Source organism: Xanthobacter sp. DMC47 (assembly GCF_056313845.1).
Map to the genome: position 1 here is coordinate 1465232 of NZ_JBQUZM010000004.1, position 229029 is coordinate 1694260.

General features: G+C 67.2%; 208 protein-coding genes, 1 tRNA gene and 5 pseudogenes (1 of these 214 running past the window's edge). 134 read left to right on the plus strand and 80 right to left on the minus strand.

Annotated elements, in window-relative coordinates:
- The 20 genes from ACT54R_RS18660 to ACT54R_RS18755 form a co-directional block, all read left to right on the plus strand.
- Positions 1-136: the end of a ribbon-helix-helix protein gene (locus tag ACT54R_RS18660; protein ID WP_183856699.1), read on the plus strand. Its footprint begins 140 nt before the window's first position; the window shows 136 of its 276 coding nt (coding positions 141-276); its start codon lies beyond the left edge, outside the window; its stop codon occupies positions 134-136.
- On the plus strand, positions 133-603 hold the full coding sequence (locus tag ACT54R_RS18665; protein WP_332116952.1) for a DUF2840 domain-containing protein: 471 nt from the start codon (positions 133-135) through the stop codon (positions 601-603). Before ACT54R_RS18660 ends, ACT54R_RS18665 begins: the two co-directional genes overlap by 4 nt.
- Entirely contained in the window at positions 600-1151 is a 552-nt protein-coding gene (locus ACT54R_RS18670; protein ID WP_332116951.1) for a S26 family signal peptidase, read from the plus strand. Before ACT54R_RS18665 ends, ACT54R_RS18670 begins: the two co-directional genes overlap by 4 nt.
- A gap of 33 nt (positions 1152-1184) precedes the next feature.
- The gene (locus ACT54R_RS18675) at positions 1185-1514 is read left to right on the plus strand and encodes a DUF736 domain-containing protein (RefSeq protein WP_110372405.1); all 330 of its coding nucleotides are present in this window, start codon (positions 1185-1187) and stop codon (positions 1512-1514) included.
- A 241-nt stretch (positions 1515-1755) separates the two neighbouring features.
- Positions 1756-2463, plus strand: a complete 708-nt coding sequence (locus tag ACT54R_RS18680) for a lytic transglycosylase domain-containing protein (RefSeq protein WP_332116950.1) — start codon at positions 1756-1758, stop codon at positions 2461-2463.
- Between the two features lie 221 nt (positions 2464-2684).
- The gene (locus ACT54R_RS18685) at positions 2685-4649 is read left to right on the plus strand and encodes a relaxase/mobilization nuclease and DUF3363 domain-containing protein (RefSeq protein ID WP_332116949.1); all 1965 of its coding nucleotides are present in this window, start codon (positions 2685-2687) and stop codon (positions 4647-4649) included.
- A gap of 176 nt (positions 4650-4825) precedes the next feature.
- Positions 4826-5500 (plus strand): hypothetical protein, encoded by a 675-nt coding sequence (locus ACT54R_RS18690; RefSeq protein WP_332122965.1) that lies wholly within the window; start codon positions 4826-4828, stop codon positions 5498-5500.
- A gap of 516 nt (positions 5501-6016) precedes the next feature.
- Positions 6017-8023, plus strand: a complete 2007-nt coding sequence (locus ACT54R_RS18695; RefSeq protein WP_332116947.1) for a conjugal transfer protein TraG — start codon at positions 6017-6019, stop codon at positions 8021-8023.
- On the plus strand, positions 8020-8517 hold the full coding sequence (locus ACT54R_RS18700; protein ID WP_332116946.1) for a CopG family transcriptional regulator: 498 nt from the start codon (positions 8020-8022) through the stop codon (positions 8515-8517). Before ACT54R_RS18695 ends, ACT54R_RS18700 begins: the two co-directional genes overlap by 4 nt.
- Positions 8514-9482: a P-type conjugative transfer ATPase TrbB gene (gene trbB, locus ACT54R_RS18705; protein WP_462897885.1), complete on the plus strand. Its 969-nt coding sequence runs from the start codon at positions 8514-8516 to the stop codon at positions 9480-9482. The genes ACT54R_RS18700 and trbB overlap by 4 nt, the downstream gene beginning before the upstream one ends.
- Positions 9483-9664: 182 nt before the next feature.
- Positions 9665-9937, plus strand: coding sequence for a TrbC/VirB2 family type IV secretion system protein (locus ACT54R_RS18710; protein WP_183856974.1), 273 nt, complete (start codon positions 9665-9667; stop codon positions 9935-9937).
- Positions 9937-10200, plus strand: a complete 264-nt coding sequence (locus ACT54R_RS18715) for a VirB3 family type IV secretion system protein (RefSeq protein WP_110372410.1) — start codon at positions 9937-9939, stop codon at positions 10198-10200. Before ACT54R_RS18710 ends, ACT54R_RS18715 begins: the two co-directional genes overlap by 1 nt.
- Before the next feature lie 4 nt (positions 10201-10204).
- Positions 10205-12637: a conjugal transfer protein TrbE gene (trbE, locus tag ACT54R_RS18720; protein WP_332116940.1), complete on the plus strand. Its 2433-nt coding sequence runs from the start codon at positions 10205-10207 to the stop codon at positions 12635-12637.
- Positions 12634-13362 (plus strand): P-type conjugative transfer protein TrbJ, encoded by a 729-nt coding sequence (gene trbJ / locus ACT54R_RS18725; RefSeq protein ID WP_332116938.1) that lies wholly within the window; start codon positions 12634-12636, stop codon positions 13360-13362. Before trbE ends, trbJ begins: the two co-directional genes overlap by 4 nt.
- Before the next feature lie 10 nt (positions 13363-13372).
- Complete coding sequence (locus tag ACT54R_RS18730; RefSeq protein ID WP_332116937.1) at positions 13373-13699, plus strand: entry exclusion lipoprotein TrbK; 327 nt, start codon at positions 13373-13375, stop codon at positions 13697-13699.
- Between the two features lie 6 nt (positions 13700-13705).
- Positions 13706-15055, plus strand: coding sequence for a P-type conjugative transfer protein TrbL (trbL, locus tag ACT54R_RS18735; protein ID WP_332116936.1), 1350 nt, complete (start codon positions 13706-13708; stop codon positions 15053-15055).
- A 3-nt stretch (positions 15056-15058) separates the two neighbouring features.
- A complete protein-coding gene (trbF, locus tag ACT54R_RS18740; protein ID WP_183856723.1) occupies positions 15059-15754 on the plus strand; it encodes a conjugal transfer protein TrbF in 696 nt (231 codons plus the stop codon).
- 14 nt (positions 15755-15768) lie between these two features.
- A complete protein-coding gene (trbG, locus tag ACT54R_RS18745; RefSeq protein WP_332116934.1) occupies positions 15769-16761 on the plus strand; it encodes a P-type conjugative transfer protein TrbG in 993 nt (330 codons plus the stop codon).
- Positions 16758-18032 (plus strand): TraB/TrbI/VirB10 family type IV secretion system protein, encoded by a 1275-nt coding sequence (locus ACT54R_RS18750; protein ID WP_332116933.1) that lies wholly within the window; start codon positions 16758-16760, stop codon positions 18030-18032. The genes trbG and ACT54R_RS18750 overlap by 4 nt, the downstream gene beginning before the upstream one ends.
- A complete protein-coding gene (locus ACT54R_RS18755; protein ID WP_229644259.1) occupies positions 18029-18292 on the plus strand; it encodes a DUF2274 domain-containing protein in 264 nt (87 codons plus the stop codon). Before ACT54R_RS18750 ends, ACT54R_RS18755 begins: the two co-directional genes overlap by 4 nt.
- On the opposite strand, the gene ACT54R_RS18760 is transcribed toward ACT54R_RS18755, so the two are convergent.
- The gene (locus ACT54R_RS18760) at positions 18254-19141 is read right to left on the minus strand and encodes a LysR family transcriptional regulator (protein ID WP_332116932.1); all 888 of its coding nucleotides are present in this window, start codon (positions 19139-19141) and stop codon (positions 18254-18256) included. The genes ACT54R_RS18755 and ACT54R_RS18760 overlap by 39 nt on opposite strands.
- 96 nt (positions 19142-19237) lie before the next feature.
- Between ACT54R_RS18760 and ACT54R_RS18765 the strand changes: the two are divergent.
- Positions 19238-19797 (plus strand): annotated as a pseudogene (locus ACT54R_RS18765) (transposase).
- 76 nt (positions 19798-19873) lie between these two features.
- On the opposite strand, the gene ACT54R_RS18770 reads toward ACT54R_RS18765, so the two are convergent.
- From ACT54R_RS18770 to ACT54R_RS18785, 4 genes are all read right to left on the minus strand, one after another.
- The gene (locus ACT54R_RS18770; RefSeq protein ID WP_332116931.1) at positions 19874-20401 is read right to left on the minus strand and encodes a Spy/CpxP family protein refolding chaperone; all 528 of its coding nucleotides are present in this window, start codon (positions 20399-20401) and stop codon (positions 19874-19876) included.
- A gap of 91 nt (positions 20402-20492) precedes the next feature.
- Positions 20493-21155 carry a methyltransferase family protein gene (locus ACT54R_RS18775; protein WP_332116930.1) on the minus strand — a complete coding sequence of 221 codons (663 nt, stop codon included), beginning with the start codon at positions 21153-21155 and terminating at the stop codon, positions 20493-20495.
- 27 nt (positions 21156-21182) lie between these two features.
- Positions 21183-21452 (minus strand): DUF2933 domain-containing protein, encoded by a 270-nt coding sequence (locus ACT54R_RS18780; protein WP_332116928.1) that lies wholly within the window; start codon positions 21450-21452, stop codon positions 21183-21185.
- A 211-nt stretch (positions 21453-21663) separates the two neighbouring features.
- Positions 21664-22011 (minus strand): NifB/NifX family molybdenum-iron cluster-binding protein, encoded by a 348-nt coding sequence (locus tag ACT54R_RS18785; protein WP_332116927.1) that lies wholly within the window; start codon positions 22009-22011, stop codon positions 21664-21666.
- Between the two features lie 256 nt (positions 22012-22267).
- Between ACT54R_RS18785 and ACT54R_RS18790 the strand changes: the two genes are divergently transcribed.
- Together ACT54R_RS18790 and ACT54R_RS18795 are read left to right on the plus strand one after the other, a co-directional pair.
- Positions 22268-22633: a hypothetical protein gene (locus ACT54R_RS18790; protein WP_229644253.1), complete on the plus strand. Its 366-nt coding sequence runs from the start codon at positions 22268-22270 to the stop codon at positions 22631-22633.
- A gap of 341 nt (positions 22634-22974) precedes the next feature.
- Entirely contained in the window at positions 22975-23736 is a 762-nt protein-coding gene (locus ACT54R_RS18795) for a Crp/Fnr family transcriptional regulator (RefSeq protein WP_229644252.1), read from the plus strand.
- Positions 23737-23792: 56 nt separating this feature from the next.
- Here ACT54R_RS18795 and ACT54R_RS18800 read toward each other — a convergent pair whose 3' ends face one another.
- The 7 genes from ACT54R_RS18800 to ACT54R_RS18830 all read right to left on the minus strand — a co-directional run bounded on the left by ACT54R_RS18800 (position 23793) and on the right by ACT54R_RS18830 (position 30542).
- A complete protein-coding gene (locus ACT54R_RS18800) occupies positions 23793-25640 on the minus strand; it encodes a DUF3141 domain-containing protein (RefSeq protein WP_415453989.1) in 1848 nt (615 codons plus the stop codon).
- 121 nt (positions 25641-25761) lie between these two features.
- Positions 25762-26028: a hypothetical protein gene (locus ACT54R_RS18805; protein WP_332116924.1), complete on the minus strand. Its 267-nt coding sequence runs from the start codon at positions 26026-26028 to the stop codon at positions 25762-25764.
- Positions 26029-26258: 230 nt separating this feature from the next.
- Positions 26259-27446 carry a thiolase family protein gene (locus ACT54R_RS18810; RefSeq protein WP_332116922.1) on the minus strand — a complete coding sequence of 396 codons (1188 nt, stop codon included), beginning with the start codon at positions 27444-27446 and terminating at the stop codon, positions 26259-26261.
- Between the two features lie 278 nt (positions 27447-27724).
- A complete protein-coding gene (locus tag ACT54R_RS18815) occupies positions 27725-28408 on the minus strand; it encodes an RNA polymerase sigma factor (RefSeq protein WP_332116921.1) in 684 nt (227 codons plus the stop codon).
- 611 nt (positions 28409-29019) lie between these two features.
- Positions 29020-29790, minus strand: coding sequence for a polyphosphate kinase 2 (gene ppk2 / locus ACT54R_RS18820; protein WP_229644247.1), 771 nt, complete (start codon positions 29788-29790; stop codon positions 29020-29022).
- Positions 29791-29802: 12 nt separating this feature from the next.
- The gene (locus tag ACT54R_RS18825) at positions 29803-30255 is read right to left on the minus strand and encodes a hypothetical protein (protein ID WP_332116920.1); all 453 of its coding nucleotides are present in this window, start codon (positions 30253-30255) and stop codon (positions 29803-29805) included.
- A gap of 44 nt (positions 30256-30299) precedes the next feature.
- Positions 30300-30542, minus strand: coding sequence for a hypothetical protein (locus tag ACT54R_RS18830; RefSeq protein ID WP_332116919.1), 243 nt, complete (start codon positions 30540-30542; stop codon positions 30300-30302).
- 347 nt (positions 30543-30889) lie between these two features.
- Here ACT54R_RS18830 and ACT54R_RS18835 point away from each other — a divergent pair, with 347 nt between their 5' ends.
- Genes ACT54R_RS18835 through ACT54R_RS18845 form a run of 3 tightly spaced genes read left to right on the plus strand, consistent with a single transcriptional unit; the run spans position 30890 to position 35782 of the window.
- Positions 30890-31876, plus strand: a complete 987-nt coding sequence (locus ACT54R_RS18835; protein ID WP_332116917.1) for an HlyD family secretion protein — start codon at positions 30890-30892, stop codon at positions 31874-31876.
- The gene (gene rbbA, locus ACT54R_RS18840) at positions 31866-34652 is read left to right on the plus strand and encodes a ribosome-associated ATPase/putative transporter RbbA (RefSeq protein ID WP_332116916.1); all 2787 of its coding nucleotides are present in this window, start codon (positions 31866-31868) and stop codon (positions 34650-34652) included. Before ACT54R_RS18835 ends, rbbA begins: the two co-directional genes overlap by 11 nt.
- A gap of 2 nt (positions 34653-34654) precedes the next feature.
- Positions 34655-35782 carry an ABC transporter permease gene (locus ACT54R_RS18845; RefSeq protein ID WP_332116915.1) on the plus strand — a complete coding sequence of 376 codons (1128 nt, stop codon included), beginning with the start codon at positions 34655-34657 and terminating at the stop codon, positions 35780-35782.
- 306 nt (positions 35783-36088) lie between these two features.
- Here the strand turns inward: ACT54R_RS18845 and ACT54R_RS18850 are convergent, their stop codons facing one another.
- The gene (locus ACT54R_RS18850; protein WP_332116914.1) at positions 36089-38191 is read right to left on the minus strand and encodes a heavy metal translocating P-type ATPase; all 2103 of its coding nucleotides are present in this window, start codon (positions 38189-38191) and stop codon (positions 36089-36091) included.
- A gap of 165 nt (positions 38192-38356) precedes the next feature.
- Here ACT54R_RS18850 and ACT54R_RS18855 point away from each other — a divergent pair, with 165 nt between their 5' ends.
- Positions 38357-38593, plus strand: coding sequence for a hypothetical protein (locus tag ACT54R_RS18855; protein WP_332116913.1), 237 nt, complete (start codon positions 38357-38359; stop codon positions 38591-38593).
- 466 nt (positions 38594-39059) lie between these two features.
- Here ACT54R_RS18855 and ACT54R_RS18860 read toward each other — a convergent pair whose 3' ends face one another.
- From ACT54R_RS18860 to ACT54R_RS18895, 8 genes are all read right to left on the minus strand, one after another.
- The gene (locus ACT54R_RS18860; protein ID WP_332116912.1) at positions 39060-39623 is read right to left on the minus strand and encodes a cytochrome b; all 564 of its coding nucleotides are present in this window, start codon (positions 39621-39623) and stop codon (positions 39060-39062) included.
- Positions 39624-39633: 10 nt separating this feature from the next.
- Positions 39634-40107, minus strand: coding sequence for a DUF411 domain-containing protein (locus tag ACT54R_RS18865; protein WP_332116911.1), 474 nt, complete (start codon positions 40105-40107; stop codon positions 39634-39636).
- A gap of 56 nt (positions 40108-40163) precedes the next feature.
- Positions 40164-40448: a copper-binding protein gene (locus tag ACT54R_RS18870; RefSeq protein ID WP_332116909.1), complete on the minus strand. Its 285-nt coding sequence runs from the start codon at positions 40446-40448 to the stop codon at positions 40164-40166.
- Positions 40449-40473: 25 nt separating this feature from the next.
- On the minus strand, positions 40474-40971 hold the full coding sequence (locus ACT54R_RS18875) for a cupredoxin domain-containing protein (protein WP_415453988.1): 498 nt from the start codon (positions 40969-40971) through the stop codon (positions 40474-40476).
- The gene (locus ACT54R_RS18880) at positions 40958-42355 is read right to left on the minus strand and encodes a multicopper oxidase family protein (protein WP_332116906.1); all 1398 of its coding nucleotides are present in this window, start codon (positions 42353-42355) and stop codon (positions 40958-40960) included. The genes ACT54R_RS18875 and ACT54R_RS18880 overlap by 14 nt, the downstream gene beginning before the upstream one ends.
- A 19-nt stretch (positions 42356-42374) precedes the next feature.
- On the minus strand, positions 42375-43838 hold the full coding sequence (locus ACT54R_RS18885) for a TolC family protein (RefSeq protein WP_332117002.1): 1464 nt from the start codon (positions 43836-43838) through the stop codon (positions 42375-42377).
- Positions 43838-44056, minus strand: a complete 219-nt coding sequence (locus tag ACT54R_RS18890) for a hypothetical protein (protein WP_332116905.1) — start codon at positions 44054-44056, stop codon at positions 43838-43840. Before ACT54R_RS18890 ends, ACT54R_RS18885 begins: the two co-directional genes overlap by 1 nt.
- 178 nt (positions 44057-44234) lie before the next feature.
- Complete coding sequence (locus ACT54R_RS18895) at positions 44235-44693, minus strand: hypothetical protein (protein ID WP_332116904.1); 459 nt, start codon at positions 44691-44693, stop codon at positions 44235-44237.
- A gap of 236 nt (positions 44694-44929) precedes the next feature.
- On the opposite strand from ACT54R_RS18895, the gene ACT54R_RS18900 reads away from it, so the two are divergent.
- The 4 genes from ACT54R_RS18900 to ACT54R_RS18915 all read left to right on the plus strand — a co-directional run bounded on the left by ACT54R_RS18900 (position 44930) and on the right by ACT54R_RS18915 (position 50447).
- Complete coding sequence (locus ACT54R_RS18900; RefSeq protein WP_332116903.1) at positions 44930-45325, plus strand: hypothetical protein; 396 nt, start codon at positions 44930-44932, stop codon at positions 45323-45325.
- Positions 45326-45463: 138 nt separating this feature from the next.
- Positions 45464-45868, plus strand: a complete 405-nt coding sequence (locus ACT54R_RS18905) for a FixH family protein (protein WP_332116902.1) — start codon at positions 45464-45466, stop codon at positions 45866-45868.
- Positions 45865-47277: an efflux RND transporter periplasmic adaptor subunit gene (locus ACT54R_RS18910; protein WP_332116901.1), complete on the plus strand. Its 1413-nt coding sequence runs from the start codon at positions 45865-45867 to the stop codon at positions 47275-47277. Before ACT54R_RS18905 ends, ACT54R_RS18910 begins: the two co-directional genes overlap by 4 nt.
- On the plus strand, positions 47274-50447 hold the full coding sequence (locus ACT54R_RS18915) for an efflux RND transporter permease subunit (RefSeq protein WP_332116899.1): 3174 nt from the start codon (positions 47274-47276) through the stop codon (positions 50445-50447). The genes ACT54R_RS18910 and ACT54R_RS18915 overlap by 4 nt, the downstream gene beginning before the upstream one ends.
- Positions 50448-50593: 146 nt before the next feature.
- On the opposite strand, the gene ACT54R_RS18920 is transcribed toward ACT54R_RS18915, so the two are convergent.
- Positions 50594-50812: a hypothetical protein gene (locus ACT54R_RS18920; RefSeq protein ID WP_332116898.1), complete on the minus strand. Its 219-nt coding sequence runs from the start codon at positions 50810-50812 to the stop codon at positions 50594-50596.
- Positions 50813-51081: 269 nt separating this feature from the next.
- Between ACT54R_RS18920 and ACT54R_RS18925 the strand changes: the two genes are divergently transcribed.
- From ACT54R_RS18925 to ACT54R_RS18935, 3 genes are all read left to right on the plus strand, one after another.
- Positions 51082-52581, plus strand: coding sequence for a multicopper oxidase family protein (locus ACT54R_RS18925; protein WP_332116896.1), 1500 nt, complete (start codon positions 51082-51084; stop codon positions 52579-52581).
- A gap of 332 nt (positions 52582-52913) precedes the next feature.
- Entirely contained in the window at positions 52914-53555 is a 642-nt protein-coding gene (locus ACT54R_RS18930) for a hypothetical protein (protein WP_332116895.1), read from the plus strand.
- Between the two features lie 3 nt (positions 53556-53558).
- On the plus strand, positions 53559-54626 hold the full coding sequence (locus ACT54R_RS18935; protein WP_332116894.1) for a helix-turn-helix domain-containing protein: 1068 nt from the start codon (positions 53559-53561) through the stop codon (positions 54624-54626).
- Positions 54627-54674: 48 nt separating this feature from the next.
- Here the strand turns inward: ACT54R_RS18935 and ACT54R_RS18940 are convergent, their stop codons facing one another.
- Positions 54675-55820: a hypothetical protein gene (locus ACT54R_RS18940; protein ID WP_332116893.1), complete on the minus strand. Its 1146-nt coding sequence runs from the start codon at positions 55818-55820 to the stop codon at positions 54675-54677.
- A gap of 27 nt (positions 55821-55847) precedes the next feature.
- Positions 55848-57203, minus strand: coding sequence for a site-specific integrase (locus ACT54R_RS18945; protein ID WP_332116892.1), 1356 nt, complete (start codon positions 57201-57203; stop codon positions 55848-55850).
- A 500-nt stretch (positions 57204-57703) separates the two neighbouring features.
- Here ACT54R_RS18945 and ACT54R_RS18950 point away from each other — a divergent pair.
- The 14 genes and pseudogenes from ACT54R_RS18950 (at position 57704) to ACT54R_RS19015 (ending at position 70524) form a co-directional block, all read left to right on the plus strand.
- A pseudogene (locus tag ACT54R_RS18950) lies at positions 57704-57986 on the plus strand (FitA-like ribbon-helix-helix domain-containing protein).
- A pseudogene (locus ACT54R_RS18955) lies at positions 57950-58366 on the plus strand (PIN domain-containing protein). Before ACT54R_RS18950 ends, ACT54R_RS18955 begins: the two co-directional pseudogenes overlap by 37 nt.
- Positions 58367-58660: 294 nt before the next feature.
- Complete coding sequence (locus ACT54R_RS18960; protein WP_476328742.1) at positions 58661-59887, plus strand: ABC transporter substrate-binding protein; 1227 nt, start codon at positions 58661-58663, stop codon at positions 59885-59887.
- A gap of 46 nt (positions 59888-59933) precedes the next feature.
- Complete coding sequence (locus ACT54R_RS18965) at positions 59934-60917, plus strand: amidohydrolase family protein (RefSeq protein WP_476328744.1); 984 nt, start codon at positions 59934-59936, stop codon at positions 60915-60917.
- A 30-nt stretch (positions 60918-60947) separates the two neighbouring features.
- A complete protein-coding gene (locus ACT54R_RS18970; RefSeq protein WP_476328746.1) occupies positions 60948-62489 on the plus strand; it encodes an aldehyde dehydrogenase in 1542 nt (513 codons plus the stop codon).
- A gap of 39 nt (positions 62490-62528) precedes the next feature.
- Positions 62529-63380, plus strand: a complete 852-nt coding sequence (locus ACT54R_RS18975) for a branched-chain amino acid ABC transporter permease (protein WP_476328748.1) — start codon at positions 62529-62531, stop codon at positions 63378-63380.
- The gene (locus tag ACT54R_RS18980; protein ID WP_476328750.1) at positions 63377-64366 is read left to right on the plus strand and encodes a branched-chain amino acid ABC transporter permease; all 990 of its coding nucleotides are present in this window, start codon (positions 63377-63379) and stop codon (positions 64364-64366) included. Before ACT54R_RS18975 ends, ACT54R_RS18980 begins: the two co-directional genes overlap by 4 nt.
- Positions 64363-65112, plus strand: coding sequence for an ABC transporter ATP-binding protein (locus ACT54R_RS18985; protein WP_476328752.1), 750 nt, complete (start codon positions 64363-64365; stop codon positions 65110-65112). Before ACT54R_RS18980 ends, ACT54R_RS18985 begins: the two co-directional genes overlap by 4 nt.
- The gene (locus ACT54R_RS18990; RefSeq protein ID WP_476328754.1) at positions 65102-65824 is read left to right on the plus strand and encodes an ABC transporter ATP-binding protein; all 723 of its coding nucleotides are present in this window, start codon (positions 65102-65104) and stop codon (positions 65822-65824) included. The genes ACT54R_RS18985 and ACT54R_RS18990 overlap by 11 nt, the downstream gene beginning before the upstream one ends.
- Before the next feature lie 173 nt (positions 65825-65997).
- Positions 65998-66615 carry a TetR/AcrR family transcriptional regulator gene (locus tag ACT54R_RS18995; protein WP_476328756.1) on the plus strand — a complete coding sequence of 206 codons (618 nt, stop codon included), beginning with the start codon at positions 65998-66000 and terminating at the stop codon, positions 66613-66615.
- A 182-nt stretch (positions 66616-66797) separates the two neighbouring features.
- On the plus strand, positions 66798-68072 hold the full coding sequence (locus tag ACT54R_RS19000; protein WP_476328758.1) for an FAD binding domain-containing protein: 1275 nt from the start codon (positions 66798-66800) through the stop codon (positions 68070-68072).
- Entirely contained in the window at positions 68069-68425 is a 357-nt protein-coding gene (locus tag ACT54R_RS19005; RefSeq protein ID WP_476328760.1) for a DUF485 domain-containing protein, read from the plus strand. Before ACT54R_RS19000 ends, ACT54R_RS19005 begins: the two co-directional genes overlap by 4 nt.
- Positions 68422-70080 carry a cation/acetate symporter ActP gene (actP, locus tag ACT54R_RS19010; protein WP_476328762.1) on the plus strand — a complete coding sequence of 553 codons (1659 nt, stop codon included), beginning with the start codon at positions 68422-68424 and terminating at the stop codon, positions 70078-70080. The genes ACT54R_RS19005 and actP overlap by 4 nt, the downstream gene beginning before the upstream one ends.
- A gap of 27 nt (positions 70081-70107) precedes the next feature.
- A complete protein-coding gene (locus tag ACT54R_RS19015; protein WP_476328764.1) occupies positions 70108-70524 on the plus strand; it encodes a cupin domain-containing protein in 417 nt (138 codons plus the stop codon).
- Between the two features lie 77 nt (positions 70525-70601).
- Here the strand turns inward: ACT54R_RS19015 and ACT54R_RS19020 are convergent, their stop codons facing one another.
- Together ACT54R_RS19020 and ACT54R_RS19025 are read right to left on the minus strand one after the other, a co-directional pair.
- Complete coding sequence (locus ACT54R_RS19020; RefSeq protein WP_476328766.1) at positions 70602-70889, minus strand: hypothetical protein; 288 nt, start codon at positions 70887-70889, stop codon at positions 70602-70604.
- 262 nt (positions 70890-71151) lie between these two features.
- A complete protein-coding gene (locus tag ACT54R_RS19025) occupies positions 71152-71715 on the minus strand; it encodes a helix-turn-helix domain-containing protein (RefSeq protein WP_476328768.1) in 564 nt (187 codons plus the stop codon).
- A 390-nt stretch (positions 71716-72105) separates the two neighbouring features.
- Between ACT54R_RS19025 and ACT54R_RS19030 the strand changes: the two genes are divergently transcribed.
- The 4 genes from ACT54R_RS19030 (at position 72106) to ACT54R_RS19045 (ending at position 75500) form a co-directional block, all read left to right on the plus strand.
- Entirely contained in the window at positions 72106-73584 is a 1479-nt protein-coding gene (locus ACT54R_RS19030) for a sensor histidine kinase (protein ID WP_476328770.1), read from the plus strand.
- Between the two features lie 11 nt (positions 73585-73595).
- Complete coding sequence (locus tag ACT54R_RS19035) at positions 73596-74234, plus strand: response regulator transcription factor (RefSeq protein WP_210254707.1); 639 nt, start codon at positions 73596-73598, stop codon at positions 74232-74234.
- Positions 74235-74338: 104 nt separating this feature from the next.
- The gene (locus ACT54R_RS19040) at positions 74339-74719 is read left to right on the plus strand and encodes a response regulator transcription factor (protein WP_476328772.1); all 381 of its coding nucleotides are present in this window, start codon (positions 74339-74341) and stop codon (positions 74717-74719) included.
- Positions 74720-74984: 265 nt separating this feature from the next.
- Positions 74985-75500: a Dps family protein gene (locus ACT54R_RS19045; RefSeq protein ID WP_168462107.1), complete on the plus strand. Its 516-nt coding sequence runs from the start codon at positions 74985-74987 to the stop codon at positions 75498-75500.
- Positions 75501-75673: 173 nt separating this feature from the next.
- Here ACT54R_RS19045 and ACT54R_RS19050 read toward each other — a convergent pair whose 3' ends face one another.
- The 4 genes from ACT54R_RS19050 to ACT54R_RS19065 form a co-directional block, all read right to left on the minus strand.
- On the minus strand, positions 75674-75961 hold the full coding sequence (locus ACT54R_RS19050; RefSeq protein WP_476328774.1) for a hypothetical protein: 288 nt from the start codon (positions 75959-75961) through the stop codon (positions 75674-75676).
- A 676-nt stretch (positions 75962-76637) separates the two neighbouring features.
- The gene (locus ACT54R_RS19055) at positions 76638-77774 is read right to left on the minus strand and encodes an MFS transporter (RefSeq protein WP_476329233.1); all 1137 of its coding nucleotides are present in this window, start codon (positions 77772-77774) and stop codon (positions 76638-76640) included.
- A gap of 129 nt (positions 77775-77903) precedes the next feature.
- On the minus strand, positions 77904-78446 hold the full coding sequence (locus tag ACT54R_RS19060) for a DsbA family protein (RefSeq protein ID WP_476328776.1): 543 nt from the start codon (positions 78444-78446) through the stop codon (positions 77904-77906).
- Positions 78443-78961 carry a redoxin domain-containing protein gene (locus ACT54R_RS19065; RefSeq protein WP_476328778.1) on the minus strand — a complete coding sequence of 173 codons (519 nt, stop codon included), beginning with the start codon at positions 78959-78961 and terminating at the stop codon, positions 78443-78445. Before ACT54R_RS19065 ends, ACT54R_RS19060 begins: the two co-directional genes overlap by 4 nt.
- A 226-nt stretch (positions 78962-79187) precedes the next feature.
- Between ACT54R_RS19065 and ACT54R_RS19070 the strand changes: the two genes are divergently transcribed.
- The 8 genes from ACT54R_RS19070 to cydB all read left to right on the plus strand — a co-directional run bounded on the left by ACT54R_RS19070 (position 79188) and on the right by cydB (position 89381).
- On the plus strand, positions 79188-79964 hold the full coding sequence (locus ACT54R_RS19070) for an SDR family oxidoreductase (RefSeq protein WP_168462112.1): 777 nt from the start codon (positions 79188-79190) through the stop codon (positions 79962-79964).
- A gap of 18 nt (positions 79965-79982) precedes the next feature.
- Entirely contained in the window at positions 79983-81098 is a 1116-nt protein-coding gene (locus tag ACT54R_RS19075; protein ID WP_476328781.1) for an FAD binding domain-containing protein, read from the plus strand.
- 112 nt (positions 81099-81210) lie between these two features.
- A complete protein-coding gene (locus ACT54R_RS19080) occupies positions 81211-83250 on the plus strand; it encodes an FUSC family protein (RefSeq protein WP_476328783.1) in 2040 nt (679 codons plus the stop codon).
- Between the two features lie 23 nt (positions 83251-83273).
- The gene (locus ACT54R_RS19085; RefSeq protein WP_476328785.1) at positions 83274-83480 is read left to right on the plus strand and encodes a DUF1656 domain-containing protein; all 207 of its coding nucleotides are present in this window, start codon (positions 83274-83276) and stop codon (positions 83478-83480) included.
- Positions 83477-84376 carry an efflux RND transporter periplasmic adaptor subunit gene (locus ACT54R_RS19090; RefSeq protein WP_476328786.1) on the plus strand — a complete coding sequence of 300 codons (900 nt, stop codon included), beginning with the start codon at positions 83477-83479 and terminating at the stop codon, positions 84374-84376. Before ACT54R_RS19085 ends, ACT54R_RS19090 begins: the two co-directional genes overlap by 4 nt.
- Positions 84377-84625: 249 nt before the next feature.
- Complete coding sequence (locus tag ACT54R_RS19095; RefSeq protein ID WP_476328788.1) at positions 84626-86923, plus strand: FdhF/YdeP family oxidoreductase; 2298 nt, start codon at positions 84626-84628, stop codon at positions 86921-86923.
- Positions 86920-88344 carry a cytochrome ubiquinol oxidase subunit I gene (locus ACT54R_RS19100; RefSeq protein ID WP_476328790.1) on the plus strand — a complete coding sequence of 475 codons (1425 nt, stop codon included), beginning with the start codon at positions 86920-86922 and terminating at the stop codon, positions 88342-88344. Before ACT54R_RS19095 ends, ACT54R_RS19100 begins: the two co-directional genes overlap by 4 nt.
- Before the next feature lie 2 nt (positions 88345-88346).
- Positions 88347-89381 (plus strand): cytochrome d ubiquinol oxidase subunit II, encoded by a 1035-nt coding sequence (cydB, locus tag ACT54R_RS19105; protein ID WP_476328792.1) that lies wholly within the window; start codon positions 88347-88349, stop codon positions 89379-89381.
- Between the two features lie 133 nt (positions 89382-89514).
- Here the strand turns inward: cydB and ACT54R_RS19110 are convergent, their stop codons facing one another.
- Positions 89515-90663 carry an alkene reductase gene (locus ACT54R_RS19110; RefSeq protein ID WP_476328794.1) on the minus strand — a complete coding sequence of 383 codons (1149 nt, stop codon included), beginning with the start codon at positions 90661-90663 and terminating at the stop codon, positions 89515-89517.
- A 74-nt stretch (positions 90664-90737) separates the two neighbouring features.
- The gene (poxB, locus tag ACT54R_RS19115; protein WP_476328796.1) at positions 90738-92471 is read right to left on the minus strand and encodes a ubiquinone-dependent pyruvate dehydrogenase; all 1734 of its coding nucleotides are present in this window, start codon (positions 92469-92471) and stop codon (positions 90738-90740) included.
- Between the two features lie 449 nt (positions 92472-92920).
- Between poxB and ACT54R_RS19120 the strand changes: the two genes are divergently transcribed.
- The 3 genes from ACT54R_RS19120 (at position 92921) to arr (ending at position 100528) form a co-directional block, all read left to right on the plus strand.
- Positions 92921-98098 (plus strand): trifunctional serine/threonine-protein kinase/ATP-binding protein/sensor histidine kinase, encoded by a 5178-nt coding sequence (locus ACT54R_RS19120; RefSeq protein WP_476328798.1) that lies wholly within the window; start codon positions 92921-92923, stop codon positions 98096-98098.
- Positions 98099-98239: 141 nt separating this feature from the next.
- On the plus strand, positions 98240-99880 hold the full coding sequence (locus ACT54R_RS19125) for an FAD-dependent oxidoreductase (protein ID WP_476329235.1): 1641 nt from the start codon (positions 98240-98242) through the stop codon (positions 99878-99880).
- A 231-nt stretch (positions 99881-100111) separates the two neighbouring features.
- On the plus strand, positions 100112-100528 hold the full coding sequence (arr, locus tag ACT54R_RS19130) for an NAD(+)--rifampin ADP-ribosyltransferase (RefSeq protein ID WP_476328800.1): 417 nt from the start codon (positions 100112-100114) through the stop codon (positions 100526-100528).
- A gap of 20 nt (positions 100529-100548) precedes the next feature.
- Here arr and ACT54R_RS19135 read toward each other — a convergent pair whose 3' ends face one another.
- Positions 100549-102747, minus strand: coding sequence for a TonB-dependent siderophore receptor (locus ACT54R_RS19135; protein WP_476328802.1), 2199 nt, complete (start codon positions 102745-102747; stop codon positions 100549-100551).
- Between the two features lie 430 nt (positions 102748-103177).
- Between ACT54R_RS19135 and ACT54R_RS19140 the strand changes: the two genes are divergently transcribed.
- The 6 genes from ACT54R_RS19140 to ACT54R_RS19165 all read left to right on the plus strand — a co-directional run bounded on the left by ACT54R_RS19140 (position 103178) and on the right by ACT54R_RS19165 (position 110212).
- Positions 103178-104017 carry an ABC transporter ATP-binding protein gene (locus ACT54R_RS19140; protein WP_476328804.1) on the plus strand — a complete coding sequence of 280 codons (840 nt, stop codon included), beginning with the start codon at positions 103178-103180 and terminating at the stop codon, positions 104015-104017.
- Complete coding sequence (locus ACT54R_RS19145) at positions 104014-105072, plus strand: FecCD family ABC transporter permease (protein ID WP_476328806.1); 1059 nt, start codon at positions 104014-104016, stop codon at positions 105070-105072. The genes ACT54R_RS19140 and ACT54R_RS19145 overlap by 4 nt, the downstream gene beginning before the upstream one ends.
- On the plus strand, positions 105069-106118 hold the full coding sequence (locus tag ACT54R_RS19150; RefSeq protein WP_476328808.1) for a FecCD family ABC transporter permease: 1050 nt from the start codon (positions 105069-105071) through the stop codon (positions 106116-106118). The genes ACT54R_RS19145 and ACT54R_RS19150 overlap by 4 nt, the downstream gene beginning before the upstream one ends.
- 13 nt (positions 106119-106131) lie before the next feature.
- Positions 106132-107103: an ABC transporter substrate-binding protein gene (locus ACT54R_RS19155; RefSeq protein WP_476328810.1), complete on the plus strand. Its 972-nt coding sequence runs from the start codon at positions 106132-106134 to the stop codon at positions 107101-107103.
- Between the two features lie 115 nt (positions 107104-107218).
- Positions 107219-108106, plus strand: a complete 888-nt coding sequence (locus ACT54R_RS19160) for a MurR/RpiR family transcriptional regulator (RefSeq protein ID WP_476328812.1) — start codon at positions 107219-107221, stop codon at positions 108104-108106.
- A gap of 219 nt (positions 108107-108325) precedes the next feature.
- Positions 108326-110212, plus strand: coding sequence for a DEAD/DEAH box helicase (locus ACT54R_RS19165; protein WP_476328814.1), 1887 nt, complete (start codon positions 108326-108328; stop codon positions 110210-110212).
- A gap of 37 nt (positions 110213-110249) precedes the next feature.
- Here ACT54R_RS19165 and ACT54R_RS19170 read toward each other — a convergent pair whose 3' ends face one another.
- The 5 genes from ACT54R_RS19170 to ACT54R_RS19190 all read right to left on the minus strand — a co-directional run bounded on the left by ACT54R_RS19170 (position 110250) and on the right by ACT54R_RS19190 (position 114513).
- Positions 110250-111065, minus strand: a complete 816-nt coding sequence (locus ACT54R_RS19170; protein WP_476328816.1) for an SDR family NAD(P)-dependent oxidoreductase — start codon at positions 111063-111065, stop codon at positions 110250-110252.
- A 146-nt stretch (positions 111066-111211) separates the two neighbouring features.
- Entirely contained in the window at positions 111212-112276 is a 1065-nt protein-coding gene (locus ACT54R_RS19175) for a helix-turn-helix transcriptional regulator (RefSeq protein ID WP_476328818.1), read from the minus strand.
- A 161-nt stretch (positions 112277-112437) separates the two neighbouring features.
- Positions 112438-113091 (minus strand): hypothetical protein, encoded by a 654-nt coding sequence (locus tag ACT54R_RS19180; RefSeq protein WP_476328820.1) that lies wholly within the window; start codon positions 113089-113091, stop codon positions 112438-112440.
- 14 nt (positions 113092-113105) lie between these two features.
- Entirely contained in the window at positions 113106-113555 is a 450-nt protein-coding gene (locus ACT54R_RS19185; RefSeq protein ID WP_476328822.1) for a DUF3617 domain-containing protein, read from the minus strand.
- Between the two features lie 127 nt (positions 113556-113682).
- Positions 113683-114513, minus strand: coding sequence for an IclR family transcriptional regulator (locus ACT54R_RS19190; protein WP_476328824.1), 831 nt, complete (start codon positions 114511-114513; stop codon positions 113683-113685).
- Positions 114514-114705: 192 nt separating this feature from the next.
- Between ACT54R_RS19190 and ACT54R_RS19195 the strand changes: the two genes are divergently transcribed.
- From ACT54R_RS19195 to pta, 4 genes are all read left to right on the plus strand, one after another.
- The gene (locus ACT54R_RS19195) at positions 114706-116412 is read left to right on the plus strand and encodes a GMC family oxidoreductase (RefSeq protein ID WP_476328826.1); all 1707 of its coding nucleotides are present in this window, start codon (positions 114706-114708) and stop codon (positions 116410-116412) included.
- Entirely contained in the window at positions 116376-117716 is a 1341-nt protein-coding gene (locus tag ACT54R_RS19200) for an MFS transporter (protein WP_476328828.1), read from the plus strand. Before ACT54R_RS19195 ends, ACT54R_RS19200 begins: the two co-directional genes overlap by 37 nt.
- Positions 117717-117797: 81 nt before the next feature.
- Positions 117798-119573 (plus strand): sulfoacetaldehyde acetyltransferase, encoded by a 1776-nt coding sequence (xsc, locus tag ACT54R_RS19205; RefSeq protein WP_476328829.1) that lies wholly within the window; start codon positions 117798-117800, stop codon positions 119571-119573.
- Positions 119574-119653: 80 nt separating this feature from the next.
- Positions 119654-120727: a phosphate acetyltransferase gene (gene pta / locus ACT54R_RS19210; RefSeq protein WP_476328831.1), complete on the plus strand. Its 1074-nt coding sequence runs from the start codon at positions 119654-119656 to the stop codon at positions 120725-120727.
- A gap of 6 nt (positions 120728-120733) precedes the next feature.
- On the opposite strand, the gene ACT54R_RS19215 is transcribed toward pta, so the two are convergent.
- The 7 genes from ACT54R_RS19215 to ACT54R_RS19245 all read right to left on the minus strand — a co-directional run bounded on the left by ACT54R_RS19215 (position 120734) and on the right by ACT54R_RS19245 (position 127129).
- On the minus strand, positions 120734-120925 hold the full coding sequence (locus ACT54R_RS19215) for a hypothetical protein (protein WP_476328833.1): 192 nt from the start codon (positions 120923-120925) through the stop codon (positions 120734-120736).
- Positions 120926-121023: 98 nt separating this feature from the next.
- Positions 121024-121557, minus strand: coding sequence for a response regulator transcription factor (locus tag ACT54R_RS19220; RefSeq protein ID WP_476328834.1), 534 nt, complete (start codon positions 121555-121557; stop codon positions 121024-121026).
- On the minus strand, positions 121547-122854 hold the full coding sequence (locus ACT54R_RS19225) for an ATP-binding protein (protein ID WP_476328836.1): 1308 nt from the start codon (positions 122852-122854) through the stop codon (positions 121547-121549). Before ACT54R_RS19225 ends, ACT54R_RS19220 begins: the two co-directional genes overlap by 11 nt.
- 114 nt (positions 122855-122968) lie before the next feature.
- Positions 122969-124036 carry a hypothetical protein gene (locus ACT54R_RS19230; protein ID WP_476328838.1) on the minus strand — a complete coding sequence of 356 codons (1068 nt, stop codon included), beginning with the start codon at positions 124034-124036 and terminating at the stop codon, positions 122969-122971.
- Positions 124033-125547: a c-type cytochrome gene (locus ACT54R_RS19235; protein WP_476328840.1), complete on the minus strand. Its 1515-nt coding sequence runs from the start codon at positions 125545-125547 to the stop codon at positions 124033-124035. The genes ACT54R_RS19230 and ACT54R_RS19235 overlap by 4 nt, the downstream gene beginning before the upstream one ends.
- Entirely contained in the window at positions 125547-125966 is a 420-nt protein-coding gene (locus tag ACT54R_RS19240; RefSeq protein WP_168462144.1) for a hypothetical protein, read from the minus strand. Before ACT54R_RS19240 ends, ACT54R_RS19235 begins: the two co-directional genes overlap by 1 nt.
- Positions 125967-126109: 143 nt before the next feature.
- Complete coding sequence (locus tag ACT54R_RS19245) at positions 126110-127129, minus strand: AraC family transcriptional regulator (protein WP_476328843.1); 1020 nt, start codon at positions 127127-127129, stop codon at positions 126110-126112.
- 116 nt (positions 127130-127245) lie between these two features.
- Here ACT54R_RS19245 and ACT54R_RS19250 point away from each other — a divergent pair, with 116 nt between their 5' ends.
- Genes ACT54R_RS19250 through ACT54R_RS19265 form a run of 4 tightly spaced genes read left to right on the plus strand, consistent with a single transcriptional unit; the run spans position 127246 to position 129745 of the window.
- On the plus strand, positions 127246-127659 hold the full coding sequence (locus tag ACT54R_RS19250) for a hypothetical protein (protein WP_476328845.1): 414 nt from the start codon (positions 127246-127248) through the stop codon (positions 127657-127659).
- Complete coding sequence (locus tag ACT54R_RS19255; protein ID WP_476328847.1) at positions 127656-128231, plus strand: hypothetical protein; 576 nt, start codon at positions 127656-127658, stop codon at positions 128229-128231. Before ACT54R_RS19250 ends, ACT54R_RS19255 begins: the two co-directional genes overlap by 4 nt.
- A gap of 51 nt (positions 128232-128282) precedes the next feature.
- A complete protein-coding gene (locus ACT54R_RS19260; protein ID WP_476328848.1) occupies positions 128283-129203 on the plus strand; it encodes a hypothetical protein in 921 nt (306 codons plus the stop codon).
- Between the two features lie 8 nt (positions 129204-129211).
- The gene (locus ACT54R_RS19265; protein WP_476328849.1) at positions 129212-129745 is read left to right on the plus strand and encodes an FUSC family protein; all 534 of its coding nucleotides are present in this window, start codon (positions 129212-129214) and stop codon (positions 129743-129745) included.
- A gap of 35 nt (positions 129746-129780) precedes the next feature.
- On the opposite strand, the gene budA is transcribed toward ACT54R_RS19265, so the two are convergent.
- From budA to ACT54R_RS19295, 6 genes are all read right to left on the minus strand, one after another.
- Entirely contained in the window at positions 129781-130614 is an 834-nt protein-coding gene (gene budA, locus ACT54R_RS19270; protein WP_476328851.1) for an acetolactate decarboxylase, read from the minus strand.
- Between the two features lie 72 nt (positions 130615-130686).
- A complete protein-coding gene (locus ACT54R_RS19275) occupies positions 130687-131388 on the minus strand; it encodes an ABC transporter ATP-binding protein (protein ID WP_476328853.1) in 702 nt (233 codons plus the stop codon).
- Positions 131375-132160, minus strand: coding sequence for an ABC transporter ATP-binding protein (locus tag ACT54R_RS19280; protein ID WP_476328855.1), 786 nt, complete (start codon positions 132158-132160; stop codon positions 131375-131377). The genes ACT54R_RS19275 and ACT54R_RS19280 overlap by 14 nt, the downstream gene beginning before the upstream one ends.
- A complete protein-coding gene (locus ACT54R_RS19285; protein ID WP_476328857.1) occupies positions 132157-133113 on the minus strand; it encodes a branched-chain amino acid ABC transporter permease in 957 nt (318 codons plus the stop codon). Before ACT54R_RS19285 ends, ACT54R_RS19280 begins: the two co-directional genes overlap by 4 nt.
- A 2-nt stretch (positions 133114-133115) precedes the next feature.
- Positions 133116-133988 (minus strand): branched-chain amino acid ABC transporter permease, encoded by an 873-nt coding sequence (locus tag ACT54R_RS19290; RefSeq protein ID WP_029557220.1) that lies wholly within the window; start codon positions 133986-133988, stop codon positions 133116-133118.
- A gap of 168 nt (positions 133989-134156) precedes the next feature.
- On the minus strand, positions 134157-135302 hold the full coding sequence (locus ACT54R_RS19295; RefSeq protein ID WP_476328859.1) for an ABC transporter substrate-binding protein: 1146 nt from the start codon (positions 135300-135302) through the stop codon (positions 134157-134159).
- A gap of 385 nt (positions 135303-135687) precedes the next feature.
- On the opposite strand from ACT54R_RS19295, the gene ACT54R_RS19300 reads away from it, so the two are divergent.
- From ACT54R_RS19300 to ACT54R_RS19325, 6 genes are all read left to right on the plus strand, one after another.
- A complete protein-coding gene (locus tag ACT54R_RS19300) occupies positions 135688-136965 on the plus strand; it encodes an aromatic ring-hydroxylating oxygenase subunit alpha (protein WP_476328861.1) in 1278 nt (425 codons plus the stop codon).
- Positions 136965-137498, plus strand: coding sequence for an aromatic-ring-hydroxylating dioxygenase subunit beta (locus ACT54R_RS19305; protein WP_476328863.1), 534 nt, complete (start codon positions 136965-136967; stop codon positions 137496-137498). The genes ACT54R_RS19300 and ACT54R_RS19305 overlap by 1 nt, the downstream gene beginning before the upstream one ends.
- 242 nt (positions 137499-137740) lie before the next feature.
- On the plus strand, positions 137741-138556 hold the full coding sequence (locus ACT54R_RS19310; protein WP_476328865.1) for an enoyl-CoA hydratase/isomerase family protein: 816 nt from the start codon (positions 137741-137743) through the stop codon (positions 138554-138556).
- Positions 138553-139290: an SDR family NAD(P)-dependent oxidoreductase gene (locus ACT54R_RS19315; RefSeq protein WP_476328867.1), complete on the plus strand. Its 738-nt coding sequence runs from the start codon at positions 138553-138555 to the stop codon at positions 139288-139290. Before ACT54R_RS19310 ends, ACT54R_RS19315 begins: the two co-directional genes overlap by 4 nt.
- 35 nt (positions 139291-139325) lie before the next feature.
- A complete protein-coding gene (locus ACT54R_RS19320) occupies positions 139326-139646 on the plus strand; it encodes a 2Fe-2S iron-sulfur cluster-binding protein (RefSeq protein ID WP_476328869.1) in 321 nt (106 codons plus the stop codon).
- Between the two features lie 5 nt (positions 139647-139651).
- The gene (locus ACT54R_RS19325; RefSeq protein WP_476328871.1) at positions 139652-140770 is read left to right on the plus strand and encodes a CaiB/BaiF CoA transferase family protein; all 1119 of its coding nucleotides are present in this window, start codon (positions 139652-139654) and stop codon (positions 140768-140770) included.
- 350 nt (positions 140771-141120) lie between these two features.
- Here ACT54R_RS19325 and ACT54R_RS19330 read toward each other — a convergent pair whose 3' ends face one another.
- Both ACT54R_RS19330 and ACT54R_RS19335 read right to left on the minus strand, forming a co-directional pair.
- Entirely contained in the window at positions 141121-142023 is a 903-nt protein-coding gene (locus ACT54R_RS19330) for an alpha/beta hydrolase (RefSeq protein ID WP_476328873.1), read from the minus strand.
- A gap of 7 nt (positions 142024-142030) precedes the next feature.
- A complete protein-coding gene (locus ACT54R_RS19335; RefSeq protein WP_476328875.1) occupies positions 142031-143356 on the minus strand; it encodes a phenylacetate--CoA ligase family protein in 1326 nt (441 codons plus the stop codon).
- A 489-nt stretch (positions 143357-143845) separates the two neighbouring features.
- Between ACT54R_RS19335 and ACT54R_RS19340 the strand changes: the two genes are divergently transcribed.
- Positions 143846-144517: a TetR/AcrR family transcriptional regulator gene (locus tag ACT54R_RS19340; RefSeq protein ID WP_476328877.1), complete on the plus strand. Its 672-nt coding sequence runs from the start codon at positions 143846-143848 to the stop codon at positions 144515-144517.
- 218 nt (positions 144518-144735) lie between these two features.
- Here the strand turns inward: ACT54R_RS19340 and ACT54R_RS19345 are convergent, their stop codons facing one another.
- Positions 144736-145971 (minus strand): NAD(P)/FAD-dependent oxidoreductase, encoded by a 1236-nt coding sequence (locus ACT54R_RS19345; RefSeq protein WP_476328879.1) that lies wholly within the window; start codon positions 145969-145971, stop codon positions 144736-144738.
- A gap of 157 nt (positions 145972-146128) precedes the next feature.
- Here ACT54R_RS19345 and ACT54R_RS19350 point away from each other — a divergent pair, with 157 nt between their 5' ends.
- Complete coding sequence (locus ACT54R_RS19350; protein ID WP_476328881.1) at positions 146129-147589, plus strand: OB-fold domain-containing protein; 1461 nt, start codon at positions 146129-146131, stop codon at positions 147587-147589.
- Positions 147590-147604: 15 nt separating this feature from the next.
- Positions 147605-148798, plus strand: coding sequence for an acetyl-CoA acetyltransferase (locus tag ACT54R_RS19355; RefSeq protein WP_476328883.1), 1194 nt, complete (start codon positions 147605-147607; stop codon positions 148796-148798).
- Positions 148799-148876: 78 nt separating this feature from the next.
- Here ACT54R_RS19355 and ACT54R_RS19360 read toward each other — a convergent pair whose 3' ends face one another.
- From ACT54R_RS19360 to ACT54R_RS19370, 3 genes are all read right to left on the minus strand, one after another.
- The gene (locus tag ACT54R_RS19360) at positions 148877-150937 is read right to left on the minus strand and encodes a 3-hydroxyacyl-CoA dehydrogenase NAD-binding domain-containing protein (RefSeq protein WP_476328885.1); all 2061 of its coding nucleotides are present in this window, start codon (positions 150935-150937) and stop codon (positions 148877-148879) included.
- A 185-nt stretch (positions 150938-151122) separates the two neighbouring features.
- Entirely contained in the window at positions 151123-153669 is a 2547-nt protein-coding gene (locus ACT54R_RS19365; protein WP_476328887.1) for an AsmA family protein, read from the minus strand.
- A 99-nt stretch (positions 153670-153768) separates the two neighbouring features.
- Positions 153769-154710, minus strand: a complete 942-nt coding sequence (locus ACT54R_RS19370) for a LysR family transcriptional regulator (protein ID WP_476328889.1) — start codon at positions 154708-154710, stop codon at positions 153769-153771.
- A gap of 132 nt (positions 154711-154842) precedes the next feature.
- On the opposite strand from ACT54R_RS19370, the gene ACT54R_RS19375 reads away from it, so the two are divergent.
- The 9 genes from ACT54R_RS19375 to ACT54R_RS19415 all read left to right on the plus strand — a co-directional run bounded on the left by ACT54R_RS19375 (position 154843) and on the right by ACT54R_RS19415 (position 162321).
- The gene (locus ACT54R_RS19375) at positions 154843-155958 is read left to right on the plus strand and encodes an ABC transporter ATP-binding protein (RefSeq protein WP_476328891.1); all 1116 of its coding nucleotides are present in this window, start codon (positions 154843-154845) and stop codon (positions 155956-155958) included.
- A 2-nt stretch (positions 155959-155960) separates the two neighbouring features.
- Positions 155961-157007, plus strand: coding sequence for an ABC transporter substrate-binding protein (locus tag ACT54R_RS19380; RefSeq protein WP_476328893.1), 1047 nt, complete (start codon positions 155961-155963; stop codon positions 157005-157007).
- A gap of 2 nt (positions 157008-157009) precedes the next feature.
- Complete coding sequence (locus ACT54R_RS19385; protein ID WP_476328895.1) at positions 157010-157867, plus strand: ABC transporter permease; 858 nt, start codon at positions 157010-157012, stop codon at positions 157865-157867.
- A gap of 9 nt (positions 157868-157876) precedes the next feature.
- A complete protein-coding gene (locus ACT54R_RS19390) occupies positions 157877-158680 on the plus strand; it encodes an ABC transporter permease (protein ID WP_476328897.1) in 804 nt (267 codons plus the stop codon).
- 13 nt (positions 158681-158693) lie between these two features.
- On the plus strand, positions 158694-159572 hold the full coding sequence (gene uraD, locus ACT54R_RS19395) for a 2-oxo-4-hydroxy-4-carboxy-5-ureidoimidazoline decarboxylase (RefSeq protein WP_476328899.1): 879 nt from the start codon (positions 158694-158696) through the stop codon (positions 159570-159572).
- A 115-nt stretch (positions 159573-159687) separates the two neighbouring features.
- Positions 159688-160122, plus strand: coding sequence for a hypothetical protein (locus ACT54R_RS19400; protein WP_476328901.1), 435 nt, complete (start codon positions 159688-159690; stop codon positions 160120-160122).
- Positions 160123-160153: 31 nt separating this feature from the next.
- Complete coding sequence (locus tag ACT54R_RS19405; protein WP_476328903.1) at positions 160154-160474, plus strand: hypothetical protein; 321 nt, start codon at positions 160154-160156, stop codon at positions 160472-160474.
- Between the two features lie 72 nt (positions 160475-160546).
- On the plus strand, positions 160547-161836 hold the full coding sequence (locus ACT54R_RS19410) for an SDR family oxidoreductase (protein ID WP_476329237.1): 1290 nt from the start codon (positions 160547-160549) through the stop codon (positions 161834-161836).
- Positions 161836-162321 (plus strand): DUF2269 family protein, encoded by a 486-nt coding sequence (locus ACT54R_RS19415; protein ID WP_476328905.1) that lies wholly within the window; start codon positions 161836-161838, stop codon positions 162319-162321. The genes ACT54R_RS19410 and ACT54R_RS19415 overlap by 1 nt, the downstream gene beginning before the upstream one ends.
- A 3-nt stretch (positions 162322-162324) precedes the next feature.
- Here the strand turns inward: ACT54R_RS19415 and ACT54R_RS19420 are convergent, their stop codons facing one another.
- Together ACT54R_RS19420 and mtnC are read right to left on the minus strand one after the other, a co-directional pair.
- Positions 162325-162654: a 2Fe-2S iron-sulfur cluster-binding protein gene (locus ACT54R_RS19420; RefSeq protein WP_476328907.1), complete on the minus strand. Its 330-nt coding sequence runs from the start codon at positions 162652-162654 to the stop codon at positions 162325-162327.
- 35 nt (positions 162655-162689) lie between these two features.
- Positions 162690-163367 carry an acireductone synthase gene (gene mtnC / locus ACT54R_RS19425; RefSeq protein WP_476328908.1) on the minus strand — a complete coding sequence of 226 codons (678 nt, stop codon included), beginning with the start codon at positions 163365-163367 and terminating at the stop codon, positions 162690-162692.
- Between the two features lie 267 nt (positions 163368-163634).
- Between mtnC and ACT54R_RS19430 the strand changes: the two genes are divergently transcribed.
- The 4 genes from ACT54R_RS19430 to ACT54R_RS19445 all read left to right on the plus strand — a co-directional run bounded on the left by ACT54R_RS19430 (position 163635) and on the right by ACT54R_RS19445 (position 167959).
- Positions 163635-164654 carry an ABC transporter permease gene (locus ACT54R_RS19430; RefSeq protein WP_476328910.1) on the plus strand — a complete coding sequence of 340 codons (1020 nt, stop codon included), beginning with the start codon at positions 163635-163637 and terminating at the stop codon, positions 164652-164654.
- Positions 164648-165451 carry an ABC transporter ATP-binding protein gene (locus tag ACT54R_RS19435; RefSeq protein WP_476328912.1) on the plus strand — a complete coding sequence of 268 codons (804 nt, stop codon included), beginning with the start codon at positions 164648-164650 and terminating at the stop codon, positions 165449-165451. Before ACT54R_RS19430 ends, ACT54R_RS19435 begins: the two co-directional genes overlap by 7 nt.
- A gap of 47 nt (positions 165452-165498) precedes the next feature.
- Complete coding sequence (locus ACT54R_RS19440; RefSeq protein WP_476328914.1) at positions 165499-166617, plus strand: ABC transporter substrate-binding protein; 1119 nt, start codon at positions 165499-165501, stop codon at positions 166615-166617.
- An 88-nt stretch (positions 166618-166705) separates the two neighbouring features.
- A complete protein-coding gene (locus tag ACT54R_RS19445) occupies positions 166706-167959 on the plus strand; it encodes a lytic murein transglycosylase (RefSeq protein WP_476328916.1) in 1254 nt (417 codons plus the stop codon).
- 3 nt (positions 167960-167962) lie between these two features.
- Here ACT54R_RS19445 and ACT54R_RS19450 read toward each other — a convergent pair whose 3' ends face one another.
- Together ACT54R_RS19450 and ACT54R_RS19455 are read right to left on the minus strand one after the other, a co-directional pair.
- Positions 167963-169234 carry an MFS transporter gene (locus ACT54R_RS19450; protein WP_476328918.1) on the minus strand — a complete coding sequence of 424 codons (1272 nt, stop codon included), beginning with the start codon at positions 169232-169234 and terminating at the stop codon, positions 167963-167965.
- Between the two features lie 286 nt (positions 169235-169520).
- Positions 169521-170213: a helix-turn-helix domain-containing protein gene (locus ACT54R_RS19455; RefSeq protein ID WP_476328920.1), complete on the minus strand. Its 693-nt coding sequence runs from the start codon at positions 170211-170213 to the stop codon at positions 169521-169523.
- A 246-nt stretch (positions 170214-170459) separates the two neighbouring features.
- Here ACT54R_RS19455 and ACT54R_RS19460 point away from each other — a divergent pair, with 246 nt between their 5' ends.
- The 15 genes and pseudogenes from ACT54R_RS19460 to ACT54R_RS19530 all read left to right on the plus strand — a co-directional run bounded on the left by ACT54R_RS19460 (position 170460) and on the right by ACT54R_RS19530 (position 189301).
- Complete coding sequence (locus ACT54R_RS19460) at positions 170460-173213, plus strand: nitrate/nitrite transporter (protein ID WP_476328922.1); 2754 nt, start codon at positions 170460-170462, stop codon at positions 173211-173213.
- Positions 173214-173227: 14 nt separating this feature from the next.
- On the plus strand, positions 173228-176971 hold the full coding sequence (locus ACT54R_RS19465; RefSeq protein WP_476328924.1) for a nitrate reductase subunit alpha: 3744 nt from the start codon (positions 173228-173230) through the stop codon (positions 176969-176971).
- Positions 176968-178503 carry a nitrate reductase subunit beta gene (gene narH, locus ACT54R_RS19470; RefSeq protein ID WP_476328926.1) on the plus strand — a complete coding sequence of 512 codons (1536 nt, stop codon included), beginning with the start codon at positions 176968-176970 and terminating at the stop codon, positions 178501-178503. Before ACT54R_RS19465 ends, narH begins: the two co-directional genes overlap by 4 nt.
- Positions 178503-179234: a nitrate reductase molybdenum cofactor assembly chaperone gene (gene narJ, locus ACT54R_RS19475; RefSeq protein WP_476328928.1), complete on the plus strand. Its 732-nt coding sequence runs from the start codon at positions 178503-178505 to the stop codon at positions 179232-179234. The genes narH and narJ overlap by 1 nt, the downstream gene beginning before the upstream one ends.
- Positions 179235-179245: 11 nt before the next feature.
- Positions 179246-180019 (plus strand): respiratory nitrate reductase subunit gamma, encoded by a 774-nt coding sequence (narI, locus tag ACT54R_RS19480; RefSeq protein WP_476328930.1) that lies wholly within the window; start codon positions 179246-179248, stop codon positions 180017-180019.
- Between the two features lie 5 nt (positions 180020-180024).
- Positions 180025-180867 carry a peptidylprolyl isomerase gene (locus ACT54R_RS19485; protein WP_476328932.1) on the plus strand — a complete coding sequence of 281 codons (843 nt, stop codon included), beginning with the start codon at positions 180025-180027 and terminating at the stop codon, positions 180865-180867.
- Positions 180868-180876: 9 nt separating this feature from the next.
- The gene (locus tag ACT54R_RS19490; protein WP_476328934.1) at positions 180877-181287 is read left to right on the plus strand and encodes a hypothetical protein; all 411 of its coding nucleotides are present in this window, start codon (positions 180877-180879) and stop codon (positions 181285-181287) included.
- A pseudogene (locus ACT54R_RS19495) lies at positions 181274-181933 on the plus strand (carbonic anhydrase); the annotation flags it as partial. The gene ACT54R_RS19490 and the pseudogene ACT54R_RS19495, both read left to right, overlap by 14 nt.
- Positions 181934-182111: 178 nt before the next feature.
- Positions 182112-183143 (plus strand): GTP 3',8-cyclase MoaA, encoded by a 1032-nt coding sequence (gene moaA, locus ACT54R_RS19500; RefSeq protein ID WP_476328936.1) that lies wholly within the window; start codon positions 182112-182114, stop codon positions 183141-183143.
- A 33-nt stretch (positions 183144-183176) separates the two neighbouring features.
- The gene (locus tag ACT54R_RS19505; protein WP_476328938.1) at positions 183177-184355 is read left to right on the plus strand and encodes an NnrS family protein; all 1179 of its coding nucleotides are present in this window, start codon (positions 183177-183179) and stop codon (positions 184353-184355) included.
- A 130-nt stretch (positions 184356-184485) separates the two neighbouring features.
- Positions 184486-185463: a TAXI family TRAP transporter solute-binding subunit gene (locus ACT54R_RS19510; RefSeq protein WP_476328940.1), complete on the plus strand. Its 978-nt coding sequence runs from the start codon at positions 184486-184488 to the stop codon at positions 185461-185463.
- Between the two features lie 97 nt (positions 185464-185560).
- The gene (locus ACT54R_RS19515; RefSeq protein ID WP_476328942.1) at positions 185561-187690 is read left to right on the plus strand and encodes a TRAP transporter permease; all 2130 of its coding nucleotides are present in this window, start codon (positions 185561-185563) and stop codon (positions 187688-187690) included.
- Positions 187691-188056, plus strand: coding sequence for a DUF1850 domain-containing protein (locus tag ACT54R_RS19520; RefSeq protein ID WP_476328944.1), 366 nt, complete (start codon positions 187691-187693; stop codon positions 188054-188056).
- Between the two features lie 73 nt (positions 188057-188129).
- Positions 188130-188732: a DUF2239 family protein gene (locus ACT54R_RS19525; protein WP_476328946.1), complete on the plus strand. Its 603-nt coding sequence runs from the start codon at positions 188130-188132 to the stop codon at positions 188730-188732.
- Between the two features lie 80 nt (positions 188733-188812).
- A complete protein-coding gene (locus ACT54R_RS19530; protein WP_476328948.1) occupies positions 188813-189301 on the plus strand; it encodes a GNAT family N-acetyltransferase in 489 nt (162 codons plus the stop codon).
- Between the two features lie 3 nt (positions 189302-189304).
- Here ACT54R_RS19530 and ACT54R_RS19535 read toward each other — a convergent pair whose 3' ends face one another.
- Entirely contained in the window at positions 189305-191128 is a 1824-nt protein-coding gene (locus tag ACT54R_RS19535; RefSeq protein ID WP_476328950.1) for an ABC transporter transmembrane domain-containing protein, read from the minus strand.
- 88 nt (positions 191129-191216) lie between these two features.
- On the opposite strand from ACT54R_RS19535, the gene rpmE reads away from it, so the two are divergent.
- Entirely contained in the window at positions 191217-191441 is a 225-nt protein-coding gene (gene rpmE / locus ACT54R_RS19540; protein WP_024277552.1) for a 50S ribosomal protein L31, read from the plus strand.
- A 101-nt stretch (positions 191442-191542) separates the two neighbouring features.
- On the opposite strand, the gene ACT54R_RS19545 is transcribed toward rpmE, so the two are convergent.
- Both ACT54R_RS19545 and ACT54R_RS19550 read right to left on the minus strand, forming a co-directional pair.
- Complete coding sequence (locus ACT54R_RS19545; protein ID WP_476328952.1) at positions 191543-191953, minus strand: hypothetical protein; 411 nt, start codon at positions 191951-191953, stop codon at positions 191543-191545.
- Between the two features lie 287 nt (positions 191954-192240).
- On the minus strand, positions 192241-192423 hold the full coding sequence (locus ACT54R_RS19550) for a DUF1192 family protein (RefSeq protein WP_476328954.1): 183 nt from the start codon (positions 192421-192423) through the stop codon (positions 192241-192243).
- Between the two features lie 142 nt (positions 192424-192565).
- Between ACT54R_RS19550 and ACT54R_RS19555 the strand changes: the two genes are divergently transcribed.
- Complete coding sequence (locus ACT54R_RS19555; RefSeq protein WP_476328956.1) at positions 192566-193576, plus strand: NAD(P)H-quinone oxidoreductase; 1011 nt, start codon at positions 192566-192568, stop codon at positions 193574-193576.
- A 36-nt stretch (positions 193577-193612) separates the two neighbouring features.
- Here the strand turns inward: ACT54R_RS19555 and ACT54R_RS19560 are convergent, their stop codons facing one another.
- On the minus strand, positions 193613-193867 hold the full coding sequence (locus tag ACT54R_RS19560; protein ID WP_168462499.1) for a hypothetical protein: 255 nt from the start codon (positions 193865-193867) through the stop codon (positions 193613-193615).
- 173 nt (positions 193868-194040) lie between these two features.
- Here ACT54R_RS19560 and ACT54R_RS19565 point away from each other — a divergent pair, with 173 nt between their 5' ends.
- The gene (locus tag ACT54R_RS19565) at positions 194041-195480 is read left to right on the plus strand and encodes an MFS transporter (protein WP_476328958.1); all 1440 of its coding nucleotides are present in this window, start codon (positions 194041-194043) and stop codon (positions 195478-195480) included.
- Here the strand turns inward: ACT54R_RS19565 and ACT54R_RS19570 are convergent.
- The 3 genes from ACT54R_RS19570 to ACT54R_RS19580 form a co-directional block, all read right to left on the minus strand.
- Positions 195477-196214, minus strand: a complete 738-nt coding sequence (locus tag ACT54R_RS19570; RefSeq protein WP_476328960.1) for an RlmE family RNA methyltransferase — start codon at positions 196212-196214, stop codon at positions 195477-195479. The two genes, ACT54R_RS19565 and ACT54R_RS19570, sit on opposite strands and share 4 nt — an antisense overlap.
- Positions 196211-197428, minus strand: a complete 1218-nt coding sequence (locus ACT54R_RS19575; RefSeq protein ID WP_476328962.1) for a Ppx/GppA phosphatase family protein — start codon at positions 197426-197428, stop codon at positions 196211-196213. The genes ACT54R_RS19570 and ACT54R_RS19575 overlap by 4 nt, the downstream gene beginning before the upstream one ends.
- Positions 197429-197574: 146 nt before the next feature.
- Positions 197575-198324, minus strand: coding sequence for a transaldolase family protein (locus ACT54R_RS19580; RefSeq protein WP_476328964.1), 750 nt, complete (start codon positions 198322-198324; stop codon positions 197575-197577).
- 290 nt (positions 198325-198614) lie between these two features.
- Between ACT54R_RS19580 and ACT54R_RS19585 the strand changes: the two genes are divergently transcribed.
- Positions 198615-198974, plus strand: a complete 360-nt coding sequence (locus tag ACT54R_RS19585; RefSeq protein WP_168462494.1) for a hypothetical protein — start codon at positions 198615-198617, stop codon at positions 198972-198974.
- A 32-nt stretch (positions 198975-199006) separates the two neighbouring features.
- Here ACT54R_RS19585 and ACT54R_RS19590 read toward each other — a convergent pair whose 3' ends face one another.
- From ACT54R_RS19590 to ACT54R_RS19605, 4 genes are all read right to left on the minus strand, one after another.
- The gene (locus ACT54R_RS19590) at positions 199007-199465 is read right to left on the minus strand and encodes a DUF2023 family protein (RefSeq protein ID WP_476328966.1); all 459 of its coding nucleotides are present in this window, start codon (positions 199463-199465) and stop codon (positions 199007-199009) included.
- Positions 199444-199926, minus strand: a complete 483-nt coding sequence (fldA, locus tag ACT54R_RS19595; protein WP_168462492.1) for a flavodoxin FldA — start codon at positions 199924-199926, stop codon at positions 199444-199446. Before fldA ends, ACT54R_RS19590 begins: the two co-directional genes overlap by 22 nt.
- 540 nt (positions 199927-200466) lie before the next feature.
- Entirely contained in the window at positions 200467-201675 is a 1209-nt protein-coding gene (gltS, locus tag ACT54R_RS19600) for a sodium/glutamate symporter (protein ID WP_476328969.1), read from the minus strand.
- A 66-nt stretch (positions 201676-201741) separates the two neighbouring features.
- On the minus strand, positions 201742-203205 hold the full coding sequence (locus ACT54R_RS19605; protein WP_476328971.1) for a sugar porter family MFS transporter: 1464 nt from the start codon (positions 203203-203205) through the stop codon (positions 201742-201744).
- 32 nt (positions 203206-203237) lie between these two features.
- Here ACT54R_RS19605 and ACT54R_RS19610 point away from each other — a divergent pair, with 32 nt between their 5' ends.
- From ACT54R_RS19610 to ACT54R_RS19625, 4 genes are all read left to right on the plus strand, one after another.
- A complete protein-coding gene (locus ACT54R_RS19610; protein WP_476328973.1) occupies positions 203238-204560 on the plus strand; it encodes a DegT/DnrJ/EryC1/StrS family aminotransferase in 1323 nt (440 codons plus the stop codon).
- Positions 204561-204641: 81 nt separating this feature from the next.
- Positions 204642-206006: a sugar porter family MFS transporter gene (locus ACT54R_RS19615; protein WP_168462489.1), complete on the plus strand. Its 1365-nt coding sequence runs from the start codon at positions 204642-204644 to the stop codon at positions 206004-206006.
- Positions 206007-206015: 9 nt separating this feature from the next.
- Entirely contained in the window at positions 206016-206363 is a 348-nt protein-coding gene (locus tag ACT54R_RS19620) for a hypothetical protein (RefSeq protein WP_476328975.1), read from the plus strand.
- Positions 206356-208002 carry a GMC oxidoreductase gene (locus ACT54R_RS19625; protein WP_476328977.1) on the plus strand — a complete coding sequence of 549 codons (1647 nt, stop codon included), beginning with the start codon at positions 206356-206358 and terminating at the stop codon, positions 208000-208002. The genes ACT54R_RS19620 and ACT54R_RS19625 overlap by 8 nt, the downstream gene beginning before the upstream one ends.
- A gap of 48 nt (positions 208003-208050) precedes the next feature.
- Here ACT54R_RS19625 and ACT54R_RS19630 read toward each other — a convergent pair whose 3' ends face one another.
- Entirely contained in the window at positions 208051-208356 is a 306-nt protein-coding gene (locus ACT54R_RS19630; protein WP_476328979.1) for a hypothetical protein, read from the minus strand.
- Positions 208357-208615: 259 nt separating this feature from the next.
- Between ACT54R_RS19630 and ACT54R_RS19635 the strand changes: the two genes are divergently transcribed.
- Both ACT54R_RS19635 and ACT54R_RS19640 read left to right on the plus strand, forming a co-directional pair.
- Positions 208616-209680, plus strand: coding sequence for an NAD(P)-dependent alcohol dehydrogenase (locus ACT54R_RS19635; RefSeq protein ID WP_476329239.1), 1065 nt, complete (start codon positions 208616-208618; stop codon positions 209678-209680).
- A 237-nt stretch (positions 209681-209917) separates the two neighbouring features.
- Positions 209918-211531, plus strand: coding sequence for a bifunctional aminoglycoside phosphotransferase/ATP-binding protein (locus tag ACT54R_RS19640; protein WP_476328981.1), 1614 nt, complete (start codon positions 209918-209920; stop codon positions 211529-211531).
- On the opposite strand, the gene ACT54R_RS19645 is transcribed toward ACT54R_RS19640, so the two are convergent.
- The 4 genes from ACT54R_RS19645 to ACT54R_RS19660 form a co-directional block, all read right to left on the minus strand.
- Positions 211497-211904 carry a hypothetical protein gene (locus ACT54R_RS19645; protein WP_476328983.1) on the minus strand — a complete coding sequence of 136 codons (408 nt, stop codon included), beginning with the start codon at positions 211902-211904 and terminating at the stop codon, positions 211497-211499. The genes ACT54R_RS19640 and ACT54R_RS19645 overlap by 35 nt on opposite strands.
- A 92-nt stretch (positions 211905-211996) precedes the next feature.
- Entirely contained in the window at positions 211997-213073 is a 1077-nt protein-coding gene (gene selD, locus ACT54R_RS19650) for a selenide, water dikinase SelD (RefSeq protein WP_476328985.1), read from the minus strand.
- Between the two features lie 107 nt (positions 213074-213180).
- Positions 213181-214296, minus strand: a complete 1116-nt coding sequence (locus ACT54R_RS19655) for a transglutaminase-like domain-containing protein (RefSeq protein WP_476328987.1) — start codon at positions 214294-214296, stop codon at positions 213181-213183.
- Positions 214293-215012, minus strand: coding sequence for a TlpA family protein disulfide reductase (locus ACT54R_RS19660; RefSeq protein WP_476328989.1), 720 nt, complete (start codon positions 215010-215012; stop codon positions 214293-214295). Before ACT54R_RS19660 ends, ACT54R_RS19655 begins: the two co-directional genes overlap by 4 nt.
- Before the next feature lie 292 nt (positions 215013-215304).
- Here ACT54R_RS19660 and fdnG point away from each other — a divergent pair, with 292 nt between their 5' ends.
- From fdnG to ACT54R_RS19710, 10 genes and pseudogenes are all read left to right on the plus strand, one after another.
- A complete protein-coding gene (gene fdnG, locus ACT54R_RS19665; protein ID WP_476328991.1) occupies positions 215305-218391 on the plus strand; it encodes a formate dehydrogenase-N subunit alpha in 3087 nt (1028 codons plus the stop codon).
- A gap of 18 nt (positions 218392-218409) precedes the next feature.
- Complete coding sequence (gene fdxH / locus ACT54R_RS19670; protein WP_476328993.1) at positions 218410-219366, plus strand: formate dehydrogenase subunit beta; 957 nt, start codon at positions 218410-218412, stop codon at positions 219364-219366.
- On the plus strand, positions 219363-220061 hold the full coding sequence (locus tag ACT54R_RS19675; protein ID WP_168462478.1) for a formate dehydrogenase subunit gamma: 699 nt from the start codon (positions 219363-219365) through the stop codon (positions 220059-220061). Before fdxH ends, ACT54R_RS19675 begins: the two co-directional genes overlap by 4 nt.
- Before the next feature lie 90 nt (positions 220062-220151).
- Positions 220152-221081, plus strand: coding sequence for a formate dehydrogenase accessory protein FdhE (gene fdhE / locus ACT54R_RS19680; RefSeq protein ID WP_476328995.1), 930 nt, complete (start codon positions 220152-220154; stop codon positions 221079-221081).
- Positions 221082-221089: 8 nt separating this feature from the next.
- Positions 221090-222520 carry an L-seryl-tRNA(Sec) selenium transferase gene (gene selA, locus ACT54R_RS19685; protein WP_476328997.1) on the plus strand — a complete coding sequence of 477 codons (1431 nt, stop codon included), beginning with the start codon at positions 221090-221092 and terminating at the stop codon, positions 222518-222520.
- A 661-nt stretch (positions 222521-223181) separates the two neighbouring features.
- On the plus strand, positions 223182-223910 hold the full coding sequence (locus ACT54R_RS19690) for a tetratricopeptide repeat protein (RefSeq protein ID WP_476329241.1): 729 nt from the start codon (positions 223182-223184) through the stop codon (positions 223908-223910).
- Positions 223911-225779, plus strand: a pseudogene (selB, locus tag ACT54R_RS19695) (selenocysteine-specific translation elongation factor); the annotation flags it as partial.
- Between the two features lie 90 nt (positions 225780-225869).
- Positions 225870-225965 (plus strand) — tRNA-Sec (locus ACT54R_RS19700).
- Positions 225966-226048: 83 nt separating this feature from the next.
- Entirely contained in the window at positions 226049-226543 is a 495-nt protein-coding gene (locus ACT54R_RS19705; RefSeq protein WP_476328999.1) for a hypothetical protein, read from the plus strand.
- 6 nt (positions 226544-226549) lie between these two features.
- Complete coding sequence (locus ACT54R_RS19710) at positions 226550-226921, plus strand: hypothetical protein (RefSeq protein WP_476329001.1); 372 nt, start codon at positions 226550-226552, stop codon at positions 226919-226921.
- A gap of 197 nt (positions 226922-227118) precedes the next feature.
- On the opposite strand, the gene ACT54R_RS19715 is transcribed toward ACT54R_RS19710, so the two are convergent.
- The 3 genes from ACT54R_RS19715 to ACT54R_RS19725 are packed head-to-tail and all read right to left on the minus strand — an operon-like array spanning position 227119 to position 228770.
- Positions 227119-227820, minus strand: coding sequence for a M15 family metallopeptidase (locus tag ACT54R_RS19715; protein ID WP_476329003.1), 702 nt, complete (start codon positions 227818-227820; stop codon positions 227119-227121).
- Positions 227821-227875: 55 nt separating this feature from the next.
- Positions 227876-228202: a hypothetical protein gene (locus tag ACT54R_RS19720; RefSeq protein WP_476329005.1), complete on the minus strand. Its 327-nt coding sequence runs from the start codon at positions 228200-228202 to the stop codon at positions 227876-227878.
- Positions 228203-228251: 49 nt separating this feature from the next.
- On the minus strand, positions 228252-228770 hold the full coding sequence (locus tag ACT54R_RS19725) for a peptidoglycan-binding domain-containing protein (protein ID WP_476329007.1): 519 nt from the start codon (positions 228768-228770) through the stop codon (positions 228252-228254).
- Positions 228771-229029 lie beyond the last annotated feature (259 nt).

Here is a 229029-nt window from a genome sequence, read left to right on the forward strand (position 1 = left end):
GCGCCTTACCATCGACGTGACGCCGGAACTGCGTGGCCGCGTCAAGGTCGCCGCCTTCAGGCAAGGCGTCACGGTCGCCGAGATGATCCGCGCGCTGCTCGAAACGCGCTTTCCCGAAGGCGGAGCAGACGCATGACCACGCGCCGCTACACTTGCGTCCTGGCCGTCTTCGAGCGCGACCGCATCAATGTCCGGCTGCGCTTCGGCAAGCCGGTGTGCGAGCGTCAGATCGATCGTCGCAGACGCCTCGCGATGTTCACTCCGGGCAGCACATTCGCGCTATTGCGCTGGGAGGCGAACGCCTATGGCACGACCCTCTCCCATCTCGCCATCATGCGCGCGGTTGCGCCGGGTGAAACGTGCTGCATGTGGCCTTATGTGCGTCCCGGCGCGAAAATACTGCTCTTCGTCGCCGGATGGGGTCAGGTCGAGCGCGCCTTGAAGGCGGTCGACACCGTCGAAGCCCTCGGCGTGGCTCCCTCTGACGCCGCGCCGGAATATTGGCAGCAGGTCCACAACAGGCTCTGGGTGCATGAGACACCGCACACCTATTCGTTAGAACAACATGACGCTTGGCTCCGTCGCCGGGAGCTGCTGTCATGATGGGACGTAGCCTCTTCTTGATGATGACGGCCGCCGGTGTGCTGCTGATCGCAGCACCCGTCTGGTCGGGGCACGCGCCGCGCTTCATCTGGAACGCGTCGGCAAGTGTGCCGGTCGGCCTCTATCGCGTCGAGCCGGCAGACCGGATTTCGGTCACGGACCTTGCCATTGTCATGCCGCCGGAACCGCTCGCCGATTTTCTCGATGCCCGCGGTTATCTTCCGCGCGGCGTGCCGCTCTTGAAGCGCGTGCTCGCGCTCGCAGGCCAAACCGTCTGCCGTGAGGGCTTCGACATTATCGCTTACGGCTGGCGCTACGGGGCGGCTCGTGAGCGTGACAGTCGTGGCCGACCACTGCCTGTCTGGCAGGGCTGCCGCATCGTCCCGAGCGACGCCGCTTTCCTCATGAACTGGGATGCGCCGGACTCATTCGACAGTCGGTATTTTGGCCCGCTTCCCCTCTCTTCCATCGTCGGTCGCGCGGTTCCGATCTGGACCAACGACGGCGACATTGATCCGGCTTCAGAGCCGGTTCCCGACGAGCCATAGGCGGCTCGTGTCCGACCCCAGAAGGAGTGTGCCATGCCGCAGATCGGGACTTTCAAGAAGACGAAGGACGGCTTCACCGGCCGTATCCGGACGCTGACGCTCGACGCCGAGCTGGTCATCAGGTCGGCTGAAAATGCGGACGCCGAAAATGCGCCGCACTATCGCATCTTCACCACCGACGATATCGAAACCGGTGCTGGTTGGAAGCGCACCGGCGAGAGAGCCGGAGACTACCTGTCGCTCGCCATAGACGATCCGTCCTTCACCCAGCCGCTCCGCGCTCACCTGTTCCAGTCGGAAATCGACAACGCGACTTGGAACCTGCTCTGGACACGCCCATCGAAGCGTGATGAGCGGACCTGATGTCATGTGTGGGTCTCGCGAACTGGGATTGACCCTTATCCCTCTGATCGATGGGAAACGGGATCATCCCTCCGACCCGATCGCTGGCCAGACAGCCACCGCGTGCAGTGAAGGTCAGGGGCGGTCGCTTTGCGGCCGGCAACGCCTCGCCCTTGACCGGAGCGAGGACGGTGGCAGGCTGTCGGCGCTCGGACAAGGAGCATGGTGCAATACGTCGTCGCGCTCGCCTCTACGGCGCGCCATGCAAGCGATCATCACCTGTACGCTGATGATGATTTTCGGCGCCGTGGCCCGAGCTGAACCTGCGTCCTCACCGCCGCCGGAGAAAGCGCCCGCGAACCATCAACTATCGGCCGATCCGTGGGCTACACAGATCGCCGAAGCGGCACAACGTTTCGACATTCCGGAGCAGTGGATACGCTCCGTCATGGGTGTCGAAAGTGACGGCGAAACCCGTGTGGTGTCAGCGAAAGGTGCGATCGGCCTGATGCAGATCTCTCCCGCCACCTGGGAGGCGATGCGCAGCCGATACGGGCTCGGCGACGATCCCTTCGATCCGTATGACAATATCACCGCTGGTGCTGCCTATCTGCGCGAGATGTACGATCGCTACGGGGCGCCGGGATTCCTCGCAGCTTACAATGCGGGTTCGGCGCGCTATGAGGAACACAAACTCCTGGGTGTGCCGCTTCCTGATGAGACGCGTGCTTATCTCGACAAGCTCGCGTCGATCATCGGCAGCCCGGCTCCGAGCCTCTTCGCGGGTTCGGAGACGCACACAAACGGTGGTCCGGGAGCACCACTGTTCGCGGTCGACGCGCGGACGAAATCCACCGTCGGCTCGCTCCCATCTCGACCATCTACCGGCACGCTCTTTGTGACCGTCAAGCCACGCGTCGAACACGTCGAACCAGACGACAGCGACAGCCCCGACGTGCAGCAGAAGTGATGGCATAGCCACGATGAAGCACGGATGCGGAGCGCTAGGGGCGTAGGGCAAGATAAAAGGGGACGGCACGCGCCTGTCCCGAAGTTCTTGTCTGCACGTCGGTTGGGGCGGCACGCGGCGGATGAGCCCGCGTGCCTATAGAATTATCAAGCCATTGTTTATGCGTGAGCTTTCGTGTGCTTCATCGCATGGGCTTGTACGGGATTGGCGGGAGCGCCGTCATGCCAGATCGCGACGACAACCGCTTCCGGCCAAGGGTCTCGCCACCAAAATCGCATGGTCGAGCAAGGACGCCAAAGTTCACCGCACGCGTTCTTAAGGCCGTTTCCCATTCTGGGTCGACAAGCGGCCGGTCGTTCAGTTCCGGGCAGGTGCGTTCCGGCGCCCGTCTCGGCCGCGGCCACGTCGCCGCGAAGTTCGCTGGTCAGTCCCTGCGCGGCAGTTCTCGCCGCGTGGTCATCAAGGCCCGCGTGGTCAAGCTGGAGAAGGCCGGTGCGCGCTCGACCATCACCCATCTGCGCTATATCGAGCGCGACGGCGTGACCAAGGATGGCGGCAAGGCCCACGCCTATGACCCCGGCATGGACAAGGCCGATACCACCGCTTTCGAACAGCGCGGCCGCGAGGACCGACATCAGTTCCGCTTCATTGTCTCGCCGGAAGATGCGGTCGATCTTGGCGATCTCAAAGCCTTCACTCGCGATCTCATGGGCAGCATGGAAGCCGATCTGGGGACCAAGCTCGATTGGGTGGCGGTCGATCATTGGAACACTGACAATCCTCACACTCATATCGTGCTGCGCGGTCGCCAGGACGACGGATCGGATCTGGTTATCGCCCGCGACTACATCGCCGACGGCATGCGCAACCGTGCCCGCGAACTGGCAACCGAATGGCTCGGTCCCCGTACTGAGATGGAAATCCGCAACTCCATGTCGCGCGAGGTCGAGCAGGAGCGCTGGACCGGCGTCGACCGGATGATCCAGCACGAGGCGGAGATGGGCATCATCGACCTGGTTAGCGAGCCGGCAGACGCCCAGGCTCGCTTCCGACGCACGGTGATGATCGGTCGGCTCCAGCGGCTCACCGAGATGGGCCTTGCCGACCGCACTGGCAGTTGCGTCTGGGCGCTTCACGACGACGCCGAAACCGCGTTGCGTGGCATGGGCGAGCGCGGCGACATCATCCGTACCATGCAGCGCGTCATGTCCGGCGAGAAGCGTGAGCTGGTCGTGCTCGATGCGATGTCATCACAAACGCCCGTCGTCGGTCGCATCGTCGACAAGGGACTGGCTGACGAACTCTATGATCGCGCCTATCTCGTTGTCGACGGGATCGATGGCCGGGCACACTATGTTCCGCTTTCGGTGAGCGCCGATCTCGAGGCCCTCCCGATCGGCGGCATCGTCGAGACGCGCGCGGCAGTGGAACGCGGGGCGGACAGGACCATCGCCAGCCTCGCCGTGGACGGCGTCTACCGCACCGAACACCATCTTGCGATGGAGCGCGCCGAAGCCAAGCCAAGCTATGATCCGGAGAGCTTCGTCGCCGCGCACGTCCGTCGACTCGAAGCCCTTCGCCGGGTCGGGATCGTCGACCGTATGGAAGATGGCGTCTGGCGCGTGCCAGTCGACCTCGCCGAGCGCGGTAAAGCTCATGATGCCCGCGGCCTTGGTGGTGTCGACGTCGAGCTTCGATCGCATCTGCCGCTTGATCGCCAGACGCGCGCGATTGGTGCGACTTGGCTCGACCGGCAGCGCTTAGGCGACACCTCGTCACTCGCGCAGACCGGCTTCGGCGCCAGCGTTCGAGACGCCATGCGCGAGCGGGAGAACTTCCTCGTCGATCAGGGGCTGGCCGAGCGGCGTGGGCAGCGTGTGCTACTCGCCCGGGATCTGCTCGCCACGCTGCGCGATCGGGAAGTCGAAACCGCTGCCAGAAAGATCGTCGAGGAGACCGGCCTGCATCATCGCGCCATGCGCGACCGAGAACACGTAAGTGGCATCTATCGCCGCTCCATCATGCTCGCCAGTGGTCGCTTTGCCATGCTGGACGACGGCGTGGGATTCAGCCTCGTGCCGTGGCGTCCGGTGCTGGAAAAGCGCCTTGGTCAGACGGTCGGTGGGGTTGTTCGTGGCAATAGCGTCTCCTGGGAGTTCGGGCGGCACAAGGGACTGGGAATTTGACGTCAACCTTGACGCCGAACCGCGCGATGGCCATCTTTGACCCGGGTTTGCCACCTTCGACCTATCGCCGGGTCAAACGGCCTAAAAATTGATCCTCGTGCGACCTCTCGTCAATCCTTGCGGATTGGGCTGGCTGCGTAATCGGCGAACTGCTCGAGCCCGGAACCGAGGACTTGATGATGAAATTGGAAATCACCGCAAACGACGTCGAGGATATGAAGGCAGAGCTGCGTGCAACTCTGCCGGAGGTGAAATCGTCGCACAGGATCGAAGCCCTTGCTCGGGGCCTCGGGTGGAACACCAATGCCGCCATGAGGGCGAGCCTCGCGAATGGCTCAGCCGAGGTTTCCACCAATGAAGGAGCCTTCCTGGGCTATCTCCAGGAGCACGGTTTCGATTCCGAACCTGGACGGATCGCACGCACTTTGGCCAAGGTCGGCATTCGACGTGCGATGGCGCTGGAACCGCTTCTCACTCAATTCGGCTACAATGTTTATCGCGGCCGTTCAAAGACCCCTGAGGAGCGCCGGGCCGAGTTCCTGGCAGACCGAGCGTCAATGCTGGGCGATCACGGCGCCGATGAATTCATCCAAGCATGCCGCTTTCTATCGCAGTTCAGCAAACGTAAGACGATCAACCGGAAATCTTCTAGCTATGGCCTGAAACATCAGGCTGAGCGCTTCGAGGATTCACGGCATTCGCGTGGTTATGTCGCGAACGGAATGCTGATCGCAGCCGCCTTAGCCCTTGGCTTCAAGGTCCAGCAGATCGATCCCGATTCTCCAAATGCATGGTTCAACATCAGCTCCAAGATGACCAATGACGGGGCAAAGCTGGCGTTGGCGGCCTAACCAAGCGGGGGATTGAGAACAGCTCAACTTTATCGTCATTGGCGCTTTCAATTCTTATTGAAAGCGCCAATGACATCGATCGGAAGTGCGGGACCGTGATCCCTCGCATGAGCCAATGCGAAGTCGAGAATGTCGACATGGCCTCTAAGCTGAGCGGTGTATATACCCGCTTGCGTCACTCCATTTTGATGCGCTGCACCAATCGCTATCAGGGTAGATGCCTTTCGGGTACACTAAAAGTAGAATGAAGGTACTGTATTGCGCCGCTATATGCTGTTTGGCTCTGACGCACCCTGGTGCATTAGATATTTCTGATGGTTTACGTGACTCATTGCCGCAATACTAAATTGCTATCAGTAGTAATAAATGGTAAGGAGTAGTGCCGGATCGTATTTAGATCATAGTTGCTGCTGTCGCGCGCAAGAATGGTCTTTGACTTAACCCCTTCAAGCAACAAGCCTTATGCCTTGTCGGCCGTTCGCACGGCCGGAAACGGCGGCTGTTGCAGGAGCGGGAATGACACCGACGAAGGTGTTGATCGGTCAGATGCTGGTGGTGTTCGGCATCGCGCTTGCCGGCACCTGGGCCGCCACGCAATGGGTCGCCTTCGAGCTCGGCTTCCAGCCACGCCTTGGAGAGCCCTGGTTCTTGATCGACGGCCTACCCGTCTACTACCCTTGGCGGTTGTTCGAGTGGTGGTATGTTTATGATGCCTATGCTCCGGACATTTTCCAAACGGGGGGTACGGTCGCTGGCGGCAGCGGCGTCATTGCCGCTCTGTCCGCCATCATCGGTTCCGTCTGGCGAGCTCGGCAGTCGAAGCTCGTCACCACCTATGGCTCCGCCCGCTGGGCCGATAAGACGGACATCGCGGCGGCGGGCCTGACGAAGCCAGCCGGCGTCTTTCTCGGGCTCATGGCCAGCACCTATCTGCGCCATGCCGGCCCCGAACACATCATGGCGTTTGCGCCGACGAGAAGCGGCAAGGGCGTCGGGCTCGTTGTGCCGACGCTGCTGTCATGGCCGCATTCTGCCGTCATCCATGACATCAAGGGAGAAAATTGGACGCTGACCGCCGGCTGGCGCGCGCAGTTCTCCCACTGCCTCCTGTTCAACCCGACCGACCCGAAGAGCGCCGCCTATAATCCCCTCTTGGAAGTCCGCAGAGGCGTCCATGAGGTCCGCGACGTCCAGAACATTGCGGACATATTGGTGGATCCCGAAGGTGCGTTGGAGCGGCGCAATCACTGGGAAAAAACCAGCCATTCGCTTCTAGTCGGCGCCATCTTGCATGTCCTATACGCCGAAGAGGACAAAACGCTCCGCGGTGTGGCCAACTTTCTCTCCGATCCGGCTCACCCGTTCGAGAGGGCCTTGTGGTCCATGATGACCACGGCGCATCTCGGGGAGCCTGGCCCACATCCCGTCGTTGCCAGCGCTGCGCGCGAGGTGTTGAACAAGAGCGAGAACGAGCGCTCCGGTGTGCTTTCGACCGCCATGTCGTTCCTCGGCCTCTATCGCGATCCAACGGTCGCGACCGTCACATCGTGCTGCGATTGGCGCATCGCCGACTTGATCGCCGCTGATCATCCGGTTTCGCTTTATCTGGTCGTGCCGCCTTCGGACATTTCGCGCACCAAACCGCTCATTCGCTTGATCCTCAACCAGATCGGCCGTCGGCTGACAGAAAGCCTCGACGGCTCGGACGGCATCGCCCGCAAGCACAAGCTGCTTCTCATGCTCGACGAGTTTCCGGCGCTCGGTCGGCTGGACTTTTTCGAGAGCGCCTTGGCCTTCATGGCCGGCTATGGACTGCGCTCCTTCCTCATCGCGCAGAGCCTCAACCAAATCGAAAAGGCCTACGGGCCGAACAACAGCATCCTCGACAACTGCCACGTTCGAATAGCCTTCGCGACCAATGACGAACGCACAGCCAAACGCATTTCGGACGCGCTCGGCACGGCGACGGAACTTCGCGCCCAGCGCAACTATGCCGGCCATCGCCTGTCACCCTGGCTGGGACACCTCATGGTATCTCGGCAAGAGACGGCCCGCCCGCTCCTGACGCCCGGCGAGGTCATGCAGCTTCCCGACACTCAAGAAGTCATCATGGTCTCCGGCCATCCACCGGCCAAGGCCACCAAGATCCGATATTTCACCGACAGCAATTTCACTTCGCGCGTGCTGCCGGCACCGGTTCTCTCAGACGATGGATATGCTGATCGGCCGGCTGCGCGAAGGGACGATTGGACCGGCCTTCCGCGGTCGAAATTTTCTATCACCGCTTCTACGGGCGCACAGGCATCGACCGTGCCCGTAGAAGGCGGACATCAACTCGTACCGGAGTTCGACAAAGCCGAAGTCATACGTCTGCATGATGGCCGCGATGACGATCTGTCCGTCCTCGACGATGAGACAGATAACCCCGTCATACGCGACGGTAAGCTCCCCAAACCGGACCGGCAGTTCCGGCGCGCGGCACGTCTGGCCTCGCTCGATCCCGATGACGGGATCGCGCTATGAGCAAAACCCGGCTCAACATCTTTATCGAGCCCGACCATGCCAAGCGACTGCGTCAGCTTGCAGCCCTCAAAGGTGAAGCGAAATCAGCGATCGTCGCGGCCGCGCTCTCTTCCTATCTTTCTCCCGATGGTGCCGACCGGCGAGAGGCGGCGCTTGCCTCACGCCTCGACCGACTGTCGAACCAGTTCGGCCGGCTGGAACGCGACCAGACCATCCTGATCGAGACCCTGGCGCTATTCATCCGCTACACGTTGTCGGTTTCAGCTCCGCTTCCAGAGGCGCATCAGAAGGCGGCTCGCGCGCAGGGGCGCCTACGCTTCGACCAATTCGTCGACCAACTCGGCCGCCACCTGCAGCGTGGCGGCAGCCTCGTTCGGCAGGTCCATGAAGAAATCTTCCCTGATGAAGGTCGCTTCTTCGGCCTGGCCGATGACAACGAGGATCAGGGGTCCGCTGGATCGGAAGACCACGATGCCGAGGCGGCGCCGCCATGATGGACAGGCCGCGCTCCCCGTCCCGGATCGTCAGCGATCGCCAGGTCCGCATGCTGCGCAGCGCCATGGGGCCGGCGATCATCGCCGCGCTCGACGATCCGGACGTCGTGGAAGTCATGCTCAATCCCGATGGAAAGCTTTGGATCGACAGGCTCGGCTCGGGCCGCGAGCCCACGGGCGCCACCCTCTCTCCGGAGGATGCCGCGCGCATCATCAAGGTCGTGGCGAACCATGTCGGCCTCGAGGTCAACCGCGAGCATCCGATTCTCTCCGCCGAGTTGCCGGAAACGGGTGAAAGGTTCGAAGGCGTCCTGCCGCCCATCGCCGTCGCGCCGATCTTCGCCATCCGCAAGCGCGCCGCCGGCGTCATACCGCTGGCCCGATATGTCGCCAACGGCATTTTGACCGAGGTGCAGGCAGATTTTCTGAGGAGCTCTGTCCTCGATCGACGGAACATCATCATTGCCGGTGGAACGTCGACGGGAAAGACCACCCTTGCCAACGCCCTGCTCCAAGAGATCGCAGCCACCGGCGATCGCGTCCTGGTGCTCGAAGACACGATCGAGCTGCAATGTGTAGCCGACGATCATGTGGCTCTCCGGACAAAGGCTAATACCGTCTCCACCGCCGATCTGGTGCGTTCCACCTTGCGGCTTCGCCCGGATCGCATCGTTGTTGGCGAGGTGCGCGGCGCCGAAGCTCTGGATCTCCTGAAGGCGTGGGGAACCGGGCACCCCGGCGGCATCGCGACATTGCATGCAGGCTCGGCGCGGGGAGCACTCACCCGGCTGGAGCAGCTCATACAAGAAGTCGTCGTCACCGTGCCGCGCGCGCTGATCGCGGAGGCCGTGGACATCATCGTCTTCATCGCCGGGCGCGGTAGCAAACGCCGCGTCGAGGACATCATCCGCGTCACGGGCCTCGACGGCGATACCTACGCAATAGAGCACTTCACAGGAGATTAGGGATGCCGCCCATCACGTCCGTATTCACGCTTTTCCTGAATGCTGGAACAAACCAGAAACGTAGATCCGCAAGTGCGGATTCGTGCGTTTCCGTAAATCCGGAGACACGCATTTCAGCAAATCCGCTTTCGAGCGTTGCAGGAAAGTTTCGAAACCGGATCTCCGGAACGGCGGCTTTGCTGATGTCCGCCTTTCTGGTTTCCCCAGCTTACGCCGCTGGTTCGTCCATGCCATGGGAAGCGCCCCTGCAATCCATCCTTGAATCGATCGAGGGGCCGGTTGCCAAGATCATCGCCGTGATCATCATCATCGTGACCGGGCTCACCTTGGCGTTCGGTGATGCCGGCGGCGGCTTCCGCAAGCTGGTCCAGATCGTCTTCGGCCTCTCCATCGCCTTCGCCGCCAGTTCCTTCTTCCTCAGCTTCTTCAGCTTTGGCGGTGGAGCGCTGGTCTAATGGCGGTCCATGCCGACGGCTTCGAAGTGCCGCTGCACCGCTCACTGACGGAGCCCGTCCTGCTGGGCGGCGCCCCGCGATCGGTGGCGATCCTCAATGGGACACTCGCCGCCGCCATCGGCATCGGCCTGCATCTGTGGATTGGCGGCATCGTGCTCTGGATGGCGGGCCATGCGCTCGCCGTCTGGGGGGCGAAGGCCGATCCCCAGTTCATGGAGGTCTTCGCCCGCCACCTGAAGCACCGCGCGTTTCTGGAGGCGTGAGTTCATGATGAACCTTGCCGAATATCGCACGCGCCCCGCGAGCCTCGCGGACTATCTGCCTTGGGCCGGGCTGGTCGCATCGGGCGTCGTGCTCAACAAGGACGGTGCGTTCCAACGCACCGCGCAGTTTCGTGGCCCCGATCTCGACAGCGCAACGGAAAGCGAGCTGGTGGCGACCACCGCCCGGCTCAACAATGCGCTGAAGCGCCTCGGCTCCGGCTGGGCCCTATTCGTCGACGCTGAACGGCGCATCGCCGCCGGATATCCCATCTCGGAATTTCCCGACGCGGTGTCGTGGCTCGTGGAGGAAGAGCGGCGCGCGGCGTTCGAGGAAGCGGGCACGCATTTCGAGAGCGCCTACTACATCACGCTCGCCTTCCTGCCGCCGTCCGAAAGCAAGGCCCGCGCCGGCCAGCTCCTCTACGAGAGCACGGAGCGGCGCTCTGTGAATTGGCACGACCATCTCTCAGCCTTCATTTCCGAGACCGACCGCTTTCTCTCCTTGCTCGACGGCGTCATGCCGGAGATCCGCTGGTTCTCTGATGAGGAAACGCTGACTTACCTGCACGCTTGCATCTCCACGCACCGGCACCCTGTCGCCGTTCCCCAGGTGCCATTCCATCTCGACGCGCTGTTGCCCGACTGCGATTTCACTGGTGGATTGGCGCCGATGCTGGGGGACCAGCATGTGCGTGTGCTGACCATTCGCGGCTTTCCGCCCTCGACCTGGCCCGGCGTCCTTGATGACCTCAACCGTCTCGGCTTCGCCTATCGCTGGTCCACACGTTTCCTGTCACTCGACAAGGCGGAAGCCGAACGCGAGCTGACCAAGGTGCGGCGGCAATGGTTCGCGAAACGCAAGGGTATCGTCACGCTGCTGCGCGAAACGATCTTCCAGCAGGAAGTTTCGCTGGTCGATTCAGACGCCGCCAACAAATCCGCCGATGCGGACGAAGCATTGCAGGAGCTGGGCTCAGATGCCGTGGCCTATGGCTATGTCACGGCCACCGTTACGGTCATGGACAAAAGTCCGGACCTCGCTGACGAAAAGCTGAAGGCCGTCGAGCGGATCATCCAGGGGCGTGGCTTCGTCACCATTCCGGAGACGCTGAACGCGACGGAGGCATGGCTATCCTCGATCCCTGGACATGCCTACGCCAATGTTCGCCAGCCGCTGATCTCGACTCTGAACCTCTCACACATGATGCCGGTCTCGGCGGTTTGGGCAGGCCCCGAGAAGAACGGCCATCTCGATGCTCCGCCGCTGATCGTCACCCGCACGACCGGCGGCACGCCGTTCCGGCTCGTCACTCATGTCGACGATGTCGGCCACACTCTGATCGTCGGCCCCACCGGTGCCGGCAAATCCGTGCTGCTGGCAATGCTGGCGCTCCAATTCCGCCGCTATGCCGGCTCTCGCATCTTCATCTTCGACAAGGGTGGCTCGGCTCGCGCCACCGTCTTGGGCCTCGGCGGCGAGTATTACGATCTCGGATCCTCCGACGCCATTTCCTTTCAGCCGCTCGCCCGCATTGAGGATGACGATAGCCGCTCGTGGGCGGCCGACTGGATCGCCGGCCTGCTCGGGCACGAACATGTCGAGATCACGCCCGATGTGAAGGACGCCGTCTGGTCGGCGCTGACGAGCCTTGCGTCCGCCCCACGTGAGGAGCGAACGCTCACTGGCTTTTCCACGCTGTTGCAATCGAACCGGCTACGCCAGGCGCTGCAACCCTACACGCTGTCGGGGCCGCATGGCCGGCTGCTGGACGCTGATGCCGATCGGCTTGGCATCGGCGACGTGCAGGGCTTCGAAATGGAGGAGTTGATGCACACGGCGAGCGCCGTGACGCCGGTACTCACCTATCTTTTTCATCGTCTCGATGAGCGTTTCGACGGATCGCCCACGCTGCTCGTGCTCGATGAGGCTTGGGTATTTCTCGACGATCCCATCTTCGCTGCGCGCATCCGTGAATGGTTGAAGGTGCTGCGCAAGAAGAACGTCGCCGTCGTCTTCGCCACCCAGTCGCTTGCCGACATCCAGCGTTCCGCCATCGCGCCGGCCATCGTCGAGAGCTGCCCGAGCCGGATCTTCCTGCCGTCGCCGCAGGCGAGCGAACCGCAGCTCCGCACGATCTATGAAGGATTTGGCCTCAACAGCCGCCAGATCGATATCATCACGCGGGCTCAGCCGAAGCGGGATTATTACTACCAATCCCGTCTCGGCAATCGGCTGTTCGACCTCGATCTCGGACCTGTGGCGCTCGCCTTCGCCGGTGCCAGCCGCCCCGAGGATCATCGCCAGATGGACGACGTCCTCGTGTCCCATGGGCGCGATGCCTTTGCCGCAGCATGGCTCGACGTACGCGGGCTCGCTTGGGCAGCCGACCTCATCCGCCAATTCCCGCTTCCGGAAAATCAGGAGACCGCATCATGAGGACACCACTTTATCTTGCCGGTGCCTGCGCGATCGGCTTTGCTTTCGCGCCGCCGGCCGCGGCGCAGATCGTTTTTGATCCGAACAACTACAGTCAGAATGTGCTGTCGGCGGTCCGGGCACTGGACCAGATCAACAACCAGATCAAGAGCCTGCAAAACGAGGCTCAGTCGCTCCTCAATCAAACGAAGAACCTGACGAGCCTCGATTTCTCCGTACTAAGCGAGCTCAAGCAATCCGTCGCCAAGACGGAGCACCTTATCAGCGAGGCCGAGGGCCTGAGCTTCGACATATCGGCGATGGAACGGCAATTCCAGCAGCTCTACCCGAAGGAATACGCCGCGTCCGCGTCGAGCGATCAGATCCTCGCCGATGTGCGAAAGCGCTGGGAGCAGTCTCGAGCCGCTCTGGAAACGGCCATGAAGATGCAGGCGCAGGTCTCCGAAAACCTCGCCTCCGATGAGGCTACTCTCGGCGATCTCGTCACTCGCAGCCAGTCGGCAACGGGGAATCTCGACGCGACGCAGGCGACCAACCAGCTCCTCGCCCTTCAGGCTAAGCAGGCGATTGACGCGTCCCGGCTCAAGCTCTCTCAGGACCGCGCCGTCGCCGCGGAACAGGCCCGTGCCGTCGCGGAGGAAGAGCGGGCGCGTGAGGTTCGCCGCCGATTCATGGGTGACGGCAACAGCTATGCGCCGGCACCCGTCCGGTTGTTCCGCGATTGAGGGGCCCGCCATGCTCAGACAAATTATTATCCGTCTCTCTGTCGTGGCCGCGATTGCCATCGGCGCCGGACTTCTCGTCCAATCCGCGTGGGCGGCCGACACCGTGGATAGCCTCGCCGCCGACTCGCAACGGCTCCGTGAGGTGCAAAAGCTGTGCAAGGACGACTGGGCTGGGACCGGCGACGAACTATGCACCATGGCCAGCAAGGCGCAGCGCCGCCGTTTCATGGGTTCGGGCAAAACACCTTACACCTCACATCCGGTCGATCTATTCCCGTCGCTGAAGAAGAACGGAACTTCGGAGAAGACCAATCCCATTGTGCCGGCCGCGGAGTGATTGTCCATGGACGATCTCTCCGTCATCGACCGTTTCACCGACACCTTCTCGCAATATATCGACAGCGGGTTTGGCCTGCTTCACGGTGAGATCGCTTACCTTTCGGCGACGCTCATAGCCATCGATATAACGCTCGCTGGCCTGTTCTGGGCCTTCGGAGCCGGCAATGACGAGATTCTAGCGAAGCTCATCAAGAAGGTCCTCTATGTCGGTGCCTTCGCCTACATCATTACAAACTTCAATTCGCTGGCCGGCATCATCTTCAGATCCTTCGCCGGGCTAGGCCTGACCGCCTCTGGCTCCGGCCTGTCCCAGGACGATTTCCTGCGTCCCGGTAAGCTCGCCTCCGTCGGCATGGACGCCGGCCGGCCGATCCTCATGCAGATAGGCGACTTGTCCGGCTTCACCTCCGTCTTTTCCAACATCGACACCATCGCCGTTCTGTTCCTCGCCTGGCTCGTGGTCATCGTCAGTTTCTTCGTGCTCGCGGTGCAGCTCTTTGTGACGTTGCTGGAGTTCAAGTTGACCACGTTGGCCGGCTTCGTGCTGGTGCCCTTCGCATTTTGGAACAAGACGGCCTTCCTGGCCGAACGCGTGCTCGGCAATGTCGCGTCGTCCGGGATCAAGATCTTGGTCCTTGCCGTTATCGTTGGCATCGGCAACGGCCTCTTCGCGGAATTTCGCGCCTCGGCGGGAACAGAGCCGTCCATCGATCATGCGCTGGCGATCATGCTGGCGTCGCTCGCCATGCTTGGGCTGGGCATCTTCGGCCCGTCGATCGCGACGGGTCTCGTCTCCGGAGCCCCGCAGCTCGGCGCGGGTGCAGTCGCCGGCACCGCCCTCGCCGCCGGCGGCATGGCGGTCGCGGCAGGCGCCGGAGCTATCGGCGCGGCACGGCTTGGCGGGGCCGCTATCGGTTCTAGCGTCAAGGCGGCATCCACCATGTCGGGCGGCGCGCGCGCCGCCTTCGAACTTGGTGCAGCGACGTCCGGTGCATCGGGCATGGGAGCCGTTGGAGCTGGTCTTGCTAGCGTGGCGCAAGCGGGTGGTGGCGCCGTCATGCAGGCGGGTCGCAGTGTCGTGTCACGCGTCGCGGGCACGGTCGGCTCACGTGCTTCCGCTGGCGCCCGTGGCGCCTGGACGGCTACCGGCGGCAAACCCATGGGGGCGATGGGTGGGGCTGGGAACGATGCGTCGTTCGCCGGTGCCGGTGGTGCTCCCGCATGGGCCAATCGCGTGAGACATGGACCGCGCAACTCGCACGTCTCCCACGGAGCAACCACTGCGGCTCACGCCCTTCGCTCGGGGGATCATGGCGGCTCCGGAGCCAACCCATCCCTGCGACAGGAGGATTGAACAATGCGCTTCAAACGCGCTGGCGTGCGCTATTCGCAGACGTCGGAACCCGCCACGCCCTATCAGGCCGCCGGCCAGTTGTGGGATGAACGCCTAGGCTCCGCCCGCGTTCAAGCACGCAATTGGCGGCTCATGTCCTTCGGCTGCCTGACACTTGCCGTGGGTATGGCTGGCGGTCTGCTGTGGCAGGCTGGCCGCTCCACCGTCACGCCCTATGTGGTCGAGGTCGATCAGCTCGGTCAAGTCAAGACCGTTGGCCCGGCCGTGGAAGCCTATCGGCCGACCGACGCCCAGATTGCCTACGCGCTCGCGCGCTTCATACAGAATGTGCGCGCACTGCCCACCGATCCCATCGTGGTGCGGCAGAACTGGCTGGAGGCTTACGACTTCACCACCGATCGCGGCAGCGCCGGGTTGAATGACTATGCGCGTGCCAACGATCCGTTCGGCAAGGTCGGCAAAATGTCGGTCGCCGTCGAGGTCACCAGCGTCGTGCGCGCATCGGACAGCTCCTTCCAGATCCGCTGGATCGAGCGGCGCTATGAGAACAATCAGCTTGCCGGCACGGATCGCTGGACCGGCATCCTCACCATCATCATGCAACCACCGCGCACCGAGGACCGGCTGCGTAAGAATCCTCTCGGCATTTTCGTCAACGGCATCAACTGGAGCCGTGAACTCGGCGCCGGCGGGTCGTGAAGGAGAAAAGGATCATGACCCGCATGCTGCCATTCCGCATTCTCCTCCTCTCGTCCGTCACGTTGCTGGCGGGTTGCGCCGGGAAAACACCGCCGCCGGAAATCTCCCTGGATGAACCCTACGAGGCGAGCCGGATCGTCGAGCCGGCTGGTCCCGTCGAAATAGTCGAGCTGCCGAAGCCATTGCCACTGCCCGGCCAGTTGAAGCCGATGCCGGTCAAGGGCGGAACAGTTGAACCTGCCGATCCGAAGCTACGCGTCACGACGGCCAATGATGCGGCCCGCGTGCAACCGACCCGCACCGGCTATGTCAATGCAACGCAGGTCTGGCCCTACATGGCTGGCGCGCTCTATCAGGTTTATGCGGCGCCTGAAAAAGTAACGGACATAGCCCTGCAGAGCGGCGAAGAGCTGATCTCCGTCTCGGCCGGCGACACCGTGCGATGGGTAATCGGCGACACGACCAGCGGTGGGGGCGGAAGCCAGCAAACCCACATCCTGGTGAAACCCACGCGGCCGGATCTGAAGACCAATCTGGTGGTCAACACCAACCGCCGGACCTACCTCCTCGAACTCACATCGACGCCCCAGACCTGGATGGCATCGGTTTCCTGGGACTATCCACACGACCGTCTTCTCGCACTGCAACGTCAGAATGATCGTGCGGGGACTGTCACGCCGGTCGCAAATGCCGTCGCGCTCGAGCGAGTCCAGTTCCGCTATGAGATCACAGGCGACAATCCATCGTGGCGGCCGACCCGCGTCTTCGATGACGGTGAGAAGGTCTATATCCAGTTTCCCGCCGGTATCGCCCAGGGCGAGTTGCCGCCGCTGTTCGTTGTCGGCCCCACTGGGGAAAACCAGCTCGTCAACTACCGCGCAAAGCCGCCTTATTACATCGTCGATCGCCTGTTCGGTGCGGCGGAGCTTCGTCTCGGCGGCGAGAAGCAGCAGATCGTGCGTATCTCGCGCACCGACGGCAACCGGCGGGGGATCTTCGGGCTATGACCGTGCCACCCAAATCCCCGCCACCCGATCTCGCCATTCGTGCCAAGCCGCGTCCCGTGACCCGTCTCAATCGCTGGACCTTGATGGTGCTCGCCGGCGCCGTCTCTACCGCAGTGCTTGGCGCGATGATTTGGGCGTTGCAAAGCCGGGACAGATCAGCCCGGACCGGTGAGGAGCTCTACAACACCGATCGCGTCAACCCGGCGGAGGGGCTGCAAACGTTACCGCGCGACTATACGCAGGTTCAACCACCGAAGCTCGGTGCCCCCTTGCCCGGTGAGCTCGGTGGGCCAGTCGTGCGCACCGAACGGGAGGCGGGCATTCCGCCCATGCCCGAGCGGCCGAGTTTCAGGGCTGATCCGGAAGAGGATGCCAAACGCGCGGCGCGCCTTCGTGCCCAGCAGGAAGCGGAAGCCGCAGCGAAAGCAGCCGTGTTCTTTCAGACGACACGCCCGAAGCAGGAGGTATCGGCAACCGCGGCCGCCTCGCCGGAGCCAAACCGGCTCGATCTCACCGCCATACGCGCTACCGGTGCGGAAACTACCGTTGCTCCGCCCGTCGATGAAATGACCACGCAGAATATGCAGGATCGCAAGCAGGCGTTCGCAAGCCGCGAAGCCGACCAGAAGATTTACGGATCTGGAACTCTCCAAACGCCACGCTCGCCCTATCAGGTAATGGCCGGCACCATCATTCCGGCCGCCTTGGTGACGGGGATCAATTCCGATCTGCCGGGCCAGATCATCGGCACCGTCACCGAGAATGTCTACGACACGGCGACGGGCAGGCATCTCTTGATCCCCCAGGGCGCCCGCCTGATGGGCCAGTACGACTCCGGCGTCGCCTTCGGCCAGAGCCGTGTGCTCCTGGTCTGGAATCGCCTCGTCATGCCGGACGGCTCCTCCATCGTGCTGGATCGTCTTTCCGGCGTCGATACGGCCGGCTATTCGGGCCTCGAAGATGAGGTGGACAATCACTGGTTCCGCCTGATCGGAGGCGCGGTCCTCTCCTCGCTGCTCGGCATCGGCGCCGAGTTGGCAGCGCCTCAAAATCAGGGAACGAACGGCGATCAGGTCATCATCGCGACGCGCGACGGCGCCCAGGACACCATCAACGATGTCGGCCAGCAGATCACACGGCGAAATCTCAATATCCAGCCGACCTTGAAGGTGCGACCGGGCTTTCCGGTCCGCGTCATCGTCAATAAGGATCTCATCTTGCGACCCTATCGCGCCACCCCGATGACGGCTGACATCAGGAGGGATGATTGACCAGAAAACTTAGCCTCGGACCGGTGCCGAAAGCCGAAACCGTCAAACTGACCATCACCATGACGGTGCAACTTCGGGCCGACCTCGATCGATATGCCGCTCTTCATTCCGAGCTCCATGGCACGGTTGTCGATGCTTTGACGTTGGCCCCACTCATGCTCGAAGCCTTTATTGCTCGTGATAAGGGATTCCGTGCCGCGCGGCCTGGCCGTAGAGGCTCTTTAAATAATCGTCCGAGCTCGCTCGATGAAACGAGATAGTGGCTCGTTGAATGTCCCCTCACGCACCATCAACCAAGTCTTCAGATCAGCGGGCGCATCGCTCAGAGGCCGGAGGGCAAGGCCATCCACCTCGACCGCCTCAAGTTGAGCGGCGGTCGCTATTCCGATGCCATAGCCCGCAAGAACCAGCGTAACCAACATCGGAAGCGTCGTGGTGCGACTTACAATATCGGGGGTCGAACTTGCGGTTCGAACGAGCTGTTCGATCTGTGATTGCTGGCTAAGACCCGTATCGGGTCGACTTAGAATGAGAGGCTCCTTAACAATCCCAGACAGTTCGATCCGTTTCTTTCCAGCCAGGGGGTGACCACTCGGCATCAAAGCGATCGGCGGATCTCGCCAGACTGCTTCGGACAAAATCCCCTTGCCGTATCCGCTCTCCGGCGTGAGCGCCGCATCAAGAAAGCCGCTTCTCAAGCCCTGGACAATCTGCGCCACTGACGCTTCATGGACATGCACGACGACTTGCTGATTTTCCTGTTTTACTTCTGATATCAGTCGCGCGAGGCGCGGCAATGGCACACCGTCGCAAATGGCGAGGTGCAAATGGCTGAGTGTGTCTCCCGCCGCTGCTGCGGTGCGAACATCTATGCGTGCTTCGTCAGCGGATGCGAGGAGCGCGCGCGCATGGGCAAGAAGACGTTCCCCGGCTGGCGTTAGCTTCGTGGAGCGCCGTGTGCGCTCGAATAATACTACGCCAAGGCGCCGTTCGAGTGTCTTGATCGAACGGGACAATGGTGACTGTTCGATGCCCGCGCGCTGCGCACCACGTGTAAAATGGAGCTCTTCCGCGACCGCCACGAAATGGCGAAGATGACGAAGCTCCATTCCCGCTCCCGTTGACATTCAAAGGTTAGATTCCGAACCCACGAGTTGCGGCACTTTCAGCGACGTGCAATTCCCGGCTTCCGGGGGGAAATCGCGATGGATCGGGATCGTTTCTGGCTGGCGGATGCGCGGTTCTCACGGATCGAGCCTCATTTTAGAGAGACACGCGAAGCAAGCCGCGTGTCGACGACCGCCGGGTGGTCAGAGGCATCGTCCATGTTGAGGTCCGGTGTGCTACTGGATTGACGCACCGCCCGACTACGGGCGGCGCAAAACGCTCTACAACCCGTATATCCGGTGGGCTATTAAGGGGTCTGGATCGATCTCTTCCATGCTCTGGCGAGCGTAGGCGGTCCTCCGGCCCAAGTGCTTATCTCGACAGTTCTGCTGTGAAAGCGCACTGCTCGGCCTCGGGCGGAAAGGGGGAAGCCAGGCTATTGGCCGATCGAGTAGCGGGCGCACGACCAAGATCCACACGCTCACCAACCGACGCAGGAAGAACTGCTTTTCGCCGGTGTTCTACAGAGACCGCAAAGCAATCAAGCACTTGCTCTGCCGCCCCAAGGAGTTCCGACGCGTCGCCACGCGACATACCGCCTCGCTGCCAACTCCTGGCCTCTGTTTGCTTCGCCGCGACCGTCAGCTACTGCTTATGAATCAGGACCCCAAATCGATCTTATTGATCAACGCTATCTTCCCGAGGATGCTCGGGAAGCATCTCAGCCTGCCCCGTCACTGCATCATGCCCATTGGCCCCATCGGGCTCATCATCAGTTGATCAGCCGCGCGCTTCTGCTCATCGCTGAAGCCCGCATAGAGCGGTGCTACCACTGCTTTGATCTTCTCGATCGTTCGGAGGCAGGCGGTAAGCGCCTTCTCGGTCTCGTCTATGCGAGCCGGCAGAGACCCGCTGCGCGCCTGCATCATGCCCTCGCGCACCCCCGTCATGGCCGTCGCGCTGGCCCGGACGGTCTCCGCAAATGTGCTCCACTGCTTCTCCTGCGCTGCCGTGACCTTGAGTTCCGCCTTCAAGAACGCCAGCCGGCCCTCGATGTGGTCCGTCATCATTCCCATCATGGGTATGGCGCCGTTACCCGTCATCGACATCATGCCACCCGTCGGAATCGGCGGTCCGGGCACATTCATCGATTGGGAAGGGGCCGCGGCTCCGTCAGCCGGATGATGTTCATCAGCCGCCGAGGCGGGAGCACCAGCCAGGAGCATGACGCCGAAAAGAAGAGGCGAGATTATCTTGATCATCCAAGTAGACTCCAAATTGATGTGATGCATTGCCTACCGAAACCGTCACCAACCCGTGGATTTTTAACCCGCTAGGCCGAATTGCATGCCTTCAGCCCTGGTCGGCACGGCTATGTTTCGGACCGCTGAGCCATGGAATGAAGCCCGGAACGTCTTGCATGTATCGTTCATAGTCGGAGCCAAATTCCGCTAGAGACTCGCGCTCTTCGGCGCGCGCGAGACGCACGTACATGAACACCAGCACCGGGAACATCGCGAGCGTCAGCAAGGTCGGCCATTGCAGCAGGAAGCCGAACATCACCAGCACGAAGCCGACATATTGCGGGTGCCGCACATAGGCGTAGACGCCGCTGGTTGCGAGCGTGCGATGGCGTTGTGCTTCGTAAAGCACCTTCCAGCCGGCCGAGATCAGAATAAAACCGCCGCCGATGAACACGAAGCTCAGGAGGTGAAACGGCCCAAAATGCGGATTGGCCCTCCAACCGAACATCTCTTCGAGAAGATGCCCAGCATCGTGGGAAAACCAATCGACCCCGGGAAAGCGGCTCTGCAGCCAACCCGAGAGCAGATAGATCGTCAGCGGGAACCCATACATCTCGGTAAACAGCGCGACTAGAAAGGCGCTGAAGGCTCCGAAGGAGCGCCAGTCACGCTTCGTCTGCGGCTTGAAAAAGCTGAAGGCGAAAAAAATGAAGATCGCCGAATTGATTATCACCAGCGACCAGAGGCCATAAGCGGGAACATCGTCGTGCATAGTCGACCTCCGGCCGTTGATCGTCGCTCAATGTTTGTGGGGCTGGTTCTGTTCGGCGTCCGCCGATCCCCGTCCGCTGTTGCCCCCGTGCCCGCCATGGCCTCCATGCATGACGACATGCATCAATGGGCAAGCGAGGATCAGTAGGAAGGGCAAGTATCCGAGGTACGGGATCAGATGCGCACGATGCTCCGTAACGAGAAAGAAGCCGCCGATCACGAGAAAAGCGATCAGAACCCAATTCGCACGGGAGCTAAAAAGGCCGCGTGCCTCACCGTCGTGGCTGCCGTGTTCCATCAAGAACTCCACCCATCAGATCACGGCGCGCCGACGCGCCTGACACCCGCCGCTCAGCGGCGACGCGACCGACATCAGCCAAACGCCATCCTCCGAACGGATCAAACTCGTGGGGAAGCATCGCGGGCCACGCGTTCTGAATCTTTGATCCCGGTTAAACATGCGTCGGGTATCGGTCGACGCAGCCGGGCCGATCAGATCCCTCGTCCTGTCACGCAGCTGCGAGCTGGTGGAAGCTGGCCACAAGTTCTAGGATCGCGCTGGCGCAGGAGCCAAGCCGCACATCGATCCCTGTGGCGCTCAGTCTCCGCTTTTCCGCTTCACCGATGAAGCTGCAGATCAGCCGCCCCGATCCAGCGGATACGATGAGATCGCACAGCGCGTCGGGTGTGCGCTCGAGATTGGCGCGGAACTCCGTCGCACCGGTGTCCGTGTCCACAATCCATATTCCATCGCACTTGCCGAAAAAGGGGCAGAGCATCGGGTCTGGTTCGGATTTCATCACGGTGACCGCGATGCGACTTGCCCATGAGGGCAATACGCAAGCGTAGCTAGCCATCGGTTCCTCGCTTGAAGACCAGCAAATTTTAAAAATTATGACGCCGGGTAACATATCTGACTTTAAACTCGATCAAACATTCGCTCGGAAAGCCGGTGTCCTGAGCCTAAGGCGTCGAGTGATCGCGGGAGGTCCGATCTGTGAGCCGGCTTCCGTTGACCTGGATCAAGATCGCTCGGCCATACTCCGTATAGGTTTTAAGGGGGCCGTATAGTAGCTTGCGGATGAGGCCTCCTTGGGTCACCGGAAGGGGCAAATGCTGCGATTCCTTGCCATATTGATCTCTGCTGCGGCGATCATCATGATGCTGGCCGGACAGAGCATGGCTGAGGCAGCACCGGCCAGAACCGGCGATACTGCCTCCGGGGTGACGACGTATGCTTCTGATCACGAAGCCCACGATGACGGATGCGAGCACTGTCCGGAGTGTCCGAATTCGCACAAACGTTGCCCGCTGAGTAGCTGCTGCGCGGCGGCGTGCTCGACGACTTTGGCACCTCTTGCCGGCAGTTTGCCAGCCCTGGCCTTCGAGCGCTCTTCAGCCGGGATGCGGGCCAAGGACGACGATCCAGGCTCGGTCACCTTCGGACTCGATCCTCCAGTTCCTCGACGCTCGACCTAGCAGGTCGATCAGCTCAGCGGAAAGCAATCCCGTTGCCAACGGTCCACGCCTCGCGCGGACTGCACGCACGGCTGGATTGAACAATCCTCGCCACTGCCGCGCCACCAAGGCGGTCGGCTGAGCCGCACGACCTGGTCAGATGGATTCAGCCTCCAGGTGAACCCGATCAGATCGAGGACTGTAATATGACTCCGAGCCAAGCGTCTTATCCAAAGAACACGATCCGAGCGTCGCGGGATCCCGCCCATGGCGGGTACGAAACTCTGCAGCCCGGGCTGGTCCGGTCCCCTGATCCTTGGGGCGCCGCAAACACCTTTCGTGATGCGGAAAGGAATGCCCGTATGTCGATGTCTGAGAGTGCACCGGCGAAGGAACTCTTGGCATGTCAGGTATGCTTCACGCGGGCTAGCCGGGGTCTGTGCACGGACTGTCAACCAGGCTCGCCATGTGCAATTGCGGCCTACAAGTCTGGTGACCACGAACTCAAGGCCGGTCAAGACCTTTTCAGCCTCGGTGAGCCGTGCGATTCAATTTATAATCTCACCGAAGGTTGGGTCATACTCTACAATCTATTGGAAGATGGGAGGCGCCAGATTTTGCACTTCGCACTGCCGGGTGCCGTTCTCGGCTTCCATCCCGGCGGCGGTGCGATGATGACATATGGTGCGCAAGCGTTGACGGATGTCGTCGTCAGCACGATTCCGCACAAGGCCTTGCAGTCGATTGTCAACCAGAAGCCCGAATTCGGTCTTCGCCTTGCCTGGCTGGTCGCGCGAGATTGCACCTTGGCTTATGATCGCCTGACCAGCATCGGGCGTCATTCTGCGCGTGAGCGCGTTGCCCATCTCCTGCTAAAGCTATTCATCCGCTATCGCGCGCAGTGGCCGGGCAGCCAGATCGAGGAGATGCACCTTCCGTTGACCCAAGAGCACATTGGCGATGCGACGGGTCTGACCTTCGTCCATGTCAACCGAGTGTTGAGGGATCTGCGAAAGGAGGGCATCGCCGAGTTCCATTATAGACGACTTCGGATCCTCAATCCCGACAAGCTGGTCGACGTCGCTGGGATCGATCCCCAACTCGTGATGTCCTGGGTCCGCTAGCAGGCCGATGATTGTCCCCGCCGGCATGGAGCCGCTGCGATGCTTCGGTGACGCGATCACCAGCTATGATCGCGCATGTCCGTGACCGGCGGAATTTCTAGCCGTGCCGAGACAGGAACACTATAGATGGCCTGGAAGACCCGCTCCTCCGCCGTGTCGCGTTGCTTGCGGCCGTTTTCGATCGCTTCGGAGACACGGTCAATCGCCTCCCGCTCACGACGCAGATTGCCATCGTCCTCCGGCAGCGGCTGGCGGCGCTGCTCGATCAGGCGCGCGAGCGCAGCGACGCCATGCATCCATGGACTGAAAGATTCCGACAGCAGGTAGCGGCTCGTGCGCATGGGATGGAGCCATTCGAGCGTTGCCGCAGTCCAGGGATTGGAGGCCGCGCGAACGAACGGGCTGACCATGGTCTTGTAGAATTGCTCGTTCACCTCCGAGAGGTGCCGAACCTGCTCGAACTCCGCGCGGGGCGTCGCGAACCGTAGGTCTTCGACACGCCGCTCTTCGAACCGGACCGAGTATTCCGGCTTGCGGCAGTCCGGATCTCCGGTCGGATTGTCGATCTTCATCTCGTAGAGACCGGGAGGGAGGATCTCGATCTCGCCAAGGCTTTCGAGGATCGCGCGATGTTCGAACCTCGCCACCTTAGCTGACACGAAAATGCCGAGATGGCCGGCATGAGGGTTCGTCAGGTAGATGATGCGCTGACCGGCGGCCTTTAGATCGTCGGTATCGTTGTACACCACCGGGATCCAGCCGAGCGCCTGGTGCGGCGGGGTGATGTTGTCGCCGTAGGACGCGAAGATCACCAGCGGATTGCGAATGCGCCGAAGGTCGGCGACGCACCCGTCGCAGATCCGCATCTTGCCCTCCTCAAGGCGATTGCCGATGAAGAGGTTCTCGACGATGGCGACGATCTCTTCCCGGCTGAGGAAGTAGAAGCCATTCCACCACCGCTCGAACTCGAGGAAGCGCTCGCGTTCCGTGTCGACATGCGTGAACAGGTTGGCGTATTTCTCCCAGACGGCTTCGGGCTGAAGGTTCTCGAAATTGAAGGCGAGCCACGCACCGTCCAGGCGCCCGTCATTGAGATCGGCGAGGAGGTGGGTGGCCCAGACGCCGCCGAGCAGCCCGCCCGCGATCCGCATCGGATTGACGCCCGATTCTCCCGCCCAATAGGAGAGTGGAGAGCCGTTGAGCACGGCTGGCCCGACTAAGCCTTCGCAATCCGCCGAGAGCAAGGTGATCGCCCAGCCGGCCTGACAGTTGCCATAGAGCACCGGAGGCTTGTCGGGGTGGCGTTTGACCACGTCCTCGACGAAGCGGCCGAGCGCATGCAGCACATCGGCCAGGGCCTGACCCGCGCACGGTTCAGGAAAGAAGGAAACGAAATAGACCGGATAGCCCTCGTGCATGGCGATCCCAACCTCGGAGTCGCGCTTGAAGCCGCCGATGCCGGGGCCATGGCCGGCTCTGGGGTCGAGGATGACGACGGGCGGCTTCGCCGGATCGACACAATCCTCGATGCAATCGTCGCCGATCCGGGTAATCCGCAGGAGGGCGTAGTTGACGGGTCGCTCGAAGTGGCGGGCATCGACCAGCGTCTCATAGTCGAAGTCGAGAAGCGGCGGTTTGCCGGCCCGCTCATGCGCGATCATGTTGTTGGCACGCTGGCGCAGCGTATCCCAAAACAAAATCGACCGTTCGAAGACATCCCGCTGATAGGCGAAGGGATCATTGATGTTGATCTTCGGTCCGGCTGGATTCGCCGCGACAGCCGGTTCCAGGCTTTTCACGGGAGCGGGCACCACAATATCCCGCCGAACAGCCAATTGCCGCCCCGGCGACGCCTTCGGTTGGTTAATCAGCGTGGAATCCGACCTTGCTTCGGGCATCACCATCTCCATCATCCGATCTTTAGGGCGAGGGCGTTGAACAGCGGCCAAAAGTCAGGCTGCTGTGCCAGCTGTTCACCAAGGTCTCGACAAGACCCCGCGGACCGCTCTTCAACCCAATGTGCGGCTAAGATGCCTTGACGCTGCTTCTGGCATCAGGGGTTTCATTTGTCTGCTGACGTATCTCACTTGCGGTCTCTCGTGCCATGTTTGTACAGCATTGCTGGACCTTCTGGGAGAGCTCGAGCCAGGTCTTCGTCTGCAGCGCCGTCTCTTCCAGGATCGCCGCCATGACGCTCGATTCTGCAGCGACCACGTCCTGCGGCCGCCGGCAGTGAACGAGTTCCAGAAGCGAGCGTCCGATACGCTCATTGGCGCCAAGGAGAGTGCTCATCTGAGCGTTGTATGTTTCGCCATAGGCCTTCTGCAGATCGGATGTGAATACCTGGAACCGTTTGAACTGACCGTCGAGCTTGCCGGTATTGTCTGCGCCAGACAGTCACCACCATGCGAATACAGCGTTCATGCGATCGAAACCAAGTGGCGCTCCACTCTTCGCAGCCATTGCTCTCTCCTTCATTCTTTGGTTGCGGGTTCAGGAATTCGACCTTTTCGCTCTCGCGGTCAGTGGAAAGCTTCAAGCGCCAACGCGACTCCCTGACCGCCGCCGATACACAGCGTCACCAATCCGCGGCGGAGACCTTCCCGGTGCATCGCGTGAAGGAGGCGGGTCGTCAGCACGGCTCCTGTCGCACCGATCGGATGGCCATGCGCGATGGCGCCGCCCTCGACATTGACGATGTCCTCCGGGAGTCCGAGCTCCCCGATGAGCGCCAGGACGATCGCCGCGAAAGCCTCGTTGATTTCCACGCGCTCGACGTCGCCGAGCTTCCAGCCGGCACGATCCAGGGCCTGCCGAACCGCGGGAACCGGCCCGAGACCGAACAGGCCGGGCTCGACCGCGCCGACCCCGAAGGCCACAAGACGGGCCATCGGTGTCAGGCCGTGCTTCTCGGCCCAGCGCGCATCCGCGACGATTACCCCTGCGGCGCCACTGTTGAGGCCCGGTGCATTGCCGGCCGTAATGGTCCCATCCTTGCGGAAGGCCGGCTTCAACTTGGCCAGCGACTCCAGCGTCGCGTCCGGGCGGTTGTGCTCGTCCTTGTCGAAGATCGTCGGTCCCTTGCGGCCAGGGATTTCGATCGGTGCGATCTCGGCATTGAACTTGCCGGCCGCCTGAGCCGCGCCAAAGCGTTGCTGCGTCCGCTCCGCCCAGCGGTCCTGCGCCTCGCGCGTCACCTGAAACTTGCTGACGAGATCCTCGGTCACCAAGCCCGAGTGGTGATCGGAGAAGGCGTCGTTGAGGCCGTCGCGCAGCATGCTGTCGTAGATCTGGGCATCGCCCATGTGGTAACCCCACCGTCCGCCGGACATCAGGTATGGAGATTGGTCCATGTTCTCCATGCCGCCGGCGATGGCGCTTTCGGTGAGGCCAAGCATGATCTCCTGCGCGGCGGTCGCGATCGCCTGTGCACCTGAACCACATACCCGGTTGATGGTCATCGCCGGAACGCTGACCGGAACGCCAGCCTTGATCGCTGCCTGCCGCGCCGGGTTCATCTTGGCTCCGGCCTGGACGACCTGCCCCATCACCACGGCGCCGATCGCGCCATCTGCGATCTTCGCGCGCGACAATATTTCCTTGATCACCACGGCCCCGAGCTCGGGTGCGGCTATGTCCTTCAGTGTTCCGCCATACGTGCCGATGGCTGTCCGCACCGGGGCGCAGAGCACAACGTTCGACTGTGTCATGTGGATGTCCCTTCGATTTCCTGGGGCGCTATGTCATGTACCGGCCGCAATTAGTGGTAACCGTCGAGCCAGTGATAAACGTTGCGTCCCCATTCACCAGGACCTGGACGACGCGTGGGACCTCAACTGCTTCGCCCAGCCGCCTGACGAGGATTTGCACTTCGAACTTTGCGAGAATAACCGGTTATCCCGCGCCCTCGAATCAATGTGCTATCGTAGTGCCGATCCCTTCCGAGCCGCCGGTGACGATCGCGACGCGCTTGGAGAGATCATTGCATTCATTCATCTTTGGACGGAGTCTTGGTTTCGTCGGCGAGGCCGTGAACTCGTTGGCGAATGCGCTCAGCCTCATCACACCGACAATCGAGAAAGCCGTGGACCGGACAGGTCACGCACATTTCCTCGAGTCTCATGCGGAGCGCCTGCCGCCCCCGATGAAGCCTGACCGCGATGTTGTTGAGCGTGGTGCCGAGGCTGGCGGCGATCCGATCGCGCGGTTCGCCAAGAATGTCGGACCGCCAGACGACATCAGCATATTCGGGCTTGAGCGTCGGCAACAACTTATGGAGGCAGTTGCAAACGGCCTCGTCGGTTTCTCGATCCGGCTCGATCGCCAGGTTCTCGACGTCCGACTGCTCCATGTCGATCTCCCGGCGACGGCGTCTGATGGCGCGTCGCTGATGATCGACGAGGGTAGTCGCCAGTATGCGCCCGAGCCAACCGCGGACCGTGCGGACATCCCGCAATTGCCAAGCGTGCTCAAGCGCCCGGAGCGAGAACTGCTGCAATAGCTCCTCAGCCTCGTCCCGGCCACCCACCCGATGATGCAAGAAGACCAGAAATTCCTCACGCGCCTCGACAAGTGCCCGCCGCACAGCAGCATCCGCCGGTTTTGCGGCACCATGTCCTTCCGCGTCATCTCCAGAATGCCGGCCATCTGCCTCGCGCCTGTTGGTCATCATCCAGCCAGATCTTTCAATGTCCGAGCCTTCTTTTTTGATACGTCCCATCCAGAACTAGACACGACTTTAAGCTAGAGCCGTGCCCGCCCGCGTTCTTTAACGCAGATCAAGTTTCCTCCGCGGACCGTCGTTGTGAATTGGTCTTGTGGGCAGCTACTGTGGTGGTCCGAACGAACCACTGCCCGGCTGCGCCGTCTCGTGCACATCGTCGAACAGGCCGACATAGCGAGTCGGCAAGGCAAAGAGCGCCTCAACGCGTATCCTTCCTATCCCGTGGCCAGTCGAACAACGCGACAATCCAGAGACCGACCAGATTGGCCACTGGCACGAGCACAACGACTGACCAAAGTGGCGACAATCCAATCCGATCAGGAATTCGCCCAATGGTATACACTAATATAGTGATGAACAGGACGAAGATGATCCAGTTCCAAGCCGACAAATAGTTCATCATAGTGTATTATTGGTCCATCATCTGAAACCCCTGAGACTTAAGTCCGGAAAATCCCGCGCACTACGGCGATGAAGAGTGAAACATACATGCGGCTCGTGCCGCACGGCTAAGGGTACAGGCATCTCATATTCAAGGTATGGCCACGGTTCTGGAGCGGTTACTCCGCAATCAAGCCATTTGTGATCGCCGCTTTGTCGTACAGGAATACAATGTTGGGATCCGGAAGGTCGTGAGCTCGATCTTTGCCCTCGAAATCAAAGCGGGTTAGGAGATCTCGAATGACATTGAGCCGTGCGCTCGGCTTGTCATCGGCACGCACAACCGTCCACGGCGCAAATGGCGTGTGCGTGCGCGCCAACATCTCGTTCCGCGCAGCACTATAGTCGTCCCAGTGCTTCGTCGCCGCGTCGTCGATGGGACTGAGCTTCCACTGCTTGAGCGGATCGTCGCGGCGATCCTTCAGCCGGACCTTCTGTTCGGTTTGCGAGATATCCAAATAGTATTTGAGGATGGTGACACCACAATGAGCGAGCAATTGCTCGAACAACGGAGCCGTCATAAGGAACTCGTCATATTCCTCGTTGGTGCAAAATCCCATCACCCGCTCGACACCGGCGCGATTGTACCAACTGCGGTTGAACAACACGATTTCCCCGCTTGCGGGCAGGTGCGGCACCCAGCGCTGAAAATACCAAGACTTCTGGTCGCGATCGGACGGTTTGCCCAAGGCGACTACGCGGGTCTCCCGCGGGCTGAGATGCTCGATGATTCGCTTGATCGTTCCATCCTTGCCGGAGGCGTCGCGCCCCTCGAAAATCACGAGTACCTTTTTATCAGAACTGATGAGGTGCTTCTGGAGACGCGCCAAGTCTATTTGTAGTTCATGAAGTGCCTCCTTGGTGGCCTCACGTGTCTTTTTGCCGCTCATTTGGAACTCCTGCTAATAGGCGTGCTTGGCGCTGCCCCCTGGCTGACGCGATCTAGACGAACCGAACGATTGATCACGGCTTCGTTTCGAACGGCTAGCAGCAGCAGCCGTGTACCAGGGCCTCGGAATGCCGATGCTTGCGACGAGACCTCCCAGCACGATGACGGCCACGAACATAAAAGGCGCGTTTGGCAAGAAGGTGAGGCCAAACAACTGATCTCCGGCTGTTGATCCGCCAGCTTGGCCGAAACTTGTTGCGATGGCCGGTTTGCCTAATTCGACCCCTTGCCGCTCATCGGAATTGAGCGAAATCCGGTACGTCGCAGTGGGGGAAAGGACAGCAACGCTGGAAGTCACTTGCCGCATTCTCGCCACCCACGCGCGCTTGAGCATCAGCGCGTTGATCGCCACCAATGCCGAACGGCTGGAGATAGCGAGAGCGGCAATTTCTGGACTGAGCAGCATCCGCACTCACACAGCACGATCCACCTCGAACCCGGATCGTGCTGTCAACCACCGCCGCAGCAACCGGATTTCTTCGCGTGATGAACAGCGCTGGAGACCGAGTGGCGCTGATCGCTGGCAGGCACGGCTGTGTCGGGCGCCACCACGCTTTCGTGTTGTCCGCAGGAGCCATGAGCATTCGCCTTCTCTGCGGCTTCCGCGCCGGCATGGCCCTCGCAGCAGGATGAGGCATTCGAAGTCGAATGTTCAGTGGTCGTCTTGGTCTGGTCGACGGAGGTGGTGCTCATTCCGATAGCTCCTGCTTGGGGCATGGCGATAGAGGGCGGCATTGCTTGAGCTTTCGTCTCATGCTACCCATGCCCTCCCACTTCGCGGTTTTCGAAGTTAGGCGATGGCTCGGTCAGGCATCTTTAATCTCGATTAAGGACTGGCATCCTTAGGGTGCGCATCGTTCTCGCACCTGACGGCCCCTCTAGACTCAGTATTCCGGTCGTGCCGCTCGGCGGCGTTTCGATTTGCATCGCTGCGATACGCCGAAGGGGCTCAATCGAGCATCCAAGAAATCGCTCTCCCCAGGGCTGGCTGAAGTCGTTTCCACGACGACGCCGAATACCCGCCTAACACGGATAAGAATGTGCGTATTGCTCCGATCATTGCCGTCGTCGTTCTCGCGGCCGTCGGGGCCGCCGGCTATGCATATTGGTGGAGGCAGCAAGCGACCCGCGTCCCCGCAGGGCTGGCGCGGGCGAACGGCCGGATCGAAGTCGAGCGTGTCGACATCGCAACCAAGTATGCAGGCCGCCTCGCCGAGGTGCGCGTCAACGAGGGCGCCGATGTTCAGAAGGATGGCATCCTCGCCCGCATCGACACGACCGAAATTCTTGCGCAACTTGCAGCAGCCCGAGCTGCCGTGCACCGCAGCCATCAGGGCGTGGCCACCGCCCAGTCCAATGTGGCTTTACGCTCGGCAGAGTTGAAGCTCGCTGAAGTCGAACTCAGACGTATCGTCGAGCTGATGCGCACGAATACGGCGACGCAAGCGGAACTCGACCGCCGTACGGCGCAAAGGGACATTTCAAAGGCCTCGCTGGACAGCGCAATAGTGGCCATCGAGGACGCCAAGGCGGCCGTCGAGGCGGCTGTGGCCCAGGTCAGTCAGATCGAAGCCGCGATTGCGGACATGACGTTGAAAGCGCCGGTATCGGGTCGCGTCGAGTATCGTCTCGCTCAGGCCGGGGAGGTCGTAGCTGCCGGTGGGCGGGTGCTCACCCTTCTCGATCTGTCCGACGTTCATATGACGATCTTCCTGCCGACGAGCCAAGTCGGCGGCGTTGAACTCGGGGCGGACGCCCGTATCAAGCTCGATGGCGCCCCCGACTACGTCGTTCCGGCAACGGTCGCCTTCGTTGCCTCGGAAGCGCAGTTCACGCCGAAATATGTCGAGACCGCGAACGAGCGCGAGAAGCTGATGTACCGCATCAAGCTGCACATTGATCCGAAGCTCCTCGAGACCTATCGCGCTTATGTGAAAGCGGGAATGACCGGCGACGCATACGTCAAGGTCGAGGCCGGAGCGGCTTGGCCGGGCTATCTGACGCCGAGGCTTCCGGATGTCCGCTAATGCCGAGTTGGCCGTTAAAGTCGATTCGGTCCATCACCGTTACGGCAGCACAGTTGCGCTCGATGGCGTCAGTCTGTCGATCACCTCCGGATCGACGGCGGCCTTCATCGGCCCCGATGGCGTCGGAAAGTCGACCCTCCTTGGCCTGATCGCCGGCGTCAAACGCATCCAGTCCGGAACCGTAACGGCCCTCTCCGGCAACATGGCATCGAGCTCTCACCGTGACATCGTTGCGCCGCGCATCGCCTATATGCCGCAGGGCCTCGGCCGGAACCTCTATCCGACGCTCTCGGTAGTCGAGAACATCGATTTCTTCGGCCGCCTCTATGGACAGAGCGAGAGCGAACGTCGCGCACGCATCGCGCGCCTGCTGACCGCCACGGGACTCGACCCGTTCCCGGATCGCCCCGCCGGCAAGCTCTCGGGTGGCATGAAGCAAAAGCTGGGCCTGTGTTGCGCGTTGATCCACGATCCGGACCTTCTGATCCTCGACGAGCCCACGACCGGCGTTGATCCCCTGTCGCGGCGCCAGTTCTGGGAGCTGATCGAACGGATCCGCACCGAACGCTCCGGCATGACGGTGCTGGTGGCGACCGCCTATATGGAAGAGGCTACGCACTTCGAGCACATCGTCGCGATCGATGAGGGCAAGATCATCGCTGCGGGCGACGCGGCGGGGCTTCTTGATCGGACCGCGATGCGCACGCTGGAGGAGGCCTATGTTGCGCTACAGCGTCCTGAACGCCGCGGCGACCAGGCGGCATTGATAATCTCGCCGCTTCGGGAGAGCGACGGGCCTCCGGCCATCGTCGCAGAGGCCCTGACCATGCGCTTCGGCGATTTCACCGCCGTCGATCATGTCAACTTCCGCATCCGGCGCGGCGAGATATTTGGGTTTCTCGGGTCGAACGGCTGCGGCAAGACGACGACGATGAAGATGCTCACCGGACTGCTGCCGGCGAGCGAAGGGCGAGCTGAGTTGTTGGGGAAGCCGATCGACGCCCGTGATATCGCAACAAGAATGCGCATCGGCTACATGTCGCAAGCGTTCTCCCTCTACGAGGAGATCTCCGTCCGCGCGAATCTAGTGCTGCACGGGCGTCTGTTCCGAATTCCCACGGACGAACTCGATCCGCGCGTCGCCGCGGCGCTTACCCGCTTCGACCTCGATGGCATAGCCGACGCGTTGCCCGCGTCGCTACCGCTTGGGATGCGCCAGCGGCTCCAGCTTGCCGCCGCCTGTTTGCATCGGCCCGAAATATTGATCCTTGATGAACCCACATCTGGGGTCGATCCGGCAGCGCGCGACAGATTCTGGCGTTTCCTCGTCGAGATGTCGCGCCGCGACGGCGTGACGATCTTCATATCGACGCACTTCATGAACGAGGCCGAGCGGTGCGACCGTGTATCCTTGATGCATGCCGGCCGTGTCTTGTCCGTCGGAAGCCCGGAGGAGCTTCGCGTCGCTCGTGGCGCCGCTACTCTCGAAGACGCATTCGTTGCCTATCTCGAGGAGGCATCAGCGCCGCCTGCATCCCATATGATCAAAGAAGCGCCTTCATTGGCGATCGAGGCAAAGCCAATCGATGTTCCGGACATCTCGGGAACTGGGACCTCGCTCTCATCCCAGCGAGCTCACAGGTCGGTGGCTGCGTCCTTGCGCCGGAGCTGGGCATTCGCGCGGCGAGAAGCAATCGAGTTGCTGAGGGATCGCATTCGGCTCGCCTTCGCGCTCCTCGGCCCTCTCGTTCTGATGGTGACGTTCGGCTACGGCATTTCGTTCGACATCGAGAATCTGAGGTATGCGGTCCTTGATCGCGATCAGTCCTACGAGAGTCGGCTGTTCCTCGAGCAGTTCTCGCAATCCCGCTATTTCGTCGAACAAACGCAGCTGGCCAACGAATTTGAGATTGATCGGCGTCTGCGATCCGGCGAGTTGCGGTTTGCCATCGATATCCCGCCCGGGTTTGGTCGCGACCTTCTGCAGGATCGCCAGCCGCAAGTAAGCTTCTGGCTCGACGGTGGCGCGACGTTCCCTGCGGAGACGGCGCGGGCCTATATCCAAGGCGCCGTCCTGACCTATGCCGCCGATCGCTACCGGCAGATGCATGGCCGCGCTCCACAGATGCTCCCGATAAATGTTGAACCCCGATTCCGCTACAATCAGGATTTCCGTAGCGTGTTCGCGATCACGCCCGGCGCGATCATGCTTCTCCTGATCCTCATCCCCGCCATGCTGACAGCCGTTGGCGTCGTGCGTGAGAAGGAGATGGGATCGATCACCAATGTGTATGCTTCGCCCGCCACGGTAGGCGAATATCTTATCGGCAAACAACTGCCCTATGTCGCCGTTGGGTTTGCCAGCTTCGCCACCCTCGTGCTCCTGGCCGGGGGGCTCTTTGGAGTTGTGGCGAAGGGCTCGCTGATCGGTCTTTCGCTCGCAGCGCTCATGTACGTGTTCGCGGCAACGGCATTTGGACTTCTGATTTCTGCATTCGTTTCGACGCAAGTCGCGGCGATCTTCGCGACGGCTATTCTAACCGTCATCCCCACGGCGCACTATTCGGGGTTTCTCTATCCTGCCTCGACGTTGGAAGGCTTCGCGCGCGCGATGGGGGTCGGGTTTCCAGCCCTCTGGTTTCAGACGGTGAGCCTGGGCGTCTTCGCGAAAGGGCTCGATGCCGGAGCGTTCGTGCGTGAAATCGCCATGCTGTTCGGCTTCGGGGTCGTCTTTCTCCTGGGGGCGCGGCTCGCGATCCGCAAGCAAGGTTCGTAGCGATGCGCCAATGGGTCATCAACGTATTTTATTTGGGTCTCAAAGAGATCGCGAGCCTCTTGCGCGACATGGTGATGGTCGGGCTGATCATTTACGTCTTTACGGTTGCTGTTTACACCATGGCGACCGGTCTCAAGACCGAAGTGAATAATGCCAGCGTGGCTGTCGTCGATGCCGACCGCTCAACGCTGTCATCACGCATCAAGGACGCTCTGCAGCCGCCTTACTTCAGCGCACCGCGCGACATCGACCGTTCGGAGGTCGACGAACTCTTGGACAAGGGGTCATATACATTTGTCCTGGAGATACCGCCCCGCCTCGAAGCGGACCTCCTCGCAAATCGTGGTCCTTCGATCCAGATCAACGTCGACGCGACGGCCGTGAGCCAAGCCGCCGTGGGAACAGCCTATATCCAGGAAATCATCTCCCGCGAGGCGGCAGACTTCCTGCACCATCACGGTACGAACGAAGCCGTTCCAATCGAGCCCGTCATCCGCGCCTTGTTCAACCAGAACCTCGAGGCGATCCGCTTCAACGCGAGCATGGACATCATCATGAACGTGACAATGCTCGGGATCGTTCTCGTCGGGGCGGCCGTCATGCGCGAACGAGAGCACGGCACCATCGAACATTTACTGGTGATGCCGGTTCGGCCAAGCGAAATTGCAGCAGCGAAGATCTGGGCAAACGGTCTGATCATCCTACTGGCTGCCGGTCTATCCTTGCATGTTGTCATACAGTTCGTACTCCAGATACCCATCATCGGCTCGGTCGAGCTTTTCCTCGCTGGAACCGCGATCTATCTCTTCGCGGTGACGTCGCTCGGTATTTTGCTGGCGACGATCGCTAACTCGATGCCGCAGTTCGCGCTGCTGGCGATCCCGGTGTTCATCGTCATGTTCCTGCTGTCGGGCACATTCACGCCGTTTGAGAGCATGCCTCCGATCCTGCAGGACATCATGTATGCGGTGCCTTCGACGCACTTTGTGAGATTTGCGCAGTCGATCCTGTATCGAGGCGCCGGGTTTGACGACGTCTGGATCGATTTGATGGTCATGACCGGCTTGGGCGCCGTGTTTCTCGCGGCGGCTCTATCGCGATTCAGGTCGATGCTCGTGCGGCAGTCATGACGTGCCGTTGGCGAATAGCAGAGTCTTGCTTCTTTTCCTGGCCGGCAGGCTCGCTCAGCGCGTCATACTTGGCGTGCGTTCACGTCTAGCAACGCTGCACCCCTCTGTCGACCGAGCTTCTACCTCGGCAGGCGGCAATAGCCTACAGCTGTCCGCGCAGCAAGTAGCATATCACCGAGGACGATCGGACCATCCTCGACTGCGCGACCGGCAAGAACGACTATGTCCGCAGCAAGACTTTGGTGGAGCGCCTAGCCTGGGAGATGGCCAGCGACCGCCCAGGCAATCCGCGGGGCGTGCCCGCCCTTATTTGTGCCGCCTGTAGAAACGCAGGAACTGCGCGTTGATGGCGACGATGATGGTGCTGGCCGACATGAAGATGGCAGCGACGGCCGGGGTCATCAGGAAACCCGTTCCAAAGGTGATGCCGGCCGCCATCGGGATGGCAATTGCATTGTAGCCGGTCGCCCAGATCAAGTTCTGCACCATCTTGCGGTAAGTGGCGCGTGACAGGCCGAGGATCGCGGCCACATCCCGCGGGTCGCTCCGGACCAGGACGACGTCGGCCGATTCCACGGCGACGTCGGTACCGGCGCCGATGGCGATCCCGAGATCGGCCACAACCAGCGCAGGCGCGTCATTCACGCCGTCACCAACCATGGCAACCTGTAGTCCGCGCGCTTGCAACTCCTCGATCTTCTCCGATTTCTGATTCGGCAGCACCTCGGCGAAATACTCTGCCATGCCCAGTTCCTCCGACACCGCTTGCGCGACGCCCTTGGCATCCCCGGTGAGCATTATGGAGTCGATCCCGAGCGTCTTCAGTTCGGCAATGGCCTCCTTTGATTCCGGCCGGACGATATCGGCCAGCGCGAACAGTGCGCGCGGCTCTCCGTCGCGGACGAGGACGACAACCGTCTTGCCCTGAGCCTCCAATTGCTTGAGCCGCTCGTGGGCGATCGCCTTGCCCTGCCTTGCGAGGTGCCCGGGGCTCACGATGCGGATGTCGGCGCCGTCGACCTTTGCGACGATGCCCTCGCCGGTGATGTTGCTGACATCGCTCGCCTTCGCGACGGCCAAGTTGCGAGCTCTCGCCTCGGCGACGATGCCGTGTGCGATCGGATGCTCGGACTGGCTCTCGGCCGCTGCGGCCAGGGCAAGTTCCTCACCTTCGTCATCTCCGGCGAGCAGTACGATATCGCTGACGCCAAACCGGCCTTCCGTCAACGTGCCGGTCTTGTCGAAGACCACCGCGTTCAGATTGCGCGCGCGTTCGAAGGCCGCGCGGTCACGGATCAGAAGTCCGTTTCCGGCGCTGAGCGAGGTGCTGACGGCGACGACGAGCGGAACGGCAAGCCCGAGCGCATGTGGGCAGGCGACGACCATGACCGTCACCATGCGTTCGATCGCGAATTCGAGCGGCGCACCGAGAACGAGCCACCAAACGAAGAGCGTGCCGAAGCCGACGGCGAGAGCGATGTAGGTGAGCCATGAGGCGGCGCGGTTGGCAATGTCCTGCGTCCTGGAGCGCGTCGCCTGTGCCTTCTTAACGAGATCGATAACCTGTGCGAGATAGGTAGCGTCGCCCGTGGCGGTCACCTCGATAGTCACGGCATTGGCGCCGTTGATCGCGCCGCCGATGGCGGTGGCGCCGACCGCCTTGGAGACCGGGCGGGATTCGCCGGTCAGCATCGCTTCGTTGAAGCCGGATGCCCCCTCGATGATCTTCCCGTCCACAGGCACCTTGGCGCCCGGGCGGACGAGAACCCGATCCCCTGGCTGCAATGCGGAGATGGGAACCTCTTGCATCGAGCCGTCGGCGCCGATCTTCGTTGCGCTGTCGGGCAGCAGCCGGACCAGTTCTTCGAGCGCGCGCGACGCACCCATCACGGAGCGCATCTCGACCCAGTGGCCGAGAAGCATGATCGCGACCAAAGTCACGAGCTCCCAATAGAATGGCTCTCCTGGAAAACCGAACGTGGTGGCGGCCGAGAAGAAGTAGGCGGCCGAGATCGCCAGCGCGATCAGGGTCATCATTCCGGGCTGCCCCTTGCGCAGCTCGGATATGAAGCCGGTGAGGAACGGCCAGCCGCCATAGACGTAGACGACCGTGGACAGGCCGAAGAGCACGAGCCCGTCACCAGGAAACGCCAATGTCTCGGCTAAGCCGAGCCAGTGCTGGATCATTGGCGAAAGGAGAAGAACGGGCGGTGTCAGAATCAGCGTGACCCAGAAACGGCGCCGAAAGTCGGCGACCATCGCGCCATGATCATGTCCGGCATGCTCGGAATGGCTGGAACCGGCCGCCGCCACGATCTTGGGATCGGTGTGATGATCGTCCTGCTGCCGGCCACCAGCGTGATCGGCATGACCGCTGTGATCGTGGGCATGTGGCCGGTCGGAGGTCATTCTACGTGATCCTGCTGTTTGTTACGGCCTTCGGGAGACCATGCGCCTTGTGGAATGCTCAACAAAGTTCGGCCCGCGTGCTAGCAACGTGGGCGCTATTTCGTGCCGAGCCTGCTTGGTCGCTGGTTCCCCAAGGCATGTCTTTGATCGAGGTTAAGTTCATTGATGGGCAACGAGGTCATCGATGAAGCTCAATTCCGGCGTCCTGCTCCGACGACCGAGCAGTCGCGGCTTGACGTGTTGGATCGTGCGAGGCCCGCGTGGCGGACGATTGTCGAGACGATGACCCTGTCCGACGGACGGGGAGTCGCCGCGCCGCCCCGTGCGCATGAGGAGCTGGCTTTGCGTATTTCCTCTCAGCGCGAGGCCTTCACCAAAGAACTCACTAAGCTCATGCGGTGAGGCTTCATTGCGCGAAGCGGCCGCGGCCTCGTAGTTAGAGGCAATCAGCTTTCCGGCGCTTGATCGGGAGCAGTTGAGCCGCGCCCTGGCAAAGGGCTCGTCTCAACGCTTTTCCAAGAGAAATCTGCGTTTCACATATAGGACTTGCCACGGGCAGGTGAACCCAGCAGCCTCTTCTGCGGCTGCGGCACGACGTGTCGTTGGACAAGTGCTGCCTGCTGTGGCGCGGGCCCCTCGGATGAGCCTCACGCTGGACGTCCCGGAACCCGTGGCGCGCGCGTTCCCTCCCTGCCAACGTCGGTAAATAGGGATCCGCCATGACAGGTGTTGCGGCAACGATCGCGAGAACGCCATCGGACTTTTCCGCTCTACGCATGATCCTCCTCCCATTGCAGCATGACCCGAGGGTTGGTTGGGCGACATCGCGCATTGGACCGAGGGATCTGTCGCTGCTGGGCAATGGCATTTATTTCGAGGTTCGAAGCCCGACGACCATTCGACGAAGCACCTCGTCGCGTCGGACGAAATGGTGCCAGAGCGCTGCACCGGCGTGAACGACCGCGACAGCGAGCAGCGACCACGTCAGCAACCGGTGGATCGGCGCAAAGGTCGCGCTGTTCACATACATGGCGGCGGTGCCGGTGATCGGCAGCGCGAAGAGCAGGCCGTACAGCAGCGCGTGGCTAACCGCCGACCCCCAGCGCGTGATTCGCGAGGAAGCCGCAGGCAGCGGCGGGACACCGTGGAGATATCTGAGGCCGATACGGGCCACCGCGAAGGCCAGGATAAGCCAACCGCTCCAAGCGTGGACGCGATGCAGGAAGAGGTCGAACGGAGCCGGCTGCATGAAGGCATGCGTCATATGGGTGCGGGCAATGGCCCACGACGTGGGAATCTGTACCAGGCACAGCAGGACCACACCCCAATGCAGGAGCCGCTGGACCAGGGAGTAGCCTGGCGCAGGGCGTGCGATCAGGACCATGCCGGCTTGCCGGTCTACCGTCCGAATGCTCCCCGATTGTTCGTCCATGCCTATGCGCTCAAGTCGAAATCGGGCTGGCGCCGCGGAAGCGCATGAACAGGCTCGGCGGTTGGGAACCAAAAGCCATCACGTCGTAGGTCTCGGGTTCCATTCCGGCGACGTCCATGCCGGGTGATCCCACCGGCATGCCGGCAACGGCAATTCCGCGTACGGACGGCCGGACAGCCAGGAGCCGGGCCAAAGCCGTGGCCGGAACGTGGCCCTCGAGAAGGTAGTCTTCGACCTCGGCCGTGTGGCAGGACCAGAGCGCCGACGGAATCCCAAAGCGAACTTTGATTGCGTTCATCCTCGGCTCCTCGACGATCTTCGTGGGAAAGCCGGCCTTCGCAATGTGGTCGGCCCAAGCGCTGCAGCAGCTGCAGGACGGGTCCTTGTAGACCGTGACCAGAGGTTGGCCAGCGGCCCTGGCAGCCGCTGGCGCAAACAGCGTCGCGCCCGCCAGCAGGAGCATGCGTCTGCGGTCCGTGTTCATCGGGTAATCCTCCGGTGGACGGGGAGCGCTGCGGCGCTCCCCGGGACAATGAGATGTTACATCGCCTTGTCGATCTTAGTGACCGTCAGTCGGCCGCTCACCCGATCGGCCTCGAACTTGACCTTGTCACCCACCTTGACCGCTTTCAGCATGGCCGGGTCGGCAACGGCGAACACCATTGTCATCCCATCCATGTCGAGGTTCTTGATCGGCCCGTGCTTGAGCGTGACCTTGCCTTGGGCCTGGTCGATCTTGGTGATCTGCCCGTCGACCGGCGCGGTTTGCGCCAAGGCGACGGTCGAGAACGCGGAGATCGCTGCTGCTATCATCAGTTTGCGCATGTCTATGCTCCTCTGTTCGGTGCAACTACTTGACGATGATGGTGCCGGACATCCCGGCTTCCCGGTGACCGGGGATGAGGCAGGAGAAGTCGAACTCCCCGGCCTTGGTGAATTTCCAGACGATGTCGCCGGTCTTCTTCGGCGCAAGGCGCTTGGCGTTGGGATCGTCATGCTCCATGTCCGGGTTTTTCATCATCTCGGCCATGTGCTTGAGGTTTTCGTCGAGCGTGCCGACGACGATCTCGTGATCGAGCTCACCATTGTTGCGGATGGCGAACTTGACCTGCTCGCCCTTGCGGATGTCGATCTTGTTCGGGATGAACACCATCTTCCCGTCCGCTTCACGCATGGTGATCTGGACGGTGCGTGCCGGCTTCTTGGGATCTCCGGGCTCGCCATAGGCGCGGTCATCCCCGTGAGAATGACCGGCGTCGGCCAGCGCTGCGGTCGACAGAGTGAGGGCCGCAAGCGCGGCGATCAGGAATCGTGGTTGCACGTAGAACTCCTTCTCAGTGATTGCCATGGGGGGATTGTTTGCCGGGTTTCACGACGGTGAACTCGGCAGTTTTCGTCTTGTCGAACGCGGCGGGAGGCTTGCGTTCGGCTTTTTTCGGTTCGCCCTTCCACTCGAAGGCGACCGTCCCTTCCGGGTGCTTGAACCAGCCCGGATCCTTGTAGTCGCCGGATGCGAGCCCCTCGCGCACCTTGACGACCGAGAACATGCCGCCCATCTCGACCGCCCCGAACTGGGCGAAGCCCGTCATCATCGGCAGGGTGTTGTCGGGCAGCGGCATTTCCATCTCGCCCATGTCGGCCATGCCGGCGGTGCCCATCGGCATGTAGTCCGGCACCAGCTTGCGGACCTTCTTGGCGAACTCCTTCTTGTCGACGCCGATGAAGTTGCGCACGTCGTGACCCATGGCGTTCATGGTGTGGTGCGACTTGTGGCAGTGGATCGCCCAATCGCCGGGCTTGTCGGCGACGAAATCGAAGGCGCGCATCTGTCCGACGGCGCAATCGATGGTGACCTCGGGCCAGGCAGCGCCCTCCGGAACCCAGCCACCATCGGTGCACGACACCTTGAAGTCGTAGCCGTGCATGTGGATCGGGTGGTTCGTCATGGTGAGATTGCCGAACCGGATGCGGACCTTCTCGCCTTTACCGGCAACGATGTGGTCGATGCCGGGGAAGACGCGGCTGTTCCAGGTCCACATATTGAAGTTGGTCATCTCAGCGACCTTTGGCACATAGGTGCCTGGATCGATGTCGTAGGCCGCCATCAGGAACACGAAGTCGCGGTCGACACGCCGGAAGGCGGGGTCCTTCGGATGCACCACGAAGAAACCCATCATGCCCATGGCCATCTGGACCATTTCGTCTGCATGGGGGTGGTACATGAAGGTGCCGCTCTTCTGGAGCTGGAACTCGTAGACGAAGGTCTTGCCCGGCTTGATGTGCGGTTGGGTTAGCCCGCCGACCCCGTCCATGCCGCAGGGCAGCAGTTGCCCGTGCCAATGGATTGTGGTGTGTTCCGGTAGCTTGTTGGTGACGAAGATGCGGACCTTGTCACCCTCGACCGCCTCAATGGTCGGTCCGGGCGATTGGCCGTTATAGCCCCACAGATGGCCGACCATGCCGGGCGAGAACTCGCGCACGACCGGTTCGGCGACGAGATGGAACTCCTTCCAGTCGCCGTTCATGCGCCAGGGCAGGGTCCAGCCATTGAGCGTGACGACGGGCTGGTAGTCCGGCCCGCTCGTCGGAATGAGCGGCGGCTGCATGACCGACTCCTTCATGGTGGCGGCTTCGGGGATCGCAGCCGCTTGGGCGCGGCCCGAGACCGCGCTTGCGCTCACAAGCGCCATGCCACCGGATGCGCCGAGGAAATTTCGACGTGAGATCGTCATGATGTTCTCCCTTTTCCGGTCAGTTCCCGCCGCCTTCGGCGGCCGCGGTTACGACGGAGCCCTCGGCCGAACCGGCTGAGCTGCCTCCGCCGATGATCGCGGTCTCGAAGTCCACGGTGGCGATGAAGAAGTCCCGCTTGGCGGCGATCGCGGCGACGTTGGTGGCGATGCTTTCCCGCGCCGTCGTTAGAAGCTCGAAGACGTCGATCAGCATGCCGTTGTATTCGAGCAGGGCCTGCTCGTTGATCGTCCGGCGCAGCGGCAGAATGCTGTTCTGATACTGGCGGGCAATGTCGTAGCTGCCGCGATAGGTGAGATAGGCCGCGCGCGCTTCCGAGCGCACGTTCACTGCTTTTTCCATCAGGCGGTTGACCGCCTGCATGTAAGTCTCCCGCGATCGGCGCACATTGACTTCGCCGCCATCGAAGATCGGGATCTGGATTTCGAGCTCGAAGCCGCGCGGCGACGAGCTCTCCCGCACACCGTCCACGGTTGATCGCTCGTAGTTGCCGCGCCAGGCACCATCGAGCATGGAGATGAACCGCGTCGCCTCGGTCAGCCCAAGGGTCTTGGCCATGGCGTCGAGCTCGAGGCGCGCCGCGATGAGATCGACGCGCTTTCGAATGGCATCGGCCTCGACCTGCTGTGCCGTCTGGATGCGGGGCATGCCCGGGAGTTGTCCTGGCAATCTGTAGTCGGCGTCGGCCCCCCACAGGCCGAGCATGCGGGTCAGGCCCTCGCGGTCCGTGCCGACCTTCAAACGAGCCTGGGCAAGCTCATTCGACACCTCGGCGTAGAAGGCGCTCGCGCGCGCCTGGTCGAGTTTCTTCGCGGCGCCGGTCTCCCCCAGCTTGCGCGTGAGGTCGGCAGCTGCGTCGGCCGAGACCCGCGCCTGTTCGAGGAACGACGCCGTCTGCCGCGAAGCCACGGCGCGGTAGTAGGCACGGCGTGTCTCCGCGGCGGTGCGGAAGGTTGCCTCGATCGCCTTCTGTCGGGCGGCTTCGAACTGCGTCCTGGCGATGTCGCTGCGGGCCGGTAGCGTCAGGAGCGCCAGGATATTGGCGACCACGCGACGTTCGATATCCAGTGAGCCGCCGGTGGAGAGCCGCTCGACCCCGATGACCGGGTTCGGCGGCAAGCTAGCCTCGACGAAGGCGGCCTCGGAAATGCCGAGCGCATTGTACTCGGCCTGAAGACCCCGGTTGTTGATGAGCGCGAGCTGGACGGCGCCGTCCGCGGTCAAGGGTTTGGTCAAGAGCGCCTTGACGCGGCTTTGGACCGCGGACGCCTCGGCCGATGACGCGATCTTCACGGTGTCCTTGCCGATCGCGGCCGAGACCTTCGCCGACACCGGGCTCATGCCACCATCCGGCGTGAATGTTACGCAGCCACCCAGCGTCGCGGCGATGGCGCCGATCGCGACGAGCCGCCTCCAAGGCACTGCAGGAAGAGGCTTCGCCTGGCTGTCGATTGTGAGCACCATCATTCGCCCCCTGCCTTGGGAGCGACACGCTCATTGCGCTCGATCCAGGGTTTCGGATCGACCGGACGGTAGTCGACCGTTCCCGCGGTGACGGGCGCGTAGCGCAATGGCTTCACGCTCGAACTCGCGTCGGACGGGCTGGGACCCACCTCAATCACAGGTGGTCCGGAACATGCGGACAGGACGACGGCGAAAGCCGTCAGGAAGACAGGTTTCATGGAGATCCTCGGAATCGGCCCAGTCGGTCCGAGCGGCATGGCCGCGCGGCATCGAACAGCGATCTTCAGCGGCTGCGGAGGCGCAGCAGCGAAAGCCGTCGGCAGAAACCCGAAGACGGAAACGGAGACGGATCTTGTCCGTCAGCGATCAGAGGTCGTGAAGGGAGTCGGCCGACGATCAGACGTCGGCGGATCTCGGCGGGCGCTCAAGGCGCGTCGCGGACGATCCCTTTACACCCGCCTCAAGCGACGGATGATCGATGGTCCGGACAAAAGCGATGATCGCCATAGCGCATCCGCTGGCCGGAATTGCAGTGTGGCACGCCATAGCACAGCACGAGGTAGATGCGTCGCCAGGCTGATGTTTGGCTGCGCAGGCCGAACCGTCCGCTTCCAGACAAGCGGAATTCTGGACCAGGTCGCTGTCGCCGTGCTCATGCGGTCCGCTGGAATGGCTGGCCTCGATCGGCGCGTGGTGCCCTTTCCCGCCGCTCGACACCATCAAGCTGCTCGCAATGCCCCAGCCCGTGCTTGTCACCGAAAAGGCGAGCACGGTCAAAAGAATCACGAATGAGCGAAGCGTCTGCATCATATTGCGTCGCAAAATACGGGTGACGCTGCGATTGGCAAGGACCATTTTGGCGTCACATGAAAAAACTCCGTTGCTGGTGTTCGGCAGTCACACCAATTTTCCCGCAAGGCTTCCGCTGTTGAACTCTGCACTGGCAAGGCGAAGTGTTAGGCGGCTTAGGATGACTCGCCAGCTATTTGCACGATTCTGATACGAGGACAGCCGACATTGCAGCGGCCTCTGCCGAGAACGTGAACGCATTGATCTTCCGCCGATCAAGACAATGTGAGATTTAGGATGTGATGAACCGGCTCTGGCTTTTTCGACTGCTCTCGATCCTGGCGATCGTGGGTATGGTCGCCGCCCCCATGGCTGCACCTGCGGGTGCCGGCATGATGGAGGCTGTATCGATGGCAGAGCCATCGGATATGGCGATGTCGGCTATGGACCTGTCGGATACAGCGATGTCCGACGACATGCCGTGCTGCCCCACCCAACAGCAGCAACAGACCCCAGATTGCGGCAAGGCGACCTGCCCGTCGATGGCGCTCTGCCTTGCCAAGTGCTTCTCGAGCGGACCGCTGCCAGCCGTTGTGCGGTCATTGACGATGCGCGCGGGCAAGCCGTTCGGCCTGAAGGCCGACACCCAGCTCGCCAGCCTGGCGCCCCCACCACTGATGCGACCTCCGCGAGTCTAGGTCTCAGCGCTGGCCTAAAGGGCCGGTGGATCGTCGTGCAGCCTGGGCGCTGCGACGATCTCGCGCGCAGCCATGCGCTGCCGCGCGCCACTCCGCCTTTCCGGTGGATCTGACACACTGAGACTCCAGGAACGACACATGATCACGTTCAATTCCGCGCGCGCCCTTGGCGGCGCGCTCCTCGGCCTGTCGTTGGCCGTACCTCTGACGTCCGCCTTCGCTGCCGCGAGCGACTATGAATTCCAGCTCGTCCAGACGGATATCAAGAAAGGCGACGCCCTCATTGCTGTCCGCCTGATCAACAAGAAGACTGGCAAGCTCGTGCCGGACGCCGTCATCTTCGCCACCCGGCTCGATATGGCACCCGAGGGCATGCAGGAGATGGCGACCAAGGTGACGCCGATACCCGGCGCGGAGCCGGGGACCTACCAGCTCAAGGCCAATCTCAGCATGGCCGGCGGCTGGCAGCTCTCGCTCGGCGCCAAGGTGCAGGGCGAGGCCGATACGGTCGAGAGCAAGCTGGTTCTCAAGGCACTCCCATGAGACCCCGGATCGCTTCGGCGGTCCTCACCCTCGCCGCCCTGACGGCGGCGGGGGCCGGGGGATATTACGCCGGTCGCCATGAGCTCCGATTGCCGGACCTCGAGGCGCTTCCACTTCCGTCCGCCCGAGCCGCGCAGGCAGTGTCGGGACCAGTGATCTATTACCGCGACCCCGACGGCAAACCGTTCTACGCCGCCGAGCCGCGCAGGACCGCGGATGGGCGTGCCTTTCTGCCGGTCCATGCCAGCGAGGATGTCAGCTTCGAAGACGCGCAGGCGGACGTGTCCGCAGGCCCGGGAGCGGCAGCACCTAAGCGCGTCCTCTACTACCGCAACCCGATGGGCCTGCCCGACACCTCGCCGGTGCCGAAGAAAGATTCCATGGGGATGGACTACATCCCGGTCTACGCGGGCGAGGACGAGGACGGGAGCACCGTCAGGATCAGCCCCGGTAAGCTGCAACGCACCGGCGTGCGCTCGGAACCCGTGCAGCAGCGCGTCCTTTCGGCTCCCATCCGGGGCTCCGGAACGATCCAGCTCGATGAACGGCGGATCGTCGTCGTGGCCGTGCGCTCCGACGCCTTCGTGGAGAACGTGTCCGAAGTGACGACGGGCGACCGGGTGAAAAAGGGCCAGGCCCTCCTGCGCCTCTATTCGCCCGAGGTTACCGCGGCCGGCGCGCTCTATCTGACCGATCTCAACGGCGCCGGGCGCGACGCCCTCGCCGGCGGCGCGCGCCTTCGCCTTGAAAACCTCGGTGTTCCGGCGGACGCGATCGCCGAGATAGAACGCCAGCGCAAGGTTCCCCGCTTGATCACCTGGACTGCTCCGCGCGACGGTGTCGTGCTTGAGCGCAATGCCGTCGAGGGCATGAAGGCCGCTCCCGGAGACGTCCTGTTCCGACTTGCGGATGTTTCCATTGTCTGGGCGCTGGTCGATGTCGCCGAGCGCGATCTGCCGATGATCGCGCTCGGGCAGCCCGTCACGGTGCGCGCTCGCGGCTTCGTCGACCGGGTATTCGCCGGCAAGGTCGCGATGATCTATCCGCAGGTCAACAAGGAGACGCGCACCACCCGCGTGCGCGTCGAACTCGCCAATCCCGACGGGATCCTGCGCCCCGACATGTATGTCGATGCCGACATCGCCACCGGCGCCGCAGCCTCGGTCGTCACCGTGCCAGCGAGCGCCGTGATCGACAGCGGCATGCGCCAGGTCGTGATCATCGACAAGGGGGAGGGCCGCTTCGAGCCTCGTCCGGTCAAGCTCGGCCGCCGGGACACGGACTACGTCGAGATCCGGGACGGCGTCGCGGCGGGCGACAAGGTCGTCGTCGCGGCGAACTTCCTCATCGATGCTGAAAGCAACCTCAAGGCGGCACTAAGCGGCCTCAACGGCGGGGATCCCAAATGATCGGTCGCCTCATCGCCTGGTCCGCGCGAAATGTGATGCTTGTCCTGATCGGTGCGGTCTTCGCCGTCGCGGCCGGCGTCTACGCCATCAGGACCTCGCCGCTCGATGCCATCCCAGACCTCTCGGACGTGCAGGTCATCGTCTATACCGAGTATCCCGGCCAAGGGCCGCAAGTCGTGGAGGACCAGGTCACCTATCCGCTGACAACAGCGATGCTGACGGTGCCGAAGTCGAAGGTGGTGCGCGGCTTCTCCTTCTTCGGCGTCTCCTTCGTCTATGTGATCTTCCAGGACGGCACCGATCCCTATTGGGCGCGCAGCCGCGTCCTGGAATTCTTGAATGCCACGGCACAACGCCTACCGCAGGGCGTGACGCCCAGCCTCGGCCCCGATGCGACTGGCGTCGGCTGGGTCTACCAATATGCCGTCCTCGCCAAGGATCGCACGCTGGCGGAGCTGCGCTCGCTTCAGGACTGGACCATCCGCTACGGCGTCGCCAAGGCGGAAGGCGTCGCCGAGGTCGCCAGCGTCGGCGGCTTCGTCAAGCAATACAATATCGTCGTCGACCCGCAGCGACTGCGCTCCTTCGGCATCCCGCTTCAGAAGATCCGCGAGGCCGTCCGGGCGAGCAACATGGACACGGGCGGCCGCTCGGTGGAGCTCTCGGAGTTCGAGTTCATGGTCCGCGGCCGAGGCTACCTCAGGGGCATCGGCGATCTCGAGCAGATCGTGCTCAAGAGCGACGGCGGGACGCCCGTGCTCCTGCGCGATGTCGCCCATATCGAGCTCGGCCCCGACGAGCGGCGCGGCATCACCGAGCTCAACGGCGAGGGCGAGGTGGCGAGCGGCATCATCTTGCAGCGCTTCGGCGCGAACGCGCTCGACGTCATCGACAACGTCAAGGGCCGCCTCGCCGAGATCATGCCGAGCCTGCCCAAGGGCACGGAGATCGTCCCGGTCTATGACCGCTCGCAGCTCATCGACGCCGCGATCGAAACGCTGAAGGGAACGCTCATTGAGGAGAGCGTCATCGTAGCGCTGGTGTCGATCGTGTTCCTCCTGCACGTCCGCAGCGCGCTGGTGGCGATCCTGATGTTGCCGGTCGGCGTGCTGATGGCCTTCGTGGCGATGAAGCTGCTCGGCCTCGGCTCCAACATCATGAGCCTTGGCGGCATCGCCATCGCCGTCGGCGCCATGATCGACGCCGCCATCGTGATGATCGAAAACGCTCACAAGCATCTTGAGCGGGCGCCGCCCGACAAGCCCCGCGTCGAGGTTCTGATTGAGGCGGCCAGGGAAGTCGGCCCGGCGCTGTTTTTCAGCCTGCTGATCATCACCGTCTCGTTCCTGCCGATCTTCACGCTCGAATCGCAGGAGGGTCGCCTGTTCGGGCCGTTGGCCTTCACCAAGACCTTCTCGATGGCGGCGGCCGCGCTGCTCTCATTGACGCTCGTGCCGGCGCTGATGGTGATCTTCGTCCGGGGGCGGATCGTCCCGGAGCACAAGAATCCGATCAACCGCTTCCTGATCTTTATCTACCGGCCGGTCATCCGCGGCGTGCTCAAGGCCAAGACGCTGACGATCCTCGTCGCGCTCGCGGCGCTCGGCGCCTCCTGGTGGCCCGCCACGCAGCTCGGTTCGGAGTTCATGCCGAATCTGAACGAGGGCACGCTGATGTACATGCCCACGACTTTACCGGGCATCTCGGTCACCAAGGCCGCTGACCTTCTCCAGACGCAGGACCGCATCATCAAGTCCTTCCCCGAGGTCGAGACGGTCTTTGGCAAGGCCGGGCGCGCACTGACGGCGACCGATCCGGCGCCGACCGAGATGTTCGAGGCCATCATCAACCTGAAGCCGAAGGATCAATGGCGGCCGGGCGTAACCATCGACAGCCTAAAGGCCGAGATGGATGCCGCGCTCCAGTTCCCCGGCGTCTCCAATGCCTGGACCATGCCGATCCGCGCCCGCATCGACATGCTCTCGACCGGGATCCGCACCCCCGTCGGCATCAAGGTGTTCGGCACGGACCTGACGCAGATGCAAGCCGTGGCGCGCCAGATCGAGGCCGTGGTCAAGAAGGTTCCCGGCACGTCGAGCGCCTATGCCGAGCGGGTGATCGGCGGCTACTATCTCGATATCGTCCCGGATCGGAGTTCACTCGCGCGCTACGGGCTCATGATCGGCGACGTGCAGGACGTGATCGGGACGGCGCTCGGTGGCGATGCCGTCACCACGGCGGTCGAGGGGCGCGAGCGCTATAGCGTCAACATCCGCTATCCGCGCGACTTCCGCAGCGATCCGTCCTCGATCGCCAGCAATGTGCTGGTGCCGTTGCCGAACGGAGGGACCGTGCCGCTCGGCGAGGTCGCCAAGGTCGAGCTCACCCGGGGCGCCACCTCGATCCGTACGGAGAACGGCCAGCTAGCTATCTACATCTATGTCGACATCCTCGGCCGCGATCTTGGCGGATATGTCGCCGATGCGCAGCGCGCGGTCGCCGGCCAGGTCGTGTTCCCGGCCGGGACCTATGTCTCCTGGAGCGGCCAATTCGAATATCTGGAACGGGCGGAGGCGCGCCTGAAGATCGTCGTGCCGGTCACGCTGCTGATCATCTTCCTGCTGCTCTATCTGAACTTCCGCCGGATCACCGAGACCCTGATCGTGATGCTGTCGCTGCCGTTCGCCCTGGTCGGGGGGCTCTGGCTGATGTGGTGGCTCGACTTCAACATATCGGTCGCGGTCGCGGTCGGCTTCATCGCGCTCGCGGGTGTCGCCGCCGAGACCGGTGTGATCATGCTGATCTACCTCGACCACGCCTGGAGCGAGGTCGGCACGAAGGTCGCGGCAACAGGCCGGAGCCTGACGCGCGCCGACCTCCATCACGCGATCATGGAGGGCGCCGTCGAGCGCGTGCGGCCCAAGATGATGACGGTGGTCGCCATCATGGCGGGCCTGATCCCGATCCTGTGGAGCACCGGAGCCGGCTCCGAGATCATGCAGCGGATCGCCGTCCCGATGATCGGCGGCATGGTCTCCTCGACACTGCTGACGCTGATCGTGATCCCGGCCATCTACGGCCTGGTCAAGGGATGGGGGCTGCCGTCAGCCGCTGCGGCCTCCGACGCCGCGAGGCCAGAGTCTGTCGCCAGCCGGCTCGCCGCCGAATGAGACGTGCAACGGGGGCGGGATCGGCGGCCCCGGCCAATAGCCCTCCCAAAGGGACAAGTTCTCGTGACGAGAGAACGCCTCAGAGAGGCCATTGATGTGGGTCAAGGTGGAATTGTGCGGAGCGTGCTTTCTTGAGGAGGCAGGGATCAGGCATGAGCGTCAGGTTGCAGACGGTGGGATGGATGAGAGCGTTGCTGGCCTTTCTGGTCGCGATCGCGCTGCTCGTTGCGCCTGTCGCCAGCGCGCAGGCCATGCCGTGTCACGACCTTGTCCGGCACGAGCAAGCAACCGTCGTGGAAAGCGGCCAGCCTCAGGCCGCCATCAGCGGCGGTGGCCTCCAAGGTCATTCTCACGCTGTCGACCATGCGCTCTGTTGCAGTAGCGCATGCGCATCCTGTGTCGTGGCCCTTGCCGCACCAGGTCCGACTGTCCCGAAGCGCATCGTGCTCCCTGCGCGTTACGCACAGCGTGATGAAATCGTCGCCGGCCTGGCCTTTCCACCCACCCTCGGTCCTCCTCGAACCCGCACCTGATCGGACCTGACCTGATGCTCCGCGGACATCGGGTCGCTCGATGCGCATTCGCATGATCAGTCAGCCGGCCTGCTACCGGCAAGGGAACAAGGACCCACACCATGAATCGTCGTCATTTTCTGAACCGGATGATGGCCGGAGCGGCCGCATTCGGCACCTCGGCTGCCTTTCATCCAATCAACGCCTGGGCGCAGGCCGCACCCGATGCCGCCCCGCCCATGTCAAACTCCACACCGCGCCCGCTTGGCGTGGTCGGTCGGACCATCGAGGTCAACGGCAAGGCCGCGCGCGTGTTCGGACTTGCCCAGCCGGACGGCACATCGGGCCTGACGCTGGATGCCGGGAGCAGCTTCGACGTCGCCCTCTCCAACCGGATCGGTGAGCCGACGCTGATCCATTGGCATGGCCTGACACCGCCTTGGACGATGGACGGCGTGCCGGACAATCCCGCCGCGCTTCTGGGGGCCTCCGAAACGCGCCGCTACACCTTCCCGGTCGGCGCCGGAGGCACGCACTGGATGCACGCTCATACGCTGCAGGAGCAGAATCTGCTGGCGGCGCCGCTGATCGTGCGGACCGCCGCCGACCGGCAGCGGGACGAGCAAGAGGTGGTGATCCTGCTGCACGACTTCTCGTTCACGCCTGCGGAAGAACTGCTCGCCAAGCTCAAAGGAAGCCTTGCCGCCGGCGCCATGCCGATGGATCACGGCGCGATGGGCCAAACCGATACGATGAAGGGCATGGCCGGCATGATGGCCTCCGGCGCGACGGGCCAGATGCAAGGCATGCCGGGCATGGCGATGGATCTCAACGACATCGACTATGACGCCTACCTCGCCAATGACCGCACGCTGGGTGACCCCGAGGTCGTCGCCGTCGACAAGGGCGGCCGGGTGCGGCTGCGGATCATCAACGGCGCGACGGCGACCGCCTTCACCATCGATACCGGAAGCCTCAGCGGGGAACTGATCGCGGTCGACGGTCAAGCCGTCCAGCCGGTCGCGGGTCGGTCATTTCCGATTTCCATGGGCCAGCGCCTGGATATTCGGCTGGCGCTGCCGAAGGCGGGCGGCTCGTTTCCGATCCTCGCCCTGCGCGAGGGAAGCGCCGAGCGCGCGGGGATCATCCTGGCATCCGCTGGCGCGACGATCGCCAAGATTCCGGTGCTCGGAGAGGCCAAGGGACCGGTGCTCGGGCTCGACCTCGAGCAGAGGCTGCGCGCTGTCGAACCGCTCGCGCAGCGTCCTGCCGACCGCCGCTTCGCGCTCACCCTCACCGGCAATATGGCGGACTATAGCTGGGGTATCGGAGGGGGCGACGCGCTGCGGATCAAGCGGGGAGAGCGCGTTGAGCTCGCATTGGCGAACATGTCGATGATGGCTCACCCGATGCATCTGCACGGCCACGCATTCCAGGTGGTCGGCGTTAACGGCAAGACGCTCGGCGGCGCGCTGCGCGACACTATTCTCCTCCCGCCGATGGCTCGCGTGACCGTTACCTTCGACGCGGACAATCCCGGACGCTGGCCACTCCACTGCCACCACCTGTACCACATGGCGACCGGCATGATGACGTTCGTCGCTTATGAGGGCGTCGGCTGAAACCGGGAAGCCGTTCACCGGCGCGATCATCGCGATCGTTGGCCGCCCCCTCCTTCGCGGGGATGATCTCCGCGATCGAACGCGCTCCGCTGCACCCCCATCGGCAGGTGGTGCAGCGAGGGCCGGTACCTGAAGCCACTATCTTTCGTGAACGACCAGCTCAATGCGTGCATCGGCATCGGCGGCAGCCAGGACTGCCCGGTATTATTATATTCTTGGCGGCCTCCCTCTTTCGGCCATCCCCCGGGTCCAACCACCCAACTAAGACGGTTGCGCGCGATAATTTTTTCCTCCACAAATGAGGAGAGGAAAATTATCGCGGGAGCGATTCGATGGCTGCGGTTCGCGTGCTTGCCGATCATCCTGAAGTTGATGCTCGCCTCGCCGAGTTCGGTGTCGCGCGTCAGGCGCTGCTCGAGGTCGTGCGCGGCGTGGTCGCTGCGCGTGCCGACGCGATCGCCGATGATCCCGCTTCTGCAGAGGGGCTGCTCGCCTACATCTACGGCACCCGATATGTGCGGCAACTTTTCCGGGCAATCGGCTGGGTCAATTATCGCGAGAACAACGTCGAATCCGTCAAGCATCCGGATAGCCCCCTTAAGGTGGTCTATCAAAGTGTCGACCTTGCCGCCGACAAGTTGCACAAGCCGCAAGCGGTTTCCGGGAAAGGCTCCGGCGCCGACCGTATCATTGCGGTGGGACAGGCCGGGCTGTTCCCCGAGGAAGAGATGTCAGCGGCGCGGGATCAGGGGCTGGCGGAGCTCCGGACCGGCGTATGGTTCTTCTGCGTGTCGGTTCAAGGTGACGATGTTCGCGCCGAGCTGTCGCTGCCTTCACGTATTTCCGGCGGCAATTTCGAGGGCTTTATCGAGCGCATCTTCATCCTCGGTGGTGGTGAATGGCCGGCGGATGCCATCCTTGATAGCGATCGTCCGGATGGCATCGAGTTCGAGCCTGCTGTTTTGCGTCGCTAGGCCATGTTCAACATTGGCAGAATGGAGCTCGCGCGGAAGCGGCAGCGGTTGACCGCCAAGGCTCTCGCTGAGCGGGCCGGCATATCGCCGGTCACCCTGTCGCGTGTCGTCAACGGGCAGCAGGTTCCGGATGAAGACACGGTCGACGGCTTGGTGCGCGCGCTAGGATTCCCGCGGGAGTTCTTCTTCCGGGACGACGCGGCGCCGATCAGCGCTGATGCCGCCAGCTTCCGGAGCCTCACGGCGATGTCGGCGCGAGAGCGCGATGCGGCGCTCGCCGCCGGCTCACTGGCCTTCGAGATGTCAGCCTGGGTGCGGGAAAGGTTCGTTCTGCCGGAGCCAGACTTGCTCGACCTCAGCCATGAACGCGATCCCGCTGGCGCCGCGCGTGCGCTGCGCCAGCATTGGGCGATCGGCGAGCGGCCGATCTCGCATATGATCAAGCTGCTTGAGACGAAGGGCGTTCGCGTCTTCTCGCTGGCCGAGAACACGAAGAATGTGGATGCCTTTTCCTGTTGGCATGATGGCGAGCCGTATGTCTTCCTCAACACCTTCAAGACCACAGAGCGCAGCCGGTTCGACGCCGCTCATGAGCTGGCGCACCTCGTCCTGCACAAGCACGGCGGTCCCAATCAAGGGCGCGCCGCCGAGCTCGAGGCACATGCATTTGCATCGTCGTTCCTGATGCCTCACGACGACGTCGTGGCGACGATCCCATTCGTCCGAGGCCTCGATCAATTGGTGCTCGCAAAGAAGCGGTGGGGCGTGTCCGTAGCGGCACTCGCGCACCGGCTCCACCGGATCGGCCGGATTTCCGATTGGAATTACCGAACCTTCTGCATCCAGATAAACAAGCGGTTTGGCACGAACGAACCTGACGGTCTCCCGCCGGAGCGATCTGCAATATGGCACCGTGTCCTCACGGAGCTTTGGCGGGAAGGCGTGACACGCCGGCACGTTGCGACCCGACTGGATATCCCCGAGGCAGAACTCGACAATCTGCTGTTCGGGCTTACCGGCGATGTGAAACCGCCATCCGTCGGCGGTTCGTCTCTCCGGCTAGTTCGGTGATTGTGCCTAGGGGGTTAAGTCTCCGAGATATCACGATTGGAAAAACGATCACGGTTGCTCGCTCACCGAACTTTCGGATGCATCACCTGTCCCGACATTGATCTCCATAAATGGAATGTCGAGCAAACTATCAAAATCGACGGGTTCGGTGAGATATCGGAAACCCCACGGGCTTAGAAGGAGCAGGCTTCTCCGAGCCGGTTGCTCGAAACGAGGATCCCACAGTCCGTCACGCTCGACTTGTTCCAAGAGTTTGAGCATTCGATCCTCGGGCAAAACAATCTCGTTAGGCGCGAACCCGGCATCCCACATGTAAGCAAGAAATTCCGCAGGCTGTCCGGCGGTTTGAGCCGTAAACACCGCCAATACCTTCCCGCCAAGCTGACCATTGATCGCTTCCTGTCGTTGAAATTCGGGCGTTGTTACCGGGGCTGGCGCTGAACCGGATATTGAGAATGTGTGCCGCTCGGGATCGGCATGGATAGTCCAGGGTGCTGGAAAATTTGCACTAAAGCGGCCGATGATTGTACGTGCCGGATGAAAAGAGCGGGTGGCTTCGGACATATAGGATCTATGGATGTCAAAAAAGCCAACGCCTTTTGTAAGAGCCACATTGACCTCATCGAAAGTCAGCCGAGTCGCATGACCGCCGTTACGACGCCTGAGACGCAAGCCATCCTCCCAAATAACGTAATCGGCATGATAAATGCCATTACGAATATCGTCTCTAAAGGCCTCTTCCAGCACCAATGCAAGACCCGGCATGCCAATCGCATGCGCAGTTCTAGCTAGATCTCTGAACGTCGCATTTGCATTCGGCCCAATGACCCTAGAGGGTTGCCGCCTTACTCGAACAAGTTCTTGAAATGGCCAAAGCAAATAAGGTTTTAGCGTGACAATCCCCATCATATTCTTGAGGGTCTCATAGACGCCGCCCGCCTCAGCGAGCTGACAATAGAGAAACAGCAGGATACGAATTTCGGCCTTCGACCGTGGGCGGCTGTGTGCGGGGTGAGCGGAGATTTCCTCGAACACTTCGTGCGCTGTGATCGTAGTAGCCCAGCCGGCGTCCTGCATGCCGCGGAATTCTCCGCCGAGCGAAGCGGCAAAGTCGAGTTCGTTGATTCTCCGTGCGAACGCCAACAGATATGAAAGATGTCGGGATAATTTCCTGAGATAAATCTGCGCTTCCATAATTAGTTCAACTTCAGTTTTGGCAGCCTAGTGTTCATGTGCATCCGATTGTTCGTTCTGATCTGACATTTCACTCCTGCCTGCCAGTGCTTCAGCAATCTTTCCCGAAATCCGATTAGCCGCGCGACGCGAAGGATCATGTTGCACATGCGCGTAGATCGCCGTTGAGCGTGCATTCGCATGGCCAAGGATGGCTCCTGTCAGGGGTAACCCTTCGCCATAGGAGACGGCGGTAGACCCCATAGTATGCCTCAGCGTATGGGGGGTAACGCCAGGTAGTTCCGCTTTCGCGACGACCCTGGTCCAAACGCCCTTTGTCCCCTGAAAATGGCCATCTCCCCGTTCCGCCGGGAATACGAAGTCGGAACCCGGCTTCCTTGTAATGCCACGCAGCAGCACGATTGCAGCCGCGCCGAGCGGCCGAATGGACTTTCCAGTCTTGCTGTCGTCCAAAACGAGAAGGCCGTGCTCGAAACTCACCTCGTTCCATCGCAGCGCGGCGATCTCGTCGCGACGACAGCCGGTCAAAGCCCACAGGCGTGCAATGTTCAATGCTTTGGCGTTGACTCCCTCCAGTTCCAGCGCGTCGAACGCCTTGCCGAGACGACTGACCTCCTCGAGCGTCAAATACCTATCGCGCCTGTTGTCGGATTTTTTCACAGCAGCAATGTCGCAAGGATTGGAGGACACGATCTTGCGCCGCACAGCAAAGCTAAAAACGGCGGAGAGATCCTTTACGACCTTCCGCGCGGCTCCCTCGCCGCCGCGAACGATGATGCGTTTGCGGAACCCGATTTTCTCATCCTTGGCGGTCTTGCCGTTGGTCACATCCCGCACGAAGCGTTCGATCTCGCCCGCACCAACCTCCGACACACGCTTTCGTCCGAGCAGCGGCACGACATGGTGTCGAAGACGCGCGATCGTGTAAGCCTTGGTGCGGGGCTTCATGGGCTCGCCCTGCCGAATGCCGCGCTGAACGACGCAGCCTTCTTCGTCATAGAGACCGATCAGCTCGGCCATCAGCATTTCGCGACGCTTTGTCTGAAGCTCGCCGGCAGGATCCTCACCTTTCGCGGCTGCGCCGAGCAGAATCTTCGCCTTCTTGCGTGCCTCGTCGACGGTCAAGTTTCCATAGCGGCCGACCGTCTGAAACCGCTTGGGAGCGTTCCGCCCGCCGCCATTGGCGCGGTATCTGATGATGAACGTCTTTGATCCGCTGGGATCTGCTCGGACACCAAACCCGGATAGCTCACTATCCCAAACGAAACGACGCTCATCGTTCGAGACGATGCCATCGACTACCTTTTTTGTGAGCCTTACGGCATTTTCCTTCGTCATTTCCCTGCCTTTCGATCGGCCGACACCATCGAAATTGGTGACCACCTGGTGACCACCTTGACGGAAAATCTCATACCATGTCAGAAAGGCGAATATCAATAACTCACTGAATAATATTGATTATTACAAGTCGGTACAACTGAGGAAAACCCCGGATAACGCTGTCTCCAATTTTGCCAAGGTTGGGGTCGAGGGTTCGAATCCCTTCGCCCGCTCCAGTTTCTCTCAAGAAAATCGGATTGTTGGCAGACGCCCTGCGGGGCATTTGTGCTTACCGACGGCGCTTGGGCCATCTCGGTAAGCAGCCGGCAAGCACGGCAAGGAAAGCCGTGGCGCACTCCAGCGTAGGCGATCTCCCTCCCCGAACGGCAAGCGAAAGCTCGGAAAACTGCTGCGGCTGTTCGGCAGACCACCTCTCCCGCATGGCGGCTCGCCTACAGGCGACTCCGGCGGAGCATAAGCGCCGCCGCAACCCTGCATCTTGAATCTGATGGCAACTCCTCAATTTTGCTATTAACGCGATCAGCCTTACTGGAGGCGCCATCATCCCCGCAGTGACAATCCGCGACCTCGCCGAGGCGACGCATCGCGCCCTGAAGGTACGCGCGGCCCAGCATGGCCGCAGCAGGGAAGCCGAGATGCGCGACATCCTGGAGGCGGCCGTTCGCCCTGACACGCGTCTCCGGCACGCCGCTCGCGGAGCGTAGCCGCCGGCTTGGCCTGACCAATGAGGACATCGATGCCCTCAGTCCGGCATGCGAAAGAACGCCCGCCGAGCCCATGAGCTTCGAATGGTCCTTCTCGACAATGTCATCTCGGAAGCGATGAGGCCCGCGCCCGACGACACCGTGCGGGCGTGACTCGACGAGCAGGCGGCCGAAACGCTCTGCCTCTCCAGCGTCACCATTGACGAACTATTGTTCGGGATCGGTGCGCTGACCGCTGGCAAGCGCAAGGACAGGCTCATCGAGGCTCTGGATGGGGTGATGGAGCTGTTCGCCGGCCGCATCTTGCCGTTCGATGTCGCTGCTGCAAAACGCAGTGACATTGCGGTGAAGACGGGCGCGGCCGGGAAGGTCTTTCCGGCGCCCGACGGCTATATCGCTGCGATCGCGGCCTGCCGGGGCTTTACTGTGGCCACGCGCCACACCAGCGCGTTCGACGCCGCCGGTGTGGCGGTCATCAATCCGTGGAACGTGGACCGCTGAAGACCTTCTGCGGGCGGCACGTGTTGCACCTCACAGCCCGGCGGAGGCGACCTGCCAGCGCGAACCCTTACGCGTTTTACACTGCACCCCGCTCAAAAATCATACGCTTCATCCCGCGTTGTTCTCCGCATTGTTTCCTGATGACTTGCACGTTCCCAGCAACGCCTGCGGGAGGCACACCACCCCGGGCGCCTTAGCTCCCCCGTCACATCTCGCAGCGAACCGCCTTGACGCAGATCACCTCCCATGCAAATAGTGATCGAACGATAAATAAAAATCGTCCGGGAGGATAATATGATCTCAAGGAGAGGATTCCTGGGAGCGACGGCGGCTGCCGTCTCCTATGGCGCGCTGCCCGCGATGGCCCAGCAACAGCCCATTCGCGTCGGCATGCTCACGATCAAATCCGGCGCGCTGGCCGCAGGCGGCCGGCAGATGGAGGACGGCTTCCGCCTCTTCCTGCGCGAGCGCGCCGAGCGCGTCGCCGGGCGTCCGGTGGAATTCATCGTGGCCGATACGGGCGGCCAGCCGGCGCTCGCCAAGACGCGGGCGCAGGAACTGGTGCAGCGCTCCGGCGTCCAGGTCGTGGTGGGGCCGGTGGCGGCCTTCGAGGCCCTGGCAATCAACGATTACTTGCAGGAAGCCGAAGTTCCCTTTCTGTGCTGCTCGGCCGCCGCGGAAGATCTGACCCAGCGCCGCCTGAACCCGTGGTTCGTGCGCACCTCCTCCACCTCCGCCCAGCCGTGCCACCCGCTCGGCGACTATGTGGCGCGGGAGCTGAAGTACAAGAAGATCGTCGCCATCGCCGACGATTTCGCCTTCGGCCAGGAGCAGACGTCAGGTTTCCAGCGCACGTTCGAGGCGGCCGGCGGCACCCTCGTCAAGAAATTGTGGGCGCCGCTGAATGTGGCGGACTACGGCTCCTACATCTCGCAGATCGGCGAGCCCGACGCCGTCTTCGCGGCCTTCGCCGGAGCGAACGGACTGCGCTTCCTGCGGCAGTATTCGGAATATGGCCTGAAGGGAAAAATCCCCCTCATCGGCTCCATGACGACCGTGGACGAGGGCGTGCTGCACAGCATGGGTGACGAGGCCATCGGCATCATCTCCGCCGGCTGGTATTCGGCCGCTCTGCCTGGCGAGGCCAATGCGCGCTTCGTCGATGCGCTGCGCAAGCAGACGGGCGTCGATCCTGGCTTCTATTCCGAAGGCGCCTATTCGGCGGGCCTTGCCCTTGAGGCCGCCCTCAAGGCGGTGGACGGCAGGATCGAGGACAAGCAGGCGTTCATGAACGCCCTGCGCAAGGTGGACATCAAGGACGATCCGCGCGGCCCGTGGCGGCTCGATGCTTACGGCAACCCCATCGAGAATATCTACATCCGCAGGACGGAACGTCGCGACGGACGGCTGATGAACACGGTCATCAAGACCTACGAGAACGTCTCGCAGTTCTGGACCTACAAGCCGGAAGCCTTCCTCGCCGCGCCAGTCTACTCGCGCAGCGAGCCGACCAGGCTCTGAGCGCGCCGCCCCGCGCCCCCTGCCCCACCCTTGCGAGCACCGTTCCATGATCGTCGACGCCCATAATCACGTCATGCCGGAGGCCATCATCCGGCACCTCGAAACCCAGGCGGATGTCTTCGGCGTCCGGGTGGACCGCGCGGAGGGCGCGACGCGCCTCGCCCATCGGGAGGGCTTCGCCTATCCCCTGTTCGAGGAATTTCTCACCCCCTCAGCGAAGATCGAGGCACTGGACCGCCGGGGCCTCGATGCCGCGATCATCTCGCCCTCGCCCACCCTCTTCTTCTACCGCGTGCCGCCGCAGGCTGAGGCGGACTTCGTAAGGCGCCTGAACGACGAGATCGCGACCTTCGCCGCCGCCGCGCCCCAGCGGCTGCGGCCCATGGGCACCCTGCCCATGCAGTCGCCCGATGCGGCGGTGGCAGAGCTGGAGCGCATCGTCGCCGATCTCGGCATGCGCGCGGTGATGATCGGCTGCCACATCGACGGCGCCGCCCTCTCCGAGCCGAAGTTCCGCCCCGTCCTGCGGCGCGCGGCGGAACTGGGGGTGCTCATCCTCACCCACCCCTATTACTTCGGAACCAAGGCCGGTTTCGAGAAATACTACCTCACGAACCTTGCCGGAAATCCGCTCGACACGGCCATCATGGCGGCGGACCTGATCTTCGGCGGGGTGATGGACGAGCTTCCCGACCTGAAGGTCGCGCTCTCCCACGGCGGCGGCTTCCTGCCCTATCAGATCGGCCGCCTCGTCCACGGCTGGAAGGTGCGGCGCGAGGCGCAGACCATTCCGACATCCCCGAAAGAGCTGTTCCGGCGCTTCTATTTCGACACCATCACCCATGATGCCGGGGCGCTCGCCTATCTCATCGATCTCGTCGGTCCGGAGCATGTGCTGCTCGGAACCGACATCCCCTTCGACATGGCGGACGAGACCGCGCTCGACACGCTCGATGCCGTGCCCGGCCTCTCCGCCGATGCACGCGCGCGCATCGCCGGCGGCAACGCCTGGGCTCTGACCGGCGGCTGACCGCCGCATCCCGACGCAACGGAGACACACATGGCACTCACCCTGGAACCGGCTTCGGCCGGAACGCCCCGTCACGACCTGATCAAGGGCCTGTTCATCGACGGCCGCATGGTCGATCCCGGCCCGCGCGCGCTCATGAACATCACCGCGCCGCGCGACGGCACCACCATCGCGCAAGTCATTGAGGCGACGGCCGAGGATGTGGACCGCGCGGTGGCCAGCGCCGATGCGGCGTTTCGCTCCAAGGAGTGGCGCGGCATGTCGGTGCGCACCCGCGCGCGCCTCGTCAACAAGCTCGCCGATGTGATGGAGGCCCATCTCGACGAATTGTTCGAGCTGGAGACGCTGAACAACGGCCGGCCCGTGCGGGAGACCCGCGCCCAGCTCGCCCGCGTGCCGGACCTGTTCCGCTACAATGCCGGCCTGGCCATGGCGCGGCGCGACGACGTGATCCCGGTGGAGGGCGATTATCTCACCTACGCCCGCCGCCTGCCGGTGGGCGTGGTGGCCAATGTCACGCCCTTCAACCATCCGCTGCTGATTGCCTGCCGGAACCTTGCGCCCACCTTCGCCTCGGGCTGCACCACGGTGGTGAAACCCTCCGAATACACGCCGCTAACCACGCTGCGCCTCGCCGAGATCTTCTCGGAAGCCGGCCTGCCGCCGGGCGTGTTCAATGTGGTGACCGGTCCCGGCGCCGTCACGGGGCGTGCGCTGTCGGAGCATCCCGGCATCCGCAAGCTGGTGCTCACCGGCGGCACCGAAGCCGGCCGCCGGGCGGGCGCCGCCGCCGCCGGCAATTTCGCCCGCCAGACGCTCGAACTCGGCGGCAAGACGCCGGTGGTGGTTTTTGACGATTTCGACCTCGACCAGGCGGTGAACTATGCCGCGTTCGGGGCCTTCGTAGGCGCGGGGCAGACCTGCGTCTGCGCCGCGCGGCACATCGTGCAGCGATCCATCTACGATGCGTTCGTTGAAAAGCTCGCCGCCAAGGCGAAGGCCATCACCGTCGGCGACCCCTTCGATGCCGCCACCCAGATGGGGCCGGTGATCTCCGAGCGACAGCGCGCCCGCGTGCTGGATTTTGCCCGCATCGGCCTTGAGGAGGGCGCGCGGCTGGTGGCGGGCGGGCGCGTGCCGCCGGCGCTCGACGGCAGCCACGGCTTCTATGTGGAGCCCACCGTCTTCGCCGACGTGGACCCGCGCATGCGCATCTTCCAGGAGGAGGTGTTCGGCCCGTTCACGGTGGTGACGCCGTTCGACACCGAGGACGATGCGGTGCGCATCGCCAACGACAGCCCCTATGGCCTCGCCGCCGCCATCCGCACCCGCGACATCGCCCGCGCCCACCGCGTGGCCGACCGCATCGAGGCCGGCATCGTCTGGATCAACGACCACCACCGGGTGGACGCGGCCTCGCCCTGGGGCGGCTTCAAGCTCTCCGGCATCGGCCGCGAGTTCGGGAAAGAGGCGTTCGACGCCTATTTCGACGTGAAGGCGGTGATGGTGAACGTCGGCGACCAGCCGTTCGACTGGTTCGACATGAGCGCCCCCACCCAACGGCTGAACTGAAACCGACCGCCCCCGCGGCGGCCCCTGGAGATGGGCTCCATGTTCTGGATCAACGGTTTCCTGAACAGCTTCGCATTCGGCGCGATCCTGTTCCTGCTGGCGGTCGGGTTTTCCCTGATCTTCGGCCTCATGCGGGTCGCGAACCTCGCCCACGGCGCCCTGTTCATGCTGGGGGGCTACATCGCCACATCGGCGGTGGGGCTCGGGTTCGCGGGGGCGGTGCTGGCGGCGGGGGCGGCGTGCGCCGTCTTCGGCGGCATCCTGGAGCGCACGCTCATCCGCCGCCTCGCGGGGCGCGAGCTGGCTCAGGTGCTGGGCACGCTCGGCCTCGCCTTCATCATCGCCGACCAGTGCCTGCTCATCTGGTCGGGCGATCCCATCGCCCAGCCGGCGCCGGAGGCGCTGCGCGGCGCGGTGGGATTCGGCGGCATCGTCTTTCCCGCCTATCGGCTGGCGCTGGTGGCGCTGGCGCTGGTGGCGTTCGTGGGCATCTGGGCGCTGGTGGAGCGCACGACGCTGGGTGCCCGCATCCGCGCGGCGGTGGACGACCGGGAGATGGCGAGGGCCATGGGCATTCCGGTGTCGCGCCTGTTTACCATGGTGTTCTGCCTCGGCGCCGGCCTCGCCGGCATCGGCGGGGCGCTCGCGGCGCCCATCATGTCGGTCTATCCGGGCCTTGATTCCGAAATGCTGCCGCTGGCGCTGCTGGTGGTCATCCTCGGCGGCATCGGCTCGCTCACGGGGGCGCTGGCGGGCAGCCTCGTCATCGGGCTCGTCTACACCTTCGGCCAGATGCTGCTGCCCGATCTCGCCTACGTCATCCTCTTCCTGCCCATGGTGGTGGTACTCGCCGTGCGGCCCCAGGGCTTCTTCGGGAGGCAAGCCGCATGAAAAACCCCGGCCTCAAGACCCTCGGCATCCTCCTTATCTGCGCGGCGGCGGTTCCCCTCGTGCTGCCCGGGCCGTTCTATCTCTCCATCGCCACACAGGTTCTCGTCTACGGCCTGTTCGCGGTGAGCGTGAACCTCATCGCCGGCTATTGCGGCATGGTCTCGCTGGGCCACGCCGCCTTCCTCGGCATCGCCGGCTATGCGTTCGCGCTGCTGACGACCAGCACCGGCTGGCCGCTCTGGGCGGCGATCCCGGCGGCGGTGGCGCTCTCGGTGGTGGCGGGTGCGCTGTTCGGCCTTGTGGCGCTGCGCACCTCGGGCCTGAGCTTCCTGATGATCACCCTCGCGCTGGGCCAGATCGTGTGGGGCATCGCATTCCGCTACGTGGACCTCACGAATGGCGAGAACGGCATCTCCATGCCCCGTTTCCAGGGGCTGCTCGCCAACGGCACGGGGCTCTATTATCTGTGCCTCGTGGTGACGGGGGGCTGCCTTGCGCTCGTCACCATCCTCGCCGGCTCGCCGCTCGGCGCCTCCATGCAGGGCGTGCGCGACCAGCCGCGCCGCATGAGTACGCTGGGCTATGACGTGTGGCGCATCCGCTATGCGGCCTATGTGCTCTCGGCCTGCCTCGCCGGCATCGCGGGCGTGCTCTACATGCTGCTGTTCCGCTTCATCAGCCCGCACACGCTGTCGCTCACCGTCTCGTCGGAAGCGGTGCTGATGGTGATCGCCGGTGGACTCGGCACCACCTTCGGGCCCATCGTCGGCGCGGCGCTGGTGGTGCTGCTGAAGAATGTCGCGAGCGCCTATACGGATCGCTGGCCGACGCTGCTCGGCCTCATCTTCCTGTTCATCATCGTGGTGGTGCCGGAAGGGCTGCTGCCCGGCGCGCGGCGGCTGATGCGCACGCTTGGCGCGCGCCTCGCCACGCGGCGCGGGCCGACGGCGATTCCCGCCACCCCCGTCAAGGAGGCTCGCCCGTGACCGCGCCCACTGCCGCACTCCGCATCGACGATCTGCACAAGAGCTTCGGCGGCCTTCACGTCATCCAGGGCGTGAACTTCACCGTGGCGCCCGGCGAGCGGCGCCTGCTGCTCGGCCCCAACGGCGCGGGCAAGACCACGCTGTTCAACCTCATCGCCGGCGATCTCAGGCCCACGGCGGGTCAGATCCGCATCGCGGAGGAGGACGTGTCGGCCCTCCCGACCTTCCGGCGCGCGGCGCGGGGCATCGGCCGCACCTTCCAGATCCTCACCCTGTTCGCGCGCGAGAGCGTGATCGGCAACGTCATCATGGCCCTCCTCGGCGGACGTCCGCAGCGCTGGAAGCCCTATGGCGCGGTGGCGAGCGACCCGGCCCTGCGGCGCGAGGCGCTGGAGGTGCTGGCGCGGGTGCGGCTCGACACGCTGGCCGACCGGCCGGTCTCGGAGACCTCCTACGGCGAAAAGCGCCGGCTGGAGATCGCCATGGCGCTGGCGCAGGCGCCGCGTATTCTTCTACTGGACGAGCCGCTCGCCGGCCTCTCCAAGGAAGAGCGCGGCACGGTGAGCGCGCTTTTGGCCGAGCTGCCGCGCGACCTCACCATCCTGATGATCGAGCACGACATGGATGTCGCGCTCGCCTTCGCCGAGAAGATCGCCCTCCTGCATTACGGCCGCCTGATCGTGGACGGCACGCGCGAGGAGGTGATCGCGGACCCGAGGACACGGGAGGCCTATCTTGCCCAGTGATGCCGCGCTCTCGCTCTCCGGTCTGAACGCCTTCTATGGCGACAGCCACATCCTGCACGACGTGTCGCTGGAGGTGGCGCCGGGGCGCATCCTCGCTCTGCTCGGCCGCAACGGCGCGGGCAAGACCACCTGCATGAACGCCCTCGCCGGGCTGCTGCCCACCCGCACCGGGCGGATCGTGCTCAACGGGCGGGACATCTCGGCCTTCTCGCCCGAGGCCATCTGCCGGGCAGGGCTCGCGCTGGTGCCGCAGGGGCGGCGCATCTTCCGCAGCCTCAGCGTGGAGGAGAATCTCGCCGTCGCCCGCTGCGCCCGCCCGCCGGACGGGCGGGTGGCATGGACCGACGACGACATCTTCGGCCTCTTCCCCCGCCTGAAGGAGCGGCGCCGGCACCCGGCCGGGCTCATGTCCGGCGGCGAGCAGCAGATGCTGGCCATCGGCCGGGCGCTGGTGACCGCGCCGCGCGTGCTGCTGATGGACGAGCCGACAGAAGGCCTCGCCCCGCAGATCGTCGCCGAGGTGGGCGCCATTGTCGGCCGGCTGCGGGCCGCCGGGCTGTCGGTGATCCTGGTGGAGCAGCACATGGCCTTCGCCCTGAAGCTCGCCGACGAGGTGGTGGTCATCAGCACCGGGCGGGTGGTGGACAAGGCCCCGGCGGCCGCCTTCCAGGCCGATCCGGCCCGGCTGGAGGAGCATCTCGGCGTCCACTGACGGCGGCAGGACACGGCACCTGACCTCCCGGCATCTCGTCGCAGGGTGATGAATCGCACGCGAGCCGTGCTAGGATTGATCGTCCGATAAAGACCGGGTGCCCCTTGCCGTCCTCAAAAGCCCCCTCCCCCCAGCGTCGTCGCCTGTCCCCCGCGGACCGGGAGCGGGATATCGTGGCGGGGGCGGTGGCCTTCTTCGCCGAATTCGGCTTCGACGGCGCGACGCGGGATCTGGCCCAGCGGCTCGGCATCACCCAGCCGCTGCTCTACCGCTATTTTCCCGGCAAGGATGCGCTGCTCGACCGGGTCTATCAGGAGGTTTACCAGAGCCGCTGGCAGGCCGAGTGGGAAACCGCCATCGCCGACCGCTCCATCCCCATCGAGGAGCGGCTGAAGCGCTTCTACCGGGCCTATGCCGCCGTCATCCAGACCTATGAATGGGTGCGGCTGTTCATGTTCGCCGGCCTCAAGGGGCTGGACTTCAACAGCCGCTATCTCGCCTTCCTGCGCGCCCGCCTGTTCGAGCGCATGGTGATCGAGATCCGCGCCGCCAACGGCCTCGACGAGAAAGCCCCGGTGAGCGAGGAAGAGATCGAGCTGATCTGGTCGCTGCACGCCGGCATCTTCTACATCGGCGTGCGCAAGTTCATCTACGGCATGCCCATCCCCGCCGATCCCGAAGCGGACATCGACGTGAAGGTCAATGCCTTCCTCAACGGCGCCCCGGCGGCCTTCGCCTCGGTGATCGACCGGGCCAAGCCCGCGCGCAAGAAGGTCGCCGCCCGGAAATAATCATTTGATAAATTAATTTGACGCCGGTCAAATTCCGCGCCACTATCTATCATCCGATAAATAATCGGACGCTTTCGCACAGACCGGCCACCGGCGATGCGACGCGACCACACGAAGGCTCGCGCGGGCCGGCCCTCGCACAGGCGAGACGCTGCCGCCCTCAGGAGCCGAGGGAGGACACCATGCCAACGCACACAAACGCCGGGCCGCAGGCGCGCACCGCCGCGCCCCCCGCGCGCCCCAAGCGCGCCGTCATCATCGGCGGCTCAATCTGCGGCCTCTTCGCCGCGCTGCTGCTGCGCAAGGCGGGCTGGGACGTGGCCGTCTTCGAGCGCATCGGCAGCGAGCTCGCCGGGCGCGGGGCCGGCATCGTCACCCATCCCGAGCTGTTCGACGTCATCGGCAAGGCCGGCATCGACGTCACCGAGGCCCGCGTGGGTGTGGGCGTCAGCGGGCGGCGGGTGTTCGGGCCGGATGGGCGCATCACCGGCCAGCTCGACCTGCCGCAGGTGCTCACCTCCTGGGGTCACCTCTACCGCCTGCTGCGCTCCGCCCTGCCGGACGATAGCTACCACCACGGCCGCAACCTCGTGCGCGTCGAGGACGGCGCCGAGCGCGTGCGCGCCACCTTCGCCGATGGCGCGGTGGAGGAGGCAGACCTGCTGGTGGGCACGGACGGCCTGTTCTCCACCGTGCGCGCCGCCTTCCTGCCGGAGGCCAAGCCCACCTATGCGGGCTATGTGGCCTGGCGCGGGCTGGTGGACGAGAGCGCGCTCTCGCCGGAAACCCGCGCCGCGCTCTGCGGCCACTTCTCCTTCAGCCTGCCGCCGGGCGAGCAGATGCTCGGCTATCCCGTCGCCGGCGCGGACGAGCAGCTGGACGAAGGTCACCGCCGCTACAATTTCGTCTGGTATCGCCCCGCCGCCAGCGACGGGCAGCTTGCCGAGCTGCTGACCGATGTGGATGGCACGCGCCATCCCCTCTCCATTCCCCCGCACCTCATCCGGCCCGAGGTGGTGGCGGGCATGCGCTCCGATGCGCACCGCCTGCTCGCGCCCCAGTTCGCCGAGGTGGTGGAGCGCACGCAGCAGCCCTTCCTCCAGGCGATCCAGGATCTGGAAAGCCCGCGCCTGCGCCTCTCGCCCCATGTGGTGATCCTGGGCGATGCCGCCTTCGTCGCGCGCCCCCATGTGGGCATGGGCGTGACCAAGGCCGCCGCCGATGCCGCCGCCCTCGCTGACGCGCTCGCGGACGGGAACGATGTGGAAGCCGCGCTTGCCGCCTTCGAGGCGAAGCGCCTCGCCTTCGGCCGCGCGGTGGTGCAGCGGGCCCGGCATCTCGGCGCCTACATGCAGGCGCAGATCCTCGACGAGGAGCAACGAGCTCGCGCCGAGCGCCACCGCCATCCCGAGGCGGTGATGAGCGAAACCGCCGTCGCCACGGGGATTGCCGCATGAAGCCCGACGGCGCCTTCCCCCCGCGCCCTCACGCGCGGCCGCTCGATGCCGCCGCGCGCATCGAGGCGATCCGGCAGAACCCCAATTTCCGCCGCCTCGCCGCCATCCGCGCGCGGCTCGGCCTCTCCATGGCCGCGCTGATGGCGACGCTCTATTTCGCCTACATCCTCACCGTGGCGCTGAAGCCCGCCGCCCTCGGCACGCCGGTGCTGCCGGATGCGGTCTCCACCTGGGGCATCGTCGCAGGCGTCGGCCTGCTCGGCCTCGGCTTCGTGCTGACGGCAATCTATGTCGCCGTCGCCAACCGCACCTTCGACCGCCTCACCCAGAACCTCAGGGAGGACGTGCAATGAAACGGCCTCAGCTCAACCGCGCGGCGCTCGCCGCCGTCACGCTGGCCTTCGCAGCGACGCCCGCCGCTGCGGCCGGCGCCATCGAAGGCGGCGCCCGCCAGCCCATCAATCCGGTGGCGATCACCCTCTTCCTGTTGTTCGTGGCGGTGAGCCTCGGCGTCACCTGGTGGGCGGCCCGCAAAGGCACCGGCGGCGCGCAGGACTACTACGCGGCCGGCGGCGGCCTCAGCGGCTTCAAGAACGGCCTCGCCATCGCCGGCGACTACACCTCCGCCGCGACCTTCCTCGGCGTGACGGCGCTGGTCTATTCCTCCGGCTATGACGGCATGATCTACGCCATCGGGTTCCTGGTGGGCTTCCCGATGATCCTGTTCCTCATCGCCGAGCCGCTGCGCAATCTCGGGCGCTACACCTTCGCCGATGTGGCCGCGTATCGCCTTTCGGAAGTACCGGTGCGGGTGGTGGCGGCCACCAACACCCTGGTCATCGTACTGCTCTATCTCATCGCCCAGATGGTGGGGGCCGGAAAGCTCATCGAGCTGCTGTTCGGCCTGCCCTATTGGGTGGCGGTGGGCCTCGTGGGCCTGCTGATGATGGCCTATGTGACCTTCGGCGGCATGCTGGCCACCACCTGGGTGCAGATCATCAAGGCCGTGCTGCTGCTCACCGGCTCGGTGGTGATGTCGCTGCTCATCCTCGGCCATTTCGGCTTCAGCCTGGAGGCGCTGTTCGCTCGCGCCGCCGCGCTGCACCCCAAGGGCATGGCCATCATGGCGCCAGGCGGGCTGGTGAAGGACCCCATCTCCGCCATCTCGCTGGGCGTCGCCCTGGTGTTCGGCACCGCCGGGCTGCCGCACATCCTGATGCGCTTCTTCACCGTGGCCGATGCCCGGCAGGCGCGCACCTCCGTGCTGGTGGCGACGGGCTTCATCAGCATCTTCTATACGCTGCTGTTCGTGCTCGGCTTCGGCGCCATCGCCTTCGTCATGTCGGACCCGAGCTTCAAGGACGCGACCGGGGCGGTGGTGGGCGGCACCAACATGGTGGCCCTGCACCTCGCCAACGCGCTCGGCGGGTCGGTGCTGCTCGGCTTCATCTCGGCGGTGGCGTTCGCCACCATCCTCGCGGTGGTGTCGGGCCTCACCATCGCCGGGGCGTCGGCGGCGAGCCACGATCTCTATGCCCGCGTCATCCGGCGCGGCAAGGCCTCGGAACAGGAGGAAGTGCGGGTCTCCAAGGCGGCGGCAGTGGTCATCAGCCTGCTCGCCATGGCGCTCGGGCTTCTGTTCGAGAACCAGAACATCGCCTTCATGGTGGGCCTCGTCTTCGCCATCGCGGCGAGCGCGAACTTTCCCGTCATCGTGCTGTCGGTTTCCTGGCCGGGCCTGACCACGCGCGGCGCCGTGACCGGCTCGGTGACGGGTCTCGTGGTCGCCCTCGTGCTCGTGGCGCTGAGCCCGAGCGTGTGGACGACCACGCTGAAGCTCGGCCCCGCGCCGTTCCCCTATGACAACCCCGCACTGTTCTCCGTTCCGCTCGCCTTCCTCGTGTCGATCCTCGTCTCGCTGGCGGATCGCAGCACGGCGGCCGAGCGCGTGCGCGCCGCCTTCGCCGCCCAGAACGTGCGGGCGCAGACCGGCTTCGCGGTGGACTGAAATACCAGACAGACAGGGAGAAACGACATGAACATCGCCACCAACGCCACCTTCGCCACCATCGAGGCCCCGCGCGACTGGCCGGAGGCCCAGCGGGCCGACCTGCACGCCAGCCGTGGCAACGGCCGCGTCGGCAGCCGCCTCGTCTCGCAGAGCGACCGCGTGCGGGTGTGGCACCTCGCCCTGAAGCCCGGCGAGCGCATCGGCTTCCATACCCATGTGCTCGACTATTTCTGGACGGCGGTGACCGGCGGGCGCGCCCGCTCCCACTATGCCGACGGACGGGTCGCCGAGGTGACCTATGAGGCCGGCGACACCAAGCATCACCATTTCGGCCCGGGCGAGTTCATGATGCATGACCTCACCAACATCGGGGACACCGAACTGGTGTTCACCACCGTCGAGTTCCTGGACAGCGACAACGCGCCGCTGAAGGTCGACTGAGACCGGGGTCACACCCGTCCGCGCAAAAGAAAAGGGGTCGCCGAGGCGACCCCTTTTTGGTTTCAGGACGACGCCGATCAATTGTCGTCGGCGTCGTGGGCGGGGCCGGACTGGGCGCTGCCGATCTCGAAGGGGCGCTCGGAGACATAATAGGGACCGGGGGTGCCGAAGGCGCTGGGACGCTCGAGCCGGCGCTGCTCGCGGGCCACGGCCGCCGGGGAGGTGGGGGTCAGGCTCCCCTGCGCGGAAACCGCATACTGCTCCATGTTCTCCTTCTGGACGGTCGGGTCGGCGAAAGCCGAACCCATGGACGAGACGAGCACCACGGCGACACCAGCGGCGAGGACAGCAGACTTGATGGACATTGCAAGCACTCCGTTGTTGATGAGATGAATTTAGAAGGCGTCCGCCAAGACGAAAACTATCCTGTGATTTATTCTTCTCATCTGCTTTTATAGATCAGTATACGAGGGTATAAACCGCGATCCGGGCGGGGGACCCCTGCCGAACAGGAGGCAGCGGGCAAACGAGCAGAGGCCGGTGCGTACCCGCACCGGCCTCTGCTCGTTCAAAATCGGATCGTTAAGCGCGCGCGGAGCCGGAAATCGCAGCGCCGGAAACGCGGTCCTAGGCCTCGTGCGCCGGCCCGAGGGTATGCGGGGCCACGGCACCAGCGCGCGGGGCACGGGCCATCCGCTCCGACCTCCAGCGATGCGGCGTGGTGGAGGCGAAGCGCCGGAACACGGTCGTGAAATGGGCCTGGGTCTGGAAGCCGACGCTTAAAGCGACCTGCGCCAGCGGCTCGTCGCTCTCCAGCATGATCTTCTGGGCGCGCTCCACCCGCAGCCGCAGCAGGTATTCGTGGGGTTTGACGCCCGTCGAGATGCGGAACTGCGCGGCGAAGTGCATCCGGCTGAGGCCGGCGACGCGGGCCATGTCGGCGAGCGTGACGGTCTCGCCATACTGCTCCTCCATGAAGGCGAGCACGCGCTTGAGGCGCCACGCCACCAGTCCGCATCCCACCCGCGCGGGCTTCGGTGCCGCGTGCGGCGGATGGTGTGGCGTGGCCGGACCGTTCGGGGCGGGAAGCGGGGCGAGAAGCCCGAGGCGGCGGACCTCGGCGTCGAGGCCTGCATGGTTCTCCGCCGGGATCGCGGTGGCTGCGGCGGACGGCGCGGCATGGAACGACATGCTGAAGACCCCGAGTGCTGAAGTGCCGTTCGGCGGAAAGACTTGCGTCTCGCCGACTGGAGATCAGCATCGGCCACCCTGGTCTCTAGCTCCATTCTACTTGGGGTTCGCGGCTCATATGATCGGGTCGCCGCGGGCATACCTTGGTATAGGCGCCTAGACTTTGCGTTTGGTGGGCTTGAGATGGCCGCCCATTTTTGCTGCACTACCGCCTCGCGAGCCGGCAAAGGCGCCGTTTGAACTGGCAAGATCGAGGTATGTGTCGGTGATACCGAAGCACGATGCCGGGCGACCGGTGGCCCTACACCGGGCATCCGGCCCCTGCGTTACGGCGGATCGCCGCGCGCAGGCCGAACTCTCGAGGACATGATGTCTGGTCTGGCCGGTCCCGTGTCCAGCAACAGCGCGGATCCCCCCGCCCGGGGGCGGACCGGCTATTTCCTCGTGGGGCTACTTTGCCTCGCGATCTTCCTGGCGGATACGCTCTCGCCGCTCGACATGGCCATCGCCGTGCTCTACGTGGTCGTGGTGACCCTGAGCGCGAGCCTGTTCGAGCGCACGGGGCTACTGGTCGTGGCCGCGGCCTGCGTCATGCTCACGATGCTGAGCTTCGTCATCATCCACGCCACGGACTACAACATCTCCTCAACGATGCGATGCTTCGTCAGCGTCGCCGCCATCACCGTCACCACCTTTCTGTCGCTGCGCAACCAGGAGGCGACGGGCGTGCTGAAGGAACAGGCGGCGCTGCTGGACCTCTCCCACGACGCCATCTTCGTGCGGAACCTCGCCGACACAATCGTCTACTGGAACCGCGGCGCCGAACGGCTTTACGGCTGGAACCGCGCCGAGGCCGTGGGCCAGCAGGCTGGCGCACTGCTGAAGACCACCTTCCAGACCCCGCGCGCGGACATCATGCGCACCCTGCTGGACACCGGGCAATGGGAAGGCGAGATCGTCCAGACCGCGCGCGACGGGCGCCAGTTGGTGTGCACCAGCCGCTGGTCGCTCCAGCGCGACGCGCGCGGGCGGCCGATGGGCACCATGGAGACCAATCACGACATCACCGAGCGGCAGAAGGCAGAGCAGGAGTTGCACCAGGTCCGCAGCGACCTTGCCCATGTCACCCGTGTCAGCACCATGGGCGAACTCACCGCCTCCATCGCCCACGAGGTCAACCAGCCGCTCGCGGCCGTGGTGACCAACGGCGAGGCCGGCCTGAGGTGGCTGCGCCGCGCGCCGCCCGACCTCGACGAGGCGGAAGCCTCCGTCACCCGCATGATCGCCAACGCCCGCCGAGCCAGCGACGTGATCGACCGGCTGCGCGCCTTCGCCCGGCGCGGCAAGCCGGTGCGCCAGGCTCTCGACAGCGCCGAGCTGGTGCAGGATTGCATGCTGCTGCTGGAGCGGGAGCTGTCGAGCCACCGCATCCGGCTTGATCTCGCCCTCAACCCCGACCTGCCGCCGGTGGAAGGCGACCGCATCCAGCTGCAGCAGGTGCTCATCAATCTGGTGCTCAACGCGATCCAGGCCATGGACGAGGTTGCCGAGGACCGGCGCGTGCTGCACATAGCTACCGCACTCGCCATACCGCCCTGGCCCACGGAAGGCGACACGGAGCTGACCATCTGCGTGCGCGACACGGGGCCGGGCATCGCGCCGGACATGTTCGCCACGCTGTTCTCGCCCTTCGTATCCACCAAGGCGGATGGGATGGGCCTCGGCCTCTCCATCTCCCGCTCCATCGCGCAGGCCCATGGCGGCCGGATCACCGCCGCGCCCAACGCCGGGGGCGGCATGTGCTTCACCCTCACGCTGCCGCTTCCCGGCCCCGCAGCCGCTTCCAACCCCAGGGACACCCGCCCGTGACCAGTCGACCGCTGACCCGCCCGACGCCGCCCCCGAGCGCCCCCGTCGTGATCGTCGTGGACGATGACGCCAGCCTGCGTGAGGCGCTGTCCAGCCTGTTCCGCTCCATCGGGCTTGAGGTGGCGCTGTTTGCCTCCGCCGCCGAGCTTCTGGCCGCCAAGCTGCCGGATGCGCCGCGCTGTCTCGTTCTGGACATCCGCCTGCCGGGCGTGAGCGGGCTGGACTTCCAGGCGCAGCTGGCGCGCTCTGATCTCGACCTGCCGATCATCTTCATGACCGGTCACGGCGACATTCCCATGAGCGTGCGGGCGATGAAGGCCGGCGCGGTGGACTTCCTCACCAAGCCGTTCCGCGATCAGGACATGCTGGACGCAGTCTCGGCCGCCATTGAGATCGACCGCGGCCGCCGCGCCGAGCGCGCCTCCTCCTCGAAGCTGCGCGCCCTTTACGATACATTGACCGAGCGCGAGCGGCAGATCATGGCCCTCGTCACCTCCGGCCTCATGAACAAGCAGGTGGCCGCCGAGGTGGGCCTGAGCGAGATTACCGTGAAAATTCATCGCGGTAACGTCATGCGGAAAATGGAGGCCCATTCCCTCGCCGACCTCGTCCGCATGGCGGAGGCGCTGGGGCCGAGTGCAAAAAGCTAAATTTGCAAACGTCTGTATGATTACGGCTTGGGCAGGCGGCAGGCTATACAGGGTCGAACCGGCACGTCATCCGTGCCGAATGATTGCACGTTGAGGTGCCCCGCGTGTCACGCGCTCCAACCATAACCATCATCGATGATGATGAGTCCGTTCGCATTGCCACAGAAAGTCTCGTCCGCTCCCTTGGATTCGGCGCGCGGTCCTTCGCGTCCGCCGAGGATTTCCTTGGGTCCACGGAGCGCAGCCGGACCGCGTGCGTCATTACCGATGTCCAGATGCCGGGCATGAGCGGCGTCGAGCTTCAAACCCGGCTGCGCGCCGAAGGCGATCCGGTCCCGGTTATCTTCATCACCGCCTTCCCCGAAGAGCGCATCCGCCGGCAGGTGGACGAGGCCGGCGCGTTCGGCTTCCTGGCCAAGCCCTTCGACGGCAACGAAATGATCGATTGCATCGATCGCGCGCTGCAGGCCTCTGCGCGGCGCTGAAGCGCTGGCGCGCCCCCGCGCCACCCCTGTCGTTCTCCCCTTCGTTTTGCCCCTGGATCCACGCGGCCGCGGCCCCGCGCGGGATCGCGCGCACGCGCCGGCACGCACGCCCGCAGCGCCCCATACCCACGTATGATGCGGACAAACGAGCGCCCAATTCTTTCGCCCGTCCCCCGGTCCTATGGTGCCCCTCGTGACCCGAGACGTCGCCCGGGCATCGCGACCCGGCGACCGCCTCCCGCGCCTTTCAAAAAGGACGACTCTCATGGACAAGACCATTGCGAAGCTGCGCCAGCAGGCGCCCCTGCGGACCCCAACCGATCTGGGCGAAGACGCCACCAGGGACATTGCTGGCGCCCTCACCGTTCTTCTGGCGGACATGTTCGCGCTTTATCTGAAGACGAAGAATTTTCACTGGCACATGTCCGGCCCGCACTTCCGCGACTACCATCTGCTGCTGGACGAGCACGGCGATCAGATCTTCGCCACCACCGACGCCATCGCCGAGCGCGCCCGCAAGGTGGGCGGCACAACGCTGCGCTCCGTGGGCCACATCGCACGCCTCCAGCGCCTCGCCGACAACGATGCGGCCTTCGTGACCGCCGAGGACATGCTGGCCGAGCTGGCCGATGACAACAAGCGCCTCGTCACCTTCCTGCGCGAGGCGCACGTGGTCTGCGAGAACTACAATGACGTCGCCACCACCAGCCTCATCGAGGTCTGGATCGACGAGGCCGAGCGCCGCGTGTGGTTCCTCTTCGAAGCGACCCGTTCGAACTGAAATCCCCTTCCTCCCCGCCTAAGCCCGCCGGCCACGCCCGGCGGGCTTTTTTTGCGCGCGCTGCGCCCCGCGACCGATCAAGCGAAACGCTTTCGGAACCGCAGCGCCCCAACGTGAAAAGGCCGGCGACCCTGAGGGCGCCGGCCTCGTCATTCCGGTGCGTGGCGGAAGGTTCACGCCCCCGGCGACGTGGCATCCTGGGCAGGACCCCAGTGGGCGTCGGGCTGCGCCGGCTGGCCGATGAACGGGCGGGCGGAGTTCAGGGCCCGCAGCCTGGCCGCGGGGGGCACCTGGAAGATGTCGAGCGGCTGGACGACGGCGCCGGGCCGAGCATCGAAGAAGGCAGTCTCACCCCGCGTCTCGGTGGGGAAGCTGGTGTCCGCGCGGGCGGTGCCGGCAGCACCGGCCACCATGAAGGCGAGAGCACCGAACGCCATGATGAACTTCGAATTGATGGACATGGGAAACTCCTCGGTTGTTGATGATTATGTTTTACTATTGCCAGACATGTCTCGATATCGAACTCAAATTCAGCTTAATAGTATCAATATCTTGTCCGCTTATACGTGCGTTTACTTCTCCGCCTCAATCCCAGCCGCTGGCCATGCCAAGCCAACTGGGAGGGCGCCCCCTCGGCGTCGGCCTCCCGTAGCAGCTTGAGCGACAGATCGATGGGAAGGCGCCTGTGTCGGACGAGGCGGAGGATGGCCCGGCGCTCGGCCTGGATGGCGAGGAGATCCATGCGCCCCTCCGGCCGGGCGACCGCTCCGACATCGACGCCCGCGGACCGCAGCTGATTCAGTCCGTGCCGGTATTGGTCGGCGACGATCATGCCACCAGCGGCGCGTCGGCATCGGCCTTCTGCGTCCCGGCCGTTTCGGCGAGGGCGTCGACGGCCGCCTTCAGGACCCCGCCCGGGCCTCGCGCTCCCGCGCCGCGTCCGCCGCATCGGCGGCAGGTCGATCCCCCGCAGGAGGATAAGGAGCGCTGCGGCGGCGAGCGCCAGACACGGGGGCGGACGCGCGGAAGTCTGTGGCGCACGGGCCGCGCCGGCCACACGGCAGCGGCGCGCGAGGAGGCGCGACAAGACCCCGCACGTGGCGGAGCCTCGTCCTCCTTGGTGCGGTCGGAGCTGGTTCAGTGCGCCGGATCAGACCGGCGGCTGCGGGCTGCCAGAAGCTGGAGGGCGACGGCGAAGGCGGCGAACGCCGTCCCCAGCACGCACACCAGAAACCAGCCGCCCGCACCCCATGCGAGCGTCGCCGTGGCCGAGCCGAAGGAGCCGCCGAGGAACATGGCGCTCATGAGCACCGTGTTGATCCGCGACCGTGCCTCCGGCCGCAAGGCGAAGACGATGTGCTGGTTGGACACGAGAGCGCTCTGCATGCCGAAATCCAGCAGCATCACGCCGACGATCAGCCCCGCGAGCGAGCCCCACGCGCCGAACACGACCCACGCGGCGAGGGTGACGATGGCGCCCACCAGCACCGCCAGCTGAGGGCCGCGCTTGTCGGCGAACCGGCCGGCCAGCGGCGCGGCGAGGATGCCCACCGCGCCCACGAGGCCGAACAGGCCCGCCACCTCAGCGCCGAAGCCGAAGCGCGGCTCGGCGAGGCGGAAGGCGAGAATGGTCCAGAACACGGTGAAGGCCGCGAACAGCGCCGCCTGCGTGATCGCCGCGAGCCGCAGCGCCGGAAAATCCAGCCACTGCTGCCACACGGAATGCAGCAGCCGGTGGTAGCTGAGCCGCGACTCCGGCCGGCTGGCGGGCAGCGTCACGGCCATCAGCGCAGCGCCGGCCAGCGCCATGGGCGCCGCGAGCCACAGCATCTCGCGCCAGCCGCCGTGGGAGGCGACGAAGCCGGCGACGGTGCGGCTGAGGAGGATGCCGGTGAGAAGGCCGGCCATCACCGTGCCCACCGTCGCGCCCCTTTTCTCCGGCGCGGCGAAATGCGCGGCGAGGGGCACGATCTGCTGAGCGACCGTCGAGGCGAGCCCCACCACCAGCGAGGCGGCCACCAGCAGCAGCGCCGTGGGCGCCACCGCCGCCAGCACTAGCGCGGCCGCGAGCAGCACGAACTGCACCACGATCAGCCGCCGCCGCTCCACGAGATCGCCGAGCGGCACCAGCAGCACGAGGCCGATGGCATAGCCGAGCTGGGTCGCGGTGGGGATGGCCCCTGTGAGCGCGCCGGGGAGATCCTGCTCGATCAGTTCGAGCATGGGCTGATTGTAATAGATGTTCGCCACCGCGAGGCCGGCGGCCGTGGCCATGGCCAGCGTCGCGCCGAAGCCCAGCGTGCCGGGCTGCGGCGCGGCCGCGAGATCGGGCGCTCCGGGGCGTCCCAGGGTGGACGTCTGCTTGAAGATCATGGGGGCCTCCTCTGGCGGGCGCATGCGGGCTCAGGCTGGCGCGTTCATCTCGGCGGCGGCGGCCTGCTCGAGCACATGGATCAGGCTCTGTGTGTCCCGCGGGCCATCGTAGCGGATGCCGTTGATGAACAGGCACGGGGTGCCGTTCACGCCGGCCCGCGCGCCGCCCACGAAGTCCTGCTGGATGATGGCGTCGTACCGGCCCTGGAAGGCTGCCTGCAGCACGCGGCGTTCGATGCCGAGCGCGTCGCCATAGGCCGTAAGGCTCGCCATATCGAGGGCGTCCTGGTGCTCGTAGAGCATGTCATGGGCCGCCCAGAAGACGCCGGAGGCGGCGGCCGCAGCGGCAAACTGCGCGGCCCTGAGCGCGTGGGGGTGCATCTCCGTCAGCGGGAAATTGCGGAACACGAAGCGCAGCCGCGCGCCCAACGCCGCCTGAACGGCCTTGAGCACCGGGTAAGCCTCGCCGCAATAGGGGCATTCGTAGTCGCCATACTCGATCAGGGTCACCGGTGCATCGGCAGGGCCGGTCACATTGTCGGCGGCGCTCACGGGGGGAAGACGGCGGGTCATGCCTGCGCTCCTTGGGGCTTCTGGGTGGGGGCGAGCGCGTGGAGCGCATCGAGAATGCCGTCCGCGCCGGGGTTCAGGCCGAGCGGCGAGAGATAGCTCCAGCGGATGATGCCGCCGCCATCGAGCACGAACAGCGCCCGCTGGGCGACGCCCTCCGCCGTGCGATAGGCTCCGTAGCGACGCGCCACCCCGCCCTTGGGCTCGAAATCGGCGAGTAGCGGAAAATGCAGCTTGCGCGCCTCGGCGAAGGCCGCGTGACACCACACGCCGTCGACGGAGATGCCGACAAGCTGGGCACCGCCGCGATGAAACTCCGGCAGCATCTGGTTGTAGAGGCCCATCTGGTCGCCGCAGACCGGGCTCCAGTCCGCCGGATAGAAGGCGAGGATCACCGGCGCGCCCCTGAGGTCCGAGAGGGAGAGCATCTGGTCCGGCGTCGCCGGCAAGGTGAAGTCGGGCGCGGCCTGCCCCGGCTGGAGCAGGGCGGGTGCGGAAGCGTCGTGCGGATCGGCCATGGCCTCATCCCTCTGCGTCGCGGATGTCCAATGTCGGCTGCGAGAGTGTCGAGGGTCCGCGCCGGGCGAAATCGGCCATAGGCTTGGCCGCCTCATACTTCCGTTTGTCCGGCGCGCCGCGTGCATTTCCGGAAGATGAGGCGCCGGGCCCGCCACATCTTGCCCCCGAAGGGTGCGGATGATGACGACGCGCGCCCGCTTGATCGCGCACCCACAGGAGACGGCCATGATCATCGATCTTTCCGGCAAGACCGCCCTCGTCACGGGGTCGAGCGAAGGCATCGGCTTTGCCATCGCCAGAGGGCTTTCGCTGGCCGGCGCGGCGGTGGTCGTCAACGGGCGATCCGAGGCGAAGGTGGCCGAGGCCGTGGCGCGCATCGGCGGCACCACGCGGGGCCGGGCCATCGACCTCGGCACCGCCGAAGGCGCCGCCGCGCTGGTGGCGGCGGAGCCGGCGTTCGACATCGTCGTCAACAATCTCGGCATCTTCCAGCCGTCCGACTTCTTCGAGACCGACGACGACGTGTGGGACCGCCACTGGGCGGTAAACGTCATGTCGGGCGTGCGCCTCGCCCGCGCCTATCTGCCGGGCATGGCGGCGCGCGGCTGGGGGCGCATGCTGTTCCTCGGCTCGGAATCCGCCTTCAACATCCCGGCGGACATGATCCATTACGGCGTCAGCAAGACGGCCGACGTCTCCCTCGCGCGCGGCCTTGCCAAGCGCATGGCGGGAACGGGCGTGACGGTGAATTCCATCCTGCCCGGCCCTACCCTTTCCGAGGGCGTCGCGGCCATGCTGCAGGATGAGGTGGCGGCCGGAAAGACGCTGGAGCAGGCGGGCGCGGACTTCGTTATGGCGCACCGGCCGAGTTCCATCATCCAGCGGCCGGCGAGCGTGGAGGAGGTGGCCAACATGGCCGTCTACATCGCGTCGCCACTCGCCTCCGCCACCACCGGCGCCGCCCTGCGGGTCGACGGCGGCGTCATCGATTTCATCGTCTGACCTCAGGAGAGACTGGCCATGGCGCCGCGCATCCTCATCGTCGGCGGCTCCGTCGGTGGCCTGTTCGCCGCTGTGCTGCTCCACCGCGCCGGCTTCGACGTGCACGTGAGCGAACGCTCGGTGCATGGCCTTGAGGGGCGCGGCGCCGGCCTCGTCGCCCAGCGCGAGGTGTTCGACATCCTGCGCGAAATCGGCGTGGAGCACCTCGCGCATGTGGGCGTGACGGCCCATGAGCGCATCTATCTCGACCGGGCCGGCGCCATCATCCACCGCCAGAGCACGCCCCAGACCCAGCTCTCCTGGGACGTTCTTTTCCGCACCTTTCGCCAACTGCTGCCGGACGCCCGCTACCACATTGACCGGCCCGCCGTTTCCGCGGCGCAGGAGCCGGGCGGCGCTCGCGTGACCTATGCGGATGGCCGGGAGGAGCGGGCGGATCTCGTGATCGGCGCAGACGGGGTAGGCTCGACCCTGCGCAGCGCCGTCAACGGCCCGAAGTCGCGGCCCACCTACGTGGGCTACGCCACCTGGCGCGGGCTCATTCCAGAGGCCGAGGTGCCCGAGGCGGCGGCCGAACAGCTGTTCGATCGCTTCGCCTTCTACGAGATGCCCGGGTCGCACATCCTTGGCTATCTCGTGCCCGGCCCGGACGGCTCCACCGCCCCCGGCCGGCGGCGCTACAACTGGGTCTGGTACCGGCGCTACACGCCGGCGGAGCTCGACGGCGTGCTGACCGACGTGGACGGCGCGCGCCGCCCCTTCTCCCTCGCGCCGGGCCGCGTGCGGCCTGAGGTCGCCGACGCGATGAAGGCCGATGCCGCGCGCCTGCTGCCGCCATCGTTCTCCGCCATGGTGGCGGCGGAGCCCCTCCCTTTCCTCCACGCCATCTTCGACTATGCGCCGCCGCAGATGGTAGCCGGCCGTATCGCGCTGATGGGCGATGCCGCATTCGTCGCCCGCCCGCACACCGCCATGGGCGTGGCGAAAGCCGCTGGCGATGCTTTCGCGCTCCGCGACGCGCTCGCCGCGACGCCTGACATGGACGCCGCCCTCGCCGCCTACGCCGCTGCCCGCCTGCCGGTGGGCGCCGCCATCGTCCAATACGGCCAGCGGCTGGGGCGTTCGCTGGATTAAGGTGGACTGGGGCAAACGAAGGTAGGTCCCGGTTTCCGCGCGTATAATTTTCCGCGTCCTGCCCATGCCTATGCTGAACACAGCCCCTCTCGGCTCGGCAGGCGCGACAGCGATGAGCTCCCTCTCCCACGACAGTCTCGACACCCAAGCGGCGGCGCTCTTCGCAGACCTGCGTGCGCTCGCTCGCGCCTCCACGCCCCGGCTGGTGTTCGGGCTGCGACTCGCCGCGTCGGTTTGTCTTGCGCTCTACATCACCTATGCTCTGGAGCTTCAGAACTCCTTCTGGGCGGCGACCACCGCCGCCATTGTCTGCCAGCCGAGCCTCGGCACGTCGCTTCAGAAGGGGCGCTGGCGGATCATCGGGACCATCGTCGGTGCGCTGGCCATGGTCACGATGCTGGGCCTGCTTGCGCAGAACCGCTACGGCCTCGCCTTCGGCCTCGCCGCCTGGTGCGGCCTGTGTGGCATTGCTGTCGTCGTGCTCCGGAACTTCGCATCCTACGCGGCTGCGCTGGCCGGCTTTACCGCAGCGGTTATCTTCGCGGACACGATCAACGATCCGACGTCGGCCTTCTTCCTCTCCCTGGTCCGGGTCAGCGAAATCGGCATCGGCATCGGATCGACCCTCTTCATCGTCGGTCTCACCGACTTCGGCACCGCGCGCCGGGCGTTTGCGGTTCTTCTCGAAGATCTCGCCGGCCAGTTGGTCCAGGGGTTCCGCGCGACGCTCCCCATGCCTGAGGATCGGCACGAACCGCGCGTCGGCCCTCGGGTCATCGCGCAGAAACTGGGTCAGCTTCAGGCCGCGGCGGACGCCGCAATGGCGGATTTCCCTTACCTGCGGTCGAGAAGCGGCCATCTGCGCGAGGCCGGCGCGCGCCTCATGACTGCGGTGGTCGGCTGGCAGACGATCGCGCTGGAGCACGACGCGGCCCGCCGAGGGCCGGACGAGGTTCGCTCTCGCCTCGACATGGTGCTGTCGCATCTGGACCCGGCCGATCTCCGGCGAAACCCGGCACGCCTCCGCGACGCTTGCGCAGAAGCGCTTCTGGCCCTCAAGGCCGTCCCCGAGGGCGACGCCAGGGCAAGCATCCTGATGGACGCGACCCGCGACGTCGTCCTTTGCCTGGAAGCGATCGCCGTGAGCGTCGCCCTGCTCATCGGCGCGGGCGCCCCGCGCCGGACGTCTCCGGCATGGGCGGTGGTGATCGGCGATCCGCTTCCGCCCCTTCTGAGCGGCTTTCGCGTTTTCGCGGCGGTCGCTGCGGCGGCTGGGTTCGCCATCGTCACCGCCTGGCCGAACGGCCCGCTGGCCATCGCCTTCGTCGCGATCGCCGCCCTGATCTTCGCTCCGGCCGGCGCTCAGGCGCGCGTGCTCGCCGCGGACTTCACCATCGGCTCCATGCTCATGACGGTCATCGGCGGCGTGCTCTATTTCGGTGTGATGCCCGCCATCTCAACCTTTCCGCAGCTCGCGGGGATGCTGGCGCTCGTCATAGTGCCGGTCGGCTTCATGCAGGCGGGTGGCTGGCACACGCCGGTGTTCCTGGCCATGTCCGTCAATTGCCTTCCCCTGCTCGGGGTCGGCAATCCGATTTCCTATGATGCGTCTTCATTCTTCAACATCGCGCTGACGATCATCCTGGGCAATATCATCGGACTTCTCTCCTTCATCGTCATCCCGGGCCTGTCGCCAGAGGTGCAGGCGCGGCGGCTCCTTGCGCTCTCGGTCCGCGACCTGCGCAGGCTCGCGGCGGAGCCCGAGCCCCGTGCTGGCGCGCGCTGGACGGCGGTGATGACCCGCCGTGTCGAAGACCTGCCGCCCCAGGCGACGGACGAGCAGGCGGCGGCTTTGGTGCGGCTGTTCGCCTTGGGGCGTGCCGTGATCGCCCTGCGCGACGCGGTGGCGGGCGAAATCGAGTCCCGGCTTTTCACCCGCGCCAGTGCCGAGCTAGCGGCGGGTTTCCCGAGCGCGGCGCGCATCACCTTCGGCGACCTGGCGCGCGTGCTGGCTGGGCGGCCAGCGCCGCCGGCCACAGAGGCGCCGGCCTGCGCTCCGGCGCGCGCGCAGGTGGCCATCATCACGGACGCGCTCGTTGCGTGCTCGGACCTTTTGCACGCAACGGGCCGTCGGCGCACCCACCTCGGCTAGATCATCAAGGACGGGGTCGCCCCATGTTCTCGGAACTCGATCTCCTCGGCGTGCTGGTTTCGCCCTTCGTGGCGATGATGGCGGTGGCATGGGTCATCACCATGCCGCTCACCCTGCTCGGCAACCGCATCGGCCTGTCGCGGGCGGTGTGGCACCCGGCCCTCTTCAACCTCGCGATCTACGTGATCGTGCTGTCCCTCACCGTGCTGACCATGGGAGCCGGTTCATGAGCGCCATCGAAATGCCCGCCGGGAAGCGCGCTTCCCTTCTGCCCCGCCTCGCGCGGGTGCTTGTGACCCTCGCCGCCGTCGGCGTCGCCGGCGTTCTGGGATGGCGCATGTGGGAGACCTACATGACCACGCCCTGGACCCGCGACGGCACCGTGCGGGCCTATGTGGTCACCGTCGCGCCGCAGATCTCGGGCCGCATCGTGGAACTGCCTGTTAAGGCCGACCAGTTCGTCCATAAGGGCGACCTGCTGATGGTCATCGAGCCTTCCGACTACCAGATCGCCCTCGCCAACGCCGAGGCTACCGTGGCCCGCGCAAAGGCCGATCTGGAGAACAAAAAAGCGGAAGCCGAGCGGCGGACGAAGCTGAGCGCCATCGCCGCCTCGCAGGAGGAAAAGGAGAGCTTCGCGGCCTCGGCGGACATGGCGGTGGCGGCCTATCAGCAGGCCCTCGCCGACCGCGACCAGGCGAAGCTGAATCTCAGCCGCACGCGCATCGTCTCGCCGGTGAACGGCTATGTCACGAACCTGCTCACCCAGGTCGGCGACTATGGCATCAGCGGCCAGCGCGCGCTCTCCGTGGTGGACAGCGACAGCTTTTGGGTGGACGGCTACTTCGAGGAAACGGTCCTTTCCGGCATCCACATGGGTGACAAGGCGAAAGTGGCGCTGATGGCCTATGGCGCGCCGCTCACCGGGCACGTCACCGGCATCGGCCGGGGCATCGCCATCCCCAATGTGGCGCCGGACGTGTCCGGCCTCGCCACGGTGAATCCGGTGTTCACCTGGGTGCGCCTCGCCCAGCGCGTGCCGGTGCGCATCGCGCTCGATCCGGTGCCGTCGTCGGTCACGCTGTCCGCCGGCCTCACCGCGACGGTCACCATCATCGGCAAATGATCGCCGGCGCGCATTGACGGCCTGCCGCGCAACGGGCAGGCCGCGTCCATTTCCCGTCGCCGTATCTTCCTCCGGAATGACTGTGCCGCGCCATACCAACGTATGCGCCCCACATATGTGAAGCCCATTTATTGCAGCCGATCCCGCAGGTCATCATCGACTCGTCTTCCGGTTACTTCCGAACCGGGAACGCGCGCCGTCGCGCAAGACGGGCGCAAGAGTCTCTCACCCCTGCTGCGGGAGCCGCCCATGGGCATCGCCAAAACCATCCGTCCCTATCACGAGCCCGCCGGCGGCTGGGGTGCCCTGAAGGCCATGGGCAGCGCGCTGGTGGAGCAGCACGTCGCCGTGTCCGGCATGGCGACCCTCGCCCGCATGAACCAGCCCGGCGGCTTCGACTGCCCCGGCTGTGGATGGGGCGATCCGAAGCACACCTCTCCCTTTGAATATTGCGAGAACGGCGGCAAGGCCGTCGCCTGGGAAGCAACGACGAAGCGCTGCACGCCCGAATTCTTCGCCGCCCACACCGTCACGGAACTCGCCGCCCTCGGCGACTACGAGCTGGAGATGGAGGGCCGCCTCACCCACCCCATGCGCTACGATGCGGCAAGCGACCGCTACGTGCCGGTGCGCTGGGAGGACGCCTTCGCGCTGGTGGCGCAGCATCTCAATGCTTTGCCCGACCCGAACATGGCGGATTTCTACACATCGGGCCGCGCCTCCAATGAAGCGGCCTTTCTCTATCAGCTTTTCGCCCGCGAATACGGCACCAACAACTTCCCCGACTGCTCCAACATGTGCCACGAGGCCACCAGCGTCGGGCTGCCCCAGTCCATCGGCGTCGGCAAGGGCACGGTGCTGCTGGAGGATTTCGCGCGGGCGGACTGCATCTTCATCTTCGGCCAGAACCCCGGCACCAATTCCCCGCGCATGATGACCGAGCTGCGCAACGCCTCGCGGCGCGGCGCCACCATCATGTCGTTCAACCCGTTCCGCGAACGCGCGCTGGAGCGCTTCCAGGCGCCGCAGAACCCGGTGGAGATGGCGACGCTGACCTCCACGCCCATCTCCTCGCGCATCTTTCAGGTGCGCGTGGGCGGCGACGTTGCGCTCCTCAAGGGCATGATGAAGCATCTCGTGGCGGCGGACGACGCGGCCCGCGCGCTCGAACTGGCCCCGGTGCTCGACTGGGATTTCATCCGCGGCCACACCGCCGGCATTGACGCCCTCGTCTCCGACCTCGCCGCGACAGCGTGGGAGGACATCGAGCGCAAGAGCGGCATCGCCCGCGCCGACATCGAGATGGCGGCCGAGGCCTATATGCGGGCGGAGCGCGCCATCCTGGTCTACGGCATGGGCATCACCCAGCATCGCCACGGCACGAAGAACGTACAGCAGATCGCCAACCTTGCGCTGCTCAAGGGGAATGTGGGGCGCGAGGGCGCCGGCATCTGCCCGGTGCGCGGCCATTCCAACGTGCAGGGCGACCGCACGGTGGGCATCACCGAGGCGCCCTCCGACGCGCTGCTCGCGGCCATAGAGGCCCACTTCGGCTTCACCCCGCCGCGGGCGTTCGGCCACAACGTGGTCACCGCGCTGGAGGCCATGCTGCGCGGCGAGACGAAGGTGTTCATCGGCCTCGGCGGCAATTTCGCCGCCGCCATCCCGGACTGGCAGCTGACCCAGGCGGCCATGCGGAAGCTTAACCTCACCGTCCACATCGCCACCAAGCTCAACCGCAGCCACCTCGTCCACGGGTGCGACGCGCTGATCCTGCCCTGCCTCGGCCGGACCGAGATCGACATGCAGGCGAGCGGGCCGCAGTCGGTGACGGTGGAGGATTCCATGTCCATGGTCCACGCCTCCACCGGCCACAATCCGCCGGCCTCCGAGCATCTGAAGAGCGAGCCGGCGATCGTCGCCGGCATGGCGCGGGCGACGCTCGGCAGCGGCTCGAAGGTCGCCTGGGAGGCGCTGACCGCCGATTACGCGCGCATCCGCGAGGACATCGAGGCGGTGTTTCCCATCTTCCAGGGCTACAACGCCCGCATCAAGCAGCCGGGCGGCTTCCACCTCACCTCCACTGCCCGCGAGCGCATCTGGGCGACGGCGTCCGGCAAGGCGAACTTCATCGTCTGCGAGGGCCTGTGCGAGGATCCCGGCGTCACCGGCCACCCGCTCTGGCTCACCACCATCCGCAGCCACGACCAATACAACACCACCCTCTATTCGCTCTCCGACCGGTATCGCGGCGTCCATGGCGCGCGCGATGTGATCTTCCTTGGCGCCAAGGAGATGGAAAAGCGCGGCCTGAAACCGGACGACCGCGTGGACATCCTGACCCTTTCCACCGACGGCATCGAGCGCGCAGTGCGTGGCTTCCGCGTCGTCCTCCATCCGTTCCCGGAGGCGAGCTGCGCGGCCTACTACCCGGAAACGAACCCCCTCGTGCCGCTCTACGCGCACGATCCGCAGAGCTTCACCCCGGCCTCGAAGGGCGTCCCCGTGCGCCTCGTGAAGTCCGCCCCCGCCACCGGAGCGAAATGACCATGGACGCCCTTGCGCTCTCGCGCCTGCAATTCGCCTTCACCGTCGGCTTTCACATCCTGTGGCCGACACTCACCATCGGCACCGCCTGGTTCGTCACCCTCCTCAGCTTCCTGTGGTGGCGCACGGGCAGGACGGTCTATCGCGATCTCATGCGCTTCTGGATGCGCCTGTTCGCCCTCGTGTTCGGCATGGGGGTGGTGACCGGCATCGTGCTGAGCTACCAGATCGGCACCAACTGGGCCGGCTTCTCGCGCTCCGTCGCCAACGTGCTCGGCCCGCTCCTCGCCTATGAGACCATGACCGCCTTCTTCCTGGAGGCGGGCTTCATCGGCATCATGCTGTTCGGCGAATCCCGCGTGTCGAGGGGGACGCACTTCTTCGCCTGCCTCATGGTGGCGGGCGGCGCGCTCATCAGCACCACCTGGATTATCGCCGCCAACAGCTGGATGCAGACGCCGGCCGGCGCCATCGCGGATGCCGGGGGTATTTTCCATGTGGTGGACTGGTGGCAGGTGATCTTCACCGCCTCCTTCCCCTATCGCCTCGCCCACATGGTGTGCGCCAGCTTCCTCACCTGCGCCTTCATGATCGCCGGTGTCTCCGCCTTCCATCTGTGGCGCGGCCAGCATGTGGCCGCCTCGCGCACCGCCTTCTCCATGGCGCTGTGGCTGGCGCTGGTGCTGGCGCCGCTCCAGATCTTCATCGGCGACCTGCACGGCCGCAACACGCTGGTGGAGCAGCCCACCAAGCTCGCCGCCATGGAGGGCCTGTGGGACACCACGCGCGGACCGGCCATGACGGTGATCGCCTGGCCCGACATGGCGGCGCAGAAGAACCTCTACGCGCTGGAAATCCCCCACCTCGCGAGCCTCTACCTCACCCACAGCTGGGACGGGGAGGTTCAGGGCCTGAAGGCGGTGCCGCCCGCCGACCAGCCCAACGTGCCCATCGTGTTCTTCGCCTTCCGCATCATGGCCGGCATCGGCATGCTGCTGCTGGCGACGGCGCTGACGGGGCTGGTGCTGCGGATGCGCGGACGGCTCTACGACACCCGCTGGTTCCAATACCTCGCCATGGCCACCACCCCCCTCGGCCTCTTCGCCGTGCTGGCCGGATGGACGGTGACGGAGGCCGGCCGGCAGCCCTGGATCATCTACGGGGTGCTGCGCACCGCCGATGCGGTCGCCCCGGTGGCCGCAGGGGCGGTCACCACCAGCCTCCTCATCTTCTTCGCCGTCTACAATCTGCTCCTCCTCGCCTTCCTCTGGTTCGCCGGACGGGTGGCGTTCAAGGGCCCGACCGACACGGCACCCGAGATGGCCGAGCGCCCCGGCATGGAGCGCGCCAGCGTCGGCCTCTTCACCAATTCCCCCACCCCTCCGTCGCCCGTGCCCGGCGTCGGACACGCGAAGGCCTGACCATGACCGAGCTGATGCAGGCGGACCATGTGCCGCTCCTCTTCGCCGCCGCCGCCCTCTTCTGCGTCACCGTCTACGTGCTCGCGGACGGGCTCGACCTCGGCGTCGGCATCCTCTTCCTCGCCGCCCCGCGCGATGCGGATCGCGACGTGATGATGGCCTCCATCGAGCCCGTCTGGGATGGCAACGAGACGTGGCTGGTGATGGGCGGCACGCTGCTCTTCGCCGCCTTTCCCGCCGGCTACTACATCCTGCTGCCGGCCTTCTATCTGCCCATCATGTTCATGCTGTTCGCCCTGATCTTCCGGGGTGTCGCCTTCGGCTTCCGCCTGCAGGCGACGCGCTTCCGGCCGGTGTGGGATGCGGCCTTCTTCGCCGGCTCCTTCCTCGCCACCTTCTGCCAGGGGCTCATCCTCGGTGGGCTCATCGACGGGGTGCCGGTGGAGAACGGCATGTTCGCGGGCGGCGCCTTCAGCTTTCTCAGCGTGCTCGGCGTGCTGTGCGGCATCGGTCTCGTGGGCGGCTACGCGCTCCTCGGCGCCGGCTGGCTGATCTGGAAGGCGGAGGGGCCGACGCAGGTGTTCGGCCGGGAGATCGCCCGCGCGGCGCTGATCCTCACCGCCGCGATGATGCTGCTGGTGAGCCTGTGGAGCGCCTGGAGCGTGCCCGAAGTCGCGGCGCGCTGGTTTGCCGTGCCGAACCTGTTCTGGCTCGCACCGGTGCCGCTCCTCACCGTGGTGGTGATCGCCTGGATCTGGTGGGCGATCTGGAACGGGCGCGAGGCGCAGACCTTCGTGCTCGCCCTCGTGCTGTACGCCCTGGGCCTGTTCGGCCTCGTGGTGAGCCTGTGGCCCTATGTGGTGCCGCGTGAGGTCTCCGTCTGGGACGGGCTGTCCGATCCCCGCTCCCTCGCCTTCCTCGGGGTGGGCGTCATGGTCATCATCCCGGTGGTGCTGGCCTATCAGGCCCATGCCTACTGGATCTTCCGGGGCAAGGTGCAGCACGAGGCGGACGGAGCCCACGGCGGCTACGGCTGATCCCCTCCGCCCGCGCCATCGACCCTTCCGAAACAGGACACCCCGCGCGATGAGCCCATCGCGCGGGGTGTTTTTGTGAGGGGCGAATTCAGACGAAGGGCTCTGCGCGACCGCGCGCCTTCGCTTTACGCAGCTAGCGGAAATCGCCGGTGGCGATGGGGTCGGAGGCGGGGAAGGTCTCCTCCAGAGCCTCGTCCAGCAGCGCCGCGTCGGCGGTGGGGTAATCGATGTAGCCTTCCGGCCCCTGAGTGTACCAGGTCTCCATGTGGTCGGGCGCCAGCGGAATGCCATGCTGGATGCGGGAGGGCAGATCGGGATTGGCGAGGAAGCCCCGCCCGAAGGCGATGGCGTCGGCCTCCCCCGTCTCCAGCGCCGCGGCGGCGCGGGCGCCGTCGAAATCGGAATTCAGCACCAGAGGCCCGTCGAACACCGCGCGGATCTCGGGATGGACCGGCGGATGGTCGGGCTTGCCGCGGGTGCCGTCCGGAGGCGGCTCGCGCAGTTCGAGGAAGGCGATGCCGATCTCCGAGAGGAGCTTCGCCGCGTGCCGGAACAGCGGCACCGGATCGGGATCGTTGACGCCCTGGCTCTCGCCGTTGGGCGAGAGGCGCACGCCGGTACGGTCGGCGCCGATCTCGCCGGCCACCGCCTCGGTCACCTCGCGCAGCAGGCGCGCGCGGTTCTCGATGGAGCCGCCGTAGGCGTCCGTGCGGTGATTGGCCGAGGCGCGCAGGAACTGGTCGACGAGATAGCCGTTCGCGGCGTGGATCTCGACGCCCTCGAAGCCGGCGAGCAGGGCGTTGCGCGCCGCCCGGCGATAGTCGTCGAGCAGGCCGGGAATCTCGCTCGCGTCGAGGGCGCGCGCCTCGGCGTGGGGCTGCTTGCCGTCATAGGTGTGGGCATAGGCCGGCGCCGTGGTGGCCGAGGCGGAGACGGCCTTCGCGCCGTCGAGGAAGCTCGGGTGCACGATCCGCCCCATGTGCCAGAGCTGGCAGACCATGCGGCCGCCAGCCTGCTTCACTGCCTCGGTGACCGGCCGCCACGCGGCGACCTGCTCATCGCTCCAGATGCCCGGCGCGAAGGGCCAGCCGGTGCCCTGGCGGCTGATGCCGGTGGCCTCGGAGATGATGAGCCCGGCGCTGGCGCGCTGGGCGTAATACTCCGCCATGAGCGCGGTAGGCACATGCTCGCGCGTGCCGCGGCCACGGGTGAGCGGCGCCATGAACATGCGGTTCGGCGCCGCGATGGCGCCGAGCTGGATGGGATCGAACAGGGTGGGCATGGGCGGTCTCCGGGGGATGGCGGGTCGCCGTGCGTCCGGCGTGTTTCACGCCGGACAGGCGGGAGGATGGCGCCTCAACGGGGCAGCAGATTTGTCTTGGCGAGATCGATCACCTCGTCGCCGCGCCCGCTCATCACCGCGCGGATCATCCAGAGGCTGAAGCCCTTCACCTCCTCGGCCTCGATGGTGGGCGGCATGGAGAGTTCCTGCCGCGCGGTCACCACGTCGAGCAGCGCGGGGCCGTCGTGGGCGAGAATGTCGTCCAGCGCCCCCGGAAGGTCGCCGGGATCCTCGACCCGGATGGCGTGGATGCCGATGGCCCGCGCCATGGCGGCGAAGTCGGGATTTTCGAGGTCCACGCCCGTCTCCAGGAAGCCACCGGTCTTCATTTCCAGCGCCACGAAGCCGAGCACGCCGTTGTTGACCACGACGACCTTCACCGGCGTCTTCGTCTGCACCAGCGTGACGAGTTCGCCCATCAGCATGGTCAGGCCGCCATCTCCGGAGAAGGAGATCACCTGCCGGCCCGGCTGGGCCGCCTGGATGCCCATGGCCTGCGGCAAGGCATTGGCCATCGAGCCGTGGACGAGGGAGCCGACCAGCCGACGCTGGCCGTTCATCTTCAGGTAGCGCGCGGCCCAGATGGTGGGCGTGCCCACGTCGAAGGTGAATACGGCGTCCTCGTCCGCCTTGTCGCTCAGGAGTTTGGCCAGATATTGCGGGTGGATCGGCTTCTTGCCCGGCGTGCCGGTGGCGAGGCTGTCGAGACCCTCGCGGGAGGACTTGTAGGTGGCGAGCGCGGTGTCGAGGTGGCTGCGGTCGTCCTTGACGGTCAGGCGCGGCAGCAGCGCCGCGAGCGTCGCCTTGACGTCACCCACCACGCCAAGGTCGAGCTTGCAGCGCCGGCCGAGCTGTTCGGGGCGTATGTCGATCTGGGCGATGCGGGCGCCGGTGGGCAGGAACTGCTTGTAGGGAAAATCCGTGCCGAGCAGCACCAGCAGGTCGCAGGCATGCATGGCATCGTAGCCGGACCGGAAGCCGATGAAGCCGGTCATGCCCACGTCATAGGGGTTGTCGTACTCAACCCACTCCTTGCCGCCCAACGCGTGGACCATGGGGCTCTTCAGCGCCTCGGCCAAGGCGATCAGTTCGGCGTGCGCGCCCGCGCATCCGCGTCCGCAGAACAGCGTGACGCGCTTCGCCCCGTTCATCAGGTCGGCCAGCGCATCGAGCTCGGCAGCGGCGGGTGTCACCACGGGCGCCGGCGGCAGAAGGCCGGCCCGCGGCGCGGGCGCGCGCTCGGGCGCCGGGCGCAGCGCGACATCCCCAGGGATCACCACCACCGCCACGCCGCGCTGCCCGACTGCCGCGCGGATCGCATTCTCAAGCACATAGGGCAGCTGGCGCGGGTCGGAGACCAGCTCGCAATAGACGCTGCATTCCGCGAACAGGGACTGCGGATGCGTCTCCTGGAAATAGCCGCCGCCGATCTCCGCCGAGGGGATCTGCGCGGCGATGGCCAGAACCGGCGTCCGGCTCCGCTGGGCGTCGAAGAGGCCATTGATGAGATGGAGGTTCCCGGGTCCGCAGGAGCCGGCGCAGACCGCGAGCTGGCCGGTGACCTGCGATGCCCCCGCCGCCGCGAAGGCCGCCGCCTCCTCGTGGCGGACATGGAACCAATCGATGCCGCCATGGCGCCTCAGGGCGTCGGTGATGCCGTTGAGGCTGTCGCCGACCACGCCGTAGATTCGCTCCACGCCAGCCTCGGCGAGGATGTCGACGATCAGATCCGCTACCTTTCGTGCCATCGGCAAACTCCCTCAGGTCTTGTGACAGATTGCCGGCGGGAAGGCGGCGTGGGGGCTTGGCCGCTCGCGCCGGCGTTGGCTTTCGGTCCCGCGCCGCGCCCCTGATCCCTGCCCCGAAGGCATAGAACAGAAGCCCGGGAGGCGCCATGGCCCGTCCATGACGAAATCATCCAAAGCCGCAGGCATAATCGACAAGAGAGCGACCCGGACCATTGGCAATATGGCGACGGTTGACGCTGGGCGTGGAATGCAGGCAGCTTGACTCCACCGGCCACCGCGGCCATTTTGATCGAACGATAAATAACACGTTCTGCGGGACTGTCCAGCCGGTTGACCGGCAGCGGCGGAAAGCAGACCGAGGGCTGGATACTGCTGCAGGACCGCATCAAATTTAGGCCCTTCATGTTTCTTGCGCTGATATTTGCAAGAACGAGGTGAAAGACTGCAAAGTGGACAGCGCGCGAGACTTCGACGGCTACAGGCCCATGCTCCGCAATGGGATAGACGCTGCATCCTTCGACCGCCTCGTCCTGACGCCCGAGGGCGTCCGCGACGGATTCGAATCCTTCCTCGCCCGGGACGACCTGACGGGCGAACGCTGGCAGGTGAAGTCCGCGCTTCGTGGCAGCCCGGCGGCGGGCCTTCTCGATCGTGAGGCGGCCCTCGCGGACGGCCTGCCCGCCGACATCGCCGACCCGCCCCAGCGCCTGGAGTATCGCAACCGCGTGATCCTCCTCTACCCGGATCGCCCGGCGTCGACCCTCGGCGACCTGGCGCCGGGCACACTCGCCCTTGATGCCTTCCTCGATCTCGGCATGTCCGTCGCCGGCGCGCTCGCGCGCCTGCACGCGCTCGGGGCCGTACATGGCGGCCTCAGGCCGCCCTGCGTGCTGCTGGAGGAGAACGGCCGGGTCCGGTTCCGGCATCTCGTCGGCCCCCACCCGGCCGCGTCCATCGCCACCCAGGCGCCGGGCGCAACGCAGCTCGCGGCGGCCGACGCCATCGCCTACGCCGCGCCGGAGCAGGCGCGGATCCATCTGCCGACATGCGACGCGCGCAGCGATCTCTATGCGCTGGGCGTCGTGCTCTACCGCTTGCTGGTCGGCCGGCTGCCGCTCCAGGCCACCAGCATGGCGGAGTGGCTGCACGCCCATGTGGCGGTCGCGCCCGCGCGTCCGGGAGCCGCCCGCGATGACGTTCCGCCCATGGTCGACTCCATCCTGATGAAGCTCATCGACAAGGATCCGGAGCAGCGCTACCAGAGCGCAGACGCGCTCCAGATCGACCTGCGCCTCGCACGCGCCGCGCTGGCGGCCGGCGACGGCGCAGAGACCTTCGCCCTGGGCCGGGGCGAGCTTGCGCGCATGGGAATCGAGGCGCGTGGACTGTTCGGCCGGGCCACCGAACTTTCCGACCTCGTGGCGACCTTGGGGCGCGTGTCGGCGACCGGCCGGAGCGAACTGATCTTCCTCCGCGGCGAGGCGGGGGTCGGCAAATCCGCTCTGGTCGAGCAATGGTCGAAGGCCTGGCTGCCGGTAGGCGCCCAGTTCGCGGCAGGCAAGAGCGAGCTGCTGCAGGAGCGCATGCCCTACGCCCCGTTTGCCCAGGCGCTGCGCACCCTGGTCATGCGGGCGCTGGGCGAGAGCGCGGAGGAGCTGGACGGCATCAGGGCGCGCCTCGCGACCCATCTGGCGGGCTACAGCCGCCTGTTGATCGATCTCGTCCCCGAGGCCGAATTCATTCTCTCCGACGGCGGCGCGCTGCCGGACGTCGCCGCGAGCCTCGCGCAGGCCCGCGTGGTGCGGGTCGTGCTCCAGTCCTTGAAGGCCTTCGCGACGCCCTCCCGGCCGCTCGTCCTGTTCCTCGACGACCTGCAATGGATGGATGCGGCGAGCCTCGGCGCGCTTCAGGCCCTCTCGCGCGAAATGCCGCCGCACCTGCTGGTGATCGCCAGCTATCGCGAGGAGGAGATCGCGCGGCATCCGGAACTGGCGAGCCTGGTGGAGGACGCGCGCACCGGCCCGCTGCCGACGACCGAGATCCGCGTCGGCCCGCTCACCGACGCACAGACCCTGGAATTCGTTGCGAGCGCGCTGAACGGCGCGCCGGGCGAACTCGACGAACTCGCACGCAGCATTCACCGCAAGACGGGAGGCAACGCCTTCTACGTCCGGCAGCTTCTGCAGAAGCTCTTCGATGACAAGGTGATCGCGTTCGATCCGGAGGCGCAGCGCTGGCGTTGGGACCCGTTGCGCTTCGGCGCCTACAGCTCGGTGTCCGACTTCATGCTTCAGCGGCTCGACGCCTTGCCCCCGAGCCAGCGCAGCTTCCTGCAGCGGCTGGCGAGCGTGGGCGGGCGCCTTTCAGGGGAGAAATTTGCGCCCCTCGTCGGCCAGTCGGAGACCGAAGTGGAGCGTCTGGCGGCCGGACTTGCGGAAGCCGGCCTGCTCCTGCGGCGGGACGCCGACTACCTCATCGCCCATGATCGCGTTCTCGAAGCCGCCTATGCCTCGATTCCGGAGCAGGACCGCCCGGCCGAGCATCTCGCCATCGCCCGCCGCCTGATGGCCATCGGGCGCGATGGCGATGCGGACTGGGCCTTCGCCATGGCCGCGCAGATCGAGCGCGCGGACCGAACCGCGCTCAACGAGGCGGAGCGCCTGGCCTTCGTGAAGGCCTTGAGGACCGCCGCCCGCCGCGCCCGCAATGCCGGCGCCGCCCAACAGGCGGCAGGCCACATCGAGACCGCCCGCAGCCTGATGCCCGCCGACTGGCAGGTGAGCCACCACGCGCTGTTCGTTGAGGTGAAATGGCTTCATTGCGACAGTCTTCTCACCCTGGGGCGAACGGATGACGCCCTGCCGGCCATCGACAGGCTGCTCGCCATCGCCGTCAATCGGGTCGACCAGGCGGACCTCTACCGCCTGAAGGCCATCGCGCGGACCCTCCGGTCCGACTACGAGGGGGCCATCGACGAGGCCCTGGCGGGGCTCGCCCTCCTCGGTGTCGAGCTCGAGCGCTCCGTGACGGACGAACAGCTCGAGCAGGCCTATCAGGCGTGCAGCGCCCGCCTCAACGCCCTCGACGTATCCCACCTGCGCGACCTGCCGGAGATCACCGATCCAGCGCTGCGGTCCGCGCTCGCCCTGCTCACCGCCTTGAGCGCGGCGTTCTTCGTGCGCGGCGGCCTGCGTGTGCTGCATCTCATCAAGATCGTCGAGCTTACCCTCGATCATGGCATGACGCCGGAGGCGGCCTACGGGTTTGCGTGGTTCGGCGTGTTCAGCGCGGAACTCTACGGCGCCTACGAGGACGGGTTGAACTACGCCATGATGGCGCAGGAGATCGTCCAGAGGGACGGCTACGAGGCGCAGCGGACGGCGACGCTGCTGGCCCTCGACCAGGTGGGGGTCTGGACGCGGCCGCTGCGCTACGCCCTCGACCGGGCGCGCGAGGCCGCGCAGATCGGCCTGACGGCTGGGGATCTCGGCTGGGCCTGCTACGCCCGCAACCACATCGCGTCCAACATGCTGATGCTGGGCGCGCCCCTCTCCGCCGTGCGGGACGACATCGCGGAGGGCCTGGCGTGGACCCGCCAGTACCGGTATCGCGACATCGAGCTTATCCTGGCGGCGCAGTCCAGCCTCGTGGAAGTGCTCGCATCCGGCGACTATGACGGCGCGAAGGCCGTTCCGGACGCGGAAGCCACATCGCTGGCGACGCTCTTCTGGGTCCGGCATTACGCAGGCGTCACCGCCTTCCTGTTCGGCGATATCGAGCGCGCCGTCCTCGAGCTGGAGCAGGCGGCGGCGCTGAGCTGGGCGGCGCCGGCGCATATCGACACGGCGGCCTCGGCGCTCTTCCTCGCCCTTGCGCTGGCCCGGACCGGTGCGGGCGGACCCGCCCGGAAGGCGGCGCTCGGACGGATCGGCCCCCTGCGGCAGCGCTTTGCGGATCTTGCGGCGCTCAATCCCGCCACCTTCGAGTGCAAGCACCTGCTGCTGGAGGCCGAGGCGGCGCGGCTGTCCGGCATGCCGGCGGACGCGCAGCGGCTGTATGAGCAAGCGGCGGACGCGGCCGCGGTCAGCGGCTTCGTGCATGAGCAGGCGCTGGCCTACGAATTGGCGGCCTATTGCTGCCGGGAGGCCGGGCTCGACATTCCCACCAGCGGATACATGCAGGCGGCGATCAGCCACTACCGGCACTGGGGCGCCGCGGGCAAGGCGGACCGGCTGCTGCGCAGCTTCCCACTCCTGGCCGACGGCGGTGCCGGCGCGCGCCAGCACCGGGCGAGCGATCCGGCGGGCGATGCAGCGGGACAGGGCGGCCTCAACCTCGAGGTCATGACGAGGGCTGCCCAGACGCTGGCCGAGACGGTCGGGCTCGATCAGGTCATCCGCACCCTCATGCGGGAGATGATCGTCCATGCCGGCGCCCAGTACGGCCTCCTGATCCTCATGCGCGGCGACGAGCCGGTGATCGAGGCCTCGGCGCACATCGAGAACCAGCAGGTGGAGGTGGATGTCCACTCGGCCGTTCCCACGCCACGGGATCTGCCGCTGGCCATGCTCAATACGGTGATGCGCACGCGCCGGACGGCGGTCTTCGCCGATGCCGCCAGCGAAGAACCGGGCCTGCGCCCGACCGGACACGGAGGCGCGCCGGCGCGCTCGCTCCTGTTCATGCCGCTCATCAAGCGCGGCAGCCTCGTCGGCATCCTCTATCTGGAGAACAGCCTCGCGGCCGACGTGTTCACGCCGAACCGCACGGCGCTGCTGGAACTGCTGGCGACGCAGGCGGCCATCTCGCTCGATGCCGCCCGCCTCTACAACGATCTCATGGAGGAGAACACGCGACGGGCCAGCGCGGAGTTCGACCTCCGCGAGACCCGGGCGGAGTTGGGACGGGCCTCGCGCATGATGGCCATGGGCAATTATGCGGCCTCCATCGCCCACGAGATCAACCAGCCGCTCACCAGCATCGTCGCGAGCGCCGATGCGGCCATGCGCTGGCTGCGCCGCGCCGAGCCGGACCTCGATGAAGCCCTGCAGGGCGTCGAGCAGATCCGCGCCTCGGGCATGCGCGCGGCGGGCATCGTGAAGTCCCTGCGCGCGCTCGCCAAGCGCACCGCGCCGGTGCTGGAGCCGATCCGCCTGGAGGACCTCACCGAGGACGTGCTGCGGCTGGTGGTGAAGGACCTTCAGGCGAACGGCGTCGAACTCGTCGATCTGCTCGCGGTGGACCGGCGCGCGGTGAAGGCGGATCCGGTCCAGTTGCAGCAGGTGGTGTTCAACCTCATCACCAACGCCATTCACGCCATGGAGGCGGTCGCCCCCGGCCGGCGGCGCCTGACCATCGAGACCGTGCGGGAAGAGGGTGAGGTGCGCCTAAGCATCGCCGACACCGGGAGCGGCATGGGCGAAGACGTGCTCGCCCGCATTTTCGAGCCCTTCTTCACCACCAAGCACGCCGGCATGGGCATCGGTCTGTCCATCTGCCGCTCGATCATCGAGGCGCACGGCGGCGTGCTGCGGGCGCGCTCGACCCTAGGAGAGGGAAGCATCTTCCATTTCAGCCTGAAGGCCCTCGATGAGGCCGCCGAGACGGAACCGGACGCGCAAACCTGAGTATAGCTGACGCGGGAGGCCGGCCCGGCGATAAGGAAGGAAGGCCCGCGCCATCGCCGGCCCGCCGCCCGGAGCCCCGCGGCAGCCGCGGCCGAGCGGGAGCGGAGCACCAACAACGCCGGACAGGAGCACATCGTGACGATGCCCAACGCGCGCGAGCCCCAGATGTATCCCGCGTTCAGCGCGCCGCAGATCGCCGTCGCCCGGCGGTTTGCGGGCGGACCGGAGCAGCGCTTCGCGCCCGGGGAAAGCCTCTACGAGATCGGCGCCGTCGGTGCGCCGGCCTGGCTGGTGATCGCGGGGACCATCGAGGTGGTCCGGCGCGACGGGCTGTCCGGCGAGGCGGCCGTGACCGTCCATCACGCGGGCCAGTTCTCCGGCGAGGTGAGCCAGCTCGACGGCCGCCCCGCCATCGCCGGAGGCAGGGCCGGCCCCGAGGGCTGCACCGCCCTTCCCTTCGACGCCGCCCATCTGCGCGCGCTCGTCATCGGCTCGGCGGAGCTGGGCGAGATCATCATGCGCGCCCTGATCCTGCGCCGCGTGAATCTCATCGCCGAAGGGGGCGCGGGCACCATCCTGATCGGCGTGCCGGACAGCCCGGAGATCCGGGACCTGCAGGTCTTCCTCAACCGCGCCGGCCTGCCGAACCTCGTCCTGGATGTCCGGAGCGACGAGGAAGGACGGGCCCTTGTCGCCCGCACGGGCGTGCAGCCGGAGGACCTGCCGCTGGTGGTCTGCCCCGCCGGGCCGATCCTGAAGCGGCCCACCGTCGAGGAGATGGCCGCCTGCCTCGGCCTCGTTCCTGAGCTCGATCCCGAAAAGCTCTACGATGTCGCCATCGTCGGCGCCGGGCCGGCGGGCCTCGCAGCGGCGGTCTATGGCGCGTCGGAAGGTCTGTCCGTCGTCGTCCTCGATGCGCACGCCACGGGCGGCCAGGCGGGCGCCTCCGCCCGGATCGAGAACTATCTCGGCTTTCCCACCGGCATCTCCGGCCAGGCGCTGGCCGGGCGCGCCTTCAACCAGGCCCTGAAGTTCGGTGCCGAGATCGCCATCCCGGTGGCGGTGGAACGGCTGGACTGCGACGGCGGCACGCTGACGCTGGCCTGCGCCGGGGACCGCCGCATCCAGGCGCGATCGGTGGTGATCGCGTCGGGCGCCCGGTATCGCCGCCCTGACGTTCCCGGCCTCGCCGCGTTCGAGGGCGCAGGCATCTCCTACTGGGTTTCGGCCGTGGAGGCGCGCCTGTGCGGCGGGGAGGAGGTGGCCCTCGTCGGCGGCGGAAATTCCGCCGGGCAGGCCATCGTCTATCTCGCGCCCCACGTGAAAAAGCTGCACGTGGTGGTGCGCCGGCCGCTCGCCGACACCATGTCGCGCTACCTCATCGACCGCATCGACGCGCTGCCCAACGTGGAGCTGCACGTGGGCAGCGAGGTCGCGAGCCTGGAGGGGGACCGCACCACGGGGCTCACCGCCGCCACCTTCCGCGACCGGCGCGACGGGAGCCTGCACCGGCGGGCGCTTCGGCACATGTTCCTGTTCATCGGTGCCGACCCCAACGCCGACTGGGCGGCCTCCTGCGTCGAGACGGACGGGAAGGGCTTCATCACCACGGGCGCCGGCCGCCGCGCGCTGGAGACGAGCACGCCCGGCGTGTTCGCCATCGGCGACGTGCGGGCGGGTTCCGTCAAGCGCGTCGCGGCGGCCGTGGGCGAAGGCGCCGCGGTGGTGGCGCAGATCCACGCCATGTTCGCCGAGCAGGCCGCCCAGGAGACGCCCCGATAAGGTGTCCCAAAAGCCGCCATCCGCGAGGTGACGCTGGGGTCCGATCAGTTCCTCATAAGGGGCGCGGCAAGCCGGAACAAGGCGCCATCCCCGTGCGTTCGCCCGCACTGTGCGGTCGCCATCCGGCGATTGGCGCACGGCGATGGTTGGCCGGCGTGACCTCTTGCCGACCTTGCGGGCGCTGTCGGCCGGTTTCATCACCCATCGTCATTCTGTCGGGAAGGAGAGACCATGTCCGGATCGGCGACAGTTTTTTCGCAGGCGTATTTTCACGGCACGCGCGCCGATCTGCGGCCCGGAGACCTGATCGTCGTGGGCTACGCATCGAACTTCGCCACGCCCCAGCCGCTCTCATGGGTCTACTTTTCGAGCACCCTTGATGCAGCCATCTGGGGCGCCGAACTCGCGGCAGGCGACAAGCCCGGGCGGATCTATGTCGTGGAGCCGACCGGGCCGATCTTCGACGACCCCAACCTCACCGACAAGAAATTCCCCGGCAATCCCACGCTGTCGTTCAGGTCCCGCGACCCGCTCAGGGTCATTGCGGAAGTCACGAGGTGGGAGGGGCACCCCGCCGAGCAGGTGGAACGGATGAAAGAGGGGCTGGCGCGGCTCGCGGTGGATGGACGCCAGCCCATCATCGACTGAGTTGGACCGGAAGACACGCGTCAGAACTTCATCCGGGCGGACAGCACCGCCTCGAACGGCGCGCCCACGGCAACGCCGAGGTTGTTGGTCCCGATGGACGACACGTAATAGGTCGTGTCGAACAGGTTTTTCACGTTGAGCTGGACCGTGAGCGGGGTCACCGCCCACGGCGTCGGCCTTTCGATGGTGTAGGCGACCATGGCGTCGAACACCACGTAGCCCGGCAGCCAGAAGTCGTTGGCGGCCGAGCCCGGCGCCTCGCTCTGGCCGTGGAAGCCGCCACCCACCTTCAGGGAGTTCTCCCCCCACACCTTGCCGAAATCATAGGTCGCGAACAGCGAGAAGGTGTGCGCGGCCACGTTCGCCGGGACGTTGCCAACGTATTGGGGATCCTCGACGATTTTCGCGTCGGTGTAGCCGTAGCTGGCGATGAGGTTGATCTGGTCCGTCACCGCGCCGGAAATGTCGAACTCGAAGCCGCGCGAGCGCACCTTGCCGGCGGTGCGGGCGAAGGTCTCGCCGTTGATGACCTCGTTGTAGAGCACGTTCTCCTTCTCGATATTGAAGATCGCGACGGTGCCGGTGAGGCCCTTCATCACCTCGAACTTCATGCCCGCCTCGTAGGACACCCCGGTCTCCGGCGGCAGCGAGCCGATCTCGCTGGCGATGGAGATCTGCGGCACGAAGGATGTCGCGTAGTTCGCATAGAAGGAAAGCTTGTCGGTGGCCTTGTAGACGAGGCCCCCCCGCGGCATGAATTCGCCGCCCTCGGCATCCGTGTTCAGGTTGAAAGGGCGGCCCTTGCCTGCGGTCTGGGTGTACCAGGCATAGCTGCCGCCGGCGACGACGATCCACTGGTCGGTCAGGTAGATCGCATCCTGCGCATAGCCGCTGTAGAGGGTCTGGTTGGCCTGCTGGTCGCTGTCGGCGGCGGAGACGGTGGTGCAGGCCGGAAGGGTGCCGTACACCGGGTGGTAGATGTTGAAGCCCTTCACGTTCTTGCAGCGGATCATGTCCGTGCGCAGCACGTCGTAGTCGTTCACGTTGGCCCCGAACAGAAGCTCGTTCTTCATGCCCGCGATCATCACGGTGCCGGTGAGGTCCGCGCGCAGATTGTTATCGTGCTGGGTGGAATCCTGAGTCGCGTCCGCCCGCCGCGTGAGGATGCCGGTCGAGGGATCGTAAGCGATCACGCGGGCCTGGTTGTCCGCGTAGACGTCCTGGCTCCAGGCGTAGTTCACCTTCAGCTTCCAGGCATCGTTGAAGGCATGTTCGACACCGGCGAGCATAAGGTCCGACGTGCCGTTGGTGACGTTGTAGGGCTCGTCGAAGCGGATGCGCCGGTCCACCGGCACGGCTTTGCCAGTCGTCAGGTCGAAGATCGTGCCGCGGTCGAACGGCACGGAATATTCGCGGTGGGTATAAGCGAGGGTGGCCGTGGTGTTCTCGCCATACCAGGCCAGCGAGGGCGCCAGGATGCCCTGCTCGATATCGCCGAAATTGCGCCAGTAGTTCTGGTCCTGCCACTCGCCGATGAAGCGGAAGGCGAGGCCTGTGCCGTTGATCGGACCGGTGACGTCGAAATCGCCATATCCCCCGCCGAAGCTCGACAGCGAGCCGTTGAGGTAAGCGTTGAAGGTTTCCTGAGGCTTCTTGGTGATGACGTTGATGATGCCGCCCGGCTCCTGGATGCCATAGAGGGTGGAGGCCGGTCCCTTGAGCACTTCCACCCGGTCGGTGGTTGCGTTGAAGCTGCGCGGCAGCACGGTGCGCAGGCCGTTGGTGAGCACGCCGCCGTCGCGATTGTCGCCGAAGCCGCGGCGGATGAAGGCGTCCTGGGTGCCGCCGAGGGTGTTGGCCACCGTCACGTTCGAGATGTTCTGCAACACCTGCTCGAGCGTGGTGGCATTCTGGTCCTGGATGACCTCCTGCGTCACCGTGTTGATGGCCGCCGGAATGTCCAGCACGGGCATCTGGGTGAGGGTGGCGGTGGAGGTGGTGATGGCCTGGTAGCCCACCACGACGGCGTCGCTGCGCTCGGCATTCACCACGATGGTCGGAAGGTCGGCGTCGGAACCGGGGACATCCCAGGCGGGGGGCGCGGCGGACTGGGCGGGCGGCGGCGTCTGGGCCGCGGCACGGCCGGCGCCGAGCTGAGCCAGCACAAGCAGCGAGACCGAAAAGGAAAGGCGTACGCCTAATGGCAAAGGAGAAGTCATCAGTCCCGAAATCCCGGTCCGAGCCGCGCGGCGGCATGAGCCGATCCGCGTTCGTGTCGGGCCGAGTTCTTCAAACCCAGATGTAGTAGTAAATTCTGGAACCCATCAAAGGGGCCGGAATGAAAGCTTGCGCGCATCCAAGCCGAATCCGCACTCCAATGCAAACCGCGTCAGCTTCGCGACAGAGGATCCCGGGAACGGCCCCACATCAGTGTTTGTCGCGGAGCGGACAAACTACATTCAAATTATTCCAATATAAATATGAGGGGGTCCACTCGACCACCTATTGTTGGCGAGTTCGGATTTTCTCAAATATGCGCACCCCGTGACCCTTTGACTACTACAGGAGCGCGCGGCACTCGGAAGGGGGCGACGAGGCCGGGGCTTGGTTGCCGCGGGGCCTGCGGCGATCAGCGATTGCGAGGACAGTGTGCGGAACACGGCGCGGGCGGAACATCTCACCGGCATGGACACCGTCCGCCTGCGCATCGACACGCTCAAGGCCGGCTACGGCCAGCGACTGGTGGTGGACGGGGTGAGCTTCACCGTCGCGGCCGGCCGCATGACGGCGCTCATCGGCCCCAACGGCTCCGGCAAGTCCACCCTGCTCGCGACCATGGCGCGGCTGCTCCAGCCCATGGGCGGAACGGTGCTGCTCGATGGTCGCGCGGTGCATGGACTGCCGACGCGGGCGCTGGCGCGGGAGCTGGGCCTCCTGCCCCAGAGCCCATTGGTGCCCGAGGGACTCACCGCCTACGAGCTGGTCTCGCGCGGACGCCACCCGCACCAGGGTTTCCTGAGCCCGTGGAGCCACACCGACGAAGCCGCCGTGGAGGAGGCGATGCGCCTCACCGGCACGCGCGACTTCGCCGGGACGCCGGTGGCCGCGCTCTCGGGCGGGCAGCGCCAGCGCTGCTGGATCGCCATGGCCATGGCGCAGGAGACCTCGGTGATCCTGCTGGACGAGCCCACCACCTTCCTCGACCTGCGCTATCAGGTGGAGGTGCTGGACCTGCTCGCCCGCCTCGCGCGCGATCACGGGCGCACCGTGGTGGTGGTGCTGCACGACCTCAACATGGCCCTCGCCTATGCCGACACCGTGCTCTGCCTGAAGGACGGGCGCATCCGCGCCGTCGCCGGGGAGGGCCGGAGCCTTGATGCGGCGGACGTGGCGGACATCTTCGGCGTGGCGGTGGAGGCGCTCGTCCATCCGCGCACCGGCAAGCCGGTGTTCGTGCCCCTCGGCGCAGCGCCGGGAGTGGGCGCGTGAGCCTCGCGGTGGCCGGCCATCCCCTCCCCCGGCCCCGAAGCCGGATCGCGCGCCCCATCCTCGCTGCCTCAGGCCTGGCGCTGCTGCTCGCAGCGCTGGCCGTCGCCCATCTCGGCTTCGGCGCGCGGGCCATCGCGCCGGAGGTGGTGGTGCGTGCGCTGATCGCCTTCGATGCCGACAGCTTCGACCACAACGTCATCGTCGAGCTGCGCCTGCTGCGGCTCCTCGCGGCGCTGGTGGTGGGGGCGGGGCTCGGCCTCACCGGCGCGCTCATCCAGTCCGTCACCCGCAACCCGCTGGGCGAGCCCCATGTGCTGGGGCTGAACGCCGGAGCGGCGCTGGCGGTGGTCACGACGCTCACGCTCTCCTCGGTCCTCGGGCCGCTCCTGCCGGCTCCGGCGCTCGCCGCCGCGCGGCCGCTGGTGGCGGGCTTTGGCGCGATGCTCCTGTGTGCGCTGGTGCTCGGCGCGGCCACGCTGGGGCGCACGGGCATGACGCCGCTGAAGGTGACGCTGTGCGGGGTCGCCTTTTCCGCCTTCGCCGCGGCACTCACCTCGGCCCAGCTGCTGCTGGACGACCAGACGCTGGCCACCGTGCGCCTGTGGCTCGCCGGAGACCTCTCCGGCCTCAGCTATGGCGCGCTGTGGGCCGCCGTGCCGCCCGCCATTGCCGGCCTCGCGCTCGCGCTGGTGCTCGCGGGTCGGCTCGATGCCCTGGCCATGGGCGATCAGGTGGCGGCGGGGCTGGGAATTCCCGTGGCGCGCACCCGTCTCCTGGCGCTCGTCGCCGCCGGGCTGCTGTGCGGGGCGGCCGTCTCGCTGGCGGGTCCCATCGGCTTCGTGGGGCTGGTGGTGCCCCATGCGGTCAAGGCGCTGGGCGTGCGCGACATGCGGGTCGTGCTGCCCCTGAGCGCGCTGGCCGGCGCGGCGCTGCTGGTGGCGGCGGACCTCGCCGCGCGCAGCCTGTTCGCGCCCCGGGAACTGGCGACGGGCATCGTGACGGCACTTGTCGGCGTTCCCGTCTTCATCGCCCTCGCGGCCCGGCGGCGACCATGAGCACGGTTGCCCGCTCGGCGGGCTACCGGCGGATCGGCACCGGCCCCCTGAGCCTGCGCCTGCGCCCCCGCGCTGCGGGGGTGGCGGCGGCGCTTGTTGCCTTGATCTGTGCCGGGGCCGCCTTTGCCCTTGCCTCGGGCAGTCTGCACATACCCCTGCATACGGTCATCGCCGCCCTCACGGCCGGCGATGTACCGCAGGAAGTGGCCCACGTGGTCAGCGGGGTGCGGCTGCCGCGGGTGGTGCTGGCGCTGCTCGCGGGCGCCATGCTGGGCCTCTCCGGCGCCGCCTTGCAGGCCCTCACGCGCAACGGCCTCGCCGATCCGGGCCTCGTGGGGGTGAAGGAGGGGGCAAGCCTTGCCGTCCTCGTGCTCATCCTCGTCTTTCCGGCCCTCGGGGCAGTGTGGCGGCTGCCGGTGGGCATGGCGGGCGGGCTCGCGGTGGCGCTTACGGTGGTTCTCATCGCCCGCGACCTGTCGGGCGTGCGCTTCGTGCTGGTGGGCATCGGCGTGTCGTGGCTGCTCGCCTCGGCGCTGCTCGTCTTCATCACCACGGCCGACATCAACGATGTGGAGACGGCCCTCGTCTGGCTCGCCGGCAGCCTTCATGCCGCCGAGTGGCCGCTCATCCCCGCCCTCGCCATCTGGGGCGCGCTGGGCGCGGTCGCTCTGTTCGCCACCGCCCGAGCCGCCGACGCGGCGCTGCTGGGCGATGCAGCGGCCATCGGGCTCGGCGTGCGGCTGCGGCTCACCGGCGCATTGGGGCTGGCGGCACCGGTTCTGATGACGGCGGCGGCGGTGTCCTGCGTCGGCAGCCTCGGCTTCGTCGGCCTCATCGCCCCGCACATGGCACGGCTGGTGGTGGGGGGCGGGCAGGCTGCCGTGCTCGCCGCCAGCGGGCTCCTCGGCGCGGCGCTGGTGCTGGGCGCGGACACGGCCGGCCGTCTCCTGTTCGCCCCGCTGCAGATCCCCGCCGGCATCGTGATGACGCTGGCCGGCGTGCCGCTCTTCCTGTTCCTGCTGTGGCGGCGGCGCGACCAGATATGACCGGATCGAACCCATGACCGCCCTACCCCGCACCCCCCTTCTCCGCCTCGCGACCCTCGCGCTCGCCTTCGCCCTCCATTCGGGGACCGCCCACGCGCAGACGCGCCCGTTCACCGACGATCTCGGCCGCACGGTGGAGGTGCCGGTGCGCCCGCAGCGCATCGTCTCCCTGCACGACCTCGACATCACATTGCCGCTGATCGAACTCGGCGTCGTCCCCGTGGCGAGCCACGGCCGGGTGCGGCCCGACGGCACGCGGTTCCTGCGGGCGGGAAAGCTGCTGACCGGCGTGGATTTCGACACCGCGCCCATCGCCTTCATCGGCGCCAACGCCATCGACATCGAGGCGGTGGCCGCGGCGAAGCCCGACCTCATCATCACCTCGCCTACCCGCGACACGCCCGTCTCGCAGCTGGAGCGCATTGCGCCCACCGTGAGCATCGAGCATCTGAAGGGCGGGCCGGACGCCATCTATGGGAAGCTCGCCGCGCTGACCGGAACCGAGGGCCGGCTGGCTACGCTCAAGGCCCGCTATGCGGCGCAGATCGCGCAGCTGCGCGGCCTCGTCGACACCGCCAGCCTCACGGTGGTCAGCTTCCAGGCGAACCAGGGCAAGATCACCGTCTTTCATACCGACCGTGCCCTCGGCCGGGTGCTGCGCGATGCCGGCTTCCGCTTTCCGAAGATCGCCGAGGCCATCCCCGAGGGGGGCCGCATGGATGTCAGCGCCGAGCGCCTGCCCGACCTCGAGGCCGATCTCGCCTTCGGCACCTTCCGCTCCGACCTCGGCCACGGGCCGGCGGCGGAAATGGCCGACATGGAGAAGGTGATGCCCGGCTGGTGCCGTCTGATGAAGGCGTGCCGGGAGGGCCGCTACGTGCTGTTGCCGAGGGATGAGACCATTTCCAATACCTTTGCCGCGCTCAATCTGGTGGCGGCCGTGGTGGAGGCGGAGGTGATCCGGCTCCGGGCTGCGCGCCGCTGACACGGCCCCGTCTCTTCGGACTCGTTCCAAACATTTGCTGACGCATGGAAAACCGCGTTCGCCTGTGCCAGCATCCCGGGCCTCGGGACGCAGGCGGGGCAGGGTCGGCAGGCGGATGACGGCACAGGCACGCAAGGCCAGGACGGACCGGTTCGGCGAGCGCCTGCGCAGCCGGGGGGCGAGCCTCTCGCCGCAGCTCAAGGTCGTGGCCGACTACATCAACGAAAACCGCCGCACCGTGCTCGGCCAGTCGGCGCTGGAGATCGCGGCGGCGACCGGCACCTCGGACGCCACCGTCATCCGCGCCGTGCAGGCGCTCGGCTTCGATGGACTGAAGGACCTCAAGGGTACGCTCGCCGGCTTCCTCGGCGGCATCGTCTCCTCGGCCGACAAGATGACCTCCACCACCGAGCAGCTGGCCCGCGACCTGGACGCCTCTATCGATTTCGTCCGCGCCGGACACATGGCCGGCATCGAGGAGGTCACCCGCCCCGAGAACCGCCGGGCCATCGCCGCGGCCATCGAGCTGATGCGGACGCGGGAGGGGATCGGCATCTTCGGGATCGGCGCCTCCGCCATCCTCGCCGACTATGTGGCCCGCCTCCTCGTCCGGAACGGCCGTCATGCCTATGCGCTGAACCGCACCGGCATCGCGCTCGGCGAGCAATTGCTCGCCATGCGGCGCGGCGACGTGCTCATCATGATGGGACAGGCGAGCGCCCATCGCGAGGGCGTGGCGGCGCTCGAGGAGGCGCGGCGGCTGGATGTGCCGATGATCCTGCTCACCGGCGCCGCCTCGCCCGCCTTCGGCAAGCAGGCGCAGGTGGTGGTGAAGGTGCCGCGGGGCAAGTCGGAGACCGTTCCGCTCCACGGGGTGGTGCTGGCCTGCCTGGAGATGATCGTGTTCGGCCTCGCCGCGGCGGAGCCGGAACGCTCGCTGCGGTCGCTGGAGCGCCTGCACGTGCTCTATGAAGACATCCGCCGCCCGCCGCGCGGCAATTGAGGGGCGAAGGCCGAAGCCCGTGGGGATTCGGATGGCGGCAGGCCCTGGCCACCGGCACCATTATGCCGCAGCTTCACGAGAAACGAGCCATGCGCCGGAGAAGCGCACCCCGGCGGCTGTGGCTTCCGGGCGTCCAGCCTATTAGGAAGGGGGGAACACTTCCTGTCAGACGGCTCCCCTCCGACGCCTGACGATACCGCGAGATAGGCGGACCCAGCCGTGCCCTTCCTGACGACAAATCCGGCGCTCGCCCGCGCCCTCGCCGAACGGGACTACACCAACCCGACGCCGGTGCAGAGCGCCGTGCTGGCGCCCGAGGCCTCCGGCCGCGACCTTCTGGTGTCCGCCCAGACCGGCTCCGGCAAGACCGTCGCCTATGGCCTCGCCATGGCCGAGACGCTGCTGGGCACCGCGGAGCACTTCGAGTTCGCGGGCGCGCCGCAGGCGCTGGTGGTGGCGCCGACGCGGGAGCTGGCGCTGCAGGTCCAGCGCGAGTTCGCCTGGCTCTATGCGGCGACCGGCGCCCGCATCGTCTCCTGCGTCGGCGGCATGGACCCGCGCCAGGAACAGCGCCTGCTGGCGCGGGGCGCCCATATCGTGGTCGGCACCCCCGGCCGCCTGCGCGATCATCTGGAACGCGGCCGCCTCGACCTCTCGGCGCTGCGCGTGGCCGTCCTCGACGAGGCCGACGAGATGCTCGACCTCGGCTTTCGCGAGGATCTCGAATTCATTCTCGACGCCACCCCGCCGGAGCGGCAGAGCCTCTTGTTCTCGGCCACCATGCCGCGCGGCATCACGGCCCTCGCCAAGCGCTACCAGCGCGACGCGCTGCGGATCGAGGTGGCAAGCGCGGAAGGCGGCCACGCCGACATCGAGTACCGCACCATGCGCGTCGCGCCGACCGAGGTGGAGCATGCGGTGGTCAACGTGCTGCGTTACTACGACACGCCCAGCGCCATCGTGTTCTGCAACACGCGGGAGACCGTGCGGCGCCTGCACGCCATGCTCCAGGAGCGGCAATTCTCCGCCGTGGCCCTGTCCGGCGAGCTGAGCCAGAACGAACGCAACCACGCCTTGCAGGCGCTGCGGGACGGACGGGCGCGGGTCTGTGTCGCCACCGACGTCGCGGCGCGCGGCATCGATCTGCCGAACCTCGGCCTCGTCATCCATGCCGAGCTGCCGAACGACGCCGAGAGCCTGCAGCACCGCAGCGGCCGCACCGGCCGGGCGGGCCGCAAGGGCGTGAGCGTGCTGCTGGTGCCGCCGTTCCGCCGGCGCAAGACCGAGGATCTGATGCGGGGGTTGGGCATCAGGCCCGCATGGTCCGGCCCGCCGACCTCCGAGGAGATCCGCAAGCTCGACCACGAGCGCATGCTGCGCGATCCCGTGGTCACCGATGAGCCGAACGAAGAGGATGCCGGCGCCGGCCTTGCGCTGCTCGCCGCGCACTCGCCGGAGCATCTGGCCGCCGCGCTGGTGCGCCTCTACCGGACCGGCCTGCCGGCCCCGGAGGAAGTCGCCGACCCGGGGGAGCCGCGCGCCGCGCGCGACCGGGCGGCCGACCGGGATTTCGGCGGGTCGTCGGGCGCCGGCAGCGTCTGGTTCCGCCTCAATGTGGGGCGCCGCAACAATGCCGACCCCAAATGGCTGCTGCCCCTGATCTGCCGGCGCGGGAACGTGACGCGCAAGGAAATCGGCGTCATCCGCATCTTCGATGAGGAGACCGCCTTCGAGGTCAGCCTCGCCGCCGCCGACCGCTTCAGCAAGGCGGCCCGCAGGGCGGAGGGCGACGATGTGGTCATCGAGCCGGCGCAGGGCCAGCCCGCGGGCCAGTCCCAGCGTCCCGCCCGCGGGCGGCCGTCCGGCGCTCCGCCGGCTTCCGAGAAGCCGGCCCGCGGCCGGAAATTCCGCAATGGCCCCCCGCCGGGGAAGGTGGCCGAGGGCAGGGCGGAGCGGAGCAAGACCGGGTTCGAGGGGAAAGCCGCGTTCGAGAAGCCGCGCGAGGCCCGGCCGCCGGGTCACGGCAAGAGCGAGCGCCCGCAGAAAAGCCGGCGCCCGACCTCCTCCGAAGGAAGGCCGAAGGGAAAGCCGCCAAGGCGCTCCTGATGGCGCGCCCCGCCCCCCGCGTCCGTCGAGCGAACGCTCAGCCGCGGCGGGCGGCGCCGCGCAGGGTTGGCAGGCCGATGCCCGCGGCATCGAAGCCGCCATCCACGGCAAGCTCCTGTCCGGTGATGTAGCTCGCCTTGTCGCCGCACAGGAAAAGCACCGCCTCGGCCAGTTCCTCCTCCAGACCGTAGCGGGCGAGCGGGATGGCGTCGTGATAATCGGCGCGGATCGCGGGCGAATGCACCGCCTTGGCCATGGCAGTGTCCACCGGCCCCGGTGCCACCGCGTTGACGCGGATGCCGATGCCCGCGAGTTCCACCGCGAGTTGCTTGGTGAGGTGGGCGAGCGCGGCCTTGCTGGTGCCGTAGGCCGCCCGCAGGGTCGAGGCCCTGAGCCCCGAGATGGAGGTGATGTTGACGACGGCCCCGCCGCCCTGCCGGGCGATCAGCGGCGCGGCGGCCTTGGTGCAGTGGAACGGGCCGGACAAATTGACGTCGAGCACCCGGCTCCACTCCGCGTCCGAGGTCTCGAGGATCGGCTTGAACACGGCGACGCCGGCATTGTTGACCAGCGCGTCGAGCCGGCCGAACCGGGCGTCGATCGCCTGCACCGCGGCCGCGACCGCCGCCGCATCGGCCACGTCGCACACGAGGGCAAGGGTGCGTTCGGGTTCCGCCAAAGTGGCGACCGCCTCGTGCAGCAGCGCGGACTCGATATCGAGCAGCGCCACCCGCCAGCCGTCGGCGAGGAATTTGCGGGCCACGGCAAGGCCGATGCCCCGCGCCGCACCGGTGACGAGGGCGACCTTCTGATCAGGGGAGGTGGATGTTTCGGGCATTCGCGTTTCGGGCATGGGCGTTTCGTTGTGCATTGGTATTGCTGACGCTCATATCGCGCCCGCCGGCGAAACGGAATGCCCCCGTGGCACAGCAGGATCTCGCCACGGAGTGGGGGCCGGGGAGCCCCCTCAGCGTCCGCCATCCACGCGGTGACGCTCCATCAGGGGGCGGCATGGCGGCGGACGCGATCGGCGATGTCCTCCCAGCCGTGGAGGTCGAGCGTGGAATAGACGGCGGCAAGATGCTTCTTGAGGGCCTCCGGGCTCACCCCCAGGTCCGCCGCCGCTTCGCCCCGCCGCTGGCCGCGCGCCGCAGCGACGACGAGTTGCTTCTGGGTCGGGGAGAGCCGCGTCTCCATCACCATGTCCAGCGCCGCGCGCGACAGGGGCACCTGCTGCTCCAGGGTCACGATGAAGGCCCCCGTGCCGGCTTCCGAGGGCGCGCGCATCTCTTGCGCGCACATGGCGAGCCGCCCTGCCGGCACCAGGGCGAAGCCGCTGGAAGGCAGGCGCGTGTTCCGCGCGGCACGGCACAGGTCGGCGACGAAGTGCGGAGCCACGCCGGGTGTCCCGGCCAGGCGCACGCCCTGCCCCACCAGGGAGCAGTGCGACAGCATTCCGGCTCCCGCGTCATCGAGGAAGCGGAGGGTCCGGGCATCGGCATCCACCACCAAGTGCCCCTGGGGGGCCCGTGCCACCCAGCGCTCGGCCACGGCGGCCTGCGGGGCCCTTGCGAGGACGGCCTCCAGCCGCTGGATCAACACTGCCTCCTCCATGCCGAACGGCCGCCCGTGCTCGCGAAAGGCGAGGATGACGATGCGGGCGCGGCCCGCGATATCCACGCGCAGGTCCAGCGCGTGGTGATGGCCGCTCGCACGCACCAGCAGATTGTAGGTGTTGGAGCGGTAGTAGCTCGCCGGCGGGTCGATGAGATGCCCGACATTCTGCCCGCCCCTGCGCGACAGGGAGGCGACGTTGATCTCTTCCGGACCGACGAACAGCCGGTGGAACTCGTTGGCGAACAGGTCGCGCGCGTCGGCCGGGCTGTCCTCGTGGTGAAAGCCGACCGGCCGGCCCTCCTCATCCATCCAGAACAGGGCCACCGCCGCTGCGCCGACATAGCTGCGCGTGAGCCGGCACAGAAGCGGGGCGAGGGTGGCGATCTCCCCGCCGGAACGGGCGGTGACCGCGATGTCCTCTAACGCCTTGCGCGCCGCCTTCCGCATCCGTCCCCTGCCCCGCGCCGCGCGTCGGCCGCGGCCGTTCGTGGATGCGGCAAGGCTAGGACGGCGCGACCCGGCAGGCAATGCGGCGCGGCGGCTGTAGGGAAGGCCGTGGAGCCGGAGGCCGTCGCCCGTGCGCGCGCCGGGCATCGGTCTGCGGGCCTTTATTTTGGCGCGTCCACCACCTTGCCGTCGGCGTCGAAGACTTCTTCCTGCGCACCCGGGCGCAGATGGTAGCCTTGCGCGTCATAGGTGAAGCCGACCGTGATCTGGTAATGGTTCTTGCCCAGCCGGCCGAGATAGGTGCAGGCGAGGACGAGGCGGCCGTCCGGACCTGCGATGTTCAGCGATCCCATGGTCGCGCGGTCGTCATCGAACAGGCCGACCACGCCCTTGCGCGTCACGAGCGGGCCGAGGTCGCGGGCGAGGGTCTTCGCCTTCGGGCAGCCGCCGCCCAGTTCCCCGACCAGCATCTCGAACCCGCGCGGGCCACGCTTGCGGCGGATGGCGAATTCGAGGAACGGCGCATCCGAAGGCAGCGGCGTCCCCTCCGCCCCGCAATACCAGTCCTCATGGCGCGGGTCGGAGACGCCATCTTCGGAGACGGCGGGGAAGCAGCCCTTGATGCGGGTGACTTTCGTTCCGCGATAATCGGCGCTTCGCGCCATGGCCGCGTTCACCTCGTCCTCGCCGGGCGCCGCGTCCCGCGCTTCCGCGGCGTGGGGCAGCAGCAGAACCGTGAAGAGAGCGAGAACGCCCCGCCTGAGCCTCGCCTTCATGTCGCCGACCTTCGTGCGTGAGGCATTGAAGCTGTCCATGGGCCACGCACCCGTCAGCGGCAGGGTCCGATGCGCCTGCCTTTGGTGCGCATGGTGCGGGCGCCGCCGGGACCCTTCATGGTGATGGTGCCGTCCATGGTGTCGGCCCCGTAGCGGACATCGAAGACCTGCCCGAAATCGCCGCAGGTCTGGCGGTAGGAGACGCGATCCGCCTCCACCTTCACGTCGTCGAAGGTGCAGTCCTTCGCCTCGGCCGCGAGGGCCGCGCGCACCTGCGCAGCGGTGCCGTTGGCCTGGGCCGCTTCAGCATCCGAGATGCAGCGCTGCTGCGGGGCGCCCATGCCCGGCAGGCCGGCCATTCCGGGACGGGCCGGCGCCATCTCCGTCGTCACCTCCCAGAGGCCGGGCCGCATCCTCTCCTGCGCGCAGGCGGCAGACGCAAGACCGGCCGAGGCCAGAACAACCAGAAGCACGCGGAGTGGCGCGCGCGGGGCCTGCGTCATGATGCGGGACCTTCTCGAATCGATGCCGGCGCCGGACGCCGTGGATGGCCCGGATGCTAGAGGCCGCCGCACATGGCGACCATTCCCCGCCGGGGGAGGTCCGCCCGGATCGACCGTCCGCCGCGCGTCAGGCGTCCGTGTCGTCGTCGCCGGAATCGGGAAGGGTGGCAGCCAGCCGTTCCGCTGCGTCCTTGAGGTTGGGCACCAGGGCCTTCGCCTTCTCCAGCGAGAAACGGGGCAAGGGGCCGTGGCAGGCCACCGCGGCCACCACCATGCCGCGCCGGTCTTTCACCGGGACGGCGATGGCCACCAGGCCTTCCAGAAACTCCTGATCGTCCGTGCTGTAGCCGCGCTGCGCGATGCGCTCCAGCTCCGCCTCCAGCTCCTCGACGGTGGTGATGGTGTTCGGCGTCTGGGCCTTGAGGTGCAGGGAGTCCAGAATCCTCCGGCGCTGCACGGGGCGCATGGCGGAGAGGAACAGCTTGCCGGATGCGGTGCAGTGCATGGGCACCCGCGAGCCCACCTCCAGGTGCATCCGCAGCGGCCAGGCGGCCTCCACACGGTCGAGATAGATCGCCTCGGACCCGACGCGGGTGACGAAATTGCAGGTCTCCCCCGCCACGTCCACGAGCCCTTCCAGAATGCTGCGCCGCTCCGCGCTCACCGAATTGCGCAGCATGTCGAAGCCCATGCGCAGGAAGCGCGGCCCGACCGCGAAGCGCCGGCCGTCCGGCTCGCGCAGCAGATAGGATTCGGCCTCCAGCTTCTGGCACAGGCGGTGGACCGTGGGCTTGGGCAAAGACAGGCGCACGCACAGCTCGGGCACGCCGAGCGGGGTCTCGGAGCGGGCGATCTCGCCGAGGAGGTCGAGCGCCCGGAGCATGGCCGAGGCGTTGTCGCGCTCCTCTGGCCGCTCCGGCTTCTCCACGCTCTCCAGCTGCTGTTTTGCCTTGGCCATCTGAATCGCCAGCCTCTCGCTACGTGCAGCCTTAGCGGCTGGCACCCGGCTGTCAAACACAACGCACCCGCACAGGCGCCCCTTCGCAGCGCACAACATAAATCTCATTGAATGAGACGTTTCATTTCAAAATTTGGATTGACTCATCTCATCCCTTCGTCGCATCGTCAGGTCCGCAGAGAGGAAACTGCCATGCAAGGCGAGGAAAACTTCGACTTCGTCGTCATCGGCGCCGGGTCGTCGGGTTGTGTTCTGGCCAATCGCCTGAGTGAAGACGGCAGAAGCCGCGTCGCTCTGGTGGAGGCCGGGCCGAAAGACAGCAATCCCTGGATTCACGTGCCCATGGGCTACGGGAAGACCATGTGGAACGACCGCCTCAACTGGCGCTTCCATACGGAACCCGAGCCGACCATGGGCGACCGGCGGATTTACTGGCCCCGTGGCCGTGTGCTCGGCGGCTGTTCTTCCATCAATGGCCTCATCGTCATCCGCGGCCAGAAGGAGGATTACGACGGCTGGGCGGCGCGCGGCGCCACCGGCTGGGGCTTCGACGACGTGCTGCCCTATTTCCGCAAGCTCGAGGACAACACCCGCTTCGGGGACGACCCGCTGCACGGCACCGGCGGGCCGGTCACGGTGAGTTCGATCCCGCGCAAGCACCCGCTCATCGAAGTCATCAAGGAAGCCGGCCGCAAATTGGGCGTGCCGGAGACGGCGGATTTCAATGGCGCCCGGCAGGAGGGCGTCGGCTATTATCAGCTCACCACCCGCAACGGCTTCCGCGTCAGCGCCGCCAAGGCCTATCTCACCCCCGCCAAGGGCCGCGCCAACCTCTCCATCCTCACCGAGACGCAGGCGCGCCGCGTGCTGTTCGAGAATGGCCGCGCGGTGGGCGTGGAGGTGAGCGGCGGCGGGCAGGTGAAGGTCATCCGCGCGCGCCGCGGCGTGGTCCTTTCGGCAGGCGCGGTGCAGTCGCCGCATCTGCTCATGCTCTCGGGCATCGGGCCGGCCGAGCACCTGAAGGCCAACGGCATCGGCGTCCATGTGGACAGCCCCGGCGTCGGCGGCAATCTGCAGGACCACCTCCAGCTGCGCCTGCTCTATCGCTGCACCAAGCCCATCACCACCAACGACGCGCTGAACTCCCTGTTCGGGCGCATCAAGATGGGACTCGAATATCTCGTGTTCCGCGGCGGACCGCTCGCCATCGGCATCAACCAGGGTGGCCTGTTCACCCGCGTGCTGCCGGAATCGAAGACCCCGGACATCCAGTTCCATATCGGCACCCTCTCGGCGGACATGGCCGGCGGCAAGGTGCATGACTATTCCGGCTTCACCCTCTCGGTGTGCCAGCTGCGGCCGGAAAGCACGGGGTGGGTGCGGCTCGGCTCGGGCGATCCGCTCACGCCGCCGAAGATCACCGCCAACTATCTTGCCACCGACACAGACCGCCGCTGCGCCATCGGCGGCATGAAGTTCGCCCGCAAGCTCGCCGCCACCGAGCCGCTGAAGAGCTATGTGGCGGAAGAGAAGCTGCCCGGTCCGGGCGTCACCGACGACGAGGGCCTCCTCGCCTTCGCGCGCGAATACGGCGCCACCATCTTCCACCCCGCCGGCACCTGCCGGATGGGCCCCGACGCCGACCGCGATGCGGTGGTGGACCCGCGCCTACGGGTCCGCGGCGTCGATGGCCTGTGGGTGGTGGATTGCTCCGTGATGCCGAGCCTCGTGTCCGGCAACACAAACATTCCCGCGATCATGATCGGAGAAAAAGCCGCCGACATGATCCGGGAGGACGTGATGAACAACGGAAACGGGCGAGACAACGCCCCAAATCAAATCAATGACGGGAGGAAACAACAATGGCTGGGCAAGCAGGAGCTTCAAGTCGCGAGCTGAGGCGCGTGGTCGGCGCCAGCGTCATCGGCGCGACCATCGAGTGGTATGACTTCTTCCTGTACGGCATCGTCGCCGGCATCGTCTTCAACAAGCTGTTCTTTCCGGGCGATGATCCGGTGGTGTCCATCCTGCTCGCCTACACCACCTTCGCGGTGGGCTTCGTGGCGCGGCCGGTGGGCGGGCTCATCTTCGGCCATTTCGGCGACAAGCTGGGCCGCAAGAGCATGCTCATCATCACGCTGATGATCATGGGCGTGGCGACGGTGGCCATCGGCCTCCTGCCCACCTATGCGCAGATCGGCGTTGCCGCGCCCATCCTGCTGCTGCTGCTGCGCATCGCGCAGGGCATCGGCATCGGCGGCGAATGGGGCGGCGCGGTCCTGATGGCGTATGAATACGCGCCGGAGGACAAGCGCGGCTTCTTCGCCTCCATCCCGCAGATCGGCCTGGCGCTCGGCCTGTGCCTCGCCTCGGGCGTCACCGCCATCGTCTCCATGCTGCCGGACGAGCAGTTCATGAGCTGGGGCTGGCGCGTGGGCTTCATCGGCTCCGTCGTGCTCATCATCGTGGGCATGTACATCCGCCTGAAGGTGCACGAGACGCCGGAATTCGAGCAGGTGAAGGCCGCCAACAAGGCGGAGGCCATCCCCTTCTTCACCATGTTGCGGGAGTATCCGCGCAACGTGCTGCTTGGCATGGGGGTGCGCTACATCGACGGCGTGTTCTTCAACGTCTTCGCGGTGTTCTCCATCGTCTATCTGGCGAACTACGTGAAGATCCCCCGCACGACGGCCCTGTGGCTGGTGACGCTCGCGGCGTTCGTGATGGTGTTCACCATTCCCATGTTCGGCAAGCTGTCCGACAGATGGGGGCGCCCGCGCACCTATGCCATCGGCTCCGCCCTGCTGGCCCTGGTGGCGTTCCCGGCCTTCTGGCTGTTCTCCACCGGCTCGCTGCCGCTGATCGCGCTCGGCATCGTGTTCCCGTTCGGCGTGCTCTACGCCATGTGCTACGGGCCTGAAGCCGCGCTGTTCTCGGACCTGTTCGACGCCCGGGTGCGCTACACCGGCATCTCGTTCGTCTACCAGTTCTCCGGCATCGTCGCGAGCGGCATCACCCCCATCATCGCCACCTATCTGCTCGCCCGCGGCGACGGACAGCCCTGGCAGGTGTGCGCCTACGTGGTGTTCGCGGCGCTGGTGTCCATGCTCTCGGCGCTGGCGATCAAGGTGCCGGCCCCCGGCACCCGCTTATCGCCGGCCGCGCGCCCCGCGACCGAAACGGTCCGGCAGCCCGCGCGCTGACCGGCCCCCTCCGGAGGCGGCGCGCGGCCGCCGCCTCCCTCTCCCCAAAGACTTCCAAGGTTCCAAGAGGATTTTTCCGTCATGAAGATGACCACCGAAGAGGCGTTCATCAAAGTCCTGCAGGCGCACGGCATCAACGAGGCCTTCGGCATCATCGGCTCGGCCATGATGCCGGTGTCCGACCTCTTCCCCAAGGCCGGCATCCGCTTCTGGGATTGCGCCCACGAGACCAATGCGGGCCTGATCTGCGACGGCTACACCCGCGCCACCGGCCGCATGGCCATGGCCATCGCCCAGAACGGGCCGGGCGTAACGGGCTTCGTCACCGCCATGAAGACCGCCTACTGGAACCACACGCCCATGCTGCTGGTCACCCCCCAGGCGGCCAACAAGACCATCGGCCAGGGCGGCTTCCAGGAAGTCTCCCAGATGGCCATGTTCCAGGACATGGTCTGCTACCAGGAAGAGGTGCGCGACCCCTCCCGCGTGGCCGAGGTGCTCAACCGCGTCATCGAGAAGGCCTGGCGCGCCTGCGCCCCCGCGCAGATCAACGTGCCCCGTGATTTCTGGACCCAGGTGATCGACATCGAGCTGCCGCAGATCGTGCGCCTCGAGCGTCCCGCCGGCGGCCGCAACGCCATCGCCGAGGCGGCCGAAATCCTCTCCCAGGCGAAGTTCCCGGTGATCCTCAACGGCGCGGGCGTGGTCATCGGCAACGCCATCGGCGAGGCCATGGCGCTCGCCGAGCGGCTGGATGCCCCCGTCTGCGCCGGCTACCAGCACAACGACGCCGCCCCCGGCAGCCATCCGCTCGCCGTCGGCCCGCTCGGCTACAACGGCTCCAAGGCCGCCATGGAGCTGATCGCGCAGGCCGACGTGGTGCTGGCGCTCGGCACCCGCCTCAACCCCTTCTCCACTTTGCCCGGCTACGGCATCGACTACTGGCCGAAGCAGGCGAAGATCATCCAGGTGGACATCAACCCGGACCGCATCGGCCTCACCAAGAAGATCACCGTGGGCATCTGCGGCGATGCCAAGGAAGTCGCCGGCCAGCTGCTCGGCCAGCTCGCACCCGGCGCCGGTGACGCGGGCCGGGCGGAGCGCCGCGCGCTGATCCACCAGACCCGCTCGCGCTGGCTCCAGCAACTCGCCTCCATGGACCACGAGGACGACGATCCCGGCACCCGCTGGAACGAGGACGCCCGCGCCCGCGACGCCGGCCGCATGTCCCCCCGTCAGGCGTGGCGGGCGATCCAGTCGGCGCTGCCGAAGGATGTCATCATGTCCACGGACATCGGCAACAACTGCGCCATCGGCAATGCCTATCCGAGCTTCGAGATCGGCCGGAAATATCTCGCGCCGGGCATGTTCGGCCCCTGCGGCTACGCCTTCCCGGCCATCATCGGCGCCAAGATCGGCTGCCCCGACGTGCCGGTGTTCGGCTTTGCCGGCGACGGCGCCTTCGGCATCTCCATCAACGAGATGACCTCCATCGGCCGCGAGGAATGGCCGCCGGTGACCATGGTGGTGTTCCGCAACTTCCAGTGGGGCGCCGAGAAGCGCAACACCACGCTCTGGTACGACAACAACTTCGTCGGAACCGAACTGGACCCCAAGCTCTCCTACGCGAAGATCGCCGAGGGCTGCGGCTTCAAGGGGGTGCGGGTGGATACGCCGGAGAGCCTGAAGGAGGCCATCCACACCGCCGCCGAGGAACAGAAGAAGGGCATCACCACCTTCATCGAGGTGGTGCTGAACCAGGAACTCGGCGAACCCTTCCGCCGGGATGCCATGAAGAAGCCGGTGCCGGTGGCCGGCATCGTGCGCGCCGACATGCGCGAGCAGATCGCGCGCTGACTGAGAACCGGGCGGGGCCGCCCCTCCGCACGCTCCGCCCGGCCTTTTCCTGCCCCAGCTCCAGCCCCGAGATGCAGGCCATGCTCGCCCTCGACCGCATCATCGACGCCGCGCGTGCCGCCCCCCGCAGCATCGTCCTGCCCGAGGGGAGCGACCCGCGCATCGCGGCCGGCGCCCGCCGCGCCGTTGAGGAAGGGATTGCCCGGCCGATCCTCCTCGGCCCCCACGAGGAGGTGATGGCGGCCCTCGATGGTGACGCGCGGGGCATCGCCATCGAGGATCCCGCCACATCCCCGCGCCTCCAGGCCTATGCCGAGGCCCTGCACCTCTTGCGCCACGCCAAGGGCATGGACCTTGCGGCGGCGTGGCGGCGCATGCGCGAGCCCCTCGCCTTCGCCGCCATGATGGTGCGGCAGGGCGACGCCGACGGCACGGTGGGCGGCGCGGTGGCGACCACCGCCGAGACGGTGCGCGCCGCGCTCCAGATCATCGGTCTCGAACCGGGGGCGAAGATCGTCTCCAGCTTCTTCCTCATGATCCTGTGCGAGGATTACCACCAGCAGAAGGGGGCCTATGTGTTCTCCGACTGCGGGCTGGTGATCGACCCGGACGCGGCGGAGCTGGCCGACATCGCGCGCGCCGCCGCGCACTCTTACACGGCGATGACCGGCCTGATGCCGAAGGTGGCCATGCTCTCCTTCTCCACCAACGGCAGCGCGCGGCACCAGCGTGTGGACAAGGTGGTGGAGGCGGTGCGCCTGGTGCGGCAGGCGGAGCCGGATCTGGTGATCGAGGGGGAATTGCAGTTCGATGCCGCCTTCGTCGCGGCCGTGGGCGCGGCCAAGGCGCCGGGCTCGGCGATCCGCGGGGATGCGAACGTGTTCGTCTTCCCCAATCTCGACGCCGCGAACATCGGCTACAAGATCGCCCAGAGGATGGGCGGGGCGAAGGCCATCGGGCCGGTGCTTCAGGGGCTCGCCAAGCCCGCCAACGACCTCTCGCGCGGCTGCTCTGAGGAAGACGTGTTCCACATGATCGCGCTCACCTGCGCTCAGGCCGCCCGGTCGATCCCCGCCGCCGCGACGGAGAAGGCCGGCGGCGTGTGGCAAACATCACGGGCGTCCGGCGATCTCGGTGAGACGCGGGCGCGCTGAGGCTGCTCAGTTGCCCAGCTGGAGCATGGATTCGGACGCTGCGTAAGCCTCGCCCCACTGGGCGAGCGTCTTCGAGACGGCCGAGAGCGAAATCGGCTGCCCGACCGCGCGCGGCGCCGCGGCCGCGAACAGCGCCGCCACAAGCACCAGCGGCATCAGGACCTTTCGCAATTCGTCTTCGGTGTTCATCTGGGTCACGAGCTTGGTTTTGAAGACCAATCATATACCCAGCGCCTTCGGCCGCCAAATGCGGCGCAACATCGCGCATGCTGCATCGCACAATTGCAGCCCCTGCCCTAGGTGACGCGGCGCTTGGCGAGCTTTCGGGCCAGGGTGCGGCGGTGCATGCCGAGACGCCGGGCGGTCTCGGAGACGTTGAAGTCCGTCTCCGCCAGGGTTTCGTGGATGCGCTCCCATTCCAGCGTCTTGATGGAGCTGGGCCGCACGCCGAGCGGCACGTCCGGATTGCCCCCCTGCCGGGCGAAAGCGGCCTCGATGTCGTCGGCGTTGGAGGGCTTGGCGAGATAGTGGCAGGCGCCGAGCTTGATCGCCTCCACCGCCGTCGCGATGCTGGCGAAGCCGGTCAGCACCACGATCTTCATCTGCGGATCGAAGGCGTGCAGGTGCTGCACGCATTCGAGGCCCGAGGCGTCGAACAGCTTCAGGTCGACCACGGCGCGGCCGGGGCAGAAATCGCCGAGCACCTCGGGCAGGTCGCCGATGCGACCGCAGTGGCGGACGCTGTAGCCCCTGCGCTCGAACGAGCGCTGGAGGGCGCGGGCAAAGGCCGCATCGTCCTCCACCAGGAGCAGGTTGGTGTCAGGCGACATCGGCATGGTCCACGGCAAGCGCCTCCAGCGGCACGCGCAGTTCCACGAAGGCGCCGCCGCCCTGCAGGTTGCCGGCCTCGATATCCCCGCCCAGCTTGCGCAGGACATTGATGGTGAGGAACAGGCCCAGCCCCCGCCCCGCCTCTCCCTTGCTGGACTGGAAGGGCTTGCCCAGCTGCGTCAGGGCATCGGGGGCGAAGCCCGGCCCCTTGTCGGTGACGCGGATCACGAGGTCATCGCCCTCCTCCGCCGCGCGGATGCCGATGCCGGCGGGCGAGGCCTCCAGCGCGTTGTCGAGCACGTTGAACAGCGCCTGCTGGATCACGCCGTCGCCGGTGATGGCCGCGCCCTTCGACGTCGCGTTGGCATAATCCAGCGCGGCGGGCCGGCGGCTCTTCGCCCAGTTCTCCACCATCCCGTCCAGGAAGTCGGACAGCGGGCCGCGCTGCGCCGCTTCCGCCCGCGCCTCGCCGGCGACCATCAGGATATGGGAGACGATGCTTTTGCAGCGGCCGATCTCCGCCTGCATCTCCTGAAGCTCCCCGGCAAAGACCGGGTCGTCGCGGAAGCGCGGCATGTGCTGCCAGTCGTTCAGGATCACCGAGAGCGTCGCCAGCGGCGTGCCGAGTTCATGGGCGGCGCCGGAGGCGAGGAGGCCGATGCGCACGATGTGCTCCTCCTCCGCCGCGCGCCGCCGGGCCTCGGCGAGGTGGGCATCGCGCCGCCGCAGATTGGAGGTGATGCGGGTCAAGAACGCCACCGCGAGAACCGAGGCGAGAAGGAAGCAGAGGAACATGCCCTGCACGTGCAGGTCGAAGAAAGTGCGCTCGCCATGATGATGGGCGCCGCCGTGACTGCCGAAATCGATCGGCCGGTAGAAGTGGGTCAGCCAGATGAAGGACAGGCTGGTGACCAGCACGATGATCCAGGCCATGGGCGGCGCGAGCAGCACCGCACCCAGGATCACCTGCAGCAGGAACAGCGAGATGAAGGGGTTGGTGGCGCCGCCGCTGAGGTAGAGCTGGAGGGTCAGCGCGGCCACGTCCAGCAGCAGCTCGATGCCGAGTTCGGTCTCGCTGACCTCCCCCGCCCCGAGCGCGCGGTGGAGGCTGACGAGGTTGAGGCCGATCAGGAACAGGACGACAAGCCCCATCTCCGCCAGCGGCAGGGCGATGCCCAGCCACAGATGCACGACGGCGATGGCCACGATCTGCCCCGCCACCGCGAGCCAGCGCAGCGAGATCAGCAGCCGCAGATTGTCGCGCGTGGCGTCGCTCTCGATGGCCGTCACGCTCATGCCGACATCACTCCCCGGTTGCGGCAGCTTGACCGCGACCACTAGCGCCCCGGCGGCCGGTCCGGCAACGCGACCTTTCCGCCGTGGGGGAAGGCCCGGCCCCGGGGACTGCGATCATCTCCCCGCCCCGGCGGTGGCTGCCGCCGCCTGCCGGCGCGCCTCCTCGGCCTTGCGCATGTAGTCGAGCGTCTTGGCGCGGACCATCTCGCGATGCGCACCCACCGCCGCCTCGCGATAGAGATGCCGCCCGGCGCCCATCAGCACCACCACCACCAGCATCAGAGACGCGGCAAGACCGAACATGCGGCCGATGGCGCCATCCGGCCCACGGATTTCGCGGATCATCACCACGCACAGCGCCAGCGACACGAGGATGGAGAGGCCGAACAGGCCGAAGGCGCCGGCCTGCGGCCCGCTCGTCTGCGGCAGGGTGAAGAGCGCCACGGGGCCGACGAGGAACTGGGCCATGGTGGGCCAGAACGCCCAGCGGTAGCCGAGGCGGATGAGTTCCGCCCGGCTGAAGCCGGTGTCGGCGATGGCCGCCTCGCTCCGCCGGCGGAACAGCCAGACGAGGAACAGCCCCGCCATGGCCGGGCACGCCAGCACGAAATGGGCATAGCGCGGCAGCACGTTGGGCAAGGCGAGGGCGGAGAGGAAGCCGTGCACCTCGCCCCATTTCTCGGGGAACAGCATCAGGTTGACGTTGGCGAGGAAGATCAGCGGGATGAACAGGAAGAGCAGGCACGCCACGCCGGAAATGGCGAGGTGCAGGGCCTTCATCCGCTCCATGCGGTGCCAGAGATATTTGTGGATGTAGGTGAGCACGAAGGCGATCACCACCAGCGGGATGATGGACACCCACAGCGCGCCGGTGAGCGCGTTCGCGCTGTAGAAATAGACCGTATAGAGCGTGTTGATCGCCAGCAGCGGCCCCACCCCCAGCACCACCGCGATGCTCTTGTTGGCCGTGATGGTGGAGGCGATCTCATAGGCGAGCCGGTCGTAGCGCTTCTGCCTGAGCCCGCGCGCTTCATAGATGAAGGACAGCAATGCCCCGCCCACCATGAAGTTCACGAAGGCGATGTGCATGAGGAAGAAGACGATCAGCACCAGGACGAGCACCGGTTCCGGCGCCGGCATGGGCAAAGGAATGTCGTGGGGAACGGGAATGTTGGGGTTCATCGCGTGCCGGTCTCCCCCGTGGGGGGCGTTGCGGAGGCCTGGGTGAGGGGCAAGGCGCCGGTGAGGGCGGCGCGCAGCGTCGGGGTGATGACGACGACGCCCGCCTGCTGCGCGCCGGGAATGGGCGCGCTGTTGTGCTGGAGGTGCTCGAGATAGGCGCCCATCAGCTCCAGCTCCCGCCCGTTGCCCGGAAACGGCGGCATGAAGGGCTGGGCCTCGTGCATGTTCTCGATGTAGCCGGCGGTCAGCTCGCTCTTCCACGGCTGGTCGCCGAACATGCGCTGGAGATGGCCGGTGATGGAATTCACCCCGTGCCCGGTGTGGCAGCGCGAGCAGGTGTTCATGAACACGTCCTTGCCCGCCTGGAGGCGCGTCAGCAGCGCCGCGCGCTCCGGCTCGGCAAGGCCCTCGGGCAGGCCGGTTTTCTCGGCCGGAGTCAGCGGGTTGGAATAGGTGGCATAGGCGAGCACGCCGTCGCGCTGGAGCAGGGCGTAGTCGTCCACCCGGAAGCCGTTGGCATACATGTAGCTGCCGATGACATAGGGCTTGCGGACGAATTCGCGCACCCGCTCGAAATGCCCGGTCATCCACAGGATGGCGACGAACGGCACGACGAGCACAACACGCGGCATCAGCTGCGGCCGGGCGATGGCCCATTGCACCACCGCCAGGATGGCGACCACGGTCACCACCGCGATCTCCAGAAACCTCTGCTGCCACTCGGCGAATTGCAGGCTGGCCAGCGCCACGCCGAAATTCTCGCGCATCGCCTCCGGCACGACGGCGTAGTACCAGAGCCCGCCGGCCAGGACGAGCGGCGCCGCCACCAGCGTCCAGACCGCGATGGCCCGGAGAGCCGTCGCCCGGAAGGGATCGTCCCGCTTCACGAAGAAGGGCACGAGGAACATGGCGATGACCCCCGCCATGGCAGCCGCGAGCGGCGTGCGGAAGGCGAGCTGCGGCAGGTAGACGGGATTGGTGAAGCCGCTCCACAGGGTGTGACGGGAGAGCCAGTTCCCCGGGTCCATCATGAAGCCGAGGATGGAGACGATGATCGCCATCGTCACCCAGGAGAAGAAGGCCAGCGCGAAGCCGAGGCGGATGTGGCGAACCTTGGCGGCGCCCGTCGCCCATGTCTTCCAGGTGAGCGTATAGGCGAGGATCAGGCAGACCTCGGTGATGAACACCAGCCATTCCACGAACCACGCCCAGAAGAAGACGCGGATGAGGCTGGCGATGGAATAGGGGTTCACCAGCGACACCGACAGCCAGATGCCGACGCCCGTCAGCGCTCCGACCGTGGTGGTGATGAGGAAGGCGACGAACAGGATGCGGTAGGCCAGAGCGTCCCAGCGCGCATCGCCGCGCCGGTGGCCGTACCATTCCATGGCCGCGACGAGCGGCATGAGCCCCACCGCGAGGCCGTGATTGATGAGCACGTGCAGGATGGCGATGGTGGCGATGAGGCCGCGGTTGCCGAGGACGTCGAGATGGAAGACGGGAAAGTCCATCACGCCCTCGCCGGACCGCCGAAGGCCGCGCCTTCGGCATCGCTCGCCGCCAGCGCGAGCAGCGCAAACTCGATGGTGAAGAGAACGAGGCCGAGCGTGTGGGCGAAGCTGCCCGGCGGATGGGCGGCGACCAGCGCGAGCGCCCCGGCGGCGAGCGCGGCGGCGATCCCCGTCGGCGCCAGCAGCAGCGCCAGATCGTAGGGATGAAGGGGAAGCGGGTTCCGCGCGAGGCGCCGCACCGCGCGGGCCAGCACCGCCGCCGCGCAGAGGAGGATGGCGGCGCCGCCGACAAAGCGGAACAGGTCCGCGCTGCCGAGCAGGATCAGGATGGCGGTGAGCAGCAGGGCATTCACCACCGCGAGCCGGTCGGGCCGGGCGGCAAGCCAGGCCCCCAGCCTGGAAAGAGCGTGGGCGGTCATCTTGGGTCCGTCGTGCTGTGATCGCGGATGGCCCCACTATGGTGAGGCGCCCGCACGGCACGATTGGACAAACGGTCCAAGCCGACGACGCATCCCGGCGCGCCGGGCACGTGAAGCGGGATGAAAGCCGGGCCGCGCCGGCCTCACCCGGCCTGGGCCGAACGCTCGGCCGGGATGCGCGCGCGCCAGGCGGAGGGCGGCACGCCGGCGACACGGCGGAAGGCGTTGCTGAAGGCGCTGGTGTCGCTGTAGCCGAGCGCGGTGCCGATCTCCGTCACGCTGAGGCGCGTGCCGGTGAGCAGCCGCTGGGCCACCTCCACCCGGCTCTGCAGGAGAAGGTCGCGATAGGTGGTCCCCTCCTCCTTCAGCGCCCGCTCAAGAAAGCGCGGATGGATCGACAGGGCGTCGGCGATGGTCTGCACCTGGACATCGTGGAACAGGATGCGCGAGCGCAGCAGCCGCACGACGCGATCCGACATCTTCGGCGTGTCCACCGCCCAGTAGGTGCGGACCCGCTCCTCCAGCGCGGCGCGCAGGGCGGGATCGGCCGTCCTCACCTTGTGCCGGAGCACCTCGCTCGGGAACACCAGCGCCGAATGGCTGCTGTCGAACCGCACGCGCACGCCGAAGAATGCATGATAGGGGCGCGGATCGGCCGGCGCGCGGCGCGCCAGCCAGACCTCGGAGGGGCGGGCGCCGCACAGTTCGCGCATCAGGTTGAAGCCGATGGCGATGGCGCCGTCTTCCATGTGCTCGGCGCCCTCGGCATTGCGCTGGTAGACGCAATAGCCGCTCCAGGCGACGCCCTCCCGCTCCATGACGTAGGGGACCGCACCGCGCACATAGCGGCGCTGATTCTCCGCGAGGTCGAGGATGGCGCGGCCCCAGGTGGGCGCGTTGCGCATCAGCAGGCCGACGAGGCCCAGGCTCTCGCTGGCGTTCCTCTGGCCCACCAGCAGGCCGAAATGCGGGCAGCCGGAGCGCCCGGCCGCCACATGGAAGAGGCGGCTCGCCATCGTGAACGGGATCTGGCCTTCGGGATCGGCGATGGCGTCGGGCGCGAGGCCGCAGGCGTCAAGAACCTCGCCAGGCTCCACGCCGAGACCGCGCAAGACGTCGGGCACATGAACCAGCGCCCCCACCCGCTGCGATCCCTCCGGCATGTCCCGATCCTGCGAAACGCGTGCCAGCGCAAGGCTGTACGAGGGCGGAACATTTCCATTTCAGTCGCAAAATCGCAAGTGAGCGCAGGCGCCTCCTGCTATATGCCCGATGGACCGTGGCTTTCCCGCGCCACATACGCGCCGTCGGCGCGACGCGGGGGGAAAGTCTCACCCTCATCGGACGCGCAGCCATCAAGACGCCCACCGTGATGTCGATTCCTTCGTGCCGTTCCGGCGCGCTGCCCCGGCCCCGCGCCGCGTCCGCCTGCCGCGCCGGCACCCTGCGCGGCGGCCCTGTCACGGCGAGAAAGCTTGAACCTGTCCTTATTGCCTTTGCAGGCGCCTTCCCGCACATCTATGCGCCCGGCACGCAGCGCAGCATCCGGCACGCGCGCGCCGGGGCCGAGGTCGCGGAGATCGCCGGTGTGCTGAAGGTTGGCGTCGCGCCCGGCGCGTCGGCCACGCACCGTGCCATCCCGCGCCACGGCGCGGACGTGCGGCAGGCCGGAACCGGGGGAGATCGGACATGAGCGAGGGGCGCCCTGAGGGCAATGCGACCGGAGGCGGCCGCGCCGCGGCCCTGAAGGAACTGGCCATCCGGGAGATTCGCAGCTTCCTGTTCCTGTTCCTCTATCTGTGGGTGCTGCTCGGCCTGTTCGTGCTGAACCAGGCGGTGGTGGAGCGCGCCCATGGCGGTACCATGACCTTCCAGGGCTTCGCCTTCCTCAACGCGCTGGTGCTCGCCAAGGTGATGCTGGTGATCGAGGATCTCGAGGTCGCGCGCTGGCTGAAGGGCCGGCCGCTCATCCTCGTCATCCTCTACGAGGCGGTGATCTGCACCCTGTTCTTCCTCGTCTTCCACGTCATCGAGCGGTCGGTGGTGGCGAAATTTACCGGCCACGCCATTACCGCCAGCGAGATCGAGGTCGGCGGCGGCGGGCTGATGGGGGCACTGCTCGTGTCGGTGATCCTGTTCGTGTCGCTGCTGCCCTTCTTCGCCTTCAAGAACGTCACGCGCGCCATCGGCGCGGACCGGATGCGGCAGCTTCTCTTCCACCGGCGAACCGAAGACGAGCCCACGCGCGTCGAGCCACATTTTTGACGGCGGGCGCACCGGGGGGCGCGCCTGAACTGACCAGAAGGGGGAGAAGCGATGACCAAGGCAGTTGCGGCCGTATCGAGCGGCACCGAGACCGACGCCGAGCGCCGCGTCTACAGCGACGGCAGCCCGCATGACGAGATCCATTATCTCGAGTGCAAGCTCATCCTCAAGCCCGAACGCTTCACCTCGGCCAAGGCCTTCCTGGAATACGGGAAGATCATGGCCAAGACCGCCAAGAAGTTCGGCATCGACTTCTCCGACAAGGGCATCGTGCTGAAGCCCGAAGTGCGCGAGGTTCTGTTCCTCGATACCGCCGACTTCGGGCTCTACAACAACGCCTTCATCCTGCGCCGCCGCATCCGCTACGAGAACGGCTTTCCCGCGGAAGACCCGGAGATCGTCTTCAAGTTCCGCCATCCGGACCTCAAGACGGCGGCGGAGCTGGACGTGCGCCCGCTGATCGCCGGACAGTACCGCATCAAGTTCAAGGCCGAGGCCCTGCCCCTCAAGGACCAGGTGGGCGGCTACCGGATGCTCTATTCGCACAATGTGCAGTTCGGCATCAGCCAGGCGCCGCAAGGCGACAACACCGCCATGTCCACCCTGGCGCAGGTGTTCCCCGTCCTCGGCCAGTTGAAGACCCTTGCCGACCAGCGGGTGGAGCTGGTGAACCAGACCATCGTCGAGGAGGTGCTGCAGGACCTCGGCGTGCTCGACTTCGGCAAGGGCGTCACTGCCAATGCCAACATCGCCATCTGGCGCGAGCGCGGCACCCACCGTCCCATGTGCGGCGAATTCGCCTTCCAGGCCAAGTTCGAGCGCCGCAACGAATTGCACGACAAGGCGCTCCAGCGCTGCCGCCTGTTCTTCATCGAGCTGCAGCAGACGACCCGCGACTGGCTGTCCCTCGGCACCACCAAGACCGGCCTCGTCTATCGCCTCAAGGGCAACCCGCCCCAGGCGCACGAGTGAGCCTGAAGATGGCGAAGCGGCCGTTGCTGGAGCGGATGCGCGGGGACGAATTCCTCGGCGTCCATCTGGCGGTGAACATCTTCGTGGGCAGCACGCTCCTGTGGCTGCTCCTGAAGGTGCTGGCGGGGCTCAACCCCATCTGGGCCATCGCCTCCATGGTGGCGGCGAGCGACCCGCAGGTGAAGCAGGCGTTCGCCAATTTCCGCGCCCGCTTCGTCAATGCCCTGCTCGGCTGCGCCGTGGGCATCCTGTTCCTGCTGTTCGGCGGGGTGGACGAATGGAAGCTGCCGTTCGCCATGGCGCTGGCAGCGCTCGCTTCGACCTATCTGGTGCGCATTCCCACCATGTGGCGCCAGTGCCCGATCACCGCCGCGCTGGTGGTCGCCTCCGCCGTCTCCGCGCACTCCAACCTCTCGGGCATGGAGATCGGGGTTCGGCGGGTGGGCGAGATCATCCTCGGCTGCCTCGTCGGCGCGCTGGTGTCGTGGGCCATGTCCAAGGTCTGGCACGTGCCGGAAAAGCCGGCCAAGGCGAAGGCCTGAGCGGGGCGCCGCAGGCGGTCCCCCTCCGGCCTCGCTCAGGCGTGCGAGCGCTCCACGCTGCTCAGCGTCGCCGCCACGTCCTGGTCGAGGTTCGCCTTCAGGAAGTGCTCGGTCTCGGGCAGGATGAGGTGGAAGTCGGTGAGGTTCTCCACCGCGATCCTCAGCGGGCCCGCCTCCACCTCCAGCACATGGCCGCCCTGGCTGCGGTCGTCGGAGAGGAAGTGGAAGTGGTAGCCCTCCACGCTGAACTCGGCGGAGTATGAGGGCGACCAGATGCCCACCAGCGTGCCGTCCACATCCTCGAAGGTGAATTCGCTCTGGGTCTTGGCCGCCTCGGCGAGCGGGGTGCCGGGCTTGGGCGGGCACACGGCGCGGGCCTTCACCTTCCTGAACCGCCCATCGAGGCGCACGGCGTGAAAGATGTTGTTGGAGGAACGGAAGCAGTCGCAGGCGGCGCCGAGGCCATCGAAGCTGGTGACGTCCCCGGTCTCCCCCACCCGGTCGGCGGAAAAGCGCGTCACCACCGCGAAGGGCGAGCCCGCGTCGGCCGGCGCCTCATGCACCTCGCCATCGGAGCGGGCCTGGAAGGCCTTACCGTCCAGCACCACCATCTCCCCGTCGAGCCCGGCGAAGGTGCCGAGCCCGAAATCACCATGCTCCAGCAACGTGCCGACGCTGACCTCCCGGTCATACACCCCCGCCACCAGCGCGCCGGAGGTGGAAATCTGGAACACGGTGTGGACCTCGGCCTTGAGGTGGTCGGCGAGGATGGCGCGGACATGCGCGCCGAGATCCTTGCCGGCGCGGGCGGCTTCCTGCTCCAGCGCAGTCGTGAGGGAGAGCGGCAAATCGATCTCGAGGCGCGGCATGGGTCCGTCTCTCCGGCGGGCTGGGAGCAACGGCCCTCCAAGAGCAGATTTGGGGCGTGGAGGCAACGCGCCTCAAATCCCCAGATAGGCCTCCCGCACGCGCGGATCGGCGATCAGTTCCGCCGCCGGGCCGACCATGGTGACGCGGCCGGTCTCCATCACATAGCCCCGGTCGGCCACCGACAGCGCCCCGAAGGCGTTCTGCTCCACCAGCAGAACAGTGACATCCAGCGCCTTCAGGCTCTTCACCACCTCGAAGATCTGCGCCACCAGGATGGGCGCGAGGCCCATGGAGGGCTCGTCGAGCAGCAGGCACGCGGGACGGCCCATGAGGGCGCGGGCGATGGCCAGCATCTGCTGTTGCCCGCCAGAGAGGCCGCCCGCCAGCTGGTTGCGCTTTTCCTTGAGGATGGGGAACATGGCGAAGGCATCCGCCATGTCGCGCTCCACCCGCTCGTCGGCGAAGACGAAGGCGCCGAGGCGCAGGTTTTCCTCCACGCTGAGATTGGTGAAGATCTGCCGCCCCTCCGGCGATTGCGCCAGCCCCCGCGCCACCCGGCGATAGGCCGGCACAGCCGTCAAAGCCTCGCCGCGAAAGGTGATGGAGCCGCCCGACACCGGCTGCACGCCGGAGAGGCAGCGCAGGAGCGTGGTCTTGCCCGCCCCGTTCGCCCCCACCACGGTGACGATCTCGCCGGAGCCGACGAAGAGGTCCACCCCGTGCAGCACCTCGATGCGCCCGTAGCGCGAGCGCAGCCCCTCAACCGTGAGCATGAAGCGCCTCCGTCGTGCCGGCACCGAGATAGGCCTCGATCACCTTCGGGTCGCGGCTGACCACGGCCGGATCGCCCTCGGCGATCTTCTCGCCGTGGTCCAGCACCACGATGGTGTCGGAGAGGCGCATCACCAGCTTCATGTCGTGCTCCACCAGCAGGATGGCGACGCCGGTCTTCGCCACCTCGCAGATGAGGCGGTCGATCTCCTCCGTCTCCACCGCGTTGCAGCCGGCCGCCGGCTCGTCCAGCAGCAGCACGCGGGGACGGGCGGCGAGCGCCCGGGCGATCTCGAGGCGCTTCAGCGCGCCGTAGGAGAGGGCGCCGGCCTCGCGCTCGGCCGCCCGCTCCAGCCCCACGCGCTCCAGCAGCACGCGGGCGCCGTCCGCCGCCGCCCGTGCCCGCCTGCGCGAGCCCGGCAGGCCGAACAGATCGGCGAGCACCGGCCCGCGCTCGTGCATGTGGAAGCCGACGATGACGTTCTCCAGCACGCTCATCTCGTGGAAGATCTGGAGGTTCTGAAAGGTCCGCGACATGCCCCGCCCGGCGAGCAGATCCGGGCGGAGGCCGGTGACGTCCGCGCCGTCGAGGCGCACCCGGCCGGATTTCGGCAGGTAGACGCCGGAGATCATGTTGAACAGCGTGGTCTTGCCTGCCCCGTTCGGGCCGATAACCGAGACGATCTTGCCCTGGTCCAGCGCGAACGACACGTCGTTCACCGCCGTAACCCCGCCGAAGGAGATGCCGAGGCCTTCCACTTGCAAAAGGCTCATTCCCCCCTCCCCCGCAAAAGGCGCCGGGCGCTGGGGATGAGCCCCGCCGGCAGGAAGATCATCACCAGCATCATCACGAGGCCGAGCACCACGTGCTCATAGTCCTGCAGCACGGTGAGCACCTGCGGCAGCAAAGTGAGCAGAGCCGCGCCGAAGATGCCGCCCAGCACCGAGCCCGCCCCGCCCAGCACCGCCATGGTGACAAGCTCGATGGAGTGCATGAAGCCCGCCACATCAGGCGTGATGAGCCGGTTCTGCAACGCCAGCAAGGAGCCGGCGACGGAGGCGTAGACGGCGGAGATGACGAAGGCATTGAGCTTCGCCTTCGCCACATCGATGCCGGCCGTGCGCGCCGCCACCTCCGAGCCGTGCAGCGCCCGCAGCGCCCGGCCGGTGGGGCTGTCGTGGAGGTTCAGCGCGAGCCAGGCGCCGATGAACAGCACGAGGCCGCAGAGGGCGTACCAGAATTGCGGGTTGGTGAGTTCGATGCCCTCTTGTTCCAGCAGCGCACGCAGGCCGGGGTCCGGCACCTTGATGCCGTCCGGCCCACCGGTGAGCCAGCCTTCGTTGGCGAGCACCATGGACACCAGCACGCCGAAGCCCAGCGTCGCCACCGCGAGATAATAGCCCTTCAGCTTCAGGATCGGCCGACCCACGACGTATGCGATGGCGCCCGAAATCGCCGCGCCGGCCACCACCGCGAGCGCCGGCGGCAGGCCGAAATGCGCCGGCAGGAGCGCGCACGCATAGCCGCCGATGCCGAGGAAGCCCGCATGGCCGAGGCTGATCTGGCCGGCATAGCCGGTGAGGATGACGATGCCCACCACCGCGATGGCATTGACGAAGACCAGCGACCCCACGCGGTAGTAATAGTTCGACGGAAAGAAGAAGGGACTGGCGATCATCAGAACCGCCAGCACCAGCAAAGTGGACTGCTTGGGGGAGAGCCGCATGGTCACACGCGCTCCACCGGATTGCTGCCGTAGAGGCCACGCGGGAAGGCGAACAGCACGGCGAGGATGACGAAAAAGGCCACCGCATCCTTGTAATGGGAGGAGATGTAGCCCGCTGTCAGTGCCTCCATGAGGCCGAGCAGCAACCCGCCCGCCAGCGCCCCCTTGGGGTTGCCCATGCCGCCCAGCATGGCGGCGGCAAAGCCCTTCAGCGCCAGCGAGATGCCGATCTCGAAGCTGGTGGGCAAAATCGGGGTGATGAGCACGCCCGCCAGCGCGCCGATGGCGGCGGAGAGGGCGAAGGAGAGCGTCATCACGAAGCGCGTGTTGATACCCACCAGCTGCGCCGCGAGGCGATTGTTGGAGGTGGCGAGCACCGCGCGGCCGGTGAGCGTGCGGGTGAAGAACAGCCACAGCGCCACGAAGATGGCCACCGCCCCCGCCACCACCCACAGGCTCTGCGGCAGCACGGTGGCGCCCAGCACATGGATGGGATCGTCGCCGGAGAAGGACGGCAGGCGGTGGGTGCCCTTGTCGAGGACGATCTGGGTGACGCCCCGGATGAAGATGGAGGCGCCGATGGTGATGATGATGAGCGACACCACGGGCGCCCCGCGCGCCGGCTCGATGGCGAAGGTGTTCAGCGCCACGCCGATGGCCGCCGTGAGCGCGATGGCGATGAGCGCCGCGAGCGGCAAAGGCAATCCTGCGGCGACGCCGGCGACCGAGATCATGCCGCCCAGCATCACGAACTCGCCCTGGGCGAAGTTCACCACGTCGGAGGCGTTGTAGATGATGGTGAAGCCGAGGGCGACGAGGGCATAGACCGCGCCCACCGTGACCCCGGACACCAGGAATTGCAGCAGATCGGACATACGCTCGCTCCCCGCGGGCGGTTCGAGGCGGCGGGCCGGATGGGCCGGCAGGCCGTCTCACGCTGTGTGGAAGGGGTCCGCGCCTTGCCGCCGGGCGCGAAGCCCGGCGGGGGCGGCTTTATGGTCCGCCGTGACCCGCGCGGCGGAAGATGTTCAGTAAAAGGGTGGCTACTTCACCAGCTTCCAGCCGCCGTTGCTGATTTCCAGCATGCGGAAGGCGGAAAGATCGAGGCCGAGATGGTCGGTCTTGGAGTAATTGTAGGTGCCGGTGGTGCCGACGAGGCCATTGGTGCTCTCGATGGCGTCGCGGATGGCGGCGGGCTTGGCGGAGGGCGCCTTCGCCAGCGCCTCGGTGAGGATGCGCATGGCGTCATGGGCATAGCCGCCGAAGGTGGAGACCGGCGCGTTCGCCGCCTTCTCGAAGCTCGCCTTGTAGGCCAGCACAACGGGCTTCTGCGGGTCCTTCGGGTCGAGCAATTCGCCCACCAGCAGCGCGGTGCCCGGCAGCCGCACGCCCTCGGCATTCTTCGCGCCGGACAATTCGATGAAGGCGTTGGAGGCGACGCCGTGGGACTGGTAGAGCGGCAGGGCGATGCCGAGCTGCGCATAGTTCCGCGTGATGGTGGCCGGCCCCTGCCCGAAGCCGGTGTTGAGCACCGCCTGGATGCCCGGCTTGTTGCGGATGTTGGTGAGCTGCGGGGTCATGTCCGCATCTTTCGGGCCGTAGGTCTCGTCGGCGACGATCTCGATGCCGGAGGTCTTGGCCACCGCGATGCACTGGGCGCGCATGGAGGCGCCGAAGCCGTCGGTGCCGGAGATGAGGCCGATCTTCGTGAGGCCGCGAGCCTTCATGTCGTCGAAGATCTTCTGGCACGCCATGCGGTCGGTGTGCGGGGTCTTGAAGGTATAGGGCTTCACCGGATCGATGATCTCGATGGCGCCGGCGAGCGAGATGAAGGGCACCTTGCTCTCTTCCGCCACGGCGAGGATGGCGAGGGAGGTGCCCGTGGTGGTGCCGCCCACCACGGCGACCACGCCATCGTCTTCCACCAGGCGGGTGGCGAAGGTCTTGGCCTTGGAGGGATCGCCGCCATCGTCATAGAGGACGAGCTTCGCCTTCTCGCCCTTGATGCCGCCCTTGGCGTTCAGCTCCTCGACCATCATGCGGATGGTCTTGGCCTCGGGATCGCCGAGGGAGGAAGCCGGCCCGGTTTCCGAGACCACGGCGCCGATCTTGATGTCGGCAAGGGCGGGGGCAGTGGCGGCGGTGGCGAGCAGGGCCAGCGCGAGAGCGCCCGTGACAATCCTCTTCATGTGTCCTCCCCAGGATTGATGGCTGACGCCGCCGCGCCGTCGCCACCGCCGGCAAGCCTGCGGGGATAAGCGAGGGGGCATCACGCTTCGATCTATTATCGTTAGATCGTTCGGTCTTTTTAATTCAGATCCATTCGCATTGCCACCAGAATCTGCAGCGCTTGAACCCAGCGTCATCCGGGCCAATTTTTCGTCTGCCTTGAGGGAGGTAGCCCGCACATTTCCACGCCCCTTCGCTGTCCCGCCCCAACGAATTTGCGCCCGAAGGCCGCAGGGCCCCGCTTGACATGGCTCAAGGAACGCGAGAATAGTTAGATCGATCGTTCGATGAATTATCCGACAATCCAACGCCACAGATTCAACGCCACATCAGGGGTGGACCGCCATGCCGCACGCCGCCGTGTCCGAGGCCGCACAGGCCCGCGACTATCGCGCGCTCATCGAGCCCGCGCGCATCAACAGCCGTCTTTACTATGATCCGGCCATCTTCCAGGAAGAGCTGGAGAAGATCTGGTACAAGACCTGGGTCTATGTGGGCCACACCAGCGAGATTCCCAACAAGAACGATTACGTCACCAAGTCCATCGGCCCCATGCCGGTGCTGATGGTGCGGGACCGGGAAGGCGAGGTCCGCCTCCTTCTCAACAAGTGCCCCCATCGCGGCAACCAGCTGTGCGCCTACCAGAAGGGCAACCGCACGTCCTTCACCTGCCCCTATCACTCCTGGACCTTCTCCAACACCGGCGACCTCATGGGCTATGCCCTGCCGGAGGGCTATGAGGGCCAGAGCAAGGCGGGGCTGAACCTCGGCAAGGTGCCGCGCATCGCCATCTATCGCGGCTTCGTCTTCGGCTCCATGGCGGCCGAGGGCATCTCGCTGGAAGAGCACCTCGGCGGCGCAAAGGCGGCCCTCGACCAGCTGCTGGACAACTCGCCCACCGGCGAGCTGGAGCTGACCGCGGGCTTCCTGCAGCACCGCACCAAGGCCAACTGGAAGTTCATGCTGGAGAACGAGACGGACGGCTACCACCCCGGCTTCGTCCACGGCTCGGTCTTCCAGGTCACCTCCTCCGGCATCGGCAGCCTCTATGGCGCGGATTCCACGGCGCTGACCCGCGACTATGGCAACGGCCACACCGAGTTCGACCTGCGCCCCGAATGGCGCAAGCATGACAAGCCGCTGCAGTGGTTCGGCACCACGCCGGAGCGCCTGCCCGACTACGTGAAGAGCATGAACGCGGCCTATGGCGAGGAGCGCGCCCGCGAGATCATGATCGACGGCTCGCCCCACGTCATGATCTTCCCGAACCTCTTCATCGCCGAGATCCAGATCTTCGTGCTCCAGCCGGTGGCGGTGGACGAGACCATCCAGCATGTCACCGCCGTGCAGTTCAAGGGCGCGCCGGACATCAACCGCCGCCTGCGCCAGCAGACCATGGGCTCTGTCGGCCCCGCCGGCCTGCTGCTCGCCGACGATACCGAGATGTACGAGCGCAACCATCGCGGCGCGCAGATCCTCGATCCCGAATGGCTGGTGCTTTCGCGCGGCCTGCACCGCGAGCGTCTCGACGAGAACGGCTTCCGCATCGCCCATTCCACCGACGAGACGCCCCAGCGCGGCATCTGGCGCCACTATCTGAACCTGATGACGGAGGCCCGTTGATGACCGCCCTCGCTCACTCCTTCACGGACGCCGCCGCCCCCGACCTCGCCAAGCTGGAGCCGGCGACGCTGCACCATCAGGTGGCGCAGTTCCTCTATCTGGAGGCCCGCCTCGCCGACACCCACGATTACGACGGGTGGGAGGCGCTGTGGACCGATGATGCCATCTACTGGGTCCCCGCCAATGGCGACGACACCGATCCCGAGAAGGAAATGTCGGTGCTCTACGACAACCGCTCGCGCATCGGCGTGCGCATCCGCCAGCTCAAGACCGGCCGTCGCCATACGCAGACGCCGCGTTCGGAGCTGGCCCGCGTGATCTCCAACATCGAGATCGCCGAGGTGCGCGGGCCGGAGGTGGACGTGCGCGCCAACGTCCTCATCTACGAGGACAATCTGCGCGGCGACACCCTCTGGGCGGCGCGCAACACCTACCGCCTGCGCATGACGGAACAGGGCTTCCGGCTGGTGCGCAAGAAGATCTGCCTCGTGAACAACAACAAGCCGATCTTTACGCTGTCGTTTCTGGTGTGAGGGCGGCCCCCTCGCGCCGTCATGCCCGGCCTTGTGCCGGGCATCCACGTCGGACCGATAGCGCGATTGTCCGCAGAACTATTTCCGGCCGAGCCACGTGGATGGCTGGAATCCGCATGTTTGCGGGTTCCGTTCGCAAGGTCGGAAGTCGGCAACAGCCGACTTCCGGGACAAGCCCGGCCATGACGGTCGGCGAAGGCCGCTCAAGCGGCGCCCTCCCCCTCCCGCCCCCAGAGGCACCCATGACACACAGCACCCCCTCCGAAAGCTGGATCTCCGAAGGCCCCGTCCTGCTCGATTATGCCGATGGCGTCGCCACCCTCACGCTCAACCGCCCCGGCTCGGCCAACGGCATGAACATCGAGCTGATGCAGGCGCTCTACAAGGCCATCATGGTGGTGCATCGCGCCCCCGATGTGCGGGTGGTCCACCTGCGCGGCGCGGGCGCGAATTTCTGCGCCGGCGGCGACGTGCGCGAGTTCGCCTCCAAGGGTGAGGCGCTGGGCGATTTCCTGCGCGAGGTGACGGCCTATCTCCAGGTCGCCATCGGCGCGCTCATCCGCCTCAAGGCCATCGTCGTCACCGAGGTCCACGGCTATGCGGCGGGCGGCGGCGGGCTCGGCCTCGTCTGCGCCTCCGACATCGTGATCGCCGGCGCGGGCGCGAAATTCATGGCCGGTGCGACGCGGGTGGGCATGGCGCCCGATGCCGGCGCTTCCGTCGTCCTGCCCCATCTCGTGGGCTTCCGCCGCGCGGCGGAGATCATGCTCTCCAACCGCGTCGTCACCGCCGAGGAGGCACAGGCCATCGGCCTCATCACCAAGTGCGTGCCGGACGAGGCGCTGGTCGAGGAAGCCGGCAAGGCCGCGCGCTTCTATGCTGCCGGCGCGCCGCTGGCCATGGCCGCCACCAAGCGCCTGCTGTGGAACGCGCTGGATGTGGAGCGCGCCTTGCCGGAGGAGGCGCGCACCGTCTCCGAACTCTCCTTCACCGCCGACAGCCGGGAAGGCCTCGCGGCGGTGATCGAGAAGCGCAAGCCCGTCTTCACCGGCCGATGACCGCGCCTGCAACGAAGCGCCGCGCGCTCGTGACCGGAGGCGGTGCCGGCATCGGCGCCGCCATCGTCCGCAAGCTGGGCGCCGACGGGATGGCCGTGACTTTCTGCGATCGCGATGCCACGGCCGGCACCGCGCTCGCGGCGGAAACCGGGGCCACCTTCGTCCACATGGACGGCACGGATGCGGCGGCCGCGCAGGCGCTGTTCGCCACACACGGCGGGTTCGACGTGCTGGTGAACAATATCGGCGCCGACCAGCACGCCTTCTTCACCGACACCACGGTGGACGACTGGCGCTTCCTGCTCTCGGTGAATCTGGAAACCGCTTTCCTCTTCACCCGCCTCGCTTTGCCCGCCATGCAGGCGGCACGCTACGGGCGGCTGGTGAACGTGGCCTCGGAGGCGGGGCGGCTCGGCTCCAAGGGCGGCGCGGTCTATGCCGCCGCCAAGGCCGGGCTCATCGGCTTCACCCGTTCCATCGCCCGCGAGAATGCCCGCTACGGCATCACCGCCAACGCCGTCGCCCCCGGCCCCATCCGCACCCCCATGGTGGAGCGCGCGGTGGCCGAGGTGGGCGAGAAGATCCTCGCCGACATGGCCGCCCTCACCCTCCTGCGCCGCATGGGCGAGCCGGAGGAGGTGGCGGCGGCGGTGGCCTTCCTCGCCTCGGACGGTGCCTCCTTCGTCACCGGCGAGGTGCTGGGCGTCTCCGGCGGCATGGGCTGCGGCGCCTGATTATTCAAGCAAGACCAATAGACTGGAAGCCCCCCATGACCCGCATCGTCTTCGTCACGCCTGCCGCCGAGCGCATCGAGATCGATGCGGATGACGGGCTCTCCGTCATGGAATGCGCCCGCCGCGCCAATGTGCCCGGCATCGTCGCCGAGTGCGGCGGCGCCTGCTCCTGCGCCACCTGCCACGTGCATGTGGACCCCGCCTGGTCCGCGCAGGTGGGCGAGGCCTCCGGCATGGAGCGCGACATGCTCGAATTCGCCGAGGACGTGCGCGACACCTCCCGCCTCTCCTGCCAGATAAAGGTGGCGCCGGCGCTGGAGGGCCTCGTCGTCCATCTGCCCGCCGGCCAGGGCTGAGGGCGATGCCGGGTCCGCTTTCGGGACTGCGCATCGTCGAGATGGTGGGCCTCGGCCCCGCGCCGTTCGCCGCCATGATGCTGGCGGATGCGGGGGCGGAGGTTATCCGCATCCACCAGAAGGGCGCGCGGGCGGATATCCCGCTCATGAACACGCGCTTCGACGTGCTGGCGCGCGGCCGCCGGTCCCTCGCCCTCGACCTCAAGAATGAGGCCGACCTCGGCGTTATGCGCGATCTCATCACCCGCGCCGACGGCCTCATCGAGGGCTTCCGGCCGGGGGTGATGGAGCGGCTCGGCCTCGGGCCGGAGCCGTGCCTTTCCGCCCATCCGCGCCTTGTCTACGGCCGCATGACCGGCTGGGGGCAGGAGGGGCCGCTCAAGGACGCGGCCGGGCACGACCTCAATTATCTCGGCATGACCGGGGCGCTCGCCGCCATGGGGCCGGCCGATGCGCCGCCCCCCGTGCCGCTGAACCTCGTGGCCGATTTCGGCGGCGGCGGCATGCTGATGGCCTTCGGCATGGTGGCCGCGCTGCTGGCGGCGAAAACCACCGGGCAGGGCCAGGTGGTGGATGCGGCCATGACGGACGGCGCCTCCCTCCTCGCCGCCATGTTCTGGGGCTTCCGCGCGGGCGGGATGTGGAGCGATGCGCGCGGGGCGAATTTGCTGGATGGCGGGGCCTATTTCTACGGCACCTATGCCTGCGCGGACGGGAAGTTCCTCGCCGTCGCGCCGGTGGAGGGGCGCTTTCACCGCATCCTCATCGAGCGGCTGGGGCTGGACGCCGCCGACTTCACCCACGCTGCCGATCCCGCCCGCTGGGGCGCACTGCGGGTGCGCCTCGCCGCGCTGTTCCTCACCGAGCCCCGCGACCATTGGGCCGCGCTGTTCGAGGGCACGGACGCCTGCGTCACCCCCATCCTCGACTGGGATGAAGCCGCCGCTCATCCCCATGCGCAGGCGCGCGGCGCGTTCGTGGAGGTGGACGGTGTGACCCAGCCCGCCCCCGCCCCCCGCTTCTCCGCGACGCCATCGGAAGTCGCCCACGGCGCTTCAGCACCAGGCGCGGACGGGCCGGCCATCCTCGCCGACTGGGGGTTCGATCCCGCGCGGCTGGGGTGAGCTGAATGGGGTGAGGCGGAGAGCTGACGCGCTCCCCCACACACCCGCCGTCATGCCCGGCCTTGTGCCGGGCATCCACGTCGGGCCGACGGGACGATGCCCGGCAGGTATTCTCGGCCGAACTACGTGGATGGCCGGAACCCGCATGTTTGCGGGTTCCGTTCTCTGAGGCGGAAGTCGGCAACAGCCGACTTCCGGGACAAGCCCGGCCATGACGGCCGGTGCGGGTTGGAAAGACAAAGGCAAACCCGTGTAGCCCACGAAAAAACCGGCCTCCCGGCGGTGGCGGGAGGCCGGCGAGTGCGCCCGGCACATGCGACGTCGAAAGGCGTCGGGAGGAGGGCCGGGTTTCAGAGCCCGCGCAGGAAGGCGCCGATGCAGGAGAGCGACTGCGCCGCCTCGGGCAATTCCTCGAACACCTGGAAATGGTGGCACATGCCGGGGAACACCTCGACCTCCACCCGCCCGCCCTGCTCCGCGGCGCGGCGGGCGAGGAGGTGGCTGTCGTCCAGCGTGATGTCGTGCCCGCCCGCATGCACCAGCATCGGCGGCAGGCCGGCAAGATCGCCCAGAACCGGCGAGGCGGCGGGATCGTCCGGCGTGTGGTTCCGGCCCAGATAGGTGCGCGCCATCGCCTTCAACTGCTCGGGGCGGGAGAAGATGTCCTTCTCCGCCAGCGCCACATAGCTCTCCCCGCCCATGGTGAGATCGAGCCAGGGCGAGAGCAGCACCAGCGCCTTGGGCAGCGCCAGACCCGCGTCCCGCGCCCGCTGGACGGTGCCCAGCGCCAGCGCCCCACCGGCGGAATCCCCCACCAGCGCGAGCGGCGTTTCCCCCGCCTCCACCAGCGCGCGATAGACGGCGAAGGCATCGTCATGCGCCGCCGGAAAGCGGTGTTCGGGGGCGAGGCGGTAGTCGAAGCCGATCACCCGCATCCCGCTCGCGCGCGCGAGCCGCGCCATCAGCCCCGCATGGGAGCGCACGGAGCCGATCTGGAAGCCGCCGCCATGGCAATAGAGCAGCACGCGGGCGGCATCGCCCCCCGGCGCATCGAAGGCGCAGGCGGGCAGGCCGGCGAGGGTGAGGGGCGTGCGCGTCACCTCCGGCGCGCCCTCGCCAGCGCCGAGAAACGCCTCGAAGCTGTCGCGGATCTCGGCCAGCGTCATCCCCGTCGCCCAGGCGGAGGTCGCGGCCGCGATGCGCGCGCGCACCCGCTCGAAGGCGGGTGCGTCGGAGGAAAGAGCCTCGCTCAAGGCCGCCTCAGTGGGTCGCTTCAGGCCGGTGCAGCACCCGCGTGGCCTTGGCCTCATAGCGCGGCAGCACGCCTTCCGCGTGGCATTCCACATTCACGTTGATGCCAAGCCGGGCCTTGATCTCGCGCCGCACGTCGGCCGCCGCATCCTCGCCCGGACGCTGCGAGGCGGCGACCGCCTCCACCGCCACGGTCATCTTGCCGATGGTGGTGGCTTCCTTGTCCACGTAAATCTGCCAGGCTTCCTTGGCGAGGCCGGGAATGCCGGCGATCACGTCCTCGATCTGCGACGGGAAGACGATGACGCCCTTGAACTTGATCATGTCGTCGGTGCGCCCGATGATCCGGCCAATCTTGCGCATGCCGCGCCGGCCCGAGGGGCAGTCATAGGGGCGCGGGGAAAGGCGCACGAGGTCGCGGGTGCGCCAGCGGACCACGGGGGACGCTTCCTTGCGCAGGGTGGTGATGACGATCTCACCCACCTCGCCCTCGGACACCGGCTTCATGGTCTTGGGATCGAGGATCTCGACGATCACCGTATCCTCGTTGAGGAGCTGGAGTTCGTCGTCCGCGTGGGTGAAGGGCGTGGAGATGGCGAGGATCGGCCCGCCGGCTTCCGTGGTGCCGTAGATGTTGTGGCTCATGAAGCCCTCGGGCATCTCGGCTTCCAGCTGCGCGCGGAACTCCGCCGAGACCGACTGGCCACCGAGGATGGCGACCTTCAGCGTCCAGTCGTTGCGCGGGTTGATGCCCTGGTGCTTGGCCGCCTGCACGAGCGTCATCAGCCACAGGGGCGACATGGAGGCGACGTCATAGGCGTGGTCGCGCAGCCAGCGGGCGGCCAGTTCGCCGCGGCCGGGGCCGATGGGGAAATTGGTGCACCCCACGGCGGAAAAGCCGGCATCCAGCGCCGGCCCGCCGATCCACAGGCCATAGCCATAGCCCTGATAGGCGCGGAAGCCGGGCTTCACGCCCGCCGCGGTGAGCAGGCGCGCCATCTGGGAGGGCAGCAGGCTGTGCAAATCGTTCTTCGTCATGCCGAAGGTCACCGGCAGGCCGGTGGTGCCGGAGGTGGCGACGAAGCGCTCCACCTTGTCCATGGGGACGGTGAGGAACGGGAAGGGATAAAGATCGCGCAGCAGCGACTTGTCCATGAACGGCGCGTTGGCGAGGCCGTCCTCGCTGGCGAGATCCTCCGGCTTCATGCCGGCCTGCGCGAAATGCGCCTTCCAGGTGTCGCACTGCGCGAGACGCGCGCCGAGGCCGGCAAGGCCCTCGCGCTGGAGCTTCAGAATACCGTCGCGGTCGAGCGACTCCACCTCAGGATGCTGCATGTGGCTCCTCCCCCATCCGACCGTTGAAACACGCGGCTCTTGTGGCCGCTCCCGGTTGGCGAATTAATAGACCGAACGACTGGTCTATGTAAACGGCGATTTTGATCTGCATCAACGTTGCTGGCGCGTTGACGCGGCGAGGCTACCATGGGGAAGGCGCGGAAGGCACGCGCGGCGAGGTTGGGGGAAAGGCCGGGAGATCCTGTGCAGTCGTCATGCCCGGGCTTGTCCCGGGCATCCACGTGGTCTGGCCGGGAATAGGTCTGAAACACCTGTGAAATCGGTTTGACGTGGATGGCCGGGACAAGCCCGGCCATGACGGCGGGAAGAGGCCGCACGCCTATTCTACCCGAAGGATGAGCCACGCCCGGCCCTTCCCGCGCTTTGAACGGCTTCAAGAAGGCCCCTCCCGCGCCCGCCGCCCTTGGCACCGCCGCCCCATGCGCCTATAGACCGAATGATCGGAACATTCTTGCAGGTGTGGCCGCCGTGGCGAGAACGCGCTCAGCCGAATACGACAATATCCACGACACCATCCTGGAACGGGCGGCGTCGGTGTTCGCGCAGCGCGGCTATGCGGCCACCTCCATCGGCGACATCGCCGAGGCGTGCGAGTGCTCCAAGTCGCGGCTCTATCACTATTTCACCTCCAAGGAGGCGATCCTTTCCGACCTGCTGACCTCGCATGTGGAAAGCCTCCTCATGAAGTGCCGGCAGACCCTCTATGGCTATCAGGACCCGGAGGAGCGCTTCCGCCAGCTCACCCGCCTGTTCCTCGATGTCTATTCCGTCTCGCGCGACCAGCACGTGGCGCTGCTCACCTGCGCGGAATTCCTCGCCCCCGAGACGCGCAAGGTGCTGGTGGCGAAGCAGCGCGAGCTGATCGCCTATGTCAGGGACATCCTCCTGCAATTGCGGCCGGATCTCGCCCATTCCAGCACCGCCCACGTGGACACCATGCTGTTCTTCGGCATGATCAACTGGACCTATACGTGGTACCACGCCGATGGCGCCGTGACGCCCAACGAGCTGGCCGACCGCACGGTGGACCTCTTCGTGAAAGGCTACGCCAGCGCCCCCTCGCCCGCGAGCGGCACGGCGCATGCGAAGCCGGACGGGCGGCATTCGGCACGGCATGAGGGGCGCGGCGGGAAGGAGTGAGGGCGGCTGAAGGGGCCGACGCAGCGGCCGGTAGAGGGTTTGACCCGCATTGCCCGCCGTCATCCCCCGGCTTGTCCGGGGGATCCACTTTGCGGCCGGGCTGGCCCTTTGGCGATCGAGCACCGAGCCCGCGGTCGGGTGGATGCCCCGGACAAGCCGGGGCATGACAGCGCTCTAAATCATTGCCCTTCCCAACAGCCAGACCGCAGCCGCCACCTTCACGCCGCCGGCCGCTTCATCCGCGCCACCGGGTCGAACCCCTCCGCCGCCACCTCGTCGAGCGTGAGAACGGCCCCCGCCTCCAGCAGCTTCTTTGCCGCCATGTAGGTGCGCGCATCATTGAGGGCATCCACCGCGATCATGCGCCCGTCGCGGAAATACCAGAGCGATTCGCCCCGTTCGGACCGCCGGCGCAGCACCGCGTCGTAACCGCGATTGAGGCCGACGATCTGCAGTTTCATGTCATACTGGTCGGACCAGAACCATGGCACCGGCGCATAGACGCGGGTGTGGCCGAGCATGTCGTCGGCGGCGCATTCCGCCTGATCCACCGCATTCTGCACGCTTTCCAGCCGGGTCGGCAGACCCTGGAAGGGGAAGGCCGCGCAATCGCCCGCTGCCCAGACGCCGGGCGCCGAAGTGCGGCCGTGCACATCCACAACGATGCCGTTCTCGCAGGTGATGCCGGCCGCGCGGGCCAGATCGTCGCGCGGCAGGACACCGATGCCCACCAGAACCGCATCCACCTCCAGGCGCGTGCCGTCGTCCAGCGTCACCGCCGCGACGGCGCCGTCCTGTGCCTCGACCGCGGCGACGCTGCGGCCTTCGAGGATGCCCACGCCGTGGCCCGCATGGAGCGTCCGGATGGCGTCGGAGGTCTCGGCGCAGGCGACGCGCTCCAGAATGCGCGCGGCCCGCTCCACCACGGTGACGGCGAGCCCGGCCTTCGCCGCCACCGCCGCCGTCTCCAGCCCCACATAGCCGCCGCCGAGCACGAGCAGCCGCCGGCCGGGGCGGATTTCGCCCGCCAGCCGGTCCGCATCGGCAAGGCTGCGCAGCTCATAGACGCCTGAGAGACCCGCAAATTCGGGCGGCAGCGGACGCGGGCGGGTGCCGGTGGCGAGCGCCAGCTTGGTCCACGCGACGCTGCGTCCGCCCACCTCCAAAGTGCGGGCAACCGGATCGAGCGCGGTGACGGGCGCGTCCGTCACCGCATCGACGCCGAGGCCGCTCCAGAACTCGGCCGGGCGCAGATAAAGCCGGTCCACGGTCCACTCCCGCTTGAGATAGGCCTTGGAGAGCGGCGGCCGCTGATAGGGCGGGTGCGGCTCGTCGCCAAAGATCGTCAGCGCGCCGGAATAGCCGCCATGCCGCAGGCGCAGCGCGAGGGAGGCAGCCGCCTGCCCGGCTCCGACGATGGCGATGTGCTCCTGATCCGTCCCCACGTCTCCCATGGCGCCCCCCGTTTTGGATATTTATTGACCGAACGTTCTGATTATTATACTGCCGAAATGCGGGCGGCAATCGGCTTTCCCGCGCGCCGTCGGCCCCGACGTTCGGCGCGTGGCAGGCGATGAGGCCCCCTCCCCCGGCCGCACAGACGGGCACCACATGACGGGCATCACAGCACTCGCGATCCACCTGCCGCGCCTGCGCCTCCAGCGCGCCGCCATGGCCGCCGCCATGGGCTGGCTCTGCCCCCGAGGCGACACCCGCGGCGCCCGCACTTTGGCCTATTGGGACGAAGACCCCATCACCATGGGCGTCGCCGCCGCCCGGGCGTGTCTGGCGCAAGCCGAGCGCAACGGGGTCCCCGAGGCCCGCACCACCGTCCGCGCCCTCACCTTCGCCACCACCACCCCGGTGTTCGCCGAGCCGCAGCAGGCCGCCCTCGTCCATGCCGCCCTTCGCCTCCCCGAGGCGACCCGGACGCAGGATGTCGGAGGTACCATGAGGTGCGGACTGCTCGCGCTGCATGCCGCTCTCGAATCGTCGGACCCGGCATTGCTGATTGCTGCCGAACTGCCACTGAACACCCCGGGTGGAACCGCCGAAATGCGCTATTCAGACGGGGGTGTCAGTGCCCTTGTCGGGTGCGGGCCGGACCTCCTCGCCTATCGCGGCGGCGCCAGCCTCTCCGCCCCCTTCATCGAGCGCTACCGCGCCCCCGACCGCTCGCTCGCCACCGATTGGGAGGAGCGCTGGGTGCGGGAGGAAGGCTTCCTCGACCTTGTGCCCCGCGCCATCGCGAAAGCCCTTGGAAAGGCGGGGCTTTCCGCGTCCGCGATCGACCATTTCGTCCTGCCGTGCGTCATTCCCGGAGCGGCAAAGGCGGTGGCGCAGGCAGCCGGTCTCGGTGGGGCAAAGCTGGCGCAACCCCTTGATCTGGAATGTGGAGACACCGGCTCCGCCCATGCCCTCGTGATGCTGGCGCGGGCCATGGAAGACATGCGCCCCGGCGAGCGGGTGCTCGTCGCCCAGTTCGGCCAGGGCGCCACCGCACTGGTGCTGGAGGCGACCGACGCCATCTCCCGGTTTCCGGCCGCCGCCTCGGCCGCTCTGGCGGCTGGCATCGCCGAGGTCAACTATGTGAAACTCCCCATCTTTCGCGGTCTTATGCCGTGGGAGCGCGGCCTACGCGGGCGCTTCCCGGTCAACGAGGCGCTGACCACGGCCTACCGCAATGCCGAGGCCCTGCTGGGCTTCGTCGGCAGCCGCAGCCCCGAAACCGGACAGGTGCAGTTTCCCCCCTCCCGCCTCGCCGTGGCGGAGGCGGGCCTGTTCGCGGAAACCCAGCAACCATGGCCCCTTGCGGACCTCGGCGGCACGGTCGCGACCGCCACCGCAGACCGCCTCGCCTTCTCCCGCAGCCCGCCCAATTGCTACGGCCTCATCGACCTCCCCGGCGGCGGCCGCCTGATGATGGACTTCACCGACCCCGACGCCGAGCGCCTCGCAACCGGCGATGCGGTGCGTTTCGTATTCCGCATCAAGGACATGGACGAGCGCACCGGCTTCCGCCGCTATTTCTGGAAGGCGGTCGCGGCCCCCGCGCCGTCCGCCGCAGCCTGACCGGAGGGCGACAAAATGGCCAACGGAATCAAGGACAAGGTCGCCATCCTCGCCATGGGCTGCTCGCGCTTCGGCGAGCGCTGGGACGTGGGGCAGGAAGAGCTGATGGCGGAAGCCTATCTGGAGGCGCTCGGCCATGCCGGCATCGCCCCCGAACAGATTGGCGCGGCTTGGTATTCCTCGCATTATGACGACATCGGCGCCGGCAAGGCCGGCACCCCCATGGCCCAGGCTTTGCGGCTGCCCAATATCGGCGTCACCCGCGTGGAGAACTTCTGCGCCGGCGGCACGGAAGCCTTTCGCGGCGCCGTCTATGCGGTGGCCTCAGGGGCGGTGGACATCGCGCTGGCGGTGGGCGTCGAGAAGCTGAAGGACACCGGCTTTGCCGGCCTGCCCCCGGCCTCGCGCGGCACCTTCGCGCCCATGTATCTGCCAACACACACGAATCCCGGAAATTTCGCCCAGCTCGCGCGGGCCTATGGCACCCGCCACAACATCTCCGCCGGCGACCTCAAGCGGGCCATGGGGCACACCTCCATGAAGAGCCACGCCAATGCGGTGAAGAACAAAAACGCCCATCTGCGCAAGGCGATAACCGTCGAGCAGGCGGTGAATGCGCTGCTGGTGGCCGACCCGCTGGGCTTGTTCGATTGCTGCCCGGTGTCCGACGGCGCCGCCTGCGCCATCGTCACCACGCCGGAAATCGCCCAAAGCCTTGGAAAGACGCCGGTTCTGGTCAAGGCCATCCAGCTCGTCGCCTCCAACGGCTGGGAGGTGCAGAGCAGCGGCTGGAACGGCTCCTATGTCCACACTGCCCGCATCGCCGCCCGCCGCGCCTATGCGGAGGCGGGCATTGCCGATCCCCGCGCGCAATTGAGCTTCACCGAACTGCACGATTGCTTCTCCATCACCGAACTGGTGACGCTGGAAGACATCGGCCTCGCCGACGAGGGCACCGCCTGGAAACGTATGCTGGACGGGGCTTTCGACATCGATGGCGCCCTGCCCTGCCAGGTGGACGGCGGGCTGAAATGCTTCGGCCACCCTGTCGGCGCTTCGGGCCTGCGCATGCTCTACGAATGCTGGCTGCAGCTGACCGGGCAGGCCGGCGCGCGCCAGCTCGCGAGCCCCGGCCTCGCCCTCACCCACAATCTGGGCGGCGCCCCGGCGCAGAACGTGTGCTCCATCACCATTGTCGGTGCCGCCTGATCCGACCGTGGCGGCCCGCTGACTGCCCCGCCGCCCGGCACCTGCCGGCGGCGGGGTTTTTTATTAAAGGCGAGAGGCTTAGCCCTTCTGCCAGTCTGCGAATGTCTTCCCCTCGGCCGCGAGCTGGGCGAGGAGTGGAGCGGGTTCGGAGCCGGCGCCGCCGGTGGCGTGGGCGGCTTCGACTTCGGCGAGGATGGTGGGAAGGCCAAGGGCGTCTGCGGCGTGCATGGGGCCGCCCTTCAGGCGCGGGAAGCCGTAGCCGTTGACGAAGGCGAGGTCGATGTCGGAGGGCCGCAGGGCGATGCCCTCGGCGAGTTCCTTCGCGCCCTCGTTGGCCATCACCGCCAGAAGCCGGAGCTGGATCTCTTCCGGGGTGAAGGATTTCGGCTGGATGCCCTTGGCCGCGCGGGCCTGCTCGATGATCTGCGTGACGGCCGGATCGGTGGTGCGGTTGCCCGCCGCGTCGTAGGCGTACCAGCCGCCACTGGTCTTGCGACCGAGCCGCCCCGCCTCCACCAGAGCATCGGCGATGGACACGTAGCGCTCGTTCGGGTCCCGCGTCGCCGCCCGGCGCTTGCGCATGGCATAGGCGATGTCGAGGCCCGACATGTCCGACACCGCGAAGATGCCCATGGCGAAGCCGAACGCCTCCAGCGCCGCATCCACCTGCTCGGGCGTGGCGCCGTCCTCCACCAGATATTCCGCATGGCGGCGGTAGACCGCATAGATGCGGTTGCCGATGAAGCCGTCGCAATTGCCTGCAACGACCGGCTGCTTGCCCATCTTCTTGGCGAGGGCGAGGGCGGTCGCCAGCACGTCCGGCGCGGTATGGGTGGCTTTGACCACCTCCAGCAGCTTCATGATGTTGGCCGGAGCGAAGAAGTGCAGGCCGACCACGTCCTGCGGCCGGGAGGTCGCGGCGGCGATGGCGTCGAGGTCGAGATAGGAGGTGTTGGTGGCCAGCACCGCGCCTGGCTTCGCGACTTGGTCGAGGCGGCGGAAGATGTCGGTCTTCACGGCCATGTCCTCGAAGGCGGCTTCGACAATCAGGTCGGCCGGTGCCAGCGCGGCGTAGTCGGAGGCCGGGGTAAGGCGGGCGAGGCGCTCGGCCTTCTGTGCCTCGGTGATCCGGCTGCTCTTCACCTGGCGGGCATAGAGCGCGTCGATGCGCGCCACGCCGGCCGCAGCGGCGGCATCATCGCGCTCCACCAGGATCACCGGATATCCGGCATCGAGCAGAGCCACGGCAATGCCCGCGCCCATGGTGCCGGCGCCGATGACGGCGGTGGAGGAGACGGAGCGCGCCTTCGCCCCCTCCAGCCCCGGCACCTTCACCGCCTCGCGCTCGGCGAGGAAGAGGTGGCGCAGGGCTTTCGCTTCCGCGCTCTCGCGCAGGGCGAGGAAGGCGGCGCGCTCCAAAGCAAGTCCAGACGCGAAGTCGCCCTCCCGTGATGCCTTGATGACGCGGATGGCTTCGGCGATGGCCGGCACGCCCTTCGCGCCCTTCAGGGCCTTGGAAGCCGCAGCCTCCTCCTCGGCCGGATCGCCAGCCGGCACCGGCATCCCCGACAGCCGGCGCTTCGCCACCGTCGGCGCGTGGGCGATGGCTTCGGCGAGGAGGTCGCCCTCCACCACGGCATCGAGGAGGCCCAGGGCCAGCGCCTCGCCGGCCTTCAGCACCCGCCCCTCGCACACCAGAGCGATGGCCTGCGCGACCCCGACCAGCCGCACCAGCCGCTGGGTGCCGCCCGCGCCGGGGATGATGCCGAGCCGGGTCTCAGTCAGCCCCACCAGCGCCTTCGCCGACCCGAGCCTGAGGTCGCACGCCAGCGCGATCTCGCATCCCCCGCCCAGCGCCGCGCCATCCAGCGCCGCAACCACGGGCTTGCTGCAGGCATCGATCGCGCCCACCACCTCGGGCAGGAAGGGCGCATCGGGCGGCAGCGCCATCTCCTTGAGGTCCGCCCCGGCGATGAACCGTCCCGCCCCGCCGCTCAGCACGAGCGCCGACACCGACGCATCGGCCTCCAGCCCCCGCACCGCATCCAGCAGCCCCTGACGCACGCCGCGGGACAACGCGTTCACCGGCGCATGGTCGATGTGAACCACCGCAACAGAACCATGACGGGTGATCGTCACGGGAACGCCTTCAGCATGCGGGGGCGCGCCGCGCGGGGCCGCGGGCGGGTGGTTGGTCATGGAGTGCTCCAGAGGAATGGCGTGCGATGGCCGCAGCGACGCCGCGGCGGCAATTCAAAGACTAATCGATCGAACTATTATTTCCAAGTCATCGCAACGCTAGGTCATCGCGAGCGGCTGGCCCTTCAGTCGCAGCCATAGCGGCCGTGGGGGTCGTTGCCGGCCGAGGCCAGGGCGATGGAGGGGCTGCTCAGGGAGCCCTTCACGGTGAAGCTGTGGCCGGCCGGGCCATCGGGCGCATTAAGGGGCCGCGGTGCCACGCGCAGGTCGATCCGGTTGCGCATGAGGTCCACCGTGCCGCGGGCGAGGGCCTGCACATGCTCGGTGTTCACCACGATCACCGGATTGGTGCGGCCGACGCCCTTGTGGAACTGGAGGGGCACCTTGGCACAGCGCAGCACGCTTTCGCCCTTCTGCACCGACGAGGTGAAGATGCCGGCGAGGATGCCCACGCCAGCGAGGTCCAGAAGCCCTGTGCCGATGCGGCCGCGGCCGACGCGCCCGGTGAGGGTGCCGCCTAGGGTGGCGAGCGGGTTGTCCGCATCCATCCGTGTGGTGAGATCGAAGACCACGCTCAGAGTGCCGGACACCGAGATGGGCGCGCCGCGACCGAACAGGGTCGCCAGCGGCCAGCCCGTCCCCGACCCCTTGGTGCGCAGCACGGAGCGCCCTTCGCTCGCCATGACGGCGGAGATGACGCCGCCGCGATAGCCGATGCGCAGCGGGTCCACCCGCAGGGCGCCTTCCTTGACCACGAGGCGTGCCTGGACGCCGGTGGCGCTGTCGCCACCACCCTGGAGGCGCGTGGCGGAGATGGTCACGTCCGCATCGGTGGTGCCGATCAGGTCGATCTGGCTGCCGCCTTCCGGCTCCCGGCTGCCGACCACGCGCACCGCTCTGCGCCGCCGCTGGCCTTCCGGGCGCATGAAGGCGAGCAGTTCGTCGGCATAGACCAGCGGCGAGCTTATGGTGCCCTTCACCAGGGAGCGGCCGCCGGGGGCGGCCAGGCTGGAGAGGGTGCCGTTGATGCGGGTGCGGCCGATGTCCGTGCGCCCCTCCATGGTCAGCGCATCGGTGGTGCCGCTCAGGCGGCCCTCGAACGTCACCTGCCCGCGGAAATCGGAGGTGTCGCCAAAGGCGGCGGCGAAGGCGGAATAATTGGGGACCTTAAGGCGCGCGTCCACCTGGGTGGTCACCGCAACGCCGGGCTTGCCGAGGTCGTCGAGCACGAGGGCGAGGCTCGCCGAGATCAGGTCACTGCCCTCGATGCGGGCGGCGAAGGAATCCACCCCGAGGCCGGCCCCGGCATCCGACATGGAGAGGCTGCCGACGATGCGGCCGAGCTTGTCCTGGGCCTCGGGCGGCAGCGCGAAAACGCTGGCCACCGGGATATCGACTCCGCCCGCAAGCTCCACGCCGCGGAAGGCGAGAATGTCGTCCACATTGCCCTGAAGCCGGGCAATGGGCCGGTCGGCGGGGCCGGCGATCACCGAGATGCCACGGAACGCCACATGCCCCTCGGCATCGCGCGCGACCGAGCGCACGTTGATGGGGCCGATCTCCCGCAGGCTCTGGTCGAAAGCGTTGGTCGAGATGAGGACCTCGTCCAGCATCATGCCATCGGCGCGGCTGCGGAAGTCGCCCGTCAGGCGGGTCACCACGATCTCGCGCACGGAGACCGCTGCGGGGGCTGCGGTTTCGAGATCGGCAACCACCTTCAGGTCGGCTCCGGCGAGGGTCGCGAGATCGTCCGCATGGCCGGTGACGGAGATGTGCTCCCCGTCCGCGAGCGTGAGGCCGAGGTCGAGATCGTGGAAGCTCAACCGGTCCGGCTCGGCCTTGAGACGCGCACTCACCTTGCCGGTGCCGTCGATGGACGGCGCGATGCCGGCGAGGGTCAGCCCCTTGGCGAGGCTTTTGACGTCGGCCTCGAGCTTCATCACCAGGCCGTGGTCGAACCGCCTTGTCCGCGCGCGCACGTCGAGGCGCGCCGAAAGGCCGGGGGCATCGGGTCCGTCGGCAGCGACAAGGGTGATCTGGGCGCCGTACGGGTGTTCCCGCTCGCCCTTCTCCACCTCGAGGTCGAAGGCGAAACCGAGGGTGAGGGGCTGGCCGTTCAGTGCGGCGTCGGCCACGAGCACGTTGCGCCCAGCCTCGGCCGCGCTCCTGAGATCCTTCACCTTAAGCTCGAACAGCCAGCCGTTCATGGTGTCGGTGAAGCGGACCACGGTGTCGCGGATCGCGAGGTGCGGCAGCAGGGACAGCACGTAGATGGGGGATTCGAGCAGCGATCCGGGGCTGGCCGCCTCGCCGCTGTCGAGCGGCACGTCGAAGTCGCCGCCCTCCACCGCGAGGCTGTAGCGCAGCCCATCGCTCACCAGTTCGGCATAGGGCGGGATGGCGACGCGGAGACGCGCGGTGCGGGCATTGGCGCCGTCGGCGCCGTGCGCCTCCACGCCGTCCATGTCGACGGCGGCGCGAGGCCACAGGGTGACGACCACCGCCCCGCGCACGCTCACCGGCTCGCCCCACAGATGGGTCAGCGCCTGCTCCGCGAGCGAGCGGCGCAGCCCTTCCGCCTGCGGCAGGTTTACTGCGAGCGCCAGCGCGAGGACCGCGGCGCAGGCCAGCGCCAGCAGGACCGCCATTGCCCGCAGCGCGAAGCGCAACATTCCCCCCTCCGCCTTGCCGACCGGCAGCGACGCAACCGCCCCATGTCAACATAGCGATCGCGGCACCATCCGACAGGCGAATTTTGCCGCAACCCCCGCTCACTCCGATCCGCCGCCGGCGCGGCGGACATCGTCGATCATCCGGCCGGTGAGGCGCTCCAGCGCCTCGGCCACGATGCGACCGACCCGTGTCAGGGGCTTGCGCCCGTCGATGGCGATGGAGACCATCTGCGGCTCGGCGCCCTTGTCGCGCACCGGGCGGAACACCAGCGTGCCGGCGATCAGCTCGGCCGCTGCGTCGAGTTCGGAGGTGAAGGCCACATAGCCCTTCTCGCGGGCGAGGATCTTCACCAGCTGGAGCGAATTGGTCTCCAGCGTCTTGCGCTCCTGCGTGAACAGCCAGCCGTGCCGCGCCTCCAGATAGCGGCGGATCATCAGGGCGCGGCTCTGGAGCACGATGGGATGGGCCACCGCCTCCTGCAGGCTGATGGAACCGCGCCGCGCCAGCGGATGGTCCGGGGCGATGACGCAGCCGAAGGGCAGTTCCGCCGACCACAGCACATGGATGTCGCGCCGGGGGGAGAGATTGAAGATGGCGGCGATGTCCGCATCCCCGGCCATGAGGGCGGCGACGGCGGCGTCCGTGCTGGCCACCTCCACGTCCAGCGAGATGCGCGGATGGCGGGCGTCGAGGTCGGCGATCAGCGCGGGCAGGATGCCGTTGACGTGGCTGTCCATGGCCACCACCCGCACATGGCCTTGATCCACCCCCTGAAGCTGGCGCAGCTCGGCGGCGGTCCGCCGTTCATCCGCCATCCAGCGGCGCGCGAGGGTGACGAGGGCGTCCCCGGCGGGGGTCAGGCGCATGCCCTTCGCCACCCGCTCGAACAGCGGCACGCCCAGCGTCTCCTCCAGCTGCAGCACCTGCCGGTTGATGGCGGAGGCGGCGACGTTGAGATCCTTGGCGGCGCGCTGGATGGAGCCGGAGCGCGCCACCTGCTCGGCATAGCGCAGGGCCGCGGGAACGAGGGATGCGGGCACCGCTGCCTCCATACGCATTTTGCGTATGGAAAAGTATCAAATCTGCGATGGACGGCAATGGGCGCCGGGGCGACTATCTTCAGCGCGGGGGCGATGGGGCGCCCGATCCGATGCACCCTTGAGGCTTTCACCATGAGCCAGTCCGCCGGGCACGCGCTGACGCTGAGGGGCATTTCCCATGCGTTCGGGCAGGTGGTGGCCGCGAATGCCATCGATCTCGATATCCGCCCCGGCGAACTCGTCTCGCTGCTCGGCCCATCGGGCTGCGGCAAGACCACCCTGCTCAAGATCATCGCCGGCTTCCTGCGCCAGACCTCCGGCGACGTGCTGGTGGATGGCGCCTCCATTTCCCACCTGCCGACCAACCGGCGGCGCATCGGCATCGTGTTCCAGAACTATGCCCTGTTCCCGCACATGAGCGTCGCGCAGAACATCGCCTACGGCCCCATCGCCGCCGGCCGGCCCAAGGCCGAGACGGACGCCGTCGTCACCGAGATGCTGGACGTGGTGCAGATGGCCGCCTTCCGCGACCGCCTCCCGCGCGAACTCTCCGGCGGCCAGCAGCAGCGCGTGGCCCTCGCCCGCTGCCTCGCCATAAGGCCGAAGATCCTGCTGCTGGACGAGCCGTTCAGCGCCCTCGACAAGAATCTGCGCCTCGACATGCAGATCGAGATCAAGCGCCTCCAGCGTCAGTCGGGCATCACCACTGTCATGGTGACCCACGACCAGGAGGAGGCGCTCGGCATGTCCGACCGCATTGCCGTGCTCTCGCGCGGCAACCTCGAGCAGTTCGCCCCGCCTTCGGACATCTACGACCGGCCGGCCTCCCTGTTCGTGAACACCTTCGTCGGCACAGCCAACCTGCTCAAAGCCACGGTGGCCGGCACCTCGGCCACGGGCGCGGCGGTGCGGCTCGCCGATGGCATGGTCATCGAGACCGGACGCGAGACATCGCTGCCAGTCGGCGCGGCCGTTCTCGTCGCGGTGCGGCCCGAGGGGATGCGCGTGAGCGCCACGGGCGACGCGGGCGGCGCGGGGGCGCTTGGCGCCGAGATCACCGCCGTCATGCCCATCGGTCCCGCCCTCATCTACGAGGTGGCGCTCATCGACGGCTCGTCGGTGAAGGTGGTGCAGGAGCGCGCGGCGGATGCCCCGCTGGCTGGCCCGGTCTTCCTCCACCTCAAGCCAAATCGCATCACCGGCCTGTTCCCGGACCATTCGGGCGACACCCACAAGAAGGGGAATTGAGCATGACGTTCGAGATGTCCCGGCGAGGGTTCCTCGCCTCCGCGACGGCGGCCGCCGGCCTCGCCCTCACCCCGCGCGGCGCCTTCGCCGCGGACGAGCTGGTGGCCGCCACCTTCGGCGGCACCTGGGCCAATGTGCAGAAGCAGATCCTCGCGCCCTATTTCGTCAAGCGCACCGGGGCGAGCGTGGTGCAGTCGCCCATGCTGGCGACCGAGCAGATCGCCAAGCTCACCGCCGCCAAGGGCAACCAGCCGCCGTTCGACGTGGCCATGCTGGACGAAGGCCCGGCGCTGGAAGCCATCGATGCCGGCCTCATCGCCAAATACGACCCGGCCAAGTCGCCCAACTTCGCGGCGCTGAACCCGAAGTTCCAGGGCGCGTTCGGCCCGGCCATCACCATGCAGGCCATCGGCATCGCCTACAATCCGAAGACGGTTAAGACCCCGCCCACTTCGTGGGAGGATCTCTGGAAGCCGGAATACAAGGGCCGGGTCGGCATCACCTCGCTCGCTTCCACCCTCGGCCTCGCCTTCCTGCTCGACATCAACCGCCTCGCCGGCGGCACCGAGGCGAACATGGAGCCCGGCTTCAAGAAGCTGAAGACGCTGCTGCCCAACCTTGCCGCGGTCTCCGCCAATTTCGGCGCCCACGGCGCGCTGTTCCAGCAGGGCGAGATCGACATCGGCGTGCAGAACTTCAATTTCGCCGAAGAACTGAAGGCGAAGGGCGTGCCCATCGAGTTCGTCCGCGTCAGCACCGGCACGCCGGCCTGGAAGACCACCATGCACATCGTCGCCGGCGCGCTGAAGCCGGAGCTGGCCTATGCCTATGTGGACAGCCAGATCTCGCCCGACGTGCAGAGCGAGATGCAGAAGTCGCCCTGGAACGTGATCCCCACCTCCAGCAAGGTGCCCTATGCGGGCCTCGTCGCCCAGCAGATCGCCTCAAGCCCCGCCGACCTCGACAAGATGGTGTTCTTCGACTGGGCCAAGGTGAACCAGAACCGCGCCGCCTGGACCCAGCAGTTCAACCGCGACATCCGGGTGTGACCATGGCGGGCGCCCTCGATCCGAAACCCAGGGACTGGGCGCTCGCGCTGCCGCTTGCGGCCTTCTTCGCGCTGTTCTTCGTCGCGCCGCTCGGCCTGCTCGTCGCCATCAGCTTCGAGACCGAGCGGCAGATGACCGGCACGCTGGGCCTTGCCCAATATGCCGCCTTCCTCACCGACGGACTGAACCTCGCGGTGCTGCGCGACACGCTGCTGGTGGGGGCGAAAGCAACACTCCTGTGCCTGCTGTTCGGCTATCCGCTGGCATGGCTCTCGACGCGGGTCGCGGCCCGCTGGCAGGCCGTGCTGATCTTTCTCGTGGTGCTGCCCATCGTCACCAGCGTGGTGGTGCGCACCTTCGCCTGGATCGTCATCCTCGGCCGCCACGGCATCGTCAACGAGGCGATCCTCGCCCTCGGCCTCTCGGCGCAGCCGCTGAAGTTGCTGTTCAGCGAAACTGGCGTCGTCATCGTGCTGGCGCAGGTGCAGATGCCGCTCATGGTGCTGCCCCTCATCACCACGCTCCAGCGCATCGATCCCAATCTGGAAAGCGCCTCGCAGGCGCTGGGGGCGGGGGCCTGGCGCACCTTCTTCAAGGTCACGCTGCCCTTGTCCCTGCCCGGCATCATCGCCGGAACGATCCTCACCTACACCGCCTGCGTGACGGCCTTCGTCACCCAGTCCCTCATCGGCGGCTCGCGGCTGCTCTTCATGCCCATGATGATCTTCCAGCAGGCCATGGATTTGCAGAACTGGCCCTTCGCCGCAGCCGTCTCGGTCATCTTCATGATTTCCGTGCTGCTCATCGTCGCCATGCTGGTGGCGCTCTCGCGCAGCCGCGCGGCCCGGCTCTACAGCTAGGAGGACGCCATGATGCGCGACTGGCAGACCCTCTCCTTCAACGCCGTTTTCGGCCTCCTCTCCCTCATCTCCGTCATCGTGCTGGCGGGGCCGACGCTGGTCATCCTCATCCTCTCCTTCACCGGCGAGGAGGCGCTGCACTTCCCGCCCGCCAGCTATTCGCTGCGCTGGTATGCGGCGCTCATCGACGCCAACGAATTGCAGGCCGCCCTGTGGGTGAGCCTGAAGGTCGCCGTCATCAGCGTCACAGCCTGCGTGGTGCTGGGGGTGGCCGCCGCGCTCGGCATCGCCCGCAGCAGCGGCCCGCTTGCGCGGGGGCTTGAGACGCTGTTTCTGTCGCCGCTCATCCTGCCGGCGCTGGCCTTCGGCTTCGCCGCGCTGATGCTGTTCTCGATCCTGGGGATGCGGCCTTCGACGCTGACGTTGGCCATCGGCCATATCGTGGTGTGCGTGCCCTTCGTGCTGCGCACCACGCTCGCGAGCCTCGCCCAGCTCGATCCGGCCCTGCTCGACGCCTCGCGCAGCCTCGGCGCCTCGCGCGTGCATACGTTCCGCACGGTGACGCTGCCGCTCATCAGCCCGGGCGTCGCCTCCGGCGCCTTCATCGCCTTCATGGCCTCGTTCGACAACGTGCCGGTGTCACTGTTCCTCCAGGATGCCCGCACGCAGGTGCTGCCCATCTATCTCTGGGACATCATCCAGAACCAGCTCGACAGCCGGGCCGCCTCCGCCTGCGGCGTCATCATCATCGCCACCGTGCTGATGATGGTGCTGATGGAGCGCATGGCCGGCTTCTCACGCTTCATGAAATGACCGGGAGAGAGACATGACCGGCCACCTCCTGAGCCTCGACGCCCTGAACGCCATGTCCGCGCCGGACTTCGCCGCCGCCCTCGGCCCGGTGTTCGAGAATGCCCCCTGGGTGGCGCAGGGCGCCGCCGCCGCCCGTCCCTTCGCCACCCTCACCGCTTTGCACCGGGCCATGCTCGCCGGCATCGAGGCGCTGCCCGGCCCGGCGCTGGCGGACTTCCTCAACGGCCATCCGCGCCTCTCCCCCGAAACCCTGCGGCGCGGCACCACGGCGGAGTCCACCGCCGAGCAGACCGCCCTCGGCCTCGATGCGATCGACGCCGACATCAGCGCCCGGCTGGACCGGCTCAACGCCGCCTATGAGGCGCGGTTCGGCTATCCCTTCATCCTCGCCGTGCGCAAGGCCTCGCTGGAGACCCTGTTCGCCACCTTCGAGCGGCGGCTCGCGGCGAGCCCCGAGGCGGAGCGCACCGAGGCACTGGCGGAGGTCGCGGCCATCTCCTGGATGCGGCTGCTCGACCGCGTGCGCGCCGCGCCCACGGGCAGCGTTTCCACCCATGTGCTCGACACCGTGCGCGCCGCGCCGGCCGGCGGCCTCGGCGTGGAGCTGTGGCGGCGGGAGAGCGACGGCGGCATGACGCGGCTCACCTCCTTCGTCACCAATGACGACGGCGCCTGCGACCACCATCTCCTCGGCAACGGCGATCTTGCCGCCGGCACCTACGAGTGGCGTTACGACACGCCCACCTATTTCGCCCGCCACGGCTATTCCACCACCGCACGCGCCTATCTCGGGAAGGTGCGCGTGGCCTTCACCGTGTGGAATCCCGAGGAGCATTTCCACGTGCCGCTCCTCCTTTCGCCCGGCTCCTACACCACCTATCGCGGCAGCTGAGGACGATCTGGCGCGCAATGTGCTTCTGGGCGGGCAATGTCGATTTTTGTCGCATTTCCAACGACCAGCCCGACAGGAGCGTATTTTGCCGGCATTGCAGGAAACCCGCACCAGCGTGACACTGGCCCCCGCCAAGCCCACCGGGCTCGCCGACCTCGGCGTGCTGCCCGCCGATGGCCTCGCGGTGAAGAAGGGGCGCGTGCATGAATTCCCGCAATTGCTGGCGGACGGCACCATCGGCCGGCGCTTCCAGGACCTGAAGGTCATCGCCATCAAGACGGAGGAGGCCGGCGCGCCGCTGGTGCGGCTCGTCGTGCAGTTCGAGGTGTTCGGCGACAACACCGCCGCCGCCGAGGCCGGCCCCGGTTTCGAGGCCGTGCTGAAGGCGGGCGACACGACGCTCGCCACCTTCACCTCCGGCAGCCTGTTCCTGCCCTTCGGCAATTTCTGGTACGCGAACCGCTTCGCCTTCGCGGTGCCCGTGGCGGATTTCGACGCGGCGGACAGGCTGGACTTCGTCGCCAAGGCAGAAGAGGTCCGGTCGCTCTGAGCGGCGAGGACTTCGCCATGAGCTTTCAGAAATGACCGACCCCGGCGTCCCCTATCCCTTCGTCCGGCGCGTGTCCCACCGCCTGCTCGGCGACATGCTGCGCATGACGCTGAGCGCGGCGCTGCACTATGACCTCACGCTGGAGGAGGGGCGCACCCTGTCGCGCGCCTTCACCGCCGTCGCCCACGACTGGCGGCGCACGGACTTCCTCTATCTCAGCCCCGTGGGCATGGATGGCGACTTCTCAGCCGCCGTCCATGCGGAGGGCGTGGACGTGGACACCGGCGGCGCGCCCCATCGCCTGAGCTGGGACGACGTGCGCGAACTCGCCGAACGCCTCGCGACGGAGTGAGGGTGGCGCGAGGCACTGGCGCTGCGGCAATGCCGCATGTCAGGTCCGGTGCCGGCATGGTAGTTCATGACCATGTGGATCATCGTCCTTGGCGCCACCGGCCTCATCGGCTCCGCCGTTCTGGCGCGGCTGGCATCGGCCGGGCATGAGGTCGTCGGCCTTGCGCGGAACATCGGCACGGCGGCCCGCACCCTGCCACAGGCCCGCTTCGTGGCGCTCGACCTCGGCACCGCGCCCCCTGAGCAGCTCGCCCGTGAGCTGGAGGGGGCGGACGCGGTGGTGAACGCCGCAGGCCTGCTTCAGGACGGGCCGGGCGAAAGCGTCGCGGGCGTGCATGTGGCGGGGATGGCGACGCTGATCGCGGCCTGCCGGCTCGCCGGTGTGCGGCGCGTGATCCATATCTCCGCCATCGGCGTCGATACGGGCGCGCCGTCCGATTTCTCCCGCACCAAACAGGAGGGCGATGCCCTGCTGGCGGCGAGCGGGCTCGATCATGTCACCCTGCGCCCATCGGTCGTGGTCGGCCGCAGGGCCTATGGCGGCAGCGCCATGTTCCGCGGGCTCGCCGCCTTGCCCGTCTTTCCGCTGTTTCCGGACACTGCCGATCTGCAGATCGTGCAGCTCGACGATGTGGCGGCGACGGTGGCCCATTTCGTCAGCCCAGACGCGCCGGCGGGCGTGGAGCTGGACCTCGCCGGGCCGGACCGGCTGCCCCTCAAAGCGGTGATCGCCACCTATCGCCGGTGGCTGGGCTTTGCGCCGGCGCGCACCGTCAGCGTCCCCGGCGGGATCGCCCATCTCATGTACCGCATCGGCGACGCGCTCGGCCGCCTCGGCTGGCGTCCGCCCCTGCGCAGCACGGTGGCGCGGGAGATCGCCCGCGGCGCCACCGGCGATCCCGGCCCGTGGATGGAGATGACCGGCATCCGTCCGCAATCGCTAGCCGATGCCCTCGCCGCCGAGCCGGCCGGCGTGCAGGAGCGCTGGTTCGCCGCCCTCTACGTGCTGAAACCGGCGATCTTCGTGGTGTTCGCCCTGTTCTGGATCGTCACCGGGCTTCTCTCCCTCGGCCCCGCCTATGATGCGGGCGTCGCTCTCCTGACGGCGGCGGGCGCCGGGCCCCTCGCCGCTCCGCTGGCCATCGGCGGCGCGCTGGCGGACCTCTCCATCGGCCTCGGCATCGCCGTGCGGCGGACCACACGCACGGCCCTGTGGGCGGCACTCGGCGTCTCGCTGCTCTATGTGGTCGCCGGAACGGCGCTCCTGCCGTCCCTGTGGACCGATCCGCTCGGCCCGCTGGTGAAGATCGCGCCCGTGATGATGCTGAACCTCGTCGCCCTCGCCATCCTGAGGGACCGGTGATGGCCTATCTCGTCCTGAAGTTCCTGCATGTCATGGGCGCCACGGTGCTGCTCGGCACCGGCGCCGGCATCGCCTTTTTCATGGTGGTGGCCCATGCCACCGGCCGAGCGGCGACGGTGGCGGCGGTGGCGCGCATCGTGGTGCTGGCGGATTTCCTCTTCACCGCCACCGCCGTGGTGCTGCAGCCCGTCACGGGGGCGCTGCTGGCGCAGGCGGCGGGCTATCCGCTCACCGAAGGGTGGATCGTGCTCTCCATCACCCTCTATCTCCTCACCGGCGCCTTCTGGCTGCCGGTGGTGGGGATGCAGATGCGCATGCGGACGCTCGCCGAGGCCGCCGCCGCGGCGGGCACGGCGCTGCCTGTCGCCTACCACCGCCTGTTCTGGACCTGGTTCGCCTTCGGCTGTCCCGCCTTCGCGGCGGTGCTCGGCATCTTCTGGCTGATGATCGCCCGCCCGGACCTGCCGGCCTTCACCCTCGGCTGACCGTCAGAAGTCCCCGGCCTCCTCCGGCGCGATCACCACCACCATGCCGTCCAGCGCCGGTTCCAGCTTCAGCTGGCAGGCGAGGCGGGAGGCGAGGGTGCGGTTCTGGCTGATGGCGAGCATCCGGCTTTCGCCGGGGCTGATCGGAGGCGCCGTCACGCCATCCGGCGGGGTAACGAAGACATGGCAGGTGGCGCAGGCGCAGCCGCCGCCGCACTGGGCGGTGAGTTCCTCGATGCCGGCCTTGCGGATGGCCTTGAGCAGCGTCGCGCCGTCGCGGCCCGTCACGTCCTGCCGGTCGCCGCTGCGGGTTTCCACGGTGAAGCGGGGCATGGATCAGGCGCCCTTCGGCCGGCTCGTGGCGGGTTTCATGGCAGGATCAGGGATGCGAGGTCCGCCACCGCCGGATGCTTTCCGCTGTCGCCGCCGTCGCGCGCGATCCGCACCGTGGCGAGGCCGGCGGATGCGGCGGCGTCGAGTTCGTCCATATTGCTGGACAGCACGAGAATCTGCGCCGGAGCGACGCCGATCTCCTGGGCGATGGCCTTGTAGGCCTCCTCCTCCAGCTTCTGGCCCATGCGGGTGTCGAAGAAGCCGTCGAGCAGCCCTGCCGCCTCCGAGCCGGCCGAGGACAGCCACAGCCGCTGCGCCAGTTCCGACGAGGAGGAGAAGGTGAAGAGCCGGAGCCCCTGTGCCTTCCAGGCGGCGAGGCTCGGCCCGGCATCGCCATGCACCTCAGCCGTGAAGGCGCCCGCCGCATAGCCTTCCTGCCAGATGCGGCCCTGGATGATCTTGAGCGGCGTCGGATTGCGCCCCTGCTTCATCCAGCGCAGCAGCAGGGCCTCCGCCTCGCGGGGCGTGAGGGAGAAGCCGCCCATGAGCCGGCCGGCCTCGTCCAGCGCCGCCTCGATCTCCTCGTCCTCCTCCCCATGCTCGGCGATGAAGGCGCCGAGCCGTTCGCGCGCATGGGGCAGCAGCGTCTCGTCGAGAAAGGACAGGGGCCCGAGAACGCCCTCGATGTCCATCAGCACCGCTTCTATGGCCATGGATGCGCCTCTGCCTCTGCGGGCCGCCTGTGTCGGGAAGGCGCCAGAACCGGCCCTCCGGACAAGGCAAGCACCGGCCGTGCCATTCCCATCGGACCTGCCGGCGCGCCCCCTGCAGCACGACCAAGACAGGCGCAGATTGGCGCTTGACTCAATTTTTATAATTTCCATAAAATTAATAGATTGATTCAACTCCTAGCTGTCCGTGCGCGGCTCTCGCGTGCGTCCATGTTCTTCCCGATTCCCAGCCGCAGGCGAGACCAACCGATGACAGATCAGCTGATCGAGACGCCCGCCATCGCCGGCGTTCCGCGCCGGCGCTCCCGCGATCATGCGGAGCGGGTGCCGCTCTGGCACACGGGGCTGGCGGCCGGCATCGTCTGGCTCGGAGCCGCCGGCTATGCCGGCCTCGTGTCGGATGCGGACGACTTCGCCTATACGCGGGAATTTGCCTTCGGCCTCGCCGGCATCGGCGGGCTCATCCTCCTCGCCGCGCTCGCCGGCCCGGTGGCGGGGCTGCGGCTGAAGGGATTGCGGCACTGGGGGCCGTGGCTTCTCGTCCTGCCCCTTGGCCTCATCGCCTGGGAGGCGGTGACGGCAAAACTTGAATTGCTGCCACGCCCCTTCTTCGTGCCGCCGCAAGCGCTGCTGGAAGTCTATCTCGACGACTGGCCGAAGCTCGGCCTCAGCGTCGTCGCCTCCCTGAAGCTCCTGGCCTGGGGCTATGCCATCGGCGCTGCCGTGGGTGTCACGCTCGGGGTCTCCATCGGCTGGTGGCGCATCGCCGGCTACTGGGCGCATCCGGTGCTGCGCTTCATCGGCCCGCTGCCGGCGACCGCGTGGCTGCCAGTGGCCTTCTTCCTGTTTCCCTCCTCGTGGAGCGCCAGCGTGTTCCTGCTCGCGCTGGCCACCGGCTTTCCCGTCACCATCCTCACCTGGTCGGGCATCGCCTCGGTCAACAAGGATTATTACGACATCGCCCGCACGCTCGGGGCCAGCCAGCGCTTCCTGGTGCTGAAGGTGGCCATTCCCGCCGCGCTGCCGCATGTCTTCGTCGGCCTGTTCATGGGCCTCGGCACCTCGTTCGCGGTGCTGGTGGTGGCCGAGATGCTGGGGGTGAAGGCGGGCCTCGGCTGGTACCTGCAATGGGCGCAGGGCTGGGCGGCCTATGCCAACATGTATGCGGCGCTGCTGGTGATGGCGCTGATGTGCTCCAGCCTCGTCACCCTGCTATTCCGGCTGCGCGACCGCACCCTCGCCTGGCAGAAGGAGCTGGTGCGGTGGTGAGCGTGGCCCTCTCCTCCCCCGCCGGCGCGCCCGCCCCGGCGTCCGGCCTGCGCCTCGACGTGGATCACGTGAGCCACGCCTTCCAGCTGGAGGGCGCCCCCCTCCCCGTGCTGGACGATGTGAGCTTCTCCGCCGAGCCCGGCTCGTTCGTCGCGCTGCTCGGGCCGTCCGGCTGCGGCAAGTCCACCCTGCTGCGGCTCCTCGCCGGGCTCGACCAGCCGGTCTCCGGCCAGCTCGCGGTGGACGGAACATCCATCACCGCGCCCGACCCCTCCCGCATCCTCGTGTTCCAGGACCCGACCCTCTATCCGTGGCGCACGGTGGAGGCCAACGTCTCTCTGGGACTGGAGGCACGCGGCCTCCTCAAGGCCCAGCGGCGGCGGGTGGGCGAGGCGCTGTCCCTCGTCGGCCTGTCGGGCTTCGCCAGCGCCTATCCGCGCCAGCTCTCCGGCGGCATGGCCCAGCGCGTGGCGCTGGCGCGCGCGCTGGTGAACGAGCCGCGGCTGCTGCTGCTCGACGAGCCCCTGGGCAAGCTCGACAGCCTCACGCGCATCACCATGCAGGGCGAGATCCTGAAGCTGTGGCAGGACGCCCGCTTCACCGCCCTCCTCGTCACCCATGACGTGGAGGAGGCCCTGTTCCTCGCCGAGCGGGTGATCGTCTTCTCCGAGCGGCCGGCCCGCATCAAGGCCGACGTGAGCGTGGACGTGCCCTATCCGCGCCATCGCGGCGATCCGCGCCTCGCCGAATTGCGCCACCATCTGCTCGGCCTCCTCGGCCTCGACGCGACATGGTGAGCCCTTTTCCCGAACCCCATTCATCAGCCCGATTTCAGGAGTCCGCCATGACCGACGATACGCAGACAAACGGCCTTGATGCCCCCCGCGCCACCTCCCGCCGCAGCCTGCTGCGCTACGGCCTCGCCGCCGGGGCCGCCACCATCGCCGGTGCCGCCGGCGGACGGGTGCTCGCGGCCAACCTGATGCGCCCGCCGGCGAGCAGCGTGCCCGATTTCCCGCTCTGCCTCACCGCCGCGGAGGGTGCCGCGCCCACCGGTCCGCTGCGGCCGCTCAAGCTCGCGTGGAATGCCAGCGCCATCTGCACCGCCGCCGCCCCCGTGGCGAAGGAAACGGGCATCTTCGCGCGCCACGGCCTCGATGTGGACTTCGTCAATTTCGGCAGTTCCACCGAGCAGCTTCTGGAAGCCATCGCCACCGGCAAGGCCGATGCCGGCATCGGCATGGCGCTGCGCTGGCTGAAGCCTCTGGAACAGGGCTTCGACGTGAAGATCACCGCCGGTGTCCATGGCGGCTGCCTGCGCCTGCTCGGCGATGCCAGCGCCGGCGTCACCAAGGTGTCGGACCTCAAGGGCAAGACCATCGCCATCTCCGACCAGGCTTCGCCCGGCAAGAACTTCTTCTCCATCTACCTCGCCGAGCATGGCGTCGATCCGTTCAAGGACGTGGAGTGGCGCCAGTATCCGGTGGAGGCGCTGCCCCTCGCCATCGACAAGGGCGAGGCGCAGGCTTTGGCCGACGCCGATCCGCGCACCTGGATCTGGATCAAGGACTCCAAGGGCAAGCTCACCGAGATCGCCACCAACCTCTCGGAGAAGTATGTCGATCGCGCGTGCTGCATCATCGGCGTGCGCGGCAGCCTGATCCGCGACGAGCGGCCCGTCGCCACCGCCCTCACCCGGGCCATCCTGGAAGGCGCGCACAAGGTGGGCGCCGACCCCGAGCTCGCCGCCCGCACCTTCTCCGGCTATGGCGGCAAGGGCTCCGTCGACGACCTCGTGGCCATGCTGAACAGCCAGGACCACCACCACGCCCCGGTCGGCGCCGACCTCAAGACCCAGCTTGCGGCCTATACGGACGAACTTAAGCTGGTGCAGGTCATCAAGCCCGCCACCAACTCGCAGCGCTTCGCCGAGAAGATCTATGCGGACGTGCTGACCGTCTGAGGGCGGCACATCGGGACCAGGCGGGCGCGGCCCGCTTTGGCGGCGGCGGCGGGCCATGTTACCCTCAGGCGCAGCCCTCCCCCGATCCATGAGCCGTCCCTTGCCTGCCGGTTACCGTTGCCTCCTTGCCGGGCTGATCGCCTGGACTCTGGCGCTTTCCATCGCCGCTTCGGCGCCCGCCCGCGCGGCGGATGCCGCCTTCACGCGGTTCATCGCATCCTTGTGGCCGGAAGCGCAGGCGGCCGGCGTCTCGCGCGCCACGTTCGAGCGGGAGACGGCCGGCCTCGAGCCCGACTACAAGCTGCCCGACCTCGCCCTGCCCGGCCGCCCCTCCACCGGTGCCGGCGGACAGGCCGAATTCGTGCAGGTGCCGGCGGCCTATGTGAAGGAGGCCACCATCGCCCGCCTCGCCGCCGAGGGGCAGCGGCTGATGCAGAAATACAAGGCGCCCCTCGACCGCATCGAGGCCATGTTCGGCGTACCCGCGCCCGTGGTGCTGGCCATCTGGGGCCGCGAGACGGATTTCGGCCGCTATACCTCGCCCCACGACGCGCTCAAGGTGCTGGCGACGCAGGCCTATGCGGGCCGCCGCAAGGACCAGTACCGCACCGAGTTCATTCTCGCCCTCAAGATGCTGCACGACGGCGACGTGAGCCGGAAGGATTTTCGCGCCTCCTGGGCCGGGGCGACCGGCCTCACCCAGTTCCTGCCTTCCGATTACGTGAAGCACGGCGTCGATCTCGACGGCACCGGCCATGCGGACATCTGGCATTCCGTGCCGGACGCCCTCGCCTCAGCCGCCAAACAGCTCGCCGACAAGGGGTGGCAGCCTGGCGTGCGCTGGGCCTATGAGGTCTTGGCGCCGGTGAATGCCGACTGCACCATGGGCGTGCCGGAGTTCAAACAGCCCATCGGCGAGTGGATCCGCGCCCGCTACGCCCCCGTCCGCCGCCTCTCCGCCACCGAGGTGGCGCAGCCCGCCTCGCTGCTACAGCCGGAAGGCACCTACGGCCCGGCCTTTCTCACCACGGCGAACTACTTCGTCATCAAGCAGTATAATTTCTCGGACCTCTACGTGCTGTTCGTCGGCCACCTCTCCGACCGCATGACCGACCCATCGCCCTTCCGCACGCCGTGGTCGGCCTCCTCCCAGCTCAAGACGAAATCAGTGGAGGCCATGCAGAAGCACCTGGCGCAGCTCGGGCTCTATTCGGACAAGATCGACGGCAAGGCGGGCATGCAGACCCGCGCGGCACTTGGCGCCTACCAGAAGTCCGCCGGACTCAAGGTGGATTGCTGGCCGAGCGAAGCGGTGCTCAACGCCATGAACGCCGGCCGCTGAGGCTCAGGGGATCGCGCGGTCCTCGTCGGGGCGGTGGAAGGCGAGGACGAAGACGACGGAGGAGAGCGCCAGCACCGCCATCAGGCCGAACCCGTCAGCGAACGAGCCGCGCAGAGACAGCACGAAGCCGGTGATGACGGGCGCGACGAAGCCGGCCAGCGCGAAGCAGAAGTCCATGATGCCGAGCGCAGTGGCTGCCTTCTCCGGCACGATGTCCACATTCACCGCAAAATACGCCGCATTCGCGCCCATGGAGGCGGCGACCGCCAGCGAGATGCAGGCGATGGCCACCGGCAGGCTGGCGCTGAACGCCACCGGCACCACCGCGAGCGCCGCCACCAGTTGCGTCCCGGCGATGAGATAGGAGCGCGAGACGCGCAGGCGGCCGGTGGTCTTCAGGAGGTGATCCGACCAGCGCCCCAGCGCCCACAGCGCCACGGCGGCACAGAGCCACGGCAGCACGGTGAAGGCGCCCACGGCGGCAAGGTTCAGCCCGTAGGATTGCTGGAGATAGCTCGGCAGCCACGCCATGAAGAAGAACAGGAAGTAGCCGAAGACGAAGAAGGCCCAGTAGTTCACCAGCAGCGTGCGGTTGGTGAGCAGCACCCGCACCTCGCTCATGCGCGGCCAGCGGCGGACCGGCGCAGCCTCCGCCATCTGGCCCGCGCGGATGAAGGCCAGTTCCTGCGCATTCACATGGCGCGACTGGGCCGGGTCGTCGCGGAACAGGACGTACCAGAGCGGCACCCACAGCAGCGACACCACGAACAGCACGGCGAAGGTGCCGCGCCAATCCAGCGCCGCCAGAAGCTGCGTCACGATCGGCCCGCCGCAGGCGAGCGCCACCGGCACCGCCACGAGGGCATAGGAGAGCGCGCTCGCCTGCCGGGCCGGCGGCAGCCAGCGCTCCACGGCGCCGGTGACGGCGGAGAAGTTCGGACCTTCCGCCATGCCCAGCAGCGTGCGGGCGAGATAGAGAGTGAGAAAGCCGGAGGCGAGGCCGGTGAGGCCGATGGACAGGCTCCACAGCACGGCCGCGATGCTCAGCACGATGCGCGCGCCGTAGCGGTCCACCGCGAAGCCACCGATCAGCGTCGTCACCGCATAGCCGAGGCCGAAGGCGCCGAGAATGGTGCCGGCGGCCGCCTTGGACAGCCCCAGCTGCTGCTCCATGGCCGGGATGGCATAGGAGATGGCGGCGCGGTCGATGTAGTTCACCACCGTGATGGCGAACAGAAGGAAGATCACCACCCTGTGGAACCGCGTCGCCGCCATGGATCGCCCCCCTGCCGCGCGCTGTGAATCACCGGCCGGGCGCACCATGGCCAAGCTGGGCGGTCTTAATCAAGGGCCAAGCACGAGCAGCGCGGACTTCGCTTCGCAGACCAGCGCCCTCCATTCCCGCCGTCGCCCTCCGGCTTGACCGGAGGGCCCATGTCTGCGCCGGGACAAACGGCCGGATGGGTGCTCCGGTCGAGCCGGAGCACGACGGCGGTGAGGGCATGGGGCCGCCGGCACGAAGCGCCGGGCGCGAGGCGGAAGGACGCGGGGGCGGCCGCCCTCACTCCGGCCCGTCGATGAGCGGATCGGGCCGCGCGAAGGCGGCGAGGGCCGAGCGATCGGCGAGGGTGATGACGGCGCCGCGACTCGTCACGCCATGGGTCTTCAGCACGGCGAAGGCGCGGGAGAGGTTCTCCGGCGTCATGCCCAGGAGCGAGGAGAGCACCCTTTTCTCGAACGGCAGAGTGATCCGCCCCGCCCCTTCCGCGTCGGCGCGCTGGAGCAGCCAATTGGCGAGGCGCTCGGCCCCCGTGCGCAGCTTCTGGCCCTTCACCTCCTTCACCGCCCGGCGATAGCCGCGGGCAAGCTCGGTGACCACGGCGCGGGTGAAGGCCGGGTCGGTGCCCAGCGCATCGCGCACCTTCTCGGCCGGGATCATCAGCACCTGGGATTTCTTGAGGGTGCGGGCGGACTGGAGATAGATGCGCGCGTTGAGCACCGCGGCGAGGATGAAGGTGCCCACCGGCTCGACGATGCTCATGGTGGTCTCGCGCTCGCCGGAGGTGGCGTAAAGCTCCACCTGCCCTTCCACCACCACGTGCAGGAAATCCGCCTCGTCGCTCTCATTGATGAGCGTCACCCCCGGCGGGAACCGCTGGAGAAAGGCCGTGCGCACCAGCTCCGCGAAGGTCTCCTCGCGGGCGTCTGCGAACAGCGGCAGGCTTCGGATCACGGCGGCGTCGTCGGGCCTCATGCGCACCTCTTATCGGCACCCCTGCCAAGGCATCGCGCACGGATTGACAAATGTCAATCGCAACGTCAAAACTTGTAAAACATAGAACAGAATAAAGATATTTATCTCCGATTCATCCAGTAAGTACCTCCTGTTTTCTGATGACCGAAGTCTATTACTGATACAGATCAAAGAAGCCACGGCGCCCCCGCCGCAGGTTTGCGACGCGCGGCCCGGCCGCGACTTTGCAACTGGCGGGTTGAAGCCATGCACACCCCTCTCGAGGCGAGCCAAAGCGACCAGCGGCGCGCCCTTTCCATGAGCACCCTCGCCTTCACCGTGTGCTTCGCGGTGTGGACGATCTTCTCCATCATCGGCATCCGCATAAGGCAGGATCTCGGCCTCTCGGACACCGAGTTCGGCCTCCTTATCGGCACGCCCATCCTCACCGGCTCGCTCATCCGCGTGGCGCTGGGCGTGTGGGCGGATGTGTATGGCGGGCGCGTGGTGTTCGCCCTCACCATGCTGGCGGCGGCGCTCGCCACCTTCCTCCTCACCTATGCCGCGACCTATCCGCAGTTCCTGCTGGCCGCGCTGGGCGTCGGCATCGCCGGCGGCTCCTTCTCGGTGGGCGTCGCCTATGTGTCGCGCTGGTATCCGGCGGGCAAGCAGGGCACCGCGCTCGGCATCTTCGGCGCCGGCAACGTGGGCGCGGCCGTCACCAAGTTCCTCGCACCCTTCGTGCTGGTTGCCTTCGGCTGGCAGATGGTGGCGCAGGTGTGGGCCGCCGCCCTCGTAGTGATGGCGGTGCTCTTCTTCGTCACCACCAAGGATGATCCGGTGCTGGTCGAGCGCCGCCGCCTCGGCATCAAGCCGAAGAGCGCTTGGCTGGAGCTGGAGCCGCTGAAGAACGTCCAGGTGTGGCGCTTCTCGCTCTATTATTTCTTCGTCTTCGGCGCCTTCGTCGCGCTGGCGCTGTGGCTGCCCCAGTATCTGGTGAAGGTCTACGGCCTCGACATCAAGCAGGCCGGCATGATCGCCGCCGCCTTCTCCGTGCCGGCGAGCCTGTTCCGCGCCTATGGCGGGCATCTCTCGGATGTCTACGGCGCGCGGCGGGTGATGTACTGGACCTTCCTCGTCTCCGTCCTCGCCACCTTCGTGCTGTCCTATCCGCCCACGGACTATGTGGTGCGCGGCATCAACGGGCCGATCACCTTCCACATGGAGATGGGCGTCGCGGGCTTCACCGTCACGGTGTTCGTGCTCGGCTTCTTCATGGCGCTGGGCAAGGCCGCGGTCTACAAGCACATCCCGGTCTATTACCCCAACAATGTGGGCGCCGTGGGCGGCCTCGTGGGGATGATCGGCGGCCTCGGCGGCTTCGTGCTGCCCCTCGCCTTCGGCGTGCTCAACGACCTGACCGGCCTGTGGACCAGCTGCTTCATGCTGCTGTTCGTCATCGCGGTCGGCGCGCTCGCCTGGATGCACCTCGCCATCCGCCACATGGAAAAGGAGGCCTCCGCTCCGGCGCTGGCCACCTTGCCCGAGCTGCCGGAAATGCAGGGCATGCCCACCCCCGCCCTTCCCGCCCGCAAGGCCGGCGCGGTGCTGACCGACTGGCGGCCCGAGGACAAGACGTTCTGGGCCACGACCGGCAGCGCCATCGCCCGGCGCAATCTGTGGCTCTCCATCCCGGCGCTGCTCCTGTCCTTCGCCATCTGGCAGGTGTGGTCGGTGGTGGTGGCGAAGCTGCCGCTGGTGGGCTTCAAATTCACCACCGACCAGCTCTTCTGGCTCGCCGCCTTGCCGGGCCTGACCGGCGCGACGCTGCGCATCTTCTACTCCTTCATGGTCCCGATCTTCGGCGGGCGGCTGTGGACGACGCTCACCACCTGGTCTCTCATCATCCCCGCGCTCGGCATCGGCTATGCGGTGCAGAACCCGGACACGCCCTACATCGTCCTGCTCATCCTCGCGCTGCTCTGCGGCTTCGGCGGCGGCAACTTCGCCTCCTCCATGGCCAACATCTCCTTCTTCTTCCCCAAGGCGGAGAAGGGCAACGCGCTGGCGCTGAATGCCGGCCTCGGCAATCTCGGGGTCAGCGTGGTGCAGTTCGTGGTGCCGCTCGTCATCACCATGGGCATCTTCGGCACCTTCGGCGGTGATCCGGCGACGGTGAAGACGGCTGCGGGGCCGGCGCCCCTGTGGCTGCAGAATGCCGGCTTCGTCTTCGTGCCCTTCATCGTGCTCTCGGCCTTCGGCGCGTGGTTCGGCATGAACGACATCGCCGACGCCCGCGCCTCCTTCCGTGAGCAGTCGGTGATCTTCCAGCGCAAGCACAACTGGATCATGTGCTGGCTCTACACGGGCACGTTCGGCTCCTTCATCGGCTATTCCGCGGGCTTTCCTCTCCTCACCAACATCCTCTTCCCGGAGGTGAACGCGCTCTCCTACGCCTTTCTCGGCCCCCTCGTCGGCGCGCTCGCCCGCTCCGGCACGGGCTGGCTGGCGGACCGCTACGGCGGCGGGCGGGTGACGCTCTTCGTCTTCGTGCTGATGATGGCGGGCGTGTCGGGCGTGCTGTGGGCCATCGGCATGCGGGCGGAGCCCTGGGCCTTCTCGGCCTTCTTCGCGGCCTTCCTCGTGTTGTTCTTCGCCACCGGCGTCGGCAATGCGTCCACCTTCCAGATGATCCCCGCGATCATGGCGAAGGAGATAGACCGCCTGATGCCCGCCGCCGACGCGGAGGCGCGCCGCAAGCAGGCGGAGAAGGAGGCGGCGGCCATCACCGGCTTCACCTCGGCGATTGCCGCCTTCGGGGCCTTCTTCATCCCCAAGGGCTACGGCACCTCCATCGCGCTCACCGGAGGGCCGGAGGCGGCGCTCTGGGCCTTCCTCGGCTTCTATGTGAGCTGCCTGCTCATCACCTGGGCCGTCTACACCCGCAAGGGCGGCCTCCTCCACGACATCGAGCGCGGGATCGCCCCGCGCGCCACCCCCCGTCCGGCTGCGGCCGCGTAACGGAAGGCACGATCATGTCCCATTTCCTCGACCGGCTCACCTTCTTCCGCCGCGAGACCGAGCCCTTCTCCAACGGCCACGGCATCGTCACCCACGAGGATCGCTCGTGGGAGGACGGCTACCGCAAGCGCTGGCAGCACGACAAGATCGTGCGCTCCACCCACGGCGTGAACTGCACCGGCTCCTGCTCGTGGAAGATCTATGTGAAGGGCGGCATCGTCACCTGGGAAACCCAGCAGACGGACTATCCCCGCACCCGGCCGGACCTGCCGAACCATGAGCCGCGCGGCTGCGCCCGTGGCGCCTCCTACAGCTGGTATCTTTATTCCGGCGCCCGGGTGAAGCATCCCATGGTGCGCGGGCGCCTGCTGAAGCTCTGGCGCGAGGCACGGGCGAAGCTGCCGCCGGTGGCCGCCTGGGCCTCCATCGTCGGCAACGCGGAAAAGCGCGCGTCCTACACCTCGATCCGTGGCCATGGCGGCCTCGTGCGCGCCAGCTGGGACGAGGTGAACGAGATCATCGCCGCCGCCAACGCCTACACCATCCGCAAGCACGGCCCGGACCGGGTGGCGGGCTTCTCGCCCATCCCGGCCATGTCCATGGTCTCCTATGCGGCCGGCGCGCGCTATCTCTCGCTGCTCGGCGGCGTGTGCCTCTCCTTCTACGACTGGTATTGCGACCTGCCGCCGGCCTCGCCGCAGACCTGGGGCGAGCAGACCGACGTGCCGGAAAGCGCCGACTGGTACAATGCCGGCTTCATCATCGTGTGGGGCTCCAACGTGCCGCAGACGCGCACGCCGGACGCCCATTTCTACACCGAGGTGCGCTACAAGGGCACCAAGAGCGCGGTGGTGACGCCGGACTATGCCGAGGCCACCAAGTTCGCCGATATCTGGCTGAACCCCAAGCAGGGCACCGACGCCGCGCTGGCCCTCGCCATGGGCCACGTGATCCTGCGCGAATATCATCTTGACCGGCAGGTTCCCTACTTCGACGATTACCTGCGCCGCTATTCGGACATGCCCTTCCTCGTGCGCCTCGTGGAACGCGACGGGCGGCTCGTGGCCGAGCGGATGCTGCGCGCCTCCGACCTGCCCGGCGGGCTCGGCGAAGGGAACAATCCCGAGTGGAAGACCGTCGCCTTCGATGACGCCAGCGGCGATCTCGTCGCCCCCGTCGGCTCCATCGGCCACCGCTGGGGCGAACAGGCGAAATGGAACCTGGAGGAGAAGGACGGCACCGGCCGCGCCCTGCGCCTGCGCCTCTCGCTGGAAGAGCACGCGGACGAGATCGCGGCCGTGGACTTCCCCTATTTCGGCGGCCGCGCCACCGAGCATTTCGTGGCCACGAACCATGGCGAGGTGCTGACGCGCAACCTGCCCGTCCGCCTCATCCAGGGCGCGGACGGCAGCGTGATGAAGGTCGCCACCGTCTACGATCTCATGATGGCGAACTACGGCCTCGACCGGGGCTTCGGCGGCGGCAATGTCGCCGTCTCCTATGACGAGGACGTGCCCTTCACCCCCGCGTGGGCCGAGCGCATCACGGGCGTGAAGCGCGACGCCATCATCACGGTGGCGCGCGAATTCGCCACCAATGCGGAGAAGACCAACGGGCGCTCGATGATCATCATCGGCGCGGCCATGAACCACTGGTATCACATGGACATGAACTACCGGGGGGTCATCAACCTTCTGGTGTTCTGCGGCGCCATCGGCCAGTCGGGCGGCGGCTGGTCGCACTATGTGGGGCAGGAAAAGCTGCGCCCGCAGACCGGCTGGCAGCCGCTCGCCTTCGGCCTCGACTGGTCGCGCCCGCCCCGGCACCAGAACGCCACCTCCTTCTGGTATGCCCACACGGACCAGTGGCGCTACGAGACGCTGACCGCCGGCGAAATCCTCTCCCCCACCGCGCCCAAGGGCGAGTGGGACAAGAGCTTCATCGACTACAATGTCCGCGCCGAGCGCATGGGCTGGCTGCCCTCTGCGCCGCAGCTGAAGCAGAACCCCCTCGCCATCGCCGCCAAGGCCAAGGCCGCCGGCCAGGAGGTGAAGGACTATGTGGCCTCCGCTCTGAAGAGCGGCGAGCTGGAGCTGTCCTGCCACGATCCGGACCACCCGGACAACTGGCCGCGCAACCTCTTCGTCTGGCGCTCGAACCTGCTCGGCTCCTCGGGCAAGGGGCACGAATACTTCCTCAAGCACCTGCTGGGCACACAGCACGGCGTGATGGGCAAGGACCTCGGCGCCGAGGGCGCGGTGCGAAACACGGAAGTCGCGTGGCACGAGGAAGCGCCCACCGGCAAGCTCGATCTTCTGGTGACGCTGGACTTCCGCATGTCCACCACCTGCGTCTACTCGGACATCGTGCTGCCCACCGCCACGTGGTACGAGAAGAATGATCTGAATACTTCGGACATGCACCCCTTCATCCATCCCCTGTCCGCAGCCGTGGACCCGGCGTGGGAGGCGCGTTCCGACTGGGAGATCTACAAGGGCCTCGCGCGCACCTTCTCCGCCGTCGCGCCCGAAGTGCTGGGGGTGGAGACGGACACGGTGCTCACGCCCATCCTGCACGACACGCCCGCCGAGATCGCGCAGGCGCTGGATGTGAAGGACTGGCGCAAGGGCGAGGTGGAGCCCATCCCCGGCAAGACCATGCCCACCGTGACCGTGGTGGAGCGCGACTATCCGGCGACCTACGCCCGCTTCACCGCGCTCGGCCCGCTGATGGAGAAAATCGGCAATGGCGGCAAGGGTATCGCCTGGAAGACCGGGCATGAGGTGGAGGCGCTGAAAGCCCTCAACGGCACCCATCGCGACGGCCCGGCCAAGGGCCTCGCCAAGATCGAGAGCGACATCGACGCCGCCGAGGTCATCCTCATGCTGGCGCCGGAGACCAATGGCGAGGTGGCGGTGAAGGCGTGGGAGGCCCTGTCCCACAACACCGGCCGCGACCACGCCCACCTCGCTCTGCCCAAGGAAGACGAGAAGATCCGCTTCCGCGATGTGCAGGCGCAGCCGCGCAAGATCATCTCCTCGCCCACCTGGTCGGGCATCGAGAGCGAGAAGGTCTGCTACAACGCCGGCTACACCAACGTCCACGAACTGATCCCCTGGCGCACGCTCACCGGCCGCCAGCAGCTTTATCAGGATCATCTGTGGATGCGGGCCTTCGGCGAGGAGCTGGTGACCTGGAAGCCGCCGGTGGACCTGAAGACCATCCCCGGCCATCGCAATGCCAAGCCCAACGGCAACCGGGAAATCGTGCTCAACTTCCTCACCCCGCACCAGAAGTGGGGCATCCACTCCACTTATACTGACAATCTCCTGATGCTCACCTTGAACCGGGGCGGGCCGGTGATCTGGATCAGCGAGGACGACGCCCGCGCGGCCGGCCTTGCCGACAATGACTGGGTGGAGGTGTTCAACGCCAACGGCGCATTGACTGCCCGCGCCGTGGTCTCCCAGCGCGTCATGCCCGGCATGGCCATGATGTATCACGCGCAGGAGAAGATCATTAACACCCCCGGCTCCGAAATGACCGGCAAGCGCGGCGGCATCCATAATTCCGTGACGCGCACGGTGCTGAAGCCGACCCACATGATCGGCGGCTACGCCCAGCAATCCTACGGCTTCAACTATTACGGCACGGTCGGCGCTAACCGCGACGAGTTCGTGGTGGTGCGCAAGATGAACAAGGTCGACTGGCTCGAGGATGAGCTGCCGGCCGCTTCCCAAAAGGAGATGGCCCAATGAAGATCCGCGCCCAGATCGCCATGGTGCTGAACCTCGACAAGTGCATCGGGTGTCACACCTGCTCCGTCACCTGCAAGAACGTGTGGACGAGCCGCCAGGGCGTGGAATACGCCTGGTTCAACAATGTGGAGACCAAGCCCGGCGTCGGCTACCCCCGCGAGTGGGAGAACCAGACCAAGTGGAAGGGCGGCTGGCGCCGCAAGGAGAACGGCAAGATCGAGCCGCGCATCGGCGCGAAATGGCGGGTGCTCTCCAACATCTTCGCCAATCCCGACCTGCCGGAGATCGACGATTACTACGAGCCCTTCACCTTCGACTACGAGCATTTGCACAATGCGAAGGAATCGAAGGCCTTCCCCACCGCCCGCCCGCGCTCCCTCGTCTCCGGCGAGCGGATGGAGAAGATCGAGTGGGGGCCGAACTGGGAGGAGATCCTGGGCGGCGAGTTCGCCAAGCGGCGGAAGGATGTGAATTTCGAGGGTGTCGAGGCCGAGATCTACGGCCAGTTCGAAAACACCTTCATGATGTACCTGCCGCGCCTGTGCGAGCACTGCCTGAACCCCACCTGCGCGGCAGCGTGCCCCTCCGGCGCCATCTACAAGCGCGAGGAGGACGGCATCGTCCTCATCGACCAGGACAAGTGCCGGGGCTGGCGCATGTGCGTCTCGGGCTGCCCCTACAAGAAGATCTATTACAACTGGTCTTCGGGAAAGTCGGAAAAGTGCATCTTCTGCTATCCGCGCATCGAGGCGGGCCAGCCGACCGTCTGCTCGGAGACCTGCGTCGGTCGCATCCGCTATCTCGGCGTGCTGCTCTATGACGCCGACCGCATCGAGGCGGCGGCGAGCGTGAAGGACGAGAAGAAGCTCTACCAGGCCCAGCTCGACCTCTTCCTCGATCCGAAGGACCCCGCCGTCATCGCCCAGGCCCGCGCGGATGGCGTGCCGGATGCGTGGATCGAGGCGGCGAAGGTCTCGCCCATCTGGAAGATGGCCATGGAGTGGAAGGTCGCCTTCCCGCTCCATCCCGAATACCGCACCCTGCCCATGGTCTGGTACGTGCCGCCGCTCTCCCCCATCCAGTCCGCCGCCACCGCCGGCAAGATGGGCATGGATGGCGAGATGCCGGATGTGCGCTCCCTGCGCATCCCCTTGCGCTACCTCGCCAATTTGCTCACCGCCGGAAACGAGGAGCCGGTCGCCCTGGCGCTGGAACGCATGCTCGCCATGCGCGCCTACATGCGGGCGAAGACGGTGGACGGGCGCATCGATGCCCGCGTCGCGACGAAGGTCGGCCTCACCGGCGCGGACATCGAGGACATGTACCAGACCATGGCCATCGCCAATTACGAGGACCGCTTCGTCATCCCCACCGCCCATCGCGAGGCAGGCGAAGACCCGTTCGATCTGCGCGGCTCGTGCGGCTTCTCCTTCGGCAACGGCTGCTCGGGCGGGGACAGCGATGTGAACCTGTTCGGCAGCCCCACCCACACGCCCGGCCGGCGCACCAAGACCCCGATGGAGGTGGAGTGATGGACGACAACCTCACCCTCAAGGCCCTCTCCCGCCTCCTCCTCTATCCCGAGGCGGCATTGCAGGATGCGGCGCCCCACATCGCCGACGCGCTCATCCAAGACGGCCGGCTCGATGCCGCAACCCGCCTCGCCCTGATGCCGCTTCTGCGGTCGCTGGCCGGTGAAGACCTTTACGACCTGCAGGAGGCCTATGTGAGCCTCTTCGACCGCACGCGGCGCCTGTCCCTGCACCTGTTCGAGCATGTGCACGGGGAGAGCCGCGACCGCGGGCAGGCCATGGTGGACCTCGCGGCGCTCTACGAGAAAGGCGGCCTCGCCATCACCGCCAACGAGCTGCCGGACTTCCTGCCGCTGTTCCTGGAGTTCGCCGCCACCCGCCCGCAGGCGGAGGCCGAGGGACTGCTCGCCGACGTGGACCACATCCTCGCCACGCTGGAGGAGCGCCTTGCCGAGCGCGGCTCGCTCTATGCCCCCGTGCTCACCGCCGTGCGCCGACTTGCCGGCGCGCAGGCTGAGGCCGTGCCCGCAGCGGCGCCCGCGCGAGAGGCCGAAGACCACTCCGCCCTCGACCTGAATGCGCTGGACAGGGAGTGGGAGGAGACCGCCGTCACCTTCGGCCCCGGCGATGCCGCGTCCTGCGGCGTCGATCGCTTCCGCACCCAGCTGCGCGCCGCCCAGCGCGATGCGCGCGACCCGGCGCGCCAGCCCGCGCCCCAACCTGCCGCCTGAAGGAGACGACCATGTCGCAGGCCATCAATTCAGCCCTGTTCGGCTGGTATCCCTACCTCTGCCTCACGGTGTTCCTCGTCGCCAGCCTCATCCGGTTCGACCGCGAGCAATACACCTGGAAGACCGGCTCCTCGCAGATCTTGCGCAAGCGGCAATTGCGCTGGGGGTCGAACCTCTTCCACGTGGGCATCCTCGTCATCTTCATCGGCCATGCCGGCGGCCTGCTGACGCCCATCTGGGTGTTCGACGCGCTGGGCATCTCGCACAGCTTCAAGCAGGGCCTCGCCATCACGGTGGGCGGCATCGCCGGGGTGATGTGCTTCATCGGCATCGCGCTTCTGGCCCATCGCCGGCTGTTCGATCCGCGCATCCGGGCGAATTCCAGCTTCGGCGACACCGCCATCCTGCTGCTGCTCTGGGTGCAGCTCACGCTCGGCCTCTCCACCATCTTCGTCTCGCTGCATCACATGGATGGGCACGAGATGGTGAAGTTCATGAACTGGGCGCAGGGCATCCTCACCCTCCAGCCGGCGGCGGCGGCCTATGTGGCGGACGTGAGCCCCATCTTCAAGGCGCACCTCGTGCTGGGCATGACGATCTTCCTCGTCTTCCCCTTCACCCGCCTCGTGCATGTGTGGAGCGCGCCGGTCTGGTATCTCGGCCGGCCCGGCTATCAGGTGGTGCGTTCCCGCCGGCCCGCGCACAAGCCCGTCGCCGCGCGCCCGCAGCCGGCGACGGCGGCGGTGCGCCCCGCCGCCCGTCCCATCGGCAATCCGGCGGAGTGAGGGCCATGGTCGAGATCGTCAGCCTCTCCAGCCCCCGCCCCATCGGCCGCCGGCCGCAGGAGATCCGCGTGGATGGCGTCGCCATCTCCCGCGCCGATATCGCCCGCGAGGCGCAGAACCATGCGGCGGCCGATCCCGCCGCCGCATGGCAGGCGGCCGCCCATGCCCTCGTGGTGCGCCAGCTGCTCCTCGCCGAGGCCGACCGCCTCGGCATCGCCGCCGCGCCGGAAGAGGACGACGAGGATCGCCGCGAGACCGAGGAAGAGGCGGTCATCCGCGCCCTGCTCGAGGAAGAGGTGAAGGTGCCCACGGCGGACGAGGCGACCTGCCGGCGCTATTTCGCCCGCAACCCGGCTCTGTTCCGCACCGGCGACCTCTATGAGGTGGCGCACATCCTCATCGCCGCCGATCCGGCTGACGCGGAAGCCCGACAAGCGGCGCGGGAGAAGGCGGAAGCCATGCTCCCCGCCCTTCTCTCCGGCGCCGTGGCGTTCGAGATCGCGGCGCGGGAGACCTCCGCCTGCCCCTCCCGCGAGGTGGGCGGCAGCCTCGGCCAGATCGGCCGGGGCCAGACCGTGCCGGAGTTCGAGACGGCGCTGGCGGACATGGCGCCGGGCGCCATCCATCCGGAGCCGGTGGAGACGCGCTACGGCTTCCACATCGTCCGCCTCGCCCACCGCGTGGAGGGCCGCGCTTTGCCGTTCGAGATGGTGCGGGAGGCCATCGCCGGCCATCTGGAACTGTCCTCCTGGCACGCGGCCATGCGCCAGTATGTGAGCCTGCTCATCGGCCGGGCCGACATCCGGGGGATCTCCATGGAAGGGGCGCAATCGCCCCTCGTGCAATAGGGGGCCGCCATGCTGCTCGGAAGCCTGCTGCGGCGCCTGCGCGATGAACGCTTTGCGCAGGAAACCCTCCTTGGCCTCGGCGATCTCTCCCTCGTCGCCCGCGCCGATGCGGCTGGCGCGCCCTATGGCGAGAGCGCGGCGGACTATGCCGCCTCCGCCTGCGCCCGCTTCGGGGACCAGGCCGGCGACGAGGACTGGCTGGCGCTGATGACCGCGCTGGAGCGCAGCACCGACCCGGCTGCCACCTGCCTTCGGACCATGACCGAATGGGCGCTGAAGGACGATGCGGCGGCGGCAGCGCGGGAGGCCGAAGACGCCGCCCGTGACGGCGGCGGCTGTGGCTGCGGCGGGGGCGGCGGCTGCGGGGGCGGCGGAGGCCATGGTGGGAGGCACAGTGGAGGCCACCATGGGCACGGCTGAGCGCCCCCGCCCGGACGGCATCCTTGACGAATTGTTCGACAACAATCTCGCCTGGGCCCGCGCCAAGACGGAAGAAGACCCCACCTTCTTCCGCCGCCTCGCGGAGCAGCAGGCGCCGCGCTTCCTGTGGGTCGGCTGCTCCGACAGCCGGGTGCCGGCGAACGACGTGGTGGGCCTCGACCCGGGCGAGCTGTTCGTCCACCGCAACATCGCCAACGTCGTCCATTCCAGCGACATGAACATGCTGGCGGTGCTGGAATTCGCCGTGGAGGTTCTGGGCGTGCGCCATGTCATCGTCTGCGGCCATTATGGCTGCGGCGGCGTGCGGCGGGCGCTGGAGAATGCCGCCGGCGCGGGCGGCGGCGCGCTGGTGGACCACTGGCTCGCCCCCATCGTCGATCTCTACTGCCGCCACCGCCGGGAGATCGCGGCGGCGGGCGACACCGCCCGGCAGATCGACCGCATGTGCGAGCTGAACGTCGCCTTGCAGATGCGCCGCCTCGCCGCGACCCCGGTCATGCAATCCGCCTGGGCGCGCGGCCATCGCATCACCGTGCATGGCTGGATCTACGGCATCGGCGACGGCCTGCTGCGCGACCTCGGCACCACCATCTCCTCGCCCGAAGACTTCGCCGCTTTGCCGGCGCTCGACGCCCTCATCGCCGCCCCGGCCGAGCCCATGACCGCCGCCCGCCGGCACGCCATCGCCGCCTTCCTGGAGCTGGATGCGGAGGCCTTCCCCGAGCTTGCGGCCTGCGGTCCCGGCGCCTGTAGCTGCGGCGCCTTCCCCCCGCCATCCGCCCGCGCGGCGGAGGAGGCCTGACATGCCCACCCAGATCGCCCCCTGCCCCGTCCCGGCGTCTCCCTGCACGCTGATCGACCTGTTCGGCCGCCGCATCACCTATCTGCGCCTCTCGGTGACCGACCGCTGCGATCTGCGCTGCGTCTATTGCATGGCGGAGGACATGACCTTCCTGCCGCGCAACGAGGTGCTCTCCATCGAGGAACTGGACCGCCTCGCCACCGCCTTCATCGGCCATGGCGTCACCAAGCTGCGTCTCACCGGCGGCGAGCCGCTGGTACGGCGGGGCATCATGGACCTCGTCGCCTCGCTCTCCCGCCACCTCGCCTCCGGTGCACTGAAGGAGCTGACGCTGACCACCAACGGCACCCAGCTCGCCCGCCATGCGGACGACCTCGCGCGGCTCGGGGTGCGGCGGGTGAATGTGTCCCTCGACACACTGGACCCCGATACCTTTCGGCGAGTCACGCGGCGCGGATCGCTGCCCGTGGTGATGGATGGAATCCGCGCCGCACTGAATGCCGGGCTGACTGTGAAACTAAACGTGGTGGCACTCGCCGATTCCACACCCGGCAACGTGGTTGAACTCATCGAATTCGCGCACCGGCATGGCATGGACATCACCTTCATCGAGACCATGCCGCTCGGCGACGTGGGGGTGGACCGGGTCGATCAATATCTGCCGCTCGACCGTCTCAGAGGCTTGATTGAACAGCATTTTTCGCTCACCGACACGCCGGAGCGCACCGGCGGTCCGGCACGCTATGCCCGAGTGGCCGAGACCGGGGGGCGCATCGGCTTCATCACCCCCATGTCTCACTCCTTTTGCGAGAGCTGTAACCGTATCCGGGTAAGCGCGACGGGCGTCCTCTACACCTGCCTTGGTCAGGAAAATGCAGTGGATCTAAAGACTTGCTTGCGCACCGGCGGCGAAGCGGCACTGACGGAGGCCATCGCCGAGGCCATCCGCGCGAAGCCCCGCGGGCATGATTTCGTCATCACCCGGGGCGGCGCGCCCACCCTGTCCCGGCACATGTCAGCACTCGGCGGCTGAACCGGAAATCCGTTTTATTTCAGGATTATAGCCATGCGCACCGCCGCAACATTCCGCGCCTTCACCGGCGCCGCCCTGCTGAGCCGGGGCTTCCGCCCCTTCTTCCTCGGCGCCGGCCTGTTCGCCCTTGCCGCCATCGCCGTCTGGCCGGCGGTTTTCCTCGGCGAAGTCATTCTGCCGACTGCATTTTCCCCCGTCGAATGGCACGCCCACGAGATGCTGTTCGGCTATGGCGCGGCCGTCATCGCCGGCTTCCTCCTCACCGCCATCCCCAACTGGACCGGCCGCCTGCCGGTCGCGGGCAATGCCCTCGGAAGCCTTGTCCTGCTTTGGTTTTCCGGCCGCGTCGCCGTGCTCGTCTCTGCCCGCATCGGCTGGGCAGCGGCGGCGGTGATCGACGTGGCCTTCCTTGCCGTCTTCGCGCTGGTGGTGGCACGGGAGATCGCGGCCGGAAAAAACTGGCGCAATCTCAAGGTGGTAGGAGTTGTGGGGCTGCTCGGCCTCGCCAATCTCGCCTTCCATCTCGAAGCCCATTTTACCGGCGATGCCGACCTTGCCGGGCGGGCGGCGCTGGCGCTGATCGTCTTCCTCATCCTCCTGTTCGGCGGCCGCGTCGTGCCGAGCTTCACCGGCAACTGGCTGGCCCGGCGCCCGAATGAGCGCCGCCCGGCGCCGTTCGACCGTTGGGACGCCTGTGCGCTCGCCGCCTCCGCCCTGGCCCTCGTCGCCTGGATCGCCTTTCCGGACAAGGGGTTGACTGGCCTTGCCCTGATCGCCGCCGGCCTTACGACCCTGGCCCGGCTCGCCCGCTGGCGCGGCTGGCGGACTGTCTCCGATCCGCTGGTTCTTGTGCTGCACGGCGCTTTTCTGCTGGTGGCGCTGGGCTTCCTCGCGGCCGGGGCATCGGCGCTGGCGCCGGATCATGTGCCGGCCGCCGCCGGGCTCCATGTCTGGGCCATCGGCGGCATCGGTGGCATGACCTTGGCCATGATGACACGGGCGACCCTCGGCCATTCCGGCCAGGCCCTCGCCGCGACGCCTGGCACTGTCGCGGTCTATCTCCTTGTCGCCGCAGCACTTGTGGCGCGTGTGGCCATGGCCTGCCTCCCGCAATGGACGACTCCGTTGATGCTGGTCGCGGCAGCCTGCTGGTGCGCCGCCTTTGCCGGGTTCGTCGCCATCTACTGGCCCATGCTCGCGCGGCGAGGATGACCTGCACCAAGCTTGGCCTTACCCCGCAACCGCGAATACGACTTTAGTCGCAAGAGACAGAAAGGCGCTGGCCTTTACGGTACGAGACGGTAGCCTCCCTTTAACGATTTAACCAAAAGGGAGAACGCCCATGCAGCGCCTGTCCGCCGCAGCCAACCCGTTTCGGCCTGCCCGCCTCGCGGCAGCCGCCCTGACGTGCGCGCTCGCTTTCACCCCGGCGGCCGCCCGGGCCGAGTTCGTGAACGTCCTCACCGGCGGAACGTCTGGCGTTTATTATCCGCTCGGCGTGGCCATCTCGAAGGTGATCGGCGAAAAGGTGCCCGGGACCCGCCCCTCGGTGCAGGCCACCAAGGCGTCGGTGGAAAATCTGAACCTCATCCAGCAGGGCAAGGGCGAAGTCGCCTTCACCCTCGCGGACAGCCTGGCCGACGGTGCGGCCGGCAAGGAAGAGGCCGGTTTCAAGGCCCCGCTGACCAAGGTGCGGGCGCTGGGCGGCATCTATCCCAACTATATCCAGATCGTCGCCTCCAAGGATTCCGGCATCAAGACCATCGCGGATCTCAAGGGCAAGCGCCTCTCCGTGGGCGCGCCCAAGTCCGGCACGGAACTCAACGCCCGCGCCATCCTCAATGCGGCTGGGCTGAAGTATGACGACCTCGGCAAGATCGAGTACCTGCCCTTCGCCGAATCCGTGGAGCTGATGAAGAACCGCCAGCTCGACGCCACGTTGCAGTCCGCCGGCCTCGGCGTCGCGTCCATCAAGGACCTCGCGAATTCAGTGCCCATCGTGGTGGTGGAGGTGCCAGGCGCGGTCATCGACAAGATCGGCGCGCCCTATCTCAAGACCACTATCCCCGCCGGCACCTATGAAGGCCAGAGCGCGGACGTGGCGACTGCGGCGGTCCCGAACTTCCTCGTCACCCGCTCCGACCTGAAGGACGACGAGGTCTACGCCATTACCAAGGCCATCTACGAGAACCTGCCGGAACTGGCGGCGGCCCATTCGGCGGCCAAGTCCATCACGCTTGCCAATGCGATGAAGGGCTCACCGGTCGCCTTCCATCCGGGAGCGGAGAAGTTCTTCAAGGAAAAGGGCGTGACGCCCTGAGCCGACGAGCCGTCCGGCTTCCTCGCCTTGCCGGCGGCGCGCTTCAGCGCCGCCGTTTCCCATTCCAGACCGCGCCAGACGCCGCGAGCCCTGATCCATGACCTCCTCGCTCCACACGCCGCAGACCGTCCCGCCGGTGAGCCACGACGTGAACAACCCCAGCCACGGCGCACCGGTGGTGGTGGACGACGCGCTGCTCGACCTCACCTGGGGGCCGGGCGCATGGGGTCGGACGGTGTTCTGGATTGCCGTGGCCTTCTCGACCTTCCAGGTCGTCACGGCCGCCTGGAGCCCACTGGCGAGCCAGATCGTCCGCTCCGTCCATGTGGGCTTTCTGCTCCTGGTGGTGTTCGCCATCGCCGCGAACCACAAGACAGGAACCGAGCGCCTGGTGTTGTGGGGCCTCGGCATCTTCTCGTTCATCGTCGGCCTTTATCACTGGGTGTTCTACGCCGCGCTGATCCAGCGGGCGGGCGACCCCTCCACCATGGACATCGTGGTCGGCACCATCGCGGTGGCGCTGGTGTTCGAGGGCTCTCGACGGCTGATGGGCGCATCCCTGCCGATCATGTGCGGCGGCTTCATCCTCTACGGACTGTTCGGTGAATACCTGCCCGCGCCCCTCGACCACCGCCCGTTCGATTATGTGCAGGTGGTGGACCAGATGTTCCTCGGCACGGAGGGCATCTACGGCACACCCACCTACGTCTCCTCCTCCTTCATCTTCCTGTTCATCCTGTTCGGCGCCTTCCTCGAGCGGGCGGGGATGATCCAGCTGTTCAACGACCTCGCCATGGGCACGGTTGGCCATGCAAAAGGCGGCCCGGCCAAGGTGGCCGTGATCTCCTCGGCGCTGATGGGCACCATCAACGGCTCGGGCGTCGCCAACGTCGTTACCACCGGCCAGTTCACCATCCCGCTGATGAAGCGGTTCGGCTACAAGCCGGCTTTTGCCGGGGCGGTAGAGGCAACCGCCTCCATGGGCGGCCAGATCATGCCGCCGGTGATGGGCGCGGTCGCCTTCATCATGGCCGAGACCATCGACGTGCCCTACGCCACCATCGCCACAGCGGCGGTGATCCCGGCCTTCCTCTATTTCTTCACCGTCTTCGCCATGGTGCATCTGGAGGCCGGCAAGGATGGCCTCTCCGGCCTGCCCAAAGACAAGTGCCCGAACGCCTGGCTGGCACTGAGGAACAACTGGTACCTCATCCTGCCGCTGGCGGCCCTCGTTTGGCTGCTGTTCTCCGGCTATACGCCTCTGTTTGCAGGCACTGTCGGCCTTGCGCTTACTGCGCTCATCGTGCTCGGCGCCCCGGTGGCACGCCTGATCGGGCCTTACGGACTCCGGGTGGTGTTCTGGATTGTGCTCGGCCTGTCGGCGGCGAGCTTCCTGGAATACGGCATCAACGGCGTCGCCACCGTCATCGCCGTGCTGGTGGCCATCCTGTTTTTTGTGAAAGGCGGTCGCGAGACGCTGCGCATCAGCATCGAGAGCATGGCGGACGGCGCGCGCAACGCGCTGCCCGTGGGCATCGCCTGCGCGCTGGTGGGCACCATGATCGGCGTATTCACCCTGACCGGCGTCGCCACAACCTTCGCCACCTTCGTGGTGGAAGTGGGCAAGAACTCGCTGTTCCTGTCGCTGGTGCTGACGATGATCGCCTGCCTCATCCTCGGCATGGGGCTGCCAACCATCCCGAACTACATCATCACCGCCTCCATCGCCGGCCCGGCGCTGCTAGCGCTCGGGGTGCCGCTCATCGTTTCACACATGTTCGTCTTCTATTTCGGTATCATGGCCGACCTGACACCGCCGGTGGCGCTCGCTGCCTTCGCAGCGGCGCCCATTGCGGGCGCCTCGGGTCAAACCATCGGCTGGATCGCAACGCGCATCGCGGTCGCGGGCTATGTGGTGCCGTTCATGGCGGTCTATGCTCCGGCGTTGATGCTGCAGAACGGCGATCCCATGGCCGACATCATCGGCTTCTGGCCGGCGGTGGCCTACGTGTTCGTCAAGGCGGTCATCGCCATCATCCTGTGGGCTGCCACGGCGACGGGCTACCTGCTGGCGCCGCTCAATGTCGTGGAGCGCATCGTCGCCTTTGTCGCCGCGGCGCTGCTCATCCTGGCCCTGCCCATGACCGACGAGATCGGCTTCGCCGCCTCCGCCGCCTTCATCGGCTGGCACTACTGGAAGAGCCGGGCGCGTCCGGGCGCGGCCTGAGTGGCCCTCGCTTGCCTCGTGGCGGGGGCGACGGTGGTGCGGCTTGCCGCTGCCATCACCCTTGCCTGGACCCATTCCGTGCAGAAGAGCACCTGGCAGGAGGACTGGCGCGCCACTCCGGCCGGCCTTGTGCTAGACGAGGTGCGCGTCCAGGGGTCGGGCGCCGGCATGGAGCCGCCGGAAGGTGCGGTCCTGGTGGGTGGCTTCTATGTCTCCCATCCCGCTCTGGCGCCACAGCGGGAGGTGATCCTGCGCCGCTCGGGAGCGACGGCCGACTGGCAGGTCTGCATCGCCGACACCTGTCGCCCGATGGCCGAGTTCGTCCCGCCCGGTGCCGATCCGGTGACGTTAACCACCTGCGAATAGGCCCGGCCGCCTGCGCAGGCGCTGGACATGCGTTTTTATCCGGGTATTTTTAGCGAGCAACTGGAATTGTCGCGTGTCTCTGTCCCTTACCCGAATTTGCACCGCCTTCGCCGGAACGCGTCTTCTGCGCACCGGCGCCTTGTCCGATGTGGCGCTGGCGGTGAAGGCTGCTACGGCCTCCGCAGACTTCGGCACCGTGCTCGTCTTCGACGATGTCACGGGGCGGCTCATCGATCTCGACCTGCGTGGTGACGACGCCGAAATCCTCGCCCGCCTCGATGCTGCTGGCGCGCCGGCTGCCCCCGAGCCAGACGCGCCCGCCAAGGGCCGCGGCCGCCCGAAGCTCGGCGTCGTCGCCCGCGAAGTGACGCTGCTGCCGCGGCACTGGGACTGGCTCGCCGCCCAGCCGAGCGGCGCCTCTGCGACCCTGCGCCGGCTGGTGGACGAGGCACGCCGCCGTGATGCCCCGCAGCAGCAGCGGCGCGCCGCCCAGTCCGCGGCCTATCACTTCATGCAGGCGCTTGCCGGAGACCTGCCGGGCTATGAGGAAGCCACCCGCGCCCTGTTTGCCGACGACCGTGCCGGGCTGGAGCAGATGACCGTCGGCTGGCCGCCCGACGTCCGCACACACGCCTTGCGCCTCGCCTTTGGCACGGAAGGTGACGGCGCAGGCTGAACGCCGATCCGCGGCGTCCAACCTGCATTAAAGCCACGGCAACCGGGCGGGCGCAGTGTGGGGCAACAGCCGGAGCCACCATGTCCGACCCGACACACCAAGCGCCAGCCTCCACCTATATCCTCGCGATGGCCGTGCCCGAGGATCGGCCGGCCATGGCGCAGCTGTGGGTGGAGACCTGGGCGAAGACCATGTCCGACATCGATTTCGTCGCACGCCTTCCGTGGCTGGAAAGCCATCTGGATGCCCTGACAGCCGACGGCGCACTGATCCAGGTGGCGCGGGAAGGAACGCGTGAAGGGCGCGTGGCCGGTTTCGTCGTCATCCATCCGCGCACCGGCTATCTCGATCAATTGGCTGTCGCGCCGCCCTTCTGGGGCAAGGGCGCAGCGGAGGCGCTGATGGCGGAGGCGCGCCGCCTCTCCCCTGCCCTCGTCGCACTGGATGTGAACCAGGACAATCCTCGAGCGGTGCGCTTCTACGAGAAAATGGGGCTGGCCATCGTCTCGGAAGGTGCCAATCCAATGTCCGGCCGCCGGACCTACCGCATGGAGTGGCGCGGCGCCTGAAACCTAGGCTGCCGCGTGGAACTGGAGCTGGGCGAGGCGGGCATAGAGGCCGCCCTTCGCAACCAGTTCCGCATGGGTGCCTTCGTCGACGATGCGCCCGGCCTCCATGACCAGGATGCGATCGGCGGAGAGCACGGTGGCGAGGCGATGGGCGATGACCAGCGTGGTGCGCCCCTGCATGGAATGCTCCAGCGCCGTCTGCACCAGGGTTTCGCTTTCTGCGTCGAGTGCGCTCGTGGCCTCGTCGAGCAACAGGATGGGTGCGCCGCGCAGGATGGCGCGGGCGATCACGATGCGCTGGCGCTGCCCGCCGGAGAGCGTCACGCCGCGCTCGCCCACCATCGTGTCCCAGCCCTGCGGCAACCGGGCGACGAACTCGTCCACCAGCGCCGCACGCCCCGCCTCTTCCACCTCGGCGTCGGTGGCCTCCGGCCGGCCCAGCCGGATATTGGCCCGCACGCTATCGGCGAAGATGGCCACCTCCTGCGGGACCAGCGCCATCTGCCGCCGCACGGCAATGGGATCCGTCTCGCGAATGTCGATGTCGTCAAGGACGATGCGCCCGGCCTGCGGGTCGTAGAAGCGTTCGAGCAGCTGGAAGACGGTGCTCTTGCCGGCTCCGGACGGCCCGACGAGAGCCACCCGCTCTCCCGGCCGTATGGAAAACGAAACGGAGGTGAGTGCCGAATGGTCGGGCCGCGTCGGATAGGAGAAAGACACTTCGTCGAAGCGGATGGCGCCGCTGACCCGCGCCGGCAGCGCCACGGGCTTCGCCGGCGCACGCACCTGCGGCTCCACCCTGAGCAGTTCGCCGATGCGCTCGGCAGCTCCGGCAGCGGCGGACATCTCGCCCCAGGTCTCGGAGAGGTTGCCGAGGGAGGCTGCTGCGAGCACCGCATAGAGCACGAACTGGCCCAGCGCGCCCGACGTCATGGTGCCCGCCAGCACCGACTGCGCGCCCGCCCACAGCACCGCCACCACCGAGCCGAACACCAGGAAGATGGCAATGCCGGTCAGCCAGCCGCGGGCCTGCGTGGCCTGCCGGGCGGCATCGAACGCCTGCTCCACCGCCCCGTCAAACCGCTGCCGCGCCGCGCCCTCGGCGCTGGCCGCCTGCAGGGCTCGCATGCTGTTCAGCGCCTCGGCGGCATAGGCTGAGGCATCCGCAAGAGTGTCCTGCGCCTGACGTGTCAGGCGTCGCACCTTGCGGCCCGAGGCCATCAACGGCAGCACGATGATCGGGATGGCGACCAGCACGAGACCGGACAGGCGGGGGCTTGTGACCACCATCATCGCCACCGAGCCGATGCACATCATGAGATTGCGCAGGGCCGTCGAAGCGGAAGCGCCCACGGCGGATTTCAGCTGCGTGGTGTCGGCGGTGAGGCGGGAGGTAAGTTCGCCGGAGCGGGCCGAATCGTAGAAGGTGCCGTCCAGCGTCACGAGGCGGGCGAACACCGCCGTACGCAGGTCCGATACGATCCGCTCACCGAGAGTGGTAACAAGATAATAGCGGCAGGCCGAGGCGAGGGCGAGCACCGCGGCCACCGCCACGAGCACCCCGAAATATTGGTCCACAAGGCCGGCATGATCCTCGGCAAAACCAAAATCGATCATGCGCCGCACGGCGATGGGCAGCGCGAGCGTCGCGAGCGCAGCGGCAAGAAGGGCGCAGAGCGCAGCCGCGACCCGACCTCGATACCGCTTGAGATATGGCGCCAGACCGGCGAGCGGCTTCAGGTCTCGCCTGCGCTTTTGAGCGTCGGCGCGGGTGTCGGAGCTGTCGACAGGGGCAGATGAGGTGTCGGCTTGTGTCAAGGCATCCACTCGGCTATAGACCCGCCACTTCCGTCAGGAACCGAAATTGACGCTGCCCTCCCTAGCGGGGCGGGCGTGGCGATAAAGGATTGAACCAATGAAGAGCGACATTCACCCCGATTACCACTTCATCAAGGTGGTGATGACGGACGGTTCCGAGTACACGACCCGGTCGACCTACGGCAAGGAGGGCGACACCCTTCAGCTCGACATCGATCCGCGCACCCATCCGGCGTGGACCGGCGGCAGCCAGCAGCTGATGGACCGCGGCGGCCGCGTGTCCCGCTTCAAGAACAAGTTCGGCGCGCTGCTCAAGGGCTGATGCCGCCGGGGCGTTCGGGCCCCTGCTGCCGCTGCGGTGCTGCGCGCCTCCGCCGCAGCGACGCAAACGCACAACCGCCCTCCTCCGAGGTCGGAGACCCGTCAGGGAATGACAAGTTCAAGCCGCGGGCGGCCCTGCCGCCGTCGCGGCTTTTGCTTTTGGGCGGCTCCAGCGTCCCCCTCCGGGATCACCGCCAGCTGGGCGGCGACACCATCGGCGAGGGCGGCCAGATCGAGCGCGGCAAGGCGCGCGACCGCCGGCAGACGCACCATCACATGTGCGGGAAGTATCAGCGCCAGCGGCGCCGCGGCAGCTGCCACTTCCGAGCAGGACATGGACGCTTCGTCCCGGCTTAGCAGCAGCACCAGTCCCGCCGCGATGTCGGAGCGGAGGCGCGCCAGCGCTTCCGCATCGGCTGGCAGAAGCGTCGAGGGCGCCAGACGCGCTTCGGCCGCCGCGAGGCGTTCAAAGCCGCGAGCGATCCCGCCTCCCCTACCCTGCTCCTGATCCACTGCCCGCTCCGTCGAAGGAACCGGCATCAAGCGCGGAGCCGGTGCCCCCGTAAAGAGGAGCGGCTCCGATCAGACTGGGGATATCGGGGGCTGGCCAAAGAAGAGCCGCCTTACGGCGGCTCGAAGTCCGACAGGGAGAGTTGCCAGAAGTCCGGGGAGGATCTTTTCCGACGGACAACTCCAAGATGCGCGCGGGTTATTGACGCGGCGTTAACACGAACCCGCTAGCCGCCCATCCCGCGCGAACAGAGCCGGCACGATCGCAGTCCAGCAGCCGGGCCGCCGTCCTAAAGCTTGAAGGCTGCGTCGGCCGCCGCGCGGGAGGCGCGCTTGGAGACGAGCGCCGCCTCCAGCCGCGCGATCTCCGCCTTCAGCGCGGCTATGCGCGCCTCAATCTCGTCCACAGACAGGCGCGACACGTCCGCGCCAGCCAACGGATCGGCAGGCCTCGGCTTGATCTCCTCATCCATTGGCTTTGCTCCTCCCCTTCCCTATTCTCCGCGGCGACCGCCGCAGCCTCAGGCGCGGTTGCCTCCAGTCGGATCCCCCTATTTTGCGCGCCGCGGCCGGGCTGGGAAGAGCCTCGTGCCGCCGCCCTTGCCGGAGCCTTCCATGTCCAGCGCCGCCGCCCTGCCCGAGACCATGACCGCTATCACCGTCAGCGCCCCAGGCGGCCCCGAGAAGTTGGTGCCCGGCCCCCGGCCGGTGCCCAAGCCCGCGCCGGGCGAGGTTCTGGTGAAGGTGGAGGCGGCCGGCATCAACCGGCCGGACGTGATGCAGCGCAAGGGGCTCTACCCGCCGCCCCCTGGCGCGTCCGATATTCCCGGGCTCGAGATTGCCGGCACCGTGGTGGCGCTGGGAGAGGGCGCGAGCACCTACAAGATCGGCGACAAGGTGTGCGCCCTCGTCACCGGCGGTGGCTATGCCGAATATTGCCCCGCCCACGAGGCCACCACCCTGCCCGTGCCCGAAGGCCTCTCCATGGCCGAGGCCGCGGCCATGCCCGAGACCGTCTTCACCGTATGGAGCAACATCTTCGACCGCGGCGGACTGAAGGCCGGAGAGACCCTGCTGGTTCATGGCGGAGCGAGCGGCATCGGCACCACGGCGATCCAGCTGGCCAAGGCGTTCGGCGCCCGCGTGGTGGTCACCGCCGGATCGGATGAAAAGTGCGCCGCCTGCGTGAAGCTCGGCGCGGACCTTGCGGTGAACTACAGGACGCAGGACTTCGTCGCGGAGGTGAAAAGCTTCACCGCCGGCAAGGGCGCCAACGTCATCCTCGACATGATCGGCGGTCCTTACATCCAGAAGAATTACGAGGCGGCGGCCCAGGACGGCCGCATCGTCCAGATCGCCTTCCAGCAGGGCGCCAAGGCCGAGGTGGACTTCATGCGCCTCATGCTGAAGCGCCTCACGCACACCGGCTCCACCTTGCGCTCGCGCCCGGTCGCGGAAAAGGCAGCAATAGCCGCCGCTATCGTGGAGCACGTCCTGCCGCTGATCGCCGCCGGAAAGTACCGCCCGGTGATGGACGAGACCTTCCCGCTCACCGACGCGTCCGGCGCGCACGCCCGCATGGATGCGAGCGCGCACGTGGGCAAGATCGTGCTTGTGGTGGTCTAACTCCGGACGAGGCGGGGGATTGCCCCGCCTCTGCCTTCACGGGCGCCAGTCGCGCGGGGGCACGCCGCCCGAGCGCTGGATGGCCTCGATGACCTCCCGCTGGCGGCGGTCGGTGCGCTTCATGTGCACCGCGATGACCGCATGGGCGGAGGGCACCAGGAACATCAACGGGAAGATCAAGCCGAGCAGGATGCACGGCACGATCATCACCAAATTGATGATGGCCGAGATAGGCTGCCCGTTCACCAGCAGGCCGACGGGCGGCAGCAGAGCGGCGAGAATGTAGATCATGGTCTTCCCGGGCCCTCCTTTGAGGCCCAACGTCCATATGGTGTGCCCTGCCCGTGCTGCAAGGATCGGGGCCGGACCATGCGCCGAACGCCGGTTGATCGGGGCGCCGCCTCCGCCTATTGCGGAGAAGGGGAAACGGCGAGGCCCGAACGGACCGGCCCAAAGGTAAGCTGATGCAGCTCAAGGCGCTCCCGCCTCAAGTCCTCATTCCGCTCATTGTCGCCTGCGCGCTCTTCATGGAGCAGGTGGACTCGACCGTCATCGCCACCTCCCTGCCCGCTATTGCCGCCGACCTCGGCGAGGACCCGGTGGCGCTGAAGTTGGCGCTGACCTCCTACCTGCTCTCGCTCGCCGTCTTCATCCCCGCCAGCGGCTGGGCCGCCGACCGCTACGGCGCGCGAACGGTCTTCCGATCGGCGATCGTCATCTTCACTATCGGCTCGATCTTGTGCGGCCTGTCCTCTTCGCTGGCGGACTTCGTGCTCTACCGCATCATCCAGGGCATGGGCGGAGCCATGATGGTGCCAGTGGGGCGCCTCGTCATTCTGCGCTCGGTGCCGAAATCCGAGCTGGTCTCCTCGCTCGCCTGGCTCACCATTCCCGCGCTGCTGGGCCCGGTGTTCGGTCCGCCGCTGGGCGGCTTCATCACCACCTATTTCGACTGGCGCCTCATCTTCTTCATCAATGTGCCGATCGGCGTGCTGGGCGTGTTCCTCGCCACCCGCTTCATCGAGAACGTGCGCGAGGAGGACGTCCCGCCCCTCGATCTCAAGGGCCTGATCCTGTCGGGCGTGGGGTTGGCCGGCCTCGTCTTCGGCTTTGCCGTGCTAGGACAGGAGGTGCTCGTGCCGCAATGGGCGGCGATCGCCATCGGCGTCACCGGGGCATTCTTCCTGTTCCTCTACGTGCGCCACGCCCGAGTCACCCCGCACGCCGTGCTCGATCTGCGGCTGTTGCGCCATGGCACGTTCCGCGCGGGCGTCGTGGGAGGCTCCCTGTTCCGCGTGGGCATCGGCGCCATGCCGTTCCTGCTGCCGCTGATGCTGCAGCTCTCTTTCGGCCTCTCGCCCTTCGCCTCCGGCCTCCTCACCTTCACCGCTTCCGCTGGGGCGATGGCCATGAAGTTCACCGCCGCAAAGCTGCTGCGGCGCATCGGCTACAAGCATGTGCTTATCGCCAATGTCTTCCTGTGCAGCGGCTTCATCGCGATCAATGCGGCCTTCACGCCGCTGACCCCCCACTGGCTCATCGCATCGCTGCTGTTGGTGGGCGGCTTCCTGCGCTCGCTGCAGTTCACGGCCCTGAACGCGCTGAGCTATGCCGACGTGGAGCCGGCCGAGATGAGCCGGGCCACTTCGTTTGCGAGCGTGGCACAGCAGGTCTCGCTCTCGTTCGGCGTCGCCGTGGCGGGCCTGGTGCTGGAAACCATGCGGGCCTCACGGGGCGAGGTGGCGGTGACCCAGGGCGACTTCTCCGCCGCCTTCCTCGTGGTGGCGGCGGTGAGCGCACTCAGCATCTTCTTCTTCATTCCCCTGCCGAAGGATGCCGGCGCCTCGCTCACGGCCCGCAAGCCGGACCTGGACGATCCGCGCAGCGAAGTGCCGCCGGACTAGGCTTCCGCTTCGTCGGTCTCGTCCGTCTCGTGCTCCGCTGCTTCGACCTTCCCCCGGAAACCGGTTGCGAGCACATAAAGCTCGGCCGAATCGGCCCGGCTGGCGGCGGGCTTGATATGACGCACCAGCGCGAAATCGCGCTTGAGATTGGCGAGGAGCGTGCCCTCGGTGCCCCCCTGGATGACTTTGGCGAGGAAGGCGCCGCCCGGCGCAAGCACCTGCCTGGCGAAATCAGCCGCGAGTTCCACGAGGCCAACGATGCGCAAGTGGTCGGTCTTCTTGTGACCCGTGGCGTTCGCCGCCATGTCGGACATCACAAAATCCGCCTGCCCGCCGAGCATCTCCATCAGCCGCCCCGGCGCGTCGGGAGCGAGGAAGTCCATCTGGGCGAAGACGACACCGGGAATCGGGTCCATCTCGAGAAGGTCGATGGCGACGATCTTACCCTGCCCCTGCTCGAGGCCGATCTTCTGCGCCGCCACCTGGCTCCAGCCGCCGGGCGCAGCGCCGAGATCGACGATGCGCAGTCCACGCTTCAGAAGCTTCGCCTTTTCGTCCATCTCGATGAGCTTGAACGCCGCGCGGGAGCGCCAACCCTCGCGCTTGGCCCGCGCCACGTAAGGGTCGTTCAGCTGGCGCTGAAGCCATTTCTGCTGGGAGGTGGTGCGGCCGCGCGAGGTCTTCACGCGAACCTTCAGCGGCCGGCCGTCCGGCCCACGGGGTGGTGTGGTCACGCTGGGCGGCTTCCGTTCGGCGCGGTCGCGTGGAAGCCGTCGGCTGAGCGGCCGTTCCGCCACACGCCGTCCGCCCGCATCATCTGCACCAGCATCCCCTCCCTCAGCCCGCGATCGGCGACCCGCAGTCGGTCGGCGGGAAATACGCGGCGCACCGCTTCCATGATGGCGCAGCCGGCGAGGACGAGATCCGCCCGCTGGGCGCCGATGCACGGATTTGCCACGCGCTCCTCGAAGCTCATGGTCATCAGACGGTCCACCACCTGCTCGATGTGGCTGGCCCCGAGCCAGGCCCCGTCGACGCGCGCGCGGTCGTAGCGGTCGAGGCCGAGATGGATGCCGGCGACGGTCGTCACCGTTCCCGACGTACCCAGAAGGTGCAGCCGGGCGGGGGCGCGCACGCCCCAACTCTGGCGCACGCCGTCGAGCATGCCACACACCTCGTCCACCATGGTGTGGAACACGTCCGGCGACACCTTCACGCCGCCGTGGCGCTCCGAGAGGGAGACGACCCCCACGGGCAGCGAGACCCAGGAGCGGATGCGGGCCCGCGGCGGGCCATCGTCGCCGGCCGAGCGGCGGCCGAGCCAAACCACTTCGGTCGAACCGCCGCCAATGTCGAACAGCACCGCGCCCTCGCAGGAGGGGTCGACCAGTGGTGCGCACCCGGTCGCGGCAAGCCCCGCCTCGGTGCGGCGGTCAACCACCTCCAGCGTCAGCCCGGTGCGGGCCTCGACCTGCGAGCAGAAGTCCTCGCCGTTGACGGCGGAGCGGCAGGCCTCGGTCGCCACCATCCGGGCGCGGGTGACGCCGCGCAGGTCCATTTTGGCAGCGCAGATTTCAAGCGCGCCCAAGGCCCGTTCCATCGCGCCGTCGCACAGGCGGCCGGACGCGCCAAGCCCTTCGCCGAGGCGAACGATGCGCGAGAAGGCGTCCACCACGCGGAAGCTGCGGGCGGTTGGCCGTGCGATCAGGAGGCGGCAATTGTTGGTTCCGAGGTCGATGGCGGCGTAGATGCCGTGCGGGCTCGGCACCCGCGGCTCGGTCCGGCGATCCTGGGACGGTGCAGACGCGGCACACGGGGCGGCAGGAGGCTGGTCCTCCGGACCACCACCCGTCTCCGCACGCGACGGAGATACCGTTGCCTCGGCAACGGTTCCGCTGCGGCAAGACTGCTCCGGACCCCCACCGGGCCCGTGCGTCTCGTCCCTCATGTCCTGTCCCTCGCCGCAAGGCGGTCCCGTGCGCTCAGGCCGCCGCGAAGGTCCACGGCCGGCTGCGCCTTGCGGCCAGTGTAACAGCGCGACGCCGCTGCGCAATGCCGCGGCGTGCCTTGTTCGTGGTCACGAGGCGATGGGACTCACTCGGCGGCGGCGCGGCCCTTGAGATCGAGGGTCAGGCCGGCGGCGAGGGCGTCGGCGCGGAAGGCCTTCACTGCGTCCAGGGACAGCTCGGCGGCGGTGCGGGAGCCTATGGCGGGCAGCTTCTTCAGCACGTCGGCGGGGGCGGTGATGATGTGGCAGCCCATCTCGTCCGCCTCGATCACGTTCCACACCTCGCGGGTGGAGGCCCAGATGACCTCGACGTTCGGCGTGGCGCGGGAGAGCTCGACCGCGCGGGAAATGGCCGGCTTGTAATCGATGCCCAGATCCGCCAGCCGGCCGGCGAAAACCGAGATAATTGAAGGCGCTCCGCCGGCCAGGGCCTTCACGCCCTCGTCCACCTGGGGGACGTCGAAGATGGCGGTGAGGTTCACCTTCACGCCGTCCTGCACGAGGTCGCGCACCAGTTCGTACAAGGTTTCGCCGCGGGTGGTGGAGACCGGGAGCTTCACATGCACATGCTCGCCCCAGGTGGCGATGACGCGGGCCTGGGCGCGGATTTCGGGGATGTCGTCGGAGAAGACCTCGAACGAGATATGCCGGTCCGGCACCGCTGCGACGAGATCTTTTGCGTAGGCTTCATAATCGGTTACGCCGGCCTTGCGCAGCAAGGAGGGGTTGGTGGTGAAGCCGGCGATGTGGGGCTGCTTCGCCATTTCCACGATCTGCGCCTTGTCGGCGCCGTCGGTGAACAGCTTCACCTTCAGGTCGCTCAGCTTCACGGACATCTCTTCGGCTCCCTTGACGATTTCGGCCATCCTATAGGCGGTTTGCGGCAAATTGGACACCGCCCGGATCGAGAATTCGAACCGGGTGTCAGCCCAGGTTTCCGGGTGGGATATCGGTGGCATTAAGGGGGTGTTCACCATGAGTCGAACGAGCCGGTGTCAGCTGGACCGGCGGCAACCTCCGGGAAAGAACCGGCGGGTCATCCTCGGTGCGGCAGTAGGGGCGGAGGCGTGCGGTTCGCGCACCTGATTACCGTCCAACTGGAAGATCAGGGCATCAAGAGGCGGGCATGGTCTCGACGGACATGGTGGAGCGGATGGCGCGGGCGATGCACGCCTATTCGCAGCAGCGTTATCCGCTGCTGGAGCCGTGGGAGGAACTGTCTCCCGAACGGCGGGCCTACCAGCGCCAGCTCGCCGCCCATGCGCTCCAGGCCCTCACCCCTCACGACGTGATCGAGATCACCTCCCGCGCCGCGCCGGCCATCGTGGCCGTGCCGGTGGACCCGGCGCCCTGGGCGCTGGCGGAGCTGCAGGAAGCCGCCATCTCCGACAACGGCACCGCCATGGATGCCCGGCGGCGCTACCGCTCCTTCCTCGCCACCGCCTCCCTGCCGCTGGCGACCCGCCATGCCGAGGGTGCGGTCTGAGGGACTGCGGGCCGAAGCCGCCCCCCTGAAGCCTATTCCGCCGCCAGCGCCGGCCGGTCGAGGCCGCGGCCGGAGCGGGTAAGGTAGCGGCGGCATTGCTGCTCGCGGTCGTAGCCGAGCATGGTCCCCAGCATGAAGTCCTCTTCCGCCGTCAGGGCGTTGAGCGGCCTTGTGACCAGCGCCCGCGCCACCGCCACGAAGGCATCGCGGCCGAAGAAGAGATTGGCCTTGGCCGGGCTCACCTGCTGGACAAAATGGTCGATGCCCGCCCGCTCCAGCCGCGCCAGAAGAGGCGGCAGGTCCCGCGTCCCCAGCGTCATCAGGAACAGGGGCCGCACGCCCCGCCCCAGCTCGTAGAGATGATGGTGAAACAGACGCTGCGTGGCGCCTGCCTCCTCGCCTGCCGCAAGGCGCACCGGGGCCGGCGGCCAGCCGGGCTCCGCCACGCCCGGCAGTTCGCAGGCGGCCTCTAGAGAATGGTGCTGAGCCATGCGGTCACTCGCTTGTCGGTGAGACCGGACTGGGTGTCCTGGTCGAGGGCGAGGCCGACGAACTTGCCGTCGCGCTCGGCGGTGGAATTGAGAAAGTCGTAGCCTTTGGTATCGGTGAAGCCGACCACCACCGCCTCCAGCGCCGTCACCTCGTCGTAGAGAATGCCCATGGCGTCCACGAAGGAGCCGGGATAGCTTTCCTGGTCGCCGGTGCCGAACAGGGCCACCTTCTTGCCCTTCAGCCGGGCGCCGCGGAGCTTGTCGATATGCTCCTCCCAGTCGGTCTGGAGCGTGCCGTCGCCATAGGTGGGCGACCCCAGGATGAGCAGCTCGCAATTCTCGAAATCGGCCGCGCTCGCCGTCTTGATGTCCACCGCGCGGCCCTGGCACTTCTTGGAAATCCGGGACGCAACGCCCTTGGTGGCTCCGCCGTCGGAGCCGAAGATCACGTTAACAATCATGTCCTCGTCTCTTTATGGAATGATTCAAAAGCAGTCGCCGCAGACTTCGCAAATGACGCAAGCCGACGACCTGGGAAACGGCAATTGTTCGCGATGCAAATGCATCGCATGAACATCATGGCATCAAGGTTTCGTTCAAGACAATGGGGATCGGAGACATTGGAATGTCTCGATGGTGGGCGCTGACCACCGTCGTCGGAGACCGACCGGGCATGACGAGCGGGGCAACGACCTCGAAGAGTGACGCGCACCCCATCCGGCCTTCACCGCCGTCATGGCCGGGCTGGTCCCGGAAGTCGGGCGGTTGGGATGGCGGCGGCGGCGCCGTGAAAGCCGGGCTGAACTCTCGCAACCGTCATCGCCCGGCTCGTCCGGGCGATCCACAGGTGGGATGGTTCGGGTTTTTGCGACAGTGCGCAGGCCGATGGGTGGATCGCCCGGACGAGCCGGGCGATGACAGCGGACAGGTTGAGTGGGGTCTCCGCGCAAGCGCCTTAACGATGATGACGAACGCACGCGCTACGCCGCGTCCCCGCTCTCTCACCTCAGCATGAAGCCGATCGCCAGCGCGTTCGCGATGTCGATGAAGAAGGCGGAGACCAAGGGCAGGATGATGAAGGCGATGGGCGCCGGGCCGTGGGTGCGGGTCACGGCGGTCATGTTGGCGATGGCGGTGGGGGTGGCGCCGAGGCTGATGCCGGTGAAGCCGGCGGCGAGCACCGCCGCCTGATAGTTCCGGCCCATGGCGGGAAACACCACGAACAGGATGTAGGCCACCGCCACCAGCGTCTGCAGCGCCAGCACCATGCCGAGCGCCGGGCCGAGGCCACCGAGGGTCCAGAGCTGCATGCTCATCAGCGACATGGCGAGGAAGATCTTGAGCGACAGGTCGGACACCAGCGCCAGCGCCGGGGTGCGGGCCGGCCACGGCAGGCGGGGGGCGACCCTGGGCAGGATGTTGGTGATGACGATGGCCACCAGCATGCACACCACGAACATGGGCAGCTTCAGGCCGGTCTTCTCCACCACGCCTTCCAGGGCATAGGCGATGATGATGACGAGGTTGAGCGCCAGGATGGTGACGAGAATGTTCTTGTAGTTGACCGAACCGCCCTCCGGCTCGGCCGGGGTGTCCGGCAGGCCCACCATGGGGGCGTCGTCGCCGCTGCCGCGCAGGTTGAAGCGGGAGATGAGCAGGCCTGCCACCGGACCGCCCACGAGGCTGGCGATGACGAGGCCGAGGGTGGCGCTGGCGATGCCGATCTCCAGCGCGTTGGGCAGATCGAACCGCTGCGCGATCAGCGGCGCCCAGGCGATGGTGGTGCCGTGGCCGCCCACCAGCGACACCGAGCCGAGCAGCGGCCCCACGCCATAGGGCAGGCCGAGGGCCGCCGCGCCGCCGACGGCCACCACGTTCTGCAGCACCAGATAGACCACCGTGAGCAGCAGCAGGATCACCAGCGGCCTGCCGCCGGTGGCGAGGTCCGAGACGCGGGCATTGAGACCGATGCCGGTGAAGAAATAGAGCAGCAGCAGGTCGCGGGCGTCGAGATCGAACGTCACCGCGAGGCCCAGCACCTTGTAGGCGAAGAGCGTGGCCAGCGCCGCGATGATGCCGCCGGTGACGGCCTCGGGGATGTTCCAGCGCTTGAGCGGGGTGATGATCTCGTTGAGGCCGGCGCCGAGGAAGTAGACGAGGATGGCGATGGTGAAGCTCAGCAGCCCCGAAACCTCGAACGTCGCTGGCATCTGGCTTCCCCCTGCGCGGCCCTGTCTCGCCCCACCTGTAGCCCATTCCGGGCGGGGCTGAAACGGTCAGGCGCCGAGCCGCCGCAGGGCTTTTCCGGCGAGCACGTCCGTTTCGATGTCCTCCAGCTCCTTCTGCCGGGTCTCCGGCACGTAGGCGAGGGAGATGAAGAGGGAGGCGACGCACACCACGAGGAAGATGCCGATGGTGGCGGCAAGGCCGATGCCCTCCACCACCGAGAGGAAGCTCGCCGCCACGATGGCGTTGAACAGCCAGCTCGTCGCCGAGGCGGCGGCGATGCCCCGCTCGCGGATGGCCGAGGGGAACAGCTCGGACATCAGCACATAGGGCAGCGGCCCGAGGCTCAGCGCGAAGGCGACGATGTAGGCGCACAGCCCGGCGAGCGCCACATAGGGCCAGTCCGCCAGCGCCGCGACGATCACCACGGCCAGGCTCACCGCCATGGCCGCCGAGCCGGCGATGAGCAGCGGACGGCGACCAAGGCGGTCCACCAGCATCATCGCCGCCAGCGTCGCCAGCACGTTCACGAGGCCAAGGCCGAAGGTGGCGGCCAGCGCGGCGACGCCAGCCGGGAAGCCGAGTTCGGTGAAGATGTGCGGGGCGTAATAGAGGATGCCGTCGATGCCGGAGAAGTTCTGCAGCACGAACAGCACGCTGCACAGCACCAGCACCGCCTTGGTGCTGCCGGTGCCGAGCACGGCCCGCCAGTCGCCGGCCGGCACCGCGCCTTCCGCATCGGCGGACGAGATCTCGCCGGCAAGGCCCAGCCGCACCGCCGCTGCCTCCCCCTCCGCGATGCGGCCGCGGGAGAGCAGCCAGCGCGGGCTTTCCGGCAGCAGCAGCACCGCGCACGCGCAGGCCACCGCGATCAGCGCGCCGCCGCCCAGCATCTGATCCCACGCGGCGCGGCCAGTGAGCGCGAGAGGCACCGCATAGCCCAGCAGGATGCCGATGGTGACGGCCAGCTGGAACAGGGACACCACCGCGCCGCGATGGCGGGCGGGCGTCACCTCCGCCGCATACATGGGCACCACCATGGAGGAGAGCCCGACCCCGAGGCCGATGAGGATGCGCGCCACCACCAGCATCCCCACCCCCGGCGCCATCGCCTGCCCGAGCGGCACCAGCGCGTAACCCGCACAGGCCAAAGCCGCGGCGAGCAGGCAGGAGGGGCGACGGCCGATGCGCTGGGAGATGGGGGCGGCGAGCACCGCGCCCACGAAGCAGCCCGCCAGCAGCGAGGTCACCATCATCTCGGTGGCGCGCGTGGAGAGGGCGAACGCTTCGGAAATGGTGCCGACCACGCCGGCGATGGACGCCGTGCTGAAGCCGAACAGCATGCCGTTGAGGAGCACGAGGCCCGCCGTGAGGAAGAGGGTCGTCATTTCATCCGACGGGTAGCTGGGTAGAGCACGCTTCAGGGCAGCGCGCCGGGGCTTGTATGCAGGGCTTGTAAGCGTGACCTTCGGTGGAGCATAAGTACAAAAAACGAGCGGCGATAGGCCCGGCATCTTGCCGGAGCGGCCGCAAGGGAGGGCGCCCAGTGACCGTTTCCGTGGCAACCCACGAACACGCCAATCGCCTCGCCATCGAGGGCGGCGAACCGGTCCGCACCAAGCCCCTGCCGTGGGAACTGCCCGGCGCCCACTGGATCGGCGCGGAGGAGCTTGAGCTCGTCTCCCGCGTGGTGCGCGCCCAGAGCCCGTTCCGCTTCTACGGCCCCGACCTCCAGCACATGGTGGACACGCTGGAGAAGGAATGGTGCGCCGCCTTCGGCCACAAGCATGCGCTGGGCGTCTCTTCCGGCACCGCCGCGCTGACCATCGCCATGTCGGCCCTCGACATCGGCCCCGGCGACGAGGTGCTGGTGCCCGGCTATCTCTGGGTGAGCTGCGTCGCCGCCGTGGTGCGCGCCGGCGCCATCCCGAAGCTGGTGGACGTGGACGACTGCTTCACCCTCGATCCGGCGGATGTGGAGCGCAAGATCGGCCCCAACACCCGCGCCGCTTTGATGGTCCACATGAGCGGCGCGCCCGGCCGCGTCGCCGACGTCGCCCGCATCTGCCGAGAGCGCGGCATCGCCCTCATCGAGGATTGCGCGCAGACCGCCGGCGCCAGCCAGAACGGCAAGGCCGTGGGCACCTTCGGCGACATCGGCATCTTCTCCTTCCAGCTCAACAAGAACATGACCTCCGGCGACGGCGGCATGGTGGTGACGGAGCGGGACGACCTGTTCCGCCGCATCGTCGCCCTGCATGACCTCGGCTATCCGCGCAACGAGAAGGGCCGGCTCGACACCTCGGACGAGAGCTGCCAGCTCTGGGGCGTCGGCGCCCGCATGTCGGAGCTGACGGGCGCCATGTGCCTCGCCCAGATGCGCAAGCTGCCGCAGATCACCGGCAACATGCGCTCGTCCAAGTGGCGCATCCGCAATGCCCTCGCCGACATCCCCGGCCTCGGCTTCCGTACCGTGCCCGATCCCTCCGGCGACACCGGCCCGTTCATGCTGATGACCCTGAAGGACGAGGCGACCGCCCGCCGCTTCGTGGACGCCCTGCGCGCCGAGGGCATCGCCGGGCCGGCCGGCTCGCTCGCCTGCCTCGCCATGCGCGAGTGGGGGATGCACTGGTATTCCAACATCCCGAGCCTCGTGAACAAGCGATCGGACAGCCGCGACGGCTTCCCCTGGACGCACCCGTCCAACGCCTTCGGCCAGAGCTACAGCTACGCCGCTGGCGCCCTGCCGAACTGTGACGACCTGCACGCGCGCGGCGCGCTGCTCACCATCGCCTCCACGCTCACGCCCGAGGACGAGGACGACATCATCGCCGCCGTCCGCAAGGTGGCGCGCGTGGTGCTGGCCTGACGCCCGGACACCGGGCCTTCACGACACAGGGGCCGCGCCGCCGGGCTGTCCGGCGGACGGTAAAGCGCGAAGGGAAGCGCCATGATCTATCTGATCGCCGCCATCGCCGGCCTCGCCGGGGCGCTGTTCGGCTTCGACGAGGGCGTCATCGCGGGCGCGCTCGCGCCGCTGCGCCGGGACCTCGGCATCGATCCCGTTGCGGAAGGGATGATGACGGCGGCGGTGCCCTTCGGCGCCTTCATCGGTGCCATCGTCGGCGGGCGGCTCGCCGCCGCCGCGGGACGCCGCAAGCTGCTGCTGTGGTCCGCCATCCTGTTCATCGGCGGGGCGCTCCTGAGCGCGCTGGCGCACGGGCTGTGGACCCTGACCCTCGCCCGTCTCGTCATCGGCCTCGCGGTCGGCGTCGCCGCCATGATGGCGCCGCTCTACATCTCGGAGAGTGCGCCGGCCAAGGAGCGCGGCATGCTGGTCTCCATCTACCAGCTCGCCATCACGCTCGGCATCCTCGGCGCCTATGTGGTGGGCTACGCCTTCGACGAGAACTGGCGCTGGATGTTCGCCATGGGCGCTGTCCCGGCGGTGCTGCTGTTCGCCGGCATCTTCTCCCTGTCCGACACGCCCCGCTGGCTCGCCATGCGCGGCCGCAGCGCCGAGGCGAAGGCGGCGCTGGCCCGCATGCGCGAGAAGCCGGAGACCGACCCCACCGTCGCCGCCGAATATGAGGAGATCCGCGCCGCCGCGGCCGCCGACGAGGGCCGCAAGGCGACCTTCGCCGATCTCGTCTCCCCGCGCGTGCGCCCTGCGCTCATCGTCGCCATGGGCCTGTTCCTGCTGCAGCAGCTCTCCGGCATCAACGCGGTGATCTATTACGCGCCCACCGTGTTCGAGCTGTCGGGCTTCAGCTCCACCACCACCCAGATCCTCGCCACCGCCGGCATCGGCGTGGTCAACGTGCTGATGACGGTGGTGGGCATGATGCTCATCGACCGGCTCGGCCGGCGCCTGCTGCTGCTCATCGGCTTTGCGGGAACGGCGGTGTCGCTGGGCGCCATCGCCATCGCCGCCGCCACCGGCAGCCCGTCGCTGGGCGTGCTCGCCCTCGCCGGCCTCGTGCTCTACATCGCCTCCTTCGCCATCGCCATCGGCCCGCTGCCGTGGGTGATGATGTCCGAGGTGTTCCCGCTGGACTGCCGGGCGCTGGGCATGAGCATCGCCTCGCTGGTCAACTGGGGCTTCAACTTCATCGTGGTGTTCAGCTTCCCGGTGCTGGTGGCCGATTTTGGCCTGGCCGGGGTGTTCGGCCTCTATGCCGTGGTGTGCGTCGCCGGCCTTGCCTTCACCCAGTGGCTGGTGCCGGAGACCAACGGCGTGAGCCTGGAAGAGATCGAGCGCCACCTGAGGAGCGGGCGGCCCCTGCGCGAGCTCGGCCGCCTGCGCGCGGCCTGAGGAGACCCCATGAGCGAGACCCCTCCCGACGTCCCCCTCGATTTCGAGGCGCTCGTCGTCGCCCTCCTGCCGCTTGGTCCCTACCACGCGGCGCTGGAACCGATGGTGGGCGACCTCGCCCGCATCGCGGCACTAAACACCCAGCTCAACGCCGCCTTCCGCCGCATCGCCGGACGTGCCGGCTTCCCCGGGGGCGACGTGCGTCGCGAGCACCTCGCCGAGGATGGGGAGGCGGTGGCCACCTTCTTTGAATATGTGCATTTCGCCTCGCCCAGCTTCCTGGGCTCGGTGGGGGAATGGCCGCTGGTCGGCGGGCGGCCGCTGGCCGGAAAGGCTTCGGGAGACGCGCATGGCTAAGGCATCGCACTGCGACGTGATCGTCGTCGGCACCGGCGCCGGCGGCGGCATGCTGGCCTATGAGCTGGCGAAGGCGGGCCTCAACGTGGTCTCGCTGGAACAGGGCGGGCGCCTCGCCGACGACCATTTCAAGCGCGTGGACCCGCCGGGCACCCAGCTCGATTTCGGCATCCGCTCCAACACGGTGTGGCCGGCGGAGCCGCACGACAGCCTGTTCGTCCATCCCCTGTTCGAGAAGGGCGCGGACGGCTCCACCGGCTGGCCGGACAACAACTTCCACCACTACCAGATCCTCGCCGTCAACGGCCTGCAGAACCTCTGGAACGGGGTGAGCGTGCGCTTCTCCGCGCGCGATTTCCGGGACTGGCCGATCTCCTATTCGGACCTCGCCCCCCATTACGAGGCGGTGGAGCGGCGCATCGTCGTCTGCGGCACCGAGGAGCAACTGGAGGAGCTGCCGGACGGCGTTTATGTGCCGCCCAAGCCGCTGCGCCCCGCCGACGTGATGATCGTCGATGCGGTGAACGCGATGGACGAGCCCTATTCGCACGCCATCCCCAACCGCAAGGCCATCGACACCCGGCCGGACAGCCCCAACGCCTGCGTCTCCACCGGCATCTGCACCTCCGGCTGCCCCACCGGCGCGGTCTACAAATTCACCGCCCGGCTGCTGCCGGAGATCGAGAAGCTGCCGAACTACGAGCTGCGGCCCGGCGCCAAGGTTGTGCGGCTGCTGCGCGAGCCCGGCACCAAGCGGGTCATGGGCGTCGAATATCGCGACATGGCCACCGGCGAGGCGCGCGTCCTCACCGCCGATCATGTGGTGCTGGCGGCGGGCGCCATCGAGAGCCCGCGCATCCTGTTCAATTCCGCCGATGATGCCGCCCCCGAGGGCATGGGCAACACCACCGGCCAGCTCGGCCTGCGCCTGCAGGACAATCCCAAGGCCGTGCTCTCCACCTCGCTCTGGAAGCTGTGGGGCAAGGGCCGGGACTTCGACATCGGCTATGGCGACCTGCTCATCCTCATGTCGCGCGGCCGGCTGCCGGACGGGGAGGAATTCCCCTTCATCGGCCATGCCATCCACGGCGTGCCGGACGTGCCGCACTATCTCGCCGGCATGAAGCGCTTTCCGCCCTTCATGAAGGAGCGGCTCGCCCGCTTCATGTTCCATTCCTACGTGACGCTCGGCCTGTTCTGCGCCGGCGAGCCGACCCCCGCCAATAGGGTGCGGCCGGGCGCGACGCGCGACCGCTTCGGCGTGCGCCATGTGGCCGTGGACTTCTCCGCCACGCCGCGCGCGGAAGCCATGATGGAGGCCATGAACGGCTGGGGCCGTCAGGTGCTGCGCCACGCCGGGGCGACCTCCATCTATCCCTCGCGCGACAACACCGGCACCGGCATCCACTATGCCGGCACCACGGCGACCACCGCCGACCCCGAGCGGGGCGTGGTGGACGCGGACCTGAAGCTGCACGACCTCGACAACGTCTATGTCTGCGACGGCGGCGTCATTCCCGTGCTGCCGGACAAGCACCTGACCCTCACCATCATGGCGCTGGCCCACCGCCTCGCCGGCCATCTGGTGGAGAAGGCGCGCAGCGGCGCGACGGTCGAGGGGGAGCGCGCCCTCGCCTGAGGCTGAGAAAGGCGCGGTCAGACGCCGCGCGGGCTCAGCCGCGCGGCCTCACCCCTCCGGCACGGCCCCGGCCATGATGGCGCCGGCGAAACCGTTGATGCGGCCGAAGGCGGCGCGGGAGAGGTCTCCCGCCCGCATCACCGCCTCGTGGCAGGCGCCGGGGTCCTGATTGAGGTGCGCCACCAGCGCCGCCGCCAGCTCGCTCTGGCCGATGGCGAGGGTGCGCAGGCCCAGCAGCAGATTGTCGAGATCGGCCCGCGTGAGGGTGAGCCGCAGCGGCGCGTCCTCGGGCAGCCCTGTCCAGCGCGCAATGGCCTCGGGCGCAAGCTGCGCCGGCTCGCTGTGATCGGTCATGAAAATCCCCGTCTGAAATCGTCGGCCGGCCCGAAAAGGGCCGCTTCCGTCAGTCTACACTCTGGTCCTCCGGTGCCGAAACCGTGTCGCCCGCGTTGACGGGCATCAATGCCCCGCCGTCACCGGACCAATATTAAAATACCATTGGGCAGCCGCGCATGCGGCCCGACGGAAAGGCAGGAACGCCATGGCCGATACCCTCACCGATCCCCTCTCCCCCGCCGCCTACGTGGAACGCCAGCGCCCCGGCCGCGCCAAGATGAAGGCGGCCGTCTTCGTCGAGAAGAACCGCATCGTGCTGGATGAGAAGCCCATCCCCGATGTCGGCCCGCTGGACGCCCTGATCCGCATCACCACCACCACCATCTGCGGCACCGACGTGCACATCCTCAAGGGTGAGTATCCGGTGCAGAAGGGCCTCACCATCGGCCACGAGCCGGTGGGCATCATCGAGAAGCTGGGCTCTGCGGTGGAGGGCTTTAGCGAAGGTCAGCGCGTCATCGCCGGCGCCATCACGCCGTCCGGCTATTCCAACGCCTGCCTGTGTGGTCAGTGCTCGCAGGACGGCCCGCGCACGAAGCACGGCTTCAAGGCCATGGGCGGCTGGCGCTTCGGCAACACCATCGACGGCGCGCAGGCGGAATATCTCGTGGTGCCCGACGCCATGACCAATCTGTCCCCCGTGCCGGAGACGCTTTCCGACGAACAGGTCCTCATGTGCCCGGACATCATGTCCACCGGCTTTGCCGGCGCCGAGAGCGGGAAGGTGAAGATCGGCGACACGGTGGCGGTGTTCGCGCAGGGGCCCATCGGCCTGTGCGCCACGGCGGGCGCCAAGCTCATGGGCGCAACGCGCATCATCGCGGTGGATCGGGTGGCCGCGCGGCTGGAGATGTCCCGCGCCATGGGTGCCGATCTCGTGGTGGACTTCTCCAAGGTGGATCCGGTGGAGGAAATCCTGCGCCTCACCGACGGGCGCGGCGTGGATGTCGCCATCGAGGCGCTCGGCCGGCAGGAGACGTTCGAGGCGGCGCTGCGCGTGCTGCGGCCCGGCGGCACGCTCTCCTCCCTCGGCGTCTATTCGGGCGACCTCAGGATCCCGCTCGACGCCTTCGCGGCGGGGCTCGGTGACAACGCCATCATCACCTCGCTCTGCCCGGGCGGGAAGGAGCGCATGCGGCGGCTGATGGACGTGGTCGCCTCCGGCCGGGTGGACGCCCGCGCCCTCGTCACCCACCGCTTCAAGCTGGATGAGATCGAGGCCGCCTACGACCTCTTCGCCAACCAGCGCGACGGCGTTCTCAAGGTGGCCATCACGCCGTAGGGGGCGGTCTCCCTTCTCCCCTCGCGGGAGAAGGTGCCCTCAGCCGACCGTCATCGCCCGGCTCGTCCGGGCGATCCACGGATGGGCCGGGACGGATCTTGGGAGATCGCGCAGGCGGCCGGGTGGATCGCCCGGACGAGCCGGGCGATGACAAGCCAACGGGGCAGGAGAGGAAGACCATAGTCGGGATATAAGTGGCGGCCCATTCGCTCGAACTGGCCCCTCTGCGAGGCGATCATGACGGCACCGCAACCGCCCCAGAAGACCGCCGGCGACCATGTGGTCGCCGATCAGGGCGCCGTGTTCGCCCTCCTCGCCGATCCCGCGACCCATGGGCTGGCGGAGGAAATCGTCCGCATCGACACCCACGGCGCCGCCGTCTTCCTCGCGGGGCCGTTCGCCTACAAGGTGAAGCGGGCGGTCTTCTTCCCCTTCATGGATTTCTCCACGCTGGAGAAGCGCCGCGCCGCCTGCGGCGCCGAGGTGGAGATATCCGGCGCGGGGGCACCCGGCCTCTATCTCGACGTGGTGCCCATCGTGCGCACCGCCCATGGCCTCGCACTCGGCGGGGATGGCGAGGCGGCGGACTATGCGGTGAAGATGCGCCGCTTCGACACCGACCTCACCCTCGACCGCATCGCCGAACGGGGCGATCTCACGCCCGATCTGGTCAAGGCCGTGGCGGCCATGGTGGGGTGCGCCCACGCCGCCGCGCCCGTGCGCCGGGGCTTCGACACGGCCGGCGCGCTCTCCACCTATCTCGAAGACAACATCGCCGAATTCTCCGCCCGGCCGGACCTCTTCCCGGCCGAAGAAGTGGCCGCACTCGCGGAAACGTCCCGCGCGGCGCTGGCGCGGGTGCGGCCGCTGCTGGCGGCGCGTGCGCAGGCCGGCTTCGTCCGCCGCTGCCATGGCGACATGCACCTGCGCAACATCGTGCTCCTCGACGGCAGGCCGGTGCTGTTCGACGCCATCGAGTTCAACGACGCCATCGCCACCTGCGATGTCCTTTACGACCTCGCCTTCCTGCTCATGGACCTCTGGCAGCGCGGCCTGCGGGATGAGGCCAACGCCATCTTCAACCGCTACCTCTGGGCCAGCGACGACGCCCACATCGAAGGCCTCGCCGCCCTCCCCCTCTTCCTCAGCCTGCGCGCGGGCATCCGGGCGAAGGTGGAGGCGGCGGGGCTTGCGCATCTCAAGGGAGACGAGCGGACGGAGGCGGAGGGGCGGGTCGCCCATTTCTTCCGGGAGACGCTGGCCCTCCTCGGCGGCACGCGGCCCAAACAGTCTCAGTTCGGCAATGTGATCCAGCGGGTGGCTGATCCCTCCGCTCCCCTGCTTTGGGCCGTGGGGGGTCTGTCAGGCAGCGGCAAGAGTAGCTGGGCGGCGAGGATGGCGGCGGGCCTCGGCACGCGGGCGCCCGGCGCGGTCATCGTGCGGTCAGATATCGAGCGCAAGCGCCTGTTCAAGGTGGCGGAAACGGAAAAGCTGCCTCCGGAAGCCTATGCGGCCGAAGTGAGCCCGCGCGTCTATGAGCGGCTGCGGACTCTGGCGCGGCGGGTGCTCGCCAGCGGATATTCGGTCATCGTGGATGCGGTTCATGCGCGCCCGGAGGAGCGGGACGCCATCGAACAGGTGGCAAGGGATACGGGCGTGCCCTTCGCCGGCATCTGGCTCGACGTACCGGCGGAAGAACTGGTGCGGCGGGTGACCGCCCGCACGGGCGATGCGTCAGACGCGGATGCGAGCGTTGTGCGCCAGCAGCTCGGCTATGACCTTGGCAAGATCCGCTGGATAAGAAGCGGACGCGCCCTCAGCACTTCCCCTGCGGCTCAGGCTTCGGATTGACGCCGGAGACCGTATCGGGCTGGCGGGTGGGAGATGCCGGCGTGCCGGCGTGGGGCGTGAGGCCGGTATAGGAGCCGCCGGTGCCGCCGCTCCAGGCGGTGGAGCCTTCGCTGCCGGGCTTGGTGCCGGAATCCGGCCCGTGCGCGGGGGGCGTCGCGGCGGTGTGGGGCGGCTCCTCACAGGCGCCGGTCTGCGCCGCGGGCGCGGCGGTCTGTGCCGAGGCCGGGGCGGGGACGCCGGAGGCCAGAAGAAACATGATGCCACCGACGATGGCCGTGGCGCAGATGCGCGCCGTGCGGGGGGACGGCAGCACGACGGGAGACGGGCGCCGGGGCGCCGCCACAAAGGCGTTCAAGGCGTCGGAATAGGGCATGTCCGTTCTCCTTCCGCCGGGAGAACGACCTGCCACGCCGCATGGTTCCTCGATTCCTGCGCCGGCTTCCCGTCGCGGCTCCGCTTGTCGCCTCAGTCGGCGATGCGCACCCGCCCCGGACCAGCCTCCACGCGGCCGATACGCGCCGCCGCCGGATAGCCCGCCGCGCGGATGTCGGCGAGAAGCCGGTCGGCCTCTTCCCGCGCGCACGCCACCAGCAGGCCGCCAGAGGTCTGCGGATCGGTAAACAGATGGCGCTGCCAGTCGGGCGTGCCTTCGGGCAGATCCACATCGGCGCCGTAGCTCGCCCAATTGCGATGCGAGGCGCCGGTGACGAAGCCCTGCTGCACCAGCGCCTCCGCCTCCGAGAGCCAGGGCAGCGCGGCGCGCTCGATCACCAGCGTGGCGCCCGAGCCGCGCGCCATCTCCAGCCCGTGACCGAGGATGCCGAAGCCTGTCACGTCGGTCATGGCGCTCACTGCCTCTTCCTTGCCGAGGGTCGCGCCGACGCGGTTCAGCTTCGTCACGGAGGCGATCATCTCGTCATAGGCGACGGCGGAGAGCGCCTCCTTCTTGAAGGCGGCGGAGTAGACGCCGACACCCAGCGCCTTGGTGAGGATGAGCGCATCGCCCACGCGCGCCGTGGAATTGCGGCGCAACCGCGCCTTGGGCGCCCGGCCGATGACGGCGAGGCCATAGACCGGCTCCGGGCAATCGATGGAATGGCCGCCGGCCACCGGAATGCCGGCCTCGGCGCAGATGGCCTGCCCGCCGGCGAGGATGGCGCGCACGGTTGCGGTGTCGATCTTGCCCAGCGGCATGCCGAGGATGGCAAGGGCCATCAGCGGCTCGCCGCCCATGGCGTAGACATCCGAGATGGCGTTGGTGGCGGCGATGCGGCCGAAATGGTCGGGGTCGTCCACCATGGGCATGAAGAAGTCGGTGGTGGCGATGATGGCGGTCTCGCCGTCGAGATCGTAGGCCGCCGCGTCGTCCCCCGTCTCGGTGCCCACCAGCAGCCGCTCGAACGGCCCGCCCGGCGCCTGCCCCGCCAGCAGCTCCTGCAGCACGGACGGCGCGAGCTTGCAGCCGCAGCCGCCGCCATGGGCGAGGCTGGTGAGGCGCACCGGCGCGGGCTGGGCGGGAGAAGCGTGGGGCACGTCGAGCATGGGATGGGTTCCCGAAAGGAGGTCGGCCGCGGGGCCGGAAACAATGTCCCCGCCGGGCGACGCTGAGCGCCGCCACGGCGAGGACCACGCCCTGACCGGCGTCTGGGTCACACCGCGATTTCAGCGGCGCGAATGGTGTATTTGAAATTGTCCGGGTCGAGGCAGTCGAGGAGGCCGCCGGCGCTGACGGCCTGCGGATACATCAGGAAGCCGAGGTGCGGCCCGTCGAAGCCGGGCAGCGCCACGTCGTGCGCCGTGTTGTAGGCGAACCAGTTGCCCTCCCACGATCCGAACAGCGCCTTGCGCGCGGCGACCACCTTGGGATCGTCGATGGCGAGCTTGCCCGGGGGCTCCTCCAGCACCACCTTGCGCACGTCGGCGGGGTCCATGGGGGTCCAGCCGAACTCGGAGAGGAACACCTCGGCCCGGCAGTGCTGCGCCTTGGTGACGATCTCGGAATTGGCGCCGAGGCTCTTGTAGCCGAAGCGCGAGGGCACCACGCGCAGGCCGTAGACATCGCGCGCCGGGATGCCCTGCGCCCGCACGAGGCCGACGAACAATGCGTTGAGATCGGCGCACTTGCCGCCGAGATCGCCGCTCTTCAGCAGCGCCGCGATATCGCCGATGCCGCAGCCGCGGGTGGCGGGGTTGCGATAGGTGTTCTCGACGATCCACTGGAAGATCGCGCCCACCTTGTCCAGCTCGGTGGCCTTGCCGGCGACGATCTTGTCGGACGTCGCCTTCACGATGCCGTCGGTGGGGATGAGGTCGGTGGCCTCGGTGTTGCGGCGACGATCATCGGCGGAAAGCGGGGTGGGCTTGCCGGGCTTCGTCAGGTCCACGGCGAAGTCGCGGGTGGTGGCGCGGCTGATGAGCTCCACCTTCGGCGCCGGTTCGCCCTCGGCCCAGGCGACATGCAGCATGTCGGCGCCGGACCGGGCGTCGCGCACGATCTTGGCGCTCTTGGCGTTGGTGGTCCAGCTGTTCTCGCCGGGCTTGAACCAGTCCGGATTGGAGAAGGAGGCCACCGGCAGCCAGGCCTGCACCGTGCCGGCCGGCTTCAGGATCTCCACCGTGGTGGTGATCTGGAAGCTGCGCCAGTTGCCCACCGTGGGGGCGAACACGCGCGCCTCCGGGGCCGCCTGCGCGAAGGCCACGCGGGGCAGGATGGCTGCAGCGCCGGCGAGCGCGCCGGCCTTCAGAAGATCGCGACGGGTGGTCATCGGGTCTGTTCTCCCTGGAACTCTTTCGGCTGGGTTCTTGTGGAGGCCCCCGCCGCGGCCGTGATCGCGGCGGGGGTTTCGGGATCGGCCCAGTCCACTTCGCCCTCCCGGGCGAGCGCGAGACGGCCGGAGATCACGACGAAGCTCGCCGGCAGGAGGCTGACGCCCCAGCCCCGCGCCGCTGCGCGGTTCTGGTCGAGCAGGACCGGGCCGGGCGCGGCGCCGGCGCTTCCCTCGGCGAAGAAGCGGCGGATGCGGTCGGCGGGCTCGGCCACGTCCACCAGCAGCACGCGCACGCCGCTCAAGCGGGCGAAATCGGCGAGGGCGGGAAGCTCGGTGCGGCAGGGCGCGCACCAGGTGGCGAAGAAATGCACGACGGTGGGCGGCGCGTCCGCGGCGAGGCTCACCACCCGGCCGTCGAGCGAATCGAGGGTGAGCGCGGGGGCGGGCGGCCAGCCCTCGACGGTCGCCAGCAGCCCCGGCGGGGCGCGCTCCTCCTCCGCCGCAGGTGCGGCGCACAGGGGGGTGGCCACCAGAACGAGGGCGAGCGCCAGCGCCCCGCGCGCCGGGCGTGGCACGACGGACCCGAGGCGCCGCAGGCGATGCAGCGGCGCGGGAAGTCCTGTACCCGGATGGATAGATTGTGCGCCCCGTCCCGCGGGAGCCGATCCGACCTTCACGCGGGCACTCTGCGTCAGGGTCACGAGCGCGGTCAACGCTCCTTTCCGTGATGTCCGCCACGCTTCGGCAGCGCACAATCAAGCTGAGCCGCAAAACCATATTCCGTTACGGAATAAGCGGTAGCATGGAAACGGCGCCTTCGGCATCGCAACATGCGACAACAAGGCGATTTTCGTTCAAACACGCGGAGTTGCGCGGGCCTAAATTGACATCATTCCAGTTCCAAAATACCGTCCGCTCACGCTGGGTGATCCAGCCCCCGGAGCGGCCCGAAGGCCGCCCGAAACCGTCCCCGGTCGGGGCACGAAAGGTCGGAGGTTTCCTTCGATGAACATGGAGCTCTCGCGGCGCCAGTTTTTGAAAACGGCGGGCGCGGGCGTGGCGGGAACGACGCTGGGCGCGTTGGGATTCGGTCCCATCGAGGAGGCCCTGGCCTCCACCATCAAGCCCTTCCGCCTCGTCAACACCACCGAGGTGCGCAACACCTGCACCTACTGCTCGGTGGCCTGCGGCATCCTCATCTTCTCCAAGGGCAATCTCGCCAAGGGCGAGAAGGCGGACATCACCCATATCGAGGGTGACACCGACCACCCCACCAACCGCGGCACGCTCTGCCCGAAGGGCGCGGCCCTGCTCGACATCGTGAAGTCCGAGCAGCGCCTCAAGCAGCCCATGATCCGGCGCGCGGGCTCCGACAAGTTCGAGAAGATTTCCTGGGACGAGGCGCTCGACAAGATCGCCAAGGCCATGAAGGCGGACCGCGACGCCAACTTCATCGCCAAGAACCAGGACGGCGTGACGGTGAACCGCTGGCTCACCACCGGCTTCCTCGCCGCCTCCGCCACCACCAATGAAACCGCGTTCGCCACCTACAAGGTGGTGCGCTCAACCGGAATTCTGACTTTCGACAATCAGGCGCGCGTCTGACACGGCCCCACGGTGTCCAGTTTGGGCCCAACTTTTGGCCGTGGCGCGATGACCAATTCGTGGACCGACATCAAGAACACGGATCTGGTCGTCATCATGGGCGGCAATGCCGCCGAAGCGCACCCGTGCGGATTTAAGTGGGTCACGGAGGCGAAGGCCACCCGTGGCGCCAAGCTCGTTGTCGTGGACCCGCGCTTCACGCGCTCGGCCGCGGTGGCGGACTATTACGCCCCGATCCGGCAAGGCACCGACATCGCCTTCCTGCTGGGCGTCATCAACTACCTGATCCAGAACGACAAGATTCAGTGGGACTATGTGAAGGCGTTCACCAACGTCGGCTACATCGTCAAGGAAGGCTTCGGGTACCAGGACGGCCTGTTCACGGGCTATGACGAGATGAAGCGGGACTACAACCGCTCCACCTGGGACTACGAGATCGGCCCGGACGGCTATGCGGTCGTGGACGACACGCTCCAGCATCCCCGCTGCGTCTTCAACCTTCTGAAGCAGCACGTCTCCGTCTACACGCCGGAGATGGTCGAACGCATCACTGGCACGCCCAAGGACAAGTTCCTGAAGGTGGCGTCCATGATGGCGGAGTGTTCGTCGCCCACCAAGACGATGACCTCCATGTACGCGCTCGGCTGGACCCAGCATTCCAAGGGCTCGCAGAACATCCGCTGCATGGCGATGATCCAGCTGCTCCTGGGCAATATCGGCGTGCGCGGCGGCGGCATGAACGCCCTGCGCGGGCATTCCAACATCCAGGGCCTCACCGACATCGGCCTGATGTCCAACCTGATCCCGGGCTATCTCACGATCCCGACGGAGAAGGAGCCGGACTTCAACGCCTATATGTCGACGCGCGGTTTCAAGCCGTTGCGTCCCAACCAGATGAGCTACTGGCAGAACTACAAGAAGTTCTTCGTGTCGTTCCAGAAGGCCATGTGGGGTGCGTCGGCGACGGCGGACAACAACTGGGCCTACGACTACCTGCCGAAGCTCGACGTGCCGTCTTACGACATCCTGCGCGCGTTCGAGATGATGAAGCAGGGGAAGATGAACATCTACTTCTGCCAGGGCTTCAACCCGCTGCAGGCCTTCCCCAACAAGGCCAAGCTCGCGGAAGCGCTCGGCAAGCTCAAGCTCCTCGTGATCATGGATCCGCTGGAGACCGAGACCGCGCGCTTCTGGGAGAACCACGGCGTCTACAACCAGGCCGATCCGTCGAAGATCCAGACGGAGGTCATCCAGTTGCCCACCACCTGCTTCGCCGAGGACAACGGCTCGCTGGTGAATTCGGGCCGCTGGCTGCAATGGCACTGGGCCGCCGGGACCCCTCCGGGCGAGGCCAAGACGGACATCTACATCATGGCGCAGCTCCATCTGCGCCTGAAGGAGATGTACAAGAAGGACGGCGGCGCGTTCCCCGATCCCATCGTCAACCTGACGTGGAACTACAAGGACCCGCACGAGCCCTCGCCCGAAGAGCTTGCGAAAGAGCTCAACGGCTACGTGGTTTCGGACGTGCTCGACCCCAACGACCCCACCAAGAAGGTCCTTGAGGCGGGCAAGCAGGTTCCGACGTTCGGCGTGCTGCGCGACGACGGCACCACCGCGGCGGGCTGCTGGATCTATTCCGGCTGCTACACCGAGGCGGGCAACATGATGGCGCGCCGGGACAATTCCGATCCGGACGACACCGGCGCCTACCTGAAGTGGTCGTTCGCCTGGCCGGCGAACCGCCGCATCATCTACAACCGCGCGTCCGCCAACATCGACGGCAAGCCGTGGGACGACACCCGCAAGCTGATCTGGTGGGACGGGGCCAAGTGGACGGGCTACGACGTGCCCGACATCGCCCCCACCGCCAAGCCGCAGGATGTGGGCCCGTTCATCATGAACCCGGAAGGCGTCTCCCGCCTGTTCACCCGGGGCATGATGCGGGACGGACCGTTCCCGGTGCATTACGAGCCGTTCGAGAGCCCGGTCGCCAACCTGATCGCCCCCAAGGTGCGGGGCAACCCGGTGGCGCGCGTGTTCAAGGACGACTTCGCCCAGTTCGCCGACGTGGCGTCGAAGGAGTTCCCCTATGCGGCGACCTCCTACCGGCTCACCGAGCACTTCCACTACTGGACGAAGAACAACCACGTGAATTCGGTGCTCCAGCCCGAGTTCTTCGTGGAAATCTCCGAGCAACTGGCGAAGGAGAAGTCGATCCAGAACGCCGGCTGGGTCCGCGTGTGGTCGAAGCGGGGCTCCGTCTTCGCCAAGGCCTACGTGACCAAGCGCATCCGTCCCCTGATGGTGGACGGCAAGCCCATCCACGTCGTCGGCATCCCCATCCACTGGGGCTTCGTCGGTGCCGCCAAGAAGGGCTTCCCGGCCAACGTGCTCACCCCGTTCGTGGGTGACGCGAACATCGAGACGCCGGAGTTCAAGGCGTTCCTCGTCAACATCGAGCCCTCCACCGGGCCGGTGGCGTAAGGAAAAGGAGAACCAGCCATGTTTCCTCCGATTCCGAACCCCACCACCGCCCCCGTGGCGCCCAAGCTGAGCGATGCGGACCTCGTCCGCCGCTCGGCCTCCGGTTCCCCCTCGCAGGTCGAGTTCAAGGAGCCGGTGGCCAAGCTCATCGACGTGTCGAAGTGCATCGGCTGCAAGGCCTGCCAGGCGGCGTGCCTCGAATGGAACGAGCTCCATGAGGAGATCGGCACCTTCAACGGCACCTACACCAACCCGCCGGACCTGACGCCCGCTTCGTTCACGCTCATGCGCTTCACCGAGTGGGTGAACCCCGAGACCGACAATCTCGAATGGCTCATCCGCAAGGACGGCTGCATGCATTGCGCCGATCCGGGCTGCCTGAAGGCCTGCCCGGCGCCCGGCGCCATCGTGCAGTATTCCAACGGCATCGTGGACTTCGACCACGCCAAGTGCATCGGCTGCGGCTATTGCGTGAAGGGCTGCCCCTTCAACATCCCGCGCATCTCGCAGGTCGATCACAAGGCCTACAAGTGCACGCTGTGCTCGGACCGCGTGGCGGTCGGCCAGGGTCCCGCCTGCCAGAAGGCGTGCCCCACCCAGGCCATCGTCTTCGGCACCAAGACGCAGATGAAGCAGTGGGCCGAGGGCCGCATCAAGGATCTGAAGTCCCGCGGCTACAAGAATGCGGGCCTCTACGATCCGCCCGGCGTGGGCGGCACGCACGTGATGTACGTGCTGCAGCACGCCGACAAGCCCTCGATCTATGCGGGCCTGCCGGACAATCCGCGCATCAGCCCCATCGTCGAGGCGTGGAAGGGCGTGACCAAGTATGTGGGCCTCGGCGTCATGGGCTTCGCCGCCCTCGCCGGCGCGCTGCATTACCTCGTCAACGGCGCCAACAAGGTGTCGCCGGAAGACGAGGCGAACGCCGAGAAGCTGGCGGCTGAGAAGCTGTCGTCCGGAGGCCGCTCATGAGCGCACCCTACGATCTGGAAAAAGGCGACGCGGTTCATCCGGGTCGCCCGGTGCAGGTGGACCGCTACACGGTGGGCGCCCGCATCAACCACTGGGTGACGGCCATCAGCCTGATCCTGCTGGCGATTTCCGGCCTCGCCCTGTTCCACCCCAGCCTCTATTTCCTCACCGGCCTGTTCGGCGGCGGGCAGATGACGCGCACCATCCATCCCTGGATCGGCGTCGTGCTCTTCTTCTCCTTCGCCGGCATGTTCCTGCGCTTCTGGAAGGCCAACCTCTGGAAGAGCGAAGACGGCACCTGGATGCGCCGCATCCGCGATGTCATCGCCGGCCATGAGGAAAAGCTGCCGGAGCTCGGCAAGTACAATGCCGGGCAGAAGATGGTGTTCTGGGGCATGAGCCTGCTCATCGCGGTGCTCATCACCTCGGGCGTGGTGATCTGGCAGGTCTATTTCGCCTCCTATACTACCATCGAGCAGCAGCGCATCGCGCTTCTGGTGCATGCGCTGGCGGCGGTGGCGATCATCTGCGTGTGGATCGTCCACGTATACGCTGCCATCTGGGTCAAGGGCACCATCAGCGCCATGACCCGTGGACAGGTGACGGGTGGCTGGGCGTGGCGGCACCACAGGAAGTGGTTCCGCGAGCTGGTCGGCTCCCGCAAGTCGGGCACCCGCGGGACTCCCGCGGAATAGGTCTTGGCTCTATAATGGCCTCCCGGCCGCCGCGTGCGACCGGGAGGTTCATGCCCGTCCACGTGACCCGTGAGGTTCGTGAGGTCCATCATGTCGCGTACCTTCGGCCCCGCGTCGGCGCCCATTCCCGATCCCTCCGTGCTGGAGGGCGTGACCGCCCCGACCTTCGCCTATCTGCCGGACCCCTCGACCCTGTTCGCGCGCCGCGCGGCGCGGTTCCGGCATCTGGCGCAGAACCATCCCCTGTCGCCCTATCTCACCTTCCTCGCCGGCCTCAGCGAGGCGCAGCACGCCGCCGTTGCCGCGACGCCCGCGCCCGAGCCGGTGGAGGCCGCCCAGGTCGAGCGCGCCCGCGCCAACGAGATGCCGCCCCTCGACCGCAGCCATTTCACCCCCGACGCCGCCTTCGACACGCTGTTCGAGCGGGCGCTGGCCGAGGCGACCAAGATCGAGCAGCCGGAAGCCGCCCGCACCGCGCTGGAGCGGGTGCGCATGGCCTCCGACGTGGCGCGCGGCGAGATGATCCGCAACGTGCTCGCCTCCTCCATCCCGGAGGAAGCGCTGGCCGAGCACCTCTATGTGGCGGCGGCGCTGGAAGCCCATTTCGCCCGCCTCGCGTCGGAGCTTGACGCCACAAGGCTCGTGCCGGTGGGCGATGGCGTATGCCCCACCTGCGGCGGGCCGCCGGTGGGCAGCCTCATCGTCAACTGGCCGACCTCCCATGGCGCCCGCTACTGCGCCTGCGCCTTGTGCGGCACGCTGTGGAATTTCGTGCGGGTGCGCTGCACCGCCTGCGGCTCCACGGCCGGCATCGGCTATCAGGAGGTGGAGGGCGGCAATGGCGCGGTGAAGGCCGAGACCTGCGACACCTGCCACGCCTATTCCAAGGTGTTCTATCTCGCGCAGGACGACGGCCTCGATCCCGTCGCCGACGACGTGGCGAGCCTCGCCCTCGACATCAAGCAGAAGGAAGGCCCCTACCGGCGCGCCGCCTTCAATCCCTTCCTCCTCGGCTATTGAGGCGCGGGATGACGAACGCCCCGGCGGCCCTCGCCCCCGCTCCGCCTATGCGCCTGCTCCCCTCCGTGGATCAGGTGCTGAAGGCCGAGGCCGCCCGCGCCGCGGTGGAGCGGCACGGCCGGCAGGCGGCGACGCAGGCGGTGCGCGACGCCCTCGACGAGCGCCGCGCCGCGCTCAAGGCCGGCGCGGGTGCGCCCGCGACGCCCGAGGAGATCGCCGCCGCCGCCCTCGCCCGGCTCGATGCCGCCGCCGCGCCCAGCCTGAAGCCGGTGTTCAACCTCACCGGCACGGTGCTGCACACCAATCTCGGCCGCGCCATCTTCGCGGAGGAGGCCATCGAGGCCGCCACCCGGGCCATGCGCAACGCCGTGTCGCTGGAATACGACCTCGACGGCGGCCGCCGCGGCGAGCGCGACGACCATGTGCGCGGCCTCATCTGCGAGCTGACCGGCGCCGAGGACGCGACGCTGGTGAACAACAACGCCGCCGCCGTCCTGATTGTGCTGAACACCCTGTCGCCGGGCAAGCCGGCTCTGGTCTCGCGCGGCGAGCTGATCGAGATCGGCGGCGCCTTCCGCATGCCGGAGATCATGCGCCGCGCCGGCGCGGAACTAGCCGAGGTGGGCACCACCAACCGCACCCACCCGCGCGACTATCGCGACGCCATCGCCCCCGAGACGGGGGTGATCCTGAAGGTCCACACCTCCAACTACCGCATCGAGGGCTTCACCGCCGAGGTGCCGCCCCGCGACCTCGCGGAGATCGCCCGCGCCGGCGGCGTGCCGCTGGTGAACGACCTCGGCTCCGGCACGCTCGCCGACCTCTCCCGCTACGGCCTCGTCCATGAGCCCACCGTGCGGGAGGCGCTGGCGGAGGGGGCGGACATCGTGACCTTCTCCGGCGACAAGCTGCTCGGCGGCCCGCAGGCCGGCTTCATCGTCGGGCGGCGCGATCTCATCGCCCGCATCAACAAGAACCCCATGAAGCGGGCGCTGCGGGTGGACAAGGTGCGCCTCGCCGCCATCGAGGCGACGCTGCGGCTCTACCGTGATCCGGACCGCCTCGCCTCCCGCCTTCCCACACTTCGCTACCTCACCCGCTCGCGCGATGATCTCGCCGCCCAAGCTGCCCGGCTGGTGCCGCACTTCGCGCGCACCCTCGGTGATCGCTTCACCGTGGAGAGCGTGCCCTGCCGCAGCCAGATCGGCTCCGGCGCGCTGCCGCTGGAGACGCTGGAGGGCGTGGGCCTTGCCATCCGCGCCCGCGACGGCAGCGGCGGGGCCATCGGCCGGCTCGCCGATGCGCTGCGCCGCCTGCCGGTTCCGGTCATCGGACGGATTGACGATCAGGCGCTGGTGCTGGATGTGAGATGCCTTGAGGACGAAGCGGCGCTTGTCGCGTCCGTGACCGCTTTGGAGGGGGCACATGAGCTGGCTTGACCGACTGAAGGGCAAGGGCGGGGGACCGGACGAACCGGAAGGCCCGACCGACGCGCCGCAGGATCGCCCGGTTCAGGATCGCACGCCGCCCCGCCCCCCGCACGCCCATCCGCCCATGCCCCGGCTGCAACGGGCCAGCGAGCGCCGCCCGGCAAGCGAGGCCGAGGTGGACCTCGACGCCCTGCTCGGCGACATCGCGAGCGGCCTTGCGCCCACGCGCCCCGTAGCCCCGGAGGAGCGCCCCGCCGCCCCCGCGCCGCGCCGCCCCCGCCTCGGCGAGCGCATCTGGGAGGAGAACCCCTTCGCCCCCGTCTCCGAGCCGGAGCCGGCCGCACCCGCCGTAGCGCCGCCCGTCGTCCCGCCACCCGCGCGCGAGCCGGAGGCCCCGGCGGTGGAGCTGAATTTCGAGGAGATCGTGTTCGCCCGCGCGCCGAGCACGCCGGCGGAAGAGCCGGCGCCGCCCGCCTTCGAGGTCCCCGCGCCCGAACCTGCGCCGCATGTCGCGGCACCTCAGGTCGCGGCACCCGAGGTTTCGGCACCCGACTTCGTCGAGACCTACGCCGCCGAGGCAAGCTATGCCGCGGTCTCCTACACCGAGCCCGCCTTCACCGAGGCGCCGCCGGAAGAGCCGGTCGCCGATCTCCGCACGCCCGAGGAACTGATGGCCGAGGCGCTGGCGGCGGCCACTGCCGGCCAGTATGAGGCCGCGCTCAACATCTGGGAGCCGCTGGCCCGCGCCGGCAATGCCCGCGCCCAGAACAATATCGGCGCCTGCTTCGTGGACGGCCTCGGTGTCGACCAGGACCTCGACCTCGCCCGCCGCTGGCTGGAACTGGCCGCCGAGGGCGGCGATCCGGTGGGCCGGCGCAACCTCGCGACCCTGTTTTTCAAGGGCCAGGGCGTGGCGCAGGACTATGCCCGCGCCGCCAACCTCTATCGCGCCGCCGCCGAGGATGGCGATGCCCCCGCGCAGGACATGCTGAGCTGGATGCTGCTGGAGGGCGAGGTGATGCCCCCCGACGCCACCGAGGCCCGCCGCTGGGCGCTGGCCGCGGCCGAGCAGGGCATCGGCTCCTCCATGACGCGGCTCGGCATGATCGCCCACAATGCGCTGGGCACCGATCGCGATCCGGTGGAAGCCGCCCGCTGGTGGCGCAAGGGCGCCGAGGCGGGCGACGCCGACGGGCAGGCCATGCTCGGCGCCGCCTACCATCTCGGCGCCGGCGTGCCGCACGACAAGATCGCCGCCTTCGCCTGGCTGCTGCGCGCCCGCGCGGGCCACAGCGCCCTCGCCGATCGCTTCTTCGATGCGGTGCAGGCCACGCTGAACCCGGAAGAGACCGCCGCCGCCCAGCGCCGCGCCGCCATTCCGCTGGGGGAGCTGCCCTAGGTGATCATCGGCACGGCCGGACACATCGACCATGGCAAGACCACGCTGGTGCGTGCGCTCACCGGTGTCGATACCGACCGCCTGAAGGAGGAGAAGGCCCGCGGCATCTCCATCGACCTCGGCTTCGCCTATCTCCCGGTGGGGGAAGAGGTGTTGGGGTTCGTGGATGTGCCCGGGCACGAGAAGTTCGTGCACACCATGCTGTCCGGCGCGGGCGGCATCGATTTCGCGCTGCTGGTGGTGGCTGCCGACGACGGGGTGATGCCGCAGACGCGCGAGCACCTCGCGATCCTCGATCTGCTCGGCATCGATAAGGGCATCGTCGCCCTCACCAAGGCCGACCTCGCCGATGCCGACCGCCTCGCCGCGGTGGAAGCCGAGATCACCGCTCTGCTCGCCCCCACCGGCCTTGCCGGCGCGTCCATCCTGCCCGTCGCGGCGGCGCGGGGCGATGGGGTGGAGGCGCTGCGCGAGGCGCTGGTGGACGCGGCGCGCGCCCTCGGCCAGCGGGCGGGTGGCGGGCGCTTCCGCCTCGCCGTGGACCGCAGCTTCACCCTGTCCGGTGCCGGCACGGTGGTGACGGGAACCGTGCTTTCCGGCGCGGTGAAGGTGGGGGACCGGGTGACGGTGAGCCCCTCCGGCCTCTCCGCCCGCGTGCGCTCCATCCGCGCGCAGGATCGCGTGGCCGAAACCGGCGTCGCCGGCGACCGCTGCGGCATCAACCTCGCCGGCGAGGCCATTTCCAAGGATGCCATTTCCCGTGGCGACGTGGTGCTGGACCCGGCGCTTCACGCCCCCGCCGACCATATCGACGCCGAGCTGAAGGTTCTGGCCAGCGAGCCCCGCTCCATCGCCCAGTGGCTGCCGGTGCGCCTGCACCATGCCGCGCGCGAGGTGGGCGCGCGCCTCGTGCTGCTCGGCGATGCCATCGCCCCCGGCGGCACCGGCAAGGTGCAACTGGTGCTGGAGGCGCCCATCGCGGCGGCGGCGGGGGACCGCTTCGTCATCCGCGACACCTCCGCCCAGCGCACCATTGGCGGTGGCCGCTTCCTCGATCTGCGCGGCCCGCGCCGCAAGCGCCGCACGCCCGAGCGCATCGCCCAGCTCGATGCACTGGCGCAGCGCGATCCCGCCGAGGCTTTGGCCGGGCTTCTGGCCGTGCCGCCGCACTTCGCCGACCTCGACGCCTTCGCCCGCGACCGGGCGCTCTCTGCCGATGAGGTGGAGGCGCTGGTGGCCCGGCTCGATCTCGCCCGGCTCGCCGCGGGCGCCACCACGCTGGCGCTGACGCAAGCGACGCTCGCGAGCTTCTCCGCCAGCGTCATGGCCGCCCTCGACGCCTTCCACGGGGAGAATCCGGACCTGCCGGGCCTCGGCCGGGAGCGGCTGCGCATGATGCTGGAGCCGCGCCTGCCGGCCGCCGCCTTCCTCGCTGCGCTCGCCGCATTGCCCGCCGGCACCATCCGGCAGGAGGGCGCGTGGGTGCGGCGGGCGGACTTCTCGGTGAAGCTCGCCGCCGCCGACGAGGCGCTGTGGGCGCGCATCAAGCCGCTGCTCACCGGCGAGGAGCGCTTCCGCCCGCCCCGCGTGCGCGACATCGCCGGCCTCCTCGCCGTGCCCGAGCCGGAGGTGCGGCGGCTCATGAAGCTCCTCGGCCGCATGGGCCGGGTGGACGAGGTGGCCCACGACCACTTCTTCCTGCGCCCGGTGGTGTCGGAGATGGTGGAGATCATCACCCGCCTCTCCGGCGAGCGCATGAAGGACGAATTCACCGCCGCCGCCTTCCGCGACGAAGTGCAGAACGGCCGCAAGGTGGCAATCCAGATCCTCGAATTCTTCGACCGTCACGGCCTCACCTTGCGCCGTGGCGATCTGAGGCGCATCAATCCGTTCCGGCTGGACCTGTTCGCCGGAGCGGCGGACGATGCGCCTGATATCACCGCGGCGGCGCCGTCGCGGGGAAGAGAAGCGTCCCTGGTGGGGCGTCCGGACTTCAAATCCGGGAGGGGCCGCGAGCCGGTCCTTGGTGGGTTCGACTCCCACTCTCTTCCGCCAAATTCCCTTGCACCAAATTCCACTGCGCCAAATCCGAAGCCCCCCGCGCCCGATGCGCGCCCCCGCAGCTACGGGAAGGGATCATGATCCCCGAGACCACACGGCCCGCCCCCCACGCCGAGGCCGCCCCCGATCCCGCCATCGAAGCGCGCGCCGCCGTCCTCGCCCGCCTCGACGCGGCGAAGGTCGCGGCCGACGTGGCCGAGACGGCCTATCGCGCCGAGGCCGCGCGCCGCACCGAGGAACTGGCGCGCGAGCGGGCCCATGCCTGGCGCCGGGCCGACCTGATGCGGTCCCTCGCCGGAACGCTCGACGGCATCGGCGATGCCGAGATGGCGGTTGCCGCCGGTCAGGCGCTGCTGCGCGCCCGGCTCGGCTGGTCCGACGACAGCGAGGCCCGCGCCGAGGTGCTTGCCCGCTTTGCCCCGGTCGCCGTGGCGCTGTTCGAGATGGAAAGCGAGGCCGCGCCCGAGGCGGCGCTCGCCGCGTTCGAGGAGTGGTACGCCACGACGCGGCAGAGCGCCTTCTGGTACCTGTTCGAGCACTACCTCCCCGACACGCCCCTCGTGGATTTCTGAAAGCCGATGGCCACCGATTTCGACGACTGGCTCACCCGCACCTTCGCCGACCACGGCAGCTTCACCGCGCTGGTGGTGCTGGTGCGCATCGCCGAGCCGGAGGTGAAGCCCCTCGCCTCCACCTTCCTCAACATCATCGGCGACGAGGTGGACTGGGCCGGCATGATCGCCCTGTTCGCCGGCTCCCGTCAGGCCTGGGACGGCGCCGCCTTCTTCGCGCAGGTGGAAGACGGCGGGCCGCTGGAAAACGCCGAGGCCCGCGGCCGCCTGCGCGCGCTGGAACAGCGCATCCGCGAGAACCGGCTGGTGCTGAACGAAGGCGATTTCTTCGACACCTTCGGCCGGCGGCTCAAGGTGGAGGAGATCGCGCCGAACTGAGGGGCGGGCCGGCTGCAGGGTTTGGAACCGTCATGCCCCGGCTTGTCCGGGGCATCCACGTCGCCGCCTGCTCGATGCCGCCATACGCCGCGCCGGCGGAGGGGTGGATCCCCCGCACAAGGCGGGGGATGACAGGAGGAAAAGCTGGCGCATTACAATCGGCCGCCGCTTTCCGGCGGGGTCGCCTCCCCCCTCCCCTACTCGATGGGAAAATCGAAATAGGTGTCGGGGAAGGGCTCGTCCTTCAGGGTGAAGTGCCACCATTCCTTGTCGAACGGCTTGAAGCCGTTCTGCGACATCAGCTCGGCCAGCAGGCGGCGGTTGGCGCGCTGGGCGGCGGTGACGGCGGCGGAATCGGGCCAGGAGCGCGGGCTGAACAGGTCGAAGGGCGTGCCCATGTCGAGGTCGCGCCGCGTCGCGAGATCGAACAGGGTCAGGTCCAGCGTCGAGCCGCGCGAATGGCCGGAGCGGGCGGCGATATAGCCTTCCGCGAACAGGTCCTTCTTGGCGACATCGGGATAATAGGTGGGCTTGGTCTTCTCGTCGGCGAGATCGCTTGCCCAGCGGGCGAAATGGGCGACGGCGCGGGCCGGGCGGTAGCAATCGAAGATCCTGAGGCCGAGGCCCTTCCTCTTCGCCTCCGCCGCCACCTTGGCCAGCGCCTCGGCCGCCGGGCGGGTGAGGAAGCAGCGGGCGGCGCCGTAGCCATCCACCCGCGATCCCACGAAATTGTCGCTCGAGAAATAGCGCACGTCGAACACGGCGTCCGGCACCACGCCGGCCACATCCACGAACAGGTCTGGCCGGTCGGTGCGGGCGTCAGCCGCGAGCGGGAGCCCCGCGATGGTGAGGGCGAGGGCGGCGGGCTTCACCAGGCGATCCATCAGGGCTTTGGCCATGCTGCGTTGCATGGCTGGAGCATAAGGCGCGGGTCGGGCGCCCGCCAGCGCCGCCTCACCTCATGCGCGAGGGCGGTTCCGGCACATCGACGGGATCGCGCAGCGGCGGCGGCTCCGGGATCGGGTCCTGGCGCGGCTCGCGGGAGGGGTCTCCCTCGGGGAGCGGGGGCAGGTCCGGCCCCGGCTCCGGAAACTCCGGCGGGTCCTCCACAGGATCGGGGGGCAGGATGGGCGGCTCCGGGGGACGGCCGGGCTCGGGCGGGGGGAACGGGCCGCCGATCAGGGCGGCCAAGCCTGAAGAGGAGGACCGGCCGCCCATCCGGGCGGCCGTATGGGTTTCAGCGCCGGAGCGCAGCGGAGAGACGCGGGCGAAAAGGTTCATCCCGGGCCAACGCCCGGGCTTCCCCGCTGTTCCCGCGCCCCGCCTGCGCTCAGGAGAAGAAGGACGTGATGGTCTGCCAGATGCTCTTCTTGGGCGCGGCAGTGGCGCCGGCCTCGGCGGGCTTGGCGTCGGTGGAGATGGTGCCGGGCGCCGCCTGCGATTTGGCCACCGCTTCCGGCGAGAAGACGCCGGCGAAGGCCGGGATCTTGGCGAGGGTGTCGGGGCCGGCCATGCCGTCCGCGTCGAGCCCGTTCTTCTCCTGGAATTCCTTCACCGCCTTGGCGGTGCCGGGGCCGAAGGCGCCATCGGCGGCGATGCCCAGCGCCGTCTGCAGCTTCTTCACCGCCTCGCCCTTGGTGCCCACGGTGAGCAGCACCAGTTCGGGCAGGCCGAGGGCCGTGAAGGTGTCCGGCCCGGCGATGCCGTCCGCGGCAAGGCCGTGCTGGGTCTGGTAGGCCTTGAGGGCGGCCTCGGTGGCGGGGCCGAACTGGCCGTCCGCAGCCACGCCGAGCTTCGCCTGAAGGATCTTCACCGGCTCGCCCGCAAGCCCACGCTTGAGAAGTGCCATGACACACCCCGGTCGTTTTGCCCCGGCCTGAGGGCCGGCGCCTGACATTGGGGGAAAAGCGCCGCTGCGGCACCCTCAAAAATCAACCGCACAAAAGAAAAATGCCGGGTCCTGGAGGGGACCCGGCAAGTATCGCTGCAGAGCAGCGAACCTTCCAGAGGGGAACAGCTGATGCACCGCACAGGATGCGATCAGCGCAAGCCAAAGATGCTCCCCGAATAGGCAGAATGCAACGTATACTGATCGCATATCAGGCATG

Coding starts and splice junctions, on each gene's coding strand:
- ACT54R_RS18665 (WP_332116952.1), top strand. CDS start 133: ATGACCACGCGCCGCTACACTTGCGTCCTGGCCGTCTTCGAGCGCGAC.
- ACT54R_RS18670 (WP_332116951.1), top strand. CDS start 600: ATGATGGGACGTAGCCTCTTCTTGATGATGACGGCCGCCGGTGTGCTG.
- ACT54R_RS18675 (WP_110372405.1), top strand. CDS start 1,185: ATGCCGCAGATCGGGACTTTCAAGAAGACGAAGGACGGCTTCACCGGC.
- ACT54R_RS18680 (WP_332116950.1), top strand. CDS start 1,756: ATGCAAGCGATCATCACCTGTACGCTGATGATGATTTTCGGCGCCGTG.
- ACT54R_RS18685 (WP_332116949.1), top strand. CDS start 2,685: ATGCCAGATCGCGACGACAACCGCTTCCGGCCAAGGGTCTCGCCACCA.
- ACT54R_RS18690 (WP_332122965.1), top strand. CDS start 4,826: ATGATGAAATTGGAAATCACCGCAAACGACGTCGAGGATATGAAGGCA.
- ACT54R_RS18695 (WP_332116947.1), top strand. CDS start 6,017: ATGACACCGACGAAGGTGTTGATCGGTCAGATGCTGGTGGTGTTCGGC.
- ACT54R_RS18700 (WP_332116946.1), top strand. CDS start 8,020: ATGAGCAAAACCCGGCTCAACATCTTTATCGAGCCCGACCATGCCAAG.
- trbB (WP_462897885.1), top strand. CDS start 8,514: ATGATGGACAGGCCGCGCTCCCCGTCCCGGATCGTCAGCGATCGCCAG.
- ACT54R_RS18710 (WP_183856974.1), top strand. CDS start 9,665: ATGTCCGCCTTTCTGGTTTCCCCAGCTTACGCCGCTGGTTCGTCCATG.
- ACT54R_RS18715 (WP_110372410.1), top strand. CDS start 9,937: ATGGCGGTCCATGCCGACGGCTTCGAAGTGCCGCTGCACCGCTCACTG.
- trbE (WP_332116940.1), top strand. CDS start 10,205: ATGATGAACCTTGCCGAATATCGCACGCGCCCCGCGAGCCTCGCGGAC.
- trbJ (WP_332116938.1), top strand. CDS start 12,634: ATGAGGACACCACTTTATCTTGCCGGTGCCTGCGCGATCGGCTTTGCT.
- ACT54R_RS18730 (WP_332116937.1), top strand. CDS start 13,373: ATGCTCAGACAAATTATTATCCGTCTCTCTGTCGTGGCCGCGATTGCC.
- trbL (WP_332116936.1), top strand. CDS start 13,706: ATGGACGATCTCTCCGTCATCGACCGTTTCACCGACACCTTCTCGCAA.
- trbF (WP_183856723.1), top strand. CDS start 15,059: ATGCGCTTCAAACGCGCTGGCGTGCGCTATTCGCAGACGTCGGAACCC.
- trbG (WP_332116934.1), top strand. CDS start 15,769: ATGACCCGCATGCTGCCATTCCGCATTCTCCTCCTCTCGTCCGTCACG.
- ACT54R_RS18750 (WP_332116933.1), top strand. CDS start 16,758: ATGACCGTGCCACCCAAATCCCCGCCACCCGATCTCGCCATTCGTGCC.
- ACT54R_RS18760 (WP_332116932.1), bottom strand. CDS start 19,141: ATGGAGCTTCGTCATCTTCGCCATTTCGTGGCGGTCGCGGAAGAGCTC.
- ACT54R_RS18770 (WP_332116931.1), bottom strand. CDS start 20,401: ATGATCAAGATAATCTCGCCTCTTCTTTTCGGCGTCATGCTCCTGGCT.
- ACT54R_RS18775 (WP_332116930.1), bottom strand. CDS start 21,155: ATGCACGACGATGTTCCCGCTTATGGCCTCTGGTCGCTGGTGATAATC.
- ACT54R_RS18780 (WP_332116928.1), bottom strand. CDS start 21,452: ATGGAACACGGCAGCCACGACGGTGAGGCACGCGGCCTTTTTAGCTCC.
- ACT54R_RS18785 (WP_332116927.1), bottom strand. CDS start 22,011: ATGGCTAGCTACGCTTGCGTATTGCCCTCATGGGCAAGTCGCATCGCG.
- ACT54R_RS18790 (WP_229644253.1), top strand. CDS start 22,268: ATGCTGCGATTCCTTGCCATATTGATCTCTGCTGCGGCGATCATCATG.
- ACT54R_RS18795 (WP_229644252.1), top strand. CDS start 22,975: ATGTCGATGTCTGAGAGTGCACCGGCGAAGGAACTCTTGGCATGTCAG.
- ACT54R_RS18800 (WP_415453989.1), bottom strand. CDS start 25,640: ATGGTGATGCCCGAAGCAAGGTCGGATTCCACGCTGATTAACCAACCG.
- ACT54R_RS18805 (WP_332116924.1), bottom strand. CDS start 26,028: ATGAGCACTCTCCTTGGCGCCAATGAGCGTATCGGACGCTCGCTTCTG.
- ACT54R_RS18810 (WP_332116922.1), bottom strand. CDS start 27,446: ATGACACAGTCGAACGTTGTGCTCTGCGCCCCGGTGCGGACAGCCATC.
- ACT54R_RS18815 (WP_332116921.1), bottom strand. CDS start 28,408: ATGATGACCAACAGGCGCGAGGCAGATGGCCGGCATTCTGGAGATGAC.
- ppk2 (WP_229644247.1), bottom strand. CDS start 29,790: ATGAGCGGCAAAAAGACACGTGAGGCCACCAAGGAGGCACTTCATGAA.
- ACT54R_RS18825 (WP_332116920.1), bottom strand. CDS start 30,255: ATGCTGCTCAGTCCAGAAATTGCCGCTCTCGCTATCTCCAGCCGTTCG.
- ACT54R_RS18830 (WP_332116919.1), bottom strand. CDS start 30,542: ATGAGCACCACCTCCGTCGACCAGACCAAGACGACCACTGAACATTCG.
- rbbA (WP_332116916.1), top strand. CDS start 31,866: ATGTCCGCTAATGCCGAGTTGGCCGTTAAAGTCGATTCGGTCCATCAC.
- ACT54R_RS18845 (WP_332116915.1), top strand. CDS start 34,655: ATGCGCCAATGGGTCATCAACGTATTTTATTTGGGTCTCAAAGAGATC.
- ACT54R_RS18850 (WP_332116914.1), bottom strand. CDS start 38,191: ATGACCTCCGACCGGCCACATGCCCACGATCACAGCGGTCATGCCGAT.
- ACT54R_RS18855 (WP_332116913.1), top strand. CDS start 38,357: ATGGGCAACGAGGTCATCGATGAAGCTCAATTCCGGCGTCCTGCTCCG.
- ACT54R_RS18860 (WP_332116912.1), bottom strand. CDS start 39,623: ATGGACGAACAATCGGGGAGCATTCGGACGGTAGACCGGCAAGCCGGC.
- ACT54R_RS18865 (WP_332116911.1), bottom strand. CDS start 40,107: ATGAACACGGACCGCAGACGCATGCTCCTGCTGGCGGGCGCGACGCTG.
- ACT54R_RS18870 (WP_332116909.1), bottom strand. CDS start 40,448: ATGCGCAAACTGATGATAGCAGCAGCGATCTCCGCGTTCTCGACCGTC.
- ACT54R_RS18875 (WP_415453988.1), bottom strand. CDS start 40,971: ATGGCAATCACTGAGAAGGAGTTCTACGTGCAACCACGATTCCTGATC.
- ACT54R_RS18880 (WP_332116906.1), bottom strand. CDS start 42,355: ATGACGATCTCACGTCGAAATTTCCTCGGCGCATCCGGTGGCATGGCG.
- ACT54R_RS18885 (WP_332117002.1), bottom strand. CDS start 43,838: ATGGTGCTCACAATCGACAGCCAGGCGAAGCCTCTTCCTGCAGTGCCT.
- ACT54R_RS18890 (WP_332116905.1), bottom strand. CDS start 44,056: ATGAAACCTGTCTTCCTGACGGCTTTCGCCGTCGTCCTGTCCGCATGT.
- ACT54R_RS18895 (WP_332116904.1), bottom strand. CDS start 44,693: ATGGTCCTTGCCAATCGCAGCGTCACCCGTATTTTGCGACGCAATATG.
- ACT54R_RS18900 (WP_332116903.1), top strand. CDS start 44,930: ATGAACCGGCTCTGGCTTTTTCGACTGCTCTCGATCCTGGCGATCGTG.
- ACT54R_RS18905 (WP_332116902.1), top strand. CDS start 45,464: ATGATCACGTTCAATTCCGCGCGCGCCCTTGGCGGCGCGCTCCTCGGC.
- ACT54R_RS18910 (WP_332116901.1), top strand. CDS start 45,865: ATGAGACCCCGGATCGCTTCGGCGGTCCTCACCCTCGCCGCCCTGACG.
- ACT54R_RS18915 (WP_332116899.1), top strand. CDS start 47,274: ATGATCGGTCGCCTCATCGCCTGGTCCGCGCGAAATGTGATGCTTGTC.
- ACT54R_RS18920 (WP_332116898.1), bottom strand. CDS start 50,812: ATGGTCGACAGCGTGAGAATGACCTTGGAGGCCACCGCCGCTGATGGC.
- ACT54R_RS18925 (WP_332116896.1), top strand. CDS start 51,082: ATGAATCGTCGTCATTTTCTGAACCGGATGATGGCCGGAGCGGCCGCA.
- ACT54R_RS18930 (WP_332116895.1), top strand. CDS start 52,914: ATGGCTGCGGTTCGCGTGCTTGCCGATCATCCTGAAGTTGATGCTCGC.
- ACT54R_RS18935 (WP_332116894.1), top strand. CDS start 53,559: ATGTTCAACATTGGCAGAATGGAGCTCGCGCGGAAGCGGCAGCGGTTG.
- ACT54R_RS18940 (WP_332116893.1), bottom strand. CDS start 55,820: ATGGAAGCGCAGATTTATCTCAGGAAATTATCCCGACATCTTTCATAT.
- ACT54R_RS18960 (WP_476328742.1), top strand. CDS start 58,661: ATGATCTCAAGGAGAGGATTCCTGGGAGCGACGGCGGCTGCCGTCTCC.
- ACT54R_RS18965 (WP_476328744.1), top strand. CDS start 59,934: ATGATCGTCGACGCCCATAATCACGTCATGCCGGAGGCCATCATCCGG.
- ACT54R_RS18970 (WP_476328746.1), top strand. CDS start 60,948: ATGGCACTCACCCTGGAACCGGCTTCGGCCGGAACGCCCCGTCACGAC.
- ACT54R_RS18975 (WP_476328748.1), top strand. CDS start 62,529: ATGTTCTGGATCAACGGTTTCCTGAACAGCTTCGCATTCGGCGCGATC.
- ACT54R_RS18980 (WP_476328750.1), top strand. CDS start 63,377: ATGAAAAACCCCGGCCTCAAGACCCTCGGCATCCTCCTTATCTGCGCG.
- ACT54R_RS19000 (WP_476328758.1), top strand. CDS start 66,798: ATGCCAACGCACACAAACGCCGGGCCGCAGGCGCGCACCGCCGCGCCC.
- ACT54R_RS19005 (WP_476328760.1), top strand. CDS start 68,069: ATGAAGCCCGACGGCGCCTTCCCCCCGCGCCCTCACGCGCGGCCGCTC.
- actP (WP_476328762.1), top strand. CDS start 68,422: ATGAAACGGCCTCAGCTCAACCGCGCGGCGCTCGCCGCCGTCACGCTG.
- ACT54R_RS19015 (WP_476328764.1), top strand. CDS start 70,108: ATGAACATCGCCACCAACGCCACCTTCGCCACCATCGAGGCCCCGCGC.
- ACT54R_RS19020 (WP_476328766.1), bottom strand. CDS start 70,889: ATGTCCATCAAGTCTGCTGTCCTCGCCGCTGGTGTCGCCGTGGTGCTC.
- ACT54R_RS19025 (WP_476328768.1), bottom strand. CDS start 71,715: ATGTCGTTCCATGCCGCGCCGTCCGCCGCAGCCACCGCGATCCCGGCG.
- ACT54R_RS19045 (WP_168462107.1), top strand. CDS start 74,985: ATGGACAAGACCATTGCGAAGCTGCGCCAGCAGGCGCCCCTGCGGACC.
- ACT54R_RS19050 (WP_476328774.1), bottom strand. CDS start 75,961: ATGTCCATCAATTCGAAGTTCATCATGGCGTTCGGTGCTCTCGCCTTC.
- ACT54R_RS19055 (WP_476329233.1), bottom strand. CDS start 77,774: ATGGCCACGGCCGCCGGCCTCGCGGTGGCGAACATCTATTACAATCAG.
- ACT54R_RS19060 (WP_476328776.1), bottom strand. CDS start 78,446: ATGACCCGCCGTCTTCCCCCCGTGAGCGCCGCCGACAATGTGACCGGC.
- ACT54R_RS19065 (WP_476328778.1), bottom strand. CDS start 78,961: ATGGCCGATCCGCACGACGCTTCCGCACCCGCCCTGCTCCAGCCGGGG.
- ACT54R_RS19070 (WP_168462112.1), top strand. CDS start 79,188: ATGATCATCGATCTTTCCGGCAAGACCGCCCTCGTCACGGGGTCGAGC.
- ACT54R_RS19075 (WP_476328781.1), top strand. CDS start 79,983: ATGGCGCCGCGCATCCTCATCGTCGGCGGCTCCGTCGGTGGCCTGTTC.
- ACT54R_RS19080 (WP_476328783.1), top strand. CDS start 81,211: ATGAGCTCCCTCTCCCACGACAGTCTCGACACCCAAGCGGCGGCGCTC.
- ACT54R_RS19085 (WP_476328785.1), top strand. CDS start 83,274: ATGTTCTCGGAACTCGATCTCCTCGGCGTGCTGGTTTCGCCCTTCGTG.
- ACT54R_RS19090 (WP_476328786.1), top strand. CDS start 83,477: ATGAGCGCCATCGAAATGCCCGCCGGGAAGCGCGCTTCCCTTCTGCCC.
- ACT54R_RS19095 (WP_476328788.1), top strand. CDS start 84,626: ATGGGCATCGCCAAAACCATCCGTCCCTATCACGAGCCCGCCGGCGGC.
- ACT54R_RS19100 (WP_476328790.1), top strand. CDS start 86,920: ATGACCATGGACGCCCTTGCGCTCTCGCGCCTGCAATTCGCCTTCACC.
- cydB (WP_476328792.1), top strand. CDS start 88,347: ATGACCGAGCTGATGCAGGCGGACCATGTGCCGCTCCTCTTCGCCGCC.
- ACT54R_RS19110 (WP_476328794.1), bottom strand. CDS start 90,663: ATGCCCACCCTGTTCGATCCCATCCAGCTCGGCGCCATCGCGGCGCCG.
- poxB (WP_476328796.1), bottom strand. CDS start 92,471: ATGGCACGAAAGGTAGCGGATCTGATCGTCGACATCCTCGCCGAGGCT.
- ACT54R_RS19125 (WP_476329235.1), top strand. CDS start 98,240: ATGCCCAACGCGCGCGAGCCCCAGATGTATCCCGCGTTCAGCGCGCCG.
- arr (WP_476328800.1), top strand. CDS start 100,112: ATGTCCGGATCGGCGACAGTTTTTTCGCAGGCGTATTTTCACGGCACG.
- ACT54R_RS19135 (WP_476328802.1), bottom strand. CDS start 102,747: ATGACTTCTCCTTTGCCATTAGGCGTACGCCTTTCCTTTTCGGTCTCG.
- ACT54R_RS19150 (WP_476328808.1), top strand. CDS start 105,069: ATGAGCACGGTTGCCCGCTCGGCGGGCTACCGGCGGATCGGCACCGGC.
- ACT54R_RS19155 (WP_476328810.1), top strand. CDS start 106,132: ATGACCGCCCTACCCCGCACCCCCCTTCTCCGCCTCGCGACCCTCGCG.
- ACT54R_RS19160 (WP_476328812.1), top strand. CDS start 107,219: ATGACGGCACAGGCACGCAAGGCCAGGACGGACCGGTTCGGCGAGCGC.
- ACT54R_RS19170 (WP_476328816.1), bottom strand. CDS start 111,065: ATGCCCGAAACGCGAATGCCCGAAACATCCACCTCCCCTGATCAGAAG.
- ACT54R_RS19175 (WP_476328818.1), bottom strand. CDS start 112,276: ATGCGGAAGGCGGCGCGCAAGGCGTTAGAGGACATCGCGGTCACCGCC.
- ACT54R_RS19180 (WP_476328820.1), bottom strand. CDS start 113,091: ATGGACAGCTTCAATGCCTCACGCACGAAGGTCGGCGACATGAAGGCG.
- ACT54R_RS19185 (WP_476328822.1), bottom strand. CDS start 113,555: ATGACGCAGGCCCCGCGCGCGCCACTCCGCGTGCTTCTGGTTGTTCTG.
- ACT54R_RS19190 (WP_476328824.1), bottom strand. CDS start 114,513: ATGGCCAAGGCAAAACAGCAGCTGGAGAGCGTGGAGAAGCCGGAGCGG.
- ACT54R_RS19195 (WP_476328826.1), top strand. CDS start 114,706: ATGCAAGGCGAGGAAAACTTCGACTTCGTCGTCATCGGCGCCGGGTCG.
- ACT54R_RS19200 (WP_476328828.1), top strand. CDS start 116,376: ATGGCTGGGCAAGCAGGAGCTTCAAGTCGCGAGCTGAGGCGCGTGGTC.
- xsc (WP_476328829.1), top strand. CDS start 117,798: ATGAAGATGACCACCGAAGAGGCGTTCATCAAAGTCCTGCAGGCGCAC.
- pta (WP_476328831.1), top strand. CDS start 119,654: ATGCTCGCCCTCGACCGCATCATCGACGCCGCGCGTGCCGCCCCCCGC.
- ACT54R_RS19220 (WP_476328834.1), bottom strand. CDS start 121,557: ATGTCGCCTGACACCAACCTGCTCCTGGTGGAGGACGATGCGGCCTTT.
- ACT54R_RS19225 (WP_476328836.1), bottom strand. CDS start 122,854: ATGAGCGTGACGGCCATCGAGAGCGACGCCACGCGCGACAATCTGCGG.
- ACT54R_RS19230 (WP_476328838.1), bottom strand. CDS start 124,036: ATGAACCCCAACATTCCCGTTCCCCACGACATTCCTTTGCCCATGCCG.
- ACT54R_RS19235 (WP_476328840.1), bottom strand. CDS start 125,547: ATGGACTTTCCCGTCTTCCATCTCGACGTCCTCGGCAACCGCGGCCTC.
- ACT54R_RS19240 (WP_168462144.1), bottom strand. CDS start 125,966: ATGACCGCCCACGCTCTTTCCAGGCTGGGGGCCTGGCTTGCCGCCCGG.
- ACT54R_RS19245 (WP_476328843.1), bottom strand. CDS start 127,129: ATGCCGGAGGGATCGCAGCGGGTGGGGGCGCTGGTTCATGTGCCCGAC.
- ACT54R_RS19255 (WP_476328847.1), top strand. CDS start 127,656: ATGAGCGAGGGGCGCCCTGAGGGCAATGCGACCGGAGGCGGCCGCGCC.
- ACT54R_RS19260 (WP_476328848.1), top strand. CDS start 128,283: ATGACCAAGGCAGTTGCGGCCGTATCGAGCGGCACCGAGACCGACGCC.
- ACT54R_RS19265 (WP_476328849.1), top strand. CDS start 129,212: ATGGCGAAGCGGCCGTTGCTGGAGCGGATGCGCGGGGACGAATTCCTC.
- budA (WP_476328851.1), bottom strand. CDS start 130,614: ATGCCGCGCCTCGAGATCGATTTGCCGCTCTCCCTCACGACTGCGCTG.
- ACT54R_RS19275 (WP_476328853.1), bottom strand. CDS start 131,388: ATGCTCACGGTTGAGGGGCTGCGCTCGCGCTACGGGCGCATCGAGGTG.
- ACT54R_RS19280 (WP_476328855.1), bottom strand. CDS start 132,160: ATGAGCCTTTTGCAAGTGGAAGGCCTCGGCATCTCCTTCGGCGGGGTT.
- ACT54R_RS19285 (WP_476328857.1), bottom strand. CDS start 133,113: ATGCGGCTCTCCCCCAAGCAGTCCACTTTGCTGGTGCTGGCGGTTCTG.
- ACT54R_RS19290 (WP_029557220.1), bottom strand. CDS start 133,988: ATGTCCGATCTGCTGCAATTCCTGGTGTCCGGGGTCACGGTGGGCGCG.
- ACT54R_RS19295 (WP_476328859.1), bottom strand. CDS start 135,302: ATGAAGAGGATTGTCACGGGCGCTCTCGCGCTGGCCCTGCTCGCCACC.
- ACT54R_RS19300 (WP_476328861.1), top strand. CDS start 135,688: ATGCCGCACGCCGCCGTGTCCGAGGCCGCACAGGCCCGCGACTATCGC.
- ACT54R_RS19305 (WP_476328863.1), top strand. CDS start 136,965: ATGACCGCCCTCGCTCACTCCTTCACGGACGCCGCCGCCCCCGACCTC.
- ACT54R_RS19310 (WP_476328865.1), top strand. CDS start 137,741: ATGACACACAGCACCCCCTCCGAAAGCTGGATCTCCGAAGGCCCCGTC.
- ACT54R_RS19315 (WP_476328867.1), top strand. CDS start 138,553: ATGACCGCGCCTGCAACGAAGCGCCGCGCGCTCGTGACCGGAGGCGGT.
- ACT54R_RS19320 (WP_476328869.1), top strand. CDS start 139,326: ATGACCCGCATCGTCTTCGTCACGCCTGCCGCCGAGCGCATCGAGATC.
- ACT54R_RS19325 (WP_476328871.1), top strand. CDS start 139,652: ATGCCGGGTCCGCTTTCGGGACTGCGCATCGTCGAGATGGTGGGCCTC.
- ACT54R_RS19335 (WP_476328875.1), bottom strand. CDS start 143,356: ATGCAGCATCCTGAGGTGGAGTCGCTCGACCGCGACGGTATTCTGAAG.
- ACT54R_RS19345 (WP_476328879.1), bottom strand. CDS start 145,971: ATGGGAGACGTGGGGACGGATCAGGAGCACATCGCCATCGTCGGAGCC.
- ACT54R_RS19350 (WP_476328881.1), top strand. CDS start 146,129: ATGACGGGCATCACAGCACTCGCGATCCACCTGCCGCGCCTGCGCCTC.
- ACT54R_RS19355 (WP_476328883.1), top strand. CDS start 147,605: ATGGCCAACGGAATCAAGGACAAGGTCGCCATCCTCGCCATGGGCTGC.
- ACT54R_RS19365 (WP_476328887.1), bottom strand. CDS start 153,669: ATGTTGCGCTTCGCGCTGCGGGCAATGGCGGTCCTGCTGGCGCTGGCC.
- ACT54R_RS19375 (WP_476328891.1), top strand. CDS start 154,843: ATGAGCCAGTCCGCCGGGCACGCGCTGACGCTGAGGGGCATTTCCCAT.
- ACT54R_RS19380 (WP_476328893.1), top strand. CDS start 155,961: ATGACGTTCGAGATGTCCCGGCGAGGGTTCCTCGCCTCCGCGACGGCG.
- ACT54R_RS19385 (WP_476328895.1), top strand. CDS start 157,010: ATGGCGGGCGCCCTCGATCCGAAACCCAGGGACTGGGCGCTCGCGCTG.
- ACT54R_RS19390 (WP_476328897.1), top strand. CDS start 157,877: ATGATGCGCGACTGGCAGACCCTCTCCTTCAACGCCGTTTTCGGCCTC.
- uraD (WP_476328899.1), top strand. CDS start 158,694: ATGACCGGCCACCTCCTGAGCCTCGACGCCCTGAACGCCATGTCCGCG.
- ACT54R_RS19405 (WP_476328903.1), top strand. CDS start 160,154: ATGACCGACCCCGGCGTCCCCTATCCCTTCGTCCGGCGCGTGTCCCAC.
- ACT54R_RS19410 (WP_476329237.1), top strand. CDS start 160,547: ATGTGGATCATCGTCCTTGGCGCCACCGGCCTCATCGGCTCCGCCGTT.
- ACT54R_RS19415 (WP_476328905.1), top strand. CDS start 161,836: ATGGCCTATCTCGTCCTGAAGTTCCTGCATGTCATGGGCGCCACGGTG.
- ACT54R_RS19420 (WP_476328907.1), bottom strand. CDS start 162,654: ATGCCCCGCTTCACCGTGGAAACCCGCAGCGGCGACCGGCAGGACGTG.
- mtnC (WP_476328908.1), bottom strand. CDS start 163,367: ATGGCCATAGAAGCGGTGCTGATGGACATCGAGGGCGTTCTCGGGCCC.
- ACT54R_RS19430 (WP_476328910.1), top strand. CDS start 163,635: ATGACAGATCAGCTGATCGAGACGCCCGCCATCGCCGGCGTTCCGCGC.
- ACT54R_RS19440 (WP_476328914.1), top strand. CDS start 165,499: ATGACCGACGATACGCAGACAAACGGCCTTGATGCCCCCCGCGCCACC.
- ACT54R_RS19445 (WP_476328916.1), top strand. CDS start 166,706: ATGAGCCGTCCCTTGCCTGCCGGTTACCGTTGCCTCCTTGCCGGGCTG.
- ACT54R_RS19450 (WP_476328918.1), bottom strand. CDS start 169,234: ATGGCGGCGACGCGGTTCCACAGGGTGGTGATCTTCCTTCTGTTCGCC.
- ACT54R_RS19455 (WP_476328920.1), bottom strand. CDS start 170,213: ATGAGGCCCGACGACGCCGCCGTGATCCGAAGCCTGCCGCTGTTCGCA.
- ACT54R_RS19460 (WP_476328922.1), top strand. CDS start 170,460: ATGCACACCCCTCTCGAGGCGAGCCAAAGCGACCAGCGGCGCGCCCTT.
- ACT54R_RS19465 (WP_476328924.1), top strand. CDS start 173,228: ATGTCCCATTTCCTCGACCGGCTCACCTTCTTCCGCCGCGAGACCGAG.
- narH (WP_476328926.1), top strand. CDS start 176,968: ATGAAGATCCGCGCCCAGATCGCCATGGTGCTGAACCTCGACAAGTGC.
- narJ (WP_476328928.1), top strand. CDS start 178,503: ATGGACGACAACCTCACCCTCAAGGCCCTCTCCCGCCTCCTCCTCTAT.
- narI (WP_476328930.1), top strand. CDS start 179,246: ATGTCGCAGGCCATCAATTCAGCCCTGTTCGGCTGGTATCCCTACCTC.
- ACT54R_RS19485 (WP_476328932.1), top strand. CDS start 180,025: ATGGTCGAGATCGTCAGCCTCTCCAGCCCCCGCCCCATCGGCCGCCGG.
- ACT54R_RS19490 (WP_476328934.1), top strand. CDS start 180,877: ATGCTGCTCGGAAGCCTGCTGCGGCGCCTGCGCGATGAACGCTTTGCG.
- moaA (WP_476328936.1), top strand. CDS start 182,112: ATGCCCACCCAGATCGCCCCCTGCCCCGTCCCGGCGTCTCCCTGCACG.
- ACT54R_RS19505 (WP_476328938.1), top strand. CDS start 183,177: ATGCGCACCGCCGCAACATTCCGCGCCTTCACCGGCGCCGCCCTGCTG.
- ACT54R_RS19510 (WP_476328940.1), top strand. CDS start 184,486: ATGCAGCGCCTGTCCGCCGCAGCCAACCCGTTTCGGCCTGCCCGCCTC.
- ACT54R_RS19515 (WP_476328942.1), top strand. CDS start 185,561: ATGACCTCCTCGCTCCACACGCCGCAGACCGTCCCGCCGGTGAGCCAC.
- ACT54R_RS19530 (WP_476328948.1), top strand. CDS start 188,813: ATGTCCGACCCGACACACCAAGCGCCAGCCTCCACCTATATCCTCGCG.
- rpmE (WP_024277552.1), top strand. CDS start 191,217: ATGAAGAGCGACATTCACCCCGATTACCACTTCATCAAGGTGGTGATG.
- ACT54R_RS19550 (WP_476328954.1), bottom strand. CDS start 192,423: ATGGATGAGGAGATCAAGCCGAGGCCTGCCGATCCGTTGGCTGGCGCG.
- ACT54R_RS19555 (WP_476328956.1), top strand. CDS start 192,566: ATGTCCAGCGCCGCCGCCCTGCCCGAGACCATGACCGCTATCACCGTC.
- ACT54R_RS19560 (WP_168462499.1), bottom strand. CDS start 193,867: ATGATCTACATTCTCGCCGCTCTGCTGCCGCCCGTCGGCCTGCTGGTG.
- ACT54R_RS19565 (WP_476328958.1), top strand. CDS start 194,041: ATGCAGCTCAAGGCGCTCCCGCCTCAAGTCCTCATTCCGCTCATTGTC.
- ACT54R_RS19575 (WP_476328962.1), bottom strand. CDS start 197,428: ATGAGGGACGAGACGCACGGGCCCGGTGGGGGTCCGGAGCAGTCTTGC.
- ACT54R_RS19580 (WP_476328964.1), bottom strand. CDS start 198,324: ATGTCCGTGAAGCTGAGCGACCTGAAGGTGAAGCTGTTCACCGACGGC.
- ACT54R_RS19585 (WP_168462494.1), top strand. CDS start 198,615: ATGGTCTCGACGGACATGGTGGAGCGGATGGCGCGGGCGATGCACGCC.
- ACT54R_RS19590 (WP_476328966.1), bottom strand. CDS start 199,465: ATGGCTCAGCACCATTCTCTAGAGGCCGCCTGCGAACTGCCGGGCGTG.
- fldA (WP_168462492.1), bottom strand. CDS start 199,926: ATGATTGTTAACGTGATCTTCGGCTCCGACGGCGGAGCCACCAAGGGC.
- gltS (WP_476328969.1), bottom strand. CDS start 201,675: ATGCCAGCGACGTTCGAGGTTTCGGGGCTGCTGAGCTTCACCATCGCC.
- ACT54R_RS19605 (WP_476328971.1), bottom strand. CDS start 203,205: ATGCCGGGCCTATCGCCGCTCGTTTTTTGTACTTATGCTCCACCGAAG.
- ACT54R_RS19615 (WP_168462489.1), top strand. CDS start 204,642: ATGATCTATCTGATCGCCGCCATCGCCGGCCTCGCCGGGGCGCTGTTC.
- ACT54R_RS19620 (WP_476328975.1), top strand. CDS start 206,016: ATGAGCGAGACCCCTCCCGACGTCCCCCTCGATTTCGAGGCGCTCGTC.
- ACT54R_RS19625 (WP_476328977.1), top strand. CDS start 206,356: ATGGCTAAGGCATCGCACTGCGACGTGATCGTCGTCGGCACCGGCGCC.
- ACT54R_RS19630 (WP_476328979.1), bottom strand. CDS start 208,356: ATGACCGATCACAGCGAGCCGGCGCAGCTTGCGCCCGAGGCCATTGCG.
- ACT54R_RS19635 (WP_476329239.1), top strand. CDS start 208,616: ATGAAGGCGGCCGTCTTCGTCGAGAAGAACCGCATCGTGCTGGATGAG.
- ACT54R_RS19640 (WP_476328981.1), top strand. CDS start 209,918: ATGACGGCACCGCAACCGCCCCAGAAGACCGCCGGCGACCATGTGGTC.
- ACT54R_RS19645 (WP_476328983.1), bottom strand. CDS start 211,904: ATGCCCTATTCCGACGCCTTGAACGCCTTTGTGGCGGCGCCCCGGCGC.
- selD (WP_476328985.1), bottom strand. CDS start 213,073: ATGCTCGACGTGCCCCACGCTTCTCCCGCCCAGCCCGCGCCGGTGCGC.
- ACT54R_RS19655 (WP_476328987.1), bottom strand. CDS start 214,296: ATGACCACCCGTCGCGATCTTCTGAAGGCCGGCGCGCTCGCCGGCGCT.
- fdxH (WP_476328993.1), top strand. CDS start 218,410: ATGTTTCCTCCGATTCCGAACCCCACCACCGCCCCCGTGGCGCCCAAG.
- ACT54R_RS19675 (WP_168462478.1), top strand. CDS start 219,363: ATGAGCGCACCCTACGATCTGGAAAAAGGCGACGCGGTTCATCCGGGT.
- fdhE (WP_476328995.1), top strand. CDS start 220,152: ATGTCGCGTACCTTCGGCCCCGCGTCGGCGCCCATTCCCGATCCCTCC.
- selA (WP_476328997.1), top strand. CDS start 221,090: ATGACGAACGCCCCGGCGGCCCTCGCCCCCGCTCCGCCTATGCGCCTG.
- ACT54R_RS19690 (WP_476329241.1), top strand. CDS start 223,182: ATGGCCGAGGCGCTGGCGGCGGCCACTGCCGGCCAGTATGAGGCCGCG.
- ACT54R_RS19705 (WP_476328999.1), top strand. CDS start 226,049: ATGATCCCCGAGACCACACGGCCCGCCCCCCACGCCGAGGCCGCCCCC.
- ACT54R_RS19710 (WP_476329001.1), top strand. CDS start 226,550: ATGGCCACCGATTTCGACGACTGGCTCACCCGCACCTTCGCCGACCAC.
- ACT54R_RS19715 (WP_476329003.1), bottom strand. CDS start 227,820: ATGGCCAAAGCCCTGATGGATCGCCTGGTGAAGCCCGCCGCCCTCGCC.
- ACT54R_RS19720 (WP_476329005.1), bottom strand. CDS start 228,202: ATGAACCTTTTCGCCCGCGTCTCTCCGCTGCGCTCCGGCGCTGAAACC.
- ACT54R_RS19725 (WP_476329007.1), bottom strand. CDS start 228,770: ATGGCACTTCTCAAGCGTGGGCTTGCGGGCGAGCCGGTGAAGATCCTT.